Here is a 230,686-nt window from a genome sequence, read left to right as displayed (position 1 = left end):
AAGCAAGTAGCATTGGACGGTACAATCCTTCATATGCACCAAATGCAATATTATAGAATGTCAAAACGAGTACAAAACCAAGCAAACTCATTCTTGCAAACAAATAACGAAATCCATCTATAGTATCTGACAATATTGTTCTTTCATTTTGTTCTGTTGTTTTTTGAGACTCAGGAATCTTAATAAAAATAATCGTGCAGATAATAAACAAAAACGTAAAAATATCTATAAGGAAAATCTGCTCAATTCCGATAAATCCAAGTAACATACCTGCCAGAGCAGGCGAAAGTGTTGTAGACAAACTTGAAGCAGTTTGGTACATTCCATTTGCTCTAGATCTTTGTCCGGCAGGAACCATTAAGGTAATAATAGACATGTAAGCTGGGAATTGAACTGAGCCAACTACTCCTCTTACAATTCCATATAAAATTAATACGAAACTAGACATTACATCCAATGAATGGATTGTTAGTAGTAGCACAGTGGCTAATGAGGCTATAATATCTGTCAAAATAATCATTTTTTTTCGGTTGAATTTGTCTACGAATGCACCTGCAAATATACTTGCAACAATTACAGAGCCATATGAAGCAGTCGCAAGTATACCTGCACTGAGTGCGGATCCTGTTTTTTCATACACCCAAGCAATCAAGGCAAATTGTGTCATTTGAGTTCCAATACCAGACAACAAGCTACCTATCATTAAGATAGCGAAAGACCATAGTCCCTTTTTTGTGGTAAAACTATTTTCGTTCACACAGTCAGCTCCTTATATTCCTTATATCCCAAGGTTTTAATCGGAATATTTATTAATATATAACAATTGACAACCACATTATTTACCGAATCAAAAATCTCCCTAGAGACAGATAAGTTTTTAAAATAAACCATCAAGCAGATTCTAGGGTTTTAGCGGTAGTTCATTAGTGCTAATAACACCTACTCCGGTAGTTATTGTGGGTATCATTACTCCAAACATAAAGACCATAGTCATTATAAGTAAAGCTGCTCTCCATTTTGTTCTCATTTTCTATCCTCCTGATCATATTTGTATATTTATTACTATATAGGAATTTTTAAACTAACGACCCGCCCATAATTTACTTTAATACATATAATATTCTAAATTACCCCTGATTTTCTTTTGTGGATAATATAAAATATACTAATAAGAATATTTTTGGATGGAGGCCTTTTTACGTGTCATCAAGCTATAAAATGGATTTAAAAACCATAGGGGAGAATATTCGAATCATTCGAAAATCAAAAAAAATCTCTCAAAAAAGGTTATGCCAAGGAATTTGTTCTCAAGCACAATTAAGCAGAATTGAAAACGGGGAGTTAGAACCACAAGCAACTATGTTATATTTTATTGCTGATAGACTTGGTGTAGATATTAATCATCTATTTAGTTTGGGACAGACAGATCGTTTCGATTATGTTACCGACCTTTATGATTTAATTGAGGGGTATACAAATAAACACGAGTACCAAAATCTATATGATCTTATCCGATCAGAGAAAAACAACCCTTTATTTCAAAATAGTAGATATCAAAGATATCTTTCTTGGCATGAGGGAATATGTATATATTATCTTGATCATAATTTTGAGCACGCCTTAAGTTGTATTAAGAACTCAATAAATTCAGAGTTCATGACCGAACAAGATATTCAGATGTTAAATAGCATTGGAGTATTGTATTGCGAAGAGTACCGACTGGAAGAAGCCCTTGCATATTTTGAAAGTGGTCTTCACTATTATTATAAACTTCCTGTTCAATCTAATTACAAAATCTTGGTAAGGATTTTATACAATTACGCAGTGACGCTAACACGTTTTCAACTGTTTGAAAAATCTATTAAAGAATGCCATACAGCTGTAAATATATGCCTTAAGCATTATTCAACATTCTCATTAGGCGAATTATACTATCATATTGGCTATAACTACTCCCTTATTAAGGAAATAACCAATGCAAGATCTTATTATGAAAAATCACTTTATCTTTTTGAAATAACAGATAATACGATATTTGTTCAACATGTATTAAATAAAATAGGTGAGTTGAGTTAAATTCGATTATCTATAATATTACATATAAAGCAATTTAACTTTGTATCGCACATAAAAAGTTACCCTGAAGTATGTCAAGTCAATTACAAGTTATAAGAAACACCTAACAGCGCTTCTTATAACTTAAACAGTTTAAATGCTCTATCCTCAATTTATTTTTCAATCGATATTAATTCAGAACACGTTAACGTTTTGTTAATAATATCAATTATAGAACTCTCAAATTGGTTAATAAAAAAGTGCCCGCCTTCAAAGAAACACATCTTAGGAGCAATATTAAAATACTCATTCCAAGCGTAAACATCCTCGACATTATATTCTTCATGCAGCCCATGTAAAATAGTAGCCGAAACTGATATTTTTATCTTCGAGAAAGAATGAGTTGCGATATTTGTAAAATCAGAGCGTACAACCGGTATTAGTATTTTCAGAAAATCTTGGTCGTTTAATATTTCTTCCGGAGTCCCCCCCATAATTCTTAAGGTGTTTATTAGTTCTTGATCTGACTTAAATTTGTAATTCATTATTCTTAGGTGCGGTGCCCTAGTACCGGATAAGAAAATATGTTTCAAGTTAAATGATTTAAGCTTTTCAAACAATTCATACGCTATGTAACCGCCCATACTATGTCCAAATACCGCAAAAGGAGTATGATCATGAATACTGCTTATAATTGATTCAAATATATCATCTACCATTTGATTGAAATCGATGTAGTGACCTTCAGAAATCCGTTTCCCTCGACCTGCTAATTCTAAGGGTATAAGCTGAATATCTTCGTTTAGTGAATTTTTCCACTTCACATATGATGCCGAAGAACCCCCTGCATAGGGAATACAAAATAATTTTATCATTAGAACTTCACTGGTCCTTTATATAATTTTATTAGACATTCATAAACATTTTTAACTTTGCGTTATCATCGAACAATTAATTTTTTTATTTATTTTCCTCTCATTTAATACTATTATTTTTTTTGGAAACCTTGTTCTTACAGAGCAACAAGCAATTTTATAACCAGTATCAAATTCATATTGCTTACAATAGTAGATAGTTGAATCATAGTGAATATATGGATATTCATCATTGAATATAACAGTGAACGAATTAAAAGGTATGGATAATCCCTTACCTACTAACTTCACAAAACTTTCCTTACATGTCCACAAATCGTAAAACGAGATATTTTCATTTAGTAATTGATAATTCTCATCTTTTGTAAATAGTTGTTTGCAATCACTTTCAGTGACTCCCAAAATTTCCTCTACATCAATACCAATAGGATAATTATCTATTGCACATATTACCCATTTTCCTGAATGAGAAATGTTAAAATGAATATTTTCTCCTCCTACTAAAAATGGTTTACCAAAAAGATTTCTAGAAATTGCTTGTTCAATTAACGCCCCCCCCTTTAATTCAGATAATAATATTCGAATTATTACTTCTCCTAACAAAGATCTGGTAATGTCATCATTATTTTTATATTTTTTTATACTCAGCACCCTACTTTCTGGAATATAACCCCAAAGACTGTTAATAAAATATTTAGAAACACTCTCGATATTAATTGCGTAAATTATTATTTTGTTTCCTCCTTTAGTTAATTGATGTACGCAAGTCAAAAACTTAATTCCATAACGAATGTTAAACTTCAGCATGACTCATCGCACTTGTTTAGCATAAAATCTATAAATTCAGGTTACATCACTTCTTTCCATAAAAAAATCCATTAACTGTAAAACCACTACACAATTACTTCCCATAGCATGGATCTAGATAGACAGATTTTATGATGATAATATTAAGAATACAAGGAATAATATTTCATTAAAAGAATTAATTCCCTTTAGATTCATTTCATCATAATCAACATTTTTACATTTTATATAAATTTTCGCTATAAGACTTTTCCAAACCACAAAAATTCACTTAATAATGGGAATATTGAACTATGATTCCACTCAAATAAACAATACGGTAGTCGAATTATATTAAATACGAGGTAACTATATCTTCAGCTATAGAAAAATTGTCTTTTGAAATAATTAAATTGTGTCTGATATGGATCTTGATACTTTTCGTTACTTTCATATACGTATAGCAATTGAATATGGAACTCATAAACTTCTTTGTATTTCACAGTAAAACTCTCCTGAGCAACTAAAAGATAATTTTCAATAATGCTTTAATCAGCTATTCTCCCCTACTTGAATATACAAAAAAGCAACTCCCTGGTTGGCAAGTCGCTTTTAAAACACTCTATAGTAAATCTTTAGTTATTATCTAAGATCTCACCGCTTCGCCTTATAAAACTCATGATACAGCTTCATCAGCGCCCGCTTCTCAATCCGCGACACATAACTCCGTGAGATCCCCAGCTCCTTGGCAATCTCCCTCTACGTCCTCTCTTCTCTACCAGTATCCAGTCCAAACCGCCCAACCACAACTTCTTTCTCCCGATCATCCAAAATATCAAGGTTACGATAAATCTTACTCTTCTCAATCTTCAGATCCACTTCTTTAATAACATCATCGGCTTCCGAGCCGAGGATATCGATAAGCGTAATTTCATTACCTTCCTTGTCTGTCCCAATCGGATCGTGGAGAGATACGTCTTTACGGGTTTTCTTCAACGAGCGAAGACGCATTAAGATTTCGTTTTCAATACAACGAGCGGCAAAAGTGGCTAGCTTTGTGCCTTTGTTCGGGCGATAGCTCTCGATGGCTTTGATCAAGCCGATGATGCCGATAGAGATGAGATCCTCTATGTCTTCACCAGTATTGTCGATTTTTTTGAGGTTGTGATATGTACCAATGTAAAAAATAAACTAAGAGCAATTGGTAATGAAGCTCGTTGTTTCACTATTTACGATTGTACTTCATATATATATGTTTCTAATAACCTGTATCCATTCTTGTGATACGGGCAAATTGTAAAGGATATTGCACCAGTGAAATTGAGAAAATGAATGATCGAGAATTTAACTATGGATGACTAATTATCGGAAGTATAAGGAGTTACTAGTCTTTTTCTAATACAGTCAAAAGCAACTTTTCCATACATATTCCATCTTCCATCATTCAAATCAAGGCGTATCCTTCTGATTTGATTTCATTCGATTTTTCAAATGACCTATAAAGATCTGACCACTTTCAGAAGGATCAACTCTCTTATTAACAGCTTTATGAATTGAATCGACTTCTTTTGCAAAATAGTAGGCATTGGGCCCAAAACCCCAACTCCTTTTTAAGGGTCTATAGTACTTGATAAGAATTATCTTAGCTTCATCTTCCTCATATCCTAGAAGCTTAAGTTCACGAATAACTTCTTTAATATAGGGTCTATCCATCATATGTCTTTTTTTCGAATGTACCATACAAATTATACTCCATTCCTTTTTCTACATTTACTCATTGATCTGTTGTGTCATTTAAAGTATTCTTCTGAACACCATTTAATTTTAAATGCTCTACTTTTCTCATGGATTTTTAAGAGCTGATTTAGAACAAAAATACGTTGAACAATATCTTCAGCTATGAAAAATTGTCTCTTGTAATAATTTATTTGTGTCTGAAATGGACCTTGACACTTCTCATTATTTTCATATACGTGTAGTAGCTGAACGTGGAGATCATAAATTTCTTTGTATCTCATTGTAGCACTCCTCTAATAGCTAGAAAGTTATCAAACTCTTGTACTTATGAACTATATATTTAATTAACTTTTCCAACGCAATAATGATAATAAAAAGCAACTTTCCCGAAGAAAAGTCGCTTTTAAAACATATGGCTTCTACCGATTTTAATTAATTCACACTATCTCGAATTTAGCGCTTCGCCTTATAAAACTCATGATACAGCTTCATAAGCGCCCTTTTCTCTATCCTCGAAACATAACTCCGCGAGATCCCCAACTCCTTGGCAATCTCCCGCTGCGTCCTCTCTTCTCCACCTGTATCCAGCCCAAACCTACCCACCACAACTTCTTTCTCTCGGTCATCCAGAATATCTAGGTTGCGATAAATCTTACTCTTCTCGATCTTCAAATCCACTTCTTTAATAACATCATCCGCTTCCGAACCGAGGATATCAATGAGTGTAATTTCATTACCTTCTTTGTCAGTCCCAATTGGATCGTGCAGGGATACGTCTTTACGAGTTTTCTTCAAGGATCTTAGGTGCATCAGGATTTCGTTCTCAATACAACGGGCAGCAAAAGTGGCTAGCTTTGTCCCTTTGTTCGGGCGGTAGCTCTCGATAGCTTTAATCAAGCCGATCGTGCCGATGGAGATTAAATCCTCCATGTCTTCTCCGGTATTATCGAATTTTTTCACTATATGGGCAACGAGCCGCAAATTATGCTCAATCAACAAATTGCGGGCCTTGGCATCTCCCTCAGCCATCATCCCTAAGTATCGGCTTTCCTCCTGCTCCGAGAGCGGTTGTGGAAATGCATTATTCCTTACGTATGATACCAGCAGCGTCAGTTCTTTGATCAGCAACGCAATCGTGCTTAAGAATCCAGGCAACTTGGCGACACCTCCCGCACTTGTACAATGAAACCGATCTGTTTGCCTTACGGGTTCATGGTCATCCTTATTGTATGTGGGCGTGCGCCTAGAAGTGCCTGTACGGGGGAAATTGTACAACCACAGAAATTTATTTTTCATACGAGAAATCAGTCATACTCTACTCAATTACTTGTCTTTTTAACACAATGTTGTTAGCGGTAATTCTCACTCTCTTCTGATAATAAATTCCGCTTCACTAGACGTAAGAACCTTTATGATGTCCTTATCAAAAGTAACCTTCAAAATAGACTCAGGTGATTGTTCAAGAATACCACCGCAAGAATCTCCCGACGGATCACCGTATACAGCCGAAGCCAGCCAGTGGATTCCAGGCTCAAGGAAAGTCGTCAGTGTAGGCAAAACAGTCCGGGGATGAAGCAGGTTTGTGTTGGCATTAGGCCAAATTAGCTCAGCCTTTTCGTAGCCGATCAAACCCTTGACTCCGCTTATTCCCCATGCTGTAGATACTGCCGCGGTTGTAAGGCCGATCTGCTGTTCCCCCCCCGCTTCCTGACCAAGCGCGAAGCCGCCCTCTGCGGCGTCCAACGGTCGTCCGGTCTCGATCCGGTGGATCCGAATATGCCAAGGCAGCCCAGCAACGATCCAGGTCCGAACCTCCACATTAGTCCATGGCTTCCAGACGGAGTGCAGCACATTGTCCACAATTCTTGACTCCATATTCCGCCGTCTGACCCGATACAAGTTGTCCCCGCTCTCACTTAGAGCGAGCATGGAATCAAATGCCCCTTGAGACAATCCCCATTCGGAGCGGGGTACGCTGAACCCGAAGCCTGTTGAGTATACGAATTTCTCATACTTGGCAGACGTGTGGGTATGTTCATTCGTATATAGATGACCACTGTTGAAGGCAGCCACATGGCCGGAAGCAGGTTCGCGGACAATGACAAGATGCGCAGGCTTCTGGACTATAACTGCAGGAATATCCGGCAGCGGCAGTTCTTCTTCCTTCCAGAATGGATGCTCCGCGCTGAGAGCTAATGGCAGGAATGTCTTTAACGCCCAGTAGGGGGAACCGGGAGCGTTATAATTCTCCGCCATGACCAAGTTGGGATAGGTATAACCAATCGTCAGTACGCCTCCGGCATCAAAGATCGGCTGGCTGAACCACCAGCGCAAATTGCGCAGTACTAATCCTTTGACCACACCTATAGGGAATCCTTCAACGCCTGCATAGACGAGTGCGCTCCAAAAAGTAGACTGGGCAAAGCGGTAGGTTAAGCTCCTTCCATAAGGAAGGGCAGATCCGTCCGGAGCGAACCAGCCCAAGAATTCGGTGGCAAAAAGCCGGGCCCGTTCTTTGAACACCTGTGAACGTTCCGGGTCCTCCTGTTCCATCAGCTTCGCGTACAGTAACGCATAGTAATGGATGGCAAAAGGAACATAATAATCGCTATGCCCGTTAATTCCATCACTGTACCAGCCATCACCCAGATAAAAATCATCCATTCGCTTCAGATTGTTCTCCAGCTGCTCCGCGTCGTAGGGTCGGCCGATTCTGCGGAATCCGACATTAACTAGCACGTTGAAGAACAGCCAGTTGCAGTCATAGCAAGGATGGGAATTAATCTGATTCAGCCAGCTGTACAATTGCTCCTGTTCCTTCTGGGTAAGTGGTGACCAGATCTGTTCAGGAATGGCGGCTAAGGCGAAACCGAAGACCGCCATCTCTACCAGACGCTGGTCATAATCTTGAACTTCACCCCAGTATTCTTCATGGGCAGGATCCGTGCCGTGGCGTATGCCATCCAGCACAGTATCCCAAAGCCCGTTTTCTCCGCCTCCCATGAGCAGGGGCACTAAGCCCCACAATACCCGGGAGAAACCTTCCATTTCTGCAGTTGCTGCTGAATAGCTGGTTCCTGTTCCGCCGATTGCCAGCCGTGCGCCGCCTCTGCTGTAGAGCGGCCGAAGCGGATCTGTAAGCTGTTCAAGAGCAGAGACCAGATCCTCCCGGGTCTTTAGCGGATTTTTAGCAATAGTCGTAAAAGTCTTTTCAGTCTGCATTATATGCCCCCTATTCCCAGTAGAACGGTCCGGCTTCTTTTAGCCGGGCTAGCGCTTCGACATAGAAGAAATCGCCATAGATAAGCGGAACATCTATATTCCGATCTTCAGGATAGTTACTCGTACCATGAAGCAGCAATCCTTCTTCTTCTGCATTGTCCCAAGTTCCATAATTCCGATAAAGGGATTCAGTAATTCTTATAGCCCCGTTCCGATACACATGAGCCTCCGAGTCGTCCACCTGGCTAGCCAGCAGGAGCAAGCCACTCGCTGCACAGGAACCAGCAGAGCTATCACGAATCTCGCCAACTTCACCGGGAGCACGGAAATCCCAATGTGGAACGTGATCTTCGGGCAGACGGGTCAAGAAGAAATGCGCGACCTGCTTGGCTGCATTAAGATAACTCTGCTTGCCCGTATGATGATAGGCCAATGACAGTCCGTAGAGCGCCCAGGCTGCCCCGCGCGACCAAGCCGACTCGGGCGCATGACCTTGCCCGCCAAGCTTTTCAACCACTTCGCCCGATTCCGGGTTAAATTTGACGATGTGATAAACCGAACCATCCGGCCGGATGAAATGCTCCAGCACCGTATCCATATGCGCCTCAGCGATATGCCGATAACGTGGATCCCCTGTTACTTCGGAAGCCCAAAAAAGCAGGCTGGTATTCATACAGCAATCGATAATGGCTACCCCGCTGTTATCCTCGCCTTCACTCCATGGATTCCAGGCCCGGATGTAGCGTCCTTTCAGATTGAAGCGGGCCGCCAGATAGTTGGCTGCCTTCAACGCCCGGACTCGTGATGCTTCTCTGCCCGTGAGCTTGTAGTTCGCAACACTCGTCAACAGCCACATAAAACCTAGGTCATGGTCCAGCTTCACATAACCATCCAGCACCTCGTCAAGACGTTCCTCACACTGCTCAGCAATCGCTTTCAAATCCTCATCACCACTCTCAGCATAGAGCTGCCAGAGCATTCCCGGCCAAAAGCCGGCCGTCCACCAGTTTGGTGCTTCAAGCACGTATTTGCCGCCTTGACTCGCATGGGGGAATTCTGCACCGATTCTCCGGCTGTTCGTTCTAGTCTTCTCCAAGGCTTTGCCCCAAGCCTCGTCTACCCAAGCTTGCTTTACTAATCTACTCATCTAAATCCCGCCTTTATTCGAATTAGCCTCTACCCTCTGATAGAGGATTTTTTATAAGCTCAGACCCATCTTTTATAGAAATTGAAAAGTGAATGCCAGTTTGCCCACCGCGCCAAGCTGAAGCACATGGAAGTCCAGACTATACCAGAGCTTCTCCATGCCAAAATGATCCCGGTACATATGCACAGTAATCTCCAGCTCAACTTTCAGCGAATCGTATGTCACTTCAACGCCGCGAGCCGTAGTCCCCGGCAGCAGCAAGGTACCCGGATGAAGGAGCTTCGGCTCACGCCAGGTGACAAACCGCTCCGTCCAGCTCGCCGGAATTCCCGCATACCGGTAAGTGTCTGTAAGCTCCAGCCGAGGACATTCCTCTTTATGCCAGACGAACGAACGGATTAAGGACTGTAGTCCTGTTACCTGATACGCCTGTGTCAGATCCAGTGTCAGCTCATCATTCTCCTCCGCCGATGCATGCAGCACTGTGGAGCTGAACGCCCGACCGGCCAGCTGATACTGGCCATCAATGATCGGCAGCGAATGACCCTGCGATCCATTGCAGTCATACTGGTAACGGCCAGCCCCAAAATAATCAGCAGTATACTCTCCGCTTCCAAGATCGGATGCGTAGATCTCTCCCCGGCCGCTCAGAATGAAATGTCCCAGATCATTATGGTTATGCGGTTCAGCATTGTGCCCGCCCTTGGCGGCGAATCCGAATGAACCCGCCTCCGACACATGACGCGAGACAAGCCAAGCGGCATCAGGGAGATAATAGCTGGCGGCTCGCCAAGCTTCGTCCTCCTTGCCAGCCCTGGTCCAGATCAGATTGCGGAAAGCCGGTGCAAAGCGGCTGCAATGATCTTCAGTGTAAGGAGCGCGCAAAGCGGATGGGGGGCGTTCGACATCCGTACAGACTTCCGCCAGATAATGGGACAATCCCATATGTACTAGCACCTGAGGCACTGAATCAGAGAAATTGGCTACATGACTTCCGTCAATGAAACATTTTTGTTGGAAGCGCGCGATTTGCGCTACCTTCTCTTGGTTGAACCAGTCCAGTCTGCCTGCGCTTCTGGAACAGAGGAGATCGCTATAATAAGTGAAATAACCAAACCCATAATTCCAGTACCCAAGGCCTTCCAGACAGGCACCGTCCTCACCGAACCCTTCCAGGTAATACAACATGGCGCGCTCTGTCCTCAGCAGAATATCCGAAAGCATGGCTGGGTCCTCCACAGACAGCAAGGCAGCAGCCCCGATTGATCCCGCACAGACCGCTGCCCAATTATGCCGCGCTGTCTCCCAATCATAAGGACCATTTTCAAGAAATGGACGAAACAGTCTCCGCTCTACTTCATGGTGGATTCGGGATCTCAGAAGCTGCGAAAGTCGTTCCCCGAGCAAAAGTAAAACTTCACTTAAAGTAAATCCGGTCTCGGAAGAAAACAGATCAATATACCGGTTGATATCAGCTGCATTATGATCCGCTGGGAGGTGGGCCGGAAGACACCAGGTGTACTCATCGCATATAGCCCAGAGGATGTCCTCCAGCTTCTCCAGTACTTCCGGATGATCCGGCTCCAGCAAAGCCAGAAATACATAAGTATTCAGCCTTCTTCTCCGTTCAAAATAGACCCGTTCATATTCCAGCCTTGAACCCGTACGCGAATAAATGGAAAATAACGTATACGACATTTCAGGTATAGACTGCCCGTCCAGCCTTACCGCCTCCGCGCGGATCTCGCTGATATCTGCCTGTAGTACTCCCGATGATAACGCCAGTTTCCAAAAAGCAGCCGCATCCCCCTTTGGATAATACAAGCTCAGATCGACTGGCTTCATTTCATGCACTATTTCCAAAAGCATCTGTTTATTCATGCCTTTTTTCCTCCTTAAAGGTCAGTCAGATCCGCGAAGCATCTTATTCTTCACTAATATGGCTGAATACTTTTTATTCCAAGGCATGATCTCTCATAACATCCTCACCGGCTGCAATTTTTAGTGAAGTCCATTTCATCTCTTCCCCTGACCAGAATGGATCAGAAGGGAGCAGCCCCAGCGGGAGGAATACGGAGGCGCATAAATAAAGACTGCCTGTATTGATATAGCTCTCCGCAAGCTCCGGCTGATAACCGTATACCCCCGGACGTAGCCATCCGGACTCATCAAGCGTACCCGGATATTCCATAATTCGCGTAATCACAGCTGTCAAAGCGCAGCGTACCTGTGCAGGGGGCAATGCTTCCTCCAAAAAATGCTGCAGCGCCGCCTGCGACAGCAGTTGAAACGCCCCAAAACGGTAAACGATCGAACGCCCGATAAAGGGATAGGTTCCATCCGGTGCAATGATCCGTTCGAGAACAGTAGCGTATCGCTGTGCCCGTTGCTGAATCAGCGGTTTCAATGCGGAATATTGCTCCGACTCCTGTTCAAAAAGTGCCACCACATCCACCAGCATCGGCTGAATAACAAAGCTGTTGTAATAATCCCAGTGAAAGTCCTTGCCATCCCCGTAAACTCCGTCGCCCTTATACCAATCCATGAACATATGGACCGCATAGCCAACGCGCATCCGGTCATATTCAGGATCGCCAAGTATATACAAAGCGGCTTCCACCATTGCGCTGAACAGCAGCCAGTTGCTGCCGCTTGGCGCTGTCCGGCGTGTCTGCTTCAGCGCTGTTATTACATTGCCTTTGACCCGCGCACTCAGCTTGCCGGCAAGCTGCTTTGGTGCACGCACCAGCGCATGTGCCAGGAATGCCGCATCTACCAGCGGTTGGCCTTCAGCCTTGAATTCCATATAGTCAGGTGAATTCGGATCAACAGCGGCATCAATGGCTTCCAGCATTAGCCCGGCATAACGCGCTCTAAGCTGTTCTTCCTCACCCTCAAGTCCCTCTAGCTCAAGCCAAGGGGCCATTCCACATGCCAATCTAGCAAAAGCCTCCAAATGGGCAAACTGGCTCCGGTCACCATGAAACTTTGTAGGCAACTGTTCCTTTAATTTCCGCTCAGCCAAAGCATTCAGCACAGGCCCCCCGATCAGCAGCATTGTATCCAGCCAGTATTTACGCTGTTCCTTCCCATTCATGCACAATTCCACCCTTTCAATTGCATCTAATCAGCTACAGCTACTTCTCTTGCCTAACGCCTGAATCTTGTTATATTGCGTAATCTTCTACTATAGTTTAGTGTTGTATTATTGCAATGTCTTTGCGAATAATGATGTTTTATTGCGTATATTGTGATCAATCTGAAAGGGGCAGTTCCAATGAAGCATGCCCAGTATTATGAGCCGTTCGATGGAGATATTCTGGCAGGTATCGGAAATTCGCCGATCTCACCTACCAGGGATTTCCACATCCATGACCACTATGAAATTTTCCTGTTCTTGGGCGGCAAGGTGAACGGTTTTGTAGATCAGTTCAGCTATCCCCTGCAGCGGGGCAATGTCCTGTTGTTCAACAATCACGAGATTCATAAAATCATCAATTTATCTCCGGAGCCCTATGAACGGTTGACAATCCATTTCAAAGCTCCACTTGTCTATCCCTTCTGTACCGCATCTACAAATCTGCTCGCTTGTTTCCAGAACCGCCAGCCCGGAGAGCATAATCTCGCGCAAATGGATGAACCGCTGATTGAAGAGTATACAACCCTTGCTTCCCGCCTGATTGAGACATTAGAGAATCAGCAGTACGGGAGCGAAGTTCTGGCTCTGACCTACCTGGTTCAGATCCTCGTCCTCATCAATGAGCTGTACAGCCGCACCCGATCTACCGTGCCCAGCATCATTTCCTCACATATTCAATCAGCCATGAGCTATATCGACAACCACTTGCATCTAAATCTGTCACTGGAGCAAATCGCTGGAGAACTGAACGTCGATAAATATTATCTCAGCCATCTGTTCAAACAGCAGACAGGCGGAACCATCTACCGTTACGTCTTGCTCAAAAAAATTGCGTTATCCAAGCAGCTCTTGTCCGCCGGGAACTCCGTATCCGATACCTGCTATCTGTCCGGCTTTAACGATTATGCCAATTTCATCCGTACCTTCAAGAACATCACGGGCATTCCACCCGGAAAATATAGTAAAAGAAGCTGAGCTTTAAAACTCAAATTCAAGGATTTTTCAAAAAAGATGCAATCGCTACTGCGGTGAATAGTTGGACTTCCGGCCGCTGTTTTCCTAAGCACTCCCCCGTCTCTCCAAATCTATAAAGAACCTGGCAGCCCGCTTAATGCAGCCTGCCAGGTTCTTTGAAATGCTACTTACAAATATCCCAGCAGATTGGAGATAACTTGCGCACCTTCGGCACGGGTCATCGTCTCTTGTGGCGCGAATTGCTTATTGCCGCGTCCCTTGATCAGTCCCGCCTGTTCGGCGATGTTTGCTGCGTTCTTCGCCCAGTCATGAATCCGGGAATAATCACTGAACGATCCTACAGCAGGTTCATTGGTCTCGCTTCCCTGCAAATATTCATAAGCACGAACGATCATCACAGCCATTTCCTCGCGGGTAATGCTCTGATCCGGGGCGAACGAATCCGCACTGCGTCCGAGCACGATACCCGTTCCGCTAACAGCTGCAACGGCTTCGGCATACCAGGCTTTGGAATCCACATCACCAAATGTTGAATGGCTTCCTGCCTTAAGCCCAAGCGCGCGTGCAATCATAGCAGCGAATTGTGCCCTAGTTACATCCCCTTGCGGATTAAACTCCGTACTGGAAATGCCTTCAATAATATGCTTCGCAGCCATGGTCTTAATCACATTGCTGGCCCAGCTGTTACTGCTGACATCTGTGAACAGCTTATCGTATTCCAGGACTGCATACTGGCTGAAATGCCGTATTTCAGCAGTCCATTTACCATTAGTCAACGTTCCGCCCATGAATTCAAGCGCACCATTTGCAGAAATATAGTAGCTGCCGAGCAAGCTTATATTGGCATCCGGATCTACGTTGAACGTAAGTGTCAACGGTTTATCAAAAGCAGTTACCGTTACAGCAGTGCCGTTGGCAGCAACAACCTCCAAGCTGAAGTTAATCACATCACTTGCCGCAGATAAATGTACGGAACCATTAACAGCCCGATTATTGATTAACTGTTCCACAGCATCTCTGGATACCTTCACTGCTGAGAGCTTAATTCGCGCCCCCTCCGTTTGACCTCCAGTAGCTTTTTCTTGAATGCTCTTCAGCACTTCTGGGGTCAAATTGATAACAACCTTACTCCAAGCCAGACTTAGAGTGTTCTCTCCGATGATTCCTGATAATCCTGCTGGAAGCAGTACGGATTCTGTAGCTTCAGTAAGCTGAACCGTTATTACTCCTCCAACTGGTGCCGTGAAATCCTTTGGGTCAAGAACCTTTTCGGTCTGCGGCAGCGGTGTTGGCGTTGGGGACGGGGTGACTGCTGGTGTCGGTGCTACCGTCCACACTGGTGCTTCCGTTGGCGCCGGCGTATATGTTGCTGCTGTTGTTGGCTCCGGTTCCGGCGTCGATGTCGGTGTTGGTGTTGATGTCGGTGTTGGTGTTGGTGTTGGTGTTGGTGTTGGCGTCACTACCGGAGGTTGCTCTGCTTCGCCCACTGTCACGGTTCTAGTCACTTCGATAGCCGCGTTGCCCGCCGCATCACTCACATTATAATGATAGGTGTAGATGCCTGCCGCCTTAGTATCCAGTGCCAGCACATTCTCCTCATTCTTCGTAATCGTTGCTATAATAAGCTCCGTAATGTCGCCGTCACGGTCATCTACCGCTGTCGCTCCGGCATCCATATAGCTTGCGCCATTTTCCAGTTGAATGGACGGTTCACCAAGCAGTGTAATCACCGGCTTCATTACATCCGGATCAAGTGCAACGACTACTTTTCTTGTCACTTCTTCAGCCTTATTGCCTGCGGTATCGCTGACATTATAATGGAAGGTATAAATATCAGCTTTCGCTGTATCGAGAGCAGTCAAGCCGTATACTTCACTGCTAACTGTTGTTGTTATACGGTCTGTAATATCACCATCCTTGTCATCATAAGCAGTCGCTCCTGCATCTGTATATTCAGAACCGATGTGCAAATTCACTATTGCATCACCTAACAGAGTAATCAAAGGCTGAACAGTATCCGGTTCCGGCAGCTTGATTGTTCCGCTCACCGAACTGTCCGCTGTGGCCTCTCCCTTACTCAGTGATACCGTAAAGCTGAAGCTGCCGTTAGTCTCATCGGTTGCTTCTTGGAAGGAAGACAAGGTAATCTCACCGATCGTAACTCCGGTATCATTGAGACCGGGCAGAGCGCCTATCGTCTGCAGCAGCCAAGTCTGGACAGCTTCTTCGCTGTTTGCCACTTCCTTCTGCACGCTGTATACCGCACCTTCTATGATACTCTTAGCCTCATTTACAGCCTGCTCATTAGCAACACTGGCTTTATCTCTAGCTACAGCCACATAGCTGATCAATGCAGCCTGATTGCCTGAATACGTATTGTTTATTGAGTATTTCACAGTACCGCTCACCGGAAGCGTGAAGTCATAGTTAATCATAGCGCCATTAGGACCTGCGACGAGTCCGGTTCGGACCGGTTTGGTCACTTCTTTCCCTTCAGCGTCGATATAGCTAAGCGTAATATCCATCGTGCGGTTGGTGTTGTTCCACCAGTCCCGATGGAATGACGTAATCGTATATTTGCCTGCGTTCAAAGGGAGCAGGTATACAAGTGGATTATTTTTTGTATCCGAACCATAAACACCTGTCTGACTTTTATCAGAAGGAACTACAGCGCCACCAAGCCCCTTGAGGAGGTACTTAGTACTGGTATGCCCCCATACGCCATTGCCTGTCGAAGGCTGATCCGCCTTGTTATTAAGCAAGCTGTCACCTACAAAATCCTTGATTAACGTATACGGCGGCGTGATACCGTCCACCGATACACCAGCATCGAGGAAGTATAAGAGCCCCTCCGGTACCACTTCCACATAACAAGTTGTTTTCAGATTTCCATAAGTGCCGGTTACAGCTACCCGTTCATAAGGATTGTTGAAGCTGGCTGCATTTACATTCCACTTTACTGATACCAGCAATTTGGATCCGTCTGCCCGAGTGGCTTCCACCTTGTCTGGAAGATTCGGCAGTTTTCCAGCATAAGTAGCCAAATCCTGAGGAGCGACAAGCTCCCGTATATCTCCCGTAGTCAACTGGTTCTGGGCGGAGATCAGGCGTGCTTCAAGCTGAGTAACTCCTTCCTGATCCAATTTGTATAAAATAGGATTATCCAGTGCTCCCTGTGCATCGCTCTGTGCATCTACGAAGAGCTGCCAGTCTCTGTCCGAATATTCATCCTGTTTGTTCATTTCTTTCGCGGCTGTTACCGCCGCCTGAAGAGCAGCAGTATCTACAGTACCGGTTACTTCCCCGGAAACAACCGCCACCGCGTCGACAACCAAGGTGCCGCTTACCACCTTTATCTGCACATGGTGCTGGCCATATTTAAGCCCGCGGAGTGCGTACGTCTGGTACAGCTCCTTGGAAGCTACTGTATCAGCCAATAGAGCAATAACTTTTCCGTCCACCGTTACCTCAAGCTTCGCCGATCCGTTATTCGCTCCTAGAATATCCAGTCCGGTGCCTTCAAACGTATATTCCATTGCAGCGTCTACAGCCTGGCTGGTAGAAAGAGAACGCTGGTAAATGTACATGCCCGCTCCATTTATATGGCTCCACGACCCGGTATATATCAGTTTAGGATTCGGAGCCGCAGCCAGGTCATACATTTCAAGATTGTCTAGAAGCTCTGAATAATACGGCGTGTAGCCCTCAACCTTCTCCACCTTCAAATTATCGAAGCGGACGTGATAGTAGCCGCTGGCCAGATCTACCCGGCCGGACAATTCAGGAGTAGGGTCGGTATAGGAAGCCAGCTTCACCCCATCCAGATAGGCAGTCACTTTATCACCTGCAACCTGAACGGCAATATTATGCCATGCGTCATATGCGGTATCGAATCCGTCGATCTTCACGCCGCCGGAACCGTTCGCGGCATTTCCGCTCGCAACTGCGCTATTGTTGACCAGCAGCTGCCAGCCGCCGTCGAACCAGAATTTCAGCACATACGGTGTACCGGTTATGGAGTGGGAACTGCCACCTCCCTGATAACGGGCGCCTATCGCAGCATAATTGGCTCCGCCCTGAGTATTGTTTGTTTCGAACGATACATCAACACTGGCCTTGTAGTTCATCCACCGGTTGTCGCCGATGGCCGTTACGGGATCTCCGCTGTTCCATGTGCCGCCAAGCCCCATGGTTCCCGTGTCCAGCTGCTGCCGCAGGACATAATTGTCTGAACCGTCCGGAAGATAGGCCTCAAATGCCCCGTTGCGGTCATGGGTATAACGCGGGATAACGCTTTGGGAACCGCCGCGGGATTCGATATAGCTCTGGGTACCCTCAGATTGACCGCCTGCACCAATCTTCACAACAGTCTGCTTGGAATAGTCAAAATCATCAGCGTACAGAATGTTGTCCCCAGTACTGTGTCCTGCTCCTGTAGCATCAGTATCCAGTACGGTACGCTCGCCTTCTACAGGCAGCGGTGTATTATATTCTTCTTTGTCCTTGTTCTTCAAAGTAGACACAGTCACGGTCGAATACGGTTTAACCTTAACGGTATACACCCCGCTGCCATCAGCAGTGGCATCACCGAGATACTGCATATAATTGCTGTTGAACGCTTCTCCTGCATCAGCGGCACGGGTTTCCCATACTTCCATGGATGGATTACCCGTATAAGCCATATTGACTGTCTGCAGCTTGTAGATTTTGGAATACTCGCTATCGTTCACGATAACCGTCGAGAAATCTTTTTTATCAGGTGCTGCAAGGGTTATATAGCTAGGGGAACCGTTGCGGCCGCTGACCGGATTGGTGCCTGTCGCACCTGTAGAGCTGGCTTGAGGAACCGCTCGCCAGATCCCAGCAGTATTATCCTCGTTCTCCCAGCCTACATTCGCAAACCAGCTGTAATGCTGCAGAGTGACAAGACCCGCATCATAATGAATCCATCCCGACCACGGATCGCGCATGCTGACCAATTCCTTGAAGGAATATTGTCCGCCTTCATAAAAGGAACCAATGGCTGGCTGGTAAATAAAGTGTGTCCGGCGGGAGTTAACGAATCCTTTAATAATCGTGTTACTCATCTCCAGCGGACTGCCGACACCACCAATGCCGGTTCCTGCCACTGTAGGATCTTTCATATTGTTGTTGGGACGGAAAGAGGAATTACTGAAGGTAGACTGCGCCTCGCTGTTCCAAACCTCAATATCATATTGTTCTGCAAGTTTTTTGAAATTGCCTGCGCTGTCGTCGTCCGTGTTGTAGTGGTATCCAGCGATCGGCACAGCTTCCCGCAGAGAAGGATCACTCACCATACTGGCACCGAAGCTGCCAATCCCGACTTCATCGGATATCACAGACTTGATCCGGTTGTACAGTTCCCGCTCTTCGGTGCTGTTGAAGCCTTCGCTGTCAGTCTTGACTCTCTCAGCGTACTGTTTGGTCCACGCCAAATCTGGAGCGTGCTCGTTGATATAAGGATTAACGTAATCGGCCATATAACCGTATTCACGATAAGCGGCCAGAATGGTTTTTTTGTACCAGGTATAGATTTTGTCGTTGTTATTCGCCCAGGCCGGAGCACTCCATCTCAGGATGCTCACTTTAAGATCAGGGTTCACTGCCTTGGCATCTGCGGCAAGCTGGAAGCCGGGATGCCGGGTAACATTTGCCTCTTCATCGGCCGTACGCATAGTCGCCGGGTCAGGTCCCGTGGAGTTATTGCGGTCATTGCCCATCTCGATTTTCACATGCGTCATGAGCGGATGTTCTCCACCGAACAAGATCTGTAGCATTTCTGCATAAGCCTCTGGATACTCTGACTTATAGTCCAGCAAAAGCGCACTGGTGCTGTTAGCGCTTAGTACGCCAAATCCCTTGAATGTGAGGCCGTTGACATTGTCAGCTTGGATATCGTTGCCGTCAAGCAGAACCTTGACCATAGAAGCTGCGCTCTGTGTAGCCTCTTCGATCTGTTTCTTGATTCCGCCCTTGGCAACGGCGAACCAGCTCAAAATAGGTTTTTCGTCAGCAACATAGGCGTAAGTCAACGTCATTGGACTACTAACGTCAATGTCTCCAGGAATGGTGAATTCGCCGGAAATTAGTTTAGTCACATTAGTGTTGAACTGGTCAAACAAGATGTTCTTGGTTGCCCCGCTAGCATCCTTATACTCGATCTGAGGACGTATTACACGGGAGCGGCTGCCGTACCAATCATGGAAACCGCTGCTGAGCGTATAGGTTCCAGCTTCAAGCGCTTTTAATTTATACACGATATGATTGCTGGCAGGGTCGGCACGAAGTCCGACAGTCCATAGGGACGGATCGGTGGCTGGATCGGTAAGTCCCCCGTCTTTGGAATTCTTGACCTTGTTTACGGAATCATCAAATCCCCAGTCCGCCGTACCGCTGATATACTTCTGGTCGGGTGACTGGTTGAGCAAATCGCTGCCGCTCAGCGTGCGGACCGCTTCGTACAGCGGCGAGGAAGTAGGCCCGTTGCCTACGGAATCGCCCCCTCTGCCGCTATCCACAAAGTAAACCAACGGATTACTTGCGGGCGGAATAACTTCAACACTGGCTACGACCGGCCCCCCGTTTGCTGTACCGCTGACGGTCACGGCATCGTATGGCACGGCAAAGGTATCTGCTCCAATATTCCAGTTCACTGCTGTGCTCTGGCCTCCGATATCAATGCTGGCTGGCAGCGTTGTATCTGCAATTGTTGTAGCCCCCATATGGGCGGCAGCGTAGATAGAATTTACGGTAGCAGCAGAGGCTGCAGGCAGAGTGAATGCCGGAAACATCCCAACTACGAGCGCAGTAGTCATCGTTATTGAGAAAAGCCTTTTTCGAAAGTGCTTTCTGTTCATTCTCTTCTCCTCCTTTGATGGCCAATAATAAAAGAAAGCGTATTCATTTTATTGTTAAATGAATAATTACTAGAGTTATACAGATCCCTTTGACTTATAAAAAAACCTGGCAGCCTATGAAGCATGCAACTGCCAGGTCAAATACGGTTCTAGCCCTTAATGCCCGATGCTGCAACACCTTGTACAAAGTACTTTTGCAGAGCCAGGAAAACAATTACAACCGGAATAATGGACACCACACTCGCGGCCATAATCAGGCCATATTCGGCGGAATATTGCGAGATGAACATTCTTAGTCCGATTTGGATAGTCTTGAGTTTCGTATCTGTCAGATAAATCATTGGCCCTAGGAAGTCATTCCAGGTAGCGACAAAGGTGAAGATCGTCAATGTAGACAATGCTGGCTTGGACAACGGCAGCATGATTCGCGCCCAAATTCCATATTCGCTCAAGCCGTCAATACGGGCAGCCTCGCATAATTCATCCGGAACACCTTGATAGAACTGGCGCATCAGAAATACTCCAAATGCCGAGAATGCCTGCAGCAGTATGATTGCCAAATGCGTGTTGTTAAGTCCCATGTAACGCATCAGGATAAATTGCGGCACCATGTAAGCCTGCCAAGGGATCGCAATTGTTGCAATATATCCAAGGAATAGAATGTTTTTTCCCCGGAAATGCAGTTTGGAGAACGCGTACGCAGCAAAGCTGGAAGTCAGTAGTTGTAGAATCGTTACGATAATCGATAATTTCGCCGTATTGTAAATAAAACGGCCCAGCGGAATCCGTGTCCAGATATCCGCGAAATTCTCCCAGCGCGGATTCTGTGGAATCCACTGCATTGGGAAGGAAAACACATCTTTGTTCATCTTGAGTGAAGAAGACAACATCCATATATACGGAACCAGCATCGCCAGTACTGTCGCAAACAACAAAATATACACAAGAACCATAATGCTGATTCTAAGTCCTTTACTTTTACCAACCATATCTTTTGAATCCTCCTATTGTCCGTATTTCTTCTCGCCGCGGAACTGGACGATGGTGATGCCAAGTACCAGCAGAAACAATACAATGGCCATGGCGCTGGCATATCCGTAATCAAGCGAGCGGAACGCCGTATTATAGATTTGATACACCATAACCCTTGTAGAATCATTCAACTGGTTATCGGCGCCGGCAAATAGGTTGATAAAGATATCGTAGACTTTGAACGAATTGATGACTAGAATCATCAGAACAAAGAAAGAGGTAGGCGCCAGTTGAGGGACCGTCACATTGCGGAATCTTCTCCACGCGCCCGCACCATCAAGTTCAGCAGCCTCATACAATTCAGGGTTGATGCCCTGAAGACCTGCCAAGTAAATAACCATGTAATAACCCATATTTTTCCACACTGTAAACAGTATTACTGTGAACATCGCCCAGTGTTTATCCGCTGCCCAGCGGGGAAGATCCTCCAGCGGGATACCGGTAAGGGTATGCAGGATATTGTTGATCGGACCCATCGTAGGACTGAAGATAAAGTTCCATACGGCAGCAACGGCTACCAGGGATGCTACATAAGGGAAAAAGAATACGGTTCTCATGAAATTGCGGGCCATTATCTTCTGATTAAGCAGAATCGCCAGCGCCAGCGCGACAATCATGGTGAACGGTACTACGCCAATAGTGTAAACAATGGTATTCCATAATGCTTTGTGAAATGTTGTATCTCTGATCAACCGGGTGAAATTGTCCAGCCCGATAAACTTCATTGGATTGGCCCCGTCCCATTTCACAAAAGCAAGGATAAAGGCAAAAAACATAGGTACCAGTGTAAACAGGGCAAATCCGATAAAGTTCGGCGCAATGAAGCTGTAAGCTACCAGGTTTTCCCGGACACCTTTTGACAAATGACGTTTAGGGATCTTTTTTGTACCCAATATGGTTTCGTTCTGCATTCTTTCTCCTCCAAACCTTCTAAAACTTTCCCCACAAATCTATACTTTTTAATATAAAAGGCGGGCTTTCACCCGCCCTTAGAACCGGCTCTCTTAAGGTTAATTATTCAAGAGCTGCTGTACGCGAGCATTCATATCATCCAAACCTTCGTCAATCGAAGCATTTTTAGTCATAATATTGTCATGCGCTTCATTCAAAATAACTTCGATGTCTGCGCTCTTTTCATGCATAGGCATTTCCAGATAAGTCTTAACAGTAGTCAGTGCCGCTTTGCTGTTCTCATCCGTAGGGAAGCCCTCGATGGAAGTAATGGAATTGATAACTTCATCATTCTTAATCGCTGGAATGGTTCCGGTGGAAGCAATGACTTTAGCGCCTTCTTCACCAGTCACGAATTTCATGAAATCAAGTGCGGCTTCTTTATGTTTGGATTTCTGATTTACAGCTAGGGATGTAATTGTACCCAAGGTTGTACCGGCTTCCACACCATCCGGATGAGGGTATTTCGCAATGCCCCAGTTAGCCGATTGGGACTCGCCACTCTTCACTTTCTCAATTTGTGTAGCGATAAACCAGCTGCCCATGTTCATAGTAGCAACGGAATTATTGTAGAATACGCCAGAATAGTGCGTGCTTGAAGTCTTCAGTGTGGCGTAATCCATTACGATGCCGTCTTCCTGTTCTTTCAGGATCCGCTCATAGGTTGGTTTCAAGAAATCGTAGTTTCCGTCAACAACAGTGTTCTTGCCGTCCAGAATACCGAACAGTTGAACCGCACTACGCCAAGTATGGTAGTGAGCTCCGTACACTTTTTCAGAACCGCTGCCGGAAGTCATTTTTCTGGCCAACTCATCATATTGCTCGAATGTCATATCATTGCTTGGATATTCCACGCCTGCTTTGTCGAACAAATCTTTATTGTAGTAGAGAATCCAGAAATCGCTGCGGAAAGGAAGCGCATACACCTCATCGTTCACTTCGATTTGTTCTACAGTACCTCCATATACCGAAGGATCAATAGCGTTGCCACTCATAAAGCTTTTAAGCGGCTCCAGGTGATTCTGTTTCACAAGGTTCGAGTAGCCCGGAATATCTTTAATTGTAAGTACGTCCAGATCTGCGCCACCGGACAGTTGTGTGCTTAACATGGTCATATAGTCCGTCGACCCCAGATCGACATATTCGATCGTTACATTCGGATGCTCAGCTTTATAGGCATCGATTAGCGGCTTGTAGTAAGCAGTAGCTTCCCAATCCCACAAGGCCCATTTCAAAGTCACAGGCTCCTGGCTCGGTTCAGCGGAAGCGTTTGCAGAATTCCCCGTTGCTGGAGCTGTCGTTGCAGCAGCACCTTCGTTGTTGTTATTACCAGAACATCCAGCCAACAGACTCATGGAGAATACTGTGGCGAGGGTTATGCCATAGAATCTTTTCAGTTTCATTTAAATATCCCCTTTTCTTCTGATTGTGTAACTACGATCGGCTCTTCTGAGCTTAGTTCAAAGTTTATAGCTTTTTTCGCAAGAATGGCATGCATTATCAAACAAAGTTCATTCACTTTTCTGTGTTCTTCTTCCCTGCTCCGGTTCAAACCTGTAATTTTCTATCTAAAACATGTAAAATATTCAGCTTATGTACCTCCCCCTGTATCGGAACGCAGGAATATGCTATGGTATATGAAAACGCTTTATATGTTTTCACATTTTGTAGAGGAGTGTTAAATACGGTAAGAAAATCCACCATTAAAAGTCGCATTATTCTGCTCATGGCCGTATTCGCACTGCTGATAGCGTCGCTGTTGTCTTTTTTTAGCTATGAATTAATTACTTATTATCAGCGTAAAACAACCATCCAGGCGACCGAATTCAATCTGCAGCTGGTATCCCATATTATTGAACAGGATTTAATTGATCTGTCATCGCTGGCGATGACTTGCAGCACTAACTCTTCTACTAATACCCTGATTACAGACTACTTCAGCTCACCTAAGGCTAGCTCTAAGGAAGCAGTTAATGTATTCAACTCGATGCAGCAGGACTTCCTGAACAACCGCTCCAACAGCTATGCCCGCCGTCTGATTGTTACGGATAGCAACGGAAAGTTTCTGCAGGTGGATAAAACCGGCACCTCTGTTCCGCTTACCATACACAATATCGGTCAAATTACCGGCCTTAGCAATGATGCCGAGGAGAAATGGGACCGGGTGATCAAGGACCCGCTGTCTAATACGAACGGGATTCCATTTGTTTTTCCTATTTACGGCAAAGGGGCTTCCCGGGTTGGAACGGTGTACCTGTTAGCAAATACCACTGTTATTACCGACAAGCTGAAAGGGTACTCCCTGCCGAAGAATTCCCGGCTGCTGCTGACGCTCGGCAATCATCATTATCAGCTCATCGGCGACCAGGTCATCGCCATTGCAGAGCCGTATGAACCGGTGGCCTATACCAATGATAAACCTGTCGGTCCGCAAACTGAGCTATCCATGGTCAAGCTCGAGGACGAGAAAGAGAGCCATATCGTGGTATCTTATCCCGTACGCAGCGGAGTCATTCTGTCACAGACTTTATCCAATGACCTGTTCGCTCCCAAGACAAATATATGGATTCTGGTTATGCTCGGCGTCTGTCTCTTGGTTATTGTCTTAAGCGCTATCATTACGCTGTATCTGACCCGTACCATCAGTCTTCCGGTGGAAAAACTGAAGAAGCGGATTGATAAGATCGCCCAGGGCAATTTCCTGCTGGACCGCAATATCGAATGGAACAGCGAGCTTGGCGATGTCGGCCGGGGCATTAACCGCCTGTCCCAAGATATCGTAGCGCTTATGGACAGCCGGCTCGCTGACGAGAAACAGAAGCAGGAGCTGGAATACCGGATGCTGCAGAGTCAGATCAATCCCCATTTCCTGTACAACACACTAAATTCGATCAAATGGATGGCTACAATTCAGAATGCTACCGGCATCGCGGAAATGACCACTTCACTATCCAGACTGCTGCGCAGCATCGCCAAAGACAACCGTAGACTAATGCCGCTGAAAGATGAGCTGAGCCTGCTGGATGATTATTTTCTAATTCAGAAATACCGCTATGGCAGTACGGTCTCTATGGTAAAGGAGATTGACAACGAGGAACTGCTAACCGGCCTAATTCCACGATTCACGCTCCAGCCCCTGGTCGAGAACGCCATCTTCCATGGCATTGAGCCCAAAGGCAGAGGAGAAATTCTCATTAAGGTGACCAAAAGTGGATTCGCCGATATTCTAGTTACGATTGAAGACAATGGTGTAGGGATGAAGGAAGAAGAAATCTCCACGATTCTGTCGAATCCAGGTGATGGAAGCAAAGAAATGCCCGAGAATATTGGACTCCGCAGCGTAAATGAACGTTTGCGCCTGGCATTTGGGGATAATTACGGTCTTTCGATTGAGAGTGAGTCGGGCCAATATACCCGGATGAAGATTCTTCTGCCGTTCCTGCAAAAGGAATAGAGTAGCATATCAAGCAAGGATGTGATGGAATTGATCAAGTTGTTAATTGCTGATGACGAGGCGCTGGTCTGCATCGGCTTGCAGTCCATGCTGAAGTGGGAGCAATATAATATAGAAATTGTCGGCATTGCACACAACGGGGCTCAAGAGGAAGAAATGATTGACACCCTACGTCCTGACATCGTAATCAGCGATATAAAAATGCCAATTAAAAGCGGCTTAGAAGTTGCCAGTGCGGTACGCAAAAAACACGGCCGGCTTCCGCTGTTCATCATCTTAACAAGCTACGAGGAATTCGAATACGCGCGTGGAGCGATTGAAGTGCAAGCCACAGATTATCTAGTGAAGCTAGAACTGACACCAGAGGCACTTGATGCCTCCATTCGGAAAGCAATTTCCCAGTTGGAGGCTTTTCAAACCCTAGACAGCTATCCCATGCTTGCTCATAGAGGCAATCTACAAGCTCAACGCGATAAATTTTTCATCCGCCTGTTCAATAACTTATTCGCAAATAAAAACCAGTACCTTTTGCAGAGAGATGATTTAAACCTTGAGCTCAAGGAACCTGCTTATCTAGTCTGCACTTGCCGTATTTTGGGACCAGACAGTGTCCCGCCCCGCGGCGATAAAATGGTTGCTCTGTGCTCAAGTACCGTCCAAATGGCTAAAGATACGCTTACTTCCATAAGACCTTGTTATGTGACCAGTCTGGACTTGCGCAATTTTGCTGTAACCCTGCCCGTCAACGGGACGGATTCACGGCAATGGATGCCTGAGATTGAAATGCTATTGACCCATATGGCCTCCATACTTCATAACTACTTTAATGTAAGGATCATCGGCGCGATCGGCTTTGCGGTCGAGGATCCTTATTTGCTGCGGGAAAGCTACCTCGCTGCCCGAAAAGCGCTTCCTGCTGCGGTTAAAGCACAGTCGTTTGTGTTTTTTGCCGAAGGAGAGTCGCTGGAGCAGGATCATCTGTTGTTTGATTTCTCCGAATTGCGTACAGAGATCCGCCGTGCTTTTGAAGAAATGGATACCCAAGCTTTATACGCCATTATCTCCAAAATGATCGAAATCTTCGACGGCCGGGCCGACCTGCTGGTTCCCGCCACTGATGCCGCCTGCAACATTCTGTACATGGCCACTTCACTGCTCGCAGACGGTGAGAACATTGTGGAACAAATTTTCGAAAATGAACCGGAGGGCTACCGGGCTATCTACCAGATGCATACGATTGAAGAGATCGCTGGCTGGCTGATCCAGTTCCGGGACGGTTGCTCAGACATCCTCTCTACCCGCAGACAAAGCTACAAGGAGCAGCTCGTCAAAAATGTCCAAGAGTATATTAAACGAAATCTCGGAACTAAGCTCTCGCTCAATCAAGTGGCTGATGTCTTCAATTTCAGTCCCAACTATCTGAGCCACCTTTTCTCCAAGGTTGCCAAGGTCAACTATGTGGAATATATCACGGAGATCAAAATCACGACAGCCAAAGAAATGATGGCACGTGGGGAAGGTCGCATCTACGAAATCTCACAGAAGCTGGGATATGAGAGTGCCTTCTATTTCAGTAAAGTTTTCAAAAAGGTAACCGGAATTTCCCCCAGGGAATACATGCAGCAACTTAAAGCAGATTCACCATCTGACCGAAGCCTCGGAGTGAACAACCGTTCTTGAGATCAAGAGATTATTAAGAATAATCCCACTTCGCAAAAATAAAGCCAATAAATCTGCAAGGAGCAGGCTCTGTTCCTTGCAGATTTATTGGCTTGCCATCACCCTCAGCAGCATCCCTAAGTATCACCCTTATTCCTGCAATTTTTTTATTTTTATTTTTAAACTAGCAAAATGCTAATACTCCGGTCTTTCTGCCCTAAAAGTCTACCAAAAAACCGCTTACGAGACACTTTCCCAGCTATTAAGACTGCTGTTCCCATATTGACTTTTCAACATATAGTAATTAAAATAAACAACGCACACTAAATATAGTATAGATACGATTTTTCAGAATTTATAGCTTATCCATTCAGTTTTCATACTATTTTCAATAGTTTTTAATATTTACAGGGGGACAGACACCATGCTAGTCGCGTATGATTCAAAAACAGGAAATGTCAGACGCTTCATCAGCAAACTTAAGTTGCCGGCTGTGCAGATTGAGGAGCATATGACGATTGATGAGCCCTATGTGCTTATTACATATACCACCGGCTTTGGACAGATTCCAGAAAAGGTGTCTACTTTCTTGAAGAACAATAATGCCAATCTGAAGGGCATCGCCGCCAGCGGCAATAAGAACTGGGGCGAGCTGTTCGCGCACAGCGCGGACTTGATTGCAGATCGGTATAACGTGCCCGTTATCGGTAAATTTGAGTTATCGGGTACATTTGGCGATGTAGAACGGATTAAACAGGAGGTGAGCCGGGTTGCGGCATATTGAATTAAACAACATGTTGATGAAGAGAGACGAAAGTGGCTTCTTTCAGTTAGACAAAGATCTTGAGGCAGTAGCCGAATTTATGCGGGATGTAGAGCGCCGGAGTCTGGTTTTTGCGAATACAAAAGCCAAGGTTGATTATATGATTGAACAGGATTTCTACGAGAATTTTTACGATCAGTACAGCACGGCGGAAATTGAAGAAGTCTACCAGATTAGCCATGCCTACAACTTCAGTTTTCCATCTTATATGGCAGCTTCGAAATTCTACACGGATTACGCTGTAAAAACCAATGACCGTAAACAATATCTGGAGCATTACCCGGACCGTGTGGCGGCAGTCGCCCTTCACCTGGGACGCGGCAACGCCGATACTGCGGGGGTACTTGCCCGTTCGATGATGGAACAGCGCCTGCAACCTGCGACACCAACCTTCTTAAATGCCGGTAAGAGCCGGCGTGGTGAGCTCGTCTCCTGCTTCCTAATCGAAATGGACGACTCGCTCAATTCCATCAACTATGTGCTGAATACCTGCATGCAGTTGTCGAAGATCGGTGGCGGTGTGGCCGTTAACCTATCCAAGCTACGCTCCCGTGGTGAAACTATCAAGGGTGTTGAGGATGCTGCGAAGGGAATTATACCTGTACTCAAGCTGATGGAAGACGGCTTCTCCTATGCAGATCAGATGGGTCAACGTAAAGGATCAGGAGCAGCCTATTACAACATTTTTGGCTGGGACGTTCTGGAATTCCTTGACAGCAAGAAGATCAACGCCGACGAAAAAACAAGACTCAAAACCCTGTCCATCGGCCTGATTATTCCAAACCGCTTCTATAAGCTGGCGAAGGACAATGAAGCGCTGCATGTATTTGCTCCTTACAGTGTGTACAAAGCCTACGGCACGCATCTCGACGATATGGATCTGGATGACATGTATGATAAGCTGCTGGCCGATCCACGTGTCAAAAAGAAGAAAGCTATGAGCGCACGGGATATGCTGACCAAAATTGCCATGATCCAGCTGGAATCTGGCTATCCATATATCATGAACAAGAGCAATGCCAATGCGGCCCATGCCCTGAAAAACGTCGGACAGATCAAAATGTCCAACCTTTGTACTGAAATCTTTCAGCTGCAGGAGACCTCAGAGATTGCCGACTACGGACAGGAGAGTACAATCCGCCGCGATGTAAGCTGCAATCTGGCTTCCTTGAACATTGTTAACGTGATGGAACATGGCAAAATCCGTGAATCCGTACATGAGGGCATGATCGCCCTGACCGCTGTTAGCGATATGACCAGTATTTCCAATGCCCCAGGCGTAGCCAAAGCAAACAAGGAAATGCACTCTGTCGGTCTTGGCGTCATGAATCTGCACGGCTATCTGGCTAAGAACAACATTGCTTATGAAAGCGAGCAGGCCCGCGATTTTGCCCGGACCTTCTTTATGACTATGAATTTCCACTCGCTGGAGAAAAGCATGGAAATCGCTGCCGCCACGGGCCGATCTTTCCATGGATTTGAGGCTTCTGATTATGCTACGGGAGCTTATTTCGAGCGTTACCTGACTACCGATTACCGCCCGGTTACCCCAAGGGTACAAGAATTATTCGGAGATATTTATATCCCATCCCCAGCAGACTGGGAACATTTGCGGGATGCGGTAAAAACAAATGGCCTATACCATGCTTACCGTTTGGCGATTGCGCCAACGGCCAGCATTTCCTATATCCAAAACGCCACTTCAAGCGTTATGCCGATTGTTGAGCAGATTGAGACTCGGACTTATGCTAATTCAACTACTTATTATCCGATGCCGTACCTGCGGCCGGACAATGTGTTTTTCTATAAATCGGCTTACCAGATGGACCAGTTCAAGGTAATCGATCTGATCGCGGAAATTCAGCCCCATATCGACCAGGGTATCTCGACCGTTCTGCATGTTAACAGTGATGTTTCCACCAGAGAACTGGCCCGCTCCTACCTGTATGCGGCGCATAAAGGCTTGAAGTCGCTGTATTACACCCGGACCAAAAAGCTGTCCGTCGAGGAATGCCTCACCTGCTCGATCTAAAAGGAAGGCTATAGCCGCAGAAAAGGAGATTGCAATATTATGACCGCTATCCAAGCCGTTAACTGGAACCGTCCCGACGACGATTTCTCATTGATGTTCTGGAATCAGAACATTATGCAATTCTGGACGGACGATGAAATTCCATTATCCGATGATAAAATGTCCTGGCTCACGCTCAGTGAGCAAGAAAAGGACTCCTATATGAAGGTGCTGGGCGGCCTGACACTGCTGGATACGATTCAAGGCGGAGTCGGAATGCCACAGATTATGGAACATGTCGAAGGCCTTCAACGCAAAGCCGTACTGGGCTTCATGGGTATGATGGAACAAATTCACGCCAAATCGTACAGCAGTATTTTCACCACTTTGTCCTCTACAGAGGAGATCGACAGTGTATTCCGCTGGGTAGAAGAGAACCCCTTCCTCCAGTTCAAAGCGGAGACCATCTCACAATATTACAAAAACATAGACTCACCAAAAGACCTGTACCTCGCCATGGCAGCCTCCGTGCTGCTCGAGAGCTACTTGTTCTACAGTGGTTTCTTCTATCCCCTATATCTGGCTGGGCAGGGCAAAATGACTTGCAGCGGTGAGATCATCGACCTTATTCTACGGGATGAGAGCATCCATGGGGTATATGTCGGTGTGCTGGCACAGGAGATCTTTGACGGGCTCCCAGAAGACGAGCAACGCGAACTTCACCATACGCTGGTAGAATTGCTTCGACTGCTGCATGAGAATGAAGAGCGTTATACCGAGCAGATCTATGCCCCTATCGGATTGGTGGAAGAGGTTAAGACTTTCCTAAGATACAATGCCAATAAAGCGATGATGAATCTGGGCCATGATCCGCTATTTGACGAGGAAGAGATCAACCCGATTGTACAGAACGGGATCAGCACCCACACCAAGCAGCATGACTTCTTCTCGAAGAAAGGCAACGGATATGTCCGGGCGCTTAATGTGGAGCCACTGAAGGATGAAGATTTTCAATTTTAAATATAGATAAAACAAAAAGTGCGGAGAAAGCTCTCCGCACTTTTTGCTAACTCTATTTATTAGATTATTGCAATTTTTTCAGTACTGTTCTAGCTTCTTCATAGGTATCGTAAGCATCAGCAAAATCTCTGCCAAAAATACGTTTCAATTGCATTTTCCAAATTGGGTTTTTAGTTACATAAGCCCATCCTGCTTGGCCAGCTGCTTTCGCCATCTCACCTGTTGGAGCCAACATTGCTGCAACTTCAGGGGAAAGTACACTTGCAGATTCAGTTACATCAGTTGTACCCGTAAATTTAGGACTAACAAGCTTCATGATATTCTCAAAATCTTTCAAGTATCCTGGAACATCCTCAGCAGAAAAATCGATAGATACTACATCGATGTGGTTTTCACTTTTGTTGTACTTAATTGTGTATGACATAATTGTATTCCTCCAAGTTTTAATAGTTATTTTTTAATAATAGAAAGTAATGTATGTAACTCCAACAGACAAAAAATTTCTGCCCAGGCTTTTCAGTAACTTCTACTTTTGGCAACTGGGTTTGGAACAAACTGCCTTGTTTAAATGATGCCATATCGTTACAATCAATAGTTAATGACATCTATTTCCTGTATCGTTTTATTGCAACATCCTTTCTAATATATTTTAACTCATACCTATTACCTATATTATTATCGACAAATTTCTTTTTTTATTTATATTAAAATACAAATTTCTACAAATTCCAACATATTCATGGTTATATTTGCCTTAATTTCATACACAATTGTGTAATTCCGTTATCGTTTAGAAACAACTAAAAAAGGCTCTGCGTGCGCCTTCCAACTCCAGTCCATTCATCCTACAGGATATTCGAACAGGAATACGCCGCAAAGCCTTCAATACTAGATGCTTATATAAGTAAATTAATCCGTCTAATTACTTAGTTGCGGAGTAGCCCCCGTCAATCACATGTGCTGTACCTGTAATAAATGAAGCCTCATCACTTAGAAGGAAACATGCAAAAGCAGCTACTTCCTCAGGCGTACCATATCTGCCCAAAGCCGTTCCAGAAGCGATAAGAGATTGAAGCATCTCTACATCATCAGACAAAAGCTTTTCGTATCTGTTCATGGTTGGTGTAGGAATAGGACCAGGGCAAATAGCATTTACTCTGATATTACGGTGACCCACTTCTTTAGCAACCGATTTAGTCATGCCCACAATGGCGTGTTTACTTGCTGAATAAGCTGCATCATTTGCCATCCCAATAAAAATACCATGCAAGGAGGAACAGTTTAGAACGGAAGCACCGGATTTCATATGTGGTAATGCATAATGCAACATGTAGAATTGGCCATTAAGATTTGTCTGAATCACCTTTTGAAACAATATCGGATCATATTCTGTAACATCCGCATTATCTCCTGTAATTGCTGAGTTATTATAAAGGCAATCAATCTTTCCATAAGCTGCTAAGGTTTGATCTACGATATTTTTGCAGTCTGCTTCAACTGAAACGTCTGACCGCACAAACAGCGCTTCTCCACCTAAAGCTTTGATTTCTTCGACTGTGTTAGCGCCAGCATCTGATCGATTGGCAACTACTACAGTACCACCCTCTCTTGCTACTCTCAATGCTGTAGCTTTTCCGATTCCGGTACCAGCACCCGTAATAATAACTACTTTGTTTTCAAATCTGTTGCTACTCATTATGCGCACCACTTTCTTATGTCTTTTTCAGGAAGAGGATTTGAACCTCATAGACCCTAATGTCACCTGATACAATGTGGATTGGAACATTTTTGCAGAAAAATCGACAAAATTATCCTCTATATGACAACTTTATTGTATTTAATTGTATATAGCAATCAATATTTTAATCTACTTTTCCAACAATTGAGAATTTGGTTTTGATCGTCATAAAAAATACACCCCTTAGAATTTCATCAGATAAACCAGAAGTTTTATCCAATGTTATTCTAAGAGGTGTAATAAACCTCTACCTAACTCCACGAACTGGGACGTCGATTCGAACTTGACCTCCACTCGTCAGGGGAGAATTGCTAATATGCAGACTACCCTGATGCTGCCTGACAATGGTGTCGGCAATGTAAAGTCCCAATCCATAGTGACTTTTGGAGGTACGGCTACTGTCCCCTTGATAAAACTGCTTAACTGCTGATTGGAGTCCCTCACTTGTAAATCCTGATCCACTGTCTGTTACCGTTATACTCCACCGATCTTGTTTTGCCTCAACCTGCAAATAAATCACACTCTCATAGGGGGAATACTCTACCGCATTAGCGAGTACATTCATCATAGCCCGATGAAGTAGCTCATCGTCAATCAACACCTCAGGGGGCAGATTATTGTCCTGGTGAAATTCTATCTGAAGACGCTTAGGGACAACCAACGCATCTAACTGCATACGAATTTGCTGGATAAAGGCATCCGTTGCAACCCATTTAGAGCGGGGAGAAATTTGTTTTCTTGTATTAGAAATCTCAATGAGTGTTGCCATGTATTGTTCGATTTGATCTGCATTTTTGGAAATATACCCTATATATTCTTGCTGATTCTCTGCTAAATCTGAGTCTATCAGCAAATCTGCATTTCCTTGAATAATCGTAAGAGGAGTCTTAATGTCGTGGGCAAGCGCAGAAATCTGCTCTTTTTTCATTTGTTCCAGATTCCATTGCTGTTCTAGCGACTTTTTCAATTCCTCTCTCAGCTGTTCCAGGGATGATAGCACCTCATCAATTTCACTGACCCCAGAATACACGACAGTAAAATCCAAATTCTTAGCTTCAATGTGATGTGCAGCTTCCTGCAAGGAAGCCATTTTTTGACTCAGTCTTCGAGCGAAAAATCCAGAAATCAGAATAACTTCCAGTAACATCAGAACTACAAAAAACAGCAATAGCGTTAATTGCGGATTAGGCAGCGTGTTATGCAGAAAATTCGAGGTGAACTGCGGTACGATCGCATATTGCAGTACGATAACCTCATGCTCCCGCTCAATCACATCGCTGCAGTTTGTACCCATGAGATTGCAACTGCTTTGATTCTTCTGCAATATATCTAGAGCGCGTTCTTTAGGAATATTTCCTGAAATATAATTCTTTTGCTGATCCAATACCGCATATTCCGCTCCCCAAGGGATCATTTCTTCCGTAATTTGTGGCGCACGCTGCAAAACATCCCAAGACTTTGCAATGGATTGCTCGGTATGGTTTGCTGGAACAATCATTCCATACTGCATTAAGAGAGTAAATACCCCTAAACACAGAAATGCCAATAATAGAGTACACGCACCTAATGATAATAAATATTGAATGAAGACTGTACGGAGCCGTATTCGTTTCACACCCATTTGTAACCTATCCCCCAAACGGTTTCAATCGGTGAAACCTCCCTCGCACTCAGCTTACTGCGGATATTTTTCACATGTTCTGTAATAGTTGAGCTATCGCTTTCTCTGTCATAGCCATAAACCGATTCATAAATTTGTTCTTTGGAAAAAACCTGACCTTTATTTCTAGCAAGAAATTCACATATCTGATATTCACTTTTAGTGAGATTTATTTTCTCTTTATCAACAAAAATCTCCTTTGCCGAGAGATTGAATTTCACTCCAGATGCGCTTAACATATGATTTTTCTCTCGATTTTCACGCCGCAAATGAGCGTTCACCCGAGCCTTCAACTCGCCTGCACGAAAAGGCTTCACGATATAGTCGTCTGCACCTACACTAAATCCAAACATAATATCCGTTTCCATTGATTTAGCTGTAAGAAACAGAATCGGACAGTCTACGATATCCCTGATTTGAGTACAGAGCTCAAAACCATCGATATCTGGCATCATCACGTCCAACAGGATTAAATCAAATGTCGAGTACTCATTCAAAGGCATATGTCGTGCACTTGTTTTTATCGTAACCCTATGGTGATCTTTGCTAAGAATATTATTTACTAGCGCCAAAATATCAGGTTCATCATCTATTATTAAAATATTAGCCAGTGACCTCACTCCTATTTATTCATATGATTTCCTACCCTGAAAGTAATGAAACCATATCAAGCCTAACACTGCCATTACCATTGTACTAATAAGTATAGCAGGTACGGAATGAATAAGTTGCAGCTTCAATACTTCCGTTTCAATGAGCCCGTTGGGTTGAGCATAAAATAAGGGAAGTTGAATCATCCGCATCGACCAGGCCCACGGTAAGTATAACCACACTTTATCGCCTACAATTGTTCCACCTACGATAGCTGCAATTAGCGTACCTGCACTACCCACCGTTAGAGAAAGTCCCATGCCTCCAGCATAACTTAAGATGAGATGAAAGATCATTAAGATTAGAGCAGTGCCTACTACCCAACAAGCTCCTTGCCAGAATATTAGATATTGTATCCGCTCTATATGCAAAATTTTTTTCATGCCCAGTATTAGAATTGATGTTGAACCGAATACGATCCATATCATCGCCAAGATTATGAACCCTAGTTTTCTTATATAACACTTCGGACGTGAAAGAGCACTTAATAGATTATAGAATCCCCCTGCCCCCTCCTCTAAACCACTCATTAAAGCAGAGAATAATCCTATCCCAACAGGCAACCCAAAGGCTAGTAATGAAAAATAACCATCATAGATGTGAAGCTGATCCGCACGCTGTGAAAAATACCAAAGTATCATCATCGGATATAGAACAGGAACAAGGAATATCAACCAACGAATTGCAGTGTGCTTAGTCATCAACCATTCAGCTTGTAATAGTCGGAGTATCACCATCTCTATCGCACCTCTCTTCTACTAAACCAGCAGCTAGTTAAGGTGAGGGTCACCAAAAAGAATACCAGCGACACCACAATTCCAGGTAAAATAACCGAAGAGTCTCTTAGAGCATCCTGTGCTGAAAGAGCCACACCATTGGGACGCACACCAACAATGGGACACATTAACCTTAAAGCCCAACTCCACGGAACATAAATCCATGAAGGTTGATCCGCCGCTAGTACACTCACAATCATCCCAAACAGACCTGCAAGAATAGATACTACCGCCCCAAATTGTTCGGCTAAGAATAGATAGATTGGAATCATCCCCAAAGAGGTCAACCAAACAACAATAGCGGCTGTTGTAATTTCAGATAAGGCTGCTGCACCCAAAGGAAACAAAAGACCAGATAGGTACATTACTGCAATAAGAAGCAGCGAAGACAGCAGCAAATAATATGACACCACAATTATTTTACTGAGCCAAAGTTTAGCGATACTAATTCCGTGACTGCTTAAGCTACGGTACCCTCCAGCCTTACGATCCTTGTTATTCGATAGTGTAGACAACAAAGCAGATCCTATGGTCATGAATAACAGCGGCCACCAATTAAATACCATTTCCATAAAATAGTGGTCTTCCGTTTGCAGGTTCTGTTGTGTGAAAAATGAAAATAGAAGAAAAAACAGTGGCACCGCAACAATCAATTTTCGCGAAAATGTTCGTTTGAATTTAAGATTTTCGGATAACAGATAGTGGATCATCTTGTTACCTCCTGTCTGTTCCGAGTCACGACTTCCATGAACAATTTCTCCAAATCATCACCAGGATATATTGCATTCTGATACCCTAGAACACCATTACTAATGATCCCAATATGATCGGCAATTTGCTCCACCTCATGAAGAATATGACTCGATAAGATGACGGTAATCCCTTGTGCAGGAAATGAGCGTATAAGCTCACGTAATTCCTGAATCCCAATCGGATCAAGCCCATTTGTCGGTTCATCCAGAATCAAGAGTCTAGGTTGATTTAACAAGGCGATCGCAATCCCGAGACGTTGCTTCATGCCCATAGAGAATTGTCCCGCTCTTTTTTTACCTGTTGTTGTTAAATCAACAATTTCAAGAACTTCCCGAATCCGAGAATCCGGTAAGTTTAATATTGTCGTATGTACCTTCAAATTTTGGGCAGCAGTCAAATTCCCGTAAAGTGGCGGGGACTCAATCAGCGCTCCAATGTGTAGTAAATCCTTACGTGTCCATGGATGACCGTCAAATAAAATTTGTCCTGACGTCGCTCGAAGAATCCCTGTTATCATTTTTAGAGTCGTCGATTTACCTGCGCCGTTTGGGCCTAGCATTCCATAAATCGAATTAGTTTTTACGGTTATGCTGATATCATTAACCGCACACTGCCCCCTAAAATTCTTGCATAAATTATTAGTTTGTAAAATATATTCTCCCATCCTATATCATCCTCTCATTTGCTATACGTTGATCATATATAGCAAATCTAAGGACTTTATAAGGTTTTACTGAGCTCAAATTATACGGGATTATAACGAGCATAAAAAAAAGCTCGGTTCAAATTTAACGTTGAACCGAGCCTGTTGAATTTTTATCATCATGCTCTGCGAATTGTAAATTCAAAATCCATATCTAAGGATGGATTGATTTGATATTCATCAAGAACTGGAGCTCCCCAGCTGTCATCCCCGCCTACGCCCATTTGACGTCCAGCAATGGTAACAACGGTATAGTGAACGTTCGGCAGCTCATAATGATGTGTCGCATTCTCCAGCTCCATTGCCGAGTAAGGCGAGATATTGGCTTCAACAGGGGCTGTAGCTGGTGCCGATATTATAATGCCTTGACCATAATCGTTCTTAATGGATACTTCGCGCACACCTGTGCGGTTGCCCGATTCCTGCGGTACCAAATAGGACGACACATTATCCACCGCATGATTCTGGAAGCGACACAATCTTGCTCCACACGCACGGTCGATATAATTTTCTTCCGGCCCATTTGCATACCAATTCAGCTGGTGATAATCCGCTGGCACCTTAAAGCTTAAAGCGAAGAGTGGAAGCTTTGGTAAACCCGCTGCTCCATGGTAGCTTGATTTCACCTGTATGCTTCCATCGGAGAACACTGTGTAAGTTACACGTACACGTACCTCCTCTGATACACTAAGCTTATACACGTAAGTCACGGTCGCACGATCTTTCTCCTCCACGAGCTCGAAGCTTAACGTTCTACGGGTCAAGCTTGCTGCATACCAAGGGGAAGAGTCGAAATGCATTCCTGCCCCCTTATCATTGTCTGTCATTGCTCTCCAGAAGAGTGGTGCCGGCGGTGAAGAGATCATTTCCTGTCCTGAATATTTAACAGAAATTAATGTACCCGCCTGCTTTGAGAACATTACGGAGAAGTCACGACCATGTACACCAATATTCACATCTCCTTCAACCACGCGAAAATCATTCACGACAGATGTTATTTTAGCATCTGTTAAAGACTCCTCGGCTGACGTATTGGCCACTTGAAAAACATGCTGGCCAAAAGCGATTTCATAACCGCTATTCGCCCATAATGAATCTTCCTTCAGGACAAGTGAAACATCCAAGCTATACTCGCCAGACTGATTCTTGATATCGGGCAGATCAACTTCTACATATTTTTCCTCGCCCGGATTAACCTGAGCGAATACAGTTCCACGCTGGATGACCCTACCCTCATAGTTCAGAGCGTATTGTAATTCATAAGCATCCAAGCCCACAAATAAGTTTTCATTTCTGATTGTAAACCCCTGACTGTCCGGGACCAGCTTGACGTTCTGATACAGAAATTTCACTTCCTGCATTTTTGGCGACCATCTCCGATCCGCATACACAATTCCGTTACCGGAGAAGTTGTAATCGGTTGAACGGTCATCAAAGTCTCCTCCATAAGCCATGAAGGGCTTACCGTATCGATCATTTTTTATAATCACCTGATCCATATAATCCCAGATAAATCCACCCTGATACATTGGATACTTCTGCTCCAGCTCTGTGTATTTATGCAGTCCCCCGACGGAATTACCCATCGCATGCATGTATTCACAGCTAATATATGGCTTTAACGGATCTTCTGTTAAATACCTTTCGATATCTGCCGCTTTCGCATACATGCGGCTTTCCATATCGCTCGAATCATCATATTCACGGTTATGGAACACCCCTTCATAATGAACCAAACGAGTAGGATCCTTCTCTCGAAAATAATTGGCTACGTTCAGAATTACTTCTCCTGCAAAAGATTCGTTCCCACAGGACCAAATTAGAATGGAGGGATGGTTTTTGTCTCTCTCTACCATGGAAATCGCACGATCCATCACGATATCCTGCCATTCAGGCTTATTGCCGGGGATGTTCCAAGACGGCTCAACTGCCCCCATTTTCTGCCATGATCCATGCGACTCTAAATTCATCTCGTCAATGACATAGACTCCGTATTCATCACACAACTCATACCAGAGTGTCATATTCGGATAGTGCGAGGTCCGCACAGCGTTGATGTTCGCCTGCTTTAAGGTTTTTATGTCCCACAGCATATCTTCTTTTGTAATGCTGCGTCCAAAGCGCGGATTAAACTCATGTCGGTTGACACCTTTAAATACAATACGTTTGCCGTTTAAGTGCATAATCTTATCTATCATTTCGAATTTCCGAAAACCAATTTTTTGCGGCACAACTTCTACAAGATCCCCGGATGCGTTGTAAACAGAGACGTAAAGGGTATACAGATTAGGAGCTTCTGCGCTCCACAGCTGCACCTTTGTTGCCGCAAGCGTAAGCGAAAGGGAATCTCCTGAAACTTCACTTTCCCCACTAGCCACAAGATTACCTGCTCTATCCTTTAGCTCAAGGAGCACTTTTGAGGCAGACTTACCTATCAATTGCATGACAGCCGTCAGCGTTCCTTGCTCAAACTTTTCATCCAAATCGGTTTGAACGTGGAGATCCCGCACATGAACATCCGGCACGGTGTATAGATACACCTCACGAAAGATTCCCGAAAAGCGCCAGAAGTCCTGATCCTCCAACCAACTCCCCGTGCTGCGCTGATAGACTTCGACCGCCAGCTTATTTTCACCTTCCGTCAAGTACGATGTTAAATCAAATTCACTCGGTGTAAAGCTATCTTCGCTATAGCCAACAAATTCCCCGTTTAGCCATATATAAAAAGCCGATTCAACTCCTTGAAAAGATATATACACCGGACGTTGCTCCCAGCCCGCAGGAACTTCAAAATATTTGACATAGCTGCCTACAGGATTGTGGTCCTCAGAGATCATTGGAGGTCTAAGATGCTCATGACCGTCCCATGGATACATCGTATTCACGTACTGAGGCTGCCCATAACCCTGAAGTTGGATATGACCGGGAACTTTAATATCCTTCCAGCCTCTGCAAGACACGTTCTCCTTATAAAAATGAACCTGTCGTTCCATGGCATTTTGGGCATAGCTAAATTTCCAGCTGCCGTTCAGGCTGTGGCGCCAGGGCATTTCTCCAAGCGCTTCCGCTTCATTTTTCGTTTGGTAATATCGATGGTCAGAATGCGCGTGCACTCTGCCTATTGCATAAATGGAAGGGTCTGATAACCATTCCAGACTTGGAGTGAGGTTTCGTTCAACCTGCTGCTTCATCTATATTTCCTCCTCAATTCATAACATGATCGCTAACTTATTTAACCGAACCCGTCATCCCAGCTACAAATTGCTTTTGCATCATGAAGAACACTAGTGCTGTCGGCAAGGTCGTAATGACAATCGCAGACATGATCAGACCATAGTCAGGGGCATAACCTGAACCTAGATTCGAGATAAGAAGGGGCACAGTCATATTTTCTGGTGATTGCAGTACGATCAAAGGCCACAGATAATTGTTCCAGCTGTTTAAAAATGTGATAATCGCAGCGGCGGCATAAGTTGATTTCATCGTTGGCATATAAATGCGGAAGAACAGACCAAATTCCGAAAGACCATCGATGCGCCCAGCCTCCATCATATCCTTAGGAAACATTTTTGTACTTTGACGAAAGAAGAAAATTAGAAATGCTGTTGTAAATGTCGGAAGAATGACCGCCGATGCTGTATCGATGCCCAGAAAAGGCACTACACTAGATACTTTTGCGAACATTTGAAATAGAGGTACCATGATCGCCGCAAATGGAATCATCATTGAAGCAAGTAAAATATTGAATACGATATCTTTACTCCGGCTGCGGTACATTTCAAAACCATATCCAGCCGCCGATGCGACTAGCAGTGAAAGCACAGTAGTCACCACAGAGATTTTTGCAGAGTTCCAGAGAGCCTGCCACATATCCACTGAACTAAAAAGATTGTTTATATTTTTCACTAAATGTGCACCCGGCAACAATGTTCCTTTGGTTACATCAACCGACTGGTTCGTGGCGCTTATAACCATCCAGATAAATGGAAAGATAGAGATCAGCGCAGCGATGATTAGAAATACGTAAGTAAACATGCGTTTGGTTTTCATTATCTCTTATCCCCTCCTACTTTGTTCTGAATAAGCGTCAGAATGAGCACCATTACAACAATCGAATAGGAGACAGTTGCAGCATATCCAAAGTTAGGTGTGTATTCAAAGGAAAGGTTATAAATATATTGGGAAATCGACATGGTTGCATTGCCGGGTCCACCTTTCGTGATGTTAACCACCTCGTCAAACAACTGAAGGGTACCAATGGTCGATGTGATCGTCGTAAACAAGATAATCGGCTTCAATAGGGGAATTGTAATTTTGAAAAATTGTGTAAATGCACTCGCACCATCTATATGAGCAGCCTCATATATTGATTTGTCGACATTTTGCAGTGAGGACAAATAGAAAATCATATTATAGCCAGTAAAGCGCCAAGTGATAGCGATAATGATAGTGACTTTAGCCCAGAAGGGGTCAGTAATCCATTGAATCGGTTCGCTGATTAGATGCAGATTCACCAGAAATTTATTGACGATACCTTCGGCTCCAAACATGTACTTGAAAACAACGGAGTACGCTACAAGTGAAGTTACCGTTGGCAGAAATATGGCCGTTCTGAAAAATCCTTTAAATTTCAGTCTTTCGTCATTTAGCAGCACAGCGATAAAGAGCGCCAGCACCAGCATAACTGGGACCTGAATAATCAAGTAAATAAAAGTGTTTTTGACGGCTGTAAGGAAAGTGGTGTCGCTAAACAGCCGAATATAGTTATCAAGGCCGGTAAAATGAAGATTGTTGCCTCTACCTGTCTTGAAGGATAGAATTAAGGCTTGAATCATTGGATAGAAATAGAAAATACTGATCATAATTACCGGCACAATAACGAATAACCAACCTGTCAGATGGATCTGCCGTTGACCCTTAGAGCTTTTATGTCTTTGAGAGCTTAGCCCTGGCTTTACATTTTCCACTCCACTTCACACCCTTCTGTCTGATTTATTAGAGATGAAAGCCCCTGCTACCCATCCTTCTGTAGAAATCCAATTTACAGGAGAAGTAGAAGCAAGGGCTTAGATAGTACAGCCTAAGTGTGATTAGCGAACTTGGGTATCTGCTTGCTTCTGGGCATCTTTCAGAACAGTATCTACATCTTTTCCACCAAGATAAGATTGCACTGCTACAACCATAATGTCCTCTATCGCGTAAGTGTTCATGCCGTAGTTGACGTTAGGAATTTGCTCGGTCCATGCCGCAAAATCTGATACAACCTTTTGACCTTTGAAAAATTCATCCGCTGCTGAATAAGCTTCTCCGCTTGCCGCAGCTTTTAAAGTGCCGATAACACCAACTTTTGTATTCAACGTCTGATACAAATCAGCATCAGAAGCAAATGTTTTTGCAAGGAACTCCGCAGCGGCTTCTTTACCATCTACATTCATTACATACCAGGAGCTGCCCCCAAGGTTAGATGCATGGACGGAGCCTGCTGTTGCTGCCAGCTTAGGAAGTGGAGCTACTGCCCACTTACCGGATTGGGAAGCTTCGGCTTTAATTGAAGGGGTAATCCAGTTACCCGTCGGCACGGTTGCCACTTCACCACTATTAAATGCGCCTACAAATTGGCTCCAGTCTGAGTTAACTTTCACGATGCCGGAATCCATCATTTCTTTGTACAATACAAGTGCCTCTTTCAAAGCAGCGTTGTCTGCAATGGTCGGAGTCTGACCGTCTTCACCTGTATACCATGCACCCGCCGATTGAATCATGACCCGGATAAGTCCAAGATCATTGGGATCCAGTGTGATCATGCTTTTGCCGGTTTTTTCTTTTACAGCTTTACCGATCTCGATATATTGCTTCCAGTCGATATCCTGTAGTGCATCCAGGCTGTAGCCTGCTTGCTCAAGATAGTCTGTCCGTACATACATTCCAGTCACACCAGAATCAAACGGAACACCGTATTGCTTGCCGTCAACACTGGTCGGGCCAATCTTATAATCCGCAAAATCAGCGGCTTTTACAACATCAGTCAATTCATAAAAGGAATCCGGATACGCTTGTAAAAAGCTTTGCGCACGGTAATCCTCGATCAATACAATGTTAGGAAGACCCTTCGTAGATCCAGAGTTCAGCCCTGTGTTCAGCTTTTGCACGATATCAGCCTGCGCGTTCTCTACGACGTTTACCGTTATGTCTGGATTGACTTTCGCATAAGCTTCTTTGGCAACATTCATGGCTGCAATGTTAAACGCTGGGTCCCAAGCCCAAACTGTGATTTCTTGTGGCTTACTGCTACCTTCGCTTCCGGAGTTGCCCGTTTCGTTTTTCGTTCCACCTGAGGAACATGCCGAAAGTAGAACCACACTAGCCAGCATCACGGATAATAATTTTTTCACTTCGTAACCCCCTTGTTAATCTGTAAAATAATAAAGATGGAAGCGTTTTCTCTGCTACAATTCCATATTATCATTTTGTATTCGCTTTCTTTGGCAGTATCTTTGTTAGCTTTGGTGTTATTATTGGATTCTATTTTCCCTCTGAGATCGACACTGGTACTAATTTTAGATTTTTGTAAATTTTTTAGCCTTTTAACAATGGAAGCGTAATTATGATCTTCGTACCTTCATTTCGTTTGCTTGTAATGTTAATACCGTAACTCTCTCCGTACAGCAATTTGATTCTGTCATCCACATTCCGTATACCGATCCCGGAGAACAATTGGCGTTTGTGCTTCGAGGCTGGCAACTGTTCTTCTTTCAGAAAATTAGGATCAAGGTCCATCCCGTCACCATTATCTACAACTTCACATACAAGCTGATCTTCCTGAACAGCGATCATGATTAGAATTCTTCCCTCATCTTTAAGATTGAATGCATGAAAGAACGCATTTTCGATAAAAGGCTGCAGAATTAGCTTTGGCATATGATAATCCAAGCTTTCAGGCTCCACAAAATAATTCACGCGGATCTTCTCGCCGTACCTTACATGATTGATATATACATAATGCTTCAGCGATTCTAATTCCTGACTAACAGGTATAGTGGATTGAACATCACTGACAGTATTTTGCAGGAGTGAGATTAGCGAATTTATCGTGCCAGCTGCTTTTTCTTTGTTACCCTGTTGCACCAGAAATTTGATAGAAGCCAGTGTATTGTATAAAAAATGGGGATTGATCTGCATTTGAAGGGCGGCCAGCTCCGCATTACGCTGCTGCTTCTGGGTCTCCATCAACCGATCAACATAATCATGTAGGGAATCAAGCATAAAATTAAAGGCATTGCCTAGCTCCTTAACTTCATAACTACTAGTGGCGACATCCACGTGGTTATCGAATCCCCCCTTAGGAATACTCGACATCTGTTCAACGAGTACACGCAGGGACTTCGTCATTTTCCTTGTAATTAAAAATACAATAATAAGCGAAATGGCTACGATAGCCATGATCGTCAACGACACTGCTTTGGCATTAACCATCTGCCCGGTCACAGCTTTTTTATCGATCAGATTCACCAAATAAACATCAAATTCAGGCAAGTATTCCGAGAATACTACCCGTTCATTCCCCATCACATAGACAGATTCTCCATTGTCTCCTGTGCTCTGTTCGTCAACTACTTCTTGAAGCAGCTGTTGATCGTTCAGTCCAATCAGCTCTGTCCTGTTGCTGGATACGATTTGCCCTTTTGCATTCAGCAACACAACATCATTACCTTCACTCGTAAAATTGGCATAGAAGGCCTTGAAATCGCTATCACGAATTGCAATGTACATAGTGCCATAGATACTGCCGGTCGAATGATCAAATAGAGCTTTAGAAGCCACTAACATGATCTCTTTCTTATGGGTTTGACCATCCTCTTTTTGATAAAGCTGGTACAGAATTTGCTGCGGATGAGCCACTGTCGCTTTCGTAATCGGGTGGTTCTTCAATTCTTCAGCAGTAGCAGACCAATACCAAGGGTCAGTTGAGTAACTTCTGCCATTCGCACCTACAATCATAATCCCCACATCAAAAGCACTTAGGTTGGAGCGGACTGCCCGCATGCTTTCTGTCATCTGGTAGGTTTTGATAGCGAGTGTCAATGAATCCGTCTCTCCCCCAGACAAATAGCTGCGGATGGCACCTTTCTGAGCTGTCATTGTAGCACCCGTAGCTACAACGTTGTTGTAGGACTCCAAGTTTGTCTTCATCTGATTTAGTAGTTTGCCATTCGTTATGCTGAAGGTCTTTAAGAATAAATTTTCTGACATACGGATGGTAATAGACAAAGTCAGCAGGGATACAGCAACAATGCTTATGAGGGTCACAAGAAAAAGCTTAAGAAATAGGCCCTGCTTTCTAATCTTGTTAATGATAGTTCCAATCATGGTCGCTCTACGTCCCGTCTTCGGTACTGGCTCGGAGAAATACCAGCCTGTTTCTTAAACACTTTAGTAAAATAACTCTGATCCGAATACCCCACACTAGCGCTGATATCAGAAATTGTTTTTTCCGTCGTCACGAGTAACTCCATGGCTTTCTCCAACCGGACCTTATTCAAATATTCATTAAATCCTTCACCATTCTGAGCAGTGAAATGGCTCGATAAATAAGAAGCGTTGAAATGAAACTGCCGTGCAACCCCAGTCAACGTGATGGGATCAGCGTAATGAGTCTGAATGTATTCAAGCAATCGGGTCATATTGGGATTGGTCGTTAGGTTCGTCTCACCAATCGCACGTTCAGCTTCGCGAATAAAGGCTTCAGCAACAGCAATTGCGTCTCCGGCATACATCGCTTCATCTATTTTTCGAAAGAAATCGTATTTGGATGCCTCCAAGCCTCCAGTCTCGTACTTCATTTTTCCAAGTGTGGTCGCTACGTTAAATATGAAATTCCCCAATAACGATTTGAATTCGAAAATATCGGTCCGATAATCCATCGAACGGAGATGAACATATTCCAGAAATCCAGTAAATGCCTTCTGGTATTGCTTACGTTTCAGTTGTTCCATTAATTCGCCCATATCATATTCCTGATAGGCTCTCGGAAGGCTGGGCAAATGATCGTTTTCAATTAAGCTTCGATCCGGCAAGTAGAAACTGTATCGTGTAAGCTTTAAATAATTGTCTCGATAAATCTCTCCCAGCTTATTAAAATCCGTAAAGCTTTGGCTGATAACGAAATGTGTTTCTCTCGCCCAATGATCCATTTCCGAGACCAGATATCGGAGCTCTATAACAAGCTCGTCCCACTGTTCCGGGTTTGCATTAAGCAAATAAATAACTGAATCATTGACAAACTTCAACCGAATAAACACTGTATCACCCAAAGGGAGCGTACTAAGCCCTTTTTCTATTTTCTGTGTGAAAGTTAACCTATCCCCAGAATCTTTAATATGTCTCATATCCGCTCCGAAGAAAGCGAATAGTGGGTGTGGAAACTTCGCATGAAGCAAAGCATGTTCAATCCCAGACTCATATCCGGTCATAACCTTCTCGATAACTAGCAAAATTTGCTTTTCGCCAGGTTCCGTTCCTTGATCGGACATCTCCATCCCTACCAATTTAGCAGTGGTTTTATTTAGGATGGATAACAAATAATCAGCTTCCAGCTTTGGCTTCAGAATGTAGTCCGCTACCCCACTTTGAAATGTGGATCGGACATAATCGTATTCACTGAAACTACTTAAGACGATTACTTCAATATGAGGGTATTTCTCCTTAACAATCTTAACCAGTTTCTCTCCGCCCATGATTGGCATAACAATATCTGTAATGATGATATGTGGGCTGACCTCATCCATCATATTTAGTGCTTCAAGACCGTTAGCAGCCTCACCAACAATTCGATACCCTTCATTCTCCCAATCCAAAAGATGTTTGATTCCTTGTCTTACTAGCATCTCGTCATCAACAATCATAATTTTGAATATTGGTTTCATTTCTTCCCCCTTGTAACCGTTTTCTTTCCATTTGTTAGTATACAATACATCCAACAAGGAGCAAGCTTCTAGACAAGTAAAGCCGTAAGCTTACTTAAAAATTGTTCATTCCAAATCATATGCCCCACTGACAAATATGGTCAACCTCTCATTTTTCATCCCATGAAATATTCTTAAATTTAAGGAAAAAACTTCTAGATGATGCAACAAAAAAAGCTGCGATATTTGCAGCTTCTTTGTTAATGAAACAATAATCCAAATAAATTATTTATTGGCTTATAGATAAAAATAATAAGAAACAGCGGACTGGGGATGTTCAATTTTAACAACGAGCAGAAGGTCGCACCAAGACCCAAAATCCAAAAAATAAAATATACGCTAAGATCACGCACTCGGCGCTTTCGCATTAATTTAGGCAAATCAAGTGCCATACAACCTACAGCAATCACCGAGAATAACAGTACTAGCATCTGACTTCACTCCTTGATTTTTTCAAGAAAAGAATTATCTGTGAGACCCACGCGGTTAATAACTGCTGAGGCTTTGTAATGGATGGGCAATGATTTAAGGTAATCGTCCCCCTTTTGTTGCTGCAGCTTTGCCCAAGCTTTAGGGCTGGCATGGTAGATCGATTGTCCGAATCCCATAATATCAACATTGAAACGATCATTTACATGCTCCACAGTTTTTTGCATCCGCTCTATAATCCGCTCCTCTGTTTCCTTTTCCAAACGTTTTATAGTGCTTTCCGATTCCAAATTTTCTACACTTTGCACTTCTTCAATATTGCAAAGCGTCTTAACACTAAGGTAAATATGCGGCTCCCCATTAATGATTTTCACTTTGCGTTTAGTTGTAGCCTGGATCGCTTCGATTACAATGGGCTTTCCGTCTTCCCCTGCGATCGGGCCAGAATGTGCGGTTACCTTATCGTTGATATAATTGTAACCAATCGTTTCTCCCTCGGTTAGCCAACCGATCAACTTGTCTTTTTTGAACACAGCTACAGTATGGTATTCCAATCTTGCCTTAGGCATTGTTCGCTCTACATTGCTTTTGTCCTCTCCATCTTTGGGATCGCCTATAATTTTCACTCCGGTTAGCACAGGATTCTCGCCTTCAGACAATAAATTCTCAATAAAATCATCCAGCGTGACAGCGACTGTTTTTGCTGAATCTTTATAAGAATTATCCAAGGAACTAAATAATTTGTTCGCTGGTAATTTATCCATAGGTGTAAGGACATTCAAGACATTGCTGGCGGTTGTATCTCTGGCAACCATAACGTAGAAATCCATCCGGGGTTCCCGACTTCTTTTAAATACATCGAGTATCTCACCCACTCCGGTGCGGGCAAGCTCCTCCCCAATCACCAACACCCGGATATGACCGAGATAACTTGACCTAGAGCTATCCAGATTCAGCTTACGCAGCGCATCATAAAACGTAGGTACAGTAAATTTATATACAACCACTGGGACTCCACTGCCTCCCCCTCCTCCATTCGTTTGGGAGGAAATCGCAGATGGAATAACGACCTGCATCGAAACGGTATAACCTTTTTCTGCCTTGTCAATCCCTATCCCCAAGACAAAAGCTATCTCATTCAGCTCATTTCTTTCCCAACAGCCGCTTAGCACTAACGTAAATTGGAGGGCTATCATTAATCGAAGAACGCCTCTAACTAATTTTTTATTCATTTTGTTGGTTCCTTATCACTGGATGTGCTTTGACGAAACAGGTTCTGCGTCTTATTCTCAGCAGGCCTTGTCTTTAAAAACGGCCACGGAAAGCGAAAAATAGAGTCTTTTAAATCTTTGGAATTATACGGTCCGAGCGGACTCATATAAGGCATTCCGAAAGAACGCAGACTCGACAAATGCAATACGATGATGAAAATACCGAAGAGAATTCCATATAATCCGATAAATCCGGCCAAAGCTATAAGCACAAAACGGATCATCCGCGCAGCAATAGACATTCCTGTCTCCGGAATAACAAAACTAGAAATGGCTGTTAGCGATACAATAATGACCATTGCGGATGAAATAAAACCCGCTGCTACCGCGGCTTGTCCTATCACCAGCGTTCCGACAATGGAAATCGCCTGACCAATATTTTTGGGTATCCGCACCCCGGCCTCCCGCAAAATTTCATAAGTCATTTCCATGATCAGCGCCTCAATAAAAGCAGGAAAAGGAACACTCTCCCGCTGGGCAGCTAAACTGATTACAAGATTGGTCGGTATCATCTCTTGGTGATAAGTAGTAATCGCAACATACAATGAAGGGGCAAGCAAAGTAATAAAAAATGAAATAAAACGAACTAATCTCAGCAATGTTCCAATATCGGCCCTTTGGTAATAATCCTCAGCTGACTGGAAAAATGCCACAAAAAATGTGGGCACCAACAGTACAAAAGGAGTTCCATCAACAAGAATGGCCACTTTTCCTTCCAAAATACCCGCTGCAATCGTATCTGGACGATCACTGTTGTATACGGTAGGAAAAGGTGTAACTGCCGTCTCTTGAATAAACTCTTCAATATATCCACTCTCGAGAACACTGTCCGTATCTATTTTATTCAGACGGCGCTTTACCTCTTGCACCAGTTCCTTATTCGCGATGTTACTTAGATACATAATGGATACGCTGGTTTGAGTCACCCTTCCGATCTGAACGGTTTCCAGCCATAAATGGCTATCTTTGATTTTTCGCCGAACCAGTGCCGTATTCGTCCGTAAATTCTCAGTGAATCCTTCCATTGGACCCCGAACAACCGACTGTGAGCTAGGCTCCCCTACATTACGATCTTCCCAGCCTGGTAAGCCGATCCGCAGAGCGCTGGATAATCCGTCAAGCAGCAGCATTATATTACCGGACAATAAATGATGAATAAATTGGCTGTAATCGTCAATGACGGCTATATCGCCGGCTATTAATATCTGTTTCTTAATCATCTCAAACTTCTGCTCGGGAGAAAGCCCCCTCAGCTGTTCGTAAGGAATGTGTTCCTGCAAGGAATACAAAATTGAATTATGCAGCACCTGAGTATCCACAAGACCATCTATGTAAACCAAAGAAATATGAGTGTTTTCTTCTATCTGCAACTCTTTTATGACTACATCAGAGCTTTCCCCCATCAATTGGTACAAATTAGCAATATTAACTTCCAACCGGCTTGATAATGTACCAATCTCCGTATCTTTCATGATGCAACCTCCACTTCTCCATAGATAGATGAGTATAGTTTGATGTTAATTATGATAATTATTCCTTCGGATTAAAAAATCGGGATGGCATAATTCTGGTAACTACAACCATACTAAAACTAGTCCAATAAATTTGAGGGGGTATATGAGTTTGGAGAAAGATCGAATTAGTACCAATCAAATGATTATACTCGGGCTATTCACATTTATTGGGGATATGGCGCTTGTGTATCCGGCGTTAATGATATCAGGAGCGAAGCAAGATGCATGGATTGCTGCTTTGATTAGCATTCCCTTGGGTCTAGTGACCATAAAACTGTTACTCTGCTTAGCAGACCTTGAACCCAACAAGAATATTATCGAGCTTAGCCTACAAATTTTAGGAAAATGGGTCGGAACTGCTGTGGCCTTATTCTATTTAGGGTTCTTCCTGATTGCTGCCTCCACCTACATAAGAGAAATTGAAGATTTCATGTGTACACAGATTTACGAGAAAACACCCGGGGGGGTTATTCGTTTCATGGCCATTTTCCTGCTGGTATATGGGGTACGACTTGGCCTAGAAACCTTGGGCCGGGCAGCTCAGCTTTTTTTCCCTTTATTTGCAGTTTTTTTAATCGGTCTGCTGCTCCTGCTGACCCCCGATGTCAAAATGGAACGTTTATACCCCATCTTGAACACACCAGTACCGGACATGCTTCATACTTTGATGTATGGTGTTTTTTATCCTTTTGGCGAATTATGCGTGTTTCTAATGATATATCCTTATGCTCAGAAAAATAGTAAAACAAGCCGGGATATTTTCATAGCCTTGATCATCGGAGCTCTGGGCCTTAACCTCATCTTATTGTTTTCCCTTACCGTTCTAGGTGTTTACGCTTCTGAACATCAATTTTATGCCGCTTATATTCTTGCTCAAAAAATTAATATTGCTAATTCTCTGCAGCGTATTGAAGCACTTATGGCTACAGCATGGATTATCAGCACATACTTCAAAACTGCAGTTTATTACTATGCTTTAACCTTAGGTACAGCCCAATTATTTAAACTCAAAAGCCACCGTCCTCTGATCATCCCCACTGGATTTTTGTTATTCGGGATGTCACAGCTGATTGCCAAAGACATCATTTTCTATGTGAAGGAGATCCCCGCCTACTGGGTAGATTGGGATTTCACCTGTGCATTTGTTCTGCCGCTTATGTTGCTAGTTGTGTATAAATTCAAGAAACGCCACGCTTCTAAGGTTTAAACGACACTAGATTGTGAATAAGTGAAATTAAGATTGTAGATACGAATCCCACTTAATGATCTAATTACGCTCCACTAAAATAATTGGGTAATTTCTCCCTGGAATTCACAAAGTGAATATTCCGCTGCCCAACCTAATGGCATAGAATACTTTGTGTGCGTAGCCCATAGTCTATTGGCTAAAGCAAGAATCCGCTTATAGCCTTTTTACTAAAAAAGAAGCTGCCTCATAAGTAGTATTCACTACTTTTAAGACAGCCTCTTTGTTCATAAGTTTCTTGTATGAAGTAACTCTATTCCTTCTTATCCAAAGAAATCGACGATGGAGTTACATCACTGACAGGTTCTTTTGCCACTTCAAAAGTGGATCCGCAGGCCGGACAAAAGCGAGCCTCGATCGCAACATTCCCACCGCATGCTTTACAATGCTTTACATCGGACAACTCAGCAATTTGCTGAAGGTTCGTCTCAATCTCCGCCTTCAATTCGAGAATACGATTAATATTAGTCTCGATTTGCTCACTTGGCAGTGGTCCTGCACCTTGAGTTACGGCTTCAAATAACAGTTTGCCCATGACCTGATACTGCTGGTCAATATCATTTTGCTTACCGTTATTTTGCAGCTTCAACCGGTTAATCTCCACCACTGTTTTTGCTTTATTCCCAGCCTCGCTTACCCCTGCTTTTACTTTGTTAAAAAAACTCATATTCAGCCCCCAATTCCGTAGTAGTCATATATAAGCATATTTCGACACCGCCAGAAGTATTCCTTTCTTTATTGTACCTAACTTCGTCCATGGTTTGTAGCCTATAACCGATTTACTAACCCTTTCCCCGCCTTCCTGCGGGAACGAACCTCGACTCAGGTCTGGTATACAAAACCGCCTCCAGGCCGTTTTTTCGCATGCAAAAAGACATTAGAATGAGTACATAAGCAAACGGGTTGCAGGATTCAATAACAATCACACCCATACGAGAGGAAGAAAACAATAAATGAAAAAATTATATCGTTCCCAAAGTGATCAGAAGATAAGTGGTTTGTGCGGAGGTCTTGCTCGTTGGTCTGGTATTGATGCTACAGTAATCCGTCTTGTTGCTGTTGCCGCAGCATTGTTCAGCTTCGGAACTGTACTTATCTTCTACGTCATCGCTAGTATCATCGTTCCTAAAGAACCTTTTAACAGCTTTTCAGATGGACATGATTTCTATTAATTAATCGTCGTTTAATACAAGCCAGCCCTAATATAGCCATAAAAAAGGAGAGATAGAATATGAGTCTATTAAAAAGAATTTCCACAATTACTAAAGCAGCCCTACACGAAGGTCTAAATAAATTAGAAAACCCGGTATTGCTGACAGGTCAGTATTTACGTGATCTTGAAAATGATATTGCTAAGGCGGAACGTAATGAGCGTGATCTGCAAGTTACAGCAAGTGTGTTGGAACGCCGCAAGCAAGAATATACTCAGTTAGTAGAGCAAAGTGAAGCCGAAGCCGTTCAAGCAGTTGAGCAAGGAAATGAAGAAAGAGCTCGCCTGGCACTCATAGCCAAGTTACGGTACGTGGAACAGCTGGAAGAGTCCATAAATAGCCAAGTACAAACTAAGCAATCCCTGGCAGAGCTTGAGATCAATATCGCTAGAGCTAAAGAAGAGCGTGAACATCTCAAAGCGAAAAGAACTGAGCTTATCGCTCGCGCTCAACAAGCCACAGAAACACTCCACTCAGCTCCACGTAGTTCTACGAAAGGACTAAATGTAGGATCAGCTTCGCAAGGCTTCGAACGTATGGAAGAGAAGATTTTCGAGTGGGAAGCATTGGCGGAAAACTCCAAAAATAAATTCAATACAGGTACAGGAATAAGTCCTTCCATCGATCCTAACCTGCGTAGCGCTGTTGACATCGAAATCGAGCGAATCCGCAACCGTAAAACTAACACTGAAGTAAACACTGAGAAAAAATAAATAGGACAATAAACCCCTTATTACTCAGCTATTGTGCTGAATAAGGGGTTTGTTTTTTACTTCTTTTCATCCCGCGAATCCATTTTTTCGTTTCCGGATCCACGCGATAAGACTCCGTGATTTTCTGCAAAGCCTTGTTGTAAGTGAAATCATCTAAGCTGTTGTTTCTCAAATAACTCATCGTAGGCTCTGGCAATTTCACATAACAAATCGAAAGCGCCCAAGAAACCGCCATTTTTACATAATAGCCTTCATGACTGACCTTATCGAGCAATGGTAAAATCCGGCTGATATACGTTTCTTCAATAAAGAAATTAAGCAGCATTACCACAGCAAATCGGATCTCATATTCTTTATCTGATGATAAGTACGGCATTATAAACTCCCATACCCGTTCTTTATTCTTTACGGTAAACTTCAGGCTTGTGCAAAAGCTATCGCATACCGACCAGTTATCGATTCTGGGAATAAAGTCAGCGATATAACGTAGGATTTCTTCAAGATCTGTCTTCACGTAGCCAAGCACCATACCTTGCAGCATCACTTCTTCAAAATAATCTGTCTCGGCATGCTCCAAATAGGCTCTCCAATCACCCTTTGCAATGATTTTGGCAAGCTTGCGCAGTTCCGGTAGCCTGACGCCTATAACATTATCTATCGTCGGAATTAAGGCCGCAGAAAACTTTTGGTAGTCCACATCTGCCAAATTCAATAGCTGTTCTCTTATTGTTTTTTCCATAGTAGTACTCCTTACCCGTCCATTATTCAAATGAAATTTCCCATAAATATATAGAAGCCACAGAACCCAAAGGAGAATAGTTTAGCCGGTATTGTTCAAATTGATCTTTGGTAAGCTTATCAAGTCCATACAGCTTCATCATCCCCCGACGAATCGCAATATCTCCCCAGCTGACTACATCCCGTCGTTCCATAGAATGGATTAACATCATTTCTGCCGTCCACTTGCCAATGCCCTTTAACGTCATAAGTTTTTGTATAACCTCTTGATCTGATAACCCAGGCAATTCCTCCAGCTTAAAATCACCCTGAGCGACCAAATTGGAAATCTCATGGATACATAGTGCTTTTTTCATCGTCATCCCACAGCTTTGAATCTCATCCGCCGTATGTAAGGCTAACTGCTGCGGAGTGATGTCTCCGAACTGAGCCAACATTCTGTTCCAAATGGTCCGAACCGCTTTTACTGAAATAAGCTGTCCTAGTATAGCATAGATAAGCGCAGTAAAAAGATCCGGTATAATTACACGTTCCACCCTGCCCATCCGTGCCATAGCTGCGCCAAGTACTGGATCCACACTTCGGAGATAATCTATGTCTTCTTGCCCATAATCAAAAAACTTAGTAATTACGCTGCTCAAAGTGTTTCCTCCCGTATCTGATAGTGATGACCCTAATCCTAATATACAATACCTATTTGGCAGTGTACGGATTGTTGAATAGAATAGCAAGATAGCGAAACTAAAAAAAGCCATAAGACCTCCTAAGATAGGTGGTTATGGCCTATAGTAACGCACAGGCTTATTCATTTTCAGTAATGTATTTTTATGTTCGCAGGATTCTTTTTTCTTTCGCTGCGCTTAGCCACAAGGGGAATTCATTCAGCAGCTGATCATACAGATCTTCATCAGTCACCTTTTCAATGTTGTCCAGATGAATAAAATTGGCGTTATCCACCAAACGGCCCTTCATCGTATCAAGTTGCTTCAATACTTCAAAATCCGAGTTACCGATTCCGACAAACTGCCAGAAAATCGGTTGGACCGAAGCAGCCATAATCACATTTTTAGTGGATTTCACTATACCACCATCGTTAATAAATATGATAAATACCGGTGTAGAATCGGGTTCTTCCTCCGTATATTTTTTAATGATATCCTCCATTACTGGCGGTTCATTATTGCGGCCAAACTTATGAATGGTACGATTATTTAAAATATGTGTAAACACATATCTTCCTAATTCCTGCTCTGTCACTGGTGGCAGCCGGCTAAACTCCGTATCGTACACCCAAACATCTAACGATTGGTTATCATCAAATTTGCAGGCAACGGCTAATATACGCTCAACTACTTCTTGAACGGTTCCATTATTATAGAGATTTCTCATAGATCCTGTAATATCCAGAACAACGCCTACCCTTGCGATGACTCCTGTCAGATTCTTTTTTTCTAAGGTAATCTGAACAATTTTTTTACGTAAATCAATAGAGGACAGTACATTCTTCTCTTCATAACGGATCGTCTCTAAAGGCAGGGATAACTCAGCTGTGGCCGCTACCTCAGGGTTCCCTTCGTCTTCTTCAATAACGAGCCCATAGTTTGTACATAACGCAGCCAATCCTCCCTCAAAGCCACTACCAATCGCACTGAATTTCCACTCTGGGCCATAGCGATATAGCTCTCCAACCACAATAGCTGTCTCCGTCGACAGGTCAGAGCCATACTCGAAAACGAATAATTCCTCACCGCTAGCAGCATCCACTAAGCGTAGATAAGGAGAGGTTACTTGCTTCATAGAGTGTCCTAATTTTTCTCCTTCATAGATCGTTAAAGTTAAAGCTATTCTAGTAATATCCTTAGGAAGTCGAGAAAGTGTAATGGCGATAGCTTCTTTATCCCCTAGTTGTAAGACAGAATGAGTTACAGCTTCGTCTATAGACAACGGATTACCATAAAAGATAAAGTTCTCATCGCGTTCGCAACGGTTCTGCTCTGACAGTAAAAAAGCAGCAGAGTCTATGCCAATTCTAGTATCAGCAGTCATCCACCCAAATTTCAGCAAAAGCTTGTTCACGTTTCTCCCTTTCGTAATATCCACCTTTTGCCCCTTTATAAGCCGCACTCTATCATCTCCTTATTTTTACTGAACAGCTCATTGTGATTCACTAGATTGTATTTATCATTTTACTACTTTAATATGAAACGTATATATGATAGATAAGGAGCTTTACGAATGGACTTTATAGCAATTGACTTTGAGACCGCGAACTCCAGTCGATCCAGTGCATGTGCCTTGGGACTTGTGGAAGTTAAAGCTGGAAATATAACCGCAGAACATTCTTGGCTAATTGACCCGCAGCAGCGGTTTGATGGCATGAACATTTCGATACACGGCATCACGCCATCAATGGTAATCGGGCAACCTACTTTTCAAGAACTGTGGCCCACCGTTGAACCGTTACTACACGGACAAATCGTCGTGGCGCATAATGCTGCTTTTGATATGAGTGTCCTGCGTTATTGTCTCGATGGAGTGTCCCTGAGCTACCCAAGCTTTCAATACTTATGTACCTATTTATTAGGCAAAAAAATGCTGCCCGACCTGCCCTCCCATAAACTTAATGTAGTCTCCGATTTTTTCGGCATTACGCTAAAGCACCATGATGCCTTGGATGACGCACGCGCAGCCGCTGCAATTCTAGTAAAACTTATGGAGCAGGAGGAGCACTATGATCCTCTATTGCTCTCTGCCAGTCAAGGATATACTAGCGGAACGATGTTTGCCGGCGGGTATACCCCATTTTCCACTCGCGCGAAAAAGCCTGCTAAGAAACAAGGCACTAAACATAAACCCTCCATTTATAGCAGCCGCGCCACTTTGTCCAAATAACCAAAGAACATCAAAAACCCCCAACCAGCTCCTTTCTGCTGATTGGGGGTTTGGTTTTACAGGGTATCTCTTAAATCTTCAAACGATACACAGCCTTATTCTCTAGACCTCTGATGAACGGTGTCCATTCCTCGGTCTCCGGTGTGGTGTCCAAAGCATCCTCCACCATTTGCAGCTTCGCATCCATCGCATCGATATGATGCAGAGCGACTGCCTCAGCTGTCTGTGGCTGAACAGGACTACCCCATTCGCCCAAATTATGATGTGACAATACGAGATGCTGTAACGCCATAACCTTTTCCGAATTCAAATCAATATCTAAACGGATAGCCGCTTCCGTGATCCAGTTAGACGCCATCGAGATATGGCCAATCAACTTGCCCTGAACGCTGTATTCCGAGACAATCCCAAGCTGGGAGACCATCTCCTCCGGCTTCGCGATATCATGCAGAATGATTCCTGCCTTCATTAGATCTGGATTCAAGAACGGACGCTGCTTGCACAGAAAATCACCAATCTCCAGCATACGCACCATATGATAAGCAAGTCCGGCAAAATAAGCATGATGATGTGTTTTGGCTGCCGGATAATGCATCAATTTCTCTTCCACTTTACCCACACAAAAAGAGACAATCGAAGCAATTTCCGGATCTGAAATACTTGCCATAACCCCTTTAATCGTATGAATAAGGTCTACTGGACGAATTGGGGCAGAACGGATGAAATCCGTAAGTGCAACACCATCCTCATCGTTAACCAACCTGATTTTAGTAATTTTTATTTGTAATTTCTCACGATAAGTATGAGCAATCCCGCGTACCTTCACAAGCGCCATAGGAAAAAAAGTTTCTTTATCGGTTGTGCTGGCATCCCAATATTTCGCAGATAATTGTCCAGTGGAATCCCCCAGAACGATGTCGAAATAATCTTTTGGAGGAGTGCCGTTCGTTTGTTTAATTGCCAGCTCTCTTAAAAGATAAAAGCCAACAAATTCATCTTGTGGAGCGAGCTGTTTAATTTGTGTCATGTTGGAGCCTCCTATTAATAACAGGCTTTTGGCCTGCTCTCTATATTAAACTTTAGACACTCACCTCCAAAATCCCTTTAAATCACTATACGATCTATTTTCATATTTATGTACAAGCCAAGAATATTTGAAAAAGGAGGCTACTCCCCGGCCATATTCTGGCACTGGAATATCCTCCTTTTATTATAAAACGATAATTATTTACCAGCCGATTCAAGCGCTGATTTAATAGCTTCTACCGCTTTAGCGGATATTTCTTTCTCTGCATCATTTTTTCCGAAGGCTGCTGGACGGTAACCATATTTGTGCAGGCTGTATCCGGTCGATGTCGACTCGATTTCACCTTTCACTGCCAGCTCCGCGTCCGTTAACTGATTGATTGTTCTTACACTTCCGTTTTTATCCAAATAATAAACAAGCATTTTGACAGGAACACCGTACTCTACATTCACCATAACATTTACAAGCTTATCGGCACTTACACCAATGAAGATTCCATCGAAATAAGCCGCTTTATTAGCTTCTACAATCTCAGCTTTTCCGTATGCTCTATCCACCGCAGTCTTCAAAGCCACGCTGCTGCTAGTTGCACCAGACACAGCATCTACTTCCTGCACACCTTCTCTAGTCCCTGCTGCGAGGAAGCTAGCCGTCAACTGAGGAATTGCTTTTACCACCTCAGGATAAGCAGCGTTCCCTCTATCTATAAGGTTCATTCCTACACGGTACAAGGCTACATTTACGATTTTGCCGTTACGCAGGGTAACGTCCGCTCTGTTCGTTCCTTTATCATAAGCATCACCAAATGCAGTAAAGGTTCCGTCTTTATAGGTTCCTTGGACTTTGGATGCATTGGTCAAAGCATCTGTCAGTGCTGCTTTAGCTGCTGCCGACAATGCTTCTTGGCCTGTAATATCGGCCATTTGTACACCTTTTTCTAACAGCCCGGATGTGAGTGTAGCTACCCATCCTTTTTGTTCTGCACTCATTTTATCGTCAGCAATCAGCTTGCCGTCAGCTCCAAACAGACTTACTTTAATGCCTGTTACCGCATCTGCATCAACATCAACTAGCAGCAGCACTTTAGATTGGTTATCTACTCCGGCAAATTTGCCGTCAAAATATTGACCTTCAGCAGGAACCTTCAGCGCTTTCTCAAATGCTCTTTCTACAGCTTGGTTCCAGCTGTGACTGCTTTCTGTGGCTCCGGAAATTCCGTCAACCTTTTCATCATAGTTAGCGATATATGAACCATTCGCTAACAGCTTAGCTGTCATAGGAGCATTTGCTTTTACTACTTCCGCATAAGCTGTTGCCCCTCTGTCAATCAGGTTGTTGCCAAGTCTAAACAGCTTCACATCAACCAACTTACCGTTGCGAATCACGATGTCGGCTCTTTCAACGCCAACACTTCTTGCCGTACCATAAGAGGAATAGAATCCGTCTACATAAGCAGATGTATTATTGATTATTGCATTCTGCTCAGCATCCCAGAAAGCGTTAATCGCTGCTTTAAAGTCGGCTTCAAGACCTGCAACAGGTTGTGCCTCTGTTCCTTTGGCCAGCAAGGCTGGAGCTATAGCTGCAACCGCTGCCGCTTGCTCAGCTGTGTAAGCTTTCTCCTCAATGAAATCACCAGCGCTGTTCATAGGATACACTTTAACATCTGTGAGCTTGTTGGATTCGTAGGTCGCAAATACAGAATATTTACCTGTAGGATCTACGCCCATATGAACTCCATCAAAGTAAACTGCATTTGTATCTTTCACTGTCAGAGCTCTTTCAAACGCTCTATCTACAGACAATTTCCAGCCATTACTGGAGCGGGTAGCTCCCGAAACAGCATCAACTGCCGCTGCTCCATCTCTTGTTTTGCCAAGCAATCTATCCTTCATCAATCCATAAGCTTGCCATAAAGCACTATAATTGTTACGAGCATCTCTATCAATCAGCTTAGGACTGGTTCTCAAAAGCTCAATGCTAGTAATTTTGCCATCTTTAATTTCGATCTTGGCACCTTCCGTGCCTTTGGAGTATGCATCGCCATAAGCTACGTAAACTCCATCTTGGTATACGTTTTCATTAACTGTAACAGGCTTTGCTGTAGCCACAGGCTTAACAGTTTCCGCTGGTACTACTGTCTCTGCTGGTACAGCGGTTGCTTTTGGGGTTGCTACTGGTGCTGCTGTAGCTTTTGGGGTTGCTGCTGGTTTGGCTGTTGCCTTTGGTGTTGCTGTTGGTTTTGCCGTTGGCTTTGGCGTTGCTGTTGGTTTTGCCGTTGGCTTTGGTGTTGCTACTGGTTTTGCCGTTGCTTTTGGTGTTGCTGCTGGTTTTGCCGTGGGTTTTGCTGTTGGTTTTGCTGCCGGTGCATCCGCTTCTTCGGAGGCTGCCGATACTGCATCCACCTTCAAGTTTACAGCAGGCACATTAAGTGTGTAAGCAAACGGCGCTAACAATATAGCCGCGCTAACCGTTAAAGAAATTAGTTTTTTCAATGAAAATTCTCCTTTACCAAACCCCAGTGATATGTAGCTTTTTGTTAACCAAACCTTTTTCGTACGATGCCCCTTCTCTTCTTATGAAGCATAACTTCTCTCTTCATAAGAACTCATCCCCCCTCTCATGCCTTTACACGCTCGATTTTCAATAAAAAATAGCTTGAATCTATTTCATTTCTTCCTTTTAACACAAAGCTGTATAAAAGGTGAAATAATTCACATGAGTTACTATAAAAACACTTACACCCGTTTTCCATCAATTTCTGGTTTGATACTACCAGACCTTTCTGCGGTTCTTCTGTATCGAAAATCACACACCCTATAAGAAACATCACTATTTGCGATTAAATTTAATTTATACGCGCAAAGTGATCTCAATAACTGTGCATTCAAGGCTAGCTATGCTATTTTAGAACGATCTCTTATATGGGAAAGGAGTTCTGTGCTTTGAGCAAACAGCCACCTATTGGAGTTATACTCGCCCAAATCGGCACCCCTACTGCACCAACTGCAAAAGCTGTACGGCCTTATCTGAAACGTTTTTTATCAGATCGCCGAATCATAGATTATTCTCCTCTGCTGTGGCAGCCTTTGCTGCGAGGTGTCATTCTGCGTTCACGTCCACGCCGGTCCGCTGAGCTGTACAGTCAAATATGGACAACCGAAGGATCACCATTGCTCTTTCACTCTTTAGCTCAGCAATCTGGATTACAAGAACTGCTGGGTCCACGGTATCAGGTAGAGCTTGGATTGGCTTATAGCGAACCCAGCATGGAGCAAGCGATGGCGAAATTCGACACCGCCGGAGTTACCCGAATTATCATTGTGCCGCTGTTTCCGCAATATTCGTCCACGACTACCGCGTCCGTATTCGATCAGGCCAGCTTTGCAGCCTTAGGTCGCCAAAGCTCCACTGGACCTGTAACTAAACGTCTGATTCCGGCTCTAAGATTTATTGATGCCTACTATAATGAGCCCGGTTATATTTCAGCCTTGAAGTCACACCTACTGCGTCAAATGGAGATTCTGGGCAAAGAACCTGATTATTTTGTACTGACCTTCCATGGGATTCCCAAACGGTATGCGGATACCGGCGATCCCTACCCGCAGCAATGCATGGAAACCGCGCATCTTCTTGCTTCTGCTATGAATTGGGAGTCCGAACGCTGGCAGCTTAGTTTTCAATCACGTTTCGGACGAGAAGAATGGGTAGGACCCTCTACTGCGGATGTTCTGGGAGAGCTTGCCGGACGAGGAATACGTAAGCCTCTGATTTTTTCACCGGGTCTTGTGACCGATTGTCTGGAAACGCTGCATGAGCTAGCCATAGAAGGACGAGAACAATTCGAGGCTGGTGGAGGACAAGCAGAGGAATTTATGGCAATCCCCTGTTTGAATGACCATGAGGATTGGCTTGATTTTTTGGCTGAACATGTAGAAAAAAACGCCCAAGGATGGTAAATCAAAAAAAACCGTCTTGTCCACAGATCATTTCTGTTGCAGACAAGACGGTTATCTATATCAATTGTTAAGCATGAAGAATCGAAAGGATACTTATGCTGTAAGCTGCTTATATTTCGTAGTCAGTTCATGGAACCACTGCTTGTCCTGCAAGGTCAACGCAAAATCAATCAGCTCGGCAATCTCACTCGGCTGTAAATCTGCTGAGTCATTAAAGGATACTTCAGCCGTAGCTGTAGCTGCGCCATTCCCATCCTCTGCGTAATCATAAGAAAAACATAACTTAATGTCACTTTCCAGAAATTCATTACGAAGGAAATATAATACCTCACACATTAACACAGGTCTAACATGATCATCAAAGACACATTCCATAACCTTTGCCCAATATTGCTGGTTGTTGAGGTGTAACTTATCATTAGTTAAGAGATATTTCTCACCCTGAAAATCGGTGACAAATCTCAGTTCAAGCGGCTTCATCTTAAAAATAGTAGCAATTTGCTTCATGCTAATACTCAAAATATCTTGCGTTTCTAGTCTGATCATCTCTCCATGCACCTCGTCCCTCTTAGTTGGGTTATTCGAAACCTGCCATTATCTATAATTCTTTATATGCCATTAATGTAAAATTAACTCCATTAATTCACTTTAATTTTATCTAATTTAACATTATTATCGTCACCTGACTATGCTTTATTTATATTTTTTTAGGATTTCGCTCAGAAAAATGTTTCATTCTCTAAAAATCTGTTTAATATTATTGTTCATTACAAAAGGATGTATAAAGATTACGCATCATGTGAAGCTTTTGCTTTCTTATATTTAAACAAAAAAAACTGTTCTGAAGGGTCATTATGACCTCAGAACAGTTTTTTGCATTAGGATTATACTTCAGTTAATTTACTTAAACAAACAATGGCACTAACTGTATTCCCTCGGGTGAAATCCGCACGAGTCCTTTATCTGTGATACGTAACGTTGGGATAACCGCCAAAGCAAGCAGCGATAAAGTCATAAACGCGTAATTCAAAGTACAGCCGGCATCATACAACGCTTTGCTGATCGCAGCTGATTTCTCAGCAGCAATTTCAAATGGCTCTGTAGACATTAGGCCTGCAATGGCCAACGGGAATAACGTTTCTCCACTAGATGTAATTACGGCGACCCCACCCTGAGCGTCCGCCACCGCGTTCGCAGCTTTGGCCATTAGCTCATTATCATTGCCGATGACGAGTACATTATGACTATCATGAGCAACAGTCATTGCGATAGCAGCCGGTTCTTTAAAACCGATGCCTTCCACAACAGCCACTGATTTATTTCCTGTTCCTTTATGCCGTTCGAGCACAGCGATTTTACATAGACCCTCTACAGCATTTACATCCAGCTGCCCTGCTACTACAGGTACCGAAACCATACGTTCAATGGTCTCCACATGATTTTCTCTTACTTTAATAACTCTTGTAGTAAGTTCACCTGTTTCAATTGGAGCCGAGATAATAAAATCTTCGGCGGTAGGACGCTGTGGCAAATGAACCGAAGCCAAAACTTCCTCTGGATATGAGAATTTAGCAAGCTCTGCCGTCATCACACCGTTTTCGGCAACGACTACACCAGCAGCAATCGTAAGTACCACACGAACATCGGCCAAATTCCCGTCCAGCAGAATAATATCCGCAAAAGAACCTGGAGTAATAGATCCGATATCCTGAGACAACCCAAAACGCTCTGCCGTATTAATAGTTGCCATTTGGAAGGCTGTTACTGGCTTCACGCCTTGAGCAATCGCATGGCGAACAACGAAATCCATATGACCTTCGTCCCGTAACGATTCCGAGCTGCGGTCATCAGTTACCAGCATCATGCGACGCGGATCAAGTCCACGCTCTGTATGAGCGGTGATGGTCTTGGCAACATCATGCCAAGCCGAGCCCCGGCGCATTTTGGCATACATCCCCAGTCGAACGCGCTCAATCACATCGTCTGCTGTCACACACTCATGATCACCAGTCACCCCTGCCGCAGCATACACTGGCAGTCTCCAGTCGCTGGAAGGCCATGTGAAATGACCGTCAACAAATCTGCCTGCCCGCAGCGTAGCTTGAATCTCTCCAAGCATTTTCTCATCGCCGTAAACAACGCCAGGGAAATTCATCACTTCGCCCAGAGCAATCACATCTTTGCCCCACGTAAAAGCTTCGGCAACTTCTTCAGGACCAATTGAGGCACCCGTTGTCTCGAATTCCGCACCTGCCGCAGGCACACAAGAAGCCACCTGCATGTAAGCAGCTAACGGCGTCCCCCGCATCTCATCCAGCATCAATTGAATACCCTTCAGCCCGAATACATTAGCAATCTCATGCGCATCAAAGAAACCACCTGTTGTGCCAAGCGGCAGAACAGCGCGGGAAAATTCAGTAACGGTTAGCTGGGTGCTCTCAATATGGCAGTGGCCATCGAGCAATCCCGGAGCTATATACTTGCCGTTCGCATCAATAACTTGCGTTCCTTCGCCAATCATATGTGTCACATCTTTACCAACATAAGCAATTCGTCCACCTTGAACACCAACAGACATTCCTTCTAGAATTTCACCAGAGCATACGTTGACCAGCTTTCCACCTGTAATTACCAGCGTTGCCGGTTTATCGCCTCTTGCCGTAGCCACAAGCTCAGGTACACAATCCGCTAAAGGCTTTCTTGTAAAAGTTGTCATCTTCATCTCTCCCCCGTTAGTATCCAAGTGTTGTCTTGATGTAGTGAATAGATCCGTAATCATAGAGGATTGCCTAACTATTAAGCCTAGGATAATATAGTTGCGCAGGTCTGTATTTGTAAGAAAAAACGGCTCAATCATCCCTGTAGATGATAGCCGTTTACTTATTCCCAAAGATTGTCCGAACCATCCGGACATGCCCCTGTTTTTACTCTCCCGCCATCCGCTCTATTCCAACGATTATCTTACTTTTGCCTCATATACGTCAAGTGCTGCCTGAACCCCAAACCCGCAAGGCCCCTTAAATCCATGACGCTGTAATGCGGCTTCCAGCGCTCCAAGCAGCCGCAACACGTTATTCTCACGACAGCTAAAACCCATCGTACCAATGCGCCAGATCCTTCCCTTTAACGGTCCAAAAGAACTGGCAATTTCAATTCCGAACCGCCCCAGCAGCAGCGAACGGACAGCTTCCCCATCTATCCCCTCAGGGATGAGCACACAGGTAACAACAGTAAGCTTGCAGGAAGGATCCCCGTATAGTTCTAAACCCATAGCTGTTAATCCAGCTACAAGTGCTTTTTCATGGAGGATATGTCTGGCGAATCGGGCATCCAGCCCTTCTTCAAAGGTAAGCCGCAAGCCCTCCCGCAGTGCATAAAGCATTGAGGTCATCTCTGTATGATGATTGAGACGTTGGGGACTCCAGTAATCCTGAAGCATGCTGAGATCGAAATAATTGCTGCGGACAAAAGATAAGTCACCTGGCTGGACATCACTTGTTCTAATCCCGCGTTCTACTCGTTTTCGGGTCATGAGCTTAGCTTCAGCACGATCATTATACGTTATCGGTGCCATTCCGGAAGGGACGGACAGGCATTTCTGTGTACCGCCAACGACGGCATCCAACATCCAAGCATCTGTCTCGACAGGAATGCCCCCAATGGTTGCAACTGCATCGACTATGAATAAAGTATCCATCCGGCGGCAAGCTCTACCAATTTCCGCGAGTGGCTGCACACGTCCTGTAGAGGTCTCCCCGTGAACCATTGCCACCACATGTGGCTTAAAAGTCTCCATAGCTGCTATCACTTCATCCGGCTCAAACACACTCCCCCATGGCTTTTCCAACACGAACACCTCAGCGCCACATCTTTCAGCAATCTCATGCAATAGATGTCCGAAGCGGCCAAAGATCGGAATCAGCACACGCTCACCCGGCAGGATCAAACTAACCATCACGGCTTCAATTCCAGCACGGGAGGTACCATCAATTGGGTAAGCCCATGAATTAGAAGTAGCAAACAGCTCCCGCAGCATTTCCATCGTTTCATTCATAATAGAGGTGAACTCTGGATCAAACTGACCCAGCACCGGAAAAGACATCGCCCGCAGTACACGCGGATCTACCTCGACCGGACCCGGAGTCATAATACAGCGTTGGGACGGCGACAAATCTTCGTAACGCTTCATGATGATCCTCCCTTAAAAGTTCGGCGAACTCTTTTTAATAAGCTAACTCATATAACATCGCAGTCAGAACCTCAAGCCCAGCAACGAGCTGCTCAGGGGAAGTATACTCTTCCGGAGAATGGCTGATGCCAGCTCGGCTTGGCACAAATATCATCGCAGTAGGGCAACGCGGCGCAAACAGCTGGGCGTCATGTCCCGCTCCACTTACCATCATGCGGTACGTCTTCCCCTGTTGGCGGCAGATATTTTCCAGCATTGCAGATAGCTTCATATCCATAGGCGCAGGGACTGTATTGAGCACGGATGTAACCTCAAGAGTCACCCCACGTTTAACAGCAATTTCATTACATTCCGCAAGAAGCTTCTCACAGAAACGTTCCAGTTCGTCCTCTTCACTATGGCGGATATCTAGTGTAAAAAGAACCTCACCCGGGATCACATTTGGCGTATTCGGATACACCTCAAGCTTACCCGAGGTTGCTACAAGAGGTTCACCAGTAGTTTTAGCAGCACTTTCAAGCACGTACAGCATTTCAACCGCACTAGCCAGTGCATCCTGCCGCATCAACATCGGTGTCGTGCCCGCATGATTAGCAGTACCACTGACCTTGACCACATATCGTCTCTGGCCAACAATCCCCTGAACTACGCCTATCTGAGTGTCCGTCTTCTCCAGAATAATCCCCTGCTCGATGTGCAGTTCTACAAAAGCACCAATATCATTTCTGACTCCAGTCCGCTTAGAAGCTTTCTCCTCCGTTATGTCCTGTAAGAAGCTGGATTGTGCCATTGCTGCTTTTAACGTCACGCCCTCTGCATCCATACAGGTCTCGGCCTCGCTTCCGTCATACCTTTCCGTGACATGGCCCGAACCCCAATAAGCAAGCGGAAATCGGCTCCCCTCTTCTTCACAAAAAGATACGACTTCAAGCGTCCGCTGCGGCTGGCCAAAGTTCCTCTGCAAATCTTGAAGCGCAATCATAGCCGCAGCGATCCCATAGGCACCATCATATTTTCCGCCATTGACTACAGTATCGATATGCGATCCGGTTAAAATAACCTTTTGCTGCGGATTGCATCCACTCAATCGTCCATATACATTGCCAACCTTGTCTATGGAAACTTCTAAGCCGAGCCCAGCCATTTTTTCCTGCAAAAAAATCTGCGCCCGGCTCCATTCCTCCGTATATAGCAGTCTAGTAACTCCTGGCCCAGGTGTGCTGAATGCCGCCAGCTCCTCCAGCAGCTCCAGCAGTTTCTGAGTCGACGCTTGAACTCTGGAATCATTCATAGGCTGTACTGCTCCTTCCTAATTCGCAGCCACTGTCCACCTCCCTCACTGATCACTCCTTCTTCAGAGGTATAGATCACATTCCCGCGACAGATCGTAGCAACTACTTTGCAGGATAAAGTTCTTCCGATGTAGGGGCTGTGCTTGTGGCGATACAATAAATCCTCCGCAGTCAGCGTATAGGTTGTATTTGGATTCAGCAGAACTAAATCGGCATCTAGACCTAGAGCTATAGCGCCTTTGCGATGCTCTATTCCAAAACGTTTTGCGGGTTGCCCTGCAAGCAGACTGGAAATTAATGTAACATCCAAACCCCGCACATTCACGCCTTCATGGAACATAAGCTCCAGACTGCTCTGCGCACCCGAGATCCCACCCCAAGCTGCAAAAAAAGACAAGTCCGGCTTCACCTTCAATTCCGTTGGACAGGGGGAATGATCCGAAGCAATCAGATCGATTTTGCCTTGGGCCAGCATCTCCCATAACTTCTCCTGCTCCACCGCACTTCGCAGCGGAGGCGCACACTTCGCCACAGGGCCTAAAGCCTTCATATCATTTTCAGTGAGGACCAGATAATGTGGACAGGTTTCGGCCGAAACGTCCAGACCTCGAAGCTTAGCTTCATAGATTTTCTCAATGGCGGCGGCCGTGCTGATATGAACAAAATGCAACCGGCAGCCCGTACGTTCACCGTACAGCAGCGCCCTGGACACTGCCTCCAGCTCTGCTTCAGCAGGGCGGCAAGCCGCAAAATCACTTGCGCTGGTTCTGCCATTTCGCACTGCATCTGCGGTCAACACCGCCGTGATAGCCTCACTTTCTGCATGCAGCGCCAGAATCCCGCCCAGAGAAGCGATTCGCTGCATCCCTTGATAGAGTGTATCCTCATCCACTTCACGGAATCTGCCTTCGCCCTCCCCTCCAGGATTGGAGAGAAAGGCTTTAAACCCGGTGACGCCAGCGGCTGCCAAAACTTCTAAATCATCCAAATTGCCGGGAACGAGCCCACCCCACAGCACATAATCAACGGCAGAGTTTCCAGCCGCAGCATCTACCTTTTGACGAAGCCCAGCCTCGTTCACAGTAGGTGGATTACCGTTAAGCGGCATATCTGCATAGGTTGTGCAGCCGCCAGCTGCCAACGCCGCAGAACCGCTGCGAAAGCCTTCCCAATGTCCAAACGTTGGTTCATTAAAGTGGACATGCATATCAATCATACCGGGGAGCACATAGAACCCCTCTGCGTCGATGACTTTGGTTAGCGGCGCAAGCGAAAGTTCCTCTCCAAGTGCGACAATCTTACCCTCTGATACTGCAATATCCAGCTTGAGTACCTGATCGGGCAGCACTACATTCCCGTTCTTAATCACAAGTTCATAGGATTCCTTCATGAGCTGCCACCTCCTCCGGTCGTCAACTTTCTCTTAACTTCCCCGATACGTACTATATCCACCAGGTGCTACTAGCAAAGGTACATGGTAGTGTTGCATGGAGCTCTCTATATGAAAGCGAATAGGTATCTGTTCTAGAAAAAAAGGCATCTCACGTTGAGTGTCTGCTGACGCTTTGGCATCCGCTCTACGGTAGTAATCGCCAACCATAAACAGCAGCTCGTAACATCCAGACTCCATTTCGTTTCCCTCCAGCAGCGGAGCATCCAGCCTCCCGTCACTGTTCGTGACTTCTTCACACAGAAGCTTGCTCATCCCATCCGTAAGCTTCCAGAGCTGAAGCGTCAGACCTGTAGCAGGAATCCCCCGCGACAGATCCAACACATGGGTGGTAAGACGCCCGCTCATTACGCTGTCTCTCCGGCCAGATCTGCACGGCTGACAGAAAAGCCCTGAAAACCATAGGGTGGACGAGGTTCGGTGAAGACTCCACCTTTAGTTTCTTCAGGCTCAACAATGGTTTCCCAAGTCCGGTTATTGGACTCAAATGAAACGGTAGCCAGCTGTGGAAAACGGGACAATACGCGCAGCCCAATTTGATAAATCAACGATTGGATTGATGGACTGTTCAGCTCATGAAAAGCGCTATGGGCGATATCGCGAACCTGCTCCGATGCCACATATTGGCCTAGATCTCCATCCAGAGCATGCTGAACATCACTGTAGGTCCAGTTAATATTCAGAAAAATATAAAGCGGACGGTCAAAGCTCTCCGGCAATGTTGTATACTCATCACGGACGAATCCATAAAACGAGCTTCCACTCACTTTTATCAGCTGTAAATCCTTCAATCGGCATTCATGAGCGATAACCTCAGTCCCATTCTCTCCACGTTTTATAGTTAACGAAGCCGAATAAGATTCATTATTGGAGTGACGCAGTACTAAATGACTCTGTTTAAGCCCCTCAACCCCGGGCACCATCACCTGTTCAAAAGGTAACCGGTCTGCGGAAACTGAAACTGCGGTGACATGATCGTATTTATCGAGAAAACGGCTGCTTAGAAGCTGCAGTAGCCCCTCCGTTGTGCTTCCAGTGTAGTCCGCGGTATTGCGCAGGATGAAATTTTTCATAGAATCGGTAGCAACAACCATGGAATTATCCCCCTCTGAAAAAGAAGGAAGAAACGCTTCGCCCGTGACTGCGAATGTAATATTATGTGCGAATATAATGTTGTCGCAGCCCGTGAAGGAAGATTCGGGAACGGGGGTAACGGCCAGCGGTTTAGCATAGGTACGATAAGTTAGCACATCACTTTTTCCATAAAACATTGTACGTCCGTTAATTGGTTCCAGCATGGCTGACACCCTCCCCGTTTATGATGAATGAATAATTAAATAATTAAATAATTAAATCACTTAGGCGAAATCTCGTAATTGTACCGACTTCAGAAAAGGCTTGAACCCATTCCTCCTGAGGGGAACGCTCTACTCGCACTCCAATGGCGCTGATAATGTCATCTTTGTTTTTGCCACGAACAGCTAGAATAAAAGGAAAATGAAATTTGTCCGTATACTTTCGATTCAGATCATTTAATAGATTGAACTCTTTCGTTGTTAACCGATCCAGTCCAGCTCCCTGCTGCTCTGAGGCAGACAAAGCCGTAACTTGAAGCCTAGTCGCCAAATCCGGGTGAGCTTTTAATAGTCCCTCCATTCGGCTCCGGTCAGCACTCAGTACGGTCTGCATCATGGTGCTATGCAAATGCTCTAAAGAATGGAACGGAATCTGCTTATAAGCCTCCTCTGCTACCCACGGTGAATGTTCAAAAATGCCGCCTAGATGCTTCACAAAATCCGTTATACTCATGGCATTTATCTCTTCCATCGTAAACCTGCCTTCAGAAACGACCATCCACTCAACCTCCAATAGCTTTGTTAACAGCTCGTAAAATGCCACTGTACCCCGTACAGCGACAAATGTTACCCGATAAAGCTTCTTCCACTTCAGCCTGAGTAGGATGCGGGTTCTCTTCCAGCAGAGCAACCACCGAGATAACCATCCCTGGTGTGCAATAACCGCATTGGAACCCCCCCTCTTCTAAAAAAGCCCGCTGAACGGGATGCAGGCCTACTTCACTAAGACCCTCAATCGTTGTAATTTCCGCACCTGAGCATTGATAGGCCATGACCAGACATGAATTCACTGGACGTCCATCCACCAGCACCATACATGCCCCGCAGCGGCCAATCTCACAAGAACGTTTTGTGCCGGTCAGCTCCAAATCTTCACGAATGACCTTTAAAAGCCGGCGGGAGGGTGGAAGCTCCGTGGATATCGCTTTACCATTGAGATTGCAATTAAAGGTGAACCTTTCTTCTGCAAAAGCTTCCTCAGACGATAAGGGGGCAAGGTTATCTTCATCTAGATTCGCATCTGAATTATGGCTCGACATGGATGTTCACCACCTTTTGTGGAATAAACGGTGTAGACTGCAGCCATTCGGGATCAATGGGAAGCTTGGTTATCCGCTTCCCTACAGCCTGAAATATGGCCGACACGACTGCCGGAGCTAAATTGACGGAACCCACCTCTCCAATGCCGCGAGGACCGTACGTGTCATGATCCGGCAAATCCTCTATCGGCTGCACCTGAATGCTGCCATTCATATCGGCAATGGTCGGCACCAAATAGGTGTCTAAATTTTTGGTGACATAGCTGCCGCCAGACATCACAGCATCCTCTGACAAGGTGAAACCGACCGCCATACTGCTGCCACCTTCGATCTGTCCAAGATAACCTTGCGGATTAGCCACCGGTCCCGCCGCTACCGCATGATATTGATCCAGTACACGAACACGTCCAGTAAGCAGATTAACTTCCACGCGGACTGCGATTGCAGAATAGGTGTATAGGAAATGTGCCCCCACTCTTTTAAAGGGTGTGGTTGGATAAGTAAACTTTGTATTACAGACAATGGGTTCTGAAATATGCTGTGCCAAGCCCTTGTAAGTCAGAAGCAGACCGCCGTCTTTTAGCCAAATGCCGCCAGGGCCGAGCTTCATTTCATAGTTATCCAGCTCTGGCTTTATCATCGCAGCTGCCTGCAGCACTCGAGCGGTGAAGTCTGGACGCAGCCGTTTTAAGGCCATCCACATCATGCTGGTTGATCGGGAAGCCGTACTAGATCCGCTATCGGGCACAACATCCGTATCGCCAATGACGATGCTTAGATCCTCTGCCGCCAAGCCAAACTGTTCAATCAGCATTTGTTCCATTGTTGCGATTAACCCCTGACCAAACTCCTCGTAACCAAACACCGCCTCAATTTTGCCCTCTAGCGTCAAAGAGAGCCTGCCACCCGCCGGATCGGGAATACCATAGCCAAGTCCTGCACCATGCATAGCTATAGCAGCACCCGTTCCAGTTACGATCCAAGGTTCCACAACACCTGAATCACTGTCTGTAGATGCGGCCTCAGTCATAAGAGGCGAACCCGCCAGCGCTTCCCACACCTGAAAGGCACCATCGGTCTGAGCAATTTCCTGACCCAGCGGCCCCAGATCTCCATATTTACGCAAATTGCGGCGGCGCATTTCCCACGGATCGATCTGCAATCGCTCAGCCAACCGATCGATTTGTCCCTCCAAAGCAAAAATCGCCTGATTGCCGCCAAAACCGCGAAATTCACCAGATACACCGTTATTGGTATATACAGCAAAACCCTTCACATCCACATGATCGATGATATAGGGGCCCATCACATGTTCTGTCGCGAAGTTGAGCACCTCCGCCCCCAGTGTTGCGTAAGCTCCCGTATCCGAAATAATTCTGACCTGATGTGCCCTGATGATTCCTTCGGGGTCGCAGCCAGTTTTCATGGTGATTTTCATGGGATGGCGTTTTAGTCCTGCACGTACCGATTCAGCTCTCGAATTATGCAGTCTTACCGGACGGAGTGTCCGCAAGGCGAGCAGCGCTCCATATGGCTGTACATTCAGCTCGTCTTTTCCTCCAAAGGACCCGCCGATAGGACTCGAGATGACGCGAATATCTTCTTGAGGAATAGCCAGAATTCTGGATAGCTGCAGGCGATCCATCAACCCATGTTGTGTAGCTGAATATACGGTAAGCCGTCCGTTATCCTCTGGGATAAACAGTCCACCTTCAGTCTCCATATAGGTGTGCATTTGGCGTGGTGTATAATAAGTCTCCTCTACCACATGACAGCAATCCGTAAATACCGCTTCCGGCTCCCCTTTCCGATATTCCGTATGATGAAGCACGTTTCCCTCGGCATGCAGCAGAATTGCGTCCTTTTTCATCGCCTCTTCCGGATTCTCAAGTAAGGGTAGAAGCTCATAATCCACTTCGATAAGAGATAAGGCATATTCCGCAATTTCGTCCGTCTCTGCCGCGACTGCCGCAATCGCATCGCCAGTGTAACGCACACGGTCACTGCAAAATACCGGTTGATGCGGCAAAGCTATGCCAAAGCCGTTAAGTCCGGGCACATCCTCATGAGTAATTACAGCGTGTACACCAGGGACTTCAACGGCCTTCTCAATGCGTATGGACAAAATACGAGCATGTGCCTGCTCACTGCGGAGCACGCGGCCGATCAACATTCCTTCTGCCCTCATGTCGGTCAAATACTGCAGCTTACCGGATACCTTGCCCTCTCCATCGGGTCGTGTACGCCAGCGGCTACCGCTGGATTCCTTATTCAGCAGCATTTTCCCTCTCTCCTTTCGTCGGGTTATTCACCTCTTAACTCCGTATATTCATAGCCTTCCACAGCTCAGATACAACCAAATTCCCAGCAGTCTTTTTCTTGTAAAGTTCTGTTGCAAAGGGATCACTATACGTTTCAAAGCTGTTCTCAACCTCTTCATATAAAGAAGCCAACAGCTCCTCTGTATACCTCACACCTTCAAGCATAACTTCAGCTCTACTTAGTCGCTGCGGCCGCCCAGAGCCCCCACCTGCGGCGATACGCACCTCACGGAAACGGAGTTCCTCATCGATTGATGCTGAGATTGCTACTGTTACAAGTGAAGGGGTGAACACTTCCCTGCGGCCAACCTTACGGAAAATTTCTAGCCTATCCGTTAACGGACTCTCTAAGCGAGTAGGTGAGATGCGAATCTCAGCCACAAGATCTGCCGCAGGTTTTATCCCGCTCCAGTGATTGTTTAGCCACTCTATCAAAGGTAGTGCCGTCATAAATTTGCCGTCAAAGGAGATTAACTCCGCGTCATAGACCAGTAACGCAGGTAGAATATCTCCGAAGCCAGAAGCGATATTGCCCCCGAGCGTGGCAAGATTACGCACCGACGGAGCCGCTATGCAACGTGCAGCCTCTTGCAGCGCAGGAGCCACGGCCTGCAAATGCTCATTACTGCGGCACTGGGAGAGTGGAACAAGAGCGCCCAGAGATAAGTGAAATTCCGTTAAGGTAATGTCGCCGAGATTTGTGATTTGCCGAAGATCAATCAGCTGTTTGGGCATATGATCCGTTCCATTTTCCCACCCTGTTCTCAGCAATGTTCCTCCTGCGACATATCGGGAACTGTCTCCAAACGCCGTTTTTCTCTCCCAAGCTTCGTGCAGGCTGTGGGGTTGAATTACTTCAGGTAGCCTTCCATCCTCTTCCCGTATAACTCCCATACACTCCGCCTCCCTTTTTGAGTACCAGATTGCCGCTTCCCTTCTCGTATAGCCTGCCTTAAAACCTTTGTTCCCGAATATAAGGAACTCCGAGCGCCTCCGGTGTACCGGATGGTTTGTTGCGATTGCGGTACCCAAGGTACATTAGGACCAGAATGGTCACAAGGTACGGAATCATTTTGAGAAAATAGGGCGGAACTGCACTGCCCAGCAATTGAATGCGGAAGCCAAGTGAATCCAATGCCCCAAAAAAGTAAGCGCAGAACAAAGCGCGCAGCGGATTCCATCTGGCAAAAATCACTAGCCCTACCGCAATCCAGCCTCGACCGGCTGTCAGCCCTTCATTCCAGGTTGGCGCATAGGCCAATACCATATCCGCTCCGGCCAGGCCGATGAGAGCAGCACCGGTGATCACATAGCTGTAGCGGATAAGCTGCACACGGATCCCCATCACATCTGCGGTAGCCGGACTGTCTCCGACTGCCCGCAAATGCAGGCCCCATGAAGTGCGGTGAATTAGCAGATGCAGAGCAAGCACTAGCAGCAGGCTGAACCAGGTTAGGTAATCCATGTTGCCGAATATTTTTCCGATGAACGGTACATTTTCCAGCCAAGCCAGATGCAGCTTAGGGGAGGTTCCCGGCAAAGGAATGCCGCTGATTGGTTTACCAAGATAAGCGCTCAACCCACTGCCGAACAAGGTCATCGCAAGACCGGACATCGTTTGATTCGCCCGCAAGGTCACACAGAGAAAAGAATGCAGCAAACCAAGCACAGCCGTTACAGCTACGGTAGCCAGCAGAGCCAGCAACAGGTTTCCGGAGCGAATATACACGATACAAGTGGTGACCGCTCCCATCAGCATCAGACCTTCAGCCCCAAGCTGTATAATGCCGGCTCGTTCATTTAGAATGCCTCCCAGCGTAGCCAGCAGCAGCGGGGTCCCTGCGGAAATAGCGGCAATAAGTAGCTGTGTTGTAAAATCCATCGCCTATCTCCCCCCTTTCAGCTGAACCCGGCTACGACGAATGCGGAAACGATAGATCATATCGCCAGCAATCAAGAAAAACAGGATGGAGCCTTGCAGCATTTCTGAAATTGAAGAGGGCAACCCGATGGTTTGAACACTATATCCGCCAACAATTAAGCCACCGAATAGAATAGAAGTAACGATTAGACCGAGTGGATTCAATTTGGCCAGCCAAGCTACGATAATGGCGGTGTATCCATAACCCGGTGAAATGCCCTGCATCAGCTTGTGTGTAACACCGGAGACCTCTGCCATGCCAGCGATCCCGGCGAGCCCTCCACTGATCAGCATGACGATAATAATATGCCGCTTGATAGGAATCCCCGCGTATCTGGCTGCAACAGGATTGGCCCCAATCAGACGGAGCTCGTAACCCCACTTGGTAAAACGAATCATTAAGTAATAAATCACAACGGCGATAAGTCCAAATAACAATCCAATATGCAATCTTGTACTTCCGAGAACAGGCAGCGATTGAGCCGCAGTAAACATAGGGGATCCCGGGAAATTAAAACCTTTAGGATCTTTCCAGGGTCCGAATACCACGTAATCGAGCGCCAATAGGGCAACATAATTCAGCATTAATGAAGTGATTAGCTCATTCACTCCAAAATGCGTCCGCGGAATAGCAGTCAATAGTCCCCAAAGCGCACCCGCGGCAATCCCGAACAGCAGCATTAAGCTCAGGGACCAGAATGAAGGTAAGTCAGGAAAATAAATCGTGACCGCTGTGGCCGCCATAGCCCCAACGGTTAACTGGCCTTCTGCTCCAATATTCCATACCGAAATGCGGTAAGCCACAGCAATCCCAAGCCCACATAGGAGTAGCGGGATCGCTTTAACCATCGTTTCCGTGAGCCCATACGCAGTGCCAAATGCGCCACGGAACATTTTTTCATAGACCAGCACCGGATTCATACCATTCGCCGCAATAAATAGGGCACACAACAATAGCGCTAAAACTATAGATACAATAGGTGTCCACCAAGGAGAACGGATGCGGCTGGCATCGTAATCGAAACGTAGAGAGAATCGTTTTCCGGAGTGGGAGGGGAGGGGTGCCAGTACTGCTGCTGCGGTATTTCTTCCATTCTCCAGGCTCATACGGCGCTCTCCTCTCTATTATGAATACCAGCCATTAGTAGTCCGATGCTCTCTCGATTCGCTTCCTCATGTGTACTCTCACCAATAATTGAGCCGTTATAGATCACTAGAATCCGGTCGGACAACTGAAGCAATTCATCTAAATCCTCCGAAATTATCAACACGCCACTACCTGAACCACGCAACTCCATAAGAAGATCGTGAACACCAGCCGTGGCACCTACATCCAGCCCTTGTGTCGGATGAACGGCGACCATCAGCTTAGGCCGATGACTGATTTCACGTGCAAAGAGCAGCTTCTGCTGATTACCACCTGACAACTGTTGTACTGGCGTCTCCAGCTCAGGTGTTTTGACGTTAAAGCGCTGGACCAGCTCCTGTGACCACAAACGGTTCTTCGCGGACTTCAAGAAACCAAATTTGGAGTGCTCCTCTGAGCGGTAAGACTTAAACAAAAGATTATCCACCGATCCGAGGCGTCCAGCTAAACCGCTCTTCATCCGGTTCTCCGGCACGTGGGAGATTCCTGAATCAATTGCCCCTCTAACCGAAGCCGATTTCACCGTTTTTCCATCAAACGTGATTTCACCACTTTTCCAGCCTCTAAGACCTGTTAACACTTCAGCCAGTTCCTTTTGCCCGTTACCAGCTACCCCAGCTACGCCTACAATCTCCCCTTTACATACGTTCAGTGAGAAGTGATCCAGTGCTTTTCGCCCGTGATCGGCATATACGTCCACATCTTTCACTACTAATAAAGAATCCCCTTCAGTGGCTTCCCGTTCTTGACGAGTGATGGTTACTTCCTTGCCCACCATCAGACGAGCCAGCTCCAGTTCATCTGTATCTGCCGTGGTCAGTGTGGCGATCATTTTCCCTTTGCGCATGACGGAAATCCGATCGGAGGACGCCATAACCTCTTTCATTTTATGAGTAGTCATAATGACCGTTTTTCCTGCCTGCTTCATGACCCTCAGCGTTTCAAATAGCTGTTCCACCTCTCCCGGGGTCAATACAGAGGTTGGTTCATCCAGAATAATAATGTCAGCCCCGCGATACAGCGTCTTAACGATTTCAACACGCTGCTGCTCACCCACGGACAACTGCCAGATCGGGCGATCCACCGGGAAATTCAGTCCAAACCGTTCCGCTAATGCCTCTATCTCCTCGCGTTTGTTCTTCATCCACTTACGGCCGCGCCAGAAAGACGACTTTTCGCCAAGCACGATATTTTCTGCTGCTGTGAGGCTTTGCACCAGCCTAAAGTTCTGAAACACCATACCTACACCCAGCTGCGCAGCATCTTTAGGAGAACGGATCTGAGCACCTTTCCCATGAATGAAGATTTCTCCTTCATCTGCTCTGTACACCCCTGACAGCATGCTCATCACCGTGCTCTTCCCGGCCCCATTCTCCCCAAGCAACGCATGAATCTCACCCGCATTTGCCGAAAAGTCGACTTGATCACTGGCGGTTACCGAGCCGAATTTTTTCACAATCCCCCGCATTTCAACTGAAGTTCCCCGCATGGCCTGAACCCCTCCTTCCTTCAAGTTGTAGTACGGGTGGGGAAGTTTCCGCTTAACGGAACCCGCCCCACCCATAGATTGTGCACATCTTATTCCCTATTTTTAAACATTATTGCGGGATAGTTCCTTCCACACCTTTTACGAGCCAGTTCATGCCCAGCACTTCCTCCAAGGTCAGCTTCTGACCCTCCTGAACCTTCACATTCCCTTGATTATCTGAGATCGGACCTGTGAAAACCTCAAGCTCACCACTGATAATTTTGGCTTTGGCGTCTTCGACAAGCTTTTTCACATCATCTGGGATCTTGTTCCCGAAAGGAGCCAGCTCCACCATACCGTCAGCCATATCACCGGAATATTGCTCGCTCTTCCAGGTTCCATCCATAACTGCCTGCACAGCTTTTACGTAATACGGCCCCCAATTCCATACCGGATTCGTCAAATAATTGTCCGGAGCGTATTTACTCATATCCGAGTCATTTCCCCCGGCAAAAGCCCCTCGTTCAGCAGCAGCCTGCAGGGTTGCAGGTGAATCCTGATAGGCCAAAAGCACATCCGCCCCCTTATCCAGCAAGCTGATTGCCGCTTGACGTTCAGTCGTCGGGTCATACCATGTATTCGTCCATACCACATTCACCTTTACATCAGGATTGACACTTTGTGCTCCAAGGGTAAAAGCATTCAAGTTATAAATCACTTCGCTGATCGGAAAAGCCCCTACATAACCCAACTGATTATTTTTGGTCATTTTCCCTGCCGCTATGCCGCTCAGATAGCTGGCCTGATAGTTTTTCCCGAAGTAGGTCCCCATGTTCTCTGCGGTTTTGTAACCCGAAGCATGCAGGAACTTCACGTTGGGAAATTTGCCCGCTACATTTAATGTAAAATCCATATATCCGAAGCTCGTTGTAAACACGATGTCGTGTGATTGCGCAAGCTCTGTGATGATTCGTTCGGCGTCAGCACTTTCAGGGACATTTTCTACAAAGTCAGCTTTAATCCCCAGCTCCTTCTCCATATACAGCCGTCCTTGATCATGTTGGTACGTGTAGCCGCCATCCCCTGGAGGTCCGATATAAACAAAAGCAACCGTCGGTTTCTTTGCAGCCGGTTCTGTTGTTGCAGTTGCCTCTGTTGCCGCTGTAGTTGTCGCTGGTGCCTCCGTTGCATTTGTAGAAGTATTATTATTGCTGCCACACCCCACCAAAGCCACCGTCATTAGAACCATTAATGCAAGACAAGATGTTATGAACTGACCCCTTTTTTTCATAATTCTCCTCCTCCAAATCATCTCTCATCATGGCTGCAACCATTAATGTACTTCTACTATACTTAGAGGTGGCCTTGGCGTAAATTTATATAACATACGTTTGTATAGGAATATAAGAATCAGAACTTTTTTTGTGTGTAATGCACTAATTGGTTTTCGTAAGGTGAGTTGCGTGTCATATTATATGACCAAAGGTGGAAAAGGAACACTGTTTCAGATTACTTTTCAGATTACTTTCCAGACTATTCTTTACTTCACTTTCCATTTCTCAGAATCCATTGCTCCTGAATCTCACCAAAATCTTCTTTTGTATCTGCGTCCATGAAATAATGGGCAGACTCAGATTCCAGAACAATCCCCTTATAATCAGGTGAACGCAATATCCCCGCCGCTCCTCGATCTCCATCTAATCCCTGTAGTGCTGGAAACAACGTCTTCGAGAACAAAGCCGGAGGCATAGCCGACCCATTGCTGACGCTAGCGACATAATCCATCTCCGGAGATTGTTCAAACGTTTGTATTAGACGATTCACTAATGCTGTAGTAATAAATGGCTGATCCGCAAGCGCCACAACTACTGCATCGGGCTGTAAAGGTAATACCGCATTAAGGCCGCAGCGCAGTGAAAAAGACAATCCTAGATGTGCGGTTAAGCAAGTTTCGGTACGTCTGGAGCCTTGCGGTTCAATCGCGGGTGGCAGCCATTCCAAGTTGTCATCCGCACGCACTACCACGATTAGCGGTTCTAGATTGCAACGATCCAATTCACTAAGCGCGACGCTCCCGAGGGAGACCTCCTGCGACAATTTCAGCGAAACCTTGGACACGCCCATCCGCCTGCTCTGCCCCGCTGCCAAATATATTCCTGCTACCTTCAATACTATCCGCTCCTTTGGGCAGCTCTCGTGAGCCCACCCTTCTAATTTGAATAATTTCTGCTATAATACTGACCGCAATCTCCTCCGGACCTTCTCCTCCAATCGGCAACCCTACAGGTGCATGCAAAGATGCAGGAGCCTCAAACCCTTCCAGTAAAAGAGATATTCGTGCCTTCGAACCGATAATCCCTATATATAGAGGAGCAAGCGGAATCACACTCTCCAGGAACTGTCTATCCCGCCCAAGTTGATGACTGCAAATCAATACATAATCCTCTCGAGCTACGCCCAATCGCTGAACAACCTCCATGGGGGAACAAATTACTTGTTCAGCTCGAGGAAACTTATTGTGCAAGCTTCCTTCACGCCAATCCGCAACCGCTACCCGAAAGCCAACTCTGTCAGCAAGTTCCGCAATAGGAACCACATCACGTCCCCCGCCAAAAATCACAAGCCGCGGTTTAGGTACGAAAGACGTATGGAATGCTGTCAATTCTGCTGGAGCGGCCATAAAGCGACCTGCCGCCAGGTTTTCTTTTTCCGAGTGGGATAATTTCGGATGTTTCTTGCTCTGCGGCAGTACAAGGTCTGGATCCAGCTCCAGCTTATAGGCAAAACCGTTCTCCACTGCTTCGCGGAACAGAATTAGCTTCTCTCCCCTAGCCAATCTGTCACTCGCCTGCACTAAAAGCTTGTAGAGCTGACCCTGCACGGGTTCAAGCACTACTTTGATTTTGCCTCCACAGCCGACAACCTCACCCCAGGACAGATCATCCGGAGACAGCATGTTGTATTCCACAATTTCGGGCAGCCCTCGTTCCCAGATCTCAGAAGTTCGCAGCTGCAGATCGTTTTCCAGACAACCTGGACTCAGGCTCCCAATCGTACCTCCTTCAAAAAACAACATCACCGCTCCGGCTTTACGATACGAGTGTCCCTCCACCTCTATCAGCGTTGCCAGCACCGCAGGCCCCTGATGGGTTTGAATATGCATGGCGATCTCATGTGTATTCACGAGGTTCCCCTCCTCCGTGTTTGCATTTCAACCCAGAACTTAGAACTTAGAACTTAGACCTTAGACTTTAAACCTTAGACCTTAGACCTTAGACCTTAGAACTCAGACCTTAGTCCCGTCCGAGCATCCTCCGAAACATGAATACTAACTTCAACCTCATGAGATCATTTATTTTTTTAAAATCGACGTCCAGCAGCTCACTAAGCTTCTCGATCCGGTAGGTAGCCGTGTTTCGATGAATAAACAGTTTCTTAGCCGTTTCATTAACATGACCATCGTTCTCTAGATAAACTTCCAGCGTCCGCAGCATTTCCCTGACATACTCCGGTTCTCGGCTAAGCAACCCTCTAAGACTTCCATTACAATATTTCTCCATAACCTCTGCCGGGATTTGCCCGAGCAGCAGGTTAAGCTCAAGCTGCCGGTAATGCACAACACTCCCTTTTACTCCCCCGCCCTGAAGCATTCCCATACAATCCTTTACCTCGGCAAAAGCCTCCTTCAGCCCCTCCGGCTTCGCTTTACAACTGCTTATCGCAGCTCGCGGATAATATCCCTTATCAAACTTCATGTTGTCAAAACAAAGCTGGATTAGATCCCGAAATTGTTCAGGACGCTGACGATCTCCCGGATATATAGACAAAAGTCCTTGATCTATGATCACATGAATTCCCTTTACTTCCCGCAGCCCGGGATGTTCAAGATATTCTTCTTTTAGCCTGAGCAGCTCCCCTTGGCGTTCTTCCCCAGTCGCAGCTGTTTCGGTCAATAAGAGACAAAATGGTGATTGAAGCAGCTCAATCTCCAAGTCGAGAGCAGCCTGCGCCAAATCTGTGTAAGATAAATTACCGCTCAAACAACGTCTCAGCAATCCGCTAAACTCCCTGTGTTCTGCCTGTTCAAAATAATCTTCGTATCCTGAATGAATATGATATGAAATAAGTTCAGCTCCCTGAACAAACAAACTTTCTTCCATTGGGAGCAATAAAGGGTCGATGGCACAAAACAATAGATATCCGGAACACTTCTCTCCTTGCAAAAGTGGCGTACGGTAGCTCACATGATCTCCCACACGAAAGCGCTGATTCCGTTTCTGCCATGGCCACCCCTCCAGCAGCTGTGAAGGATGGTATTCAGAGTTGTTGTAGATCACATCCCCCCGTGCGCTAACCACCACAAGTGAATGACCAATCACTTCAGACACCGAATCAAACAATGGACGGCTGCGGACAGATCTTAAGGCGAATTGCATCAGCTTTTTCTGCTTCTCCATAATGCTCTGCAGAACGTGAGTGCTGCGGCTAAGCTCGGCGCGAAACAGACCATTCATCTGATCCGAAAAAGTAAACTCGAACGGCAGCTGGATTAGAGGGAAGTTAAGACTCTCCGCTTCTGCGACCAGTTGCTCTGGTACTTCATCCCAAAACCGCCCCAGCTTAATGCCCAAGGCTGAAGATCCCCGGCGATTTAAAGTCTGCAGCAAGGCAGAGGCTTCCTCCATATTGTCCTTTATCAAATAGGCTGTTGTTAGCAGCATCTCGCCTTCTTTGATCCAATCCGAAATATCGGGGGCATCCATCACATTAATTGACTTCACAATTCGATGTTTCCCTTTAGACCCAGCGATAAGCTTCGCCTCGGACAAAGGATAAATGGACAACGCTTCTTCAACCGTAAGATGCATGCCACCCCTCCTTATTAGGATCAATAGAACCATTTTTGATTTATAATGTTATTTTATGTAACATTATAATTAAAATGAACCGCGTTGAACAGAGGAAAGTTAAAATTTCATGATTGTATGTAAACAAACTTAACACAAATTGAACATGGATGAATTATGAATTATGAATTACGAATTACGAATTATTGAACTTTAGCTCATATCGTTCATGTGAACTGTATAAGGGGATTGGAAAATAGTAGGTGGAGTTGAGGGAGGGCTTTCGAGTAAAAACAAGTTTTTACGGGTTCAACATGGGAGTTGATGGGAGGGTATTCTCGGGCCATTCGAATTGACCATCGGATCGAAGTTGCAGGCACACCAGCGCTGCAAGACGGGGAATTGATCGGTGGAGGAGATCCGTACGAGTAGAGATAATACCACCCCACTGTAGCTGTGGCGGAGGTACAAGCGCTTATAGATCTACTGCTGCCGGTAGAAGTGGAGGGCTTTTTTGCCCTTCTTTTTGGCTGTTTGGCCTAAATCGCCGAGATGAAGGGCACTGTTGCCCTTCTTTTTGGCTATTCGGCCGGAATTGCCGAGGTGTGAGGCATTTTTGCCCTTCTTTTTGGCTGTTTGGCCGAAACTGCCGAGATGAAGGGCACTTCTGCCCTTCTTTCCAGCTATCCAGCCGAAATTGCTGAGGTGAAGGGCACTTTTGCCCTTTTTTTTGGCTACATAGGCGTCTTCGCCACATTCTACGGGATTTATACCGTTCTTTTTAGTTACTTGAGCCATTTCCCCCTACTTCTACGGGATTTATACCGTTCTTTTAGCTTCTTTAGCCATTCCCCTAGATTCTGCGGGATTTATACTGTACTTTTAGTTACTTGAGCCATTTCCCCGACTTCTACGGGATTTATCCCGTTCTTTTTAGTTACTTGTGCCACTTCCCCGACTTCTACGGGATTTATACCGTTCTTTTTAGTTACTTAAGCCACTTTCCTAGATTCTACGGGATTTATACTGTACTTTTTAGTTACTTGAGCCATTTCCCCGACTTCTACGGGATTTATACCGTTCTTTTTAGCTTCTTTAGCCATTTCTCCGATTTCTGCGGGATTTATACCGTTCTTTTCTCTCCAGCGACGTATTCACTTAATTCCACTGGTCTTACACCACACAATCGAGCGCTGAATTTATCTTTTTCACACTACTGCCCCACTATTGAGCTAACTCCAACTACCTTAGTATTAAAAGCAACTCCACTAGGCTCCCCGGTGTCAATAAAACTAAAAGCAGGAGGGAATGACATGTGCATTTCGTTAATTTGTGAATGAATAAGTGAGTGTGGCGTTAGAGTGTATTGCTAGAATGTAATCCAAGAGTGTATTCCTAGAGTGTATTCCAAAAGTGTATTCCAAGAGTGTACTCCAAGAGTGTATTCCTAGAGTGTATTCCAAGAGTGTACTCCAAGAGTATATTCTTAGAGTGTAATCCAAGAGTGTATTCCTAGAGTGTATTCCTAGAGTGTACTCCTAGAGTGTATTTCTAGAGTGTATTCCAAGAGTGTATTCCTAGAGGGTAATGGAGGAGTACCAGTTAACAGTAACTAGAAAAGTATCATCAAGATATGTTGTTCAGTACCTTCAGTCTGTTTAGTATCACTTTTTCAAGACCACTGCACCCAGTATCTCAGGACTGCTGCCACACTTCATTCACCCAAGAGAGTAACCGGAGATCCTGACCATGTCCGGCAATAACGGATAATCCCAGTGGCAATCCACTTGTGGAGAGCATAGGTATTGTTACCTGAGGCAAACCCGCCAACCCTGCTATGCAACTCAACATCATCGCACCGCTACGATTCTCCTCCAATTGGCGCAAATCCCCTCCACGCAGCGGCGCTGGTCCCGGAACTGTCGGAATCACAAGACAATTGTCCTCACCTAGCAGCAAGCGCATCTGATTAGAAATCTCTTTTTGTTTACATTTCGCAACACTATGATCCTCTTCCGCCAAACTAGCAGCCCACGAGAATCGCGCTGCAATATCAGGCCCAAAGACTGGTTTCTCGTTCTCAATCCAAACGCCATGAGTTTCCCAAATTTCATTCCCCTGCAATTCTCTAAAAACATCCATCCAGACCCTTAACCCCTCCAAAGCAATTTCTATCTCCATGAGATGATCTGCCCCGGATCGCAAACACCTTAATCCCTCCGATAAAATAGCTGCATTCTCCAGATTAACCAAAGCCCAGCAGTCAGTAGCAACAAATAAAGTACCCATTTTATTTTTGTCTTCCATATACTTTTTCACCTTGTTTTCCGGGCCAATCTCTAAAATTTTCTCCGTACTCTTCTCAGCACTCTTCTCAATACGTTTCTCCAAAATCGTTTCTAAACTTTCCTTCTGGCTCATTTCTAAATTATTTTCATCAGTCTTCACCATGTCTCCCTCTAGGTTGTTCTCTAAATTTTTCATTACATTCTTTTCCATGCTCTTCCCTACAGTTTCCTCTATACTACTTTCTATTTTCTTCGCCATCTTCACAGATGTACTCCCAGCCACAAGCAACACTTCCCCTACCTGCTGGAGCACATCCAAACGATCTGACATCCAGCCAGTGGTATCAAAAGCCGGAGATAATGGAATAACACCTTGAAAATCCACAGCTCCATGCGTTGGTCGAAAGCCATATACTCCGCAATAAGAGGAAGGTACTCGAATTGAGCCACCGGTGTCCGTACCGAGCGCAAAATCAACACTACCAGAAGCTACCGCTACTGCCGAACCACTTGAAGATCCGCCCGGGATACGACCTACAGCACGCGGATTAATCGGCGTTCCAAAATGATGGTTCTCGCCACCCAGACTATACATCAGCTCATCCGTATGGGCAGCACCACGAAGTGTAGCACCCGACAACAGTAAACGATGTACAGCCACCGCATGCTCCGTGGACGGATGGTGGCTATGCAGCCAATCAGGATTACCTGCTGAAGAGCTGTGTCCAGCTACAGCGAATACATCTTTTACTGCAAAGGTCAGTCCATCCAATATCCCGCTACCTAAACTCTCAACCGTAAGCCCAGGATCTATAAACGCACCATACCGATTATCCAAAACCATAACTCCCCCTCCTCCCTTGACCATTACTATTACAATCCCTCTAGTAGCTTTTCGTATCCGTCACCTTTTCTCCTACGATTCCTTCAGAGTCCTTCCGGTCGCTCCATCATTCCTATACTTACCACCCAATCGCCGCACCATCGCAGCGCGGGTCCGTTCCCCCACTGCGGTATCCATTGTCATCTATCGAAATCACGTGAGCGTGACCCATAACCCCATCATAGTCATCTACTTTCCGGACAATATGACCGGCTGCGGCCAAATCTGCCAGCACCTCATCAGCTACCCTACTCTCCACCTTCAGTTCTTGCGTAGGCTCTCCCCACGTTCTCCCCCACACAAAACGTGGCTCATTCACAGCTTTTTGTGGATTCATGCCATAATGCAGCATCCTTGTGAGCAGCAGAGTTTGAGTCTGTGGTTGACCTTCGCCACCTTGCGTCCCATACAAAATCACAGGTTTGCCCTCGCGGCAGGCCATCGCTGGCATCAGTGTGTGGAAGCTGCGCTTATGCGGCTCAAGCGTATTGATGTGCCCGGGATCCAGCGAAAAAAACGAACCTCGATTCTGCAGCAAAATCCCCGTATCCCCAGCGATCACGCCCGAACCAAATTCAAAATACAGACTCTGAATAAAAGAGACCGCATTCCCGTCTTCATCCACAACTGCAGCATAAGCTGTATCACTGCCGATAGGCTGACTTGTCAGTTGTGTAGCTTTTTGCATCGAAATCGCAGACGCTAATTGTCCTGCATAACGTTTATCCAGCAGCTGCTCCAAAGGTATAGCACTAAAATCCGGATCCGTAAGCACCCTATCCCGATCGCGGAAGCTTAACTTCAACGCTTCAACAAGCAGGTGATAATATTCATACGATCCATGCTCGATTGCTTCAAAATTGAAATACTCCAACATATTAAGACTCATTAGTCCTGTGAAACCTTGAGAGTTAGGCGGCACTTGGTACACCGTATGCCCGTGATAATCCGTATGAAGCGGCTCGCCCCACTCGCCCTGATGATCCGCAAAGTCATCCCGAGTCAGATACCCGCCAGATGCCAGCATAAAGTCACAGATGTCCTCCGCAATCTTTCCCTTATAAAAAGCATCCCGCCCACCCGCCGCCAATGTCCGCAGGGTGGCCGCCAGCTGTTTTTGCTGGAATCGCGATCCAGCACAAGGAATCACGCCGCCTGGCGTGTAAATCGCTGCCGCCTCCGGTGACAGCGCAGAGCCCACAACAGCCGTGTTATTCCGCTGATCCGGCGACAGCGGAAACCCCTCCAAAGCGTAACCAACGGCAGGCTCCAGTACTTCCGCCAGCGTAAAGCGGCCATACTTACTCAGTATGGCATCCCAACTGTCCGCCATCCCCGGCACCGTAATGGCGCTGCGAATCCCCCGCCGCGGGATGAAAGCTTCCCCGGCGTAGCTGCTTCTGCGGACTCCGTACCCGGAGCGCCCGCTTCCGTTATAGGCCCGAACACGCGCCTCTTGCGTGTTATAGGTCAACCAAAAGGAATCTCCGCCTAGCCCCGTCATATGTGGATATACTACAGCTAATGTCGCACTGATCGCCACCGCTGCATCAAAGGCATTCCCCCCTTTTTCCAGCATACGTGCACCAGCAGCCGAGGCTAAATAATGGGGGCTAACTACCATAGTTTTTGTGCCTATTACGGGTTTCTCCGCCATGTCCCATCCCCCTATGTTTTACGGTTTTTTCCGCCATGTCCCAACTCCTTATTTTTTTGCGGCGGGTTTCTCCATCATATTCAATCTCCTATATTCTGCGGCAGGTTCCTCTGCGAGCCCCCTATAACTTCTGGTTTAATTAGTGTCATTTAACATTACACGAAAATCCTTTGTCAATCGGTTACGCTGAAACGCAAAATAAACCTCTTCTTTTTGTGAGCTATGCACAAATAAGAGGTCATCTTTGTTTAACCTTGTAGAATCACGCCTACGAATATTATAAAATCATTTTAATTACAGGGAGCCGCATACACCCATGGAGTACTTCCGTCACCTTTTGCCGCCAAATGGCTGCCTATCTCGAATATATATAGTCACCTTTTGCCGCCATATAGCTACCTATCTCGGTTATGTCTCTAACCTATTTCCTCCACTGGCTGCCTATCTCGGTTATGTATTGTGGCTCTGCCTATCTCAGATATGTCTAACTGCATCTAACCTTAGTAATCTTAGCCACTTTTACTTAGAGGGGGGCTTGTGCTTTGGAACACCGAATAAACAATTTATTTTAAAATATATTGCGATAACACGGCCTGCACCTCGTAAATATTTACGGATTTATTGAAGGTCTTCTTCACCGGAAGCGTGCTGCTGGAAATGTAGATACATAGCTCCGCATCCAGATCAAAATGCCCTGCCGTCTCCACGGAATAATGCGAGATGCTTTTGTAAGGGATCGAATGATATTCTGTTTTTTTGCCCGTCAGACCTTGTTTATCCACCAAAATAAGCCGCTTGTCCGTAAAAATGAACATATCTCTAATCAGCTTATAGGCGCGTTCAATTTTCTCCTGAGGGGCAAGAATTTGTGCGTATTCCCGCTGGACCTCCGTAAGATTCACTTGCGATGCATTGCCCATTAACCCGTCAAAAAGTGCCATATCTCTTCCTCTTTTCATCCGTTAAATTTAGCCACTTGCCCCCCACTATAGAACCATATTATTCTATTTTTTATATTCTATGCTGTGTAAAAATACTCTCTGACATCTTTTTACTTGCTTATTCTTTGATTTTTGATTACACTGTCATTAAATTTACTAAGAGAGGGGTGTGGAAGGAATGGATCACAATTGGACCAACAGTGTTATGAGTCGGCTACCTAAAGCGATAGCTGGCATTGCTCATGTAAATGGCGATAACGGGAGAAGTCTGTCCATTTGTATGAATTTAATAACACTACACAATTGTGAAATGCCTTTCCTGCCATCACCCGGACGGATCAGTTAACCGGAGAATGATAAGGCCGTGGGGAAATTTCCCTACGGTTTTTTTTATGGTTTTTTACAGGATTTCGGAGCCATTTAGGGTACTGGCGGTGCGAAGGGCATTCTTAAAGGAGAATATATATGATCATCCAATGCCAAAATGTTCAAAAATACCACGGGGCACAGCTCGTGCTGAATAGCATTACCTTCGATATCCGCCAAGGGGAAAAAATTGGCCTGATCGGCCGCAACGGTTGTGGCAAAACGACACTATTCCACCTGCTGAACGGGGAAGAACGTCCCGATGAAGGGCAAATCTCAATACGCAAAGGTAGCGTAGTAGGCCTGCTGGCTCAAATACAAGAAGTTAGCGAAAAAGAAACCGTATATGATGTTCTACAGCGCAGCTTTGCTGAACCTTTGCAATGGCAGCACCGCCTGCGGGAGCTTGAGCTGGAAATGTCCAGCTTTAACAGCGGAACGGATGAAACCCTCTGGAATCGGCTGTTAAAAGAATATGGCAGCTTGCAGGATAAGTTCGAGGCCGCCGGAGGTTACGAGATCGAATCCTCTATTCAGCGCGTAGCCTCGGGTCTCGGGATCGGAACCGGACAATACAGCCGACTGTTCGCCTCTCTTTCAGGAGGAGAAAAAACAAAAGTCGGACTTGCGGAGCTGCTGCTGCGCCGTCCAGACATCCTTCTACTGGATGAACCAACCAATCATCTCGATATGAATGCCATCGAATGGTTGGAGCAATTTTTACAGAGTTATGATGGAACAGTGCTGGCGATCTCCCATGACCGCTACTTTCTGGACGCTGTAGTCAAGAAAGTCATCGAGATTGAAGATGGCGAGGCTTTTACCTTCCACACCAACTACAGCGGCTATCAAGTGGAGAAGGAAACACGACTTCTTCAACAATTTGCTGATTATCAAGAGCAGCAGAAAAAAATAAAACAAATGCAGGAAAGCATCAAACGTCTCATTGAATTTGGCAATCGCGGGACTCCTCCTAACCCTTCCTTTTACCGGAGAGCAGCATCCATGCAAAAAGCACTGGATCGTATGGTGAAGGTTAAACGTCCCATTCTGGAGCGCAAATCAATGGATTTGCAGCTACAGCAAAATGACCGTTCCGGTAATCAGGTTGTCATTTTGGAGGATATCGGAAAAGCATATGGTCAGCGAAGCCTTTTCACAGAGGCAAACGAAGTGCTTCGCTACGGAGAGACTACGGCACTCATCGGCGGTAACGGGGCAGGTAAAAGTACACTTTTAAGAATTATTTTAGGGCAGGAAACCCCGGACAGCGGAAGCTGTACACTCGGTTCAAGAACTGTGGTCGGCTACCTCGCACAAGAGGCTGTTCCGGAAAATAACAAACAGTCTGTACTCCGCTACTTCCGCGAAGAAGCTGGACTTGAAGAAGGTGAAGCTCGCGGGCAGCTTGCACGTTTCCTATTCTATGGTCCCGATGTATTCAAAGACATTACGAATCTGTCCGGTGGTGAATGGACCCGCCTGCGTTTCGCTGTACTAATGCATCGCAAGCCAAACCTGCTGATTCTCGATGAGCCGACCAATCATCTGGACATAGATTCTCGTGAAGCACTCGAAGAAGCATTAGAGGAGTTTCCAGGCACAGTTCTGGCGGTATCTCATGACCGTTATTTCATCAATCGTCTATTTCACAAACTATGGTCCATTGAAGACGGACGGTTTGGAGTGTTCAACGGAAACTATGAATATTACAAGGAAAAACAAGCTGAAAAAGCATTATTAGCTCCCTCTTTTGCGGATCAAGCTAAACCTTTCTCTGCAGAACGAACAAGTTCAGGCTCTGATAAGCCTCAATCTAACAATTCAGGGAAAGAAACCAACGCTAAATCCTCCAGTTCCCGTAGGAAAAACACCACCTTCGACTGGGAAACGGCCATTGCAGAGGTAGAGAAACGCCTTGGCGTGATCGATGCCAAGATGTTAGAGCCCCTGATCAGCAGCGATGCAGTTGAACTTGCTGAACTGCAACAAGAACGTGATGCGATACAGGAACAGTTGGATGAGCTCTATACAGGATGGATGGAGACAACTGATCTATAAATTGATCTATAAGGAGATGAGCATATGAGCAACAAAGAGAAAATTAAGTTGTTATGGAAAGAATATACCCAGCTTCATCCACAAAAAGCGGATAAATATGACGCCTGGGCCTTTGGTGACAGTCCCCAGATGGCCGATAAACTGCTCGATCTGGTGATTCGTGGGATCAAGACAGGAACTGCTTCAAATTATGATATATTTGAAACTTGTGACGAGACGTTTCCGCAAGTTGGCGGGCACAGTATCGTGCTGGATGGTTCTGGTGATCCGCAGGCAATAATTATTACTACAGAGGTACAAATTATACCTTTTGATGAGGTTAGCGCTGAGTTTGCCTATACTGAAGGAGAGGGTGACCGGACGCTTAAGTCATGGCGTCATGATCATGAGCAGTTCTTCACCCGAGAATCCTTAAAATTCTTAAACAAACCCTTTGATCCAAAGATGAAAGTTGTTTGTGAGAATTTTAAAGTGGTATATACAAAAGGCTAAGATCTTCAGAAAACGCAAAAGGCTGTCTCTTCCACAAGGAAGGGACAGCCTTTTGTGTATACTATAAATTCAACAGAATTAGATCCTCATTAATTTATGGTTTAGTGCCAAAATCCCAAAATCCAGCCAATAACAGAGATCCATAACGGAATGCTGATTAAGATACCCCAAACCAGCCCAGTGGCAATATTGCCTTCTGCAGGACGCACCACATTTTCCTGTTTCAATGGAATGCTCAATTCTTCTTGTTCCATGCGATCCCCTCCTAAAATATCTTATCGTCACAGTAGAGGAAAAAATGTAGACCGCTCGACCCAAAAAATTAAAATTTTGAATTTTGGTAGATATAAAGGCTCAGCGGCCAAACCGTTGTAAGTGCTTACATATTAGATATTAACCAAATTTCGAATAATTAAAAACTTAAATTTGCGGAAGTCATACAGTATATGCAGATTCTTAGTCCAATATTACTACTTTTTCCGGATTTCGTAAATATTCAAACATCGTCCGAATCTGTGCCTCTGTATTCCGCTCTGTTGAGAGCTCAGGCAGCTTATCTTCTGCAAAAAAAGAAACTTCGCTTGTCTCTACCCCTTCCATTGCCTCTCCGCCCACAATGCGGCATAAAATAAAGAACTTATACACGTGATAAGGCTCCGGTGGATGGTTATGAAATTTCTTATCTAATACAGCCAGTAAGCGAACTGCTTCTGCCTCAAAACCCGATTCCTCTTTGATTTCTTTCACAACAACCTCACTCGGGGACAGTCCAATGTCTCCCAACCACCAGGAAGCGCCCAATTCCCGTCCAACTTCTCGCGAACAAGTAGAATTTCATCCTCCCGGAATACAACACCACGGACATCAACTTTTGGAGTAGCATAACCCCCTTCACCCGCAAAGGAGAGTCTAATTCTCTCCTTGCTTTCGAAGGTATAATTAGCGAGGATATCTACACTGAGCTCCCGCAAAGCTTGATACCGTTCTATATCATAAACATCCTTAGCATAAGTTAATCCAGTCTGTGCGATGGCCTGAATTTCTTTGGCCCACGTTAACCATTTCTGCTCCATTGCTGCACCCCTTTTTCGGTACCTTGATTAGGATTACTGGCAAAGCATTAAATGACGCGAGAAGGCTCCTTTTTTAGCTTCACAACGGTCTATGATTGTAAATCCAGCTTCAGTGATCATCTCGTCCATCGGTTCAATCGCAACGATAACCACCCGATCTGCAATCCGGCGCGCATTCACTAGAATCGCGAACTGCTCCTCAGGTGTAATACTAGAATATAGATTATATGGCATATCTACAATGGCTACATCGTAATGATCAGTGATATCCGCAATATCCCCAAGCGTTACCTCACTGGTGAATCCAAAATGGGCAATATTTGTTCTCGCACCGGTAGCAATCATAGGGTTAATATCACGTCCAACCATGTCGATTCCCATTGACAAGGCTTCTACCATTACAGTTCCAATACCACAGCAAGGATCTATAGCACGTATACCTTCAGGATTCGGAATAGCCATATTAACCGCGGCACGGGCAACACGTGTACTAAGCGCGATAGAATAGCTGCGTGGCTTCTTCATTTGGCGGAACCAAGTTGCCTTGTTTTTATGATAAGATCCGAAGTACCAGCGTCCACCCAGCGTAACAATGCCGTATACCAGCTCCGGATGGTTAACATCCGCTTCTCCTTCAATCCGCAACCCAATTTCCCGCTCGATCACTCTGCGCTCATCATACTCTATTTTGTCTGCAGGGCCCAGATCGTTGGTCTTCACAAAAATAACCTTAAACGTCTTGCCGCCAAGCTCCACCTGCTTCGTTTGATCATAAATCTCAGGCAGACTATCCCCTTCATACATTACATCTATCCGCTCTTTAATGAAGGGACTGCGGCTGACATCCACTTCAACCTCACTCTTAAAAAGAGCAGTCGGCACCTGCTCGCCAAAAAGACATCGCAGCTCCATCTGACACAGCGATAACTCGTCCTCTGAACAGGTGTAAGTATAAATAAATGTGTTTGTTCCACTTTCCGTATGCAATATAATCCATCCTCTATCCCAGTGAATTGTTCTGCTGTCTTGTTACTCCTGTGTGTCGTGCTGGTGGTCATAATCTATACGCGCTTTGGCGATCTTCCCATTGTTTTTGTTGACCCAGTCCACAAGCGAGGTTAAAGGTCCCAACAATGATTCTCCTATGCTCGTCAGACCGTATTCCACAGTCAGTGGGACTGTAGGCGTCGCCTTACGCCAAACTAATCCATCCCGTTCCAAATGGCGCAGGGTCTGGGTCAGCATCCGTTGTGATATCCCTCCAGAGCGCCTTTGCAACTCTTTGAACCGCAAAGCTTCAGCACCTAAATTGACTATGATCAGTACACTCCATTTGTCTCCGACCCTGTCCAGAATCTGGCGGGTAATGGAGCAATCCTCCAGCATCGGCATGAACCGGGTGGGTTCTTCCTTTGAATGTTCCAACTGTGGTTACCTCCATGTAACTTAAGCATGTAATAGTGCCTTCTTGTCCCTCAAGCCTATTCAGCTTATCATGGTTACTGTTAGTAATCAACAACCGGAAAGGAACTAATAAATCATGAAAAAGACCATTGCCATCATGGGTGCTGGACCCGGCCTAGGACTCTCAATCGCCAAAAAATTCGGAGCCAACGGATTTCAAGTGGCATTAATCTCTCGAAATGAAGAGAAGCTGAACACCCTTGTTCAGGAACTGCAAGCACTAAATATCGAGGCTGCTGCTTTTCCTGCCGACGTATACAATAAAGAACAAGTAGCCACAGCCTTCGATAATATCAAGAAAAAATACGGCTTTATCGATGTGCTCGAATTCAGCCCGACAAGTGGAAATTACCCTCCTACTCCTGCTTCACAAGTAACCGAAGAAAATGCACAGGATGCCTTTCAGGCACTGGTTGTAGCCGCTATCCGCAGCGTAGCACAGGTATTGCCTGAGATGCTGGAGAAACGCAGCGGCGCACTGCTGTTCACAACCGGATTGTCCTCCGTCTATCCCATGCAGATGATGGGTAATGTTGGCATTGCGCTTAGCGGATTAAGAAACTACGCACTTAACCTGCATGCAGATTTGGCTCCACAAGGAATCTATGTAGGTCATTTAGCACTTGGTGTATTCATTAAACCCGGCACTGCTACAGATCCAGGACTCATCGCTGATGTTTGGTATGAGATGTATATGGACAAAAGCAAAGCTGAGGATACTTTTCCCCAAGGTGTGACACCGGCTACAATCATCTGGTGAGAGGTTTGCCCCATCGCTTTTGATCCATAGTGAGTTCTCCAGTATAATGGTTCCTATAGAATGCTAAACAAGACGGTCACGCATGGCCAATAAGCTTATGCCCAGGCGCTTACAAAGCCGGTTTTGCGCAGCAAAACTTAAGGAGGTACATACTCACTATGTCATACGAAACTTATTTTTCAACCCACCGGGATGAACATCTCGAAGAACTAAAACAATGGCTCAGAATTCCAAGTATTTCTGCCTTATCTGAACATAAGGACGATGTACTGAAGGCAGCCCATTGGCTGACAGACACCCTGAAAAAAGCCGGACTTGAGAACATTGAGTTGCATCCGACAGCGGGACATCCCGTTATATATGCCGATTATCTTCATGCTCCAGGCAAACCAACCATTCTCGTGTATGGTCACTACGATGTACAACCAGTAGACCCATTAAACCTATGGACCACACCTCCATTTGAACCAGAGATTCGTGATGGCAAGCTTTATGCACGCGGAGCAACAGATGACAAAGGACAAGTATTCGTTCACCTCAAAGCCATTGAGGCGATCCTGAAACAAGAAGGTACTCTTCCTGTGAATCTCAAGCTTTGCATCGAAGGTGAAGAAGAAATCGGCAGTGTGAATCTGCCTCCGTTCCTTGAAGCCAATAAAGAAAAGCTCGCTGCGGATGCGGTGTTAGTCTCCGATACATCCCTATTGGAACGCGGTCGTCCTGCCATCTGCACTGGGCTGCGTGGACTAGCTTCCCTTGAAGTTGATGTAACTACCGCTTTGACAGACCTGCACTCCGGTTCTTACGGCGGCGGTGTTCCGAATGCACTGCATGCCCTAGTATCTTTACTAAGCTCGCTTCATGACGACAAAGGACGTGTATCTGTAGACGGATTCTATGATGGTGTTCCTGAACTTTCCCCAATGCTGCGGGAAGAATTCGTGAAGCAAGGTGTGAATGAAGATAAAATCCGCGAAGGTCTTGGATTGGAATCGTTATACGGGGAAGAAGGTTATTCCTTTGTAGAACGGATTGGCGCTCGTCCTACGCTTGAGCTTAACGGCGTATACGGCGGTTTCCAAGGGGAAGGCAGTAAGACGGTTATCCCTAAAGAAGCACATGCGAAGATTACCTGCCGCCTAGTTGGCGATCAGGATCCACAGCATATCCTTGATGCCGTTGAAGCACATCTGAAGGCTAATATTCAGACCGGAGCGAAAGTGCATGTTAAGCAAATGGAGAAGGCCCGTGCCTTTAACATCGATCCGTCGAATGCTATTCTGCAAACTGCAGCAGACGCATATGGCAAAGTATATGGAACCCGCGCCCTCTTCACCAAAGACGGCGGCTCCATTCCAATCATGGAGAGCTTCTCCCGTGTGCTGGAAGCACCCGTCGTTCTGATGGGCTTTGGTCTCGATGATGAGAACCTGCATGCACCGGATGAGCATTTCAACCTGGAGAACTTCGACAAGGGATTACTCACCATTGTTGAGTTCCTAAAGACTGTATAAGATACCTACAAACAATTAAAGCCAGGTTCCCTAAGTTGGGAGCCTGGCTTTTTAGTATGCGGCCAAACAAAAGAGCATCATTGCTTAGTCCATTTATAAAACCACCATACCATTGCTATCACCATTATTATTAAAAGAAAAATCAGGCTTTTAACTGAGCTACTTATTATTAAAGGTCTTAAATAAGCGATCATTATCCGTCCCCCATATAGAATGAATATAAAAGAGATATAATCACCATATCACTTAATACAAAATATTGAAATAGCAGAGAAACTCTGTGCTTAATCACCATTATTAGCCTTCATGTAATATCTCCAGCTACAAAAATAAGCAACGTTTCAATCGTCCCTGAGATATTCTCCACTTTGCCATGACCATAAGGATGAGCTTTATCCGCAGAGCGACTCGACCATCGGACCGAGAAAACAGCAATCAACGAAGCAACTACATCTAAGGAGGAGTGGATCGCTTCCGAGATAATTGCTACTGAACCTGTAAGTACTCCGACCATAAGCTTTAAAGAAACGATAAATGTATTGCTAAGTACAGATAGGAACGCAATCTTTGCACCATTCAAAAGTTTCACAACCTTTTCTTAAAAGTACGCTATATTAAAGTTTTTCCATTAGGCAAATAGCATAAACAAAAAAATCCCACCAACCATTAATAGGCTGATGGGATATAAAAAAACCCTTGCATCGCAAGGATTTGGAAGTTTGAATTATGGAGCGGGTGATGGGAATCGAACCCACGCTATCAGCTTGGAAGGCTGAAGTTCTACCATTGAACTACACCCGCACTAGAAATTGAATACAAGAGATATTGTATCATCCCTACAAGTAAAAATCAACATTTTTTTAGTTTACAGGGAAGCGCCGAGGGGTGCCTTTTTTAAAAATATCGCCTCAAACTCTGCTGGTTGAATAGGTTTGCTGAACAGAAATCCTTGAGCTTCATGACAATGCTGTTCACGCAAAAACTGCAGCTGCTCCTTGTTCTCAACACCCTCAGCCGTAACCTTCAGCTTCAAATGATGCGCCATAGAAGTGATTGTAGAGACTATAGCAGCATTGTTGCTGTCCTCCATAACCTCTGATACGAACGACCTGTCTATTTTCAATCTGTCGATCGGCATGTTCTTTAGATAATGCAGGGAGCTGTAGCCTGTACCAAAATCGTCAATACTGATGAAGACACCAAGCTCTTTCAGACGCTTCAGCTGATCAAAGGCTGTTTCTTTATCCAAGGTCATACTCTCAGTAATCTCAAGGTCGACATAACACGGATCTAATCCAATGTCGGTTAAGATGGTATGAATCCTCCCTGCTAGATTAGGCTGAAGGAATTGCCGCATAGATAGGTTGATGGAGACGCAAATCGGCACATAGCCGGCCAGCTGCCATTTTTTATTCTGCAGACAAGCTGTTTTGAGTACCCATTCCCCAATCGGAACAATGAGTCCACTCTCCTCAGCTAACGGGATAAATTCCGCCGGAGAGACCAGACCACGTTTCGGATGATTCCAGCGGAGCAGAGCTTCCATTCCTACGATCTCTTCCGTCTCCAATAAAACCTTTGGCTGATACACCAGAAAGAATTCATTGCGTTCAAGCGCTCTGCGGAGGTCATTTTCCAGCTTTAGACGTTCCTTTGCTTTCATCTGCATAGCTGGGATATACCGGCGAATTTCCACTCCCTGTTCCTTGGCATTATGTACAGCCGTATCAGCATTCTGAATTAGATGTTCCGCAGTTTCACCGTCACCGGGATAAATACTTAACCCCATACTAAGCGAAATATGGTACTCCCCCGACTCTAAGGCAATAGGTACCTCAAACAATCGATGCAGCTCCGTAGCTCGTACCAAACATTCTCCAAGACTTGCTCTCTCCATCATAAGAAAAGCGAACTCATCCGCCCCCATACTATAAAGCTCTTCAGTAGATTTGGCCTCATTCACAAGGCGCTCAGACACCAGCTTCAGTAAATGGTCTCCGGCAAAATGGCCCAGGGAGTCATTTATATTCTTGAAATGATTAATATTCATAATAGCTAACGCTGAGAATTTATCGCTCGTTTTCTTCTCTCCAGCAATAATCATCTCTTCTACACGCTGCGTCAGACGACGTCTATTGGGAAGTCCCGTTAAATCATCATGATAGGCTAAATAATTGATCCGCTCCTCAGCCAACTGCTTTTCGTAAAAAGGTTCTTCAATCGTCAGACGATATACTCCGGTAAGCAGCAAGTAGTAAGCAACTCCGCTACACACCATTCCAAAAAGATCATCTATATTGCCACTACTGAATGGACTCATAAAAAAGGCTTGGCCCAAAGAGAAAAAGATAAGTGCTCGAATAATAATAAGCAGTGAGGCTGACTTTTCACTTTTTTCAGGAAATACAATAACCGCAACACCTGCCAAGTAAACAAAAAGAACTGCTAAATCAGCAATCTGCTTCAATGGATTCATCCAAGGCTTAGTTAATAACTGAGGCAATGCCGAGTGGCTGAAAATAAACAAAACAATGGAAAGCACAATCAACATGAAGGCTATTCTAAACAATTTTCTTTTTTCAGAGACAGACACGGGCTTATCTTCCCTGCTAAAAATAAACAACATTCCTAAACCGCTGATTAGTCGTGAGAGGGTTCGCAGCCACAACGATTCTTCAAAAGTTATGAATGATGAAATCAACGGGACGCCGACAAAACCCAGTGTATGCAAGAAATCAATAATACATATTCCACCAAAAAGAGCAGCGGCATATAATCTTCCTTTAGATAATCTGCTAGAGAAGAATAACCAGCCCTGTGCAAATATTGCAAATCCAAAAGCAACATTACAGCAGCCGACAATGAGATAGAGAGAAGAAATAATATCCCAATCGTCCAATCGGTTAAGCGATGTATGGAAAATTTGAATTAAAAGGAACAGCAAGGCGCCTACAGCAGCTGCTTGAATTGTCTTTTTCTCTTCTTGTCTCATAAGTCCCTCGCGTCTGAAAATAATATCTATTAATTAACATTCAAGTATAGTTATGTCCTATGTATAAATATCGGCGGGATAGGACTTTTAAGTTACATTTCTTTTATGGGCATTCAAATGGAAGGCGCGTTTATAAGTTATATATTCATAAATCTTGCATAAATATAAACCATTTTCTGCTAGCAGGCAACCAAAAAAGCACTTCCCCCTACGAAAGGGTTCAGTGCTTCTAAGAAACTCAAGTTTATTTGTCACCAAAGGTTACTTCTGGTGTTGTAAGCTTATCAAAAAAATCAACGGATTTATCCTTGTCTGCAGATGCACGAAGTGCCATTGCTGAACGTGGATGCTCATCAAGTGTACCTGTGATCATATAAGGAATGATATAGCCCCACTCCTCTTTCTCACGCAAAGGAATCATCAGGCGTTCAATAATATCAAGCACAGGGCGCAAGGAGTAACGTGTATTCTTCAAATGAGTTACTAACAGCTCTGTAGGGCAATTTCCTGCAGCTCGTCCCATTCCATAACAAGAAGCATCCAGTAACTCTACACCATTCTCAGCAGCAATCAACGTGTTGGAGAACGCCAACTGAAGATTATTGTGAGTATGTACGCCTAGACGTTTGTTTGGCAGATGTGTCTTGAACTTCTCAACCAGATAATTCATGTCATTATGATCCAAGCTGCCGTATGAATCTACAATATATACCACATCAACAACGCTCTCACGGATCATTTCAAAAGCTTCCAACAATTCATTCTCCATAACATTAGACAAAGCCATAATGTTGATCGTTGTCTCATAGCCTAGATCATGGAAAGTTTGTACCAATTGCAAGGCTTTCTCTACATCTTTGCTGTAGCATGCCACACGAATCAAATCCAGCATACTTTCGCTGCGGGGCAAAATATCATTCTCATCCACGCGGCCGATATCAACCAAAGCAGATAGCTTGGTGTGACCTTTTTGCGGAATCACTTTACGCAGGAAATCATCGTCCAGAAAACGCCATGGTCCGGCACCCTCTGCTCCTTTGAGCAATTTTGGTGAATTTTTATAACCGATTTCCATATAATCAACACCAGCTTCATTCAAGCCGGCATATAAGTTTTGTACAAATTCCACACTAAAATCCCAGTTGTTCACTAGGCCCCCATCTCGGATGGTGCAGTCAACAATCTTACATTGATTAGTCTTCATAATTATCTCCCTTCAACTATTGCAATCATTATAACCGCGAATATAGCTTTACTATGCAATTTATATCGTATAATCATACTTTAATGAAGAATAAAATGTAAAGGAATTTCATCTTCTTCTCTTTAATGCTATTACCACATCGTGTCAGCGACAATGATCACAGTAAATAAGCCCTAAAAATGCTACATTACAAGAAAATCATTGAGATTGATTATCAGTCTCTTTTGGAGGGATAAAAATGGCTTCTACCTCTTGCTCATTACTGCGACTACAACCGGGTTCGACCGGATATATTCATAAAATAGAAGGAATCAACCCCATCCTGCGTCGTCGTCTGGCTGATCTTGGAGTGTCCGAGGGTGTGAGCATTCGCCTGAAAGGAAAAGGACCTTTTTTAGGACCTATTACCTTGGAATGCAATGGACAACTGTTCGCCATCCGCCGGAAGGAAGCTTCATTGATTGAGGTGAACGTGTCTTGAGTTCAATAGCACTTGTAGGTAACCCCAATACAGGTAAAACCTCTCTCTTCAATACATTGACCTCCTCATACGAATATGTTGGTAACTGGTCAGGGGTAACGGTAGAAAAGAAGATCGGCAGCCTGAAGAACGGCGCTGGCAAGCTCATTGATTTGCCGGGCATCTATTCCTTGCACCCACTCTCACGTGATGAGGGAGTTGCTGCCCAGTATTTAATAGAAGAATCTCCTGAAGCCTTAATTAATATCGTGGATGCTTCACAGCTGGAACGAAATCTGCTGCTCACGCTTCAATTACTTGAGTATGGCAAACCTACCTTACTCGGACTGAATATGATTGACGTCGCCAATGCACGTGGAATTCGCATCAATCATGAAGTCTTACAATCACGACTGGGTATAACTGTCCTCCCGCTTGTTGCAAGAACGGGAAAAGGCTGCGCACAAGTCCTCAGTATTTTAGAGAAATCCTCTGCGATTCCCGCTGTAAAGTTCAAGTTGAACTATGGTGAGATTGTAGAGCATGCGATATCTTCTATAGAAAAGGAATTACTTCCTATCAAGGACTTACCCAATCACCGCTGGATTGCTCTACAGCTTATGGAGCAGAATCCGGTTATTCTTCATTTTCTAAAGACACGTATGGACACCTCTCGCCTGCTAAACATCTGTGAATCCTGTCAGAGTGAGCTACAGATCAAAAAGCTGGCCCTGACGCTCCCCCAATGGATTCGCTCACAGCGGATGGATTATATCCACTCCATTTGTGAGGTTGTACTTGATACAACAACGCAGAAGCCTCATAACTTAACAGAAAGATTAGATTCCATATTGACGCATCGTTTTCTAGGACTGCCCTTATTTATCTTCTTTATGTATGCTCTCTTTAAGACCACATTTGACTGGGTTGGCGGACCTCTATCAGATCTCCTCGATGGCCTGATCTCCGGACCGATTAGTGATGGAGCCAATTCCCTGCTACAGACGCTTGGAGCATCCAGCTTCACGCATGCCCTGATCGTCGATGGATTAATTAGCGGTGTAGGGGGCGTCCTCGTCTTTGTCCCGCAAATCTTCATTCTCTTCCTGATCATTTCCTTCTTGGAGGATTCAGGATACATGGCTCGGGTTTGCTTATTAATGGACAGCACGATGGAACGTATGGGACTAAACGGAAAAGCATTTATTCCATTCATCATTGGCTTCGGCTGCAATGTGCCTGCCATAATGGCGGCGCGCAGCATCGAACAGCCCAAAGACCGAATGCTGACCACCTTGCTAATGCCACTGATGTCCTGTTCTGCGAGACTGCCTGTTTACGCTTTATTCGCAGCAGTATTTTTCCCGGCGCAAGAGGCCGTAGCAGTTCTGTCCATGTATGTGATGGGTATTGTGTTTGCGCTGATTCTTTGTAAGGTATTCTCTAAATATTTATTCAAAAATGAATCCTCAGTTTTCATGATCGAGCTTCCACCTTATCGTATGCCGCAGATCAAGACCTTATCGCGCAGCACTTGGGAAAAGGGCAAAGGTTTCCTGCGAAAAGCTGGAACTATTATTCTTGCAGGCTCAGCAATTATTTGGTTTATGTCTTATGCGGGTCCTGGCGGGTTTGATGTGGACATGGATCACAGCTTCCTGGCTAAGTTTGGAGGTATGATCGCACCGCTACTGGCACCGCTTGGTTTCGGAACATGGCAGGCTGGCTCTACATTGGTTCCGGGCTTTTTGGCAAAAGAGGTCGTAGTCTCTACCATGAATATCATCTATCATGCACCAGATGCTGCTGGTTTAGAAAATCAAATTTCTCAAGTCTTCACACCATTGAGTTCGATCAGCTTTATGGCCTTTATCCTGCTATATATTCCTTGTTTGGCTACTGTAGGGGTGATCAAAAAAGAAACAGCATCTTGGAAATGGACCTTCTTCTCCATGGGGTATTCTCTCGTTCTGGCGTATATCGTATCTTTAATTATTTTTCAAGGCGGACGGTTATTAGGATGGTCGTAGACTTGTAAATTAAAAGATTCTCATGATGAAAGTGGGGTACCATTATGATAAATGTTGTGATTGTCGCCTTAATTTTCGGTTATTCTGGCTGGACCATCTATCGACATGTGCAAAAGGGGAAGCAGGGCGCTTGTGCAGGCTGTGATAAAGGAAAAAGCTGCTCGGCAGCATCGATGGATTCCCCTCTTTCTTGTTGTTCAACACCGGTTAACAACAAGAAGTAAGCTTGTAAAACGAGCAATAAATAGAGATTTATCGTTTAGCCTCCTTAACTAACGGGTATGTTTGTTATAAGCAACTACAGACAATACCAAGGAGGTAATTCCTATGAATACCAAAAAGACATTATTTACAACAGTCGCATTGGGAGCAGTATATTTACTGAAGAATAAGGGAACTCGCGATAAAATTATGAACGGCATTCAATCCTACACTTCCCAATCGAAGGCAAAAAAATCCAGTGGTACTGTTTAAGCTTCTGCTCTTGGATTTCAATAAAGGGGTGTTCCCTAAACCAGACTCTGGTTTAGGGAACACCCCTTGTTGTTTAGAACGGACAGCTCCCCGGATGTTTAGATCTCGCTTTCGCTCAGCAGCCACTGAATGATAGAACGAACCATGACACCTGTTGCTCCCTTAGGATTAACTCCACGTTCTTTAGATACATATGCAGTGCCAGCAATGTCTAGATGAATCCATGGCAAGCCCTCAGCAAACTCACCTACAAATAATCCGCCTGTAGTAGCTCCACCATATCTTCCAGCAGTGTTACGGATATCGGCAACCTCGCTCTTTAGCATCTCACGAAATTCCGGGTATGCCGGAAGCGGCCAGACCTTTTCCCCTGAATAGCTTGAAGCGGCCAGAAATCGCTCCAGAAACGCTTCATCATTAGTCACAGCACCCGTTGCTATATCTCCCAAAGTGGACAACACAGCGCCTGTCAGCGTAGCTACATCGATAATACGTTTCGCTCCCCATTCCCTAGCATAAGTCAGAGCATCTCCCAGGACAATTCTGCCTTCAGCGTCGGTATTCAACACTTCTATCGTTCGTCCGCTCATGGAGGTAATAACATCTCCAGGCTTAAAAGCATTGGCCGATGGCATATTCTCCGCAGAAGGAATAACCATAACGACATTAATTCGTGGACGTAAGCGGCCAAGTGCCTCCATTACTCCGAGTACTGCCGCTGCCCCTCCCATATCACTAATCAGCTCTTCCATACCTGATGCTCTTTTTAAGGAGATCCCGCCGGTGTCAAAGGTAACTCCCTTCCCTACAAGCCCCACTACGTTATCCCAATTCCCTGTCCCCTGATAACGGATGACGATCATTCGTGGAGGGTTTACACTTCCTTTTCCGACGGCGAGCAATCCGCCCATTCCTTTTTGCTCAATTTCCCGTTCATCCAGCACCTCAGAAGGAAAGCCATATCGCTCAGCAACCTCTATAGCGGCCACAGCAAGGTCTGAGGGAGTCAATAGATTACCAGGCATGTTGGTCAAGCTCCGCGCCAAATTCGTGGCCTCACCGAAAGCTAGCCCCTTCTGAATGCCTTGAGTCCAATCCCGCCCGGCAGTACCCTCTAATTTCTCTTTTATAGTGAAAACAACTGCTGTTGGGCCTGTATAAAAAGACTGCACCTGCTTATAGGTAGCCCGACGATAGGAACCAAGCATTAGCCCCTCCGTCAGCGCATAAGCAATAGAAGTCACATCCTTCTCTACGGTAAGCTCCTGTAATTTTTCCGGCACTTCAAATACCAGCTTGAGCGCCTTCAAACGAAGTGCTGCACGGGCTGTCTGAGCCCCCATTTGCCTTAGATCCTCAGTCGTGAGAAGTTGGTCCCCCCTGCCAACCAAAATAACAACAGGACAACCAGATGAATTCTCAGCAGGTAGTACATAAGTCTGATTAAGCTTGCCTTTAAATAAACCTGCCTTTCCCAATAGGCGAATTCTGTCATCCCAGCCCTCGGAAAAGCCTCCATTTTCGACCTCAGACTCAGAAATAATAAGGATAAGGGCATCACCCTGCACATTGTTGGCAACACCACTGTTGTATTCTATATTCATTGTGATTCCCTCCATTTGTTTCCCCAAACCAACACCCATTGTAACATAAGCAAAGGCTGATCTCCGCATCTGTATTATCCGCAGGGATCAGCCTCTTATTACTTATTCTAATGGATTAATGGCAAAGAGATCACAAAATGAGTACCCTCGTTGACTCTGCTGCTAACAGAAATGCATCCGCCATGATTTTTGATGATGCGGTCACTTACGGAAAGACCCAATCCTGTACCATTCTCTTTGGTAGTAAAGAAAGGATTAAATAACCTGTCCAGTGTACGAATATCCATTCCTTTACCGTTGTCAGATATGAACATACGGACCTCAGAGCCTTCTCTGCGGGCACCAACCTCGATTTTCCCCATCGAATCATCTTCTCGATCCGCTACAGCCTCCATTGCATTTCTAATCATATTAAGCACAACTTGCTTCATCTGTTTGACATCGCCAGAAATCACCATATCCTCTTGAAGAGGATGAAGATTGATCTGGCAGCCCTTCATTAAAGCTTCGCTCTCTGTAAGGAGAACAACCTCCTTGAGCAATGCGGACACGGGTATCATCCCCACCTGCGGAACTGACGGCTTAGAGGAGGACAGAAATTCATGGATAATATCGTTCGCACGATCGATCTCGGCCAATATAATCTTGGCATATTCCTCTTTCCCCAGTTGATGCAAGTATGGATGAAGCAGTTGAATAAATCCCCGGATCGCGGTCAACGGATTCCGGATTTCATGGGCAATAGATGCGGATAATTTGCCTAGCATAGCCAAGCTATCGTTCTGGTAAGCCGTTTGTTCGATTAACTTATAATCCGAGATTTCCTTGACAGTGAACAAATAACAGCCTTTCATTTGCTCTCCGCAGCATAAAGTAACCTTCCAGTAACGGCCATACTCGTCTAGAAACTCATAATTTAATTTTCCTTTGTATACCATCTCTCTGTAGCTCTGCAGTACTTGTTTTTTCTTGGAACGGCTCAGTCGAACATTAGACAGCAGATGGGAAAATGTGCAGCCCACAAGAGAGTGACGGGTAAGCTCAAGCATCCCGTACATTTGCTTATTTACAAAACTTATAACTCCCTCTTCATCAAAAAGCATGATTCCGCTGTCAATATTCTCTAGAACATCCTCGTATGTAGTATCCACAGGTCCAGTTTGATAGGTTCTTCCCGGTAATAGAAGACTTTCTTGATATTGGCTAATCACGATACGAAGTTCCCCCTTTTACTGCATTTGACGAAGACGCTTAAGCGACATCAAATTACTATGTATTTGAGTGTATGACGAAGCCGCCAGAACATTCGGTAATCGTTGCACTTTTTCCAACCGGTTCAATTATATTCCAATCATATCCAAGAGAACTAGACAACGCAATCGGAGAAACTGTCGAATGGTAAAAAAATTCATAAAATGATTCCAAAGACATATGAAACATCACATCAAATTATATTTATCGCTATTTATTCGCCTAAATGATTTAAAACAATCTAAAAAGGATCACGAAAAGCTAAAAAGGATTATAAAAAGCTAAAAAGCCCCCGCGATTGCGGAGGCTTACATGGAAAAATGGGGCATGCCCAAAAAATTAGTAATAAACTTATGCCTTTTGTTGCAGGCGTAGACGGCGCTGACTCATCACAGCTAACCTTTTTTTCAATTCCCGTTCCCACTTGGTATCCTCAATCTGTTTGGCTACAGCTAGCAGGTCAAGCGCCATATCGATTTGATTGCGTACAACGGCTAGAGGATCTTCACTCTCGACGTTAATGACGTTCTCGAATATTGCAGTTTCGTCTTCCATGACATAGTCCTGAAAGTCCACGTCGGTAACACCATCTCCATGTGCATATTCCGCTAAGATCTCATATTCATTCTCGACCTTGTAGTGAACCTCCACACGATGACATACCGGACAAAAAAGCAGGGGAACATTATGGACTTGCGTGCGATAATGTTTTAGGGTCCCCTTTGTTCCTACCATACTCGCTCCACAGCAAAAGCTCATATTTGTTCGCCCTCCTTAGAAATAACCCTTTGATTGTTTATTATTGTATTACATTACCCCAATGGAGATTCCTCCACTCGAGGACATAATATAACTTTTCGCGCCTATTTTCAAATCTATTTAGATATACAAGATCTTTTGGAGCAAAAAACCCCCTTACAGAAAATTTTCTGCAAGGAGGTAGAAATCAGAATATCAAGGATCACTATGATAACGGTCTAAAATTTACAGATTCTTATCTCCCGGCTTCCAGTTCATTGGGCATAAACCACCAGATTGCAAGGCTTGCAGAACACGAAGTGTTTCTTCCACGCTGCGGCCTACATCATTGTGGTTAACGACTTGATATTTCAATTCGCCTTCAGGATCGATTATGAACAAACCACGCAATGCGATACCTTCTTCTTCAATCAGAATGCCATAGTCTTTAGAGACTTGTTTCGTAATATCAGCTGCAAGCGGGAAATTCAAACGACCCAGGCCATTAGAATCCTTAGGGGTATTGATCCAAGCTTTGTGGCTGTGGATCGAATCGATGCTTGCGCCGAGAATCGCTGTATCAAGTGCTTCAAACTGTGCTGCTGCGTCACTGAGAGCTGTGATTTCAGTTGGACACACAAATGTGAAATCAAGCGGATAGAAGAAGAATACAAGCCATTTGCCACGATAATCAGACAAGCTTACTTTACCAAAATCCTTACCATCACCTGATACGGTTTCCATAGTAAAATCGGGAGCCGGTCTACCTACTAAACGTTCCGCCATTGCTAGAATCCTCCCTCTGATTATGTAAGAAAAAGTACCATTTGTATCTCTCAATATACTGAAATATATTGAAATTTGCAGAAATCGATAATATCTTGTCTACTAAACAAATGGTATCATCGCACAAAATCAAAGTCAAGATTAGATCAATTATTTATTTATAATTATTATAAATAGAAGATTAGGCTTTGCGGATTGCTGCAACAATCAGGTCGCCCATTTCAGTTGTACTGATCGCTTTGCTCTTATCCACGGCGATATCACTTGTACGGTGCCCTGCATCCAATACTGCAGCAACTGCAGCTTCGATTGCAGCAGCAGCATCCTCATAACCAAAGGTTAAGCGGAACATAAGGGCCAGCGACAAGATTGTTGCGATCGGGTTCGCAAGCCCTTGTCCGGCAATATCAGGAGCAGAGCCGTGAACGGGCTCGTAGAGACCATAGTTGCCGTCACCCATCGAAGCCGAAGCAAGCATACCGATAGAACCTGTCAGCATAGCAGCCTCGTCGCTCAGGATATCACCAAACATGTTCTCAGTAACGATAACGTCAAAGCTAGATGGACGGCGCAGCAGCTGCATTGCGCAGTTATCAACCAGTACATGCTCTACCTCTACCTCCGGATATTCTGGAGCGATCTTATTCACAACCTCACGCCACAAACGTGAAGTTTCAAGTACATTCGCTTTATCAACACTCGCCAGTTTATTGCGGCGCTTGCCGGCAATTTCAAAAGCTTGGCGGACAATTCGTTCTACTTCCATTACGTTATATACACAGGTGTCCACAGCTTCTTCACCATGTTCTCCTTGACGGCGCAATTTATCTCCGAAATAAATCCCGCCAGTCAGTTCGCGAACTACCATAAGATCTGTGCCTTCCAGGACTTCAGGCTTCAAAGTCGAAGCATCCTTAAGACAGTCAAATACGACAGCTGGACGCAGGTTGGAGAACAACCCCAGTGCTTTGCGAATTCCGAGCAGTCCGGTTTCAGGACGAAGCTCCTTTGGATTATTATCCCATTTCGGTCCACCAACAGCACCCAATAACACAGCATCTGCGCTACGACAGATTTCAAGTGTATCTTCCGGCAGCGGAGTGCCCTTCTCGTCTATAGCGATACCGCCAAATAATGCATGCTCTGTTTCAAAGGCATAACCGAATACTTCTTCTGTTACTTTCAATACTTTTTCCGCTTCTGCTACAACTTCTGGTCCAATACCGTCCCCTGCGATAACGGCGATTTTTTTAACTTCACTCATCTCAGTCACTCCTCAAGTTTTCTGCTCTAACAGACATAGTTCTTCTTTATATTGTTGTATCATACCCAGTCGTAAAGGACAAAGATATAGATTCTATTGAGCTGATAGGTATAGCCTATAAACAGTGAGAATCAGACTACTACCGTGAATGCTGAGCATATTTGCTCTTAGTTCTGAAGATGTTTACAATTACTATGAAGTCATCTATCAAAGGAGTGAATGCGAAGTGCATTATACAAAGCTTGGCAAATCCGGCATGAAGGTCAGTCGCCTATGTCTGGGAACGATGAATTTTGGCCCACAGACGGATGAAAAAGAAGCCTTCCGCATCATGGACGCTGCACTGGATGCAGGTGTTAATTTTTTTGATACCGCTAACATTTACGGCTGGGGCGAAAATTCTGGCCTGACTGAAACCATTATCGGACGCTGGTTTAAACAAGGCGGCGGGCGGCGGGAAAAGGTTGTACTAGCCACCAAAGTTTATGGAGCCATGAATGATAAGCTTGATGGTCCTAATGATGAAGAAGGATTATCCTCATATATCATTCGCCGCCATCTTGAAGGGTCCCTGCAGCGTCTTCAGACCGATCATATTGAATTGTACCAGATGCATCATATAGACCGCAGTACGTCCTGGGAAGAGCTCTGGGGGGCTTTCGAGCTGGCTGTGAGTCAAGGCAAGATTGGTTATGTCGGTTCCAGTAACTTTGCAGGCTGGGATATCGCCGTAGCTCAACAAGAAGCTAAGGCTCGTGGTTTTCTTGGACTAGTCTCAGAGCAGCATAAATACAGTCTGACCTGTCGGCTTCCTGAACTTGAAGTTTTGCCAGCCGCTCGCCATCTGGGGCTAGGTATTATTCCTTGGAGCCCACTCGATGGAGGTCTGCTCGGAAGAAATGCACTCAAAAAAATAGAGGGCAGCCGAAGTGGCGGAAATGCAGATCGTGTAGAGCAGCACAAGAGCCAGCTTGAGGCTTTTGCCAGCTTATGTATGGAGCTGGGAGAACCACAGGATAATGTCGCTCTTGCTTGGCTACTGGCTAATCCTGCTGTAACAGCTCCTATTATCGGCCCCCGCACACTGGAGCAATTTGAGAGTGCGCTGCGCAGTCTTGAGATTGTACTAGATGAAGCTGTGCTTAAACGACTAGATGAAATATTCCCTGGACCCGGCGGTGAAGCCCCTAAAGCCTATGCTTGGTAGGTAAGTTCTATCACAAAAGGAGCTGAGGCCTCAGCAGAATCCATTCGCTGAAGCCTCAGCTCCCTTTTACTCATACTTATTCAGCTGTGTCCACGGTCACACTTCCATTACTCGTGCTTAAATCCACAGTATACGTGGCTTTACCAAGCACAGCGGTACCATAGCTATCGCCGTCCCGATCCCAGGGTACATTCCCCTTCAGCGAGCCATTACTTGTATCTGCAATAATCTTCGCATCCGACACGGCCGGTAAGCCCACTATAATCTTTCCGTTACTGGATGTACATTTCCAGTTTCCGGTCACTGCTGAGTTTATAGTAATTTTGCCATTGCTGCTCTTGGCTGACAACGCCCCATCAATGTTATCCAATACTATGGCTCCATTAGAGCTCACAAGTTCAACTTCACCTTGGATATTCTGTACGGATAGTGACCCATTGCTGGTATGCGCATCCACTTCGCCGACAATATCATGAATATTTAATGCACCATTACTTGTCTCAACCTCTATACCTGACTTAAGATTCCAGGCTTCTATAGAGCCATCACTTGTCTCAACCTCAACAGCAAGGTTATTGGGTGCACTTATATTTAAATAAGGACTTTTGGTATTGAATCCAAACTGAATGTTAGAGAACCAATTATGATCGGTATCGAGCTCCATAATCAGTGTATCTCCTTCAGTACTAACCTTCCATTTCTTTTCTAATGCACTTTCAGCATCACTTTGCGATTTTCCAGGCAGCAGTAAACTTCCCTCATAATCCAAAGAGCTTCCAGCTACACCCTCAACCTTTACTTTTCCACTTGGAAGTACGATTTTGAGCGTCGTAATATTCTCTTTCACTTCCACATTCCCACTAAGCGGAGTTAGATGTGTATTACCGATCAGATTGCTGAGTGAACCTCCGGCCATTACTGTCTGAGCACCACTTGCTCCGATCAGCACAATAATTAACAGGATGGCCCAGCCGCTTACACGGCTTTTGACATCGGATTTGATAAAAAGTCTAATCAACATCTCAAGTCCGAATAAGACCAACAACGCCGGCCATAAAAAACCAAGCACCTCATAGCTGATCATATCATACTGAGCCATCACGATAATGACACCAAGGGCAATGCAGCCCAAGGCTGCTGTGAAACTTCCTATTTTCCATCTCCCCATAGTTAAATCCCCGTTTCTTATGCTCTCGTATTGTTCCTTAACATCTTCAGTCCGTACGCAATCAGACCCACTGATAATAAGATCGTACCGATGTTGATCTCAGTCAGCATATCCCAAAGGGTAGGGAAAGCTGTGATTACCAACATAAGGAACCCAGCAACAACACAGCCGATTCCCACCCAAGCTGGATTGATCTCTTCATGTGGATATCCAGGCATAGAGGACATCCCCATGGTCCAAGGGGCTCCGAAGCTGTCTGGATGAAACATCATTCGTTCGTGTTCAGCAGCAGTTATTTTCATCCAAGCCGCCTTCTGCAGGGCATCAAACAACTGATAAAACCACAGCGCCGCCAGGGCAAACGGGAAGATCAAGGGCTCGGACGGAATAAACATTATACATAAGGAGGCCCCGATCATAAACTGTAAACCCTGCTTTTTAAAGCCTAAGTACAAATGACCTACTCCAGGTATCATAGCCAGCATAAAAGTGAGCCAACGTCTCTTCTTAATCATAATACATCCTCCTAAAATTTGGGTAGCAAAACTTTAGCCAATTTAAACATCTATTGATGATCAATTATTTTATTACTATCTCCCAAAGCCACCAAACCACTGGGTTACTGAATTCGACATATGGCCGTTTATTTCGGTAATGCCATAGGCTAAATTCTCAAATACCCCAAACTGCAACAATAACAAACTGAGGCAAGCAGCCACTCCATAATGAATCCATGAGGTTTTTGGGGCAGAACGACGTCTTACATTGGTTGCCTTAGTCGCTCGTGATCTGCGACCTGTTTCGAGCTGCTCAATATGTGTCATAACATCTGCTGCGAGATCCGGGAAGTCCATCTGCGCCTGCAACTGTTCTCTGTCAGCATCCATTTCCGACCACAGCTCCGACATTGCCTTGGCTTCCTCCAGCCACTCTGCGCAATCAGGACATGACTCTATGTGCAATCGGATACTCAGCTCCATCTCTGGAGACAGTAGGCCGTCTATATAATGTGGCATCCATTCCTTCACTATTGCACAATTCATCGCCATTCCTCCCTTTGTTTACGCATCATCTGTCTGGCTCGATAAAGCTGCGATTCGATTGTTTTCACGGAAACTCCCTTTTGCTCTGCAATCTCTTGATAGGAATTGCGCTGAAAATAGTACAGCTGGACGACCGACCGGTACGGTTCCGCCAGACTGTTCACATTCTCTCCTAATTCAGCTGATGTTTCCTGCTCAAGTACCTCATGCTCCGGAGTTTGAGACGTTACCCAATCATTTTCTGTGTAATCAGCTGCACTTCGGTACTTCCACTCCCTATCGTTGGCCCGTTTCCAGTCCAGACAGGTTCGGTAGGCAATCCGATACAGCCATGTCGAGAAGGAGGATTGTCCTCTGAAAGAGGGGAGCGCTTTATATGCTTTTATAAAAACCTCCTGGGCCATATCTTTGGCCGATTCGGCTTCTCCTGTGATTTTGACACATACTCTGTATACCATGCCTTGGTAACGTGTCACCAAATGCCCAAAGGCTTGATGTTGACCGTTCAGCACAGCAGCAATCCATTCTGCCTCTTCCAGCTTTCTCCCCTCCTTCACCTTCATAACGTTAGACGCCAACCAATCGTTCTCCCCTGCAACCTATACATAAATTTTTTTGGTTTTTTTGAAATAGGCTGAAGAGAGGAATATATAGTTTGTTGTCGAATAATGTTTAACTACTATGACTAAAAGAAAACTCTTCTTAATTATCGCATTGTTTCTTATTATACTCACTGGATTCCGTATCCTATGGGTAAAGATTTCTCCGCACACCACACAACCACCACTGATCAATGGTGTGTTGGATTTACGGGATAAACAATGGAATCAGGACAAACTCCTTATTTTAAATGGGCAGTGGGAGTTCTATCCGGGTATGCTGCTTCCTTCATTCAACGAACAATCTGTAACTGCTGCTCCTGCAAAATATATACAAGTCCCGGGGAACTGGAAAGATGCCCTTAGCGATAGCGATAAATCTGCTTATGGCTACGGCTCCTATCGGCTACGTGTCCTAACAGATAATCATAAGAAGCAATCCTATAGTCTTCTAATTTCCGGAGCTCGGTCCTCTTCAGAAGTGTATATCAACGGTGAACGGCTGGACAGCTCTGGCACTCCTGCTGAGAGTAAAGAACACTATATTCCGTACATACTGCCTTATTCAGTATCCTTTACAACCGATAAAAGTGAACTTGAAATTGTGATCCATGTAGCCAACTATTCCTTTTCCCAAACGGGAGGAATTTCTAAAACGATTGTATTTGGCAGCGAAAAAGCTTTAACACAGGAAAGACTGCTCTCTATTAGCCTACAGTTGCTATTATGTGTTGTTCTAATACTGCACGCTGTATATGCTGTTATTTTATATATAATTGGGCTGCGGCAAAAGATGTTGATCTATTTTTTTCTACTGGTAATATCCGCTATAACTACCGTACTCATAGATGATGACAGGCTTCTATTGCACGTATTTCCCTTGAACTATCAATGGAATTTCAAACTATTTTACATCTCTTATATTGCTGTATTTATTTTTATCCTGCAGACAAGCAAACATCTTTTGTTCACGGATTTAAAAATAAAAAGTATTCGTATCCTAACCATCCTGTCCGTAGTAGACATCCTGTTCATATTATTTGGACCCGTTGTTCACTATTATGAATTTCACACACTGATTTTCGGCATAAATTTATTAGTTTTACCATTAGGTGTCGTAATTCTTTTTCTGAGATCTATTGTTAAAAATTACGAAGGCTCTATTTTCCTGTTGTTATCTATGTTTGCCATCGTTAACAGCACACTTTGGGGAATGTTCAAGAATTATAACTGGGTTAACGTTACCTATTATCCTTTTGATCTAATTATCGCCTTTTTGTGCTTTGCGACTTTTGGATTTAAGCGATATCACTGGAATACTAAGGAGACAGAAAAACTGGCGCACAGCCTGCAGAGAAGTGTTACACAAAAGGATGCTTTTTTGGCTAACACCTCACATGAATTAAAAAATCCGCTGTACAGTATCATTAACATTGCCGAAACTGTCCTGGGCAGCGAGCGTGACACTGTAACGCATCAAAATGCTGAGAATTTAAAACTGCTCATTACCGTTGGAAGACGTATGTCTCTTCTGGTAGACGATCTGCTGGATCAATCCCAGCTCCGTGAAAGCAATATACAATTGCAGCTCAGAGAACTTAAGATCCAATCCTTCGCAGTGGGTGTGCTTGATATGTTCAAATTCTTAACGGAAGGGAAATCTTTATCCTTAGTCTCAGAAATACCAGATTCATTCCCTTCTATTGTGGCTGATGAAAAAAGACTCATTCAGATCTTGTTCAATCTGCTTCAAAATGCTGTTAAATATACGACTGTAGGCACGATAAGAATCCATGCAGATATTCATAAAAAATCGGCGCAGATTCATATTACGGATACGGGTCTTGGCATGAACGAGGAGACGTTGCTCAGAGCTTTCCAGCCCTATGAACAGGGCGATTCCAGCATGAACGAAGTTAGCGGTGGCATCGGGCTTGGATTAAGCACCAGCAAGCAGTTAGTTGAACTTCACGGCGGGAAAATAAGTGTAGTCTCCACACTTGGAGAAGGTACTACCTTTACATTCACAATGCCATTATACGATTCAACCAGCCGGGTATTGAGTTCAGAACTGCCCTCTATGACTGAATTCTCAGACACGCCATCTATGATCACTTTATCCAAATTAACCGCACCGGGTATCGTTTCATCAGCCCATGGAAGGAGACCAAAGCTTCTGGCTGTAGATGATGATCCGGTTAATCTAAAAATACTTACCAACGTACTTTCCATCAAGGACTATGAAATCGTTACGGTGACCAGCGGAAACGATGCTTTACTATTGCTGGATACCGTTCAGTGGGATTTAATTATTACAGATGTAATGATGCCACAAATGTCCGGGTATGAGCTGGCGCATAGAATTCGTGAACGTTACACCATTGCTGAGCTTCCCATTCTGCTTCTGACGGCACGAGGCCAAGCGGAAGATATTTATACCGGTTTTATTTCAGGTGCAAATGACTATGTAATGAAGCCTATGAATGCAATAGAGCTGAAGGCCCGTGTACGCTCCTTAACAGATCTAAAACAGTCCGTAAACGAACGGCTTCGTGTGGAAGCTGCCTATCTTCAAGCGCAAATACAACCACATTTCTTGTTCAACACATTAAATTCAATATCCGCGCTGGCTTCTTTTGATATTAATAGAATGAGTCACCTTGTGGATGCCTTCAGCTCTTATTTGCGTTTAAGCTTCAATTTCCTGAATGCTGAGCCTATGATACCGATTGAACGAGAGCTTGAGCTTGTTCATGCCTACCTCTACATAGAAAAGGAGCGCTTTGAAGATAGGATGACCATTCTTTGGGATTATGAGGAAAGCTTGCATTTTCAGCTGCCGCCCCTGACTATACAGCCACTGGTTGAAAATGCTGTCCGGCACGGTATTTTGAGTCGCTCCCAAGGAGGAACGGTGTCCATAACCATCAAGGAACAAGCTGGCGATATTGAAATCACGATATCAGACAATGGCCAAGGCATGAAAAACGAACAACTCCAGCAGTTGCTCAGCAATCCGTCTAATGATGCAAGAGGAATCGGATTTTTAAATACACATAAACGGCTGTTGCGGGTCTACGGAAAAGGGCTGCAGATTAAAAGCTCCGAAGGGAAAGGAACTTCTGTGAGTTTTATTATTCCTTCTGACAAAAAAAATCCGCTTCGAAAACCTTCTGATTAACAGACAAACTATTGTGAACCGAAATATCAAGTAAGGATTCGACGTATTTTGGCTAAAATACTATATCTGAGTGGTGATTAATAATGATTCAGGCAATATTAGTTGACGATGAACGGCTTGCCCTTGTGAAATTAGAGTTTATGTTAAAAAAAATACCATCTTTACATATAGCCGCTTCCTATACGGACCCCTCACAGGCCATTCAAGAGGCTCCGTCTTATCATCCTGACGTTATTTTTATTGATATTGAAATGCCAGAAATTAATGGTCTTCAAGCTGCGGAGATGCTCCAAGAGGCCTGTCCAAATGCAAATATTATCTTCGTTACCGCGTATAACCATTATGCTGTGGAGGCTTTTGAGATCAATGCGCTCGATTATATTTTGAAGCCTGTGCGAAATGACCGACTATTGAAAGCTGTCCAGCGGTTAGAAGAAAGATTGTCACTTGCACCAAAACTCATAATTGCAAAAGAAGAGGTAACCATTCGTTGTCTTCAATCGCTTCGTTTTGAACGAGGCGGACAATCTCTGAATAATCTGCGTTGGAGAACCTCTAAGGCCCAAGAGTTATTTGCCTTTTTGCTCCATAATCGCAACCGCTTCGTAAGTAAAGACATGCTGATTGAACTGCTGTGGCCAGACTTCAATCTGAAAAAGGCCTCTACCCATCTCTATACAACAATTTATCAAGTCCGGCAATGCTTAAAGCAGAATGAAGTTGACCTGCATATCAGCAACCTTAGCGGGGGGGAAGGCTATACCCTTGAAACCGGATCAATGTTGATTGATGTAGATAAGTGGGAACAGGGTATCCTGGCTCTGGAAACCATCAGTGAAGTTAATTGTGCGGAGCATCAAGTTTTATTCGAGCTTTATTCTGGAGATTACTATGACGATTATGATTATTTATGGGCTGAAAGTGAGCGGCAACGTCTTCGTACCATTTGGCTGCACCATGCAATGGGCATAGCCCAATTTTATATAGAAAGCAACAGAATTGCCGAGGCCGTTACTGTCTATCAACGAGTAGTGCAGCTACAGCCTTATTTTGAACAAGGGCATTTAGGATTAATGAAGGTCTACGACAGTATTGGAGAACGTTCCGCTGTGGAAGAGCAGTACAAGCTGCTCAAGGATTTGTTCCAAAAGGAACTTAACCTTGGCCTTCCAGCCAGCGTTGAGCAATGGTACGAGCAATGGGAGCAGCTTAACCATAGAGTGCGATGAGCTAAATAACCTATCAAGACATAATAAAGACACCCGGATAAAACCGGGTGTCTTTATTATTACCTTCCTAGTTATTACGTTTGAATCGTCTTGTTAATACAAACCCTAAAAGTACTAGACTCCCACCAACCAAGTAGATCGGAAACGCGCTGTCTTCTCCTGTTTTCGGAAGCTGAGTCGGTTTATTGCTGTTATTTCCCGGCTCAGTGACTGTACCCTTTGGTACTTCCTCCACATCAATCTCTATGAGGATTTCTTCTTCATTTCCATTCTCATCTGTAACAATAATGGTGAACTTATCTTTACCAATATAGCCCGGATCAGGTGTGTAGACCCATTTGCCATCCTTAGTAATAATTACTTTACCATGTCCCGGCTCATCTCCCAGGCTTGGCACTCCCCCAAGTGGAATTTCACCTTCAATAGGAACATCTTCATTGGTAATCTCTTTCTGCACAGGTGGAGTTACCTGCGGAACAACAGGCGTACTAGTTGCCACAGGCTGGCTTGGAGTAGCTGTTGGCGTAACCGTTGGCGTTGCCGTCGACACTGGCGTTACCATCGGTGTTGGCGAAGGTGTTGCCACCACAACTGGTGTTGCCGTTGGCGTAGAAGTAACGACTACTTCCGGAGTCGGTGATGGTGTCCAGATAGGACCTGTCGGTTCCTCTGGAGTAGACGTTGGTGTTGCTGTCGGCGTCGACGTTGGTGTTGCTGTCGGCGTCGACGTTGGTGTTGCTGTCGGCGTCGACGTTGGTGTTGCTGTCGGCGTCGGCGTTGGTGTTGCTGTCGGTGTCGACGTTGGTGTTGCTGTCGGTGTCGACGTTGGTGTTGCTGTCGGTGTCGACGTTGGTGTTGCTGTCGGCGTCGACGTTGGTGTTGCTGTCGGCGTCGACGTTGGCGTTGCTGTCGGTGTCGACGTTGGTGTTGCTGTCGGCGTCGACGTTGGTGTTGCTGTCGGTGTCGACGTTGGCGTTGCTGTTGGCGTCGACGTTGGTGTTGCTGTCGGTGTCGACGTTGGCGTTGCTGTTGGCGTCGACGTTGGTGTTGCTGTTGCTGTTGGCGCTGGCGTTGGTGTTACCGTTGGTGCGGGCGTTACAGTCGGTATAGGCGTTGCTGTTGGTGTCGGAACTTTGTTTTTTACCTCAAGGCTTATCCCTGTCGTCGAAGAAATAGTCACTTCATGTGGTGTTTGATCAAGAACATAACCAGCAGGCGCTGTTTTCTCAATTAATATATATTTCCCACCTGTTAGTTTGGTAAATTCAAGTATCCCGTTTGTATCCGTAGTGCCTTCCTTAATCCAGATCTTATCGGCATCAACTACCCGATACAGATCAAAAACGGCCCCACTTAACACCTTACTCGTATTCCCGTCTTCTACTTTGGTAATCGTCAACGGTCCTCTTACGCCGCTTCCTGTGCCGGAGCCGCTAGAGAGCTTAACGATAATTTCCTCGGTGCTTACACCTGGAACTACCTTGATGTTTTTACCATCGAAACTAACCTTATTGGTTACCTTATCATTGTTTTGTGCTGTGATCAGGGAGTCATATTTCAAAATATAAGCTTCGGAAATATCCTTCAGGAAACTAAGCTTAAAGCTTTCTTTTCCGTCATTATCCGTAGTGATTTCCAGCTTATAATCTGTACCACTCACCAATTCTTGGTTGGTCGATGTTACATCCCCATTGCTTGCAACTTTCGTTTTGTAGACATGGAATGTATTGGACAGCAGGATTTGATTGTCGCTTGGAATATCCGTAATTACCGCTTCTTTTACAAAAGATTGGTTACGGTTGATGTAAACCGTCCAATGTATTTTATTGCCATCCTGCGCACCTTCTTTGTTAACGTATTCCCCGCCCTGAGGGATATTAACAGAAGCTTGCAGTTTAGCGGACTCTACTTTCGCACCGTCATATAACGTAGCTGTATTTTTAATTTCATTTGAATCAATCGCTTGATCCGCGAACGTTGTTTTGAAAGTGACGTAGAACGCATAATTAATCGTTTTATTAAATGTCACCTTCAGCTCACTGCCATCCAGCTCCACTTTATAGTCCGCGGAATTCACACTAGCTTGAGGAGAAGGATTTCCATCCTTTCCATACTCCCATTTATTCACTTTCACAGAATCCATATTTACAACTTGGCCAGCTGAAATGGTATCAACCAGTTGAGCTTGGTTTAACGTTTTCTGATTAAAATTAGCCCCAATGTTCCAAGTGATTTCCTTAGTTACAGCATTGTAGGAACCACTCTTCTTCCCATTGTTTTTAACCTCATCTCTTGGATTAAAGATTACGGTCGCTTCTTTATGCTTAGACTCCTGCACCCCATTAACCGTTTCTTTCCAATCGAGTGCACCTGTATTAGTGAATTGAGTTTTGCCCGGAGCCAGCCAATCATAGTTAAAGCTTGTTGTATAAGTAATTGTGTAAGGTTCATTTATCGGCGCATTAAAAGTAATCACAAATCCATCGTTTACTGCAACCGGATCATGCGCATTGTAAACAACACTATGGACGGTAGCAGTTCCGCCTTTAGTTGGTTGAACCTTTAATGTACCCGGAACAAGCTTTAATCCGGCATTGCCAAAAGTGTCCGTCACCACTAGATTTTCCATAGTCTTGCTGTCGTCGTTAATTTGGATAGTCCAATCAAGGGTCTTAGTCGCATAATTAACGTTGCTATAATATTTATGGAGAATTTGCTGCTTGATATCACTGTAACCCGTTTCTGTTTTTCCATCATAAGTAACTTTGTTCGTAATCTTGCCATCATCAAATACTCTGCCATTTGCCTTTGTCTGATATTCAATACGGTAGGCAGAATTTATATCATTGTTAAATTTCAGATCAAAACCTTTTAATCCCGTTGCAGTTGTTGGAGTTATTGTATATTCGCTTGAAGCGATTTCCGCGCTTTTAACCCCGTTACCATTACTGTCGATCGTTACAGGATAAACTTTAACCGAGTTGAGAATTAGATCTTGGGTGTTATTGAATGTATCCTTCAAAATAGCATTTGCCGCTAAAATTGTTTTTTCATTGTAATTGAAATTAACAGCCCAGGAAATCACCTGATTCGCTGCATCGTAATTGGTGGACTCTTTCGATAGTGGTTTGCCACGTCCTACTGTAACTGTAGTGCTAGCCTTTTTAGAAAATCCGTTATCTCCTGTTAAGACTGCCTCATTCAAAAAGGTTTTCGCATCTACACCAGTACCAGTAATATCCGTAGAGAAGCCAATCCGGTAAGCCTTAGTAAGCGGGTTATCCGCAAATTTCAGCTTTAACTCTCCCAAAGTGGATCCTGTCACATCATACTTGCTGCTGTCCACTAGATTGCCAAGACTCACAGTCCCATCGACCTTCACATCAAGCTCATAAACAGCAATAGATACCGTATTCAGTGATAATCCCGCAGGGAGTGTGTCGGTGACAACTGCATTTTTTACGCTTTCCAGTGCCTTATTCACATCAACCGTCCAAGCGATGCTTGTTGGATTATAATACTGCGGCTTAGGCGAACCGTCTTTTTCTATAGTAGAGCTAACCTTCGGCTTAAAATTAAGCTCAATGGTCTGAGTACCGCCTTGTATCGGGAAAATCAGGGTTTGCTTCGTGGAGCCTGTAATTTTCTTGGAGCTCAAAAGCGACCTTACGGAGAAAGTCCCTCCCACTTTATCGTGAGTTTCGATATAAGCATTAAATGTAAATACAACGCGGTTAGTATTTTTGTCGACGGTATAAGTCCCTACAGGCTCATCGTCAAAAATAAGATCACCATTCAGATCGTTATAAAGTTCAAACTGTGTTGGAAGATCAAAGGTATAGGTGGACCCATCCTTATATCCATGCCCATCTGGAAGTGACCATGTATAGTTCAATTCCGAATAGGAATCAAGTTCATATACGCTTTCTGTAACCGTATTTGTGTATTTATCATCGGTGTATACAGCAAGCGTAACACTAGTAATGAGGTCATCTCCAATTACAGTACCGTTGCCACTCGCATATGCCTGCGAATTGACTCCAAAGCCAAAGCTGTAAGCCCATTGCGTCACAAGCAAGAATACTACGAGCAATGCGCTAATTTTCTTTTTTGATAACATTATTAAAAATGCCTCCTTTGTCACTCCGTTTATCGTGCTTTTCCTAAGCTTTATCCTTTGAATCCCGTACTCTACTCCCCCGCATTAACCTCCTTGACTCTTTCTCATGATATAAATTTGCAACCTAACAACTATTGTAAATAGTCCATCTATACATAATCTGAACAGCGTCCTATTGCAGTCTTGGAGATCTTTTTATTGCAAAAAAAACAGGGATATGCGCATAACTCGCATATCCCTGTCGTATTTACTACTTAGTGGAAAATAAAAATAACATTGTACATCTTATAGACTAGCGTGATCACGTTTGGTGTAAGTCTTACGCTTCTCCAGAAGCTTGTTCAGCGCATCAATATAAGCGCGGGCACTTGCTTCTAGAATATCGGTGCTAAGTCCACGGCCTTGTGCAGCTACTTCTCCCTGCGAAAGCACCACATGAACCTCACCCTGCGCATCTTTACCACGGGAGACCGATTTAATCGAATAATCTCCAAGGGTAACTTCCTCATTCGTGGCTTTATCAATAGCATTGTAGATGGCATCTACTGAACCATTACCTTCGGCCTCAGCTACAATCGGCTGGTCTTCCGGACCCGCAATAATAACCTTGGCGGTTGGAACAGCTTCATTACCATAAGTAACGAACATCGTTTGCAGCTTAAAGACTTCTGGCGTATCAATTAATTTCTCTTCAATCAAAGCCAAAATGTCTTCATCTGATACTTCTTTTTTCTTATCTGCCAAATCCTTAAATCTAGAAAAAGCGGTGTTCAGCTCTTCTTCGGACAAATCATACCCAAGATCACTCAACTTATCGCGGAAAGCGTGCCGTCCAGAGTGTTTGCCGAGTACCAGCTTGCTCTCTTTAAGTCCAATAGTCTCCGGTGTCATGATCTCGTAGGTAGTTTTCTCTTTTAGCATCCCGTCCTGGTGAATACCCGATTCATGAGCAAATGCGTTAGCTCCTACAATCGCTTTATTCCCTGGAACCACCATACCTGTAAGCTTGCTGACCAGACGACTTGTGCGAGAGATCTCAGATAACGTAAGCGATGTTTTTGCACCAAAAAATTCAGCCCGTGTCTCAAGCGCTAGCGCAACTTCTTCAATCGCTGTGTTCCCGGCACGTTCACCGATACCGTTGATCGTTCCTTCGATCTGATCTGCACCATTCTGAATCGCAGCCAGCGTATTTGCTGTAGCCATACCAAGATCGTTATGACAATGGGCACTAAGCTGTACGCGTTCAATATCAGGCACATTCTCTTTTAGATATTTAAAGATAGCTCCGTACTCCGAAGGATTCAAATAACCTACAGTATCCGGGATATTAACAACATTAGCGCCTTCCCGGATAGCCATGCCGACCATTTCAGCCATGAAATCATACTCCGTACGTCCCGCGTCTTCTAATGAAAACTCGAGCTTAGGGAAATATTTTTTAGCGTATCGGATAGCAGACTGTGCAGTTTCCAGCACCTGAGCCTTATCCATCCGTAGCTTATGCTGGCGGTGAATAGGAGATGTAGCCAGAAAAATATGAATACAAGGGTCCTGCGCTCCCTGTAGTGCTTCTTTTACAGCATCAATATCTGTCTCTCTAGAACGAGAAAGGCCGATTACCGTGACGTTCTTCACAGCTCTTGCCACCGCATTAACAGAAGCTAGATCACCTGGAGAAGCTGCAGGAAAACCCGCTTCCATGCGATCAATTCCCAGCTTCTCTAACTGGTAAGCGATCTCCACTTTCTCACGCGTGTTGAGGTTCACACCTGGTGACTGCTCTCCATCTCGCAGTGTCGTATCGAACACATAAATTTTCCGCATGCTAAGCACCTCCCAAAAATTGTGCTGAAACTCTCAAATGCGGCTCGCAAAGTCACGGCCGCATTTGAAGGTAATACTATTTAATCATAAGTATGATTATGATTATTTCTTAATCCAGTGCATCATTTCACGCAATTGGCTACCTACAACTTCTACTGGGTGAGCAGCTTCGTTGCGGCGAGTAGCGGTAAGGAAAGCACGTCCGGATTGGTTCTCAAGGATAAAGTCACGAGCGAATTTACCTTCTTGAATATCTGTCAGAACAGCTTTCATAGCTTTTTTAGTATCTTCAGTTACAATGCGTGGTCCAGTTACATAGTCACCGTACTCAGCAGTGTTACTGATAGAATCGCGCATGCTGGACAATCCGCCTTCGTATACCATGTCAACGATCAGCTTCAATTCGTGCAGACATTCGAAGTAAGCCATCTCAGGAGCATATCCTGCTTCTGTCAATGTTTCGAAGCCAGCTTTGATCAGTGCGGATACACCACCACAAAGTACAGCTTGTTCACCGAACAAGTCAGTTTCGGTTTCTTCACGGAAGGAAGTTTCGATAACCCCTGCGCGTGTACAGCCGATACCTTTTGCATAAGCAAGACCGATTTCTTTAGCTTTTCCAGTTGCATCTTGTTCGATAGCAATCAAGCCAGGAACGCCAAAGCCTTCAACATAAGTACGACGAACCATGTGACCTGGAGATTTTGGTGCTACAAGCAACACGTCTGCATCTTTAGGAGCAACGATTTGTCCAAAGTGTACGTTAAAGCCGTGGGAGAACATCAAAGCTGCGCCTTTTTTAAGGTTTGGTTCTACTTCATTTTTATATACCGAAGCCTGTGTTTCATCTGGCATTAGGATTTGCACAACATCTGCACGGGATACTGCTTCAGCTACTGGCAATACTTCAAAACCGTCATTTTTCGCAGTTTCAAAAGATTTACCTTCACGAAGACCGATGACAACTTGAAGACCACTGTCACGCAGGTTTTGTGCTTGGGCATGTCCTTGGCTACCGTACCCGATTACCGCAATTGTCTTTCCTTTTAATACACTAAGTTCTGCATCCTGTTCATAGTACGTTGTAACTGCCATTGTCAATATCCTCCTTTAATTTGAGACCCATCATAAAGAGCGGGTGCTTCAAGAGAACTGGAATCATAGAAGATCTAGCTGCTCCTCAAGCTCCCGCTCTTTAGCGGGAAGTTCATTCATATCATATCAGATTAATGCAATCAAGCAGTAATCCGTTAAAGTCGCAAAATAAACTATTTAAGAGTTACCGCGTACCATAGCCGTAATACCCGTGCGAGACAGCTCTCTGATTCCATAAGGTTTCAAAAGCTCGATCATCGCATCAATCTTCACTGTATCTCCAACTACCTGTACTAACAATGTAGTGCTGCCAATATCAACAACTGAAGCCCGGAAGGTTTCTACAACGCCCATAATTTCCGGACGCTCACTTGGATCGGCATTCACTTTAATCAGAGCCAGCTCACGAGCAACCATGGGCTTAGATCCAAGATCAACGACTTTAATTACATCAATTAACTTGTAGAGCTGCTTCTCGATTTGTTCAAGCGTATGCTGGTCTCCAAGAGTAACGATAACCATCCGGGACAATCCAACCTCTTCAGACTGGCCAACCGTTATACTCTCAATATTAAATCCGCGGCGACCGAACAAACCCGACACCCGTTGAAGCACACCCGGCTGGTCATTTACGAGTACAGAAATCGTATGTCTTGTCACTGTTATTCATCCCCCATCAGCATATGATCGATGGTTGAACCTTGAGTTACCATCGGGTAGACATTCTCGTCTTTTGGAACAACGAATTCTACCAATACTGGACCCGGTGTTTCCAGTGCTTTCTGCCATGCATCACGTGCTTCTTCCTTATTCGTCGCCCGTAGACCTTTTACACCATAGGCCTCAGCCAGCTTAACGAAGTCCGGACTGCCTGCGAGGTCTGTAAAGCTGTAACGTTTATCATAGATAAGATTCTGCCATTGGCGAACCATGCCAAGCACCTGATTGTTAATTACTACAATTTTGACTGGTATATTGTTAATCGCACATATCGCTAGCTCTTGGGAACACATTTGCATGCCGCCATCACCATTAATCGATACTACCAGCCGTTCAGGATGTGCCATCTGTGCACCGATAGCTGACGGGAATCCGAAGCCCATCGTTCCAAGACCGCCTGAAGTAATCCATGAACGCGGATGATTGAACTTATAGTATTGTGCAGCCCACATTTGATGCTGACCAACATCCGTTGTAACAATCGCTTCACCTTTAGTGGTGTCATTGATCATTCCAATCACCCATTGTGGTTTAAGCTCTGTTTCTGAATCCTTATACCGAAGCGGCTGATCTAGCTTCCACTGAGCAATCTGTGTTCTCCAAGCATCAGCATTAGCTGCGCGGCCAACCTCAGGATTCAGCATTTCCAATACCGTTTTCACATCGCCTACAATCGGAATATCAGGCGATACATTTTTCCCGATTTCTGCAGGATCGATATCGATATGCACGATTTTGGCTTTTGGCGCGAAGCCGTCCAGTCTGCCAGTAACACGGTCATCAAAACGTGCACCGATATTAATGAGCAAATCGCACTGTTGGATCGCATTATTCGCGGTATACGTACCATGCATACCCGGCATTCCCATCCAAAGTTCTTCTGCACTAGGGAAAGCTCCGAGACCCAGCAAGGTTGTAGTAATTGGAATCTCTGTCCGTTTCACGAATTCGAACATAGCTTCATGTGCTCCGGAGTAAATGACTCCACCACCTGCAATGATGATCGGACGTTCAGCAACCGCAATCGCACGAACCAATTTATCAAGCTGCAGTTTGTTTGGAACTGTACAAGGATTGTAGCCCCGAAGATTCACTGTTTTCACTGGTGTGAACAACGTCTTCGCTGCTGACACGTCTTTCGGAATATCGATCAACACTGGACCTTTACGACCGGTATTCGCCACATGAAAAGCTTCATGTATAACACGCGGGAGATCCTCAACATCTCTTACAAAGTAGCTATGCTTAGTAATTGGCATCGTTATCCCGGTAATGTCTGCTTCCTGGAAAGCATCTGTACCGATCAGGCTGGAGAATACGTTACCTGTGATTACAACCAATGGAGTGGAGTCCATATATGCTGTAGCAATACCTGTTACAAGATTCGTTGCTCCGGGACCTGAGGTAGCTATACATACCCCTGGTTTGCCACTTGCTCTAGCGTAACCGTCAGCTGCATGAATAGCACCTTGCTCATGACGTGTTAACACGTGATTGAAATCCGTAAAACCGTACAATGCATCATAGATGTACAGTACAGCTCCACCCGGATATCCGAATACAGTGTCTACACCTTCTAATACAAGGCTGCGGAGTAATATCTCGGAACCGGAAATGACCTCCGGCTCCATCCATTTTTCTTTTAACTGCTCAGTAGACCGTAATTCCGGTATTTGCGCGCTCATTAGTATTCCTCCTCCGATATTTAACATTCATTATGCAAATGACGGACCGTCCTTTATACATCAGCAAATGGTTCCTTATAAAACAAAAAAACCTTTCGCCTCCCACGCACAGTATTAGCGCGTGAGGGACGAAAGGTTGATCTTCCGTGGTACCACCCATGTTTGCATTACATCTCGCGATGCAACGCCTTATCAGGTATACAAAAATCCATCGATGTAGGCAAGGGCCCTAATCTCTGTAACCTGAAGTCCCTAACGCGGACTAAACGATTTTCCCTAATAATTCCACCACTCTAGCCAGTGGACCTTTCAGGAAAACAGCTCCGAGGTGAGCTCGTATATAAGGGATTTCGGTGGAGGTTGCAGCAGATCCTCACACTCTCTGAGCAAAAGAGCCCTTAAAACTTCGTCCTCATCATTGCCGATACATGTATGTTCGATAAAATGTTTAGACACATTATATGATTCCTAACATGGATAAGTCAATACCCTTATTTTTAATATTGTCACAACTCCTACTTCTACGTGCTGGGAACCCCCACCACGCTCCCGACATATGATGTACGACAATGCGTAGAAAGGGGGCGCTCTATGATCCGTTATCGTCGACCCAAGCAGGATGACGTCATTATCCTTGATTTAATCGAGCGACAGCTTGTACCATTATCTCATTTGCCAAAGACTGAAATTGCCAAAATCAAAAAAGATATCCCCCGTCGTCTGGGACACGGTATCACCTTAGTCGCCTGTCCCGACTATGAGAGTGATCCAATGGGGTTTGTCCATTTCCTGCTGCATGGTGATTTACTTTATATCGATATGTTAGCCATAGCACCCGCAGCACGGCGCAAACACTTGGGAAATATGCTCATGGATCGAGCAGAACGATTTGCACTATCACGCGGATGTCATCGGGCTAAGGTATCCGTCGATTTAGGAAACACAGCAGCTCTTGCCTTTTATCAAAAATTGGGCTACAGCGTAGCCCGTTATCAATCCCTAAGCTTCTGTTACGAATTGGAGAAAAGGTTCATCTAGTTAAATCAAATTTCAACTGAACTTAAAAGAATCCGAAAGGTGGATAGGGTGTGCCTCCGTACCCGTAACCTCCATAAGGATTGCCATAGCCAGGACCTCCGCCATAAGGCGCTCCACCGCCATAGCCACCACCAAAAGCATAAGGTGCTGTACCAATGGCTAGCAAATCAAACAACACTAAAGGAATGATTGCTTTGGTTTGTACTTTTTTACCACTTACGCGTTGTAATATCAGACGATTTCCGGATACACGAAGCAGTTTCCCTGTCACCTGAGTACCGTCCTTTTTTACTGCAATGATCTGCTTACCCACGAGTCTCATAACCTGCTTCTTCGTAACTGGCTTAGTCATATGATCCCCTCCTAAATGTTTTGTACGCCTCTCATTTGCATCATCTACAAAACAGTCTATTCGATGGAAAGGACCTTCGCCTGTACACTTGCCCTCCTGCCTCAATGTTTATCCTTGCTGATCCTAATAAAAAAGCCGTATTTCCGGGAAAAGACCGGAAATACGGCTTTGAATAGTTACATGTCTATCGCTTACCAGGATCGTATGGCTGTCCTAATGCCTTAGGAGCAGAGGAACGGCCTACAGCCCCTACCAGCACGATGATAGTCAGTACATAAGGGATCATAAAGATAAACTCTTGAGGAATATTTTGTGACCACTCATACAATTGAACATAGTTGCGAATCGCTTGGGAGAATCCGAAGAATACCGCTGCACCAAAGGCACCAAGTGGATTCCATTTCCCAAAGATCATCGCTGCAATGGCGATAAAACCTTGACCAGAGATTGTATTATGTCCAAAGGTTCCGGTTGTTGTTAAAGTGATTGTAGCTCCACCAATACCCGCCATCAATCCACTCAACATTACACCGATATATCTCATCCGATTAACTTTTACACCCAGTGTATCTGCAGCACTTGGATGCTCACCTACTGCACGCAAACGCAATCCAAATGGCGTCTTAAACAGAACCAAATAAATAACGATGACCAGTATTATGGCCAGATAAGTTGTAGGATAGGAATTAAAAATCCCTTCACCAATCACTGGGATTTTGGAGAGCCCAGGAATTGCAACCTTGCTAAACCCATCAATGATCGGAGTTTCAGCTGATCCATCAAACAGGAGCTTTACCATATAGAGCGTGCTTCCTGCAGCTAAAAAGTTAATAACCGTACCACTAATCGTCTGATCAGATTTAAAGGTTATAGATGCAACCGCATGAATTAGTGAGCCTAGCACACCAACAGCTATAGCACAGAGTACACCAACCCAAGGAGCCCATTCGCCCATTCCAGCGTCCTGAGCATAATAACCGCCTACTGCTGCCGCAAAGGCACCAAACATCATCAAACCTTCAAGTCCAATGTTTACGACACCGGAACGTTCAGAGAAGATGCCGCCAAGTGAGGCAAAAATGAGCGCTGTGGAAAAAACAAGCGTTGTATTAAGCAGTTGACCTAACGTCTGCAGATCCATCTATAACACCTTCTCTTTCTTGCGCTTGAAGTAAAAGGGCTTAAGCACCCAGCGCACAATCCCTTGTGCCGCAATAAAGAATATGATTGAACCAATAACGATACGAATAAGCTCTGGTGGAACATCTGCAGCAAAACTCATACCCGCAGAACCATAAGTCAGCGTACCGTAGAGAATCGCAGCCAGAATAACACCAAGTGGATGTGTTAAACCAAGAAGAGCAACAGCGATACCATCAAATCCATATCCTGGCGATGCCGCGAAAATAGCTTGATAATGGAATACACCAAGCACCTCTCCTGCTCCGGCCAGACCGGCGAATACACCACTTATGAACATTGCCTTCATAACGTTACGTCCAACATTCATCCCTGCATATTCGGCAGCATGTGGATTGTAACCAACTGCACGCATTTCGTAGCCCTGCTTGGTCTTCCATAAGTACACATAGAAGAATACCGCTGCAGCAAGAGCAATAGCTGTACCCCAGTGTAGACGTGCATTATCAAATATCGAATTCAAAAAGGTCATGGAAAGCGAGGCCGGAATATCCTCGGAACGATTTTGTCCTGGAAGCAACAAAAAGTTTCTAACGATATAATTCGACAGGTAAAGAGCAATCCAGTTTAACATGATTGTGGTAATAACTTCGTTAATCCCACGTTTTGCTTTCAAATAACCGGCAATCCCTGCCCATAAACCACCGCAGACACCCGCAATAATTACAGCAAGCGGGACAAGCAGGAAGGATGGCAGACCTGCCATCTTAATACCCACCACTGTTGCCGCTGTCATACCAATCATTACTTGGCCATCTGCCCCGATATTAAACATCCCTGAACGGAATGCGAAAGCTACGGCTAGCCCTGTAAGCATTAATGGTGTCATTTCGCGCACAGCTTCACCAAAGTTATACAAATTACCAAACACACGTTTGAACAGTGCGGAGTAAGCAGTTATCGGATCATAACCGCCCAGAAGCATAACTATTGCTCCCACAAGAAAACCAAGCACGATGGCAACCAGAGGAACGATGTAGCTGTCAGTTGTGAAGATTTTTTTGAACTTATTCAACTGCCTTACCTCCCCGCTGCAAGCTGCCTGCCATCATAAGACCCAGTTCCTGATCATTCGTATCTTGCGGGAACACTTCACCGACAATTTTCCCTTCATAGATAACAGCGATTCTGTCAGAGACGTTCATAATCTCGTCCAATTCAAAGGAAATAAGTAGAACAGCCTTTCCTTGATCACGCTGAGCTATGAGTTGCTTCTGAACAAATTCAATAGCCCCAACATCTAGACCGCGTGTAGGTTGTGCGGCAATTAACAATGTCGGATTTTTATCTATTTCCCGCGCAATAATCGCTTTCTGTTGATTTCCGCCGGATAAAGAACGTGCTTTGGTCTCTATTGAAGGTGTACGTACATCAAATTGCTCTATAAGCTTCGCTGCGTACTTATCAATGACATCATTTTGCAAAAAGCCATTTTTGTTGTAAGGACTCTTATAATAGGTTTCCAAAACCATATTCTCACTCATGGTGAAATCAAGCACTAACCCATGCTTGTGGCGGTCCTCAGGAATATGAGAGACATTCATCTCTGAAACCTTCCGCGGTGATAAATTAGCAATTTCATTGCCAGACACGGTTATCGAACCCGAATCAATTTTGCGCAGACCTGTAATGGCCTGGATCAACTCACTTTGTCCATTACCATCTACGCCAGCAATCCCGAGAATTTCCCCTGCTTTTACTTCAAAGCTAAGACCATCCAGTACGGAGACCCCATCTTTACTCTTACTGCTGACATCCTTCAGTTTGAGTACAGATTGGCCAACCTCAGGAACCTTCTTGTCCACTTTGAAAGTTACGCCACGCCCAACCATTTTTTCAGCTAGCTCATTAGGATTGGTCTCTGCGGTATTCACAGTATCAATTACTTTCCCACGTCTAATAATGGTGACCCGATCAGATATTTGCATGATTTCTTTAAGCTTATGCGTGATCAAAATAATGGATTTTCCCTCTGCAACAAGCCGCTTCATAATCGCCATGAGTTCCGTAATTTCTTGAGGCGTAAGTACTGCGGTCGGCTCATCAAATATGAGAATATCCGCTCCACGGTACAGGGTCTTCATAATTTCTACCCTTTGCTGCATACCTACCGAAATGTCATGAATAACGGCATTTGGATTCACTTGCAGGCCATATTGCTCCGATAGCTTCCGAACCTGTTCCGCAGCGGATTTATAGTCAATTTTAAGACCTTTTTTCGGCTCCATCCCAAGAACAATATTCTCGGTCACCGTAAAAGGCTCCACAAGCTTGAAATGCTGATGAACCATACCAATACCAAGCTCAATAGCTTTATTGGGGTTATCAATAATAACCGGTTTCCCGTCGATTTCAATACTGCCTTCATCCGGTTGATACAATCCAAATACAATGTTCATTAAAGTGGACTTGCCTGCACCATTCTCACCAAGCAATGCAAGGATTTCACCCTTTTTAAGCGTCAAGCTAATGGAATCGTTAGCAACAATACCGGGAAAGCGTTTTGTGATTTGCTTCAACTCTACGACAGGAGCCGCAGCACTCATGGAATCACCCTCATCACAGAATATATAACTACCTTATAGACACGGATGTACCGCCCTTTGTAAGGCGGTATATCTATGTTCCTCTTATCATAACCAGTGCTTTAACAAGGAATAAGGCCAGCACAACACCGGCCTTATTCTTTGATCCTTATTGTAATGCAATAAATGGAGACTAACTATTACTCGGAAGGAACAGTGATTGTTCCATCAATGATTTGTTTTTTGTATTCTTCAACTTTAGCCAGGATCTCTTCAGAAACGTTGTCCTTAGTATCAGAAATACCTACACCATTATCTTTCAGACCAAGAACGGTTGTAGTACCACCCTTGAACGTACCGTCAATTACTTCTTTAGAAACTTTAAGAACAGCTTCGTCTACACGTTTGATCATGGAAGTCAAAGTAACGTCAGTACCAAACTCGATGGATTGGTCTTTATCTACACCAATAACCCATACTTTAGTACCGCCTGCTTTGTTACGAGCTTTAGCTTCGTTGAATACGCCATTTCCTGTTTGTCCAGCAGCAGGGAAGATAATGTCGTTTCCGTCGTTATACAATGTAGCCGCAAGAGATTTACCAACGTCTGGTTTGTCATAACCACCAGCATAAGTAGGTGTTACTTTAGCTGAAGGGTTAACTGCTGCTACACCAGCTTTAAAGCCAGCTTCAAAACGTTTGATTACAGGGCTTTCCAGACCACCGATGAATGCAACTTTGTTAGTTTTTGTAGTCAGACCAGCAACCACACCAACCAAGAAGGAACCTTCATTTTCGGAGAAAGTAACGGAAGCTACGTTAGGAGCTTCAACTACGCTATCAATGATAGCCAAGTTAGCATTTGGGTTCTCAGTAGCTACTTTTTTAATTGCGTCGCCAAGATCAAAACCAATACCCCAAGTCAAGTTGTATCCATCTTTAACGAAGGAGTTAAGGTTTGGCTCATAGTCAGCATTTGATTTACTTTGCAAGTACTTAACGCCACTACCTGTTTCTTTTTCAAGAGCTTGCAATGCTTCCCATGCGGATTGGTTAAACGATTTATCGTTTACGCCACCAATGTCAGTAACCATACCAAATTTGAAATCGGATTTAGGTGCGTTTGTTCCTGCATTGGTTCCTGCATTAGTTTCACCTTTAGCGGCGTTGTTATTGTTGTTTCCACAGCCTGTCAAAACGACTGTAAGAGACAGCAACATTGCAAGAGATAGCTTTAAACCTTTTTTCATTGAATGTAATCCCCCTTAAAATATTGGATGTCTTCTGTGTTCTGCTTGGACATTCCATTAGTTCAAATTATAACTGCAATAAAATCTAAAATCCAGTGCATAAATGACCTCAGGTCAATAATAATTTGCACTTTTTAGCAAGTAACCGCTTTCCATGACATAGCATGTTACAGTTATGTCTGGTTAATGTCAGAAACCCTGATTTTACTCTGTATAGTATTCCAACACATTACAAATATTATTGCACACTTAAGTGTTTTCTATTATTATGATTCCTTAGTAATTGCACTGAAAGGAAGTTATCAGATCATGACCGAAGAAATAAATCCACAAACAACACCGGCCTTCAAATATTGCCGTGAATCCCGTGTCTTCAAAACCGGACGCGTTTTCCCTAATGATGTCAATAATCACAAAACATTATTCGGTGGCAAGCTTATGAGCGGCATTGATGAAGTAGCCTCCATTTCAGCTATGCGCCATTGTCGAACTAACGTCGTCACAGCCTCTACAGACTCTGTAGACTTCTTGAGACCCATTCGCCCTACTGACTCCGTATGCTTTGAATCCTTCGTCTCCTGGACCGGACGGACAAGCATAGAGGTGTTTGTGAAGATCATTTCAGAAAATCTATATACTGGAGAGCGCGCTGTCGCTGCTACTTCATTCCTAACCTTTGTCGCAGTCGAAGAGGATGGCACGCCTACTCCGGTCCCAGCTATCATCCCAGAGACAGACGAAGAGAAGCTGATCAACGAATCTGCTAATGAACGTTCCGAGCTACGAAAAGTTCGCCGCAATATCAGCAAAAAACTCGCCGCTCAATTAAACACCATAAAGTACTGGGAATAGCTCTGCAGATGCAGAGCTTTTTCTTTTATGTAGGGAATGTCAACGCTGCTCCATCCCTATCTTACCGCACAAAAAAGCACCGCTGCATGGGCAACCCGCAGGCGGTGCTTTTCGGTTATATTACAACACTTACGCGTTGATTTTCTCTTTAGCAATACCAGCCAAGGAGTTGAATGCGTTAAGATCATTCACAGCCAGATCAGCCAGCATTTTACGGTTAACTTCTACACCAGCCAATTTCAGGCCGTATACAAGCTTGCTGTAAGAAAGACCGTTCAAACGAGCTGCTGCATTAATACGAACGATCCACAGTCTGCGGAAGTTACGTTTGGTTTGACGACGGTCGCGGTAAGCGTAAACCATCGATTTCATTACTTGTTCTTTAGCTGTTTTAAAAATACGGTGTTTAGAACCGAAATAACCTTTTGCCAATTTCAACACTTTTTTATGTTTACGACGAACTACAAATCCGCCCTTAACTCTTGCCATATTAATAAACCTCCCAAAAATGTGTAATAAACTATTTCAAGTTAGCCAATCCTTGTTTCAAACGTCTTACATCCCCAGGGGCCATTACTGGATTTCCGTTCAGAACGCGCTTAGCGCGTTTAGATTTGTGGGACAGCAAGTGGTTTTTGTGAGCTTTGTAACGTGTTACTTTACCAGTTCCGGTAATTTTGAAGCGGCCTTTCAGGCTGCTGTGTGTTTTCATCTTAGGCATGGTGTTTCCTCCTTGAATATTATGCGGCGCCAAATTGCAGATAAGCAAGTGACTCCAGATTTATTGAGCTTTAGGAGCCAAAATCATAATCATGCTGCGGCCTTCCAGCTTTGGCTGGCGCTCAACAACAGATATATCAGCCACTTCGTTCTTCACTCGTTCGAGGATTTTTTGGCCGATATTCGCGTGTGTAATCTCACGTCCGCGGAAACGTACGGAGCACTTCACTTTATCGCCCTCACCCAAGAACTTGATCACATTGCGGAACTTAGTTTGATAATCATGTTCCTCAATGTTAGCACGGAACCAGACTTCCTTGATATCAACGACCTTCTGGTTTTTACGCGCTTCCTTCTCTTTCTTCTGCGTTTCATAACGGAACTTGCCGTAATCCATGATGCGGCATACCGGCGGCTTAGCCTGTGGTGCTACATTGACTAGATCCAGATTAAGATCGATCGCCATTTGCAGCGCTTCGCGGATCGGTTTAATTCCGATTTGCTCACCTTCCGCACCAACCAACCGTACCTCTTTGGCCCGAATTTCATCATTGATCATATGTTCCTTACTGATAACTCTCCACCTCCGGATCTTTTTAACAACTATTCTCACGTAACTCCATAAAAAAGGGGTGCCGGTAACACCCGACACCCCGTGTTTGATCAACGTTCATGAACATTAACATTCATAAAGCATTGAGATCAAAACCAGCCGGCGAATATGCCAGTCAGGTGAGAAGCAGGTGCTTCTTCTTGCAATCCCTATGATTTGCGTACTTGAATACTATACACCACACTATTTGGGGTGTCAATCCTTTTATGCAGAAATTTCGTGAATTTTATACCTGCTTACTTTGTACTTCTTCAAGTCGTACTACGCGAGTATGCTTGGTATGGCTCCATTGCTTATTGTTCTGCGTGAAGAACGCATAGAACGTAATCGGATACCACGAGATCAAGTAGATCGGGAAGAATACAAGATAAGCATATACTTTCTTGAACGTAACCTTCTCCAATGCCATCGCAATACCAAAAGTCACCAGATTGGCGCCAATAGCTAGGAAGCTGAGCCAGATCGGCAAGCTGCCGTAAATGTTAGCGATATTCGGTCCGTTAAAGAACGCCATATCCACCCACATTACCGCCGTCATTAAAAAAGTGAGCAATACAATATATACATTCGCTCCATAAAGCGCGAGGTCAAACTTCGTTAAGCTGCGTTCTTTAATACTTTGCCAAAGCAATGGGAAAAAATAACGGCGAGCAACAGTGAAGTGCCCCTGCATCCAACGCAGACGCTGTCTTGAGGAAGCCTTGAAGGTTAACGGCTTCTCATCAAATACCTTTGCATCATAATTGAACTTAGGATATACACCATGTGCTGCACTACGCATCGTAAACTCCAAGTCCTCGACCAAACTTGTAGCTCCCCAGCCCATTTCTTTAAGAAGTGTGGTCTCAAAACACATTCCCGTTCCGCCAAGGAAGTTAGCCATATTTAAATTATGGCGTGAAAGTTGCCACAAACGGTTAATATACCAGTACGAAATACCATAAGCAGCTGTAATCCAGGAATCCTCTGGATTCTTGGTGTCGATATAACCTTGGATTACCCGTGCACCTGAACAAAGATCATTATTCATCTCCATCAGGAACTCAGTATGCGCCAAGTTATCAGCATCGAACATGACAACAGCATCATATTGCCGCGGCATAGCCCACAGCTCTTTAAGCATCCATTCTATTGCGTAGCCTTTACCTCTCAGATTTGCATTGGTGCGGACACAAGCGTTCATGCCGTGTTCTCTAACGATGCGAGCTGTACCGTCTGTACAATTGTCACAAATTACAAATACATCGTACAGTTCTGATGGATAATTAAGCTGCTTCAGATTCTCCATTAATGCGCCGACAACTTCTTCCTCGTTATGTGCGGCAACAAGTACGGCAAAAGATTTTTCCGGCTTATACTGCGTTTTTTTCTTTTTCCTGTGCAGTCCGAATAATGAAAACGTAAACTGATAGACTGCGATTGCTGCCAAGATCACTTGGAGCGTAACAAACAGTGCGTCTGTCATGACCTTTTGATGCCCCCTTTTTTCACTCTTGGTGTTCTTTTTTTCTCTCTAGCTTGCTTGACGTTCTTTCTGACCCTTTTGTTGCATCCCTTAACAATAGACCAAGAGTATTCTTATTCTCGGCAGACTTCACAATTTTTATATATGCTGTTTAAAAGAATTCTATGGATTCCTTTTTTTGAATCCTTATTTATCTCTTACCCTTTTAAACAGGTTTAGTCTGCTTGAATCATTGTAAAGCGTAATAGTGCTCTAAGTCAAAACTGGCAAATTTCGTGTAAACCTGAGCTTTTCCTTGAAATGAACTACCTTTAAAAAGTATGATTAAGACAGATCTAAGCTATAGAACGGATTACTGCATTAACATCTGTTAACGGTAGCCGGACTAGCGGAGGGAATTAGATATGAGACATTTATTCATGAAACTACATCTCTGGGAGCGGCATCTTTTTAAGTGGATCAACGGACGAATGCATAATCGTTTTTTGAACTTTTGGCTCTTTTACCTTACTCATTTGGGTGGAGCTACAAGCACGATTGTTATCAATATACTGGTATGGGTATTAGCTCCTGAGCCTTGGAGAACTACAGGTTTACAAGCCTTAACAGCACTAGCTGTCAGCCATATACCCGTAGCTATCGCCAAAAAACTGTACCCGCGTATGCGTCCTTATCTGGCGTTACCGGAAACCAATACTTTTCGTAATCCATTAAAGGATCATTCTTTTCCATCTGGTCATACTACAGCTATCTTTGCTTCTACGGTCCCTTATATGCTGGCGTTTCCTGCTTTGACCGTTATTCTGCTGCCGCTAGCTTGTATTGTCGGATTTTCTCGTATTTATCTTGGATTGCATTATCCATCAGATGTTATAGCTGGCGCAGTGATCGGTTCCTGCGTAGCAGCTGGTACTATAGCCTTATGGATGTAAAGCATTTATTGTTAATAACCGGGAAAACCCTTGAGAATAGGTGAATCAACATTGCGTAAAAAAAGAATCTTAATACTCTCGGAAGGTTTTGGCGCCGGACATACACAAGCAGCTTATGCGTTGTCGAGCAGTCTGCGCCAATTATCGCCTAATTTACAAACGAAGGTGCTAGAACTTGGAAATTTTTTAAACCCCAAGATGGCACCTATTATTCTGTCTGCTTACCGAAAGACGGTAACGACACAGCCAAAATTGATGGGTTATGTCTACCGTCACCAGAAATCATTCAATCGTCTTACCACGCTTGCCTTGCATCGTATATTTTATACGCATTCCAAAAATATTGTGAGACAACTGAAACCCGACGTAATTGTCTGCACACATTTTATTCCAGGTGCTGTAGTGTCCCGCCTAAAGAGATTGGATCCTACCCTAAATGTGCCGCTCGTCACCGTCATAACCGATTATGATGCGCATGCAACCTGGATTAGCCCAGAGGTAGACCTTTACCTGGTTTCAACACCTGAGGTTAAATCCAAATTGCGCAGCCGAAATATTCCTGCCACGAAAATTCAGGTAACAGGTATACCGATACACCCTAATTTTTGGAAGCATCCCGGAAAGCAGGAGATTCGAGAGCAATTCAATCTGCGGGAGATGCCAACCGTTCTTGTCATGGGCGGAGGCTGGGGAATCATGAACGACCAAGTCGTAAATGCTTGTCTGGCGGAATGGCGTGACAAGATTCAGATTGTTTTCTGTCTCGGCAATAACGAACAGCTGCTAAAGGAAATGAAAGAAGACCCGCATTATAATCATCCTAATATCTCCTTACTCGGCTTTACGCGTGAAATCCACAAGCTGATGGAGGTATCCGATCTGCTGGTTACAAAACCGGGAGGAATGACCTGCAGTGAAGGGCTTGCAAAAGGTATTCCGATGCTCTTCCATCACCCTCTTCCCGGGCAGGAGGAGGAGAATTGCCGCTACTTTACTGCAGCCGGGTTCGGAGAACCCATCGAATCTTTAGAGGTTGTCGAAATGTGGATGGAGCGCCTCTTAAACAACTATGAGGATGTGCAAAACAAGCGCAAACTTCATCTTGAAGAAATTGCGCGCTACCATCCTTTACAATGTGCTCAGAGTATCATTGAATTATTGGAATAGTTAATTTAAAAAAGCGGCAGCCTCCAAACTACTTTACTTGGAGAGTTGCCGCTTTATTATTGAAGCATGCCATTTGAAGCAGTGCTTTGTAACTACAGCCGATATTTATCCAATCGGGTAGCCTGATACTGTTTGAGTGCTTCTGCACCAACAATTGCCTCGCAACGATGGATATTCACGCCACGTCCGACAAATTTCGTCTCATATTCTGTCATGATATGATCCTCGTTGATGATGCCATCTGCATGTAGGTCCAAAGAAATATTTTTCATCTGCAAGCCAAAGTCCGCAAAGGCATTTAATGAGAACTCAAAAAGACTGCGAGAATCTGTTTTTAGATGAATTTCACCTAGATCGCTAAGCAAACCGCGATATTTGTCAAGAAAACGCGGGTGTGTCAAACGACGCCGGGCATGCTTGCTTTTAGGCCACGGATCGCTGAAATTAAGATAAATCCGTTCAAGCTCTCCCGGAGCAAATACTTCCTCAGCATAATCGATATTTGCAAGTGCCAATTTCAGGTTAGGCGGTGTTTCATGTCCTGCCGGCTCCCATACTGCTCTAGCCTTATCTCCAGCACGGCGGATCAGCTCATCATACATATCCACTCCGATAAAGTTAATATCAGGATATTTAAAGCTCATTTGGCTGATAAACTGTCCTTTGCCCATTCCGAACTCCACATGGATCGGATGATCGTTACCGAACAGCTTGGACCACTCACCTTTATAACTCCGAGGATCTAGAATGACTAAATCCGTCTGTTCTTCCAAACTTTCACGTATTCCTTTTCTTCCGCGTAAACGCATAGGTATTCCTCCGATTATCTCTTATACGATAACTGTCACTTGCAATATTGTGCCGAAATTGTCCCAAAAAGTAAAGGGATTGCGGTAAAAAAGAAAAAGGAATTCTCTGGTTCAGCTCTTAAATGAGCTGTTCAGAGGAATTCCTTCGTTGTTGTATATTGGAATAGATTTCGTTCTTGTCTGGCAAATCAGGATTTACTTTGTGTTTGTGGCAAATGTCTTTTTTTCGAATGCGCTACGAATTTTGCGCTGCGCATCTGTCTTGATCTTAGGGTTGCCGTTAAATTCCACGCCCGTTAGTGCAAGGGCTTCATCTGGTGTTAAGTGGACTTCAATCGAATCTTTACCCTCAGCATATACCGTTTGAGAATTCATTGCTATCACCTCACGGTTATTATTATGGATCGGACGACACGAAATTATGAACTCTTGGATGAATTTCTTTATGCCACAGCAGCTTTTCACACTCTGAATATAACATACTATGTAAGCATTTTCAAGCTGAAAGCGCCTTATTTCCTGCCTATTTTTCATGCCGTTATGAGGAGTCAATGTTACGCCGAGCTCGGTTTTTTGATACAATGTATTGGATTATAAGAAACGGCTGTGCGTTCTCTGGGATAAGGACGCCATCTGTCTCAGAAAAATATAAGGATAAGGAATCTTATCCATAATTATATTTTCAGAAAGGGGCTTCTCGTGTCTAATCTTCAATACACTTCTCCTCCGCAACTTTGGGGAGATAAACGTTTTCATACTTGGAATTACGAAATGCGTGAACACATGAACACCAAGGTATTCAAAGTTATGCTTGATGCAGGCTTTACCTGTCCCAATCGTGACGGCTCCATTGCTAAGGGAGGCTGCACATTTTGCAGTGCCAGAGGTTCTGGTGATTTTGCCGGAAGCCGCCGAGATGACCTAGTCACACAATTCAATAACGTCCGTGACAGACAGCATCTGAAATGGCCAAATGCTAAATATATCGGTTACTTCCAAGCCTATACTAATACGTACGCTCCGGTCGAAGAGCTGAGAGAATATTTCGAAGTTATTTTGCAGCAGCCTGGTGTCGTTGGATTGTCTATTGCTACTCGCCCTGACTGTCTGCCGGATGATGTGGTCGAATATTTAGCAGAGCTGAACAAGCGTACGTATCTTTGGGTAGAGATGGGTCTTCAGACTATACATGACTCCACTTCTGAGCTTATTAACCGGGCGCATGATACGCAGTGTTATGTGGAGGCTGTGGAGAAGCTGCGCCGTCACGATATTCGAATCTGTACCCATATCATTCACGGTCTCCCACAGGAGACGCACGAAATGATGCTCGAAACGGTATCTGCTGTAGCTCGCATGGATGTGCAGGGAATTAAGATTCACCTTCTGCATCTCATGCGCAAAACACCAATGGTGAAGCAGTATGAAGCAGGATTGCTCCGATTCATGGAACAGGACGAGTATGTGAAGCTGATTGCTGATTCACTTGAAATTCTGCCCCCTGAGATGATTGTTCATCGCTTGACTGGAGATGCCCCACGGGATCTCTTAGTTGGACCGATGTGGAGTCTCAAGAAATGGGAAGTGCTAAATGCCATTGACGATGAGCTTGTTGCTCGTGATACTTGGCAGGGTAAGTATTGGAGGAAGGGCTAATGGGCTTTATGTCCGTTCTAAGCTTTGCTCATAAATTAATCTCTGAGCGGCTAACTTTAGGTGACCGTGCGATTGATGCAACTGTAGGTACTGGTGCTGACACGCTTTTTCTAGCCAAAACAACCGGAGCTCGTGGCGAAGTCTACGGCTTTGACATTCAAGCTGCGGCGCTGAAGCTGGCAGAAGAACGTCTCCGGCTTACGCGGGAGGACACTTCCTCACTCTCTGCCGTTACCTTACTGGAACGCAGCCATGCCGAAATGGCAGAAGCCGTCCCGGCTAACTGGCCAGGCACCGTTGGTGCTGTAATGTTCAATCTTGGCTATCTGCCTTCAGGCGATGCCGACAAGAATATCATTACTGAGCCGGATAGCTCTATTGCAGCCCTGGAAGCTTCACTCCAGCTGCTGCGTCCGGGGGGAATTATTACGGCTGTACTGTATCCTGGCCATGCAGGCGGAGATCTCGAAGCCGCCGCTGTTGAAGCTTGGGCTGCGACTGTTTCCCCTAAGGTAGCGCAGAGCATTGTATACCGCCAGTTGCAGCGCACGGACACACCTTATGTAATTGCCCTCGAGAAGAAAAAAGGTTCCCCATCTTAAGCTTTGTAAACAATCAAACAATCTTGTAATTGGGAAGGAAGATTACGAATGACACAACCATATCCTTTAAAATTTCAACCGGAGTTTAAAGAACGTGTCTGGGGTGGCCGCGCGCTGGAGAAATTCGGCCTGAATCTACCAGAAGGTCATATTGGTGAAGGCTGGATGATTGCCGATCATGCGAATGGAACATCTTCGGTGGTTAATGGAGAATTAGCTGGACAAGGTCTGGATCAAATTCGTGAGCAATTTGGTCACGAGTGGTTCGGAAGCAAGGGAATATCAGAAACTGGTGGAAGATTTCCACTCTTGATCAAATTGTTGGATTGCAACGACAACCTTTCCGTTCAAGTCCATCCTACGGATGATTATGTAGGATTGCCTAAAGGTGAACTGGGTAAAACAGAGATGTGGTACGTATTAGACGCTAAGCCAGATGCAAAAATCATCTACGGCCTTAAAGAAGGTGTAGACCGTGAAACATTACGCGAAGCACTGGAAAAAGGCACGGTTATGGATAGCCTTCAAGAGGTATCTGTCTCCGCTGGCGATTCCTTCTACATCCCTGCCGGAACGGTACATGCTCTATGCGCTGGTGTCGTTGTAGCGGAAATTCAACAGAATTCCGACACTACATACCGTATTTATGACTACGACCGTCCAGGTCTAGATGGAAAACCACGCGAGCTTCATATCGAGGATTCTCTGAATGTTACAGCTTATGAAGGCGCTGGCGCTACTTCGATGAAGACCGATCATGCAGTGCCTGGAGAGTGGCTGCAGCTCGCCGCTTCACCTTATTTTATTGTCGAAAAAGGGATCGTAAATGGTTCATGGGATCTCACCACTTCAGAAGACAGCTTCACTATTCTGGTTATCTGCGAAGGCAGCGGACATCTGACTTGGGAAGGCGGCTCCCAGCCTTATGCCGCAGGGGAATGTTATCTAATTCCTTCCAACCTAGGCCGTTATACTATCGAGGGTCATTCTACTGTGCTTCGCTCTTATTTACCATAAGTCGAGAACCTTTAGGAGGAATGGACCATGAAGGAAAACAGCTTTACTCTAACGGATCCCATAGGTGTAACCATCCATGTCTATGAATGGTTACCTGAGTCCGATGTGCCAGTTAGAGGAATCGTGCAAATTTCACACGGGATGTGTGAAACTGCTGCCCGCTACGCTCGTTTTGCGGAAGCTTTAACCGGGGTTGGTTATGCAGTATATGCCAATGACCACCGGGGACATGGTAGAACCGCTGGTCAAGTCAACCTGCTTGGTGATGTTGGGGAGGACGGATTTTATTGGATGCGGCGCAATCTTCTGCAGGTAGGTGCCGCAGCACTCTCCAAGCATGAAGGAAAGCCCATCATTTTATTCGCACACAGTATGGGTTCCTTTCTGGGTCAAAAACTCATGTGCGAAGAAGGCAACGAAATCTATTCAGGGTTTATCCTAAGCGGGACAAATGGTCCACGCAGTATGCTGCGTATTGGAGAATCTCTGGCTAGCGCGCAGCTTAAGCTAAAGGGTGAGCATCATCGCAGTGTACTGCTGAACAGTCTGGTATTTGGCAGCTATAACCGCGCCTTTTCCCCGGTCAGAACAACATTTGACTGGCTGAGCAGCGATACTGCGGAAGTAGATAAGTACATTTCCGATCCATTCTGCGGAGCTATTTGTACAACACGCTTTTTCCGTGGTTTCTTCCACCTCCTAAGAGAGATCCATACTGAGGAATCACTTAGCACATTATGTACAGGTAAGCCCATTTATATATTCGGTGGGGATAAGGACCCTGTCGGGATGAACGGTCAAGGCATTCCCCGTCTTGCGGAGTTGTATAAGAAACGAGGAGTGTCAGACGTTGAGTTCCGACTCTATCCAGAAGGCAGACACGAAATGCTAAATGAAGTGAATCGAGATCAAGTCACAGCCGATGTGCTCAACTGGTTAGAGCGCCACCTTCCTTCAGAGGTTGCTAAGATAAGTTAAGAAAAAAGCGCAGTTGTTAGTGAATTTATGAGACGAGAAATGAGACAACATAGAAGCGATGCTCCCGGTATTTGGGAGATCGCTTCTTTGCGGTTTGCGTAACTTATCTCAGCAGACTTCTCAATCTAACAATCTCCAGTTCCTCCGCGCATCTGAACTTTAGTAAATAAACTTCCGCCACCACTTTCGGACTCAGTTGACGCTGTCTTCAGCTCATCGCTCTCCCCCTCCACGTACAAACTCGGTTGTCGCTAGCTACACATCATTACTCTCCCCGCTACTTCCGGACTCAGTTGACGCTATTTGCTAATTTATAGCCTTTCGAGCTAAATATCGGACTCCAGTGCAGCTATTCATGCGAAACAGGTTCATATTTGGTGTGTTTCGTGCCAATAGCGACTATGCGGTCCGTTAGCATCCAAAAAACAGGATATTTCCACGTATAAGGTCCGCTGGGTCCGCCTACGTCAGGTTACTCACCGCTTTCGGACTCAGTTGTCACTAGCTACATATCATCACCTTCTTCCTCCGCTTTCTTTCGGACTCAGTCTCCAGCTGATCACCTTCCTCCACCACTTGCAGACTCAATCGTCACTAGATTCACATCATCACCTTCCCCCGCCGCTTTTGGACTCAGATGACGCTATTTGCTAATTTATAGCCTTTCGAGCTAGATATCGGACTCCAGTGCAGCTATTCATGTGAAACAGGTTCATATTTGGTGTTTTTCGTGCCAATAGCGACTATGCGGTCCGTTAGCATCCAAAAAACAGGATAATTCCACGTATAAGGTCCGCTGGGTCCGCCTGCGTCGGGTTACTCACCGCTTTCGGACTCAGATGACGCTATTTGCTATTTTCAGACATTCGAGCTAGGTTTCGGACTCAGTTGTCACTAGCTACACATCATCATCATCTTCCTCCTCCGCTTCGGACTCAGTTGTCACTAACTACACATCATTACTTTCCCCGCTACTTCCGGACTCAGATGACGCTATTTGCTAATTTATAGCCTTTCGAGCTAGGTTTCGGACTCCAGTGCAGCTATTCATGCGAAACAGGTTCATATTGGGTGTGTTTCGTGCCAATAGCGACTATGCGGTCCGTTAGCATCAAAAAAACAAGATAATTCCACGTATAAGGTCCGCTGGATCCGCCTGCGTCGAGTTACTCACCGCTTTCGGACCCAGTTGTCACTATCCCCACCATCTCTCTCCTCCACCACATGCGGACTCAATCGCCACTAGCTCCACCTCATCCCCTTCCCAGCCACTTGTGAATCCAGATGACTCTATCGCCCAAGGCAAAAAATAGACCGTCCCATAAAGGAACGGTCTATCCTTCCACCCGCCTATTACAAAGGCAGTGTGTAGTACTGAGCGCGTTGGCTCTCGTTCTGCTGATACATTACGATTAGTAGCGTGCGTCCTTCCCTAATGGAAGCGGGCTCCGCTACAGCTAAAGCCGAGCTTGCTGCTTGCATAGTCTCTTCTAAACTACTATTTGCTGCTCCCTGTAATGGCGAGTCTGCCGAAGGCAACACCTCCAGATTAGCCATATCAGCTTCACCATCCTCAAGGCCCTCATCGGCACGCATGCCGCTGATGGAATCCAGCACCGCTTCCAGCGAGAATGGCAATACTTCCAGCACAGTATACTTTTGCAGTTCTCTTTCGTTAAGTCCTGCTTCTGCTAACTGGGCAGAAATTTGACCCGGATTAGCCGCGATATCTTTCAAATAGCTCGACCAATCCGACTTATCCAGCAAGAAATCCCACCAGATTTTGCGCGGCTTGTACTTGTGTCCAAGAAAATAGTCCAGCTTCATCAAGCCAGTTATAACATCCATAGACGGCGTCCCGCGATCTATCAGGAAGGACTGCAAGCGGGTGAAGAGATCTTCCAGCTGATGGCCAATCTTTTGCCAGCCTCTCTCCTCCCAATAGTCACCGAACTCCTGAAAGAAATCGAATGGCGAATCAAATACATGACGGATCAAGTACTTGGCCGTATGGTCCATCCGGTGGCTGTTCCAGTATTTCTCCAGCACATCCTCAAGCCGCTTCAAACGGATAATGTCTGAGAAAGGCATCATATGACTGCTAAGGATTTCATAAGGTGCGTGTTCCATATACGTGTACTCATATTTAGACGCCTGCGCCCGCAGCCCCGTTCCCCGCAGCATTTTGAGGAATCCTAGCTGTAGCTCTTCCGGCTCCATAACGAATACATCATTAAAAGTTTTACGGAAGGTACTGTAATCCTCCATAGGTAGTCCTGCAATCAAATCTAGATGCTGATCGATATTGCCGCTTGCCTTAATCTTCATTACGGTACGGGACAGCTTTTTGAAATTCTGGCGGCGTTTAACAAGCTCATTCGTCTCATCGTTGGTTGATTGCACCCCAATTTCAAATCTAAAAATACCCGGAGGCGCATTCTTAGATAGGAAATCCAGAACTTCAGGCCGCATGATATCTGCGGTAATTTCGAACTGAAACACGCAGCCTTGATGATTATCGATCAGGAATTGAAACATTTCCATCGCATAGTTGCGGTTGATATTAAAAGTACGATCCAGAAATTTAATGATTTTGGCGCCATTCTGTATTAAATAAAGCAGATCGGATTTCACTCGTTCAATATCATAATAACGTACGCCTACCTCAATACTGGATAAACAGAACTGGCAGTTAAATGGGCACCCGCGGCTTGTCTCAAAATAAACAATACGTTTACTCAAATCTGGAATATCCTCAGGAAAACGATGCGGCGTAGGCAGGGTATTCAGATCGCTTTTGGGACGTGGTGGATTGACAATGATCTCTTCTCCCTTGCGATAAGCGGCTCCATACACAAAGTGAAACTTACGATCATCCCTTAGCTCCTGCAGCAAATGGTGGAACGTCTCTTCCCCATCTCCATTAACTATAAAATCAATGCCAGCTTCTCTTTTCATCCAATGAAGCGGCTCATACGAAACTTCCGGTCCTCCGAGAACAATCGTAACTTCAGGCATCACTTGCTTAAGAATACCAATCAGCTTCAGCGTCTCTTCGATGTTCCAGATATAACAGGAGAAACCAATCACATCTGGCCGTTTCTGAAACAAGTCGGACACAATATTCATCACGGGATCTTTGATGGTGTACTCTGCCAAATGAATATCCTTAAATTCATGCTCACTGTACGCTTTTAGCAAGCGGATTGCGAGCGAGGTATGAATATATTTAGCGTTTAACGTGGTCAGGACGATTTTCATGCTACACGACCTTTTCTACATTTCATTTTGAAAAAACTCTAAGAATGCCTTACCGTACTTCCGGTATTTCACTTCCCCAACACCCTTTACCCTCAGCATTTCCGCTTCGGTCTGCGGGCAAACCACACTCATCTCACGCAGCGTGGCATCATTAAAAATAATGTACGACGGCACATGCTCGCGTCCTGCCAATTCACGCCGGATAAGACGCAGCTGCTCAAAGACAGTCTCATTGACGGCTGATGGCGACAGGTCATGCCCCCGACTACGAACTCTCGTACCGGATGTTGTACCTGTCCGCGAAGGCCGTGCCACACGCTGCATCACCTCACGCTGTCCGCGCAGGACCTCGGCAGCCAAAGGCTGAAGCCGTACTACAGGGTACTGGCCTTCCGACAAGGCAAGATACCCTTCTGAGATAAGCACATTGATACTCTCTGAGATTTCCTTCTCCGTCCGGCTCGACATCGCCCCATGTGTGGGCAGCTTATCGAAGCCGTACTGCATCACCTTTTGATTGCGAGAGCCTTTCAGCACAGATGCCACCAACGCTACACCATAACGCTCCCGCATGCGGTGGATGCAGGAGAAAATCTTTTGCGCATCGACGGTCATATCCACTAGCTCTCGTTCATCCGTACATGAGCTGCAGATACCACATGGCTTGTCCCCATGCTCTTCCCCGAAATAATCCAGCTGGGCACTGCGCAAGCAGCGAGTAGTATAGCAATAATCAATCATTTGCTGAAGCTTGCGATATTCGTTAGCTTTACGGTCAGTATCCTGTGGATTCTGCTCGATCAGGAACTTTTGCGTCATAATATCCTGCGCACTAAACAGCAAAATACATTCACTCGGCTCCCCGTCACGTCCAGCACGACCTGCTTCCTGAACATAAGCTTCCATATTTTTGGGCATATTGTAGTGAATTACGTACCGGACATTGGATTTATCAATCCCCATCCCAAAGGCATTCGTAGCCACCATGACCCGGATATCGTCATAGAGGAACCCTTCCTGGCTATCTGCCCGCTCCTGGTCGTTCATACCCGCATGATAGCGACCTGCCGCTATGCCAGAAGCTTGCAGCCTCTGATACAGATCATCTACTTCTTTGCGGGTTGCCGCATATACAATCCCCGGCTGGTGAGAATGCGTAGCCGCATAATCCATAACGAACTCCCGCTTGTTCTCTCCCCGCAGCACGGACATTGCCAGATTATCTCTTCCTAGCCCCGTCATGAAAATACCCGGCTCGCGCAAGCGCAGCAGCCGGACCATATCCTCCATAACCTCCGGCGTCGCCGTGGCGGTAAATGCTGCCAGGATCGGACGTTTAGGCAGCTCATCTACAAATGGAGATACCGACAGATAACTTGTCCGAAAATCATGTCCCCACTGGGATACACAGTGCGCTTCATCAACAGCCACGCAGGAAATAGACAGCTCAGCCATTTCCAGACGGAACCAGTCCAGCTCAAGTCTTTCGGGCGCAACATAGAGCAGCTTCAAATCGCCCCGCCGGGCAGCCCGAATCCGCTCATTCACTTCTTTTCCGCTTAACGTGCTATTAATAAAGGCTGCCGGAATACCCGCAGTAGTTAACGCATCCACCTGGTCTTTCATCAGCGAGATCAGTGGTGATATCACCAGTGTCAGCCCTGGCAGGAGCAGTGCAGGAACCTGATAACAGATCGATTTCCCGCCACCCGTAGGGAGGATTCCCAGTGTGTCGCGTCCTTCCAGCAAGTTCTGAACAATCTTTTTCTGGCCATCCCGAAAGTCTGGATAACCGTAATATTTTTGCAGCTCAGCCTGCGCCTGTTCAATAGTAGGTGCTTGCATCTTCATATCTCTCATAACTCCTTAGGCGTTTCTATCTTTAGTTTAGCGGTCAATGGTGTAATGAGCAACACTTCTTAACTATCATCACCCTGTTCTTCTTTTGAAATATTTACATAAAAGGTCTTCTTTTAAGCCAAGCTTTAATAAGCGTGATTTCATAGAAAGGTGGAGCGACCGTGCAAAATTGGAAACAAAAATATACCTCCTTTAAACAAAAGCCTGCACGTAACGAGTCCTCTGCCCAGGACAATCGTCCAGTAAAGCCATTGGATTCCAGCCTGAAGAGCAATATAAGCTTCATTCGACAAGTCTTTGGAGAAGACAGCGACCTTATTGTCCGTAACTTCAAGGTATACGGTAGATATGATGCGGCTATTATCTTTTTTTCTTCTGTGGTGGACCAGAATCAAATTCAGAACTATGTTTTAAAGCCATTAATGAATGTTTCCTCCGACCACTCAGAAATTCCAAAAGATCTAAAGGATTTACCTGATTACATCTGGAGTATGACTGTACAAGTCACACAAGGTAACCGCACTAAGGACCTAAATACTCTAGTCTCCGTCTTGTTGGATGGAAATGTAGTTCTAATCATAGATGGAATGGATCAGGCACTTTACTTCAATCTGCGTAAAATTGAGCATCGTAGCATTGAGCAACCTCAAACTGAACAAGTTATACGCGGTTCACGTGATGGGTTTATAGAGAATTTAGAATCCAACATCTCTTTGCTTCGCTATCGACTACAAACGCCGGATTTTCGTGTAGTAACTGCCCCTCTTGGCGTACGGACGCGCTCAAAAGTAGCTGTTTGTTATATCGAAGGAATAGCCGATCCAGGGCTAGTTCAAAAGGTGATGAAGAGATTATCAGCAATAAATGTAGACGGCATCCTTGATGCGGGGTATATCGAGCAATTTATAGAGGATCATCCCCTTTCCCCGTTTCCACAGGTTCAGCCAACTGAACGTCCGGATAAATCTATAGCCTCTTTATTAGAAGGACGAGTCATCATCCTTGTAGATGGCTCACCTTTCTGCCTTATCGTCCCGGCACTTTTCAACCAATTCTTTCAGACGATGGATGACTATACGGAACGTTTTATCGTAGGAAGCCTCCTAAGAATGATCCGCCTGATCGCATTATTATTTTCCCTTTTCTTCCCTGCCTTATATGTATCCATTATCTCTTTCAACCCTGAGCTACTGCCGACAGAGTTCGCCGTAGCAATAACAGGTGCAAGAGCTGGCGTACCCTTTCCAGCCGTATTGGAAGTTCTGATTATGGAAGTCTTCATGGAGGTGCTGCGCGAAGCAACCATTCGCCTACCGCAAATGATTGGCGGGGCTCTTTCTATTGTAGGTGTGCTTGTCATTGGTCAGGCAGCCGTAGCAGCAGGTCTGGCGAGTCCAACCACCGTAGTTGTTGTCGCTATAACGACCATAGGGTCTTTTGCCACACCCGCTTACAATGCCGCAATCTCTTCAAGAATGCTTAGATTTCCATTGATCATATTGGCAGGCTGCTTTGGCCTGTACGGAGTAATGCTGGGCACTATTGTTATTATCAACCACTTATTATTCCTGGAATCTTTTGGCGTTCCCTACATGACCCCCTTTGTCCCTACGATATGGAAGGACCTTAAGGATAGTATCGTTCGGGTACCTTTATGGTGGATGCGAAGCCGCCCAAGCTTTCTTAATACACCTGATCCTGATCTTCTTGCCAAGGATATTCCGAAAATGCATACCGATCTGATTTTTAAGGAGAAAAGTGAAGCTGATGAATAGTAACCGCCCCATAACAACGATCCAAGTCATGGCTGTAATCGTTAGTACGATTATAGGAATAGGAATCTTAAGTATTCCTCGTTATATGGCTGAAGCCGGAGACAGTGGTGCACCGCTCGTGACTGCTTCTGGTGTACCTGTTGCTTTTTTGGGTTGCTGGTTTACAGCAGCTGTCTGCCGAAAATTCCCGAACGAAACGTTGTTCGTATTCAGCCGCCGCCTTCTCGGAACTGGGCTCGCGGATATTTTCTCCATTTTTATTTCTTTGTTTTTTGCTTTCTCTGCCGGGATCACCATGCGCCAATTCGGAGAAGTATGTATTGCGGTTGTCTTTAAAAAGACACCCATCGAAGCAGTAATTCTCTTAATGCTCCTACTGGTTGCCTTATCAATCCGAAGAAATATTGTGAAATTCACTTATGTCCATGTTTTCTATTTACCTTTTATTCTATTATCTGTTATAGCAATTGCCTTGGTAGCTATGAAAAATGTTGATGTTCTAAACTTGCTACCCCTCACCGGAAATCACACCACCTTTTCAAGCTTTTCCAAAGGAACGATTACGTCCGCTGGCCTTTATCAGGGCACATTTGTCATCATCCTGCTGGTTCCTTTAATGAAAAAACCTCAACAGATCCTTAAAGCAGGCACTGTTGCGCTTTGTATCATTGGATTCATTTATGTAATGATCGTTTGGGTCACTTTAGGCATGTTTGGAGCTCAAGAAACCAAATTACTTTCCTATCCAACCCTAGAAGCAGCTCGCTCCATATCCATCGGCGCAGGACTATTAGAACGGTTTGATGCTCTTTTTATAATAATTTGGGTGGTTTCTATATTCACTTCCATCTTTACGAACTACTACTTAGCTGCATACTCTCTGCAACAAGTGCTGCGGCACAAGGATCACCGCCTAATATCCAGTTTCTTACTTCCACTTATCATCACTTTTTCACTTTTGCCGAGAAATATATTTCAGGTCTATTCATTTGCTAGCATTACAGCGATAATCGGTTTGATTTTTTTGACCTTCTATCCTCTTTTATTATGGTTAGTCTCTCTAATCCGAAATAAAGGAGCCATTTCTCATGAATAAAAAAATTTACAAGCGTGTAGTTCTTATATTTATTCTCTCACTCATGTCTGGCTTACTCTCAGGGTGCTGGGACCAGCTTGAAATAGAAGACCGTGCATTGGTGCTAGGGTTATCCATTGATTCCGTCCCTCCAGACAGCAAAATAAATGATGATCAAACCACTCATCTTAAAAGCGCAAATATTAACCTTCCCAAAATCCGTGTGACCGCCCAAATTGCGGTTCCGGGAAGAGTTCCACTCGGACCAGGCAGTGGGGGGGAAGGCGGAGGCGTGAATCAAAATCCAGTATGGGTCGTAGAAGTGTACGGGTACACCTTAGATGACGCCATGAACAATTTACAGCAGCAAATTTCTGATCCACGTTATCTAATTCATTTACGAGTGATTATTATTAGTGAGGACATCGCAAAAAAAAGCATGAATGACTTAAATGATTATTTGCGGCGAAATCCAGAAGTTCGTCGCCGGACCTGGCTGCTAGTATCCGAAGGGGAGGCTGCTAAATTTATGAATATTAATCCTCCGCTCCAGCGAGTGCCGACCCTTTACATCCTCTCCACCATGGAAAAAGCAGTAACATCAGGAAAATTCCCCGCTGATTATATAGGTGTATTCTGGTCAGCAGAATCCAAATGGGGCGAAAGTGGTTATCTGCCTTACGTCTCATTACATCAGGAAGACAATATCATGATTAAAGGCCTAGCTTACTTTAGTGGTGGAGTGATGGTCGGATCGACGATTCCGATTGAGATTGGCGCATATATGTCCATGAAGGGCATTAATCCCGGGGGATACTCCGATCTTTTTTATGCTGATGAATTCGGTCCGGTGATGCTCAAGGTCAACGACCGGTTCACGAGGGTGAAGGTTCATTTCAAAGAGGGCAAACCTCACATCACTTATAACCTCACTTTAGAGGCGGCTCTAGATGAGCATTTACGTAGTGATATCCCTATCGATTCCAGCCGTTCTTTAGAAAAGATTGAAGATATTTTTCAAAAGAGAGTGATCGGTATTTTCAACCACCTTATCGAAGAAACTCAACAAGCGCATTCCGATGTCTTTGGCATGGGTGAATATATTCGTGCATATGCTCCCTCCTACTGGAAAGCCAATATTCGTGACAAACATGACTGGGAGCAGCAGTATTCCAATCTCAGTGTTGAAGTTAAGTTGAAAACTCACATCGACAGAGTAGGTCTTAAACAAAATTAAATGACGTTTATGGGAGGCTCTACTATGCTCTATCACCAGCTAACCTACGTAATTGTTGCACTGCTGATCTCCAGTGTTCTGTTGCTTACTGTGGATACTAAAATATATGCAGTCAATGCTATGCACCGGGAAAAAAAATATGCCCGCGTGTTAGGCTGGGTATATCTCGGTTTATTCCTGCTACTTGGATTGGCCCAGCTGTTCTATTTATGAGCATTTACAAATCAAACCAGTACGCCTGCCCTCTCCATAGTATTTCTTCACAGCCCATGGTATATTGAGGAGTACAATATTAAAGGACGGAGAATGCATCCATGAACTCAAGAAGAAATCCTAAAGAAACAGCCAAAAGAGGTACTCGTTCTCACAGCAAGCCTACTGGCAAGCTTAACCATAAAACTAAAGCACCCGCAGCACCCAAGTCTTTTACTGTAAACGAACCTTCTGAACTGTTGCCCTTCTTACTCACCCACGTCACGGGTCGAGGACGAAATGCGATTAAATCCATCCTATCGCGTGGACAAGTGTCGGTGAATGATAAGGTAGTTACACAGCATAATTTCCAACTGCATCCGGGTCAAAACGTTACTATTGATCAAGAGAAGCCTGTACAAACAGCAGAGATGATCGGACTTAAAATCGTTCATGAGGATGATGACCTGATTATTGTTCAAAAGGATGCTGGACTGCTATCTATCGCCACTGCGGAAGAAAATGAATTGACGGCTTACCGCCAGCTTATGGAGCATGTCCGTGTTAGCAATCCAAAAAATCGGATTTTTGTCGTACACCGTTTGGACAGAGATACTTCAGGCGTAATGATGTTTGCCAAAAGCGAACGGATTCAGCAGGCATTACAAACTACGTGGAAAGATACTGTGAAGGAACGTTCTTACGTAGCGCTCGTCGAAGGCGCGGTTAAAAGACCTGAAGGCAAGATAAGCTCTTGGCTCAAAGAAACCTCAACCCTTAAAATGTATTCCAGTCCTCATGAAGGCGATGGACTACATGCAATTACACATTATAAGCTTATTCAGGCTAACCGCCATTTTTCCTTGCTAGAGGTTAAGCTCGAAACTGGACGAAAAAATCAGATTCGGGTGCACATGGCAGATATCGGCCACCCTATCGCAGGTGACAAGAAATATGGGGCAGAGACCAAAACGGTAGGAAGACTTGGTCTACATGCTCGAGTGCTCTCTTTTATTCATCCAACCACTGGAGAACTGATGACCTTTGAGAGCCCGATTCCGAAGACGTTCCTGAAATATACTGCGCCTGCGCCTACAAACTAAGAATTGAACGTATACCCACGACTGACGAGCCTTCCCCCTTATGGGAAGCTGTAACTTCTACACAAGATGCCCGGTCCATTTGGTCCTGGGCGTCTTTTTTTAACTTCCTATCACATCATGTTACAATATAAATAAACAAAGAAGGTGCCCTTATTGTTCCATCCTACTGTTTTCGATAATATTAAGATCGCCTTTGAGAACCAGATTTATGACTACGATAATTTAGACGGAATACTGGTGGTTACGGATCGCTCCGACCTTCTGAATATGGCGCTGATGTCCAGAGAGTTCAGTCTCTCCTTCCAATTAACTGCAGGCAGGAAAGTAACCGCCGAAATCCTGCTCACTTCGACCACGAAAGATCTCAGCGATGAAATCATGGAGGTTCCTAATACGGATCCCGGCTGTAATCTTTCACTTCGTTTTTATATGGAAGTCGAAGATATTCCTAGCGAATGTCAGGCGATAGACAGTATTCTAAAAGCGATCTGGGGACCTGATTTCCAGCCTGTGCAATCTTTAAGCTTCATATATGGCCAGGAAAGTGAAACTTACAATAACTGCATCGAGCTGCAATTCAAAAGACAACTTACAGAAGAACAAATGGAGGACATTCCAAACCTGCTAAGCCACCTGCTGCAAAGTGCAGAAGAACTGGAATCCTTCACGGTATAATTCCTACTTTTTAACGTTCGAACTATGGGAAAAGAGGTGTGCATGAAATGAAATTCCTGCCTGCTGCCAAAAGTAAACGTTGGTTTCTCTGGATGACCGTTTATGCCATTCTGCTATGGCTTCTTTTCCCTCTGCACCGATTTGTGATGCTGGCCCAAGAAATGGATACCACACTCTTACTGCGCTTTGCTCTTTTTTCCGTAGTAGTGGCAGGCATCGTCAACACTTTAGGCTGGCTCGGAGCACGTCTGCTCTGGGTATTTAGTACGGCGGGAATAATCATAGGCGCGGCATTTATGCTGGGCTACACCTACAAAGAGATGTCCGGTTGGGAGGATCTCGCAGGCTTCCTCGCATTTTCCTTATTTTCATGTGCCGGATTTGCACTGGGTTTATTAGCGGAAGGTATTCGTCTGCTGTATACGCGAGCATCGAAGTCTTGAATGGAAGAGGTGAAACGCTGTTGTCCAATTCTTTTCTAACCAAAAATGCATTGTCCCATTCTTTAAAAGAACTAATGGAGCATACACCGCTCAATAAAATTACTGTTAAACAACTAGTGGACCATTGCGGACTAAACAGACAAACCTTTTATTATCATTTTCAGGATATATTTGATTTGCTAGGTTGGATCTATAAGACTGAGGCTGTCGAAAGCCTCGCCCAGTATCGCAGCTACAGCACTTGGACGGACGGTTTTTATAGAATCTTCTGCTATATTGAGCGGAATAAATCCTTTTGCTGTAACACGCTAAATTCACTAGGCAGAAATCACCTGGATGCATATCTGTACGAGGTGACAAACGATCTCATCATGGGGGTTATAAACGAGCTGTCCTCCGGGATGGAGGTTTGCGAAGAAGACAAGCATTTTATAGCCAATTTCTATACGCTAGCCTTCACAGGCCTAATCATTCAGTGGATGAGAGAAGGCATGAAGGAACAACCGCACCATATGATTGAGAAGCTAAGTGATCTAATTGAAGGAAATTTTCTGAAAGCTTTACACAAATATGAGAACCATCCGTTGTAACCTTTGGTTGCAGCGGTTTTTTTTGTCTAAAAACTAGACAGATCACCCATAATGACAAAAATCCAGACACTCTAAAGAGTTTGATTATACCTTCAAAATAGGAGTTGGTTTACATTAAGAGTGTGATTATTTAAACAACTACTTGGAGGCGACCATTGTGAAAAAAGAGTACGGTAATAGACAGGTTTATTTTGTCGGTGGCGGAATTGCATCCCTAGCGGGCGCTGCTTACCTGGTCAGAGACTGTGATTTTCCGGGACAAAACATTCACATTATTGAAGAGATGAAGATTCTTGGTGGTAGCAATGACGGCGCAGGTGACGCTGAACATGGTTACGTTGTCCGCGGCGGCCGTATGCTCAACGATGAAGCTTATGAAAATCTCTGGGAACTATTAACAACGATTCCTTCTGTCGACCGTCCGGGGTTGTCTGTGCGGGATGAAATTATTGCTTTTGATACCGCTAATCCAACACACTCAAACGCCAGACTAGTAAATAAAGACGGCAAAGTAGAAGATGTATTGTCCATGGGTTTTGATATGGCTGATCGTCTCGCTATGGGCAAGCTGATTATTACACCAGAAGATAAAATGGGGAAAGCGCGTATCAACGACTGGTTCGCCCCTCACTTTTTCACAACTAACTTCTGGTATATGTGGGCTACTACTTTTGCATTTCAACCTTGGCACAGCGCTGTAGAGTTTAAAAGATATATGCTCCGTTTCTTCCATGAATTCCCAAGAATTCAAACACTGGAAGGTGTAACCCGCACTCCTTATAACCAATATGATTCCATCATTCTGCCTTTGCACAAATATCTTGAACCATTTGGTGTCGATTTCACACTGAAATGTACAGTGACTGATCTGCAGTTCAAAAAAGGTGACGGAATTACCGTAACCCAAATGAATGTAGTGCGCGAAGGTGTCAAAGATGTGATTGATGTAAAAGAAGATGATCTTGTGATTATCACAAACGGTTCTATGACCGAAGGCTCCAGCCTTGGTTCTATGACTTCTGCTCCACGCCTTAACGGCAAGGGAAGCTCGTGGAAATTATGGGAAAACATCTCTTCCAAGAAACCAAGTCTTGGCAATCCTTCTTCGTTCGATGATCATGTAGACGGTTCGAAATGGGAGTCCTTTACTGTAACTTTCCATGACTCCAAATTCTTCGATCTGATGGAAAATTTCACACGTAACCGTGCCGGCACAGGCGCTTTGGTCACATTCAAGGATTCGAGCTGGTTTATGTCCGTTGTACTGGCCTACCAACCGCATTTCCGCAATCAACCTGAGCATGTTAAAGTGTTCTGGGGTTACGGACTGTATCCAGACAAAGTTGGGGATTTCGTGAAAAAGAGAATGTGTGATTGTACCGGCGAAGAAATCATGCAAGAATTGATCGGTCATCTTCACTTTGAAGAACATAAGGACGAGATCATGGCTACCGCCAACTGTATTCCTTGCATGATGCCTTATATCACTTCACAGTTCATGCCTAGACTCAATAGTGACAGACCAAAAGTTGTCCCTGAGGGTTCCACGAACCTGGCCTTTATTGGACAATTCTGTGAAATTCCAGATGACGTTGTATTCACTGAAGAATACTCCGTGAGAGCAGCGAGAATTGCGGTATATACTCTACTTGGTATCGAACGGCCTATCGAGCCAATCAACCAATATCAATACGATGTACGTACACTATTCTCAAGCTTTGTTACATCTTTCAGATAAAACAACAATCAGCGGCGAGCGCTTCCGGATATCGGGAGCGCTTGTTTTTGAGTGTGGGAAGCAACAAAAGAACAGTTTTATCAAAACAAAAAAAGAGCTGAGGGAGCCCTCAGCTCTTTTTTTTTCTCGAATCCAAACTTTAAATATTGCAAGATCCATCTGCGCAGCCATCATCGGTGGATACTTCAGAATTCCCCTTACCAACCACTTGTAATGTTGGCCCTGCTTGTTCCTCCGCCCACACAGTATCCAGTACCTCTGTAAATACAGGACCTGGTTGTGCACCAGATAAAGCATATTTATTATTGAATACAAAGAAAGGTACACCGGTAATATTAAGACGGCTTCCTTCTTCAATATCGCCATTAACCTCATTCGCAAAAGCATCCGTTTCCAGCATTGCCGCAGCTTCCGCTTGATCCAGACCTACTTCAGCAGCGAGTGAAGCCAGTACACTGCGATCTCCAAGATTTAATGAATCCGTAAAGTAGGCGCGCAGCAGACGTTCGGACATTTCTGCGCCTTTTCCCTTTGTGCTTGCAAAATGACTCAGTCGGTGACTGTCAAAAGTGTTGGTATGCTTCACTGTATCAAAATTAAATTCCAAACCCACATCTTTAGCTTGCTCCGCTAGTTGTGCGTTCATTGCTTTTGCTTTTTCAACGGTCATCCCGTATTTGGTAGCCAACAGCTCATGAATACTCTTGTCTGTACTTACCTCTGCATGTGGATCCAATTGAAAGCTACGGAATACTACCTCCACTTGATCACGGTTCGGGAATTGGCTGAGCGCATTCTCCAACCGTCTTTTGCCAATATAACAAAAAGGACATGCATAATCGGACCAGATATCTATTCTCACGAAAAAACCTCCTAATATTATTGATAATTTGTAGCTGTTATATAAGAGTAATAACTAAATATACGTCGCTTACTATTATATAGTTAAAAACTCAAAATTACAAACTTAACTTTTATTAAAATAACATTTATAGACGTGAATGCTAAAGCAAAAAGTAAACGAAAGTGGTATATACGCTCCCCTTCAGGGCAGATAGAATGAAGTTAACACCAGACATTCCGAAGGGAGATCCCCATATGCATGATGTATCTATAGTGATACCTACCCGTAACCGTATAAACGACCTTACAGTGTGCATAGAATCTATAAGCAAGCAGACACAGCTAGAGAATGTCTCCATCGAGCTCTGGATTGTAGATGACGGTGAGATTCCTGTAGAAAGATTAACCTATTATCGTAACATACTGAACAAATTGCCACAGGCTGAGTTTCGATATCATCGTAAGACTAATCCGGGTCTCTGGCTTTCCCGTTATGAGTCACTTGGACTAGTAAATGCTGAAATTGTGCTTCATTTAGACGATGATGCAGAATTAGATGATTCCTTATATATTCGACGATTACTTGATACTTATGCAGCGGACGATTCAATTGTCGGTGTAGGCGGGGTTGCTAAAGGCATGCGCAGCAGCAAACCGGGCCGGCTGTTTGGCATGCTGACCGGACAAATGTCCGGATCCCCGGGCAGATTATCCCCAAGCATGTTTGCAGGCTCCCTATACCTCTGGGGAGAGAAGGAGCAGGTTTTTGAGACAGATTTTTTTCACGGTTGTAATATGTCATTCCGGCGCTCAGCATTACAAGATATGAAACCCTATCCCTGGATGACAAGTTACTCCATTGCCGAGGATATTTACTTGTCCCATTTGGCTAGCCGTTATGGCAAGCTTGTCATTAACCCCGCTATGAAAATCATTCATCATGAGTCGCCGGGTTCTCGGGATAAGGCGGGCGTTGTTGCAAGAGCTACTGCCATCAATCATTATTATCTGCTCAACTTACGTAAAGCACCCCCTATGAATTATGCCGCATTGATCTGGACGTTAACCTGTCTGACAGGCAAAGAAACTCTCAAACGAAATTTCAAAGCCGTTAGCGGTTATGCCAAAGGAATCCTTTTCGTAATGAATCCTCGTAAAAACAAATACCGTGAATACATGCTAGATTAGCTTAATAGTTACCTCTATATCCACAGCGTTGCTCCGAATCAGATTGCGGGGCTTTTTTTTCGTGCAGACGGAGTTGTACCTAAATATGCCATGAAATTAATTTCCATCAACTTCTGATCTAGGGTATGATAGTGATAATGTGTTTTAGAAACTAACTTTATGGATGGTGGAATATGTTCAAGAACAAAAAAACGACGTTGATCCTCGTTGTTATCCTCATCGTCGTCATAGCTGTCGGCGCTTGGCTAATTACTAAAAATAAGGATGACAAAGCGACGGAAACACCAGGTGGCGCAACAGCTTCAGGAAAAGGCGAAGCCAAGTCACTCTCACAGACCTTTTATATCTATGACACGGTCGTGAATATCAAAGTGTTCGGAGAAAATGTAGCCCAAAAAAATATGGATGATATCCAGCAAATGCTGGAGCGAATGGATATGGAGCTTAGCCGTACAAAAGAAGGCGGCGAGGTTTACGCAGTCAATCAAGCAGCAGGAAAAGAAGCGGTTGTCGTTTCGGAAGAGACCTTAGATGTTGTAAAACAATCGGTGCAATATGCAAAAGAAATGGACGGGCTATTCGATCCCACGATTGGTCCGCTGATCGACCTCTGGAACATCGGTAGTGGCGGGGATAAAGTCCCTGATCCAGCAGCTATCGATGCAGCCAAGAGCCTAACCAATTACAGAGACGTTGAAATTGACGAAGCTGCTAAGACCGTGAAGCTACTGAAGGAAAATATGGTACTGGATCTTGGAGGTATCGGCAAAGGGTATGCTGCTGACCGTATCGCTGATTATTTAAAAGAGCAAGGCCTTAACAGTGCAATGATCAACCTCGGCGGTAGCAGTATTATTGCATTAGGTACGAAACCAAACGGAACGGATTGGAATATTGGTCTGCAAGACCCTGACCAAAGCCGCGGCACACAGCTAGGAACGATTAAAATCGCAGATGAGGTCATCGATGCTTCTGGTGTTTACGAACGTTATTTTATGCAAGACAATGTTCGTTACCACCATATTCTTGATCCACGCACAGGTTACCCTTCTCAGAACGGTCTCAAAAGCTTGACCATTATGAGCCCTAATGCAACAGATGCGGACGCTTTGTCCACTGGGGTATTCTTGATGGGGATCGAAGAAGGCATGAAATATCTGGAGTCGTTACCTGAAGATGTAGAAGCTTTCTTTATTACCGATGACAACAAAATCTACGCCACACCAGGCATTAAAGAAAGAATGAATCTGACTGACCCTACGTACAGCTTCGCTGATTAGTAGAAAAGAGCTTGCCCCCATAAAGCCATTATTGGCTTTGGGAGGCAAGCTCTTTTGTTGTGGATAAAGGTTCTTTGGCGTGGCTGAGGGATATTCATCGCCCATTCATCGCCCAGCAGCCTGATAATCAGGGAATTCCTCCCTAATTAATTCCCGATCAAGATTTTTGCAGCACCAAAGGCAACTCGCTAAATTCCTTATAATTCGTGAAAATATAACTAGGCTTATGATCCGTAGCCGGCTGTCTGCCTCTCGGATTATACCAGCAGACCTTCCAGCCAGCCGCAAGCGCTCCTACTACATCGTTAGCCCAGGTATCACCTATATAAAGTGAATGGTCTGGTGAAGTGCCAGACTTCTGATTCACATGCAAAAAGAGTTGCGGATCTGGTTTGGCCAGACCTACAGCGTCAGAAATAAAAATCATCTCCTCGGGGATCATCTGATCCAGACCTAATCCGCGAATCTTTTTCATTTGATGATCTTTGGGTCCATTCGTAATGATGCCTACTTTATGACCAGCAGTAATGAACCTTTCCAATTGCTCCCGGACTCCATCTATCATTTGAATGGTGTACTGACGGCCAATGTAAGCCGCTTGTACCGCCGTGGCTTGATCACGATCGAGCTGTAAACCATACTCTGCAAAAGCAAGCTCCAATCGGCGTACCCTTGTCTCCTCCAGCGGAATTTCTCCACGTAAATACATAGGCCATAATACATCACTATGATGTCTTACTTTATAAAATAATTCCGCAAAGTCCAGACTGCTCTCATCCGGTTTAAGTACTTGTCGCACCGCTTCTTTAAATGGAACCAAATGATCATATAAGGTATCATCAAGGTCAAAAAAGATTGCCAGCTTATTACTTGTATCCACTTTAACGCCCCTTACTCGTCTTTCTCTCTAGCTTTAGAAAAAAAGGTTATAGGTATAAAAATCATCATCCCGAATGTAGCCATGCGCTTCATATAAACGCTGTGCCCCCACATTCGCCATCATTGTTGTCAGGGACAAGCCCTTCGTATTCGTAGCGAGCGCATGAGCTCTGGCACTTTCCAGCAGCTTGGAGCCGAGCCCATGACCTCGCAGTTCCGTAGTTACATATAGATCATTCAATATCCAGAGACGCTCCATAGAGACCGATGAAAAAGAGGGATAGAGCTGGGTGAAGCCCCACGCTCGTTTCTCCTCGCCTTCTCCCTCCACCGCAATAAAGATTACCGAATCGTTCAGCTTCAATCGGTCTGATAAAAAAGCACGTGCACCATCCAGATCAGAGACTGCCCCATAAAATACCCGATACTCATCAAACAATGGGATAAGCCGTTCCAAATCATCATAGATCACACGTTCAATACGATAGTTGTTCATCCTCAACGCTCACTTTCCGGCTTGGGCCGTTTTAACGTTATTGTATATTTCAGCCGTACCGTGCACCATGGAGCGAACGCCAGATCATTTGGACAATTATTCTTATTCTTTGGAATCGTAGAACACATGCCGGGCACTGACTTTACCCTCTTCGATATCCAAAATTCCGATGGAATACAGTTTCTCACGTCGTTTATCCGTTGGCGATCCTGGATTAAAGAGCAGAATCCCATTCTCTTCCCGCAATAAAGGCTGATGCGAATGTCCAAAAAGAATACAATCCACCTTATCGTTCGCAAAAGCAAGCAGCGCATTCCCGTCCGTTCCTTTGCGGGAGTGTGGCGTATGACCATGGACCATTCCGATCCGGACTCCCTCAAGCGTTAGCAGCTTACGCTCCCCGAAACGCTCGATGATCTCTATTCCATCGTTATTCCCAGCAATCCCTTCCACTGGAGCCAATTCAGCCAACAAATCGTAGATTCCCATACTCACCCAATCTCCAAGATGCAGAATCAAGTCTACATTCCGGAATTCAGCAACAAGTGCTTTGGGCAGAGACTTAGCCATTCTTGTCATATGTGTATCTGATACCACGCCTACTTTCATATAACTCAGCTCCTAATCTATCATACTCATCTCATATTCAAATAATTGTACGATTTGCTTAAACGAGAAGCAAGTTCTGTGACTTCTCCCACACAGAAAAGCCGGGTACACCCCACTAACACAGGGCATATCCGGCTGCCATAAAGTAATTCCAAAGAAATCATTTATGCTTACTACCTTCTACAGTATTTAGCATCCCAACTCAGTTCTCTCTATCCTGCCAATTCCATAATCTTACTTCTTCAACATGAATATTACTGACCCATTTTTCTTCCTTTAACTTGAGCAGTTCTTTAACCGGACCGGTTACGACAGCTCCATACAGCCTAACTCCGTTCTTCTCCAGATAACTAATGGAGTCATCCAGATCAATAAACGGAATTACCTTGTTGGCGATCGATTTATGCTCCTGCATTAAGTGCAGTGTCTTAAGGAAGTTCGCATTACGAAGTTCACCATCCCCATATGAGTCAACAGATGGAGAAACACTCGTGCGGCTAGTCACCCCTCCAAACCAACCCCACTTTTTCTTTGACTCTTGTGTCACCTTCATATCATCGGCATGCCAGATGGGCGTACTTGGAAATCCTAAGGGATCATTTATTACTGGCTCTTGTGTCCTTGGACCTGTATCTGCTGCGAACCATAAAAGCTCAAGATTTTTATGCTGAAACTTCTTCAATAGCTCATCTGTCGTAAAAAATTGTTCAAAAGACAAATAGGCTTCTCCTACCGTACCTTCAGGGAGCTTTTCTAGTTTTTCCCACTCACTGCTGTCATCCATCCTATTTTCTGCAGACTGGTTCTCAGTGGGATAGATAAAGTAATTACCTGTCCCACTGCGTTCATATGTCCATGAATAACTATATATTCTGGGCCAGCCTAATAGAAACTTCATCGAATAATCTCCAACATTAATCCGCGCATCACCAATTTGTTTTATTATTTCACCCTGCAGATTCATACTAAAAAACGGTCCGGAATCGCTACTCAAATGGACGATTGTATTCGGCTGTGAAACAGCAATTGCGGAAGAAACGACATCACGGTAAGTCTCTCCTCTTTCTCCAGTGCCATAAAATACCGCTGTGATGATACTGCTGACGATCAAAAAAATCAAAAATGCAGAAATCACCGTCAAAGTATTTGATATACGTGCTTTCCACTTGCCACGGCGGATGATCTTTTTTTCTTTGCCGGGTCTGTTTCTTTTACCCTTTCCGAATTTTATGCTCTTCTCCTCTTCTGAAGCCGGCTTTTCTTCGCCCATCAGTTCATCCAGATAGGCCTGGTAAGCTTCCATCTTCTCTAGCTCACGTTCAACCTCATCCCTATCCTCATCAGCAAGAGTGCCTTCGCCATACCTTCTTAACTTCTCCTTAAACTCTTCACTCATGTTCATTTCTCCTCCTCTCTGCCTCACGCAGCTTCTGTCTGGCCCGAAAGATCAATATCTTATATTGGGACAAGCCCACATCCATAATGTCCGATGCTTCCCGATAACTCAGCCCATGAAAATCATGCAGCAGCAGTGCATTTCTCTGATTGTCCGGTAGCTCACCTACTGCTATCCTCATCTCTTCCCAACGTTCCTGATGAAGCAGTGTGCTTTCTGTGGTATCTGGATGAGCAAGCTTTTTGAAATAATCCTCACTCTGAACTGTACTGCGGCCTTCCTTTCGCTTGTAATCTACGAAGGCGTTATAAGCGACACGGAACAACCATGGCTTAATCTTCTCTTCTTTACAATCCTCCAAATGTAGATAAGCGCGATAAAAGGTTTCTTGCATCAAATCTTCAGCCGCATAATGATCACCACAAAGGGAGCGCAAATAGCGGTAAATATCCATCACATACATCTGATATATTTCATCCAATGACTTTCGCTTCATGCACTCCCCCCTTAACCTAACCACGTATCCCAGCCTGAAAAGTTACAGATAAATTTAGCAACTAGTATGAATATACCAGTAATTCCATGGAAAAAAGCGAAAAAAAGCCTGCTGGCAGGGAGTATTACTCCTGCCAACAGGCTTTTTAATTCACCAAGTTACTCTGCTTACAGAACAACTTCAACTTCTTTGAGCATTTCGCTAACGGATATTAAACCGCCACCGGACAAATACCAGTAGTTAGGATCCAAGTAAATGATTTTACCGTTTTTAAAGGCATTTGTGTTCTTCACTAGATCGTTTTCAACTGCTTTTTTAGCTGAGCCGGCTTCGCCGCCATCACTCTTCACAGCCGCATCTCTGTCCACTACAAACAGATAATCCGGATTCTTATCCGCTACATATTCGTAGGATACGCTTTGTCCGTGAGTGGATACTTCAATTTTATCATCAGCCTGTGCAAATCCGAACACATCATGGATAATCCCAAAACGGGAACCTGCACCGTAAGCACTGATTTTTCCTTCATTCGCAAGAATAACAAGTGCTTTTTTGCCATCAGCTGTTGCCTTCGTATTCAAAGCTTTGATGGAATCATTGATAGTCGCAAGCTCAGTTTCTACTTCTGCTTCTTTTCCAAAAATTTGACCCAGCATTTTCACGTTATTCGTAAAAGATTCCATGTAGTTTGCATTATCTACAGCCACATACAGAGTAGGTGCAATTTTGCTGAATTCTTCGTAAGAATCCTGTTGTCTGCCGGAAATGATGATCAGGTCCGGAGAAAGACTGTTTATTTTTTCGAAGTCAGGCTCTTTCAAACCCCCAACATTCTCATATTTAGCATCGTTATATTTAGAGAGATAAGCCGGTACATTACTTTGAGGCACTCCAGTCACCTCTACACCCAGTTTATCCAGCGTATCCAGTGTACCGAAGTCAAAAACAACCACTTTTTGCGGATTGCTTTTGATAGTTGTTTCGCCAAGCGCATGCTTGAAAGTAAGCTCTGTCGGTGCTGTAGTAGCTTCCGTTGTTGGTGCAGTAGTAGCCTCCGAATTGCCTGCCGCTGCTGTGTTGTTATTTGAAGTTGCTGCATTATTGGAGCCACAAGCCGCCAAGATTACCGCAAGAAATACTGTCATAATCAGTAAAGATAAGTTCTTCTTCAATTTATTCACCCCTAATTTTTATAGTGAAGCTATTTGAATTATTCGCGTATGCGTTAAGAAGCTGGCGCCTTTCACTTCTTACGTTACGTCATAATAATATCCACATAGTAATAGTTACCTTTTTAGAAATAGACACCGATTTTTCGGCCTCCTATAGTTTCAATAGGAATGTCCATGTCATATACCTCTTTAAGAACTGCAGAATCTATAATTTCATCCGCTGTACCCGAGGAAGCTACTCTTCCATTTTTAAGCGCAACAATGTAGTCAGAGTAACAAGATGCAAAGTTAATATCGTGGATAACGAGCACAATCGTCTTCCCCTTCTCGTCCACCAAACGGCGAAGCACCTTCATAATTTGGACGGAATGCTTCATATCAAGGTTGTTGAGCGGTTCATCGAGCAGAATGTACTCTGTATCCTGAGCCATAACCATGGCAATATATGCCCGCTGGCGTTGTCCTCCACTGAGCTGATCAATATATTTATCCTGCATCTCTTGGAGATCCATGTAAGCAATCGCTTCGTCAACGAACGCCCGATCCTCCGGACTCAGCTTCCCCTGTGAATACGGGAATCTCCCAAAAGAAACGAGCTCCTTCACAGTGAGACGTACGCTAATATGATTGGACTGCTTTAACACCGATATTTTACGAGCAAGCTCATTACTTTTGCAGGTACCGATTTCCTTACCTTCGATCAGCACCTCTCCCGCGTCTTTGGAGATAAGTCTGCTGATCATGGAGAGCAGTGTACTTTTACCCGCACCATTTGGTCCGATAAACGAGGTGATTGCGCCTTTTTTGATGGACAAGGACACATCATCAACGACGGTTACTCCGCCATAACGTTTGGTTAAATTTTTAACTTCTACCACGACTTATTCTCCTTTAACAGCAGATAGACGAAGTAGACGCCGCCTGCAAAATTGATAATCACACTAACCGTAGTATTGAATCCAAAAACACGTTCGACCAGGAACTGCCCGCCGACAAGCGCAACAATGCTCAGCAGAATCGTTCCAGGAATCAGATAGGCATGCTTATAGGTACGGAACAGCTGGTGTCCCACATTAGCTACCAACAAACCTAAGAAAGTGATTGGCCCCACTAGAGCCGTCGAGATCGAAACGTAGATAGATACAATAACTAGCAGCCTTTTGACCACATAGTCATAATTGATCCCCAGATTAATGGCTTCATCTTTTCCAAGCGAAATAACATCCAAATACTTAACAAATCGCAAGAAATACAACGTAGTTAGCGTCAGAACAATGGTGGAAAGAATCAATAGGTCACTGCTGACATTGTTGAAGCTGGCAAACATTTTCCCCTGTAGAATCAGGAATTCGTTCGGATCAATAAGCACTTCCATAAAAGAAGACGCGCTCTGGAACATCGTCCCCATGATTAGCCCTACCAGCAGCAGGAAATAAATATTTTGTCCTTCCCTACGGAACATTAGCTTATACAATACGCCTGAAAACAGGACCATGAGACACGCAGAGAACAAGAAGTTGATGTTTTTATTCATAAAGGTCATATTCGATGAACCTAAGGCATATACACCGAACGTCTGGATTAACATGTACAGGGAATCGAGCCCGAGAATACTTGGTGTCAAAATACGATTGTTCGTGATGCTCTGAAAAACTACGGTAGAGACAGCTATCACAGCTCCGGTAATCAGAATGGCCGCCAGCTTTCTTCCCCGGCTGGGCAGAACGTAGTCCCAATTTCCCAAAGCATGATACGTCATAAACAAGACGATGAGGGCAACAGCACTTATAGATAATATAGTTAGTTTTGTCTTCATCTCTAGTTCGCCTTTCTTCTCATCAGCAAGTAGATAAACAGACCACTACCGATGACGCCTACCGTGAGACTGATTGATATTTCATATGGATAGATAATGAGCCTGCCCAGAATATCGCAGAACAGGAGGAACACCGCTCCGAGAATGGCTGTATGCGCCAGACTTTTTTTGAGGTTATCCCCTATGTACAACGTTACAATGTTAGGTACTACCAGACCCAGAAATGGAATCGTACCTACGGTTAAAATGACAACAGAAGAGATTAACGCTACAATTACCAATCCCACGTTGACAACCGCTTTGTAATTCATGCCAAGATTAACGGAGAAATCCTCGCCCATACCGGCTACCGTAAATTTATTAGCGAAGAGATACGCCAGGATGACAAGTGGAATGCTGATATAAATTAATTCGTATTGGCCTTTGATAATCGTTGAGAAATCTCCAAGCATCCAAGACGAGATATTCTGAATCAAATCATTTTTATACGCAAAAAATGTTGTAATCGAACCTACAATGTTTCCGAACATGAGTCCGACCAGCGGGATAAAAATACTATCCTTGAACTTGATCCGATCCAGGATTCTCATAAAAATAAAGGTGCCCAATAGTGCAAAAACAAAAGCAACCAGCAATTTCTGCATTGGCGTTGCGCCTGTGAATAACATGAGGGATACGAGAATACCAAATTTCGCGGAATCCATCGTCCCTGCCGTAGTCGGGGAGACGAATTTATTGCGTGACAGCTGTTGCATAATTAATCCGGCAATACTCATGCTGACTCCAGCGATAATCAATGCGGCTAACCGGGGAATCCGGCTTACCAGCAAGGTCTGTGCTTGAGATTCCGTAAGATGAAAGAGATCTAATGGGGATATATCTTTAACGCCTATAAACAAAGATATAAATGAAAATACTATTAGAAGTAGGGACAAATATTTTAGTTTCATGAGTTGTTCCTTATCTGTTTAATAGTTTACAAATGCGCTTTTATGATAATGATTTTCATTCGCAATGTTTTAAATTATACCTAAGCCCACTTTGAGGGTCAACCCTTTCATATACTTAAATTTAAAATAATTAAGACTTAGGCTTATCTGCTTAAGTTACCTAAAAAAAGACACCCTAACGGGTGCCTCTTTAATCTCTGCCATATTTTTAGCGCTAAACTATAGGATTTATTTATATTTCTTCCAATCCTGATTACTGTTCTCCAGCAGATGTGCAAAATCATTATCCAACCGCTTCTGCTCAGCCTTCCGCTGATCTTCCACTGCCTTACGGGCAGCTTCTTTACGGTCATTTTCCTCCGCTTTCAACGCATCAGATTGCGCCTTCAGCTTTCCTAGAACATCACTGCTTAGCAGATCTTTTAACGTAGCAGGGCCATCATTCGTAGCGGCTCTTGGTGTGGTAGGCATTTTCTTTTTTTTAGCCACTGTCCATCATCCTTTCTAGTACTGAATTAAATTGGAATTTGTTTAAGTTATTGGTCTTTTCGTTTATAATGTTTACTAAGAGGTGAGCCCTATGAAGTCCAATGATTTATGTCCCCGGCTACAAAAAAGTATGGATATTATCGGCAGGCGTTGGACTGGTTTAATTATCTACCAGCTCCTTCAAGGACCCCAACGTTTCAATGTAATTGAAGCGGCATTACCCATCAGTGGAAGACTGCTCTCCGAACGGCTCAAAGAGCTGGAACAGGAAGGGATCGTTCTTCGAGAAGTGTTCCCAGAGACCCCCGTGCGGATCCAATATTCTTTGACGGATAAAGGTCTTGCTCTGGAATCAGTCATCCGAGACTTACAGAGTTGGTCCAAAGAATGGGTCGATTGTGACACCGATAATCTAAATTCAACCCTCAAAATGTAAGCGTTTTATCTGAGGCATTAGATTTTAAGGCCGACAATGACTAAATCACGCTCTATACCGTCAAGTTCAGCCACACCAGGCAGCATTCCCCATTCTTCAAAACCAAACTTTTTCAGTAAACCAAGGCTTGGATCATTATGTCCAAACACAAAGCCGACTAGATTCTTAATTCCGAGACTAGGGGCTTTCTCAATGGCCTCTGTCAGAAGAATTCTGCCCGCACCACCACCACGGAACTTTTCATTCACGTATACACTGATTTCTGCTGTTGCATTATACGCTGGACGACCATAGAAGGATTGAAAACTGAACCATGCAGCAATTTCATCTCCTTGCTTCAGTACCCATAAGGGACGGTGATGGCTATTATGCTCAAGAAACCATTTCTCCCGATCTGCAACAGTAACGGGTTCCAGATCTGCAGTTACCATCCTCCCAGCAATCGTTGAGTTATAAATATCTACAATAGCTGCTAAGTCTGCAGATGTTGCATCTTCAATTCTGCTGTTCTCCCAATTCATCCCTTAATTCCTCCAAATGTGTTAATTAACTCAGGCCGACCTGCTCCTGGCTCCATTGCCACAGCCGTTCGGCCTCTATTGTATTCTGCGCTCTGGGAGACAGTTGTTTAATCTTTCTTCGATAATAATATTGACCGGTTACCTCTCCAAGATCGGGATCTGTAGCCAAATAAATCGCTGTATCGGCACCTTGTTCAGGTGTTAAGAAAAAGTATGAGAGTAACTTAAGTACCGACTTGCCAAAACCAGTCTCCCGGTTTACTCCTATATTCGTCCCCACTGCTCCTGGATGCAGGCAATTCACCGTCACCCTTGTTCCGTGAAGACGCGAAGCCAGCTCCCGCGTGAACAGAATATTGGCTAGCTTGGATCGGGCATAGGCTTTTGCAGGATTAAAACGGCGAGCGAGGGTTGGATCTTCATAATGGAGCGCACCTATCTTGTAAGCACCGGAGGCAACCACAATGATACGACCTTGCTCTGCTGCCTGCAACGACTTAAGTAACAAATTGGTAAGTAGAAAATGCCCCAAATGATTTACGCCAAGATCCATCTCAAAGCCGTCCTTCGTAAGCTGACGCTTAATCGTGACTACCCCGGCGTTATTGATAAGTATGTCTAGCATCGGATATTTCATAGTGAATTCCTCAGCAAAGCTGCGAATGCTCTCAAGTGAAGCCAGATCACACAACATGAGCTCGATATCCTCGGAGTGGCTCTTTTGTTTGGCGGCAGCAAGTGCTTCTTCTCCCCGCTGGCGATTACGGCAAACCATAATAACTTTAGCTCCCTTGCGAGCCAGTTCAACTGTTGTGGCCAGCCCCATACCGGAATTCGCTCCGGTAACAAGTGCGATTGTTCCTCTCATTGCAAGAATCACTCCTCTCTCAACAACCGTACCCGAATAAGCTTCAGCCTAACCTTAGGAGAAGTATATTTAAAGATATGTTACACCAACTAGTAGGGTTAAGAAAAGCTTCATGTCATGATTAGCCAACGATAGTTATAGTTCGTCAGGTGCGTCTGGTCTATTTTTGATCTATAATAGGAATATTGCAGTTCTAATCGTGAAGTTGAAAGGGGAACACCAACTATGAATAATGCTCTGACAAGCCTAGAGCAGCAAATGGCGGGCGAAGGTCTGGATGCCCTGCTCGTAACAGATCCCAAGCATGTCTACTACTTAACCGGCTTCGCCAGCGATCCGCATGAACGTTTTCTGGGTCTGCTGCTGATACGCGGAGAAGAGCCTATGCTCATTCTGCCTGCATTGGATGCAGAAGCGGCTCAAGCGGCTTCTTCGGTCACCAAAATTCTAACTCACACTGACACTGATAATCCCTATAACCTGCTAAAAGATTGTTTCGGCAGCAGTAAGCTAGGTACTCTTGGCATAGAAAAGGAACATTTCTCAGTAGCCCGTTTTGAGCACCTAACCGCTGCTGTTCCAGCTGAACGGTTTAGTGATATTGGTCCATTGCTGCGCAGCATGCGCTCTAAAAAGACCCCGGATGAAGTTAAGCGCATGAAACATGCCGCTGAGCTAGTTGAGGAAGCCTTGCGCCGCGTTCTTACCCACGTAAAAACAGGCGTTACAGAAAACGATCTAGTGGCGGAGCTAGAATATCTAATGAAAAAGGTTGGCGCTTCCGGCCCTTCCTTCGACACTATGGTGCTTTCTGGTCCGAAAACTGCCTTGCCTCACGGTGTTCCGGGCAACCGGGTCATTCAACCCGGCGACTTCCTGATGTTTGATATCGGGGTGTATGCCGATGGTTATGCTTCTGATATTACACGTACCTTTGCTATTGAATCCGTAGACGACAAGCTAGTCACTATCTATAACACTGTGCTGGCTGCCAACGAAGCTGGGATCGCTGCCTCCAATCCTGGAGCACCTTTCGGCTCAGTCGACAAAGCTGCACGTGATGTAATTGAAGAAGCTGGATTCGGAGAATATTTCTTACACCGTGTCGGACACGGACTGGGCATGGATGTTCATGAATATCCATCACTTCACGGACAGAACGACGACATTATCGAAATCGGCAATGTGTTCACCGTTGAGCCGGGAATTTATGTGCCTGGACTAGCGGGTGTACGTATCGAAGATGATCTGATTATTACAGCTGAAGGTGCAGAGACCTTAACAAGCTTCCCTAAGGAACTGACTATTCTTCATTTGTAGAAAAGAATTACAAGCCATAGCCAAAAACACAGAGCAGCGATTCCTCCAATAATGAGAGAATCGCCGCTCTGTGTTTTTTTAAATTCAAACCTGTGTTCCCCACATCCCGCGAACCAACTTAGCCTCTTTCACCATCCTGCCGATCAGCTCCGCGACTGTAGGAATATCTTGGATCATTCCTGTCACTTGACCTGCCCAGCCGATGCCCTCTTCTTTGATATCATCATAGATCCAGCGCTTGTTGGCTGCACCACTGATATACTCTTTTAATGCTTCATAGGTCGGTGTCACGCGCTCGATTTCAAGAATTTGATCAATGTAGTCACTACGTAACACTCGTGCGGGTGCTCCAATAGAACGTTTGATTACAACCGTATCCGACTCTGAGCTTTCTACTAAAGCTTTTTTATAAGACGCGGCCGCATGAACACATTCCACTGTAGCAACGAAACGAGTGCCCATTTCGATTCCTTCAGCCCCAAGTGCATGAGCAGCCATCCATCCACGGCCATCTCCGATCCCTCCGGAAGCAATCACAGGAATATTAACCGCATCAACCACTTGGGGAACGAGCACCATGGTTCCAACATCGTCACGCCCTAAGTGGCCCCCTCCCTCATGCCCAACAACAATAACCGCAGAAGCCCCTAATTGTTCAGCTTTTTGGGCTTGTCTGCGTGAGGAGACGAGCACGAGTGTTTTAATATCGGTGGGCTGTAACATTTCCAGTATAGGGGCTGGATTCCCTCCAGTGAGGCTCACCACGGGAACCTGCTCTTCGATGGCGACCTGCACCCGATCTTCATAACCAATCCCATGCATGCCGATAGCAAAATTAACACCAAATGGTTTGTCCGTTAGTGTTCGTACCCGACGTATTTCTGCACGTAAGGCCTCCGCATCCGGAAGACTCATTGCTGTGACCTGACCCAGTCCACCGATATTTGAAACCGCAGCCGCAAGGTCTGCATAACCTAAATAAGCAAGTCCTCCTTGAATAATAGGATATTCTATGTGTAATAACTCCGTAATACGGGTGTTCCATTTCATCTTCATCTACACCTTTCCTATCTTTAAGCAAAGTAGAATCACGGCAATTAAAAGGGCAGCTCCCCCTGCCAGATAATCTATTTGCTGAAATTGCAGTCTTTTAAAAGAAGTCCTTCCTTTACCATTCCCATAAGCACGCGCATCAATTGCATAGCTCAGCTGTTCAGCACGTTGAATCGTTGTGAAGAGCAGAGGAATAATGATCGGAATGTACGCATATACCCGTTTAGGCAGTGACAATACTGTGAGATCATAACCTCTAGCCTTTTGTGCGAGAAGGATACGATCAAGCTCCTCCTTGATGGTAGGGATAAAACGGATCGCAATCACTATCATTAAAGAGAACTGCTCTACGGGTACCCCCAATTTGGATAGAGGGGCAAGCAACTTCTCCAGACCATAAGCTAAGTCTAGCGGTTTAGTAGTTAATGTCAGAATTGAGGCTAACAAGATGAGCAATATAATCCGCCATACAAAACGTAATCCTATCCACAATCCCTCTTCAGTCACCTCGATAAAAAACCATGACCAGAGAATCGTCCCCTTGGTGAACACGGCATTGTAAACAAAAGTAAATAATAAAATAAATAATACCGGCCGTAGCCCTCGCCAAAAAAAATGCACAGGAACTTTAGATAGTAGTAACAATCCCAATACAAAAAAGGTTGCAACAACATAACTAAGCCCCGTACCAAGCATCATAAAGCTAAGCATGAGCATCACGATACTTACAAGCTTTGAACGAGGATCTAAACGATGAAAAATCGAATGTGTCTCCACATATTGACCGACTAATACGGAATCAGCCATGCCCTTGCCCCCTCGAATGCCAAATCGGCAAAATCGCTTCGAAGATATCCTGCTCTTTACAGCTGGCAACTTCAATCTTCTGACCAGATAATTCCTCCACTAACTTCAAGAGCTGTACGGGTTCAGGCAAGGATAGTCCAAGTTCCAGCAGTAATTCTTCCTTTTCCAGAAACAATGTTCTGGTATCATGATGCCCTTTTAACTGACCTTCATGAAAAACCATGACCTCATCTGAGAATTCGGCAACATCACCCATCTGATGCGAAACGAAGAGGATGGTGCGATTGTCTTGTTGCTGCCATTCCTTTAGTAGCCTCAGCAAAGACACTTGGCTAGCTGGATCGAGACCCGCTGTCGGTTCATCCAATATCAGCAGCTTCGGATTTGTCATCAGTACAGAGGCAATAGCTACACGGCGCTTTTCACCACCACTTAGCTGGAATGGATTTAAGGGGAGAATCCCCTCTGGCAAACCCACTTGCGGCAAGATCATTTCAATCGCCTCTGTAATTTGCTGACGTGAAGCACCCTGCTGATTCAGAGCAAAAGCAAGCTCCTTATGCACCGTTGTTTCGAATAGCTGATGCTCCGGATATTGAAAAACGAAACCCAACTCGGGGACAACCTTTAAGCGTCCTTTAGCATCTCTGCTGGCAGGCTGCTGGTTAATCCAATAGTCTCCTTTTACGGTGGGAATCAAGCCCTTCAGCACTTTGACAAAGGTAGACTTTCCTGCACCTGTTGGACCGATAATAGAAATCCATTTGCCTTCAGGAATAGTGCAGTTTATATTTCGCAAAGCCACATGATCGGCATAGTTCACACTTAGATTTTTTAATTGGTAGACCATTGTGATCGAATTATCCCCTTCCAATCGGCTGTTAGCGGTGCTGCTGAATGGAGCAATGTATGTACACGCACTGCGAAGGGCAGTTGTAATTGATAGTCCGCAACAGGCATGGTTTCAAAAAAAGTCAGTGGATCGCCGTCAAACTCAAGTCGTCCTTGGTGCAGGAGCAATACGCGTTCTGCTGCAAACACTTCCTCCATATGGTGGGTGATATGAATAAGCGTCAGGCCTTGACGATGCAGCTCTTGCATAATAGAAAGAACCTGCTGTCTTCCCTGAGGATCAAGCATTGAGGTAGCCTCGTCAAAAATAATGACTTGCGGGCGCATCGCCAATATAGCTGCGATAGCGACACGTTGCTTTTGACCTCCAGATAGCTGATGTGGCATAGCTTCCAGATAATCCTCCATATGAACGGCCTGTAAGGCATGATCCAATCGGCTGCGCATTTCCTCCCTCGGCACACGGATATTCTCCAAACCAAAAAGCACCTCATCCATAACGGTTGTGGTGATAAATTGATCCTCTGGATTCTGAAAAACAAAACCGATTTGCTGATGAATCTCCGCAAGATCCGTTGGTTTTGCTGTGTCCAAGCTCTTAAATTGTACAGTCCCTTTTCGCGGCAGCAGCAGTCCGTCCATGAGCTTTGCAATAGTGGATTTGCCAGAACCATTCGCCCCGACTATCGCCACAAACTCCCCTGCGTCTATCGTAAAGCTAATATCCTCCAGAAGAGGTTGTCCTTTTTTATAATAAAAACAAACTTGATCGAAGGTAAGCATTTATTCAGTCCCCTTTTGACGGTGCCAAGCAGCAAAAAATGCCTCAATGCTATTCTCGGAAAATGCAGGTGCAGGCTTCTCCCATTTTGTCACTTTTGATCCATTCACGGCAAAGATTTCACCGGTTAAATCCGCGTCGGACTCCCTCAACAATGCAGTCACGAAGGAAGCAATAGCCTCAGCGTCACCTATTCTCCAAAAATCAGGCAAACGTTCATTACGACTGAAATATTTTTCCTTCAAATGGTCAATTATAGGTCTGGTCATATCTGTTAATGCCGCTGGAGAAATCGCATTGACCCTAATCTGGTCACGTTTCAGCTCTGCTGCGAGCGTCCACATCATGCCCAGTATTCCAGCCTTGGCTGCACTATAATTCACCTGACCTACGGAACCTGCTAGTCCAGCAGCAGAGGTCATCAACAGGATATCCCCACCTGTTTCACGCATATGTGGTAATACTCGTTGAATGCAATAATAAGTGCCATTTAAATGCACATCCAGAACATTCTTCCACTGTTCATCCGTCATACGTTGGCATTTCTGATCCTGCACAATTCCCGCGTTAGCTATCAATACCTCGATACGACCGTATCGGGCAATGACCTCATCTACCATGGCAGTGACTGCGACGGAATCGGCTACATTAGCAGCGTACCCTAGCGCCTCTCCGCCTGCCTGGCGGATCTCGCGCACAACCTCATCAATTAAGACTTGTTTCGTACCATTTACAACCACTATATAACCTGACTTGCCAAGCTGCATGGCGATACTACGTCCGATCCCTCTTGTTGCTCCAGTAATTAAGGCCACTTTATTCATCGCTACACCTCTTTCACTGCAAAAGCTCCCGCAGCAATAACATCGCCAGCTTCTGTTGTAAGGATCACTTTCACAAAGCAATCGTCCGCTGCAAAATCAAAAATCACGACACTATCGACCTCTATTGGCTTATGAAATTTCATATCATATTGAGTGATCCACTGTGTAGGGTGCTCAGCAATATACAAAGATTGGGCTAATCCCATAAGATACATCCCATGTGCGATGGGTCGCTCCAAACCAGCCTTGGCTGCGGCCTCTGCATCTAGATGTATAGGCGCCAAATCTTGGGAAGCAGCTGCATATTGCCGGATAGCCTCAGCTGTTATGCACTTTTTTATCATGATCATCACCTACCCGAATTAACACCGTTTCTGCGGTGACTATTAGCTTACCCTCACACCTACAAACCAGCGTATGTGTGTAAAAAGTCAGTTTACCCTGTCTGCCTTCTTTTTGCACCTCGCCCGTTAACGCTAATTCACAATCCAAAATCATCCCCGCCGTAATCGGAGCCTGATATGAAAATTTCTGAGTGCCGTGAAGCAAGGATTCACCGATGATTAACCAAGGAATATCGAAGTCTTGCCAGAAAATAATAGGCATCGTCGCAGGAGCGATCAGCTTTCCATTTATCGTCTGCACGGGTGCTTCAATACTCTGTGCATAGTCCGAAATCCATTCAGCAGTCATATGGATCTGATGTCGGACACTGTTCATTCTATAACCTCCACGAGTGTTGCCAGACCTATCCCACCGCCGATTCCCAGAGTAGCAAGCCCTCGTTGGTAAGGGACATGTTGCATTTCAGCACATAAGCGAGTCATTAACATAGCCCCGGAAGCTCCGTATGGATGGCCTATTGCTAATGCCCCCCCGCCAAGATTGACCTTTTCCTGTGGAATTTGAAGCTCGTTCAGTGATGCCAATACTTGTGAAGCAAAAGCTTCGTTAAACTCTATGATATCTAAATCGGCAACGGTAAGCTTTTGGCGTTTTAACACCTTTTGCACAGCTGGTACAGGCCCCATACCCAAATAGTTCGGATCTACACCCGCAGCTTGCGCATCCACGACCCGCAAAATAGGGGTAAGCTTAAGCTGCTGGCATTTCTCACGAGACATCATTAATAGAAGCGCTGCGCCATCATTAATAGGACAAGCATTTCCAGCAGTGACGGTACCCTTTTCTTCAAAAATTGGCGGCAGCTTTTGCAGCTTGTCCAGACTCGTATTTGCCCGAGGACATTCGTCGGTGCTCACCCACTGCCCCTCTACCTGAAGAGGTACTATCTCCTGCTGAAACCGGTCACTTTGCTGAGCATGAACCGCCTTTTGATGGCTTTTTAAGGCATATTGATCCTGCTCTTCTCGAGAAATCCCGTATTTCCTAGCTACATTCTCTGCAGCAATTCCCATATCCGGATCACCGTAAGAGCTAGGCGTAAAATGTGCACGGGTATACAGCTGTGGAACCCCCATTAACGTCTGTGGTTTAGCCATTTTCCATGGAGCACGGCTCGTACTTTCGACACCACCTGCTAAATAAATCTCACCAGCGCCGCTTTGAATCAGTCTTGCTGCTATATTAATTGCCTCTAGCCCAGATCCGCACTGACGATCCACGGTGACGCCCGGAACCGAAACAGGCAGCCCCGCTTCAAGCGCAGCTACCCGGGCAATATTACCTCCTGGGCCCACAACATTCCCAATAATGACATCATCGATCAGTTCTTTAGGCAAGTTCGTTTCGGCTACAATATGCTGAATAAGCGGCGCCAGTAATGCCTCCGGCTCAAGTGTACTTAATAAGCCACCCATTCTGCCAACCGGTGTACGTTTTGCCATGACAATTACTGCTTCTATCATATCATCGCTCTTTTCACATAGTCTTTCATCGCTTGCCGGGCAATTTTGCCACTGCTTGTATAGATAAATTCATCCAGGGTTAGCAGCTGCTTCGGCGCTTTGTAGCTCGCTAAATACTGGCGGCAATAATTCTTAATTTCTTCGACAGATAAGTGCTGTTCTCCGCTCCACTTCACGAGAGCTATCAGCTGTTCTCCCCAGTAATCGTCAGGCACGCCAAGCACCATCACTTCATCTATTTCCGGAAGAAACTCCAGCACCCTCTCTATTTCTTCCGGATAAACGTTCAGCCCTCCGGATATGATTTTATTCTTCAAACGTCCCGCCATATATAAATAACCAGCTTCATCCTGATAAACATAGTCTTCTAAAACAAGCCATCCCTCTCTAAAAGCTGCTGCTGTCTCATTCGGCAATTGATGGTAGCCTAAAAATATCATATCACTACGCACATATAGCTGCCCAATCTCCCCAGGAGGGACTTCCCGGAACTGGTCATCACGAATGGAAATTTGCACCCCGGGATAAGGTTTGCCTACAGAGGTCGGATTATGCTCGGTCAGAACATCCAAATAACTAATATAGCTCGCTTCTGAAGAACCGTAGGATTCATAAAGCCGCGCTCCACCAAACACTTCCATGCCCCTTTTCTTGGACAACTCCGACCACTTTGCACCTGAGCTAATCATCGCATCAATCTGTATCTGCCCAGGTACAGCCTGCTGCATCATGGATTCGATCATTGTTGGTACGACGAACAGCACCACGCCCGCAATTTGCTGGCACAACTCTAACACCTGCGTGGCACTAAATTTTTGTGTGATATGAAAGGTTGCTCCACCATATAGACTCTGCATTACGGCGAATAAGGATAGGGAATGCACAAATGGACCTGGTGCCAAAACATCCTTCATAGCGTCCAATTCAAAAGCAATATTCGAGACCTCAAAGCTTTTTAACCATGATAAATGGGTACGCATATAACCTTTGGGCAATCCGGTTGTGCCTGACGTAAAGCCAATAAATAATAATTCATTCGTCTCATCCAACTCAGCCTCCGGCTTCAGGGCAGCCAGCCACTGATCATAGGAACCTGTTCGTTCATTTGAGAAGGTCAATGTTTGGATCATTTGATCCTTGAAGGTCAGATTCTTTGCGGCTTCCGGCTCGGCAAAAATCATTGTCGGCTGGCACTGCTCTATAATAACCTGCAGTTCATTAGCACTCCACTTGGGATCTAAGGGAATGGGAACACAGCCCGCATAAATCGCCCCCAAAAAAACCTCAACAAATTCAATACGATTCGTAGATAAAATCGCGATTTTGTCATGCCTCAGACCCTTTTGCTGTAAGCCATTCGCGATTCTCCGCATCGTTTTTACTAATGTGGCATAGGTATGACTTGCTTGGTCATGGGTTAAGGCAATGCTGTCGGGCTGCTGTGCTGCATGACGCAGTATAGGAACTACTAGATTCATCCTAGATCACACCTGTTCGTATTTTCTGTGACTACCGATTATATACATTCTCTTCAATCGGACTGCCCCGCAAGTCCAGCCCAAACTAAAGGATATGTGATAAGCGCCATCGCCGGCGCTCCTGTTAAACTAACCCGCTAGAATTGCTACGATAGCTTATTTTAGCTTTATATTATTTTTATGTACACATCTTTCATGTAACTATTAAGTCCATCTTACAACGAAAAAACAGCCAGCACGCATCGATTATGATCGGTACGCGCTGGCTGTATTGTTGTTTAGTCCTTCTTTTGAACGGATGATGGTGAACCCTCTTCAGCAAAAGTAAAGGTTCGGGCGATATATAAGATAGGTGTGCTTACTGCGGTTAGTAAGAACTTCGCTAGATAAGTCGTAAGCAAAATTTCAAGCCATACATTCCAGTCATACAAGCCCGCAAACGCAATGGTACAGAAAATAAGTGTATCCACAAAGGAGCTAATCATCGTACTACCGTTGGAACGAATCCACAGCTGACTTGAGGTGCTGTAATATTTCCGAATCCAAGAGTACAACCGAACATCTAGGAACTGACTAATGAAGTAAGCAGTAAGACTACCCAAAGCTAGTCGAGGCATCAGCCCAAAAATCGTCTCCAAAGAAGACTGAGCGATATCGGTCTCCTGCGGCTTAAATACTAGTACCATCTGCATAATGACTGTAGTCATAAGCAAGGTGAAGAAACCAAACCAGACCGCTTTACGTGCTTCCGCTCTTCCGTACTTCTCATTAAGTAAATCGCTGGTCATATATAAAGTGACATACATCGTATTTCCGAGTGTCATCACAATATCAAATGGCATAGCAATCGTCTTAGCTACCTGAATGTTAGCAATTACAGTAGCAATACCTACCCAGGCGTACATTCCACTTTTCCCGAACAAGCGGTAACAGAGTAGAAAAAAAGCAAAATTGACAATAACAAATAAAACTCCCCACAGCAAATTAAACATATTACTGAAATTCCTCCTAGTTTTGTTTACGCGGGATGGTTACGAACCGCGGCTTACAATATTAAATTTTCGGAACAAAACATTAATACTCTATCACAATAGCGCTTAACAATCCATAAAAATAATATTTTTATATGAAATTGGTAGTTCCATTTCTTTTTTTTCGCCAATTATCTAAAATAGTCAGCAATAATTCATTTTTTTCAGAAAAAAATGCTCTATAGGACAAAACTTTCACTATTCATCCAGAGGTTAATTCTATAGAATAGTATCAAACACCTTATTCCCGATCCATTTAGTAGAAATATGACATAACTATGGAATATATCTCGGGTCGCCAATTTCCAGCAGTTGGCATGGAGTATCTAGTGAAGACCAAAAAAGAAATGACCTCACCGTCCATAAAAAAAGGAGAGAACGATATGTTTCGTATCAAGCATTCGATCAGTCGCAAATTTACGCGTTTATTATTTGTTGTTCTGTTGCTCACGTCTCTTTTGTTAAGCACCAGCTTCTATTTTATCTCTATCAGTATCTTCAACAGCTATGTTATGCCGCAGATTAACAAAATCCTTACTGCCGCTGCTCAGGACGTATATAAGAATCTCAACGTAATGCACGCCCAGCAAACCCTAAATAAGAACGATCAGTCTGCCACCAATCTCGAGTTCTATTTTCAGGAAAAGAGGAAACAACATGGAGTGGAAACCATTTTTCTGGTCAATCTGAAAGGGAAAGAAGCTGAGATTCTATCCGCAGATCACGATGCAAAATTGCAACGGGCAGAAAGTGTCACCGTATCCTCTGCAATGCAACAAGCCTCTAAAGGAAAAACTGGACTAAGCGATACATATAGCGACGCACATGGTATACATAAAACAGCTTATATCGGTATTCCCGGAAGTACGATGGTTATCGGTGTAAGCAGTGACGTAAGCTTCATTCAAGAAAAAACAGACAGTATTCTATGGACAAGTGCCGGAATCACACTTCTGACGTTGATCATCGGCCTAACTGGTGCATGGTTCATGAGTGTGCGTATAACACGTCCAATCTCAAAACTGGCAGCTTATAGTGCCCGGCTCGCAGAGGGAGATTTCACCGAAGAATTATCAGTTAAAGGAAATGACGAAGTTGCACAGTTGTCCGTAAGCTTCCAAGCGATGACCCAACGCCTGAAAGAAATGATTGGACATGTACTGGTAACCTCTAATACTGTCGTTGCGGATTCCAACTCTTTAAAAGAACGTGTTGAGGTTCTCAATGATATGGCGGAACACTCCAGCTCATCGGTAGTAGAAATCGGCAAAGGTAGTACGACTATCGCTAGCAGTGCATCAGATAACTCGAGAGCAATGGAAGAAATCAATTTAGGCATTCAAAGTATTGCCTCAGCAGCGAATGAAGTCACGGAGCAAATCAGTGAGGCTTCCGCTGAAGCAAGTGGCGGTAATGAAATTGCTCAAAGCGCTGTGCTGCAAATGCGCCAGGTTGAACGTGCTTCCCTACAGTCGCTGGATCAATTACAAATCATGAATGAGCGTTCAGTAATGATCGGAGAAGTCGTTCACAGTATTACTGAAATTACGAAACAGATCCAAATGCTGTCGCTGAATGCTTCAATTGAAGCTGCACGCGCAGGAGAGCATGGACGCGGCTTTGCTGTTGTTGCAGGAGAAGTACGCAAGCTGTCTGAACAATCCCGTAACGCAAACGAACAGATCCGTGACTTCCTACTTGGGCTTCAAGAAGATATGAGTCGCTCCGTTACCGAGATGAACCACGTGAATTCTGAGGTTGCCTCTGGAGTCGGCAAAGTAGCAGAAGCAGGTGATGCCTTTAATCACCTCCTGATTCTTATCCAAAGCATCAATCACAGCATCCAATCCGTATCTGCGGCTACACAGCAAATCTCAGCAAGTACAGAAGAAGTCAGTGCTTCCGTCGAAGAAACTGCACAAATTACATCAAGATCGCAAGAAAGTGCGGACACACTCGCTGCTAACTCAGAGCGGCAGCGCGTCGAACTGGAAGGCCATGCAGAAACCGTTAAACATCTGTATGAGCAAGCCAAGAAACTCCAAGAAGCTGTGCAGCAATTTAAGATTTAACGCTTGTAAATTAAAACCCCCGTTCACACGAAAGTGTTGAACGGGGGTTTTTAGTTTGCGATGGCTCGCTAGCGCTTGCGGAGGTCTCGCTTAGACTTGGGGGCATGTGCTAGGCTTGCGCGGAACCTCGATTAGACTTGGCTACATGCGCTAGGCTTGCGCGAAGCTCTCACTTAGACTCGGCACGTCATTTGCCGTTGGCTTGCGCGATAATCTCGCTTAGACTCGGCGCGTCATTTGCCGTTGGCTTGCGCAATCCTCTCGTTTAGACTCAGCACGCCATTTGCTGCTGGCTTGCGCGATACTCTCGTTTAGACTCGGCGCGTCATTTGCCGTTGGCTTGCGCAATCCTCTCGTTTAGACTCAGCACGCCATTTGCTGCTGGCTTGCGGACTCAGATGCCGCTATTACTCGAAAAACTGCCATTTGGAGACTTTTTCGGACTCGAGAGACGCTATTGCCTCATAATCAACCCAGACTCAGCCTATTTCGCTCAAATAGCGCCTCTGGTGTCCGAAAACGCTCCAAATTAACCCTTTTATCACAAATAAGGTCTCCTGAGTCCGGAGCCAAGTTACCTACAGCAAATTACTCAAAGTTCATCCGTGGCACTACCAACAGCAAATTACTCAAAGTTCATCCGTCGATGCTACTTACTGCAAATTACTCAAAGTTCATCCGTGGATGCTACCTACTGCAAATTACTCAAAGTTCATCCGTCGATGCTACTTACTGCAAATTACTCAAAGTTCCTCCGTCGATGCTACCTACTGCAAATTACTCAAAGTTCATCCGTCGATGCTACTTACTGCAAATTACTCAAAGTTCCTCCGTCGATGCTACCTACAGCAATAGACTCGGCTACATGCGCTAGCTTGCGCGAAGCTCTCACTTAGACTCAGCACGCCATTTGCTGCTGGCTTGCGGACTCAGATGCCGCTATTACTCGAAAAACTGCCATTCGGAGACTTTTTCGGACTCGAGAGACGCTATTGCCTCATAATCAACCCAGACTCAGCCTATTTTGTTCAAATAGCGCCTCTGATGTCCGAAAACGCTCCAAATTAACCCTTTTATCGCAAATAAGGTCTCCTGAGTCCGGAGCCAAGTTACTCACTTAGTAAAAACTAGGTTACTCAGCTTTCATTCCGCTTTTATGGCTAAGCAAACCTCACTCAACCTAGTGCCGCGGTGCCCAGAGGATAACCGATACACCGATCACACAAATAACAGCTCCGACCCAGTCGTATACGTCTGGTGTCTTCTTGTCTACAAGCCATCCCCATAAGACCGCGAGTACGATAAACACCCCGCCGTAAGCCGCATACACTCTACCGAAGGAAGGGAATTTCTGCAACGTAGGGATAATCCCATACGCTATCAGAATCAAAGACCCCACTAAACCGTACCAAAGTGGCCGTGATTCTCTCAACCATAACCATACTAAATATCCGCCACCGATCTCAGCAAGCCCAGCAATTATAAACAGCAGAATGGCAAATAACATGTCATCCCTCTTCCCTATCTATCTCATAAAAACGCAAAGGTTGCTCACAACAAATTGTACTCAAGGTTCACCCGTAGAGCTCCTACAACAAACCACTCAAGGTTCACCCATGGAGCTACCTATGCAAATTACTCAAGATCCACCCTTAGAGCTACCTATAGCAAACTACTCAATGTTCACCCAGGGAGCTACCTACAGCAAATTACTCAAGGTTCATCCGTAGTACCACCTACACCAAATTACTCAAGATTCCCCCGTGGAGCTCACATTAAATTGTGCTGGAGCAGCAATAACACTAGCAGCAGTACAACCTCCAGCAGCTCGTTCAGCGCGCCGTACACGTCGCCGGTGAGCCCGCCGAGCCGGCTGCTGATCCGCCGCGCAGCCGCGGTGCCGCAGGCCAAGGCCGCGACCGGCAGCAGCAGAGCTGCCGCCAGATGCAGCGGCCACGCGGCTAAGCCAGCGCCGAGCGCCAGTGGCGCAGCGGCGGCGGCCAGCGAGAGCAGCGTGGCGACTGCCAGCGCGCGCCGCTCATGCGAGGAAGCTAGGCCGGCGAAGTTCGCGGCCAGCCCCTCGTCTCCACGGGCAATGGGATAACGCACCATTGCCCGCACCATATACCAGCGGCTCCAGACCGCTGGTACCAAGAGCAGCGGCAGCTCGTAGTAGGCGAAGCCTTCGATTAGAGCTGCCAACAAAGATGCTTTAAACAGCAGGAGCAGCACGCAGGCGAGTACGCCCATCGCACCCACACGGCTGTCCTTCATAATCTCCAGGGCTCGCTCCCGTGGCCGATAGCTGAGCAGACCATCCGCGCTGTCCATCCAGCCATCAAGATGCAACCCGCCAGTGAGACCTACCCACAGCATCAGAGTGAGCACAGCTGCTGGCCAAGCAGGTAAAAGCAATCCCGTCAGGGCTGCTCCAGCAGCTACACACAGCCCAATTGCTGCGCCTACCATGGGATAGAAGATTACACTCCGTCGCAGCAGTTCAGGAGAGAATCCCGGATCACCTTTTACAGGAAATCGGGATAAGAACTGAAAGGCAGCTACCGCCGCATCCCTACGCTCCCTCATAAACGATACTCCCTGCTCTTCAGCTCAATCGGAATTCCAACAGTTACTAGAAAGACCTGTTCGCATTGCCGAGCGATCAGGGCGTTCATTCGTCCCGCCAGATCACGATACAATCGGCCAAGCGCATACTCCGGAACAATCCCGTCGCCAACCTCATTAGTGACCAGAATAAGCGTGCCTTGAAAAGAACGCACACTGTCTTCAAGCCTTGTTATTTCACTCTCAACAAGCTCTTGTCTATTTTCAAAACCTTCCACAGCCAATAATGCATTGGATAACCATAAGGTTAAACAATCTACGAGCACCGCTTTTTCACCCGATAATCGCTTTAGCAGATCTGGTAAATCATACGGTTCCTCAAGCGTCTCCCAAGCGTAACCACTTTCCATTCGTTGATGCTGATGCAGAGCAATCCGTTCCTTCATTTCGTCGTCAAAAGCCTGTCCGGTTGCTACATAGAAGGCCTGATCTGCCAGTGACTGTATCAGTTTTTCTGCAAAACCACTTTTCCCGCTACGTGCGCCTCCCGTTACAAGAATGCTCATCGTTGACCAGCTCCAGAGATGCCTGCACTTTCAAAGGTTGCCATTTCGCTCAAAATGCGGCAGATCGCCTCGATTAAATGAAGGCATAATACTCCCCCTGTTCCCTCACCCAATCGCAGACCGAGGTTAAGCAGCGGTTCAAGCCCAAGCTGCTCCAGCATTAACTTGTGTCCCCGTTCTCCTGATACATGAGACGCTATCATATAAGCGATGGATTCAGGTGCAAGAGCTTTTGCCACAAGCGCTGCCGCCCCCGAAATAAAGCCATCCAAAATGATAGGTGTCCGATTAGCAGCCGCACCAAGAATCAGTCCCGCCAAGCCAGCGATTTCCAGTCCGCCAACTTTAGATAATACATCCAACGGATCTGCTGAATTCGGCTGATTTACCTTTAAGGCGCGTTCCACCACTGCAATTTTATGTAGTAAACGTTCATCATCAATTCCCGTTCCTCGTCCCACAGCTACTTCAGGGGCTATTCCTTTGAGAGCACATAGAATGGCAGCACTAGCCGTAGTATTCCCAATGCCCATTTCGCCTGTTATAAAAATCTCCGTGCCGTTCTTAACCGCTTCCTGCGCGACTCTTATCCCAACAAGAAGAGCATTCATGGCATCCTCACGACTCATCGCAGGTCCCACAGCCATATTATCCGTCCCCCGGCGCACTTTACGATCAATCAGATCGACATGACTAAGATCGCCGTTTATGCCGACATCAACAAACTGTACCTCTGCCCCAGCTTGACGTGCCAATACATTCACAGCCGCTCCACCGCTGAGAAAGTTATGGGCCATCTGTAGCGTGACTTCCTGTGGAAATGCGCTAACCCCTTCGCAGCACACCCCATGATCAGCAGCCATCACAACAACTGTTCGTTTGGTGAAACTAGGCTGCTCCGTACCCGAAATTCCAGCGAGCTTAACGGCCAGAGGTTCCAATTGTCCCAAACTGCCCGGAGGTTTGGTCAGAATGTTCAGCCGATGCTCCGCCTTGAGGATGGACTGATCATCAGCCGGAATGATTTGTTTAATTACGTCTTGAATATCTGAAAGCATATAATTACGACCTCCTATTAAATGTATCCGTATAACCTATTCTATCTCATATTCGCAGAAAAGCCCCCATCTATGATAGAGGGGGACTTCTAGAATTACAACTTCACTTTCATAAAATCTTCGATTCTCTCCAGCGCCTCCGTCAATTTTTGTAAGGAAGCGGCATAGGAGCAGCGAATATAACCCTCTCCGCCTGCTCCAAACACATGACCGGGAACCGCAGCGACACCGACCTCCCTGAGCAGCTGCAAAGCGAAGTCTTCTGATTTCATTCCGGTGTGAGCGATGGAAGGAAAGGCATAAAATGCACCCGCAGGTTCATGGCAAGGTAGTCCTATGGATCGAAATCCACTAACCAGCAGCTTTCTCCGCTCATCGAAGCATTGCTTCATATGTTCCTTATGCTGCATTCCATTGCGCAATGATTCAATCGCAGCAATTTGACCGAGCACTGGGGCACACATCGCAGTGTATTGATGGATTTTTAGCATCGCAGCAATTAATTCTCGATCGCCACAAGCATAACCCACTCTCCAGCCAGTCATTGCAAAAGCTTTGGAGAAGCCGCTAATCACAATCGTCCTTTCCAGCATCCCGGGAAGAGAGGCGATGCTGACATGCTGACTGTCATACGTAAGCTCGGCATAAATTTCATCTGAAATGACCAGTAGGTTATTCTCTTTTACAATCTGTGCAATAGGCAGCCAATCTTCATAAGTCATTACTGCACCTGTAGGATTAGTCGGAAAATTCACCATAAGAAGCTTGGAACGCGGAGTAATCACCTTCCGTAACGCTTCAGCAGTAAGCTTAAACCCCTGCTCGGCCGATGATTCTACCTCCACCGTAACCCCCCCGTTTAAATGGGTAATCGGCGAATATGCGATATAGCTCGGAGAAGGGACGATAATCTCATCCCCAGGTGTAATGAAAGCTCGTAATGCCAAATCCACAGCCTCGCTGCTTCCCACCGTAACCATAATCTCATCGTTTGGCTCATAGCGAAGCTTGAAACTTGTGTGCAGATAAGAAGCGATCTCCTCTCTAAGCTCCAGTAAACCGGAATTTGGCGTATACATCGTTTCCCCATTATTCAAGGCCCGAATACAGGCAGCTCTTACATGCTCCGGTGTAACGAAATCCGGTTCCCCTACACCCAGCGATATAATATCCTGATTCCCCGTACTTAGGTCAAAAAAAGCCCGAATCCCCGAGGGTGCAATCTCCCGCACACGTGGAGCAATCCATTCATTATGCATGACTGTACACCTCTTCTTTTGCACTCTTTTCTGTTAGGGAAAGGGAGATGATTTCGTCCAGCAGTCCGCTGAAGGTGTAGCCTGCCGCTTGCGCGCTTTTGGGTAAAAGACTGGCCTTCGTCATGCCTGGTAACGTATTCACCTCCAGCACATAAGGAATCCCCTCTTTAAGCAGCATATCAACCCGTGCATACACGCTACATTTTAGTGCTTTGTAACAGCTCAAGGCAGCCTCGCGTACCCGCTTATGCACCTCAGCAGGCAGTTCAATGACCCGTTCATCTGCTCCGCCTTCTTCATACTTAGCACTGTAATCGAACCACTCGGCATTTGCTGAGGTAATTCCCAGAATAGGCAGCAGCTCTCCGTTTAGAATAGAACAGGTGATTTCTTGGCCTTGAATGTAGCTTTCAATCAAAATCGACTGATCACAGGCAAAAGCCTTCTGCACTGCGCACAACAGCTCCTCACTGCTGCTCACTTTTTCCATTCCGATACTCGAGCCGCCTGAACATGGCTTCACCATAACAGGATATCCGAGCCGTTCCACCGCTTCAGCCGAATAATCCTTCATGCTGTCCCAGCATAGCCAATCTGCTGTATTGACGCCTGCGCAGCGCATAAGCTTTTTGGAGAGATCTTTATCCATGCAAATGCTGCTAGACAAAACCCCGCTGCCCGTATACGGAATCCCCATCGTCTCCAGCGTTCCCTGAACCGTACCATCCTCGCCGTAAGCTCCATGAAGTGCAAGCAGTGCGATATCGATCCCCTTTGCCTGCTCAATAAGCTCCTCACGCTTGGTGATCACAATTGGAATAATTTCATATTTATTGGGGTCTAGATTCTTCAATATTTCTCTACCGCTATTCATGGATACCTCATATTCTGAGGATACCCCGCCCATAATTACGCCTACCTTCATCTCAAGCACCTCTTTATCCCATTAGTTGTCGAGCTGTTCTGCCAATAATCTCGATCCCCTTGCGGATATCCTCATCCGTCACTCTGGAGAAACCGATCCGTATCGTATTTTGCCCTTTACCGTCTGTGAAGAATATATCTCCTGCTGTAAAAATAACCCCTTGCTCATGACAGGCCGCCAACAGCGTCCTTGTATTAAAGCCCTCCGCGAAGGTTACAAAAAGATGTAGGCCACCGTCCCCTGACAGCGCCGTATAAGGAATAAAATCCTTGCAGCATTGCAGGGTTAATTCATACTTTCGTTTGTATTCTGCTCTGGCTTTTTTCAAATACTTCTCTAAATGACCACCCAATAAATACTGATACAAAATGGATTGATCCAGCGTCGAGGTGTGAATGGTACGTGCGCGCTTGACGCTTTCGAGGGAATTGATCAACTCCTGATCCGCCAGCACCCAACCTACACGTAGTCCCGGAAATAATACCTTGGAGAAGCTGCCGAGATAAATCACGCTGTTGCCGCTGCCTGCTGCTGCGATAAGTGGAGCCACATGTGAGCCCGAATATCGTAATTCCTCGTTAAAACCATCCTCAATCACCGGGACTTGGTAGCAATTCATCAGCTTCATTAGCCGCTGTCTTTTCTCTGGAGACATTACAATTCCGGTTGGATTATGATAAGAAGGGACGAAGTATGCACAGTCAAAAGCTTGCTGTTGCAATGCTTTCTCCAGCTCCGCCAAATCAATCCCATCACGCTCCATCGAAATCCCGGTGATCTCAAAACCGTTCAGCTTCAAATTTTTGATCGCTGTATGATGCGTCGGATTCTCACAAATGACCGAACCATTTTTTTTACTCAGAGCAGACAATACAATATCGAATCCCTCAGTAAAACCATTGGTGATCAATATATCCTTGCCCTTCATTTCAACGCCCTTGTGCTCCATATACTGCTTCAAATAGTCTATTAAAGGCTTATACCCTTTGGCATAGCCGTAATTTAGCAGAACGTTGCCTTCTACCGACATCCGATCCATAAAGGATCGCTTCACATTATCCAGATCAAAAAGACTCTCATCAGGCGCTATGCTGGTGAAGGAGATCGTCCCCTTCTCCGCTCGAATCCCGCGCTTCATGATATCCAGTTCCTCCGCCAGCACCGCGTGATCATTAAGACGTGACTTCCAGTCCATCGTCCAGGAAGAGATCGTTTCACTGCCGGGCGGCGTAGCTGCAACATAACTTCCTTGCCCTTGCACGGCATAAGCAAAGCCATCGTCCTCAAGCCCTGTATAAGCAGAGATTACGGAGTTGCGGCTAACCTTAAGCAATGTGCTGAGCTCTCGTGTGGAGGGCAGCTTTTGATTGCCTTGCAGACCGCCTTTTATGATTAAGTGCTTCATATAGTCTTTAATTTGTATATACACCGGCCGTCCGGCTATGAGCTTAAAATCCTTAAACATCTCTCAATCGCCCCCATGACTATCATGGCACAATCACTCGCTTAAAAAAAGAACCACAGCCATGGGATTTTAATCCGGCTGTGGTTCTATGAGAGGACAAATGCCCAAAAAATCAAGTTACAGCTCTATGCTTCGATCACAAGCTCCCCTTCTCCAGCAGGAATCTCAAAACCATTTAAAAACCGGGTTAGTATCTCCTCAGTAATCGGAAATGCGGCATTGGCGTCAAAACGTTCACTCCGGATAAGCAGTCTCTGACGCAATTCATCCGGCTGAACCTTTAAGTGAATCAGTTCCCACACGCCACCATAACTCTCAATGAGCTGCTTGTAATCGTTCCGTCTCTGACGTTGCCAGAAGCTGAAATCGATAACAACATGATGTTTTGCCTGAAGCAGATTCACCAGCTCCCCCCGCAGCTTTATCTCCGACTCTTCCTTATAGGACTCATAATTGTCCTCTGGATAATCCACCCCGAAACGGCCGTGCGTGGCCCAAATATCTTCATCTATCGAAAGTCTGGCGAATCCCTCTTTCTCCAGCTTTTTAGCAAAGGTTGTTTTACCCGACCCCGCTACACCGCACATCATCACTACGCTGGAAGCAACACTCGTACGCTTTTGCTGAAGCAATTTTTCAATAACCAACTTTTCGCTCAGCATTATAAATGCATCTCCCTTCCAATTGATGGTATACTCATCGTTACAAAATACTTTCTCAAGGGATTGTGATAAAGATATGGTGAAATCAGTCCAGCAGACCTCCTAAAATGAAAAATGAAATAATTTTAGGAGGTCATAATAAATGATTTTTAACCCGATTGTCATTGATAACTGGAGTAGAAAACCCTATTTTGAACATTATTTAAACAATGTCAGATGCACCTACAGCATGACTGTAAATATTGATATCACCCTTCTACTGTCAGAGCTTAAGCATAAGGGAATTAAGCTGTACCCAGCACTAATCCACATGATAACTACGGTGGTGAACCGTCATAGTGAATTCCGCACATGTTTTGATTCTGAAGGTAGATTAGGTTATTGGGATAGCTTGTCCCCTAGTTTTACAATTTTCCATGATGATGATAAGACTTTCTCAAGCATCTGGACTTCGTACGGTGAACAGTTTAATGATTTCTATAACCGTTATCTCGATGATATGAAAATGTACGGAAGCGTGAAACAATTTATCGCTAAAGCAAACGAACCGCCGAACACCTTCCCTATTTCCAGCATTCCGTGGGTCAGCTTCACAAGCTTTAACCTGAACGTGTATAACGAAGGAACCTACCTACTTCCCATCTTTACGATAGGGAAATATTTTCAGCAAGACAAAAAAATACTATTACCCATCTCGGGGCAATTCCACCATGCCGTGTGCGACGGTTACCATGCCAGCATGCTGTATAATGAATTACAATCACGTGCAGATACCTATAAGGAATGGTTACCTATTACCTAATATCTAATTAACCATGTTATTCTGCTGACAGCGAACGATAGTTCAAACATAAAGGGTTCCACCTATTAGGTTTTCCTAATGACGTGGAAACCTTTTTTCATGTAATCATCCTTTTTCCAAAATATGAGCTTTATCAGCTGACCATTGTCCATGCTGCCAGAGTATTTTTAGTACCATTACATTCCCTGGAGAAGGAGCCACTGCACTGTAGAATGTGAGACCAGGAACTAACTGTGCAAGTAAATTCCTGATAACACCCCCATGCGTCACTACCAATACTCTATTCGATGTAACCTCACTTTTTTTCTCCTTGATAGCACAGCATCCAAATGCAGCCACAGCAGCTTGACCTAGGTCCAACAGGAAACTACGCAACCGAGCATCGAATGCTGTCCACGATTCTCCTTCTGGCGGTGTAACCTTTGAAGGATCATCAATCCAACGTCTATATAGAGAGTTATCTTTCAGTTGCTCATAAGTGCAGCCTTCCCAAGCTCCGAAGTTCATTTCACGAAGCCGCTGATCATAAACAGCGTCCTGCTCTAGTGAAGGTGCTACGAAAGCCAAGGTCTCCCGACACCTTAGCAAATCGGAACAGAACACACGCCAAAAACCACCTGATAACTCAGTCTGCATGCAGATCTGCTGCTGAGGTTGGGATAGCCGCTCACTTGCTTCAGGAAGCAATGGAAGATCCGTATGTCCCAGGTAACGATGCTCAACATTCCATTTCGTCTGCCCGTGTCGGATAAGCACTAGCTCAAGCTCTATAGAGGGAATTGCCATACCGACGCTCAGCCTCCAATCCATATCCATGCCACAACCGCGCATAGACCTACAAATATTGAAGAGCAGAGCATCATCATCCGCGAGGTCTGGATGATATCATCCGGTTCCATCGTACGTACCGGATCACCCATATAAGCCCGAAAAGAAGCGACGCCATGATACACATTTTCGCCTCCGAGTCGGATGCCGAGTGCGCCAGCCACAGCTGATTCTGGATAACCGCTGTTAGGGCTTGGATGTAGATGTGCATCCCGCTTCACCATTTGCAGGCATCTGCGCCAATCCAGACGAAGCATCCCTGCACATAGAGCCAAAAGCAATGCCGTAATCCGTGCCGGGATGAAGTTAGCCACATCATCGAGCCGGGCAGAGGCCCAGCCGAGATCACGGTATTTATCGTTCTTATAACCGACCATTGAATCGAGTGTATTGACCGCCCGATAAGCCATAGCAAGCGGTGCACCGCCAATCAGCGCGTAGAAAAGTGGAGAAATAATCGCATCGACGATGTTTTCTGCTACGGTCTCCACCGTTCCACGGACAATTTCCGGGGCGTCTAGCAAAGTCGTATCACGTCCCACGATCATCCCCAACGCCTTGCGGGCAGCAGGGATATCGCCCTTCTGCAATTCCACGTACACCGCCATTCCTGCATCCTTTAGTCCCTTGGAGGCAATCGTGGTTGAAATCAACCAAACCTCGGCTATCCAGACGAGCCACGGTGAGATAGATGACAGCAGCCATAGCAGGATGGCTGTCAGTGCCCAAGCACCGCCCGCCACACATAGCGGAAGTAACACCCCTGCTCTGCACAGGCTTTGCGGGCGGGACCATAAACGACGGATCGCCCGCTCCAGAGCCGTGATTGCTTTGCCCATACCAATTACGGGATGAGGCAGGTTACGCGGATCACCTACGATCCGGTCAATCACATAAGCTGCAAGCAACACCAAAGCGATTGTCACAAGCAATCACCTCTGAACAAGCTTCTACTTCTCCAGCTATCCATTCTCATTAGCCGTCCTTCCTTGCCTGCACCGACAGCAGGCTGCCCGTCACAGCGCTATATACAAGCCGGCCGATAGCGCCTCCAAGATCGGTTGCTGTGCCGGCATATACATGCTCGGCGCTGTATCGCCCGCTTTGGCTCACAGCGAGTACAATAGCATCCGTAGTCGTGCCGGTTGCGATCAGGCCATTCTCGGGATCGGTAATCCCGAGATCTGCCAGCGCAGCAGCTTTGGCTTCGACAGCTGTCTGCACAGCATTGACCATGGCCGCCGGTGTCAGGCGGCCATCAATGCAGAGCATGATGTTAATCGTACCCGGCCGATACACAGCCAGCACATTGCGTTCCACACCTGCGCGCGCAGCATTTCCTGCGGCGGCTGTAACGCAAACAAAAATCCCCGCTGAACCCGTGTCCTCTTCAGCTACCGCTGCATGCTCTAGCGGCACAGCCGTCATCAGACCAGCACAGCCGGATAAAGGATAACCCCAATCGTGCAGCTTATTCTCCATATCCTGGACAGGATCACTACATTCGTAATTGCGATCTACATATAAATTGACGGCTCGCTGCAGCCGGTTCATTCCTCCGCCGTAGAACGCGCTCGATAAACCATCGGCTTCTGCTGGCAGCTCCAGCAGAAGATGCTTATCCTTCCATTGCAGAGCAAGCCCTGGCCAGACGGCCGGACGATACTCCCTGATTCCCCCTGTAAGATTAAATGGAATCTTCACTTCCACCATAGCCGATCCCGCTCCTTTCACCGCTCATTTCTTTCATTAAATACTTACAACCATCCGCGAAAGGATGCCCCGCCAATCGCACTGTCAGCTCGCTCCGCACATAGAGTCATTAAAGACTACATCCACCTGTCACTTAGTCGCTAGAATCTCCGCCATCTGCAGCAAAAGGCGGGCATTATCCTCATGTCCCTTAACGGCAACTCGAATATGCTCAGCTCCTAACCCTGCATACATAGCGCAGCTGCGCACTAGTATACCTACGCGGCCAAGCCTAGTCTGAAACTCAGCCGCGCTCCACGGTGATGGCAAGCCACAGAGCAGAAAGTTGGCTTCTCCCGGTGGGACATCGCAGCCCAGCTGCATAAGACCCTGCCGCAGTTTTTCGCGTTCTGCTGCAATAAGCTCACGCGTGCGCTGTTCATAGTCACGTCCACTTGTAAGGCAGGCTTCCCCTGCCAGCAGCGCCAAGCCGTTCACACTCCAGGTGACCTGCTTTCCGCTCATCGCCTTCGCCAGCTTCGGATGTGAAATCGCAAACCCGAGACGCAAGCCGGGAATCGCATAAAACTTCGTCATCGACCGCACCAGAACCGTATGCGGAAACCGCTCCAGCTCCGGCAGGAGTGTATTTCGCTCTGACTCCGGGATAAAGTCAATAAAAGCTTCATCCACAGCCAAATAAGTCCCGCAGCATTCAGCCTTCTGCGCTAACAAGCGCAGTTCCTCCACAGCATACTGAACGCCATTGGGATTATTCGGCTGTCCGAGAAATAACAGTTCCACCTGTTCCAACAGCCCGGCAATCTCCTCCACTCCAGCGCGAAAATGCTGTTCCCTTGTCCCCTGAACCGATAATACTTCAGCGCCAAATTGTACGGAAAGCTGCCGATACTCAGAGAAACAAGGCTCCACGATGCCAACCTTTTGTGGAGCTATCGCCAGCAGTAGCAAAGCCATAGATTCCGCTGCTCCGTTGCCCACGGTTAACCAGTTATTATCTACGCCAAGATTTTCCGCCAGTAGGCGTTTAAAGCGTCGGTGTCCAGGGTCCGGATATGCCACCACCGTTGACAGTGCTGTTCTGAGCAGCTCCAAAACTTGCGGTGGGGGACCGAGCGGATTGATGTTGGCACTATAGTCGAGAAATGTGCCTCCAGCTTCCCCATAGAGCTCCGCTGCCGTCAGCAAATCACCGCCATGGCCATATTTTTCAAGCATAATTACACTCCCTCTATCTACTTTCTCTAGCACGATATGTATGTCATTGCCACCATTATTGCCTCTTTGCCGGAAGAACGTCAATGCTTTCGCAGAAGGAATCAGCTAAATCTCCCGCTTCCCTCAAACCGACATGAATCTCAACAATGTGATCTCTTTTGTTAAAAAACCGCTTTTGGTTTAGAATGAAAGTTGTAATCAATTTTGCTGCGACGGAGGAATTCACTATGCTTTTTATTGATAACACAGGGATTACTGACGCATCCATCAATTTGGCGATTGAGGAATATGCGCTGAAGCACTTGCCGATGGACGAGAGTTACCTGCTTTTTTATATCAACAGCCCATCCATCATCATAGGGAAACACCAGAATACTATCGAAGAAATTAACCAAGAGTATGTAAAAGATAATAATATTCAGGTCGTACGTCGTCTATCCGGCGGTGGAGCTGTTTATCACGATCTTGGAAATTTGAACTTCAGCTTTATTACCAAGGATGACGGCCAATCCTTTCATAACTTTTTGAAATTTACCCAACCGGTCATCGATTACCTGCAAAGCATGGGTGTTAACGCCGAGCTAAGCGGACGGAATGATCTGCAAGTTGGTGAGCAAAAGATTTCCGGTAACGCTCAGTTCTCCACACGCGGACGTATGTTCAGCCATGGTACCTTGATGTTCAATCTTAATTTAGATGATGTACAAGCCTCTCTAAAAGTGAATCCAGAGAAGTTTAAATCAAAGAGCACCAAATCCGTACGCAGCCGTGTAGCGAATATCAAAGAGCTGCTGGGTACGGATATGACGATCGAGGAGTTCCGCGCCGGCCTGCTGCGTTCGATCTTTGGTATGGATCCTTCGGAGGTTCCTCAGTACAAGCTGCAACAAGCCGACTGGGACAAAATTAATGAGATCTCCAAGGAGCACTACCAGAACTGGGACTGGAACTACGGTCTGTCACCAAAAAGCAACGTTAAACACACGCGCAAATTCCCTGCCGGAATTATTGATATTCGGATGGATATTGAAGATTCCCTCATTAAAGACATCAAAATCTATGGTGACTTCTTCGGAGTCGGTGACGTAGTAGATGTTGAAAATGCACTTCGTGGCAAACGTTATGACGAGGCTGAGGTTAGAGAAGCATTAGCTGATCTCGATTTGAAGCATTATTTCGGTCGTATTGAGCCGGAGGATTTTATCGGATTGGTCTTCCTAGAGGAATAGGATGAATTCACTGGTCATGATTTGAATCAAAAAGAGGACTCCTGCGCATTCGCCAGAAGTCCTCTTTTGCATGAATTAATACTCTTCGCTTTATCCTTTTACAGCAGATCCAACTGTCATAGCCCGTTCTACCTGCTCACTAAAGAACAAATAGACAATAACCATTGGCAGACTCGCCATCGTCATAACCGCCCCCATGCCACCCCAGTCTGTGCTGTATTGGCCTTGGAAGAACAATAGACCCAGCGGCAGTGTTTTCATCCCCTCATCAGAGATCAGAATATAAGCCAGCAAAAATTCATTCCAGTTGTTCAGGAATTGAAAAATGGCTACTGTTGCGACAGCTGGCGTTACAACCGGCACAATAATCTGCAGAAACATCCGGTATACATTCGCGCCGTCCATACAAGCGGATTCCTCCAGCTCCCCAGGAATACCCTTCATAAAGCCGTAGAATACCAGACAAGAGAACGGCAATCCAATGGCGACATAAGGAACAATCAGCCCACCGTAGGTATTAGTCAGATGTAAGTCCCGCACGAGTATAGCAAGTGGAATCATAATTACCTGCAGCGGCATGAACATTCCGATCGTCATATACAATCTGACCCCTTCACGGAATCTCCACCGCAGCCGGGAAATTGCGAATGAGAACATCAGCGATAATATGATAATAAGTAGCGTTGAAATCGTAGAGACTACCAAGCTATTCGTAAAATATCGCGGTATATTGAACTGTGACCAAGCGGCCACATAGTTTTCAATCCGGAAATTAGTCGGAAATCCGAAAGGGTTGGTGACAAAAATCTCGTCATTATTTTTCAGAGAATAAGAAATCATCCATAATAGCGGATAGATGGAAATGATAAAATAAATCCATAAGGGAAGCTGTATGAGCAATGCTCTCACTTTTTTCATAACGTTCCTTTTCCTTTCCGGCGTACTGCCTTATGCTTCATTTCGGTCAAATGTCTTGTTGATAATAATGGTGGCCAGAAGCGACAGAAGGACAAGCACAACCGATACCGCACAGGCATAGCCGTAGTTGCTTTCCAAGAAAGCATAACGATAAATCATAAAGGTAAGCGTATAGTTGCTCGTTCCCGGTCCGCCGTTAGTCATAATCAACATTTGTACAAAAGCACCGATTCCTGAAGTAATGGCAATGATCAGACAGAATTTGAACGTCTCCTTCATCATTGGAATCGTCACCTTACGATGCGCCATCCATTTGGAGCAACCGTCAATCGTGGCAGCTTCCATGTACTGCTCAGGGACAGATTTAACCCCCGCATATAAAAGACTGAACTGGTAACCCATGAACTGCCAGGCATTAACAAAGGCAATCGCAATTATGGATGTGGTTGGAGAAGTGAGCCAGTTTTGTTGATAAGGAATATGCAAAATTTCAAAAAGCCTATTGATCAATCCGTTATTCGGATCGTAGATGGCAATCCATAGCTGACAAACAACCGTAACCGACAGAACTACGGGGATAAAATAAGCTGTTTTCAATAACTTACGCCCTTTGATTCGCGGATCGGCACAGGCAAGCGCAAGAATGGTTCCCAATCCGATCTGAAATACAGCGAGCACCAGTGCAAAAATAAGGCCGTTACGAAGGGATGTCAAAAGCAATGGATCATCAAACATCTCTACATAGTTGGACAATCCGTTAAAAGTAGCCGTACTGAGCCCGTCCCACTCGAAAAAGCTACGATAAAAGGATTGAAGCACCGGATAGATAATCACTACGCTATAAATCAACAGAGCGGGAAGCAGAAACAGCATTATGGCTTTCTTATTACCTAAGTATTTATGCATGCGGTAAGATTCCACTCCTTCCTTGCCAAGCTGCTCACCCGATATAAGGGCTCGATCCGGGTGAGCTGCAGGGCATGGACCAATTTTTATTTATTTTATTTCTCTAATTATTTATTTTCTTTGTTCAGCACTCGGTTCATGTTATCCGTGAACTGCTTAGCCGAGAATCCTTCGATCAACATATTTTGTGTATTGTCGTCCAGTGCATTTTTAATTTGAACACTGCTTACCGCATTGGCGTAACCCTTCACGTTTGGCAGCACTTCTTCAGCGATTCTTTTCATCATGGCAGGCACTTCACCGGTCATTTCTTTATCCACTTTAGTCGCTACGATCGGGCTACCCAGCTGTGTATATTTGTATTCGCTATATTTTTGTGCGATAAAACTAGCTACTTTCACTGCGGTCTCAACATTCTTGCTGCTAGGAGAAACGGCAAAGCCACCAGGACCTCCTGCACCGTTAATGTACATTTTGTTGTTCTCATAAGTCGCTTCGTCCTTAGCTGGCCAGTACATCCAATCCACTTTATCCCCAAGCTTCTCAGCACTGCTGTAGATTTCCCACTGACCGTTGACGAACATGCCAGCTTTTCCTTGGTAGAACAAAGATGAAGCTTGATCATAATTGGTATTCGTAGCATTGACGTCGAACAAGCCTGCTTCTTCCAGCTTCTTCATTTGTTCTGCTGCTGTTACATAAGGCGAAGGCAATGTTGTCGTTCCCTTCGTTTCGAGTGGGCCAAACCCTTTCGTCTCCTCACGAGTCACAAGTCCGCTATAAAAAGAAGTAGTGATCCATTTCTCCTTCGCGAAAATTGAGAGCGGTGTATACCCTGCTGTAGAAAGCTTCTTAGCCGCTTCAGCCAGCTGATCGATCGTCTTGATCGGCATCTCGATGCCTACCTCTTTAAAGATATCCTTGTTGTAAAACAACATTTGGAATTCAATTCCCGTATATGGGAATGCGTATACATGACCGTCTGGGGCAATTAGACGGGACTCATTCCCTGTGTTTAGATTCGCTTTGAAATCTTTGGTGGCTTGGTAGTCATCAAGCAGCTCGACATTTTTAGATTTGGCGAAGGTTTGCAGCGTAGGCCAGTCTGTTTCATAAATATCCGGCATGTTCCCAGTCGCGGCATATGTTTTCAGCTTCTGGTAGCCGTCTTGAACAGCCTCATCCAGTACAATCTCCACCTCCGGCATTTCCTTTTTTAATTCCTCTACGGCATAATCAAATGGCTTTGAAGTATCTTCGTCAAAATGCTGTGCATAAATTTTTATTTGAATTTTCTTATCGGTGTTCCCAGCGGTCGTATTGGAATCTTCAGAGGTTGAACCACCGTTTCCGGCATTGTTACCACCACAGGCTGTAAGTGAGAAAGCTAAGGATAAAACGGTTGCAACCCCCAGTGTTCTGAATAGCTTGTTGCTCATAATGAATCCCCTTTCTGATGCTCTATTTAGTGGAGCTAGTTGAAACCGCTATTTGTTAGCGTTTTCATCGTCCTGTTTCTATTATATTTGAGCCTTGAAGACCCAAAAAGAGCCATATCGGGCACAATCGGTAATAAACAGGACAAAATGAAAGCGGCCTCACCAGAGAGCCGCCACCAAATTTGTTTATTAAATTTCATTATTAACGCCAATATGGCGGGAACGGGCAGCCAGCTGCTCAAATTCAGACGGCGGCATGCCATAGTGTTTTTTAAAGCATTTACTGAAATAATTCGGATCATTATAGCCCACTTTACCGGCGATTTCAGACAGTCTCACATTTCCTCCAGCAAGCAGTTCCTTGGCCTGCTTCATACGAGTATAGGTAATGAAATCAAGTACAGAGATTCCACCTTCTTTTCGAAAAACCTTCCGTAAATAGCTGGTATCTACATATACGCCATTCGCTACCTGGTCAACCGTCAGCTCACAATCGGAATAATGCTCCCGGATGTACTCTTTGGCGGCAATGAATAAATTGTACGACTTAGAGGGGCGGTGCTCACGACCTTGATCAATGACTTTACTGTACAAGCCTTTTATCCAGCTTTCGGTCTCATCCCAGTTATCCATCTCCCGTAGCCGCTGCTCTGATGAACCTGCTGGTTTCCAGAGACTTTCCGGATTGATCCCTCTTTCTCCAGCATAGGCAAGGCAAAGAGATACTATACTCATTAAAAGAGTAAAGGAATAGCTGCCTCCCCCTTTCTGGCGTCGTAGAATCTCAATTAATTTGCTTATGTCCTTCGCCGCTGCATCGCCATCCCCCATCTTTAACGCCATCAGCATGGCATCCTGAATTCCAAGATGAGTGATTTCTTTGGATGGAAAGGAGAACTCCTCTATCCCTTCAGAGGAATTCTGCTCGTCCATTTGGAGTGGAAAGAGCTTACTAGAAGCCGTCCCTTCTGCAATTATTTCCGGCTTACCAGCTTTGCGTGCACCTATTTTATGTGACTGAAGGCGCTGCTTCACCTTGATCATCATCTCGTTAAACTCTTGCTGGTTAAACGGTTTCAATAAATAATCTTGTACACCTAAGCGAATCGCTTTTTGCGCATAATCAAATTCATTGTGCCCTGTTACAAAAACAATCAGCATATCAGGAGCATTGGCCTGTAACCGGGTAACCAGCTCCATACCGTCCATATAGGGCATGCTAATGTCCACTAAAGCCAAATCAGGTTTCGTCCGTTCCGCTTCTTCCAGCGCTTCTCTGCCATTTGACGCTTCACCACAGACACTGAAATCATATTTACTCCAATCCAGCTTGGTCCGCATATAATAACGAAACAGCGGCTCGTCATCTACAACCATCACTTTATACATCTATGCTGCCCCCCTGCACTTCCGTTCCGGGAATCGTCATTTTCATAACAGTACCCTTTCCCAGTCTACTTTCCACCGATAGGCCATATGGTTCTCCAAAATACAGCTTAATCCGTTCATGAACGCTGTAAATGCCAATGGATGCCGGTTTTCCTTCTCGTGAGCGGTATTCTACAATCCGGGACACCTGCTCCTCGGACATGCCAACACCGTTATCCTCCACGGTAATGATAACTTCTCTTCCGTGTGTATAAGCCTCTATTGAGATAAGCCCCTGACTACCCTTTGTTTTTAATCCATGGTAGATTGCATTCTCTATGAGTGGCTGTAGGGACAATTTGGGTACCTTAACTCCTTCGAGAGATTTCGGGATATTAATCTCGTAACGTAATACGTCGGGGTTGCGAACCTGCATAATAGCCAAATAATCAGCTGCATTTGATACTTCCTCGGACAGTGGAATAACCTCGTTTCCTTTGCTAAGAACAACCCGATAGAAGTCTGCCAGTGCCTTGGTCGTATCCCGAGCTGCTTCATTAAGCTCCAAATCGTTGAGTACATAAATCGTATCCAGTGTGTTGTACAGAAAATGTGGTTTAATCTGGGCATGAATCAGAGCTAGTTCATATTCACGTTTCCGGCCTTGTTCGTTCGTAATCGTCCGCATCAGCTCCTGGATACGACCAACCATGGAATTGAATACGGTGGAGATCAACCCCGTCTCATCCTCTGTAGTCACTGGTGAGGTGACATTCAGATCGCCTTCCCTTACTTTACGCATCGCCTTCGTCACCTGAAGAAGCGGATTTACGATAATCTGTGACAGCTTTCCTGCAAGCAGCAGAGACAGTAACAGGCATCCAATTCCCACGAATATAGTTAACGTTATATTGCGATGAATATCAGCGGTTAACTTTTGCAGCGAAATGGTATTCACAAGCTTCCAATTCAGCTTATCATAATACGTCACTGTGACCAGCTCTCGCCCGCTCCCCCTGCCGATAATTTCCGAGACAGAGCTTCCCGTCTTCCTAAGACTGCCGTTCAGTCTGTCCTCAGGCTTCAGTAGAAGCTTTGATTTATCAGGTGTAGACACGGTCCTTTGCGTTCCGTCTACTATAAAATATTTCTTGTCCGAAGAGGTTTCTCTAGCGGTTTCCAGAAAAGCAGAGAGAGCATCTTCTTTTACGTTCACAAATAATGTACCTATTAGGTTGCCCGTTTTAAGATTGTACACGACTTTACTTAGTGTGAGCACCGGAACTGCCGGATCACTAACCAGATAATCTCTCTGCTCCATGGGAAGCCAACGGTTAACTCCGTAGCTGCCTTTTTCTTTAGCCTTCTCCAGCATATCGCTGGTGAATACCTTCTGCTCGTTAGGATTACCGTAGGCGTAAGAGGAATAAATCTGGCCTTCCGTATCCACAAACACAGCAGAATCGACATCCGGAAAAATAATCAGATCGATAGAAAGCTGGCTCTGCATTAAATTGCGAAACCGCGTCTGCTCCACTGTCGAGGATAACAACGGACGTTCAGCATACATCCGATGGATGTCGGTAGTTATAATGTTAGCACTACTCTCCGTATTTTTTACAATCGTATCTATTTGCTGCATGATGAGCTTGGATTCATCTTTAAAATTGTACTTAGCCTTTTCGATCATCGAACGGCTGAACATCTGCCCTGAGAGCAAGCCTAAAGCAAGCAATGGAAAAATGATCAACGGTATAAAAATAAGGATAATTTTATTACGAATCTGCAATCTTCCAAACCACTTCACTAAGGAATCCCCCCGCATAACAGCCGCCTCCTGTGTGTTCTAGCGGTAATTCATTATGTGCTTCATATCCGTAAATCTCAAGGAGAAAGTATAAATACATATACAACTAGGGCTAGTGTCAGCAGGATAAAAACATTCTCTACAGCTCCACCTTTTTTCGTGCCTGTACTCATTAGCTTTAGACGCAGCTTAAATGGAATGGGCGGCAGGGGCGTAATTCCCCTTTGGGTGAGAGAGTCGGCTAATAGATGAAGCGCATAAGACATGCCACCTGCTATCCATAGACTGCCACCATCCTGTATACCCGATGAAGCAAAATACAATAAAGTGCTCCAGCCTGCAACAGCATATAAGGTATGAGTCAATCCACGATGCGGGACAAGTGATGTAACTACGAGTATACAAGCTACTATGTAGTTCCAAGGGTCATATGCCCCTCCGTATGCAAATACCGCAGTAGCGATTAGTACCATCACCAGATGCCGCAGCTTTCTTCCCGGCAGGAAAGTCACACTCCCCACAAGTAGGGCCAGTACAATATTCCAAGGGCTTTCAACGATTCCTGCAAAATAAAGATAAATCGCTGCTCCTATCAAAGCAACCTGTAGTACCCTGAGCAGAAAGTCAGGAATCGCCTTGCGTACCAGTAACGAATTCGGTTCATCAATGTCTGGCAGGAGCGAGCTTAATGCGGCGACAGCAATAACCGGGATTGTAATCTCATGGGCCATCAAACTCATAACAGATAGGGTAACCCCGGTGCTGATAATTAAATGGGATCTGCCCATCATAGTGAAACCGCTCCTTTCTAAGATGCAAAAACAAGAACAAATGTGCGGTTATCGAAGTATATCAAGACCCGGTTTTTTTGTCTACATAAAACGCTGAAATCGCTTAGTATATAAGCCTTTACGCGATTTCTATCTTGTCCTCCCCATGAATATACGATACAATTTGGACAACTTGACCTTGTCGTCTACATAGAGACGGCAGCTGCTGAAGAAAGGATGACCTAAGTAGTGAAGCGTTCCCGTATAGCCGATTTTAGCCTGCTATTGGTGGCGATGATGTGGGGATGTACCTTTCTGATTGTACAAAATGCTGTCAAGGTGTTGCCACCGCTCGCGTTTAATAGTATCCGCTTTATGGGCGCTGCCCTGTTGCTGGCTCTAATCACAGTTATTTTTTACCGCAAGGATTGGAAACAGCTTAGTTTCCGCATGGTACGCGATTCTCTGCTGCTTGGCCTTTTTTTGTTTATGGGCTATGGCTTTCAGACGATGGGACTTCTATATACAACAACCTCTAATACCGGCTTTATTACCGGGCTATCGGTTGTCCTAGTTCCCTTTCTGTCTCTTGCCCTATTGAAGCATGCGATTTCACGATACACTTGGTTCAGTGCGGCACTCGCCGCAATCGGGCTTTATCTGTTGACCTTCACGGGCTCTGCATTATCCTTGAATAAAGGCGATGCCTTGATTCTTCTGTGTGCCATAGCTTTTGCGTTACAGGTAGCCTATACTGGCGTTTATGCACCTCATTATCCGGCGTTGCCGCTAGCTACTCTGCAGCTTGCTTTCGTTGGGCTGTTCAGTATTGCTGCCTCGCTTATTTTTGAAGGGGCAACACCGCTCGCCCACAGCAGGGAGCTGATTAAGGACCCAGATGTGCTTTGGGCTCTGCTGATCTCCATCGGGCCAACCAGCGCTTTTGCCTTCTGGATTCAAACCGCCTGTCAGAAATATACTACCCCATCACGGGTAGCCATTATTTATGCCACAGAACCGGTATTTGCCGTTCTGACGGGTTTAGCCTTTGGCGGGGAAACACTCGGGTTGTCCGCTCTGCTCGGTTGTGGTTGTATTCTGGGGGCTATGCTTATGGCAGAGCTGAGCCCGGAACCGGGTCAGAATCAACATAAGAAGAGTTATTTTTCCAAATTACATCTATTTAGAAAGAGATAAGGAGAGAGACAAATGTACAAATTGATCGCGATTGATATTGATGACACTCTGATTAATGATGACAAGGAAGTAACACCTGCTACCCAAACTGCGCTTGAAGAGGCTGTTGCCGCAGGTGTTGTTGTAACCCTTGCTACAGGCCGTGCTTACGCTTCCGCTCAAGCCATTGCCCGTCAAACTGGACTAAACGTACCTATCATTACTTACCAGGGTGCACTCGTTAAGAACTTGCTCGATGAAAAAGTACTGTATGAGCGTTACGTCCCGCAAGATGCAGTCCGCAAGCTGTTCACTTACTGCGTGGAGCATAATCTGCATCTGCAAACTTACATTGACGACAAGCTATATGCCCGTGAAGACAACCAAAAGATCAAAGACTATACGGACTTGAATAAAACGCAATATTTTATTGAGCCTGACTGGGAAAAGCTTGTTCCGCAAAAAACACCAAAAATGCTAATTATCGATGATCCTGATTTCTTGGATGAGCTGGCTCCAATCCTGCATGAATTGCTTGGCGATTCCGTGCATATTACCAAATCCAAACCACACTTCCTGGAAATCATGCATCATGAAGGAACCAAGGGCATTGCACTTGAATTCCTAGCCAAACATTACGGCTGTGATCTTTCCGAGACCATCGCTGTAGGTGATTCTTGGAACGACCATGAGATGCTGGAAGCTGCCGGACTTGGCGTCGCTATGGAGAATGCTATTCCTGCTCTGAAAGAAATTGCTGATTTCGTGACCTTAAGCAACAATGACGATGGCGTGAAATATGCGATTGATAAATTCATTCTTAATAAAGTGAACTAAACTTCCTTAAGCAAAAGGGTGCAGCAACGCCATATTTCATGACGTTGCTGCACCCTTTTTTATTCCAAAACTCAAACTCCTGTAGAAGCTAATTCCACTTTCTCGGTTCCCATTCCACTCTCTTCTTCCTGCTCTAGCTGAGAATAGTACAAATCATTATATCTTCCTTCAGCAGCAAGCAGTACATCATGCGTTCCACTCTCCACAATTTCACCATTCTCCATCACGAGAATGATATCAGCGTTCTGAATCGTAGATAAACGGTGCGCGATAACGAGTGTAGTTTTGTCTCCCATTAGTTTACGAATGGCCTGCTGTACCAGTTTTTCTGATTCATTGTCAAGTGCAGCAGTAGCTTCATCCAACAGTAGAATAGGAGCGTTTCTCAGAATTGCTCTTGCAATGGAAAGCCGCTGACGTTGTCCCCCGGACAGTCGTGAGCCTTCCTCACCAATATCAGTATCCAGTCCCTCAGGCAATTCCATTACAAAATCATAGGCATTCGCTTTTCGCAAAGCTTCCAGAATTTCTTGCTCATCCGCCTCTGGATTTCCATTCCGGATATTATCACGAATGCTTCCCGTATAAAGACCTGCCTCTTGCGGCACATAGGAAAAATAACTTCTAAGCTTAGCCAGACTCATCTCGTTGATCCGCTGCCCATTGATTATTACTTCGCCTTCATCGGGTTCATACAATCCCAGCAATAGTTTGAAAAGCGTAGATTTACCTCCACCACTCGGTCCCACAACCGCCATCTGGGTTCCTTTTTGAAGCTCTAAGCTAATCTTGTTTATACTTTGTCTCTCTGCTCCCGGATACGAGAAAGAGATCGACGACATAACCATACTCTCAAATTCTGGTTGCTTAGTCTCCACTTCTGGAAGGGTCTCAACCTCCACCGGGCTATCCAACACCTCAAAGATCCGTCCCGCCGCCCCAAGTGATTGCTGCATCGAATTGATCAGTCCCGGCAATGACGAGAACGGCATCACTAAATAATTCATGAGCTGGATGAAAGCAATCATCGCACCGACCTCAAGTGATCCTTTTGCCACAAAATAACCAGCCACGACCAGCGCCAGAAGAAACGTAAAGTTTCCCAAAAAAGAGGAGAATGAGCCAGTAGCTCCCTCAATTCTTCCCCGCTTCAATTCTTCAGAAGTAATATTCTCACTATGCTCCTGATACTGCTTCATTAGTCTGCGTTCAATGCTAAAGGATTTAAACACCATACTACTGCCTAGAATGTCATGTAAAAAGGAAGTAATCTTGCTCATATTAGTCTGAATCTTCACACTGTTCTCACGCATCGCTGAACCAAAGATTTTTCCCGTAAGGAACATCAAAGGCCCCATTGCAAAACAGATCAATGCCAGTAGCCAGTTAATATAGAGCAAATAACCAAATGCCGCGAGGGCTAGTAAAGGGTTACGGATTAGATCAATCATTACCTCGCCTGTAGCATTACCAACAGATTGATTATCATTAGTAAAGCGGGACAATAAATCCCCGGAATGATTACGGTCAAAATAAGACTGAGGAAGAGCTAAGGCATGCCGCATCATATCCAACCGCAGCTCATTTCTGATCTTAGCTGCGATTTTATTTTTGAGATATCGATCGATGAAACCATTAATTGCACTCACTAATAAGTAGATTAATCCGAAAATAACCAGCCCTTTAAAAGCTTTCACATCGAGTCTAACCGCAGCATCCGTAATTACTGAGAGCAGCCAAGCAATCGTTAAATCCAGAACAATCCCAAATAAAGTCGTAAATAATAAAATCGTATATAAGAGCTTGTGCCTTAACATATATGTACTTAATCTTGAAAATACGCCTTTCTGCTTCAAAGAACCAGCCCTCTCACTTAAAATTCTATACCTCTAACCTTAGCGAACACCTTACTGTCATGCCGTTCCCCGTCATACCCAAGACTCGCACTGCGCAGGATCCCTTCCAGTGTAAAACCCGCACGTTCGGCTACCGCGGCACTTTTGGTATTTCGTGCACTACAAAAGATTTCGAGACGATTCGCCTCTAGTTCCCGTATGGCAAAATTGGTGATTCCATTTACGGCTTCTGTCATATATCCTTTGCCTGCACAGGCGCTCCGGATCCAATAACCAATCTCAAAATTGCGGAGTTCCCAGTTTAGATGATGCAGGCTAATGCAGCCGATAAAACCCTCCGTATCCCTTCTAAAAATACGCATATGTAGCTTATCCCTTTTTAGAAACTCCAGTCTGCCTTCTCTAGTAACTTTCTCTGATTCTTCTAATGTGGGTATTACTTGAGCAAAAGCCATCCAAGGTCTCAATTCATCTATACTTTCACGGATAGCCTCATTCATGCTAACTCCATCTCCCCATAAAGGGGCACGAATGAGCAGCCTCTCTGTTTCAAAACTCTCGGGAAAATCAAGCAGGATTGGATCCTTGGAGTCAGCCACTTCGTACTCCTCCCCTGGCGATGATAATTATTCTAAATATGTAAAAATAATACGATATGCTTTTTGATTATATAGTATAAATCGGGATCTGAATACTGAATGCAATAGAAATCACAAAAGGAACATCAACAGGCTGAAGTTGCCCGAATGATGTCCCTTTTTGATTTAGTGAATATCTCAACTAAAGCGGACCACTCCATTTATTGGCTTGAAGAGTTAATTAAACGGATTCAACAAGGCGGAATATAACAGGTTTAAATAGGATCACGAAAACTCCCTTCCAGCAAATGAAGGGAGTTTTCTTTTTATCTAAATTTCATCTAATTTCCGAAGATCCTAAGGGTATTCTCATCCCCGTTTCGGCCAGCGTAACATTTTCCGGTAAAATATATGATTTTCTCATATCCACATCATGCGACATATGGGTATAGATTGCCTTTTGAGGCTTCACAGTTTGCAGCAGCTCCGCTGCTTCCGTCATATCGTATACAGAACGAGTCGATAACTCCGCTGCTTCGTAATAGAAGCTTGTACCTAATACCAGCAAGTCAGCTCCATGCATCAGGCGTGTCTCTTCAGCTCCAAGAGAAATGGAATCTGGACAATACACCCATACATAGCCCTCCTTCTCCAGACGAAAAGCATACGAGTATCCATTCTTGCCATGGTTCACTTTCCAGGTATCTATTGTCCAGCCGTCTAGCTCTATACCTTCATCACAAGGAATCATCTCGATCTGATTGCGCAGCCACGGGTATTGCCGCTCAATAATCGGAATCACTTCCGCTGGTGCATAGAGCTGGCCCTTATATCCCATCCAACGGCAAGAATCCGCCCATTCCGGCAGCCCACCAATATGATCAAAATGAGCGTGTGTCACCAGCAGTCTGCGCATATTCCGTACTCCCTGCGCCTCCATCTGACGCCGCCAGTCAGGCCCACAATCGATCACTAAAAAGTCACTGCCATTATCTATAAGTACAGAAGAGCGCAGGCGAATATTTTCACCCTGTTCCCTTGCCTCTGTACAGGTCTCACAGCTGCAATATACCCGAGGAACCCCCATGGCATCCCCTGTACCCAAAAACACCAACGTATCCATCTGTTATCTCTCCTTCAGGTTCTCTTCAACGAAGTAATAAATCAAAATTACCCTCTCTCTATCTTAAAGAGACCCACCAAAAAAAGCCATCCCCACCACAGAAGAACTGCTGGGATGACTCTTTTGTTATACCTCTACCTTATATTCCGGCAAGTACCTGATACCAAATTCCACGCTTGGAATAAAGTGAACTTCGCACCTCATCCCAGCCTCCTAAATAGTTAATATCAAAGAGGCCCGCCGGATCAGGGTAATCGCTTTTGTGCTCAGTATAGACTTGTTTATCCACGGGACGAAAGCCATATTTTGCAAAGATCTCTTGTGCCTGTGGGGTTATCAAAAAATCAACCAGTGCTTCTGATGCTATGCGTGTCCCATGCTCATCCGCATATTTCTCTATAACAGCCGCCGGATTCTCAATCAGAATTGTATTTTTAGGAATAATGACTTCGTATTTGACTCCCTGAGCAATCCGGGCCAGCAGTTCATTCTCATAGGTGACAATTACATCCCCCACTCCATACTCGAAGGCTGCCATAGAAGCGCGGCCACTCTTATCCAGAGACTCTACATTGGCATGGATGCTTTCCAAAAAAGCTTTGGCTGCTGCTGGATCCTTTGCCCCCTCCTGCTCCTCTGACAGCTTCAGACCAGCCCCATAGATCGCGTTGATATCCCATTGCGCACCACCAGAGGTCTTCGGGTTTGGATATAATACTTTAATCCCCGGCTTGGCTAAGTCCGCAAAATCGCGAATGCCTTTGGGATTTCCTTCGCGGGTACCAAGTGCTACTACTGAACGTGTCACCATGCCTTGTTCACCCTGCTCTTTCCATGTCGGCGCTACGAGTCCAGCCTTAACTAGCTTCTCGACATCACCTTCCATGGCTAGCAGCGTCACATCCGCTTCAAATCCACCTACAATCGCTCGCGCCTGTGTCCCTGAAGCCTCATAAGACTCCTGAAAATTAATATCCTGACCCGTATCCGCCTTCCACTTGGCAGCAAATAACGGTAAAATATCCTGCATCGCATCCTTAGCCACACTGTATGCGCCAATTACCAGCGTAACATCCCCTTGCTTCGAAGGCTCTGCCATCGTCGTAGCTGCCTTCTCATTCCCGCAACCGACTGCTGTCAGCGTGAGAATGGCCAGCATTAGGGCAGCAAAACATCCGTGCAGTTGTCTGCTCCTTTTGACATTCATTGCGGCCCACATCCTTCGAGGTAATGATTTTTAATATTTCCTTGAAAGTAGCTCTATGGCTGAAACTTAAAATTCAAGTATCCAACGTTCGGTATTTGCCGTAATTACGCGGAATGTTTGAACTTTCGGCCGCTGTTGTTCCCAGATTTATTAATTTTATATCCTCAGCGGATTAAATCCGGAAACAAAGGCGGTCGCTCCGCTCCTACAGTTCCAAACTTCCACTTCATTACTTCTGGCCTTCACATCAGTTCCTCTAATCCTAGCGAATCACATTCGCTACTATCAAAAGAAATTGAAAATCATTTTATTTATTTTTAAATAAAAATCGGCATTGGATCTTCTTTCAGGTTGTTCTCCTGGATCCAGCTGCGCTCATCATTAAACAGATAAGCCCGATGTACCAGTACTGAGATTTCCTGACCCGGCTGCAAGGTTTCTTTCTCCAACGAACGGTAGGTGACCAGCTTGTGGCCATTTACTTCAACCTCAACGAGCCATTCGCTGCCGCGGAAATGCAGATGTTTCACAACACCTTTTTCCGTGGCAGAAGCCATCTTGAACTCATGCAGGTTACCCACTTCAATATATTCAGGACGAATCAGCGCTTTGGTAGGTTTTCCGTCCCCCGCACCTGTAAAGCCTTTAACCTCAGAAGCGTTCTCAATCAGCGTAGATTCGCCGATAAATGTTGCCACGAACGGTGTTTTGGGTTCCTTGTAAATATCCCACGGGGTACCCTTTTGTTCCAAACGTCCTTGATTAATGATCATAATTTCATCCGCTACTTCAATCGCTTCATCTTGGTCATGGGTTACAAAAATAGAGGTGATACCTACACGCTCAATCAGTTCACGCAGCCAAGCGCGCAGCTCCTGGCGGATCTTCGCATCAATAGCGGCAAAAGGTTCATCTAAAAGCAGCAGCTGTGGTTCAGGCGCAAGCGCACGTGCAAAAGCCACACGCTGACGTTGTCCCCCTGATAGCTGATGCGGATAACGTTTCTCGAACCCTTTTAACCCTGTAAGCTCTACAAGTTCCATAACACGATCGCGGATAGCTGTTTTGTTAGCCTTTTTAACCTTTAAGCCAAAAGCGATATTATCAAATACAGTCATATGTTTGAAGAGTGCATAGTTCTGGAAGACGAAGCCGATCCCACGTTCTTGAGGAGGAAGATTGTTCACCGTCTGACCATGAAAAATAATCTCTCCGGTATCCGGTGACTCCAGTCCCGCCAGCATACGTAGAATTGAGGTTTTCCCGCCTCCACTTGGGCCGAGCAATCCAATCAGGTGACCTTTTGTAATGGTGAAATTGACGTCCTTGACCGCATGAAAATCTCCAAAATGCTTGTTTAACCCCCGCACTTCTACATGCATATTACTGCACTTCCTTTCTTCTCTTGGTCCATTCCATCAACAGCAGCAGACCTGCGGAAAATGCAGCCAGAACTAGCGCTATTCCTCCAGCAGCCGTCACATTAAAATTCTCAACATCCTGATAGACTAAAGTTGTCGCCGTCTGGGTTTTGTTCATAATGTTCCCCGAAACCACAAGTACCGCGCCGAACTCTCCAAGTGAACGTGCCACCGTAAGAATGACACCATACACAACCGCCCAACGAATCGAAGGCCAAGTTACCTTCCAAAAAATAGTCCAGCTACGAGCACCCAATGTCGAAGCCGCTTCCTCCTGCTGTGAACCAATCTCCTGAAGCACCGGCATAACCTCACGCACCATTAAAGGAAAGGTAACAAATAAAGTGGCAATGATCATCCCGGGAATCGCATAAACGATCTTTAGTCCAATCCCCTCAAAAATCGCTCCCAAGGTACTATCGGGACCCAGCAACAGGACAATCATCAATCCTCCGATTACAGGGGATACCGCGTAAGGCAAATCCACAATACTGTTCAATAATCCTTTTAGACGCTTGCCGATCCAGTTCGCCCGAACAAGATACAGAGCCATCATAATACCGAACAATGTATTTAATAACGTAACTACTATCACAACAAGCCCAGTCATCATGAGCGCATGCAGCGCTTCGGGCCTAGTCAGAGCATTCCAGAAACCACCAAATCCTTCACTAAAAGCACCGATAGCCATTTTTCCTAATGGAGCAGCAATGAGCAGAAAAAACACTAAATAAGTAAGAGCAATCCATAATTTCCTCATGAGCGTCTCCCCCGCATCTGCAGCATATTAATCAGCCAAAGAATGAGAAAGGATAAGGTCAAGAGAATAACAGAAACCGCAGCGGCGGAGACCGGATTATCACTTTCAACTTCACCAAAAATAAAAACAGAAGATACAAGCGTACGGCCCGGAATATTACCTGCGACGAGTACCACTGCACCAAATTCCGCAAGTGCTCTTGAAAATGCGAGCATCCCACCACTGATCATCCCAGGCGCCATTGATGGAAGAATAACTTGCCAGAATACCCTTGCCCCCTTGGCACCCATTGTATATGCTGCTTCCTCTTCGGATGGATCCAACTCCTCCAGCAAGGGCTGAACCGCTCGAATCACGAATGGAAACGTCACGAACACCATAGCAATTACGATAGCCGGTTGATGAAAAACAATTTCAAATCCAAGTGCCTCAGCTGCTTTGCCGATAAGGCTACCTGGTCCAAGCAGCAGTAGAATCATCAAACCTCCGACAGCTGTTGGTAGTGCAAAAGGTAAATCGACCAGACTGTTTAGCAGCGCTTTACCAGCAAATTGATAACGAATAAGGACCCAAGCAATCATAGTTCCTAACAAAACATTAATTAAAGTGGCGAAAATCGCCAGCTTTAAGGTTAGCAGCACCGACTTCCAAGCAATTGGATCGCTGACGCTTTCCACAAAATTGCCAAAACCAAGAGAAAAAGAGTTGTAATAGACCCCGAGTATGGGCAACACGATCAATACTACAAAATAGAGCAAAATTGTAGTTCGGAAACCCCAAGTCCAGCCTTTGTGTCTAAGCAGCGAATTCAATGATTTTTGCCCTCCCACCTCCGGATAACCGGTCGGTATACTAACCAAAATCCTCATTAATTATTCCTATTTATATACTTGGTTTTATATTATTACTACTTTACCAAATCCTTCTCACCGCCGTCAATTACTTTCAAGTGAATTTGGGTTAAAATATATGTATCAAAGGTACACTAAAAAATGGCACCTCACAGGAAGGGGATTGATTATGTTGCATACTCTGGAGATCACTACTACAAAGCGGGATGAATTACGTGATATTACTCGGGAAGTCATTTCTTATGTGAAAAAAAGTGGAGTTCAAGACGGATTGATTGTAGTTTATTGTCCTCATACCACTGCTGGTATTGCTATTAATGAAAATGCAGATCCTGATGTGAAGCATGATGTTCTGATGCGTTTGGATGAGGTCTACCCTTGGGAGCATCCGAAGTATCGGCATGAGGAAGGCAATACTGCCTCTCATCTTAAATCTATTACTACCGGGCCTTCCCAGACCCTGATCATCCACGAAGGTGAATTAATTCTCGGTCGTTGGCAAGGTATTTATTTCTGTGAGTTCGATGGACCTAGACGCCGGCAATGTTTCTTAAAAATAGTAGAGGGATAATAAACATACAAATGGCCGCTTCCGTTATCGCTGCGGAGCGGCCATTTAGACTATAACTAGAGTCTAGTAATACTTTCATCAAGCAGAGAAGCAGTGTTATACCAATGCACAGCTTTAAAGTGAAGATCTATAAAAAAAACAGCATTTTAAAGGCTGCGACATAAAACCTTTATATGAGCTAACGCTGCCTCTTTCACATCGTCAAACGATACTTTATCCTGGATATAATAAGAAATAAATCCGTGTGCAGACAAGAACATTGTCAACGGCACATTCTGCCAGTCCTCAGACACATATCCCTCTTCCTTCATATGACGGCGCACAATACTTGAGAATAAATCAAAACATCGTCCCTGTTCTGCTCTACAATAAGCTAGCAATTCCTCATCGCGAATCATGAACATAATTTCATATTGATAGGGATGATCTATTCCAAATCTAATAAATTCCATAATCAGCTGTTCTACCCTTGTCATTCCTTCTTCAGGCGGTTTATTCATCACTTGACTGAGTAAAGCAGCCACATGATTAAAATCCTCTACAACAATAGCGTAGAACAACTCCGCCTTTTCCTTGAAATGATAATAGAGAGAGCCGTGGCTATATCCCAAATGCTGACCAATACTTCGCATTGAAATTGCCCGATACCCTTTGGTTATAAACAGATGCCTAGCGGCCTCTAGAATCCTTTCCCTCGACAACTCCTGCTCCACTGCTCTCCTTGCCATATACTAATCCCCTTCGCTGTAGTAAATCCGCCGCCCTTCTGTTATCAGGGCTTGCCCTTGGGTTAGATCTGTTATCCATGCCATAAAAGTCTCACCCTCATCATTTCGCGGCAAACATAACAACGTTACTTTGTCGGTGAACAAAGTCTCGCCAGTCTGAATCCCTCTTCCTCGAAGTTCGTTCTCAACCTTGCCCAGCCAAGTGTACTCGATCTCTACGAATACCTCTCGTCTCAGTACACGGGTGATTACTTCTCCTGCTTCAAGCGCAAGCACTGCTCCATCCGTATAAGCTCTAATCAGCCCACCGGCACCCAGCATAATGCCTCCGAAATAACGGGTAACTACGATTGCGACATTTTTAACTCCCTGATTGCGGATTACTTCCAAAATCGGTTTGCCGGCTGTCCCACTCGGCTCCCCGTCGTCCGATTGCCTCTGGATTTCGTCTCTCTCCCCAATCACATAAGCAGAACAGTTATGCGTTGCGTTCCAATGTTTCTTCTTGATGTCCTCGATAAACAACAAAGCTTCTTCTTCATTCTCCACTGGCATAACATGACCAATGAAACGGGATTTACGGATCACAACTTCCTTTGAGCCGGAAGAGCGGACCGTTTGATATTGTTCTAACATAATTATTCCAGTCCTTATTTACATATGATGTCTTCATATAATGTCAGGAGCAGTCCCGGTATTGGATTACCTATGGACTGCTCCTGGTGACTTACATTAGTATGAATGTTCTGTGATTAATAGCCATTGTAAAACCTACTGCAATACTATTCAGTAAGTCTTGCTTCCAGCTCTGCTTTTTCTTTTTCGTAACCTGGTTTGCCAAGCAATGCGAACATGTTTTTCTTGTATGCTTCTACGCCTGGTTGGTCAAATGGGTTAACACCGAGCAAGTATCCGCTGATACCGCAGGCTTTTTCAAAGAAGTACACCAAATATCCAAAGGTGTATGGTGTTTGATCAGGAATAGTAACGATAAGGTTAGGTACTTGACCATCTGTATGTGCAAGCATTGTACCTTGGAAAGCTTTCTTATTCACGAAATCCATAGTCTTTCCTGTTAAGAAGTTCAAGCCGTCCAGATCATCCGGATCATTCTCAATCGTAACATGATGAGCTACTTGATCTACTTGGATAACCGTTTCAAAAATGTTGCGGTTACCTTCTTGGATAAATTGACCCATGGAGTGTAGATCTGTGGAGAAATCAACGGAAGAAGGATAAATTCCTTTGAAGTCCTTACCTTCACTTTCGCCAAACAATTGTTTCCACCACTCAGATACAAAGTGTAAGGAAGGTTCATAGTTGACGAGGATTTCAGTTGTTTTACCTTTACGGTATAGAGCGTTACGAACTGCAGCATATTGATAAGCTTGGTTAGTAGCTACATCTGGATTGTTGAACTCATCCGCAGCGGCAGCAGCACCTTGCATCATTTCTTCAATGTTAATGCCAGCTACAGCAATCGGCAGCAAGCCTACAGGTGTCAATACGGAGTAACGTCCGCCTACATCATCTGGAATGATGAAGGATTCATAACCTTCTTCAGTTGCCAATTTCTTAAGGGCACCTTTTTCCTTGTCTGTAGTAGCGTAAATGCGTTTACGAGCTTCTTCCTTGCCGTATTTCTTCTCCAGAGCAGCGCGGAAAATGCGGAAAGCAATCGCTGGCTCAGTAGTAGTTCCAGATTTGGAGATTACGTTCACGGAGAAGTCTTTACCTTCTACTAGATCAAGCAGATGCGTGATGTATGTAGAGCTAATGTTATTACCAGCGAAATAAACTTCTGGAGTTTTGCGTTTATCTTTAGAAAGGTTATTGTAGAAAGAATGCGATAGCGCCTCAATAGCTGCGCGTGCTCCCAGATAAGAACCTCCGATACCAATTACAATCAGTACCTCGGAATCGCTTTGGATCTTCTTAGCAGCTTGTTGAATGCGAGCGAATTCTTCCTTATCGTAAGCTGTCGGCAGATCGATCCATCCAAGGTAGTCAGAGCCTACACCAGTTTTGTTATGCAACTGTTCGTGTGCTAGCTTAACTGGGGCGGCAAGGTTGTCGATTTCTTGTTGGTTAAAAAACGAAAGAGCTTTTGTGTAGTCAAAATTAATCTTCTTAGACATCGGTAATGGTAACCTCCTGTTTTATCTCTTTAAATTTAAAACCGTTTGTTACAACTTTATAATTAGGATACTTTAATTTGCCTTGACTGGCAAGGTCTTAGGGCACATAGAGGGCATTAGAACCAAGTTTTCCAAAGTTCCTTGGAAGCGTTTCCTGTATCAAAAGACATAGGTGTGCTGTGGTGCTGGACAAAGTGCCGTGATAGAATAAAGAAAACGGAAGGTGGCTATATAAATGAAACAAATCGGTTTTATCGGACTCGGAACAATGGGTGCGCCTATGGCCTCCAATTTACTACATGGCGGCTTTCAGGTTACGGTATACAACCGTACGGCAGCCAAGTGTAAACCTCTTGAAGCAGAAGGTGCCCAGACTGCTCTCACGCCCCGCGAAGCGGCTGAGGGTAAGGATGTTATTATTACCATGATCAGCAATGATGATTCGGTTCGTGAAGTGTTTTATGGTCAAGATGGTATACTTGATGCTGTGAAGCCTGGTGGACTAATTATTGATTCCAGCACAATTTCACCAGGACTAGTTCGTGAAATTGCCGCTGCTGTAGAAGCGCGCGGTGGACATTTCCTAGACGCGCCAGTAACTGGAAGCAAACCAGCAGCGATTGAAGGAACCTTAGTGTTCATGGTCGGCGGTAGTGCTGAGGTCATAGAACAACATCGTGATATCTTTGATACTTTGGGTAAGAAGCTGCTACATATGGGTGAGAACGGCAGCGGCGCTGTGGCCAAGCTGGCTCACAATGCTATGGTAGGTATTCATAATGTTGCCCTAGCCGAAGGGTTCGCCATTGCCGTTAAATCAGGCGTACCAGCAGACAAGTTCCTGGAACTAGTACAACTTGGTTCTGCGGGCAGCAAACAAGCTGAGCTTAAAGGCCGTAAAATCATAGAAGATGATTTCAGCAATCAATTCTCCCTCGCTCTAATGCTTAAGGATTTGAAGCTTGCCTCTGCCCATAGCGATTCAACAGGCGTTCCTTCTCCTATGCTGGGCTTGGCTAAAAGCATGTTCCAAGCTGGATTCACCCAAGGTTATGGTGAAGAAGATCTCTCTGCCGTAGTGAAATGTTACGAAGAGTGGATCGGCCAAAAGATGGGTGCAAATGTATCCAATAAATAAATCCAAGAGCTCAAAACCTACTTCATAAGAACATTTACGACCGCCTCGCACATGATATTGCGATGCGGTCTTTTCTTTATGGACAATCCCATTGTCGAACCAATTATGCGAACGTTTGTTTGTATAATTATAATACCAAATTAACAGTTGTAGTGCAAGAAAATATTGGTTGCTGTGGAGTTACTCAGAACGTTGTGGTGGTGTTGGTGGGATAGTTACTAAGAAGGTCGCGAAGTACTGGTTTGTCGCAAAAGTTACTGTATTAGTGATGAAACGGTGGATTGGTGCTGGTGGAGTTACTGATGAGTTGCTAAATAGTCGCTTAAAAGTTACTGAGGGAGTGCTGAATTGTTGGGTAAGTGCTGGAGAAGTTACTGGATGAGTTGTTAGATAATTTCAGAAAAGTTACTGAAGGAGCGCTGAATTGTTGGATAGATACTGGAGAAATTGTTGGATAGTCACTGGGTGAGCTGCTGTTTAGTTGCTGCTTAGTTACTGGAGGAGTCACTGGGTGAGCTGCTGTTTAGTTGCAAATTGGTTACCAAGATGATCGCTTGATGACTACGGTATATCCCGTATTTTCTGGAACCTCTCCCTCGCTCCAAACCTTAAGCTCCTTTAACTAAGTAACCTCTGCGGTACACAGCTATCTCTATTGGACTCAGCTGACCTTATTCGCAGTATAATCCCACATTTGGCATGCTATCGGACTCCATAGTCACTATTGGCATGAAAAAGGCCAATTATGAGCCTGTTTCTATGGAATAGCTGCACTGGTGTCCGAAAACCTGCTCAAAAGGCTATAAATTTGCTAATAGCGTCAGCTGGGTCCTTAAGCGGTAGAATTGGTGGTGACCCGGTACTACATTGGTGTTGATCTAGTGTTAACGCCATCTGGGTCCTTACGCAGTGGGTTGGCGCTAACCGGGTGCCCAAGTTGGTGATGACACAGCGCCATCGGACTCAGCTGACCTTATTTGTAGCATAATCTCACATTTGGTATGCTATCGGACTCCATAGTCGCTATTGGCATAAAAAGCGCCAATTATGAGCCTGTTTCTATGAAATAGCTGCACTGGTGTCCGAAAACCTGCTCAAAAGGCTATAAATTTGCTAATAGCGTCATCTGGGTCCGTACGCGGTAGGATTAGTGGTGACCGGGTGCTACAGCAGTAGGATTGGTGTTGACCGGGTGCTACAGCGGTAGGATTGGTGTTGATCCGGTACTACATTGGTGTTGATCTAGTGTTAACACCATCTGGGTCCGTACGCAGTGGGTTGGCGCTAACCAGGTGCCCAAGTTGGTGATGACACAGCGCCATCGGACTCAGCTGACCTTATTTGCAGCATAATCTCATATTTCGCATGCTATCGGACTCCATAGTCGCTATTGGCATAAAAAGCGCCAATTATGAGGCTATTTCCATGGAATAGCTGCACTGGTGTCCGAAAACCTGCTCAAAAGGCTATAATTTTGCTAATAGCGTCATCTGGGTCCTTAAGCAGTAGGATTGGTGGTAACCGGGTGCTATAGCAGTAGGATTGGTGGTGACCGGGTGCTTCAGCGGTAGGTTTGGTGGTGACCAAGTGCTACAGCAGTAGGATTAGTGGTGACCAGGTGCTACAGCGGTAGGATTGGTGGTGACCCGATACTAAATTGGTGTTGAATCCAGCGCTAACGTCATCTGGGTCCGTACGCGGTGGGGATGGTTATGACTCAGTGCTAATTTGGTGATGATCCGATTCAGCCCTAACGTCATTTGAGTCCTTAAGCCTCAAAATAGAATGATGAATACATAATTGAACATCAAGCAATATCACCAACCAACAACACAAAAAGCAGCGATCCTCCAATAACAGGAGAACCGCTGCCTTGCTGACTTTTACGATTTTTAAATTGAATCCGGGTCGTCTCACTCATAGAAAAAAGCTACTTATAGGACAGCCCTTAGAAAAGTCTGTTTTCTATAGAACCGGGTAAGAACAGCAATAATCAGTTACTTCAAATACTTCCAACGCAAATTTAGAGTTGCCAGGAACATTGAACGTTGATGCTCCCTTAATCTCCTGCCATACCTCAGTGCCGGGAAGCAGCACTTTAAGATCGCCGGACAGAATCTCCATAATTTCAGGACCATCTGTACCAAATTCATACACACCCGGCAACATGATGCCCAGTGTCACCTTAGATCCATCTTGCAAAATTACCGTACGGCTGGTTACTTGTCCGCCATAATATACATTGGCTGCTTTTTCGATCGTTGCGTTGTTAAACTGACTCATTACTTGTTCTCCCCCTAATGATTATTCAGTTAATTACAGAAGTGCTTTCACACGGCTAACTACATTCTCTACAGTAAAGCCGTATTCTTTCATAACTCTATCGCCAGGCGCGGAAGCTCCGAAAGTAGTGATGCCTAGGATATCGCCTTGGTCACCAGTGTAACGTTCCCATCCGAAGGTTTGTGCCATTTCGATAGCAAGACGGGCTTTGACTCCTGGAAGAATTACGGAATCACGATATTCTTTGTCTTGTTTTTCGAACAGATCCCAGCTTGGCAAGCTGATTACACGAACATCGATGCCTTCTTCTGCCAAAGCAGCTTGCGCTTTAACTGCCAACTGTACTTCAGAACCAGTTGCGATAAGTTGTGCTTGTGGAGTGCCATTTTTGGAATCAGAGACAACATAACCACCACGTTTGATGTTTTCACGAACGCCATCTACGGTTCCAGCAAGAATTGGCAAGTTTTGACGAGTCAGAACCAAAGCAACCGGATTCTCTTTGTTTTCCATAGCATAAGCCCATGCTGCAGAAGTTTCGTTAGCATCAGCCGGACGAATAACAGTCAGACCTGGGATGATACGCAAGGAAGCCAATTGTTCGATTGGTTCATGCGTAGGACCATCTTCACCAACTGCAATACTGTCATGTGTCAGTACATAGGTTACTGGCAATTTCATGATCGATGCCAAACGAATTGCTGGACGCAGGTAGTCTGTGAATACGAAGAATGTTCCTCCGAATACTTTAAGACCAGTGTGTAGAGCAATACCGTTCATTGCAGCAGCCATACCAAACTCACGTACGCCGAAATAAATGTTGCGGCCATCATAAGATTCTGGTGTGAAAGATGTCAAACCATTCAAATGCGTCATAGTGGAGCTTTCCAAGTCAGCGGAACCACCCACTAGCTGAGGAACGCCAGCAGTCAGACCGTTAAGCGCACTACCGGAAGCGACACGAGTCGATACTGCTTTATCTTCAGTAGTGTAAGTTGGAAGGTTAGCATCCCAGCCTTCTGGAAGATCGCCATTGATTACTGTTTCGAATTGTGCAGCTAGCTCTGGATATGCTTTTTTGTAAGCCGCAAATTTGTCGTCCCAAGCTTTGTTAGCTGCGATTCCGTTTTTCTTCACTTCTGCAAAATGTGCACGAACTTCATCAGGCACATAGAAATCTTCTTCGTATACCCATTTGTAGAAATCTTTGGTCAGCTTAGCTTCTTCTGCTCCAAGTGGGGAACCGTGAGTACCGCCATGGCCGCCTTTACCTTGTTTGTTAGGGCTACCATAACCAATAACTGTCTTCACTTCGATCAAAGTCGGTTTGCTAGTCTCAGCTTGCGCCTCAGCAATAGCTTTTTCAATAGCCGGAAGGTCATTTCCGTCTTCTACGCGCAGAACTTGCCAACCATAAGCATCAAAACGTTGAGCTACATTTTCGGAGAAAGAAAGATTCAATTTACCATCAAGGGAAATATCATTTGAATCATACAATACAACCAATTTTCCGAGTTTCAAATGACCAGCAAGAGAAGCGGACTCAGAAGAGATCCCTTCCATAAGGTCACCATCACCACAAATAGCATAAGTATAGTGGTCAACTATGTTATGTCCTTCTTTGTTGTAGGTTGCGCCCAATTGAGCTTCGGCCATAGCCATACCAACGGCCATACCAATACCTTGTCCAAGCGGACCTGTAGTTGCATCAACACCAGCTGTGTGACCAACTTCCGGGTGACCAGGAGTCAAGCTACCCCATTGACGGAATTGTTTCAATTCTTCCATAGGAAGATCATAGCCGCTAAGGTGCAGCAAGCTGTACAGAAGCATGGAACCATGTCCAGCGGACAATACAAAACGATCGCGGTTTACCCATGTTGGATGATCAGGGTTATGATTCATTGTTTTTGCAAACAGTTGGTAGCCCATTGGTGCAGAACCCATTGGCATACCTGGATGGCCGGAATTCGCTTTTTCGATAGCATCAATAGCCAACGTACGAATTGTTGTAATCGACAGGTTATCTACTGTTGAGTTTTCTTCCTTCTGGATCGCTTGTTCTTGTTCACTCATTTAATAGTTCCTCCTCTGAAATCTCAAGAATGTCATTTTGACTCTTATTGTATCACTAGTGTGGAAGCAATTCCAATTGTTTTTAAAAACTCTTTGTTTGACAGCTTATGTTTTGCAATATCTACGCATTTATATACGCAAAAGTAACTATGTCATGAGACGGGTTTTTACTTAGCCTATGGTCTAGTTTTCTATTGCGACTAAAGTTTGTTTTACTATGCTCGAATATAAAGTAAGATGGAGTTACTCAAGTAAAATTTTCATTCATTATCCAATATCTCCAAGTGGAAAGGAATTCTGAACATGACGTCGAAAAAGGATGTTTATATTGTGCTTACCGGTACAGGTACAGCCTTCAGTGGTTTCATTAAGTGGTTTACAAAAGCTGATCTGAACCATGCTTCGATCGCCTTTGATAGTGAACTACGTGAGGTGTACAGCTTCGGAAGAAAAAAAATGCACAATCCATTCGTCGCGGGTCTGATTCAAGAAAATTTCATTCACCCTTTCTATAGCAGCGCAAATTGCTCTATTTATCAGTTACGTGTCAGTGCCACGGAATACGATGCCATGTACAATCATGTCCAAGGGATGATGAAAAATCAGGAACGTTATAAATACCATCTTTTAGGCCTGATCGGCGTACTTCTAAATGTTAAAATAGATCGAGAGAACGCTTATTTCTGCTCTCATTTTGTTGCTTCCTTATTTGAAAATACCGCAGTTCAGCCTGTGAATAAGCCTTCCTGCTTTGTTACCCCGGAGGATTTCGCTCTTTCACTCTGTTCCCATAAAATATTCAGCGGCAAGTTATCCTATTATGTGCGTAGAGCTCAAAGAGCCTCTGCACGTTCGACGAATATACCTTTACATACACCTTCCGTTGCGACAAGAATGATGAGAATGAATGAAGAACGGACTGAAGGAGTTATATAAGTTATTGCTCGTAAAAAAGGGCTATGCGGATCGTATTTCCGCGTAGCCTTTTTAGATGGAAAAAGGATAAAGTCGTAGATGTATCATTACTTCACACGATGGTTCCGAAAATATTCGGACCAATCGCCAGCGATCACAACAGTAACTGTATCAATTTTGGTATTGTACTCATTCTTAGCTGTGAAGGTAAATTTCACTGGACCATCGGGAAGTTTCACAAATGCTGGATCATATAATTCGCCTGTCCACAAGGTTTTGTCACTGTTCGTTGGATTTAGTTGCGTAGAATAACCTCCCGTCATCGTTACCTCAACAGTATCAGGTAGACCGGTTGCTATCCCTTGCAATATAAATCGCTCACCTGCCCAAAACACATTGTAGCCTCTTGGACTCTCCTCATTACCGCTCTTGTTCAAATTGTAGCCTTTACGGTTGTTATTCCATTCCTCTGTGTGCTGGACCCCACCTTTAATACTCAGTAGATTAACCATGAAATATTTACGCGCTGAGATATTACTCCAGTTATAACCATCAAAAGCTTCCACTTCCACGGCATATTTTTCGTTCTCAACCAATATTCCAGTTGGCACTTGCCACTGTTTGGCACTTGAATTTTGTTCGCCAGATTGAACCTTAACCATCCCTGTCGCCAAGTTGATAATTTGTACCTTATACCGCTGTTGTTCATCTCCATCCTCATCTTGATAATCCCACTTGATGATTGGTGTAAGCGTACTTGCGATCATAGGCTTACTTGAGTCAGTACTTGTTGGGTACGTTATCGTTACGGTCGGTTTACGGTTGGCTACGGTGATACTCAGAGATAGCTCTCGATACAGTCCTAGAGAATCCGTAACGGTTTGTTTCAAGGTAAAGACGCCATTTGAGGTGAATTTCTTCGTAAATTCAGCTTGAGTACTAGCCAATCCTTCCGTCCCGTTAGATGATTTCAAATCATACTTATGGCTGATCGTATCTCCTTTTGGAAGGTCTGGATCCGTCGCTTTGCTCTTGATATTTAGAAGATCCGTGCGATAAATCGGCTCTTTGGCAGCATCTCTGCCTGTATCCGTGATAAGTGTGAATCCGGGCTGCGGCGGATTGTCGATGATAAACGTTTTTTCGTTAGATATTTCTGACCAGCTTAATTTGGAATAAGCCCGCCCATATACGGTGAAGTATTCAAATCGATTAAATGTATGGTTAGGGAGTTGATACTGCCGCAGCTGACCTGTGGTGTCAAGGTTTTCAACTGTCTTAACTAAGAGTCCGTCTTTTGAAAAAAATTCTAAACGGTACTTCTCCTGCGGATCACTCTCTGGGTCTGTATAATTCCATTTAATTAATGGATCTCCTTGTATTTCGGCATCTATAACGGATGGATTGGTTACGGTTCCCGCCGGGGTTATCAACGTCATTGAGGGCGCTAGATTTTTAGTAACACTCACCTTCAACGTAGCTATATTAGACTTATCACCGATCTGATCGATAACCCAGTGTTCCAATGTATAGATACCGGACTCAGGAAAATTAACATCAATACTAGGAGTTCGAAACCATTGCGTAAGGCCATCACTATCTGTTACTTTCCAGAAGTATTGCAGACTAGCGACGTCGGAGGGATCTCCATCCTCATCAAAAGATGTATATTGTCGGGTATCATATTGGAATACTGCCGATGGACCATTAATAGCAGCTGTTGGAACATGATTTTTAACAGTAAATACGCGTGTTGCATTGGAACTTAAAGCTCCAATACTTGAGGGATTAGGTACGTCTGTTGCCTTAAGGCGCATTTCCCATCCTTCTGATATAGCCTGCTGCGGTGAAATTCCGTTTCCAGCAATAAGATCTCGTATCGTCAAAGATTGGTTGCGGTTACTGCCAGCATAATAATAAGGACTATTGCTGAGTTTGGCGTACCATAAATAAGCAAGCGAATCTCCATCTTCATCAGGCTCTGGTGTTAGATTATCCATTGTAATTACAGTGTCTCGATATACTTCAGCTGGCATGTTAAATGCTGCTGCGGGTGGGTGATTAATCACTTGGACATTTTGGCGATACCAATCTGACCATAAACCTCGGTTGTCATGCACTTGTAAACTAATTTGATAATTACCGATCCCAAAAGCTGCGATATTAGGTGGCGTTGTAGCTCCACCCCAATGCTCCCAAACTTTGTTCCAACCGTCTTTGATAACCGTCCAGTAATACACATCTAATGGATCATTATCCGGATCAAACGATTTGTCTGTTATGGTAGTAGCTTTACGATAGGAAACAATATTAGGATCAACACTAAATAACGCTACGGGAGGTAGATTACCTGCAGCCCCCACCGTCCTTACACACCAGTCGCTCCAGACCCCCAACCCATTTTCGCCATCGACATCACGTACTCTAAGGCGTATGTCATATTGTCCAGAACTCGGTAATTGAGCTGGCGGTTGACCATCTGTCCATATTTCAGAATCAGTTTTTTTATACTGCCATTGCCAAGCTATAAGTCCCTTATTAACAGCCGTGATGTGGTCCAAATCGTAGGAACTATCTGTTAGCAGAAGAGATCCCCACGCCAGTTTGGCAGCAAACAATGCAATTGGCTTTCGATGAACATGATAGGTCATTGAAGATAAATTATCTCGGCTCCATAAACGATAGACATCGAATCTGTCATCGTTTTTAGGATTATCTCGTGCTTGAAAGGTTGCGTTATAGAGTCCGCTATATGGAAAGGAGGTATACCTTTCTGAACGCCATAACCCACTATCCGAAATGATACCCATCGAATTATCGAAGAAATACGGGTTATGGTCGTATCTATAGCGTTCTTGATATTTAGAATCTCCTTCATAGTCCTTGTATGTGGTTGATAAGTCTATAGGAGTGTTAATCAATATAAAGGATTTATTCCTAAGCCTATAGGATACATTAACGACCAACGATTTCTCATCCTTATAATTATAGGGATCCACAACCTTGATAATGATATTGTGTCGTCCGGGAGGAATTCCGTCTGCCAAAACATCTATTGGGATGGAAAACCATTTATTATTTAGTGCCTGTTGGACATTGACTTGTTTATAGAACACATTAGGAATTTCAGCACTAACGACTAGATCATTATTGTCCACATCTCGAACATATCCTTCGATATTCATACCACTGAATCCTGGCTCATTCAGTAGCTGCTGCTCGCTTGGTGTAGTCACTGTGAGCGTAGGTGCTGAATTTATTACTAGAGGTATGTTATCCCAATCATAATATACGTTGTTATGCCAACCATTCATCCATTCGTTAGGTTGGTGTTGCGCATCACTTGCTCTTAGTGCGACTTTAAGGGCTTTTGGAATGCCATACTTCGCTGGATAAGCATAACTTTCATAAAAAGCGGTTGTATTTCTGTCAAGGTTAAACTGAAGACTATCCGAACTTTTCACAGGTGGCATTTCTTCAATTCTCCATGAGGCATCAGTAGCATAATCAGTATTACCACTTCCATCTGTCCTGTACATATAACTGTAAATATTAAGAAATCTAGTACGCTGCGTATCATAGTACCAATTAATATCCCCTGATGTTAAAACTACAGGCGCATCAGGTACATAATCGTAGCGCAGTATTCTTGTTGTTAGATCAAAAGTAATATTGGTTAGGGTCATAGCAGGCATATTCAAACTTAAAGATCCTATATTCCCCATAGCTGGCTCCCAAGGAGTTGTTTTATTAAATCCTTCAAGACGGATATCCATAAAATTGATGATATTTGGGTCACCTGTCGCCTCTACCTTTGCACTCCCCGAATAAAATTCAGGGAATGAAAGAAGTAGTAATACAAGGGCCATAAACGTTGAAATTGTTTTTTTTAATTTCTGCATCTCTAATCCTCTCTACCATGACCAATCGACATCAGGTGCCTGATTTTTAACCGTGAAGATCCGTTCGATCACATTTTGTGTAGCTTCTGAATCTATGGATTGCCGATCAGTCTGCGTCACAAACTCCTCGATGGTCGGCTGGCCAAACTCTTCAAATACAGTTAGTCTTACTTCGTATTTTCCGACTTCCTTTACCTTGAGATTCAAACGATCTAAATTCTGATTATTAAAAATAACCCATGGATCACCCAAAAAATTTCCGTTGTTATCAGAATCGTAGCGGTATTCCCAAAGCCTTCGAGCCACCATATCTTGGTCTGGTGAGTACGACATATCATCTATTGATAGGGTCGCTTGATTACCATCTGAAGGATTGCGATACACTGTTCCAGCCATCGTAAAGTATGCAAAAGGTTTCTGGTCTGGAGCTATGTCAAAAGTTGTTTCGTTTCTCGCAGTTAGCCCTAATGTATTCTCCACATAAATGGTTGCTTTATATTTCCCTGGCTTCTTGAATAGCACATCTTTGCTATATACTCCGTTCAGCGATCCGCTATATTTAATATCAGAATTCGTTCCACCTGATACGGCTGTGATGGTGATTTTAGTCTTAGCATCTACTAATGGATAGTGGGTCGGGCTACTAACGTAACTTTGTATGATAACCTTTCGATTTTGCTTTAATGTACCATCTACCCTGATAGATGCATCTGGTTTTGGCTCGATGACATTAATCTCAGTGCTAGTACTTCCAGTCATTTTGTC

Annotated in this window: 198 protein-coding genes, 1 tRNA gene, 4 pseudogenes, 1 riboswitch and 1 other annotated feature (2 of these 205 running past the window's edge); of the genes and pseudogenes, 54 read left to right on the top strand and 149 right to left on the bottom strand. The window is 44.9% G+C overall.

The genetic code is table 11. The features are described from left to right. On the bottom strand, positions 1-757 hold the 5' portion of the coding sequence (locus tag MHH46_RS07055; protein WP_076192925.1) for an MFS transporter. 590 nt of this gene lie to the left of the window's left edge; the window shows 757 of its 1,347 coding nt (coding positions 1-757); it begins with the start codon at positions 755-757; the stop codon falls past the left edge of the window. A 443-nt stretch (positions 758-1,200) separates the two neighbouring features. Here MHH46_RS07055 and MHH46_RS07050 point away from each other — a divergent pair, with 443 nt between their 5' ends. Further along, positions 1,201-2,076 (top strand): helix-turn-helix domain-containing protein, encoded by an 876-nt coding sequence (locus MHH46_RS07050; protein WP_076192927.1) that lies wholly within the window; start codon positions 1,201-1,203, stop codon positions 2,074-2,076. 152 nt (positions 2,077-2,228) lie between these two features. Here MHH46_RS07050 and MHH46_RS07045 read toward each other — a convergent pair whose 3' ends face one another. The 9 genes and pseudogenes from MHH46_RS07045 to MHH46_RS07005 form a co-directional block, all read right to left on the bottom strand. Next, entirely contained in the window at positions 2,229-2,930 is a 702-nt protein-coding gene (locus MHH46_RS07045) for a thioesterase II family protein (RefSeq protein ID WP_076192929.1), read from the bottom strand. A 51-nt stretch (positions 2,931-2,981) separates the two neighbouring features. Continuing rightward, positions 2,982-3,737 carry a 4'-phosphopantetheinyl transferase superfamily protein gene (locus tag MHH46_RS07040; RefSeq protein WP_076192931.1) on the bottom strand — a complete coding sequence of 252 codons (756 nt, stop codon included), beginning with the start codon at positions 3,735-3,737 and terminating at the stop codon, positions 2,982-2,984. Positions 3,738-4,370: 633 nt separating this feature from the next. After that, positions 4,371-4,883, bottom strand: a pseudogene (sigK, locus tag MHH46_RS07035) (RNA polymerase sporulation sigma factor SigK); the annotation flags it as partial. Between the two features lie 282 nt (positions 4,884-5,165). After that, positions 5,166-5,456, bottom strand: a complete 291-nt coding sequence (locus MHH46_RS07030) for a hypothetical protein (protein ID WP_076192933.1) — start codon at positions 5,454-5,456, stop codon at positions 5,166-5,168. 450 nt (positions 5,457-5,906) lie between these two features. Continuing rightward, complete coding sequence (gene sigK / locus MHH46_RS07025; RefSeq protein WP_036675850.1) at positions 5,907-6,608, bottom strand: RNA polymerase sporulation sigma factor SigK; 702 nt, start codon at positions 6,606-6,608, stop codon at positions 5,907-5,909. A gap of 207 nt (positions 6,609-6,815) precedes the next feature. Next, positions 6,816-8,675: a DUF2264 domain-containing protein gene (locus tag MHH46_RS07020; RefSeq protein WP_076192937.1), complete on the bottom strand. Its 1,860-nt coding sequence runs from the start codon at positions 8,673-8,675 to the stop codon at positions 6,816-6,818. A 10-nt stretch (positions 8,676-8,685) separates the two neighbouring features. Then, entirely contained in the window at positions 8,686-9,822 is a 1,137-nt protein-coding gene (locus tag MHH46_RS07015) for a glycoside hydrolase family 88 protein (protein WP_076192939.1), read from the bottom strand. Between the two features lie 72 nt (positions 9,823-9,894). After that, positions 9,895-11,703: a heparinase II/III family protein gene (locus MHH46_RS07010; protein WP_076192941.1), complete on the bottom strand. Its 1,809-nt coding sequence runs from the start codon at positions 11,701-11,703 to the stop codon at positions 9,895-9,897. A 73-nt stretch (positions 11,704-11,776) separates the two neighbouring features. Beyond that, positions 11,777-12,919 (bottom strand): DUF2264 domain-containing protein, encoded by a 1,143-nt coding sequence (locus MHH46_RS07005; RefSeq protein ID WP_076192943.1) that lies wholly within the window; start codon positions 12,917-12,919, stop codon positions 11,777-11,779. Positions 12,920-13,072: 153 nt separating this feature from the next. Between MHH46_RS07005 and MHH46_RS07000 the strand changes: the two genes are divergently transcribed. Then, positions 13,073-13,936 carry a helix-turn-helix domain-containing protein gene (locus tag MHH46_RS07000; RefSeq protein ID WP_405132578.1) on the top strand — a complete coding sequence of 288 codons (864 nt, stop codon included), beginning with the start codon at positions 13,073-13,075 and terminating at the stop codon, positions 13,934-13,936. A 167-nt stretch (positions 13,937-14,103) separates the two neighbouring features. Here MHH46_RS07000 and MHH46_RS06995 read toward each other — a convergent pair whose 3' ends face one another. From MHH46_RS06995 to MHH46_RS06980, 4 genes are all read right to left on the bottom strand, one after another. Continuing rightward, positions 14,104-20,814, bottom strand: coding sequence for an S-layer homology domain-containing protein (locus tag MHH46_RS06995; RefSeq protein ID WP_179086307.1), 6,711 nt, complete (start codon positions 20,812-20,814; stop codon positions 14,104-14,106). 149 nt (positions 20,815-20,963) lie between these two features. Next, positions 20,964-21,803, bottom strand: a complete 840-nt coding sequence (locus MHH46_RS06990; RefSeq protein WP_081383301.1) for a carbohydrate ABC transporter permease — start codon at positions 21,801-21,803, stop codon at positions 20,964-20,966. Between the two features lie 15 nt (positions 21,804-21,818). Further along, positions 21,819-22,757: a carbohydrate ABC transporter permease gene (locus MHH46_RS06985; RefSeq protein ID WP_036675858.1), complete on the bottom strand. Its 939-nt coding sequence runs from the start codon at positions 22,755-22,757 to the stop codon at positions 21,819-21,821. Between the two features lie 99 nt (positions 22,758-22,856). Then, positions 22,857-24,200, bottom strand: a complete 1,344-nt coding sequence (locus MHH46_RS06980; RefSeq protein WP_036675860.1) for a sugar ABC transporter substrate-binding protein — start codon at positions 24,198-24,200, stop codon at positions 22,857-22,859. 323 nt (positions 24,201-24,523) lie between these two features. On the opposite strand from MHH46_RS06980, the gene MHH46_RS06975 reads away from it, so the two are divergent. The 5 genes from MHH46_RS06975 to nrdF all read left to right on the top strand — a co-directional run bounded on the left by MHH46_RS06975 (position 24,524) and on the right by nrdF (position 31,764). Beyond that, positions 24,524-26,251, top strand: a complete 1,728-nt coding sequence (locus MHH46_RS06975) for a sensor histidine kinase (protein WP_340034127.1) — start codon at positions 24,524-24,526, stop codon at positions 26,249-26,251. Positions 26,252-26,281: 30 nt separating this feature from the next. Further along, a complete protein-coding gene (locus MHH46_RS06970; RefSeq protein WP_076125388.1) occupies positions 26,282-27,931 on the top strand; it encodes a helix-turn-helix domain-containing protein in 1,650 nt (549 codons plus the stop codon). 403 nt (positions 27,932-28,334) lie between these two features. Beyond that, positions 28,335-28,694 carry a class Ib ribonucleoside-diphosphate reductase assembly flavoprotein NrdI gene (gene nrdI / locus MHH46_RS06965; protein WP_036675861.1) on the top strand — a complete coding sequence of 120 codons (360 nt, stop codon included), beginning with the start codon at positions 28,335-28,337 and terminating at the stop codon, positions 28,692-28,694. Continuing rightward, entirely contained in the window at positions 28,681-30,765 is a 2,085-nt protein-coding gene (gene nrdE, locus MHH46_RS06960; protein WP_076192945.1) for a class 1b ribonucleoside-diphosphate reductase subunit alpha, read from the top strand. Before nrdI ends, nrdE begins: the two co-directional genes overlap by 14 nt. Before the next feature lie 39 nt (positions 30,766-30,804). After that, on the top strand, positions 30,805-31,764 hold the full coding sequence (gene nrdF / locus MHH46_RS06955) for a class 1b ribonucleoside-diphosphate reductase subunit beta (RefSeq protein WP_076192948.1): 960 nt from the start codon (positions 30,805-30,807) through the stop codon (positions 31,762-31,764). Between the two features lie 64 nt (positions 31,765-31,828). Here nrdF and MHH46_RS06950 read toward each other — a convergent pair whose 3' ends face one another. From MHH46_RS06950 to MHH46_RS06875, 16 genes are all read right to left on the bottom strand, one after another. Further along, positions 31,829-32,188 (bottom strand): hypothetical protein, encoded by a 360-nt coding sequence (locus tag MHH46_RS06950; RefSeq protein WP_036675871.1) that lies wholly within the window; start codon positions 32,186-32,188, stop codon positions 31,829-31,831. 498 nt (positions 32,189-32,686) lie between these two features. Next, positions 32,687-33,460, bottom strand: coding sequence for an SDR family NAD(P)-dependent oxidoreductase (locus MHH46_RS06945; protein ID WP_036675873.1), 774 nt, complete (start codon positions 33,458-33,460; stop codon positions 32,687-32,689). A gap of 289 nt (positions 33,461-33,749) precedes the next feature. Then, positions 33,750-35,012, bottom strand: coding sequence for a HAMP domain-containing sensor histidine kinase (locus MHH46_RS06940; RefSeq protein ID WP_179086308.1), 1,263 nt, complete (start codon positions 35,010-35,012; stop codon positions 33,750-33,752). A 101-nt stretch (positions 35,013-35,113) separates the two neighbouring features. Then, positions 35,114-35,773, bottom strand: a complete 660-nt coding sequence (locus tag MHH46_RS06935; RefSeq protein ID WP_076193032.1) for a response regulator transcription factor — start codon at positions 35,771-35,773, stop codon at positions 35,114-35,116. 15 nt (positions 35,774-35,788) lie between these two features. Continuing rightward, positions 35,789-36,550, bottom strand: a complete 762-nt coding sequence (locus MHH46_RS06930; protein WP_076192951.1) for a lantibiotic immunity ABC transporter MutG family permease subunit — start codon at positions 36,548-36,550, stop codon at positions 35,789-35,791. A gap of 2 nt (positions 36,551-36,552) precedes the next feature. Further along, positions 36,553-37,299: a lantibiotic immunity ABC transporter MutE/EpiE family permease subunit gene (locus MHH46_RS06925; protein WP_076192952.1), complete on the bottom strand. Its 747-nt coding sequence runs from the start codon at positions 37,297-37,299 to the stop codon at positions 36,553-36,555. Next, positions 37,296-38,006 carry a lantibiotic protection ABC transporter ATP-binding protein gene (locus MHH46_RS06920; protein ID WP_076185383.1) on the bottom strand — a complete coding sequence of 237 codons (711 nt, stop codon included), beginning with the start codon at positions 38,004-38,006 and terminating at the stop codon, positions 37,296-37,298. Before MHH46_RS06920 ends, MHH46_RS06925 begins: the two co-directional genes overlap by 4 nt. Before the next feature lie 158 nt (positions 38,007-38,164). Further along, on the bottom strand, positions 38,165-41,236 hold the full coding sequence (locus MHH46_RS06915) for a glycoside hydrolase family 2 TIM barrel-domain containing protein (RefSeq protein ID WP_076192955.1): 3,072 nt from the start codon (positions 41,234-41,236) through the stop codon (positions 38,165-38,167). 37 nt (positions 41,237-41,273) lie between these two features. Beyond that, complete coding sequence (locus tag MHH46_RS06910) at positions 41,274-42,095, bottom strand: carbohydrate ABC transporter permease (protein ID WP_076185385.1); 822 nt, start codon at positions 42,093-42,095, stop codon at positions 41,274-41,276. Further along, positions 42,095-42,907, bottom strand: coding sequence for a carbohydrate ABC transporter permease (locus tag MHH46_RS06905; protein ID WP_232061505.1), 813 nt, complete (start codon positions 42,905-42,907; stop codon positions 42,095-42,097). The genes MHH46_RS06910 and MHH46_RS06905 overlap by 1 nt, the downstream gene beginning before the upstream one ends. 228 nt (positions 42,908-43,135) lie before the next feature. Further along, positions 43,136-44,437, bottom strand: a complete 1,302-nt coding sequence (locus tag MHH46_RS06900) for an ABC transporter substrate-binding protein (RefSeq protein WP_076125404.1) — start codon at positions 44,435-44,437, stop codon at positions 43,136-43,138. Positions 44,438-44,621: 184 nt separating this feature from the next. Continuing rightward, a complete protein-coding gene (locus MHH46_RS06895) occupies positions 44,622-46,412 on the bottom strand; it encodes a sensor histidine kinase (RefSeq protein WP_076192957.1) in 1,791 nt (596 codons plus the stop codon). Continuing rightward, positions 46,409-47,968: a response regulator gene (locus tag MHH46_RS06890; RefSeq protein ID WP_076193035.1), complete on the bottom strand. Its 1,560-nt coding sequence runs from the start codon at positions 47,966-47,968 to the stop codon at positions 46,409-46,411. The genes MHH46_RS06895 and MHH46_RS06890 overlap by 4 nt, the downstream gene beginning before the upstream one ends. Before the next feature lie 239 nt (positions 47,969-48,207). Further along, positions 48,208-48,438 (bottom strand): hypothetical protein, encoded by a 231-nt coding sequence (locus MHH46_RS06885; protein ID WP_076125408.1) that lies wholly within the window; start codon positions 48,436-48,438, stop codon positions 48,208-48,210. Positions 48,439-48,444: 6 nt separating this feature from the next. Beyond that, the gene (locus tag MHH46_RS06880) at positions 48,445-49,668 is read right to left on the bottom strand and encodes a Ger(x)C family spore germination protein (RefSeq protein ID WP_076125410.1); all 1,224 of its coding nucleotides are present in this window, start codon (positions 49,666-49,668) and stop codon (positions 48,445-48,447) included. Beyond that, positions 49,665-51,179, bottom strand: a complete 1,515-nt coding sequence (locus MHH46_RS06875; protein ID WP_076192959.1) for a spore germination protein — start codon at positions 51,177-51,179, stop codon at positions 49,665-49,667. Before MHH46_RS06875 ends, MHH46_RS06880 begins: the two co-directional genes overlap by 4 nt. A 145-nt stretch (positions 51,180-51,324) precedes the next feature. Here MHH46_RS06875 and MHH46_RS06870 point away from each other — a divergent pair, with 145 nt between their 5' ends. Further along, positions 51,325-52,428, top strand: a complete 1,104-nt coding sequence (locus MHH46_RS06870) for an endospore germination permease (RefSeq protein WP_036675894.1) — start codon at positions 51,325-51,327, stop codon at positions 52,426-52,428. A 292-nt stretch (positions 52,429-52,720) separates the two neighbouring features. Here MHH46_RS06870 and MHH46_RS06865 read toward each other — a convergent pair whose 3' ends face one another. Then, a complete protein-coding gene (locus MHH46_RS06865) occupies positions 52,721-53,134 on the bottom strand; it encodes a zinc ribbon domain-containing protein (RefSeq protein ID WP_036679993.1) in 414 nt (137 codons plus the stop codon). A 286-nt stretch (positions 53,135-53,420) separates the two neighbouring features. Here MHH46_RS06865 and MHH46_RS06860 point away from each other — a divergent pair, with 286 nt between their 5' ends. Beyond that, positions 53,421-53,639: a PspC domain-containing protein gene (locus tag MHH46_RS06860; protein ID WP_038569266.1), complete on the top strand. Its 219-nt coding sequence runs from the start codon at positions 53,421-53,423 to the stop codon at positions 53,637-53,639. A 59-nt stretch (positions 53,640-53,698) separates the two neighbouring features. Then, on the top strand, positions 53,699-54,391 hold the full coding sequence (locus MHH46_RS06855; RefSeq protein WP_076136267.1) for a PspA/IM30 family protein: 693 nt from the start codon (positions 53,699-53,701) through the stop codon (positions 54,389-54,391). A gap of 28 nt (positions 54,392-54,419) precedes the next feature. On the opposite strand, the gene MHH46_RS06850 is transcribed toward MHH46_RS06855, so the two are convergent. The 4 genes and pseudogenes from MHH46_RS06850 to MHH46_RS06835 all read right to left on the bottom strand — a co-directional run. Continuing rightward, on the bottom strand, positions 54,420-55,130 hold the full coding sequence (locus tag MHH46_RS06850; RefSeq protein ID WP_076192961.1) for a DNA alkylation repair protein: 711 nt from the start codon (positions 55,128-55,130) through the stop codon (positions 54,420-54,422). A 22-nt stretch (positions 55,131-55,152) separates the two neighbouring features. Beyond that, positions 55,153-55,770: a DNA-3-methyladenine glycosylase gene (locus tag MHH46_RS06845; RefSeq protein WP_076192963.1), complete on the bottom strand. Its 618-nt coding sequence runs from the start codon at positions 55,768-55,770 to the stop codon at positions 55,153-55,155. Between the two features lie 184 nt (positions 55,771-55,954). After that, positions 55,955-56,626 carry a VWA domain-containing protein gene (locus tag MHH46_RS06840; protein WP_256717214.1) on the bottom strand — a complete coding sequence of 224 codons (672 nt, stop codon included), beginning with the start codon at positions 56,624-56,626 and terminating at the stop codon, positions 55,955-55,957. 111 nt (positions 56,627-56,737) lie between these two features. Beyond that, positions 56,738-57,253 (bottom strand): annotated as a pseudogene (locus MHH46_RS06835) (TerD family protein); the annotation flags it as partial. Positions 57,254-57,364: 111 nt separating this feature from the next. On the opposite strand from MHH46_RS06835, the gene MHH46_RS06830 reads away from it, so the two are divergent. Next, positions 57,365-58,021, top strand: a complete 657-nt coding sequence (locus MHH46_RS06830) for a 3'-5' exonuclease (RefSeq protein ID WP_076192968.1) — start codon at positions 57,365-57,367, stop codon at positions 58,019-58,021. A gap of 70 nt (positions 58,022-58,091) precedes the next feature. On the opposite strand, the gene MHH46_RS06825 is transcribed toward MHH46_RS06830, so the two are convergent. Both MHH46_RS06825 and MHH46_RS06820 read right to left on the bottom strand, forming a co-directional pair. Continuing rightward, the gene (locus tag MHH46_RS06825; RefSeq protein ID WP_036680004.1) at positions 58,092-59,048 is read right to left on the bottom strand and encodes a 3'-5' exoribonuclease YhaM family protein; all 957 of its coding nucleotides are present in this window, start codon (positions 59,046-59,048) and stop codon (positions 58,092-58,094) included. 197 nt (positions 59,049-59,245) lie between these two features. Continuing rightward, entirely contained in the window at positions 59,246-61,543 is a 2,298-nt protein-coding gene (locus tag MHH46_RS06820) for an FMN-binding protein (RefSeq protein ID WP_076192971.1), read from the bottom strand. 450 nt (positions 61,544-61,993) lie between these two features. Between MHH46_RS06820 and hemH the strand changes: the two genes are divergently transcribed. Beyond that, a complete protein-coding gene (hemH, locus tag MHH46_RS06815) occupies positions 61,994-63,007 on the top strand; it encodes a ferrochelatase (RefSeq protein WP_179086309.1) in 1,014 nt (337 codons plus the stop codon). Positions 63,008-63,100: 93 nt separating this feature from the next. Here hemH and MHH46_RS06810 read toward each other — a convergent pair whose 3' ends face one another. The 22 genes from MHH46_RS06810 to MHH46_RS06705 form a co-directional block, all read right to left on the bottom strand. Continuing rightward, positions 63,101-63,553, bottom strand: a complete 453-nt coding sequence (locus tag MHH46_RS06810; protein WP_076193037.1) for an IDEAL domain-containing protein — start codon at positions 63,551-63,553, stop codon at positions 63,101-63,103. 358 nt (positions 63,554-63,911) lie between these two features. Continuing rightward, positions 63,912-65,729, bottom strand: coding sequence for an adenine deaminase (locus MHH46_RS06805; protein ID WP_076193039.1), 1,818 nt, complete (start codon positions 65,727-65,729; stop codon positions 63,912-63,914). A 234-nt stretch (positions 65,730-65,963) separates the two neighbouring features. Continuing rightward, complete coding sequence (locus MHH46_RS06800; RefSeq protein ID WP_076125430.1) at positions 65,964-67,196, bottom strand: alanine--glyoxylate aminotransferase family protein; 1,233 nt, start codon at positions 67,194-67,196, stop codon at positions 65,964-65,966. A gap of 34 nt (positions 67,197-67,230) precedes the next feature. Then, complete coding sequence (gene allC, locus MHH46_RS06795) at positions 67,231-68,487, bottom strand: allantoate deiminase (RefSeq protein ID WP_076125432.1); 1,257 nt, start codon at positions 68,485-68,487, stop codon at positions 67,231-67,233. Next, positions 68,484-69,878: an allantoinase gene (locus MHH46_RS06790; protein WP_076125434.1), complete on the bottom strand. Its 1,395-nt coding sequence runs from the start codon at positions 69,876-69,878 to the stop codon at positions 68,484-68,486. The genes allC and MHH46_RS06790 overlap by 4 nt, the downstream gene beginning before the upstream one ends. A 33-nt stretch (positions 69,879-69,911) precedes the next feature. Continuing rightward, positions 69,912-70,286 (bottom strand): hydroxyisourate hydrolase, encoded by a 375-nt coding sequence (gene uraH, locus MHH46_RS06785; protein WP_076125436.1) that lies wholly within the window; start codon positions 70,284-70,286, stop codon positions 69,912-69,914. Next, positions 70,286-71,236 (bottom strand): factor-independent urate hydroxylase, encoded by a 951-nt coding sequence (pucL, locus tag MHH46_RS06780; protein WP_076125438.1) that lies wholly within the window; start codon positions 71,234-71,236, stop codon positions 70,286-70,288. The genes uraH and pucL overlap by 1 nt, the downstream gene beginning before the upstream one ends. A 43-nt stretch (positions 71,237-71,279) precedes the next feature. Continuing rightward, positions 71,280-71,792, bottom strand: a complete 513-nt coding sequence (gene uraD, locus MHH46_RS06775) for a 2-oxo-4-hydroxy-4-carboxy-5-ureidoimidazoline decarboxylase (RefSeq protein ID WP_076125440.1) — start codon at positions 71,790-71,792, stop codon at positions 71,280-71,282. A 4-nt stretch (positions 71,793-71,796) separates the two neighbouring features. Next, on the bottom strand, positions 71,797-72,333 hold the full coding sequence (locus MHH46_RS06770) for a (2Fe-2S)-binding protein (RefSeq protein ID WP_081387873.1): 537 nt from the start codon (positions 72,331-72,333) through the stop codon (positions 71,797-71,799). Continuing rightward, entirely contained in the window at positions 72,320-74,614 is a 2,295-nt protein-coding gene (pucD, locus tag MHH46_RS06765; RefSeq protein ID WP_076125442.1) for a xanthine dehydrogenase subunit D, read from the bottom strand. The genes MHH46_RS06770 and pucD overlap by 14 nt, the downstream gene beginning before the upstream one ends. Positions 74,615-74,648: 34 nt before the next feature. Continuing rightward, positions 74,649-75,548: a xanthine dehydrogenase family protein subunit M gene (locus tag MHH46_RS06760; RefSeq protein ID WP_076125444.1), complete on the bottom strand. Its 900-nt coding sequence runs from the start codon at positions 75,546-75,548 to the stop codon at positions 74,649-74,651. 58 nt (positions 75,549-75,606) lie between these two features. Continuing rightward, positions 75,607-76,536 (bottom strand): ABC transporter permease, encoded by a 930-nt coding sequence (locus tag MHH46_RS06755; RefSeq protein ID WP_042185778.1) that lies wholly within the window; start codon positions 76,534-76,536, stop codon positions 75,607-75,609. A 3-nt stretch (positions 76,537-76,539) separates the two neighbouring features. Further along, a complete protein-coding gene (locus MHH46_RS06750; protein WP_081387874.1) occupies positions 76,540-77,682 on the bottom strand; it encodes an ABC transporter permease in 1,143 nt (380 codons plus the stop codon). Beyond that, positions 77,679-79,211, bottom strand: a complete 1,533-nt coding sequence (locus tag MHH46_RS06745; protein ID WP_076125446.1) for an ABC transporter ATP-binding protein — start codon at positions 79,209-79,211, stop codon at positions 77,679-77,681. The genes MHH46_RS06750 and MHH46_RS06745 overlap by 4 nt, the downstream gene beginning before the upstream one ends. Before the next feature lie 109 nt (positions 79,212-79,320). After that, a complete protein-coding gene (locus tag MHH46_RS06740; RefSeq protein ID WP_036680038.1) occupies positions 79,321-80,481 on the bottom strand; it encodes a BMP family ABC transporter substrate-binding protein in 1,161 nt (386 codons plus the stop codon). A 254-nt stretch (positions 80,482-80,735) separates the two neighbouring features. Next, the gene (locus tag MHH46_RS06735) at positions 80,736-81,308 is read right to left on the bottom strand and encodes an NTP transferase domain-containing protein (RefSeq protein WP_175617362.1); all 573 of its coding nucleotides are present in this window, start codon (positions 81,306-81,308) and stop codon (positions 80,736-80,738) included. Continuing rightward, entirely contained in the window at positions 81,250-82,374 is a 1,125-nt protein-coding gene (locus MHH46_RS06730; protein WP_076125450.1) for an XdhC family protein, read from the bottom strand. The genes MHH46_RS06735 and MHH46_RS06730 overlap by 59 nt, the downstream gene beginning before the upstream one ends. A gap of 109 nt (positions 82,375-82,483) precedes the next feature. Further along, a complete protein-coding gene (locus MHH46_RS06725) occupies positions 82,484-84,058 on the bottom strand; it encodes a PucR family transcriptional regulator (protein WP_076125452.1) in 1,575 nt (524 codons plus the stop codon). A gap of 462 nt (positions 84,059-84,520) precedes the next feature. Next, entirely contained in the window at positions 84,521-84,835 is a 315-nt protein-coding gene (locus MHH46_RS06720; protein WP_076192976.1) for a hypothetical protein, read from the bottom strand. An 897-nt stretch (positions 84,836-85,732) separates the two neighbouring features. Then, positions 85,733-87,169, bottom strand: a complete 1,437-nt coding sequence (locus MHH46_RS06715; protein ID WP_256717213.1) for an amidase family protein — start codon at positions 87,167-87,169, stop codon at positions 85,733-85,735. A 118-nt stretch (positions 87,170-87,287) separates the two neighbouring features. Then, a complete protein-coding gene (gene ggt, locus MHH46_RS06710) occupies positions 87,288-88,865 on the bottom strand; it encodes a gamma-glutamyltransferase (protein ID WP_076192979.1) in 1,578 nt (525 codons plus the stop codon). Positions 88,866-89,428: 563 nt separating this feature from the next. Beyond that, complete coding sequence (locus tag MHH46_RS06705; RefSeq protein ID WP_036680049.1) at positions 89,429-89,806, bottom strand: PH domain-containing protein; 378 nt, start codon at positions 89,804-89,806, stop codon at positions 89,429-89,431. Positions 89,807-89,984: 178 nt separating this feature from the next. Between MHH46_RS06705 and MHH46_RS06700 the strand changes: the two genes are divergently transcribed. From MHH46_RS06700 to MHH46_RS06690, 3 genes are all read left to right on the top strand, one after another. Continuing rightward, positions 89,985-90,152 carry a hypothetical protein gene (locus MHH46_RS06700; protein WP_162636617.1) on the top strand — a complete coding sequence of 56 codons (168 nt, stop codon included), beginning with the start codon at positions 89,985-89,987 and terminating at the stop codon, positions 90,150-90,152. A 119-nt stretch (positions 90,153-90,271) separates the two neighbouring features. Beyond that, on the top strand, positions 90,272-92,233 hold the full coding sequence (locus MHH46_RS06695; RefSeq protein ID WP_076125458.1) for an ABC-F family ATP-binding cassette domain-containing protein: 1,962 nt from the start codon (positions 90,272-90,274) through the stop codon (positions 92,231-92,233). 24 nt (positions 92,234-92,257) lie between these two features. Further along, entirely contained in the window at positions 92,258-92,725 is a 468-nt protein-coding gene (locus MHH46_RS06690; RefSeq protein ID WP_076125460.1) for an ASCH domain-containing protein, read from the top strand. Between the two features lie 101 nt (positions 92,726-92,826). Here MHH46_RS06690 and MHH46_RS06685 read toward each other — a convergent pair whose 3' ends face one another. The 4 genes and pseudogenes from MHH46_RS06685 to MHH46_RS06670 form a co-directional block, all read right to left on the bottom strand. Continuing rightward, entirely contained in the window at positions 92,827-92,979 is a 153-nt protein-coding gene (locus tag MHH46_RS06685; protein ID WP_155288093.1) for a hypothetical protein, read from the bottom strand. A gap of 202 nt (positions 92,980-93,181) precedes the next feature. Further along, a pseudogene (locus tag MHH46_RS06680) lies at positions 93,182-93,798 on the bottom strand (NUDIX hydrolase). Between the two features lie 33 nt (positions 93,799-93,831). Beyond that, positions 93,832-94,785, bottom strand: a complete 954-nt coding sequence (locus tag MHH46_RS06675; protein WP_076192982.1) for an RNA methyltransferase — start codon at positions 94,783-94,785, stop codon at positions 93,832-93,834. A 42-nt stretch (positions 94,786-94,827) separates the two neighbouring features. Next, positions 94,828-95,223 carry a helix-turn-helix domain-containing protein gene (locus MHH46_RS06670; protein WP_244886429.1) on the bottom strand — a complete coding sequence of 132 codons (396 nt, stop codon included), beginning with the start codon at positions 95,221-95,223 and terminating at the stop codon, positions 94,828-94,830. 115 nt (positions 95,224-95,338) lie between these two features. Between MHH46_RS06670 and MHH46_RS06665 the strand changes: the two genes are divergently transcribed. Continuing rightward, entirely contained in the window at positions 95,339-96,022 is a 684-nt protein-coding gene (locus MHH46_RS06665) for an SDR family oxidoreductase (RefSeq protein ID WP_076125466.1), read from the top strand. A gap of 158 nt (positions 96,023-96,180) precedes the next feature. Next, a complete protein-coding gene (locus tag MHH46_RS06660) occupies positions 96,181-97,536 on the top strand; it encodes a dipeptidase (protein ID WP_076192984.1) in 1,356 nt (451 codons plus the stop codon). 316 nt (positions 97,537-97,852) lie between these two features. Here the strand turns inward: MHH46_RS06660 and MHH46_RS06655 are convergent. From MHH46_RS06655 to MHH46_RS06640, 4 genes and pseudogenes are all read right to left on the bottom strand, one after another. Next, positions 97,853-98,116: pseudogene (locus MHH46_RS06655) on the bottom strand (cation diffusion facilitator family transporter); the annotation flags it as partial. Positions 98,117-98,263: 147 nt separating this feature from the next. Further along, positions 98,264-98,337: transfer RNA gene (locus MHH46_RS06650), tRNA-Gly, on the bottom strand. Between the two features lie 64 nt (positions 98,338-98,401). Continuing rightward, complete coding sequence (locus MHH46_RS06645; RefSeq protein ID WP_076192986.1) at positions 98,402-100,528, bottom strand: bifunctional diguanylate cyclase/phosphodiesterase; 2,127 nt, start codon at positions 100,526-100,528, stop codon at positions 98,402-98,404. 244 nt (positions 100,529-100,772) lie between these two features. Further along, positions 100,773-101,732, bottom strand: a complete 960-nt coding sequence (locus tag MHH46_RS06640) for an aldolase catalytic domain-containing protein (protein ID WP_170914180.1) — start codon at positions 101,730-101,732, stop codon at positions 100,773-100,775. A 238-nt stretch (positions 101,733-101,970) separates the two neighbouring features. Between MHH46_RS06640 and MHH46_RS06635 the strand changes: the two genes are divergently transcribed. The 4 genes from MHH46_RS06635 to MHH46_RS06620 all read left to right on the top strand — a co-directional run bounded on the left by MHH46_RS06635 (position 101,971) and on the right by MHH46_RS06620 (position 104,696). Next, positions 101,971-102,213: a FeoA family protein gene (locus MHH46_RS06635; protein WP_036680093.1), complete on the top strand. Its 243-nt coding sequence runs from the start codon at positions 101,971-101,973 to the stop codon at positions 102,211-102,213. Continuing rightward, complete coding sequence (gene feoB, locus MHH46_RS06630; RefSeq protein WP_076192988.1) at positions 102,210-104,222, top strand: ferrous iron transport protein B; 2,013 nt, start codon at positions 102,210-102,212, stop codon at positions 104,220-104,222. The genes MHH46_RS06635 and feoB overlap by 4 nt, the downstream gene beginning before the upstream one ends. 44 nt (positions 104,223-104,266) lie before the next feature. Continuing rightward, on the top strand, positions 104,267-104,446 hold the full coding sequence (locus MHH46_RS06625) for a FeoB-associated Cys-rich membrane protein (RefSeq protein ID WP_038569228.1): 180 nt from the start codon (positions 104,267-104,269) through the stop codon (positions 104,444-104,446). A gap of 103 nt (positions 104,447-104,549) precedes the next feature. Then, on the top strand, positions 104,550-104,696 hold the full coding sequence (locus tag MHH46_RS06620) for a hypothetical protein (RefSeq protein WP_172628785.1): 147 nt from the start codon (positions 104,550-104,552) through the stop codon (positions 104,694-104,696). 98 nt (positions 104,697-104,794) lie between these two features. Here MHH46_RS06620 and MHH46_RS06615 read toward each other — a convergent pair whose 3' ends face one another. The 5 genes from MHH46_RS06615 to leuB form a co-directional block, all read right to left on the bottom strand. Next, positions 104,795-106,300: a leucyl aminopeptidase gene (locus tag MHH46_RS06615; protein WP_179086310.1), complete on the bottom strand. Its 1,506-nt coding sequence runs from the start codon at positions 106,298-106,300 to the stop codon at positions 104,795-104,797. A gap of 107 nt (positions 106,301-106,407) precedes the next feature. Then, the gene (locus MHH46_RS06610) at positions 106,408-107,511 is read right to left on the bottom strand and encodes an ATP-binding protein (RefSeq protein ID WP_076192990.1); all 1,104 of its coding nucleotides are present in this window, start codon (positions 107,509-107,511) and stop codon (positions 106,408-106,410) included. A gap of 391 nt (positions 107,512-107,902) precedes the next feature. After that, positions 107,903-108,310 (bottom strand): hypothetical protein, encoded by a 408-nt coding sequence (locus tag MHH46_RS06605; protein ID WP_036680100.1) that lies wholly within the window; start codon positions 108,308-108,310, stop codon positions 107,903-107,905. 225 nt (positions 108,311-108,535) lie between these two features. After that, on the bottom strand, positions 108,536-109,075 hold the full coding sequence (locus MHH46_RS06600; RefSeq protein WP_036680102.1) for a peroxiredoxin: 540 nt from the start codon (positions 109,073-109,075) through the stop codon (positions 108,536-108,538). A gap of 181 nt (positions 109,076-109,256) precedes the next feature. Beyond that, positions 109,257-110,339, bottom strand: a complete 1,083-nt coding sequence (gene leuB / locus MHH46_RS06595; RefSeq protein ID WP_036680106.1) for a 3-isopropylmalate dehydrogenase — start codon at positions 110,337-110,339, stop codon at positions 109,257-109,259. A 226-nt stretch (positions 110,340-110,565) separates the two neighbouring features. Between leuB and MHH46_RS06590 the strand changes: the two genes are divergently transcribed. Next, a complete protein-coding gene (locus tag MHH46_RS06590) occupies positions 110,566-111,546 on the top strand; it encodes an aldo/keto reductase (protein WP_076185414.1) in 981 nt (326 codons plus the stop codon). A gap of 76 nt (positions 111,547-111,622) precedes the next feature. On the opposite strand, the gene MHH46_RS06585 is transcribed toward MHH46_RS06590, so the two are convergent. The 4 genes from MHH46_RS06585 to MHH46_RS06570 form a co-directional block, all read right to left on the bottom strand. Further along, entirely contained in the window at positions 111,623-112,714 is a 1,092-nt protein-coding gene (locus MHH46_RS06585; protein WP_076125478.1) for a DUF4097 family beta strand repeat-containing protein, read from the bottom strand. Positions 112,715-112,731: 17 nt separating this feature from the next. Beyond that, positions 112,732-113,229 (bottom strand): hypothetical protein, encoded by a 498-nt coding sequence (locus MHH46_RS06580; RefSeq protein ID WP_076125480.1) that lies wholly within the window; start codon positions 113,227-113,229, stop codon positions 112,732-112,734. Between the two features lie 75 nt (positions 113,230-113,304). After that, positions 113,305-113,757 carry an anti-sigma factor gene (locus tag MHH46_RS06575; RefSeq protein WP_038569222.1) on the bottom strand — a complete coding sequence of 151 codons (453 nt, stop codon included), beginning with the start codon at positions 113,755-113,757 and terminating at the stop codon, positions 113,305-113,307. Continuing rightward, the gene (locus MHH46_RS06570; RefSeq protein WP_076125482.1) at positions 113,754-114,335 is read right to left on the bottom strand and encodes an RNA polymerase sigma factor; all 582 of its coding nucleotides are present in this window, start codon (positions 114,333-114,335) and stop codon (positions 113,754-113,756) included. Before MHH46_RS06570 ends, MHH46_RS06575 begins: the two co-directional genes overlap by 4 nt. 103 nt (positions 114,336-114,438) lie before the next feature. Between MHH46_RS06570 and MHH46_RS06565 the strand changes: the two genes are divergently transcribed. Together MHH46_RS06565 and MHH46_RS06560 are read left to right on the top strand one after the other, a co-directional pair. Beyond that, entirely contained in the window at positions 114,439-117,537 is a 3,099-nt protein-coding gene (locus MHH46_RS06565) for an ATP-binding protein (RefSeq protein WP_076192992.1), read from the top strand. An 83-nt stretch (positions 117,538-117,620) separates the two neighbouring features. Further along, positions 117,621-118,766, top strand: coding sequence for a response regulator (locus MHH46_RS06560; RefSeq protein ID WP_081386357.1), 1,146 nt, complete (start codon positions 117,621-117,623; stop codon positions 118,764-118,766). 67 nt (positions 118,767-118,833) lie between these two features. On the opposite strand, the gene MHH46_RS06555 is transcribed toward MHH46_RS06560, so the two are convergent. The 5 genes from MHH46_RS06555 to ilvB all read right to left on the bottom strand — a co-directional run bounded on the left by MHH46_RS06555 (position 118,834) and on the right by ilvB (position 128,213). After that, complete coding sequence (locus MHH46_RS06555; RefSeq protein WP_076192994.1) at positions 118,834-122,886, bottom strand: collagen binding domain-containing protein; 4,053 nt, start codon at positions 122,884-122,886, stop codon at positions 118,834-118,836. A gap of 285 nt (positions 122,887-123,171) precedes the next feature. Further along, positions 123,172-124,713 carry a 2-isopropylmalate synthase gene (locus MHH46_RS06550; protein ID WP_038569217.1) on the bottom strand — a complete coding sequence of 514 codons (1,542 nt, stop codon included), beginning with the start codon at positions 124,711-124,713 and terminating at the stop codon, positions 123,172-123,174. A gap of 102 nt (positions 124,714-124,815) precedes the next feature. Then, positions 124,816-125,808: a ketol-acid reductoisomerase gene (gene ilvC / locus MHH46_RS06545; protein WP_036679485.1), complete on the bottom strand. Its 993-nt coding sequence runs from the start codon at positions 125,806-125,808 to the stop codon at positions 124,816-124,818. 177 nt (positions 125,809-125,985) lie between these two features. Next, on the bottom strand, positions 125,986-126,474 hold the full coding sequence (ilvN, locus tag MHH46_RS06540; protein WP_170914191.1) for an acetolactate synthase small subunit: 489 nt from the start codon (positions 126,472-126,474) through the stop codon (positions 125,986-125,988). Further along, the gene (gene ilvB, locus MHH46_RS06535; RefSeq protein ID WP_076192996.1) at positions 126,471-128,213 is read right to left on the bottom strand and encodes a biosynthetic-type acetolactate synthase large subunit; all 1,743 of its coding nucleotides are present in this window, start codon (positions 128,211-128,213) and stop codon (positions 126,471-126,473) included. Before ilvB ends, ilvN begins: the two co-directional genes overlap by 4 nt. 591 nt (positions 128,214-128,804) lie before the next feature. On the opposite strand from ilvB, the gene MHH46_RS06530 reads away from it, so the two are divergent. Further along, positions 128,805-129,251 (top strand): N-acetyltransferase, encoded by a 447-nt coding sequence (locus MHH46_RS06530; protein WP_036679492.1) that lies wholly within the window; start codon positions 128,805-128,807, stop codon positions 129,249-129,251. Between the two features lie 22 nt (positions 129,252-129,273). On the opposite strand, the gene MHH46_RS06525 is transcribed toward MHH46_RS06530, so the two are convergent. The 5 genes from MHH46_RS06525 to MHH46_RS06505 all read right to left on the bottom strand — a co-directional run bounded on the left by MHH46_RS06525 (position 129,274) and on the right by MHH46_RS06505 (position 134,578). Beyond that, a complete protein-coding gene (locus tag MHH46_RS06525; RefSeq protein WP_076128060.1) occupies positions 129,274-129,603 on the bottom strand; it encodes a hypothetical protein in 330 nt (109 codons plus the stop codon). 184 nt (positions 129,604-129,787) lie between these two features. Further along, complete coding sequence (locus MHH46_RS06520) at positions 129,788-130,744, bottom strand: ABC transporter permease (RefSeq protein ID WP_036679496.1); 957 nt, start codon at positions 130,742-130,744, stop codon at positions 129,788-129,790. Then, positions 130,745-131,818, bottom strand: coding sequence for an ABC transporter permease (locus MHH46_RS06515; protein WP_076107269.1), 1,074 nt, complete (start codon positions 131,816-131,818; stop codon positions 130,745-130,747). It lies immediately after the preceding gene. After that, complete coding sequence (locus MHH46_RS06510) at positions 131,811-133,349, bottom strand: ABC transporter ATP-binding protein (protein ID WP_076192998.1); 1,539 nt, start codon at positions 133,347-133,349, stop codon at positions 131,811-131,813. Before MHH46_RS06510 ends, MHH46_RS06515 begins: the two co-directional genes overlap by 8 nt. Before the next feature lie 179 nt (positions 133,350-133,528). After that, entirely contained in the window at positions 133,529-134,578 is a 1,050-nt protein-coding gene (locus tag MHH46_RS06505) for a BMP family protein (protein ID WP_076107271.1), read from the bottom strand. 309 nt (positions 134,579-134,887) lie between these two features. Between MHH46_RS06505 and MHH46_RS06500 the strand changes: the two genes are divergently transcribed. Continuing rightward, the gene (locus MHH46_RS06500) at positions 134,888-135,430 is read left to right on the top strand and encodes an acyl-CoA thioesterase (protein WP_051491073.1); all 543 of its coding nucleotides are present in this window, start codon (positions 134,888-134,890) and stop codon (positions 135,428-135,430) included. Positions 135,431-135,559: 129 nt separating this feature from the next. On the opposite strand, the gene rplT is transcribed toward MHH46_RS06500, so the two are convergent. The 4 genes from rplT to MHH46_RS06480 all read right to left on the bottom strand — a co-directional run bounded on the left by rplT (position 135,560) and on the right by MHH46_RS06480 (position 138,228). Continuing rightward, positions 135,560-135,919 (bottom strand): 50S ribosomal protein L20, encoded by a 360-nt coding sequence (gene rplT, locus MHH46_RS06495; RefSeq protein WP_036679505.1) that lies wholly within the window; start codon positions 135,917-135,919, stop codon positions 135,560-135,562. A 31-nt stretch (positions 135,920-135,950) separates the two neighbouring features. Further along, positions 135,951-136,151 carry a 50S ribosomal protein L35 gene (gene rpmI / locus MHH46_RS06490; RefSeq protein WP_036679507.1) on the bottom strand — a complete coding sequence of 67 codons (201 nt, stop codon included), beginning with the start codon at positions 136,149-136,151 and terminating at the stop codon, positions 135,951-135,953. 60 nt (positions 136,152-136,211) lie between these two features. Next, positions 136,212-136,709, bottom strand: a complete 498-nt coding sequence (gene infC, locus MHH46_RS06485; protein WP_036679510.1) for a translation initiation factor IF-3 — start codon at positions 136,707-136,709, stop codon at positions 136,212-136,214. 57 nt (positions 136,710-136,766) lie between these two features. After that, positions 136,767-136,911: a sequence feature (ribosomal protein L20 leader region), on the bottom strand. Between the two features lie 78 nt (positions 136,912-136,989). Then, the gene (locus tag MHH46_RS06480; protein ID WP_036679513.1) at positions 136,990-138,228 is read right to left on the bottom strand and encodes a glycosyltransferase family 2 protein; all 1,239 of its coding nucleotides are present in this window, start codon (positions 138,226-138,228) and stop codon (positions 136,990-136,992) included. A gap of 404 nt (positions 138,229-138,632) precedes the next feature. Here MHH46_RS06480 and MHH46_RS06475 point away from each other — a divergent pair, with 404 nt between their 5' ends. Continuing rightward, a complete protein-coding gene (locus MHH46_RS06475) occupies positions 138,633-139,160 on the top strand; it encodes a phosphatase PAP2 family protein (RefSeq protein ID WP_076128062.1) in 528 nt (175 codons plus the stop codon). 51 nt (positions 139,161-139,211) lie between these two features. Continuing rightward, a complete protein-coding gene (locus MHH46_RS06470; RefSeq protein ID WP_076193000.1) occupies positions 139,212-140,327 on the top strand; it encodes an MGDG synthase family glycosyltransferase in 1,116 nt (371 codons plus the stop codon). Positions 140,328-140,419: 92 nt separating this feature from the next. Here the strand turns inward: MHH46_RS06470 and trmB are convergent, their stop codons facing one another. Both trmB and MHH46_RS06460 read right to left on the bottom strand, forming a co-directional pair. Further along, positions 140,420-141,136, bottom strand: a complete 717-nt coding sequence (gene trmB, locus MHH46_RS06465; RefSeq protein WP_036679523.1) for a tRNA (guanosine(46)-N7)-methyltransferase TrmB — start codon at positions 141,134-141,136, stop codon at positions 140,420-140,422. A gap of 195 nt (positions 141,137-141,331) precedes the next feature. After that, positions 141,332-141,511, bottom strand: a complete 180-nt coding sequence (locus MHH46_RS06460) for a hypothetical protein (protein ID WP_036679526.1) — start codon at positions 141,509-141,511, stop codon at positions 141,332-141,334. A gap of 324 nt (positions 141,512-141,835) precedes the next feature. Between MHH46_RS06460 and MHH46_RS06455 the strand changes: the two genes are divergently transcribed. Genes MHH46_RS06455 through MHH46_RS06440 form a run of 4 tightly spaced genes read left to right on the top strand, consistent with a single transcriptional unit; the run spans position 141,836 to position 145,389 of the window. Continuing rightward, entirely contained in the window at positions 141,836-142,792 is a 957-nt protein-coding gene (locus MHH46_RS06455) for a TIGR01212 family radical SAM protein (protein WP_076128066.1), read from the top strand. After that, entirely contained in the window at positions 142,792-143,394 is a 603-nt protein-coding gene (locus tag MHH46_RS06450; protein ID WP_076193002.1) for a class I SAM-dependent methyltransferase, read from the top strand. The genes MHH46_RS06455 and MHH46_RS06450 overlap by 1 nt, the downstream gene beginning before the upstream one ends. Positions 143,395-143,442: 48 nt before the next feature. After that, positions 143,443-144,411, top strand: coding sequence for a type I phosphomannose isomerase catalytic subunit (locus MHH46_RS06445; RefSeq protein WP_076193004.1), 969 nt, complete (start codon positions 143,443-143,445; stop codon positions 144,409-144,411). Positions 144,412-144,438: 27 nt separating this feature from the next. Beyond that, positions 144,439-145,389: an alpha/beta fold hydrolase gene (locus tag MHH46_RS06440; protein ID WP_076128072.1), complete on the top strand. Its 951-nt coding sequence runs from the start codon at positions 144,439-144,441 to the stop codon at positions 145,387-145,389. 1,353 nt (positions 145,390-146,742) lie between these two features. Here MHH46_RS06440 and MHH46_RS06435 read toward each other — a convergent pair. After that, positions 146,743-148,650: a B12-binding domain-containing radical SAM protein gene (locus tag MHH46_RS06435; protein WP_076193008.1), complete on the bottom strand. Its 1,908-nt coding sequence runs from the start codon at positions 148,648-148,650 to the stop codon at positions 146,743-146,745. Between the two features lie 15 nt (positions 148,651-148,665). Then, positions 148,666-150,501 carry a DNA helicase RecQ gene (recQ, locus tag MHH46_RS06430; RefSeq protein WP_076193010.1) on the bottom strand — a complete coding sequence of 612 codons (1,836 nt, stop codon included), beginning with the start codon at positions 150,499-150,501 and terminating at the stop codon, positions 148,666-148,668. 170 nt (positions 150,502-150,671) lie between these two features. On the opposite strand from recQ, the gene MHH46_RS06425 reads away from it, so the two are divergent. The 9 genes from MHH46_RS06425 to MHH46_RS06385 all read left to right on the top strand — a co-directional run bounded on the left by MHH46_RS06425 (position 150,672) and on the right by MHH46_RS06385 (position 159,338). Continuing rightward, positions 150,672-152,285 carry a spore germination protein gene (locus MHH46_RS06425; RefSeq protein WP_139330130.1) on the top strand — a complete coding sequence of 538 codons (1,614 nt, stop codon included), beginning with the start codon at positions 150,672-150,674 and terminating at the stop codon, positions 152,283-152,285. Further along, entirely contained in the window at positions 152,278-153,381 is a 1,104-nt protein-coding gene (locus MHH46_RS06420) for an endospore germination permease (protein WP_076128078.1), read from the top strand. Before MHH46_RS06425 ends, MHH46_RS06420 begins: the two co-directional genes overlap by 8 nt. After that, positions 153,374-154,597: a Ger(x)C family spore germination protein gene (locus tag MHH46_RS06415; protein ID WP_076193012.1), complete on the top strand. Its 1,224-nt coding sequence runs from the start codon at positions 153,374-153,376 to the stop codon at positions 154,595-154,597. Before MHH46_RS06420 ends, MHH46_RS06415 begins: the two co-directional genes overlap by 8 nt. A gap of 24 nt (positions 154,598-154,621) precedes the next feature. Next, positions 154,622-154,810 carry a CLC_0170 family protein gene (locus tag MHH46_RS06410; protein ID WP_076185706.1) on the top strand — a complete coding sequence of 63 codons (189 nt, stop codon included), beginning with the start codon at positions 154,622-154,624 and terminating at the stop codon, positions 154,808-154,810. Positions 154,811-154,911: 101 nt separating this feature from the next. After that, positions 154,912-155,892 (top strand): RluA family pseudouridine synthase, encoded by a 981-nt coding sequence (locus MHH46_RS06405; protein WP_076193014.1) that lies wholly within the window; start codon positions 154,912-154,914, stop codon positions 155,890-155,892. Between the two features lie 153 nt (positions 155,893-156,045). Next, positions 156,046-156,567 carry a hypothetical protein gene (locus MHH46_RS06400; RefSeq protein WP_076193016.1) on the top strand — a complete coding sequence of 174 codons (522 nt, stop codon included), beginning with the start codon at positions 156,046-156,048 and terminating at the stop codon, positions 156,565-156,567. Between the two features lie 47 nt (positions 156,568-156,614). Beyond that, the gene (locus tag MHH46_RS06395) at positions 156,615-157,010 is read left to right on the top strand and encodes a hypothetical protein (RefSeq protein ID WP_076185711.1); all 396 of its coding nucleotides are present in this window, start codon (positions 156,615-156,617) and stop codon (positions 157,008-157,010) included. A 20-nt stretch (positions 157,011-157,030) separates the two neighbouring features. Then, on the top strand, positions 157,031-157,600 hold the full coding sequence (locus MHH46_RS06390) for a TetR/AcrR family transcriptional regulator (protein ID WP_036681438.1): 570 nt from the start codon (positions 157,031-157,033) through the stop codon (positions 157,598-157,600). Between the two features lie 157 nt (positions 157,601-157,757). Beyond that, the gene (locus MHH46_RS06385; protein WP_076193018.1) at positions 157,758-159,338 is read left to right on the top strand and encodes an oleate hydratase; all 1,581 of its coding nucleotides are present in this window, start codon (positions 157,758-157,760) and stop codon (positions 159,336-159,338) included. Between the two features lie 139 nt (positions 159,339-159,477). Here the strand turns inward: MHH46_RS06385 and MHH46_RS06380 are convergent, their stop codons facing one another. After that, a complete protein-coding gene (locus tag MHH46_RS06380) occupies positions 159,478-160,200 on the bottom strand; it encodes a DsbA family oxidoreductase (RefSeq protein WP_076142179.1) in 723 nt (240 codons plus the stop codon). Positions 160,201-160,436: 236 nt separating this feature from the next. On the opposite strand from MHH46_RS06380, the gene MHH46_RS06375 reads away from it, so the two are divergent. Next, positions 160,437-161,369 (top strand): glycosyltransferase family 2 protein, encoded by a 933-nt coding sequence (locus MHH46_RS06375; RefSeq protein WP_076128092.1) that lies wholly within the window; start codon positions 160,437-160,439, stop codon positions 161,367-161,369. Positions 161,370-161,542: 173 nt separating this feature from the next. Further along, on the top strand, positions 161,543-162,649 hold the full coding sequence (locus MHH46_RS06370) for an FAD:protein FMN transferase (RefSeq protein ID WP_076128094.1): 1,107 nt from the start codon (positions 161,543-161,545) through the stop codon (positions 162,647-162,649). A gap of 157 nt (positions 162,650-162,806) precedes the next feature. Here the strand turns inward: MHH46_RS06370 and MHH46_RS06365 are convergent, their stop codons facing one another. The 10 genes from MHH46_RS06365 to MHH46_RS06320 form a co-directional block, all read right to left on the bottom strand. Next, positions 162,807-163,529 carry an HAD family hydrolase gene (locus MHH46_RS06365; RefSeq protein WP_036681855.1) on the bottom strand — a complete coding sequence of 241 codons (723 nt, stop codon included), beginning with the start codon at positions 163,527-163,529 and terminating at the stop codon, positions 162,807-162,809. A 33-nt stretch (positions 163,530-163,562) separates the two neighbouring features. Then, entirely contained in the window at positions 163,563-164,024 is a 462-nt protein-coding gene (locus MHH46_RS06360; protein ID WP_036681853.1) for an N-acetyltransferase, read from the bottom strand. A 102-nt stretch (positions 164,025-164,126) separates the two neighbouring features. After that, the gene (locus MHH46_RS06355; RefSeq protein ID WP_076128097.1) at positions 164,127-164,633 is read right to left on the bottom strand and encodes a metallophosphoesterase; all 507 of its coding nucleotides are present in this window, start codon (positions 164,631-164,633) and stop codon (positions 164,127-164,129) included. A 202-nt stretch (positions 164,634-164,835) separates the two neighbouring features. Then, positions 164,836-166,029 (bottom strand): anti-sigma factor, encoded by a 1,194-nt coding sequence (locus tag MHH46_RS06350; protein ID WP_076128099.1) that lies wholly within the window; start codon positions 166,027-166,029, stop codon positions 164,836-164,838. Then, positions 166,022-166,525 (bottom strand): sigma-70 family RNA polymerase sigma factor, encoded by a 504-nt coding sequence (locus tag MHH46_RS06345; protein ID WP_036681849.1) that lies wholly within the window; start codon positions 166,523-166,525, stop codon positions 166,022-166,024. Before MHH46_RS06345 ends, MHH46_RS06350 begins: the two co-directional genes overlap by 8 nt. Positions 166,526-166,692: 167 nt before the next feature. Further along, on the bottom strand, positions 166,693-167,697 hold the full coding sequence (locus MHH46_RS06340; protein ID WP_282579687.1) for a siderophore ABC transporter substrate-binding protein: 1,005 nt from the start codon (positions 167,695-167,697) through the stop codon (positions 166,693-166,695). A 122-nt stretch (positions 167,698-167,819) separates the two neighbouring features. Beyond that, positions 167,820-168,575, bottom strand: a complete 756-nt coding sequence (locus MHH46_RS06335) for an ABC transporter ATP-binding protein (protein ID WP_036681845.1) — start codon at positions 168,573-168,575, stop codon at positions 167,820-167,822. Beyond that, positions 168,569-169,513, bottom strand: coding sequence for an iron chelate uptake ABC transporter family permease subunit (locus MHH46_RS06330; protein WP_036681842.1), 945 nt, complete (start codon positions 169,511-169,513; stop codon positions 168,569-168,571). Before MHH46_RS06330 ends, MHH46_RS06335 begins: the two co-directional genes overlap by 7 nt. Positions 169,514-169,515: 2 nt before the next feature. Continuing rightward, positions 169,516-170,463 carry an ABC transporter permease gene (locus tag MHH46_RS06325; RefSeq protein WP_036681839.1) on the bottom strand — a complete coding sequence of 316 codons (948 nt, stop codon included), beginning with the start codon at positions 170,461-170,463 and terminating at the stop codon, positions 169,516-169,518. Between the two features lie 228 nt (positions 170,464-170,691). Further along, a complete protein-coding gene (locus MHH46_RS06320; protein WP_036681837.1) occupies positions 170,692-170,952 on the bottom strand; it encodes a YqkE family protein in 261 nt (86 codons plus the stop codon). Positions 170,953-171,043: 91 nt separating this feature from the next. Between MHH46_RS06320 and MHH46_RS06315 the strand changes: the two genes are divergently transcribed. Continuing rightward, a complete protein-coding gene (locus tag MHH46_RS06315; RefSeq protein ID WP_076128100.1) occupies positions 171,044-171,388 on the top strand; it encodes a helix-turn-helix domain-containing protein in 345 nt (114 codons plus the stop codon). Positions 171,389-171,405: 17 nt separating this feature from the next. Here the strand turns inward: MHH46_RS06315 and MHH46_RS06310 are convergent, their stop codons facing one another. Beyond that, positions 171,406-171,909 carry a GNAT family N-acetyltransferase gene (locus tag MHH46_RS06310; protein WP_076128102.1) on the bottom strand — a complete coding sequence of 168 codons (504 nt, stop codon included), beginning with the start codon at positions 171,907-171,909 and terminating at the stop codon, positions 171,406-171,408. A gap of 25 nt (positions 171,910-171,934) precedes the next feature. After that, positions 171,935-172,777 (bottom strand): SDR family oxidoreductase, encoded by an 843-nt coding sequence (locus MHH46_RS06305; RefSeq protein WP_076185723.1) that lies wholly within the window; start codon positions 172,775-172,777, stop codon positions 171,935-171,937. A 225-nt stretch (positions 172,778-173,002) separates the two neighbouring features. Here MHH46_RS06305 and MHH46_RS06300 point away from each other — a divergent pair, with 225 nt between their 5' ends. Continuing rightward, positions 173,003-174,097 (top strand): Xaa-Pro peptidase family protein, encoded by a 1,095-nt coding sequence (locus tag MHH46_RS06300; protein ID WP_076128106.1) that lies wholly within the window; start codon positions 173,003-173,005, stop codon positions 174,095-174,097. Between the two features lie 84 nt (positions 174,098-174,181). Here the strand turns inward: MHH46_RS06300 and MHH46_RS06295 are convergent, their stop codons facing one another. The 10 genes from MHH46_RS06295 to MHH46_RS06250 all read right to left on the bottom strand — a co-directional run bounded on the left by MHH46_RS06295 (position 174,182) and on the right by MHH46_RS06250 (position 182,752). Next, the gene (locus MHH46_RS06295; RefSeq protein ID WP_076142180.1) at positions 174,182-175,147 is read right to left on the bottom strand and encodes a nitronate monooxygenase family protein; all 966 of its coding nucleotides are present in this window, start codon (positions 175,145-175,147) and stop codon (positions 174,182-174,184) included. A gap of 6 nt (positions 175,148-175,153) precedes the next feature. Beyond that, the gene (locus MHH46_RS06290) at positions 175,154-175,957 is read right to left on the bottom strand and encodes an energy-coupling factor transporter transmembrane protein EcfT (RefSeq protein ID WP_076193020.1); all 804 of its coding nucleotides are present in this window, start codon (positions 175,955-175,957) and stop codon (positions 175,154-175,156) included. Next, entirely contained in the window at positions 175,950-176,807 is an 858-nt protein-coding gene (locus MHH46_RS06285) for an ATP-binding cassette domain-containing protein (protein WP_076142166.1), read from the bottom strand. The genes MHH46_RS06290 and MHH46_RS06285 overlap by 8 nt, the downstream gene beginning before the upstream one ends. After that, positions 176,792-177,592, bottom strand: a complete 801-nt coding sequence (locus MHH46_RS06280) for an energy-coupling factor transporter ATPase (RefSeq protein ID WP_076128113.1) — start codon at positions 177,590-177,592, stop codon at positions 176,792-176,794. Before MHH46_RS06280 ends, MHH46_RS06285 begins: the two co-directional genes overlap by 16 nt. Then, complete coding sequence (locus tag MHH46_RS06275; protein ID WP_076193022.1) at positions 177,593-178,414, bottom strand: SDR family NAD(P)-dependent oxidoreductase; 822 nt, start codon at positions 178,412-178,414, stop codon at positions 177,593-177,595. Between the two features lie 2 nt (positions 178,415-178,416). Next, complete coding sequence (locus tag MHH46_RS06270; protein ID WP_052096837.1) at positions 178,417-178,758, bottom strand: MaoC family dehydratase; 342 nt, start codon at positions 178,756-178,758, stop codon at positions 178,417-178,419. Then, entirely contained in the window at positions 178,733-179,134 is a 402-nt protein-coding gene (locus MHH46_RS06265; RefSeq protein ID WP_076193024.1) for a MaoC family dehydratase N-terminal domain-containing protein, read from the bottom strand. Before MHH46_RS06265 ends, MHH46_RS06270 begins: the two co-directional genes overlap by 26 nt. Then, positions 179,131-180,282, bottom strand: a complete 1,152-nt coding sequence (locus MHH46_RS06260; protein ID WP_076128121.1) for a thiolase family protein — start codon at positions 180,280-180,282, stop codon at positions 179,131-179,133. The genes MHH46_RS06265 and MHH46_RS06260 overlap by 4 nt, the downstream gene beginning before the upstream one ends. Further along, entirely contained in the window at positions 180,279-181,760 is a 1,482-nt protein-coding gene (locus MHH46_RS06255; protein WP_076193026.1) for an AMP-binding protein, read from the bottom strand. Before MHH46_RS06255 ends, MHH46_RS06260 begins: the two co-directional genes overlap by 4 nt. A gap of 278 nt (positions 181,761-182,038) precedes the next feature. Continuing rightward, on the bottom strand, positions 182,039-182,752 hold the full coding sequence (locus MHH46_RS06250; protein ID WP_076128125.1) for a queuosine precursor transporter: 714 nt from the start codon (positions 182,750-182,752) through the stop codon (positions 182,039-182,041). 10 nt (positions 182,753-182,762) lie between these two features. Then, positions 182,763-182,808, bottom strand: a riboswitch (PreQ1 riboswitch). 261 nt (positions 182,809-183,069) lie between these two features. Here MHH46_RS06250 and MHH46_RS06245 point away from each other — a divergent pair. Beyond that, positions 183,070-184,863: a methyl-accepting chemotaxis protein gene (locus MHH46_RS06245; protein WP_256716523.1), complete on the top strand. Its 1,794-nt coding sequence runs from the start codon at positions 183,070-183,072 to the stop codon at positions 184,861-184,863. 1,180 nt (positions 184,864-186,043) lie between these two features. Here MHH46_RS06245 and MHH46_RS06240 read toward each other — a convergent pair. The 8 genes from MHH46_RS06240 to MHH46_RS06205 form a co-directional block, all read right to left on the bottom strand. Continuing rightward, positions 186,044-186,370 carry a YnfA family protein gene (locus MHH46_RS06240; protein WP_076128128.1) on the bottom strand — a complete coding sequence of 109 codons (327 nt, stop codon included), beginning with the start codon at positions 186,368-186,370 and terminating at the stop codon, positions 186,044-186,046. Between the two features lie 263 nt (positions 186,371-186,633). Then, positions 186,634-187,449: an adenosylcobinamide-GDP ribazoletransferase gene (gene cobS, locus MHH46_RS06235; RefSeq protein WP_076194762.1), complete on the bottom strand. Its 816-nt coding sequence runs from the start codon at positions 187,447-187,449 to the stop codon at positions 186,634-186,636. Then, positions 187,446-187,994 (bottom strand): bifunctional adenosylcobinamide kinase/adenosylcobinamide-phosphate guanylyltransferase, encoded by a 549-nt coding sequence (gene cobU / locus MHH46_RS06230; protein WP_076137512.1) that lies wholly within the window; start codon positions 187,992-187,994, stop codon positions 187,446-187,448. Before cobU ends, cobS begins: the two co-directional genes overlap by 4 nt. Next, positions 187,991-189,052, bottom strand: a complete 1,062-nt coding sequence (cobT, locus tag MHH46_RS06225) for a nicotinate-nucleotide--dimethylbenzimidazole phosphoribosyltransferase (RefSeq protein WP_076104822.1) — start codon at positions 189,050-189,052, stop codon at positions 187,991-187,993. The genes cobU and cobT overlap by 4 nt, the downstream gene beginning before the upstream one ends. Positions 189,053-189,147: 95 nt before the next feature. Next, complete coding sequence (locus MHH46_RS06220; protein WP_036681793.1) at positions 189,148-190,311, bottom strand: aminotransferase class I/II-fold pyridoxal phosphate-dependent enzyme; 1,164 nt, start codon at positions 190,309-190,311, stop codon at positions 189,148-189,150. After that, positions 190,304-191,236, bottom strand: a complete 933-nt coding sequence (locus tag MHH46_RS06215; RefSeq protein WP_076194760.1) for a D-alanine--D-alanine ligase — start codon at positions 191,234-191,236, stop codon at positions 190,304-190,306. The genes MHH46_RS06220 and MHH46_RS06215 overlap by 8 nt, the downstream gene beginning before the upstream one ends. Before the next feature lie 13 nt (positions 191,237-191,249). Then, a complete protein-coding gene (locus MHH46_RS06210; protein WP_076194758.1) occupies positions 191,250-192,701 on the bottom strand; it encodes a PLP-dependent aminotransferase family protein in 1,452 nt (483 codons plus the stop codon). Positions 192,702-192,826: 125 nt separating this feature from the next. Beyond that, the gene (locus MHH46_RS06205) at positions 192,827-193,363 is read right to left on the bottom strand and encodes an ATP-binding protein (RefSeq protein ID WP_076194756.1); all 537 of its coding nucleotides are present in this window, start codon (positions 193,361-193,363) and stop codon (positions 192,827-192,829) included. A gap of 142 nt (positions 193,364-193,505) precedes the next feature. On the opposite strand from MHH46_RS06205, the gene catA reads away from it, so the two are divergent. Further along, a complete protein-coding gene (gene catA, locus MHH46_RS06200; RefSeq protein ID WP_076185747.1) occupies positions 193,506-194,165 on the top strand; it encodes a type A chloramphenicol O-acetyltransferase in 660 nt (219 codons plus the stop codon). A 105-nt stretch (positions 194,166-194,270) separates the two neighbouring features. On the opposite strand, the gene MHH46_RS06195 is transcribed toward catA, so the two are convergent. The 4 genes from MHH46_RS06195 to MHH46_RS06180 all read right to left on the bottom strand — a co-directional run bounded on the left by MHH46_RS06195 (position 194,271) and on the right by MHH46_RS06180 (position 197,924). Further along, complete coding sequence (locus tag MHH46_RS06195) at positions 194,271-194,951, bottom strand: histidine phosphatase family protein (RefSeq protein ID WP_076194754.1); 681 nt, start codon at positions 194,949-194,951, stop codon at positions 194,271-194,273. 8 nt (positions 194,952-194,959) lie between these two features. Continuing rightward, positions 194,960-195,919, bottom strand: coding sequence for an adenosylcobinamide-phosphate synthase CbiB (cbiB, locus tag MHH46_RS06190; protein WP_076194752.1), 960 nt, complete (start codon positions 195,917-195,919; stop codon positions 194,960-194,962). Positions 195,920-195,968: 49 nt separating this feature from the next. Next, on the bottom strand, positions 195,969-196,706 hold the full coding sequence (locus tag MHH46_RS06185) for an adenosylcobinamide amidohydrolase (RefSeq protein ID WP_076194750.1): 738 nt from the start codon (positions 196,704-196,706) through the stop codon (positions 195,969-195,971). Positions 196,707-196,835: 129 nt separating this feature from the next. Beyond that, a complete protein-coding gene (locus MHH46_RS06180) occupies positions 196,836-197,924 on the bottom strand; it encodes a histidinol-phosphate transaminase (protein WP_076194748.1) in 1,089 nt (362 codons plus the stop codon). A 227-nt stretch (positions 197,925-198,151) separates the two neighbouring features. Between MHH46_RS06180 and MHH46_RS06175 the strand changes: the two genes are divergently transcribed. Beyond that, the gene (locus tag MHH46_RS06175; protein WP_076128152.1) at positions 198,152-199,153 is read left to right on the top strand and encodes a lipoate--protein ligase; all 1,002 of its coding nucleotides are present in this window, start codon (positions 198,152-198,154) and stop codon (positions 199,151-199,153) included. 90 nt (positions 199,154-199,243) lie between these two features. On the opposite strand, the gene MHH46_RS06170 is transcribed toward MHH46_RS06175, so the two are convergent. The 6 genes from MHH46_RS06170 to MHH46_RS06145 all read right to left on the bottom strand — a co-directional run bounded on the left by MHH46_RS06170 (position 199,244) and on the right by MHH46_RS06145 (position 206,382). After that, positions 199,244-200,071 (bottom strand): carbohydrate ABC transporter permease, encoded by an 828-nt coding sequence (locus MHH46_RS06170; protein WP_036681776.1) that lies wholly within the window; start codon positions 200,069-200,071, stop codon positions 199,244-199,246. Between the two features lie 30 nt (positions 200,072-200,101). Then, entirely contained in the window at positions 200,102-200,977 is an 876-nt protein-coding gene (locus MHH46_RS06165; protein ID WP_038569153.1) for a carbohydrate ABC transporter permease, read from the bottom strand. Positions 200,978-201,084: 107 nt separating this feature from the next. After that, a complete protein-coding gene (locus MHH46_RS06160; RefSeq protein WP_076194746.1) occupies positions 201,085-202,416 on the bottom strand; it encodes an ABC transporter substrate-binding protein in 1,332 nt (443 codons plus the stop codon). Positions 202,417-202,605: 189 nt separating this feature from the next. Beyond that, positions 202,606-203,805, bottom strand: a complete 1,200-nt coding sequence (locus tag MHH46_RS06155) for a response regulator (protein ID WP_076128155.1) — start codon at positions 203,803-203,805, stop codon at positions 202,606-202,608. Continuing rightward, entirely contained in the window at positions 203,798-205,609 is a 1,812-nt protein-coding gene (locus MHH46_RS06150) for a sensor histidine kinase (RefSeq protein ID WP_076185762.1), read from the bottom strand. The genes MHH46_RS06155 and MHH46_RS06150 overlap by 8 nt, the downstream gene beginning before the upstream one ends. Before the next feature lie 59 nt (positions 205,610-205,668). Beyond that, positions 205,669-206,382, bottom strand: a complete 714-nt coding sequence (locus tag MHH46_RS06145) for a metal-dependent hydrolase (RefSeq protein WP_076128159.1) — start codon at positions 206,380-206,382, stop codon at positions 205,669-205,671. A 228-nt stretch (positions 206,383-206,610) separates the two neighbouring features. On the opposite strand from MHH46_RS06145, the gene MHH46_RS06140 reads away from it, so the two are divergent. Continuing rightward, positions 206,611-207,558, top strand: a complete 948-nt coding sequence (locus MHH46_RS06140) for a DMT family transporter (RefSeq protein WP_076194744.1) — start codon at positions 206,611-206,613, stop codon at positions 207,556-207,558. 12 nt (positions 207,559-207,570) lie between these two features. Further along, positions 207,571-208,374, top strand: a complete 804-nt coding sequence (locus MHH46_RS06135; protein ID WP_036681768.1) for a Cof-type HAD-IIB family hydrolase — start codon at positions 207,571-207,573, stop codon at positions 208,372-208,374. A gap of 71 nt (positions 208,375-208,445) precedes the next feature. Here the strand turns inward: MHH46_RS06135 and MHH46_RS06130 are convergent, their stop codons facing one another. The 7 genes from MHH46_RS06130 to cysT form a co-directional block, all read right to left on the bottom strand. After that, on the bottom strand, positions 208,446-210,230 hold the full coding sequence (locus MHH46_RS06130; protein ID WP_076194742.1) for an ABC transporter ATP-binding protein: 1,785 nt from the start codon (positions 210,228-210,230) through the stop codon (positions 208,446-208,448). Between the two features lie 17 nt (positions 210,231-210,247). Then, entirely contained in the window at positions 210,248-210,829 is a 582-nt protein-coding gene (locus MHH46_RS06125) for a GNAT family N-acetyltransferase (protein WP_076128163.1), read from the bottom strand. Positions 210,830-211,145: 316 nt separating this feature from the next. Beyond that, a complete protein-coding gene (locus tag MHH46_RS06120; protein ID WP_076194741.1) occupies positions 211,146-211,931 on the bottom strand; it encodes an MBL fold metallo-hydrolase in 786 nt (261 codons plus the stop codon). Between the two features lie 139 nt (positions 211,932-212,070). Then, positions 212,071-213,138, bottom strand: a complete 1,068-nt coding sequence (locus MHH46_RS06115) for a sulfate ABC transporter substrate-binding protein (protein WP_076194739.1) — start codon at positions 213,136-213,138, stop codon at positions 212,071-212,073. Positions 213,139-213,455: 317 nt separating this feature from the next. Beyond that, positions 213,456-214,520: a sulfate/molybdate ABC transporter ATP-binding protein gene (locus MHH46_RS06110; protein ID WP_076104838.1), complete on the bottom strand. Its 1,065-nt coding sequence runs from the start codon at positions 214,518-214,520 to the stop codon at positions 213,456-213,458. 1 nt (position 214,521) lies between these two features. Continuing rightward, positions 214,522-215,319, bottom strand: coding sequence for a sulfate ABC transporter permease subunit (locus MHH46_RS06105; protein ID WP_076104839.1), 798 nt, complete (start codon positions 215,317-215,319; stop codon positions 214,522-214,524). Further along, the gene (cysT, locus tag MHH46_RS06100; protein ID WP_076128166.1) at positions 215,316-216,131 is read right to left on the bottom strand and encodes a sulfate ABC transporter permease subunit CysT; all 816 of its coding nucleotides are present in this window, start codon (positions 216,129-216,131) and stop codon (positions 215,316-215,318) included. Before cysT ends, MHH46_RS06105 begins: the two co-directional genes overlap by 4 nt. A gap of 208 nt (positions 216,132-216,339) precedes the next feature. Here cysT and MHH46_RS06095 point away from each other — a divergent pair, with 208 nt between their 5' ends. Beyond that, the gene (locus MHH46_RS06095) at positions 216,340-216,741 is read left to right on the top strand and encodes a secondary thiamine-phosphate synthase enzyme YjbQ (RefSeq protein WP_076128168.1); all 402 of its coding nucleotides are present in this window, start codon (positions 216,340-216,342) and stop codon (positions 216,739-216,741) included. Between the two features lie 146 nt (positions 216,742-216,887). On the opposite strand, the gene MHH46_RS06090 is transcribed toward MHH46_RS06095, so the two are convergent. The 3 genes from MHH46_RS06090 to MHH46_RS06080 all read right to left on the bottom strand — a co-directional run bounded on the left by MHH46_RS06090 (position 216,888) and on the right by MHH46_RS06080 (position 219,607). Then, positions 216,888-217,469, bottom strand: coding sequence for a TetR/AcrR family transcriptional regulator (locus MHH46_RS06090; RefSeq protein WP_036681739.1), 582 nt, complete (start codon positions 217,467-217,469; stop codon positions 216,888-216,890). Positions 217,470-217,472: 3 nt separating this feature from the next. Beyond that, the gene (locus MHH46_RS06085) at positions 217,473-218,105 is read right to left on the bottom strand and encodes a YigZ family protein (protein ID WP_076128170.1); all 633 of its coding nucleotides are present in this window, start codon (positions 218,103-218,105) and stop codon (positions 217,473-217,475) included. 146 nt (positions 218,106-218,251) lie between these two features. Further along, complete coding sequence (locus MHH46_RS06080) at positions 218,252-219,607, bottom strand: glucose-6-phosphate isomerase (RefSeq protein WP_036681734.1); 1,356 nt, start codon at positions 219,605-219,607, stop codon at positions 218,252-218,254. A gap of 235 nt (positions 219,608-219,842) precedes the next feature. On the opposite strand from MHH46_RS06080, the gene MHH46_RS06075 reads away from it, so the two are divergent. Next, complete coding sequence (locus MHH46_RS06075; RefSeq protein ID WP_076128171.1) at positions 219,843-220,745, top strand: NAD(P)-dependent oxidoreductase; 903 nt, start codon at positions 219,843-219,845, stop codon at positions 220,743-220,745. Between the two features lie 169 nt (positions 220,746-220,914). Further along, positions 220,915-221,127 (top strand): hypothetical protein, encoded by a 213-nt coding sequence (locus tag MHH46_RS06070; RefSeq protein ID WP_076128173.1) that lies wholly within the window; start codon positions 220,915-220,917, stop codon positions 221,125-221,127. Positions 221,128-222,710: 1,583 nt separating this feature from the next. Here MHH46_RS06070 and MHH46_RS06065 read toward each other — a convergent pair. Beyond that, on the bottom strand, positions 222,711-223,028 hold the full coding sequence (locus MHH46_RS06065) for a pyrimidine/purine nucleoside phosphorylase (RefSeq protein ID WP_036681729.1): 318 nt from the start codon (positions 223,026-223,028) through the stop codon (positions 222,711-222,713). A gap of 33 nt (positions 223,029-223,061) precedes the next feature. Next, a complete protein-coding gene (tkt, locus tag MHH46_RS06060) occupies positions 223,062-225,104 on the bottom strand; it encodes a transketolase (RefSeq protein WP_076128175.1) in 2,043 nt (680 codons plus the stop codon). A gap of 303 nt (positions 225,105-225,407) precedes the next feature. Between tkt and MHH46_RS06055 the strand changes: the two genes are divergently transcribed. Further along, entirely contained in the window at positions 225,408-226,040 is a 633-nt protein-coding gene (locus tag MHH46_RS06055) for a hypothetical protein (RefSeq protein ID WP_036681725.1), read from the top strand. An 86-nt stretch (positions 226,041-226,126) separates the two neighbouring features. On the opposite strand, the gene MHH46_RS06050 is transcribed toward MHH46_RS06055, so the two are convergent. Further along, a complete protein-coding gene (locus MHH46_RS06050; RefSeq protein ID WP_076128177.1) occupies positions 226,127-229,921 on the bottom strand; it encodes a hypothetical protein in 3,795 nt (1,264 codons plus the stop codon). Between the two features lie 12 nt (positions 229,922-229,933). Further along, on the bottom strand, positions 229,934-230,686 hold the 3' end of the coding sequence (locus MHH46_RS06045; protein ID WP_076194737.1) for a PKD domain-containing protein. Its footprint extends 1,506 nt past the window's final position; only the last 753 of its 2,259 coding nucleotides appear in the window; the start codon falls outside the window, past its right edge; it ends in the stop codon at positions 229,934-229,936.

The organism is Paenibacillus sp. FSL H8-0175 (assembly GCF_045040615.1).
Lineage (GTDB): Bacteria > Bacillota > Bacilli > Paenibacillales > Paenibacillaceae > Paenibacillus_AQ > Paenibacillus_AQ odorifer.
The sequence above is the reverse complement of the archived record's forward strand: the minus strand, read 5'-3'. Positions and strand labels throughout refer to the sequence as shown.

Excerpts from the sequence above, each read along its gene's own strand:
- MHH46_RS06305 (WP_076185723.1), bottom strand. The coding sequence starts at position 172,777 with ATGAGAGGAACAATCGCACTTGTTACCGGAGCGAATTCCGGTATGGGG.
- MHH46_RS06220 (WP_036681793.1), bottom strand. The coding sequence starts at position 190,311 with ATGCATAATGAATGGATTGCTCCACGTGTGCGGGAGATTGCACCCTCG.
- MHH46_RS06370 (WP_076128094.1), top strand. The coding sequence starts at position 161,543 with ATGTTCAAGAACAAAAAAACGACGTTGATCCTCGTTGTTATCCTCATC.
- MHH46_RS06915 (WP_076192955.1), bottom strand. The coding sequence starts at position 41,236 with ATGAAGCAGCAGGTTGAACGAAACCTCACTCCAAGTCTGGAATGGTTA.
- MHH46_RS06665 (WP_076125466.1), top strand. The coding sequence starts at position 95,339 with ATGAAAAAGACCATTGCCATCATGGGTGCTGGACCCGGCCTAGGACTC.
- MHH46_RS06135 (WP_036681768.1), top strand. The coding sequence starts at position 207,571 with ATGTACAAATTGATCGCGATTGATATTGATGACACTCTGATTAATGAT.
- MHH46_RS06260 (WP_076128121.1), bottom strand. The coding sequence starts at position 180,282 with ATGATAGAAGCAGTAATTGTCATGGCAAAACGTACACCGGTTGGCAGA.
- MHH46_RS06910 (WP_076185385.1), bottom strand. The coding sequence starts at position 42,095 with ATGAAAACCAAACGCATGTTTACTTACGTATTTCTAATCATCGCTGCG.
- MHH46_RS06930 (WP_076192951.1), bottom strand. The coding sequence starts at position 36,550 with ATGGTGATACTCCGACTATTACAAGCTGAATGGTTGATGACTAAGCAC.
- MHH46_RS06530 (WP_036679492.1), top strand. The coding sequence starts at position 128,805 with ATGATCCGTTATCGTCGACCCAAGCAGGATGACGTCATTATCCTTGAT.
- allC (WP_076125432.1), bottom strand. The coding sequence starts at position 68,487 with ATGAATGATTCCAGAGTTCAAGCGTCGACTCAGAAACTGCTGGAGCTG.
- MHH46_RS06890 (WP_076193035.1), bottom strand. The coding sequence starts at position 47,968 with ATGAAACCAATATTCAAAATTATGATTGTTGATGACGAGATGCTAGTA.
- MHH46_RS06740 (WP_036680038.1), bottom strand. The coding sequence starts at position 80,481 with ATGAAAAAAAGGGGTCAGTTCATAACATCTTGTCTTGCATTAATGGTT.
- MHH46_RS06310 (WP_076128102.1), bottom strand. The coding sequence starts at position 171,909 with ATGAATTGGGAGAACAGCAGAATTGAAGATGCAACATCTGCAGACTTA.
- MHH46_RS06330 (WP_036681842.1), bottom strand. The coding sequence starts at position 169,513 with ATGAAGACAAAACTAACTATATTATCTATAAGTGCTGTTGCCCTCATC.
- MHH46_RS06280 (WP_076128113.1), bottom strand. The coding sequence starts at position 177,592 with ATGCTTACCTTCGATCAAGTTTGTTTTTATTATAAAAAAGGACAACCT.
- cobT (WP_076104822.1), bottom strand. The coding sequence starts at position 189,052 with ATGCTTTCAGATATTCAAGACGTAATTAAACAAATCATTCCGGCTGAT.
- MHH46_RS06550 (WP_038569217.1), bottom strand. The coding sequence starts at position 124,713 with ATGCGGAAAATTTATGTGTTCGATACGACACTGCGAGATGGAGAGCAG.
- MHH46_RS06760 (WP_076125444.1), bottom strand. The coding sequence starts at position 75,548 with ATGGGAGTTATACGGGAAGAGGATGGAAGGCTACCTGAAGTAATTCAA.
- MHH46_RS07030 (WP_076192933.1), bottom strand. The coding sequence starts at position 5,456 with ATGGTACATTCGAAAAAAAGACATATGATGGATAGACCCTATATTAAA.
- MHH46_RS06210 (WP_076194758.1), bottom strand. The coding sequence starts at position 192,701 with ATGTTTAAGGATTTTAAGCTCATAGCCGGACGGCCGGTGTATATACAA.
- MHH46_RS06395 (WP_076185711.1), top strand. The coding sequence starts at position 156,615 with ATGAAATTCCTGCCTGCTGCCAAAAGTAAACGTTGGTTTCTCTGGATG.
- MHH46_RS06250 (WP_076128125.1), bottom strand. The coding sequence starts at position 182,752 with ATGTTTAATTTGCTGTGGGGAGTTTTATTTGTTATTGTCAATTTTGCT.
- MHH46_RS06690 (WP_076125460.1), top strand. The coding sequence starts at position 92,258 with ATGAGCAACAAAGAGAAAATTAAGTTGTTATGGAAAGAATATACCCAG.
- MHH46_RS06415 (WP_076193012.1), top strand. The coding sequence starts at position 153,374 with ATGAATAAAAAAATTTACAAGCGTGTAGTTCTTATATTTATTCTCTCA.
- MHH46_RS06805 (WP_076193039.1), bottom strand. The coding sequence starts at position 65,729 with ATGAAGATGACAACTTTTACAAGAAAGCCTTTAGCGGATTGTGTACCT.
- MHH46_RS06270 (WP_052096837.1), bottom strand. The coding sequence starts at position 178,758 with ATGATAAAAAAGTGCATAACAGCTGAGGCTATCCGGCAATATGCAGCT.
- MHH46_RS07040 (WP_076192931.1), bottom strand. The coding sequence starts at position 3,737 with ATGCTGAAGTTTAACATTCGTTATGGAATTAAGTTTTTGACTTGCGTA.
- MHH46_RS06115 (WP_076194739.1), bottom strand. The coding sequence starts at position 213,138 with ATGAATGTCAAAAGGAGCAGACAACTGCACGGATGTTTTGCTGCCCTA.
- MHH46_RS06605 (WP_036680100.1), bottom strand. The coding sequence starts at position 108,310 with ATGAGCTTTTGCTGTGGAGCGAGTATGGTAGGAACAAAGGGGACCCTA.
- MHH46_RS06205 (WP_076194756.1), bottom strand. The coding sequence starts at position 193,363 with ATGCTGAGCGAAAAGTTGGTTATTGAAAAATTGCTTCAGCAAAAGCGT.
- MHH46_RS06720 (WP_076192976.1), bottom strand. The coding sequence starts at position 84,835 with ATGGCTCAAGTAACTAAAAAGAACGGTATAAATCCCGTAGAATGTGGC.
- MHH46_RS06880 (WP_076125410.1), bottom strand. The coding sequence starts at position 49,668 with ATGAATAAAAAATTAGTTAGAGGCGTTCTTCGATTAATGATAGCCCTC.
- MHH46_RS06440 (WP_076128072.1), top strand. The coding sequence starts at position 144,439 with ATGAAGGAAAACAGCTTTACTCTAACGGATCCCATAGGTGTAACCATC.
- pucD (WP_076125442.1), bottom strand. The coding sequence starts at position 74,614 with ATGCTGCTGAATAAGGAATCCAGCGGTAGCCGCTGGCGTACACGACCC.
- MHH46_RS06375 (WP_076128092.1), top strand. The coding sequence starts at position 160,437 with ATGCATGATGTATCTATAGTGATACCTACCCGTAACCGTATAAACGAC.
- MHH46_RS06640 (WP_170914180.1), bottom strand. The coding sequence starts at position 101,732 with ATGAAGACTAATCAATGTAAGATTGTTGACTGCACCATCCGAGATGGG.
- MHH46_RS06215 (WP_076194760.1), bottom strand. The coding sequence starts at position 191,236 with ATGAAGGTAGGCGTAATTATGGGCGGGGTATCCTCAGAATATGAGGTA.
- MHH46_RS06240 (WP_076128128.1), bottom strand. The coding sequence starts at position 186,370 with ATGTTATTTGCCATTCTGCTGTTTATAATTGCTGGGCTTGCTGAGATC.
- MHH46_RS06345 (WP_036681849.1), bottom strand. The coding sequence starts at position 166,525 with ATGAAGCGAAAGTCATTGGATGAAATATATCAGATGTATGTGATGGAT.
- MHH46_RS06865 (WP_036679993.1), bottom strand. The coding sequence starts at position 53,134 with ATGAGTTTTTTTAACAAAGTAAAAGCAGGGGTAAGCGAGGCTGGGAAT.
- MHH46_RS06705 (WP_036680049.1), bottom strand. The coding sequence starts at position 89,806 with ATGGCACTTTTTGACGGGTTAATGGGCAATGCATCGCAAGTGAATCTT.
- MHH46_RS06300 (WP_076128106.1), top strand. The coding sequence starts at position 173,003 with ATGAATAATGCTCTGACAAGCCTAGAGCAGCAAATGGCGGGCGAAGGT.
- MHH46_RS06825 (WP_036680004.1), bottom strand. The coding sequence starts at position 59,048 with ATGACACAAATTAAACAGCTCGCTCCACAAGATGAATTTGTTGGCTTT.
- MHH46_RS06170 (WP_036681776.1), bottom strand. The coding sequence starts at position 200,071 with ATGAAAAAAGTGAGAGCATTGCTCATACAGCTTCCCTTATGGATTTAT.
- MHH46_RS06945 (WP_036675873.1), bottom strand. The coding sequence starts at position 33,460 with ATGAGTAGCAACAGATTTGAAAACAAAGTAGTTATTATTACGGGTGCT.
- MHH46_RS06980 (WP_036675860.1), bottom strand. The coding sequence starts at position 24,200 with ATGAAACTGAAAAGATTCTATGGCATAACCCTCGCCACAGTATTCTCC.
- MHH46_RS06475 (WP_076128062.1), top strand. The coding sequence starts at position 138,633 with ATGAGACATTTATTCATGAAACTACATCTCTGGGAGCGGCATCTTTTT.
- MHH46_RS06480 (WP_036679513.1), bottom strand. The coding sequence starts at position 138,228 with ATGACAGACGCACTGTTTGTTACGCTCCAAGTGATCTTGGCAGCAATC.
- MHH46_RS06110 (WP_076104838.1), bottom strand. The coding sequence starts at position 214,520 with ATGCATGTAGAAGTGCGGGGGTTAAACAAGCATTTTGGAGATTTTCAT.
- ilvB (WP_076192996.1), bottom strand. The coding sequence starts at position 128,213 with ATGAGCGCGCAAATACCGGAATTACGGTCTACTGAGCAGTTAAAAGAA.
- MHH46_RS06510 (WP_076192998.1), bottom strand. The coding sequence starts at position 133,349 with ATGAGTGCTGCGGCTCCTGTCGTAGAGTTGAAGCAAATCACAAAACGC.
- MHH46_RS06555 (WP_076192994.1), bottom strand. The coding sequence starts at position 122,886 with ATGTTATCAAAAAAGAAAATTAGCGCATTGCTCGTAGTATTCTTGCTT.
- MHH46_RS06245 (WP_256716523.1), top strand. The coding sequence starts at position 183,070 with ATGGAATATATCTCGGGTCGCCAATTTCCAGCAGTTGGCATGGAGTAT.
- MHH46_RS06725 (WP_076125452.1), bottom strand. The coding sequence starts at position 84,058 with ATGCATCTTACGGTTGAAGAAGCGTTGTCCATTTATCCTTTGTCCGAG.
- leuB (WP_036680106.1), bottom strand. The coding sequence starts at position 110,339 with ATGAGTGAAGTTAAAAAAATCGCCGTTATCGCAGGGGACGGTATTGGA.
- MHH46_RS06265 (WP_076193024.1), bottom strand. The coding sequence starts at position 179,134 with ATGAACAGTGTCCGACATCAGATCCATATGACTGCTGAATGGATTTCG.
- MHH46_RS06790 (WP_076125434.1), bottom strand. The coding sequence starts at position 69,878 with ATGAAGGAATCCTATGAACTTGTGATTAAGAACGGGAATGTAGTGCTG.
- MHH46_RS06065 (WP_036681729.1), bottom strand. The coding sequence starts at position 223,028 with ATGAGTCAGTTTAACAACGCAACGATCGAAAAAGCAGCCAATGTATAT.
- MHH46_RS06985 (WP_036675858.1), bottom strand. The coding sequence starts at position 22,757 with ATGCAGAACGAAACCATATTGGGTACAAAAAAGATCCCTAAACGTCAT.
- MHH46_RS06600 (WP_036680102.1), bottom strand. The coding sequence starts at position 109,075 with ATGGCGGAACGTTTAGTAGGTAGACCGGCTCCCGATTTTACTATGGAA.
- MHH46_RS06940 (WP_179086308.1), bottom strand. The coding sequence starts at position 35,012 with ATGCAGTATGGAATGATTGTTCCAGCAAACCATACCGAGCAATCCATT.
- MHH46_RS06150 (WP_076185762.1), bottom strand. The coding sequence starts at position 205,609 with ATGCGGGGGGATTCCTTAGTGAAGTGGTTTGGAAGATTGCAGATTCGT.
- MHH46_RS06620 (WP_172628785.1), top strand. The coding sequence starts at position 104,550 with ATGAATACCAAAAAGACATTATTTACAACAGTCGCATTGGGAGCAGTA.
- MHH46_RS06745 (WP_076125446.1), bottom strand. The coding sequence starts at position 79,211 with ATGCGGGGAACTTCAGTTGAAATGCGGGGGATTGTGAAAAAATTCGGC.
- MHH46_RS07045 (WP_076192929.1), bottom strand. The coding sequence starts at position 2,930 with ATGATAAAATTATTTTGTATTCCCTATGCAGGGGGTTCTTCGGCATCA.
- MHH46_RS06895 (WP_076192957.1), bottom strand. The coding sequence starts at position 46,412 with ATGATTGGAACTATCATTAACAAGATTAGAAAGCAGGGCCTATTTCTT.
- MHH46_RS06360 (WP_036681853.1), bottom strand. The coding sequence starts at position 164,024 with ATGAACAACTATCGTATTGAACGTGTGATCTATGATGATTTGGAACGG.
- MHH46_RS06905 (WP_232061505.1), bottom strand. The coding sequence starts at position 42,907 with ATGATCAGTATTTTCTATTTCTATCCAATGATTCAAGCCTTAATTCTA.
- MHH46_RS06700 (WP_162636617.1), top strand. The coding sequence starts at position 89,985 with ATGGATCACAATTGGACCAACAGTGTTATGAGTCGGCTACCTAAAGCG.
- rpmI (WP_036679507.1), bottom strand. The coding sequence starts at position 136,151 with ATGCCTAAGATGAAAACACACAGCAGCCTGAAAGGCCGCTTCAAAATT.
- MHH46_RS06565 (WP_076192992.1), top strand. The coding sequence starts at position 114,439 with ATGACTAAAAGAAAACTCTTCTTAATTATCGCATTGTTTCTTATTATA.
- MHH46_RS06295 (WP_076142180.1), bottom strand. The coding sequence starts at position 175,147 with ATGAAATGGAACACCCGTATTACGGAGTTATTACACATAGAATATCCT.
- recQ (WP_076193010.1), bottom strand. The coding sequence starts at position 150,501 with ATGAAGATGCAAGCACCTACTATTGAACAGGCGCAGGCTGAGCTGCAA.
- MHH46_RS06925 (WP_076192952.1), bottom strand. The coding sequence starts at position 37,299 with ATGATCCACTATCTGTTATCCGAAAATCTTAAATTCAAACGAACATTT.
- MHH46_RS06830 (WP_076192968.1), top strand. The coding sequence starts at position 57,365 with ATGGACTTTATAGCAATTGACTTTGAGACCGCGAACTCCAGTCGATCC.
- MHH46_RS06080 (WP_036681734.1), bottom strand. The coding sequence starts at position 219,607 with ATGTCTAAGAAGATTAATTTTGACTACACAAAAGCTCTTTCGTTTTTT.
- MHH46_RS06290 (WP_076193020.1), bottom strand. The coding sequence starts at position 175,957 with ATGGCTGATTCCGTATTAGTCGGTCAATATGTGGAGACACATTCGATT.
- MHH46_RS06175 (WP_076128152.1), top strand. The coding sequence starts at position 198,152 with ATGCTTTTTATTGATAACACAGGGATTACTGACGCATCCATCAATTTG.
- ilvC (WP_036679485.1), bottom strand. The coding sequence starts at position 125,808 with ATGGCAGTTACAACGTACTATGAACAGGATGCAGAACTTAGTGTATTA.
- MHH46_RS07020 (WP_076192937.1), bottom strand. The coding sequence starts at position 8,675 with ATGCAGACTGAAAAGACTTTTACGACTATTGCTAAAAATCCGCTAAAG.
- MHH46_RS06685 (WP_155288093.1), bottom strand. The coding sequence starts at position 92,979 with ATGGAACAAGAAGAATTGAGCATTCCATTGAAACAGGAAAATGTGGTG.
- MHH46_RS06405 (WP_076193014.1), top strand. The coding sequence starts at position 154,912 with ATGAACTCAAGAAGAAATCCTAAAGAAACAGCCAAAAGAGGTACTCGT.
- cobS (WP_076194762.1), bottom strand. The coding sequence starts at position 187,449 with ATGAGGGAGCGTAGGGATGCGGCGGTAGCTGCCTTTCAGTTCTTATCC.
- MHH46_RS06050 (WP_076128177.1), bottom strand. The coding sequence starts at position 229,921 with ATGCAGAAATTAAAAAAAACAATTTCAACGTTTATGGCCCTTGTATTA.
- MHH46_RS06875 (WP_076192959.1), bottom strand. The coding sequence starts at position 51,179 with ATGAAAGATACGGAGATTGGTACATTATCAAGCCGGTTGGAAGTTAAT.
- infC (WP_036679510.1), bottom strand. The coding sequence starts at position 136,709 with ATGATCAATGATGAAATTCGGGCCAAAGAGGTACGGTTGGTTGGTGCG.
- MHH46_RS06105 (WP_076104839.1), bottom strand. The coding sequence starts at position 215,319 with ATGAGGAAATTATGGATTGCTCTTACTTATTTAGTGTTTTTTCTGCTC.
- MHH46_RS06420 (WP_076128078.1), top strand. The coding sequence starts at position 152,278 with ATGAATAGTAACCGCCCCATAACAACGATCCAAGTCATGGCTGTAATC.
- MHH46_RS06075 (WP_076128171.1), top strand. The coding sequence starts at position 219,843 with ATGAAACAAATCGGTTTTATCGGACTCGGAACAATGGGTGCGCCTATG.
- MHH46_RS06755 (WP_042185778.1), bottom strand. The coding sequence starts at position 76,536 with ATGGATTTTACAACACAGCTACTTATTGCCGCTATTTCCGCAGGGACC.
- MHH46_RS06580 (WP_076125480.1), bottom strand. The coding sequence starts at position 113,229 with ATGATTAAGAAGAGACGTTGGCTCACTTTTATGCTGGCTATGATACCT.
- MHH46_RS06285 (WP_076142166.1), bottom strand. The coding sequence starts at position 176,807 with ATGGTCTACCAATTAAAAAATCTAAGTGTGAACTATGCCGATCATGTG.
- MHH46_RS06180 (WP_076194748.1), bottom strand. The coding sequence starts at position 197,924 with ATGCTTGAAAAATATGGCCATGGCGGTGATTTGCTGACGGCAGCGGAG.
- MHH46_RS06445 (WP_076193004.1), top strand. The coding sequence starts at position 143,443 with ATGACACAACCATATCCTTTAAAATTTCAACCGGAGTTTAAAGAACGT.
- MHH46_RS06950 (WP_036675871.1), bottom strand. The coding sequence starts at position 32,188 with ATGTCATACACAATTAAGTACAACAAAAGTGAAAACCACATCGATGTA.
- cobU (WP_076137512.1), bottom strand. The coding sequence starts at position 187,994 with ATGAGCATTCTTGTAACGGGAGGCGCACGTAGCGGGAAAAGTGGTTTT.
- MHH46_RS06145 (WP_076128159.1), bottom strand. The coding sequence starts at position 206,382 with ATGATGGGCAGATCCCATTTAATTATCAGCACCGGGGTTACCCTATCT.
- MHH46_RS06800 (WP_076125430.1), bottom strand. The coding sequence starts at position 67,196 with ATGAAGCGTTACGAAGATTTGTCGCCGTCCCAACGCTGTATTATGACT.
- catA (WP_076185747.1), top strand. The coding sequence starts at position 193,506 with ATGATTTTTAACCCGATTGTCATTGATAACTGGAGTAGAAAACCCTAT.
- MHH46_RS06350 (WP_076128099.1), bottom strand. The coding sequence starts at position 166,029 with ATGAGTGAAGAGTTTAAGGAGAAGTTAAGAAGGTATGGCGAAGGCACT.
- MHH46_RS06660 (WP_076192984.1), top strand. The coding sequence starts at position 96,181 with ATGTCATACGAAACTTATTTTTCAACCCACCGGGATGAACATCTCGAA.
- MHH46_RS06520 (WP_036679496.1), bottom strand. The coding sequence starts at position 130,744 with ATGGATCTGCAGACGTTAGGTCAACTGCTTAATACAACGCTTGTTTTT.
- uraH (WP_076125436.1), bottom strand. The coding sequence starts at position 70,286 with ATGAGCGGGCGTCTTACCACCCATGTGTTGGATCTGTCGCGGGGGATT.
- MHH46_RS06325 (WP_036681839.1), bottom strand. The coding sequence starts at position 170,463 with ATGAAACTAAAATATTTGTCCCTACTTCTAATAGTATTTTCATTTATA.
- trmB (WP_036679523.1), bottom strand. The coding sequence starts at position 141,136 with ATGCGTTTACGCGGAAGAAAAGGAATACGTGAAAGTTTGGAAGAACAG.
- MHH46_RS06460 (WP_036679526.1), bottom strand. The coding sequence starts at position 141,511 with ATGAATTCTCAAACGGTATATGCTGAGGGTAAAGATTCGATTGAAGTC.
- MHH46_RS06435 (WP_076193008.1), bottom strand. The coding sequence starts at position 148,650 with ATGAAAATCGTCCTGACCACGTTAAACGCTAAATATATTCATACCTCG.
- MHH46_RS06410 (WP_076185706.1), top strand. The coding sequence starts at position 154,622 with ATGCTCTATCACCAGCTAACCTACGTAATTGTTGCACTGCTGATCTCC.
- MHH46_RS06165 (WP_038569153.1), bottom strand. The coding sequence starts at position 200,977 with ATGCATAAATACTTAGGTAATAAGAAAGCCATAATGCTGTTTCTGCTT.
- MHH46_RS06500 (WP_051491073.1), top strand. The coding sequence starts at position 134,888 with ATGACCGAAGAAATAAATCCACAAACAACACCGGCCTTCAAATATTGC.
- MHH46_RS06095 (WP_076128168.1), top strand. The coding sequence starts at position 216,340 with ATGTTGCATACTCTGGAGATCACTACTACAAAGCGGGATGAATTACGT.
- uraD (WP_076125440.1), bottom strand. The coding sequence starts at position 71,792 with ATGGTCGTTTCTGAAGGCAGGTTTACGATGGAAGAGATAAATGCCATG.
- MHH46_RS06855 (WP_076136267.1), top strand. The coding sequence starts at position 53,699 with ATGAGTCTATTAAAAAGAATTTCCACAATTACTAAAGCAGCCCTACAC.
- pucL (WP_076125438.1), bottom strand. The coding sequence starts at position 71,236 with ATGCTGGAACCAATTAACGGACGTACAATGTTTTATGGAAAAAGTGAT.
- MHH46_RS06885 (WP_076125408.1), bottom strand. The coding sequence starts at position 48,438 with ATGCTAGTACTGTTATTCTCGGTGATTGCTGTAGGTTGTATGGCACTT.
- MHH46_RS06975 (WP_340034127.1), top strand. The coding sequence starts at position 24,524 with ATGGCCGTATTCGCACTGCTGATAGCGTCGCTGTTGTCTTTTTTTAGC.
- MHH46_RS06615 (WP_179086310.1), bottom strand. The coding sequence starts at position 106,300 with ATGAATATAGAATACAACAGTGGTGTTGCCAACAATGTGCAGGGTGAT.
- MHH46_RS06315 (WP_076128100.1), top strand. The coding sequence starts at position 171,044 with ATGAAGTCCAATGATTTATGTCCCCGGCTACAAAAAAGTATGGATATT.
- MHH46_RS06255 (WP_076193026.1), bottom strand. The coding sequence starts at position 181,760 with ATGAATCTAGTAGTTCCTATACTGCGTCATGCAGCACAGCAGCCCGAC.
- MHH46_RS06850 (WP_076192961.1), bottom strand. The coding sequence starts at position 55,130 with ATGGAAAAAACAATAAGAGAACAGCTATTGAATTTGGCAGATGTGGAC.
- MHH46_RS06585 (WP_076125478.1), bottom strand. The coding sequence starts at position 112,714 with ATGGGGAGATGGAAAATAGGAAGTTTCACAGCAGCCTTGGGCTGCATT.
- MHH46_RS06450 (WP_076193002.1), top strand. The coding sequence starts at position 142,792 with ATGGGCTTTATGTCCGTTCTAAGCTTTGCTCATAAATTAATCTCTGAG.
- MHH46_RS06275 (WP_076193022.1), bottom strand. The coding sequence starts at position 178,414 with ATGAATAAAGTGGCCTTAATTACTGGAGCAACAAGAGGGATCGGACGT.
- MHH46_RS06750 (WP_081387874.1), bottom strand. The coding sequence starts at position 77,682 with ATGAGCCTGGAGAATGGAAGAAATACCGCAGCAGCAGTACTGGCACCC.
- MHH46_RS06920 (WP_076185383.1), bottom strand. The coding sequence starts at position 38,006 with ATGGGAGAATATATTTTACAAACTAATAATTTATGCAAGAATTTTAGG.
- MHH46_RS06055 (WP_036681725.1), top strand. The coding sequence starts at position 225,408 with ATGACGTCGAAAAAGGATGTTTATATTGTGCTTACCGGTACAGGTACA.
- MHH46_RS06860 (WP_038569266.1), top strand. The coding sequence starts at position 53,421 with ATGAAAAAATTATATCGTTCCCAAAGTGATCAGAAGATAAGTGGTTTG.
- MHH46_RS06525 (WP_076128060.1), bottom strand. The coding sequence starts at position 129,603 with ATGACTAAGCCAGTTACGAAGAAGCAGGTTATGAGACTCGTGGGTAAG.
- MHH46_RS06770 (WP_081387873.1), bottom strand. The coding sequence starts at position 72,333 with ATGTCGAGCCATAATTCAGATGCGAATCTAGATGAAGATAACCTTGCC.
- MHH46_RS06185 (WP_076194750.1), bottom strand. The coding sequence starts at position 196,706 with ATGGTGGAAGTGAAGATTCCATTTAATCTTACAGGGGGAATCAGGGAG.
- MHH46_RS06645 (WP_076192986.1), bottom strand. The coding sequence starts at position 100,528 with ATGAGACAAGAAGAGAAAAAGACAATTCAAGCAGCTGCTGTAGGCGCC.
- tkt (WP_076128175.1), bottom strand. The coding sequence starts at position 225,104 with ATGAGTGAACAAGAACAAGCGATCCAGAAGGAAGAAAACTCAACAGTA.
- MHH46_RS06120 (WP_076194741.1), bottom strand. The coding sequence starts at position 211,931 with ATGGATACGTTGGTGTTTTTGGGTACAGGGGATGCCATGGGGGTTCCT.
- MHH46_RS06990 (WP_081383301.1), bottom strand. The coding sequence starts at position 21,803 with ATGGTTGGTAAAAGTAAAGGACTTAGAATCAGCATTATGGTTCTTGTG.
- MHH46_RS06195 (WP_076194754.1), bottom strand. The coding sequence starts at position 194,951 with ATGGCAATTCCCTCTATAGAGCTTGAGCTAGTGCTTATCCGACACGGG.
- MHH46_RS06560 (WP_081386357.1), top strand. The coding sequence starts at position 117,621 with ATGATTCAGGCAATATTAGTTGACGATGAACGGCTTGCCCTTGTGAAA.
- nrdI (WP_036675861.1), top strand. The coding sequence starts at position 28,335 with ATGCTAGTCGCGTATGATTCAAAAACAGGAAATGTCAGACGCTTCATC.
- MHH46_RS06355 (WP_076128097.1), bottom strand. The coding sequence starts at position 164,633 with ATGAAAGTAGGCGTGGTATCAGATACACATATGACAAGAATGGCTAAG.
- MHH46_RS06810 (WP_076193037.1), bottom strand. The coding sequence starts at position 63,553 with ATGATCAGACTAGAAACGCAAGATATTTTGAGTATTAGCATGAAGCAA.
- MHH46_RS06575 (WP_038569222.1), bottom strand. The coding sequence starts at position 113,757 with ATGAATTGTGCAATAGTGAAGGAATGGATGCCACATTATATAGACGGC.
- nrdF (WP_076192948.1), top strand. The coding sequence starts at position 30,805 with ATGACCGCTATCCAAGCCGTTAACTGGAACCGTCCCGACGACGATTTC.
- MHH46_RS06635 (WP_036680093.1), top strand. The coding sequence starts at position 101,971 with ATGGCTTCTACCTCTTGCTCATTACTGCGACTACAACCGGGTTCGACC.
- MHH46_RS06160 (WP_076194746.1), bottom strand. The coding sequence starts at position 202,416 with ATGAGCAACAAGCTATTCAGAACACTGGGGGTTGCAACCGTTTTATCC.
- MHH46_RS06995 (WP_179086307.1), bottom strand. The coding sequence starts at position 20,814 with ATGAACAGAAAGCACTTTCGAAAAAGGCTTTTCTCAATAACGATGACT.
- MHH46_RS06155 (WP_076128155.1), bottom strand. The coding sequence starts at position 203,805 with ATGTATAAAGTGATGGTTGTAGATGACGAGCCGCTGTTTCGTTATTAT.
- MHH46_RS07015 (WP_076192939.1), bottom strand. The coding sequence starts at position 9,822 with ATGAGTAGATTAGTAAAGCAAGCTTGGGTAGACGAGGCTTGGGGCAAA.
- ggt (WP_076192979.1), bottom strand. The coding sequence starts at position 88,865 with ATGGCGGAGAAACCCGTAATAGGCACAAAAACTATGGTAGTTAGCCCC.
- MHH46_RS06625 (WP_038569228.1), top strand. The coding sequence starts at position 104,267 with ATGATAAATGTTGTGATTGTCGCCTTAATTTTCGGTTATTCTGGCTGG.
- MHH46_RS06715 (WP_256717213.1), bottom strand. The coding sequence starts at position 87,169 with ATGGTTTTGGATAATCGGTATGGTGCGTTTATAGATCCTGGGCTTACG.
- MHH46_RS06085 (WP_076128170.1), bottom strand. The coding sequence starts at position 218,105 with ATGTTAGAACAATATCAAACGGTCCGCTCTTCCGGCTCAAAGGAAGTT.
- MHH46_RS06090 (WP_036681739.1), bottom strand. The coding sequence starts at position 217,469 with ATGGCAAGGAGAGCAGTGGAGCAGGAGTTGTCGAGGGAAAGGATTCTA.
- rplT (WP_036679505.1), bottom strand. The coding sequence starts at position 135,919 with ATGGCAAGAGTTAAGGGCGGATTTGTAGTTCGTCGTAAACATAAAAAA.
- MHH46_RS07010 (WP_076192941.1), bottom strand. The coding sequence starts at position 11,703 with ATGAATAAACAGATGCTTTTGGAAATAGTGCATGAAATGAAGCCAGTC.
- MHH46_RS06695 (WP_076125458.1), top strand. The coding sequence starts at position 90,272 with ATGATCATCCAATGCCAAAATGTTCAAAAATACCACGGGGCACAGCTC.
- MHH46_RS07005 (WP_076192943.1), bottom strand. The coding sequence starts at position 12,919 with ATGAATGGGAAGGAACAGCGTAAATACTGGCTGGATACAATGCTGCTG.
- MHH46_RS06870 (WP_036675894.1), top strand. The coding sequence starts at position 51,325 with ATGAGTTTGGAGAAAGATCGAATTAGTACCAATCAAATGATTATACTC.
- MHH46_RS06505 (WP_076107271.1), bottom strand. The coding sequence starts at position 134,578 with ATGAAAAAAGGTTTAAAGCTATCTCTTGCAATGTTGCTGTCTCTTACA.